Origin of the sequence: Paenibacillus sp. FSL P2-0089 (assembly GCF_038595095.1) — a bacterium.
Lineage (GTDB): Bacteria > Bacillota > Bacilli > Paenibacillales > Paenibacillaceae > Paenibacillus_AQ > Paenibacillus_AQ silagei.
Map to the genome: position 1 here is coordinate 1613524 of NZ_CP152006.1, position 230686 is coordinate 1844209.

Genomic DNA, 230686 nt, shown 5'->3' on the forward strand with positions numbered 1-230686 from the left:
GCAGGAGGAGTATCCGCAGCATGAATTCTTTTTCATCGTGGGTGCGGATATGGTTCAGTATCTTCCCAAGTGGCAGGGGATCGAAGAGCTGGTGCAGCGGTTGACCTTCATCGGTGTGGGACGTCCGGGCACTCCGCTGGATCTGGGACTGCTGCCGGAGTTCATTGCCGGTAAAGTGCTGCTGGCGGATATGCCGCTGGTCGATCTCTCCTCCACCATGCTCAGAGCCCGGGCCGCCGAAGGAAAGTCGATCCGCTATATGGTTCCGGATGCTGTATATGAATATGTTCAAAGGAGTGGATTGTATGGAGTACAGCCGTGAAGCGCTGATTGAGGCGGTCTCCGGCCAGATGCCGGACAAACGCTGGAAGCATACACTCGGTGTGATGGAGTCTGCTGTGAAGCTGGCGCAGCGGTATGGCGCTGACCCGCAGCGGGCCGAGACCGCCGCCATCCTGCATGATGTGGCCAAATATTGGCCGGTGGAACGGATGCGGGAGATCATTGAACAGAACGGATTATCCGCTGAGCTTTTGAAATATGACAAGCAGCTATGGCATGCTGAGGTTGGTGCTTATACCGCCGAGCATGATTATGGCATTACGGATTCGGAGGTACTGGACGCGATCCGTTACCATACCTCGGGCCGGGAGAACATGGGCCTGCTGGAGCGGATCGTCTGTCTGGCTGATTATATTGAGCCTGGACGGGACTTCCCCGGTGTGGAGGAGATCCGCAGGCTATCGAAGGTTAGCCTGGAGGAAGGCCTGATTGCCGGACTGGATTCCACTATACGTGTGCTGCTGGAGAAGCGTCGGGTCGTATTTCCGCTTACGGTGCTGGCGCGCAACGATTTAGTTAGAACATTGGAGGATAAACTATGAGTGTACAATCAAACAAGCTGTTTGAACTGGCGCTACACGCCGTTCAGGATAAAAAAGCAATGAACGTGGTGGCTCTCGATCTGCGCAGTGTGTCGCCGATCAGCGATTATTTCATCATCTGCCACGGTAATTCCGATACCCAGGTTCAGGCAATTGCCACTGAGGTGCGCAAGGTTGTTCATGAAGCTGGCGGAATGATCAAAGGCATTGAGGGGATGGATGCAGCACGCTGGGTACTGATGGACCTTGGCGATGTGATTGTCCATGTCTTCCACCGCGATGAACGTGAATATTACAATATTGAGCGTCTGTGGTCGGATGCCAAGGTCGTGGAGACGGTATGAGTCTGATTGCAGGAACTACGGTTACGCTTGAAGTGATGCGGGAGGTATCCCCTTACGGGTACTTCCTGAGCGCAGGCGACCAGGATATCATGCTTCATTACACCGAGCTTGTGGGCAGCAAGCCGAAGATCGGCGACAAGGTGGAGGTCTTCCTCTTCTTCGATACCGAGGACCGTCCTGCGGCTACGATGAAGAAGCCATATCTGACGCTTGGCGAGATGGCGCTGCTTGAAGTGGCGGATATCCATCCCCGGCTGGGCTGCTTCCTGGAGATGGGGCTTGGACGGCAGCTGCTGCTGCCGCTCAGCGAGCTTCCCGAGCTGGTGGAGCTGCGTCCGCAGATTGGCGACAAGGTCTTCGCAATTATGGAGCATGATAAGCAGGGACGTCTCCGTGCCAAGCTGGCCGGAGAGCAGGAGCTTGCGCCGCTGGCCTTGCCTGCACCTGAATCGTGGCAGGGGCAGACGGTCACAGCCCGGGTATACAAGCCGCTGCAGATGGGCACCTTCGTGCTTGTAGATGCCGGTGTGCTCGGCTTCGGCATCATCGGTATGGTTCACTCCTCTGAACGCGTTCGCTTGCTGCGTCTGGGTGAAGTGATTGAAGCGCGCGTGGCCCATATCCGTGAGGATGGCCGCGTCAACCTCAGCATGGGCCACCGCAAGGAAGTGGGCCGTGATGTGGATTCGGCGGCTCTGCTGGATTTTCTGGCTTCCCGTCCAGGCGGCGGAATGCCATATTCGGATGCTACGCCTCCCGATATTATCAAGCAGCGCTTCGGCATCAGTAAATCAGCATTCAAGCGCGCGCTTGGCAAGCTGATGAAGGAAGGGCTGGTTGTCCAGAAGGAGAACTGGACCTATCTGGCTGCCCGCGAAGAGGAGCAGGCCGGACCGGACAGCGATTCTGACAACCAATAGTATAGAGAAAGCGGTGTACGCAGTGTCTTCCTATGGCAAATTTGCTTATGTATACGATGCGCTTATGGCGGATATGCCGTATCCGGATTGGCTGGCCTTTGCCGAGACGGCATGGGGCAAATACGGCAAGCCGCGCACGGTAGCCGAACTCGGCTGTGGTACCGGCAGCCTGACGATTCCGCTGGCGGGGGCAGGGTATCACATGACGGGGATTGATCTTTCATCGGACATGCTGTCCGTTGCCCAACGTAAGCTGGAGCAGCAGCCGCAGGGACGGCGCTTTTTGCGGGAGGGCAGTGTGCAGTGGGTTCAGCAGAACATGAAGGAATGGGAGCTGCCGGAGCCGGTAGACGCCGTCATCTCCTTCTGCGACTGCCTGAATTATGTGCTGGAGGAGCAGGACATCCGGTCTGTGTTCTCCAGTACATATGACGGACTGAAGCCAGGCGGGACCTTCCTGTTCGATGTGCATCATCCGAACACGCTGATCCGCTATGAGGAAGAGCAGCCTTTCGTGCTGGATGAGCTGGATGTATCCTACATCTGGACCTGTGAGCTGGATGTGCCGCGCCGGGAGATTGAGCATCACCTGTCCATCTTCGCCCGCGAGGAGGGCCGTTCAGACACGTACCGCCGCTTTGAGGAGACCCATACCCAGCGTGCCTATGACCCGGAGTGGATGAAGCAGGAGTTGCTTGCCGCCGGATTCAGCGAGGTGTCGGTGTATGCGGACTTCGAGTGGGTGGCGGCGGATGATTCGGCGCAGCGGCTGTTCTATGTGGCTGTGAAATGAAGCTGCAAAAGAAGCTAAAGAAAACTTGAAGCGTAATCGTCACTGCGGAGAACATTTGGACTTTTAGCCGCTGGCGTCAACAGAGTTCTTTATTGTATAGAGCACAGATGAGAACTTGAAGCGTAATCGTCACTGCGGAGAACATTTGGACTTTCGGCCGCTGTTGTCTGCAGATTTCTTGATTATATACCGCTGTTCGCGGTAGAAATCCGCAGACAAAGGCGGACGCTACCGCTCCTACAGTTCCAAATTTCCCCTCCGTTCCTTTTTGCTTTTCGTTTAATTATCAAGTGCTTCTTATACAACCGCTTATAGCAGTTGAAATCTGTTGATGACAGCAGAAGTTCCAAATTTCCCTCTTCGTTCCTTTAGCTTTGGTTAAATTTTTTAGAGCTTCTTATGTGGTTTAGGTAGTATGGAGGTCCTTACCCGAATTGGGTAAGGGCCTTTTCGATCTTCAAACACTATAAATGCTATGCCTGAAATATATGCGAAAAACAGAACACAATCGGCGCTACTGAGCTATACGGACCCAATGTGTGTGAAAAACAGAACACAATCGGTGCTGCTGAGGTACCTGGACCAAATGTATGTCAAAAACAGCATACATTCGGCGCTGCTGAGGTACCTGGACCAAATGTATGTCAAAAACAGCATACATTCGGCGCGACTGAGCTACACGGACCCAATGTGTGTGAAAAACAGAACACAATCGGCGCTGCTGAGGTACATGGACCAAATGTATGTGGAAAACAGCATACAATCGGCGCAACTGAGGTACATGGACTGAATGTATGTGAAAAACAGCATACATTCGGCGCGATGTGCTGATGCGAGGGCGAGTGAGGCAGATGTACAAGTACCATCTGTACAAAGGGACGCATCAGCCGTTCTAATCTGCAAGACATGGCAAACCGGACCCTATCCGAAGGATACGATCCGGTCATCTTTCAAGCAGGCTTACCGGTGTTCGAACAAATCGATGGTGCCGAGTACAATATGCGCCAGACCAAATCCAAGAATGCCGGTTGCCGCGATCTTATATTTGCTTCCCAGAAAAGCTGCACTCGAAGCAGTAACTACGGTCCCCAGTACGGCGGGTATCATCCCTTCACGCATTCGAAACACTCCCTCACGGTAGTTTGAAAGACATTCGTTAGTGTGGGTTACGGAGGGAACAATTATACTTAGAGTTTATGCCAGCGGCGGCAGGGAGGTGGCTATCTGTCATAAACAGTCAATCTGCCACTCCTGCGGTGGTCGCCGGCCGGCCGGCCGGATCTTCGACCTCATGCACATTATAGAGCACACGCGCCAGCAGATCCTGGCTGTAATTGCCGAAGTGCTTGCCGTAAATGGTCAAGCCGCGTTTGTTGACCGGCTTGTCGGTGACGGCAATGCGAAAGGTCAGCTCGCTCTTGTAATCCAGCTTAATGTCATCCAAGGTGATGTCTGAGATGCGGCAGCCATCAATGAAGCTGCCCTCCTGGTTAATGCGGATCAGCTTCAGCATGCCATACTGGTTAAGGTGGGGTGGCCACCAGTCCGGGTTGAAGGTACCGCGCGTATCGCCGAAGTCCCCGGGGCTGGTCCAGAAGCCGATCTCAATTCCGTTCACATAGAAGTACAGATCCGAGGGGTAATTGTCGCTGAACCCGGGAGCCTCGGAGCCGATCTCCATGGAGAACTGGATTTCCCGGAAGGTCTGGTTGGCTTTGAGATAGTTAGGGATGCGGTACTCCAGGAAGCCTTCGGCCATCCAGATAATCTCGGAATCGATCCGTTGGGGATCGGCGAAGTAACGCGGCTCGTCGAAGTCCCCGATAATGCTGTCCTTGGTAGCCAGACCGCAGGTCGGAACAGCCTGATAATTACTGTAATGGCCCACCTGAATCTCGACCTCGTACAGATTATCGACATCCTTGCTGCGCAAATCCACCATCAGCTTATCTTTATTCAGGTAGCAGACCTTCTGAATTCCGTGTTTGCCTACGGCCGTATTGATCTCAATTAAGCCGCTCTCCTCCAGCTTCTTGATATGCATTGTAATGGCCCCGTTGCTGAGATTCAGCTTCTTGGCAATTTCGTTGAGATTCAGGGCCTGATTGGTCGCCAGCAGCTCAAGAATCTGGATGCGGATTTCCGAGCTGAGCGCCTTGAAGATATCAATCCCGCTCATCAGATCTTTAATATAAATCATATTTAGAATACCTTCTTCCACTGAGGTCATGAGAATCGAAACTATTTTATAAAATTATAAACTAACCCACCCTAAAAGGAAAGTATTCTGCCTTTATTTGTAGAAAACGATTAAATTTAAGTTAAAAGCAAAAGTTTAAGGCTGTTTGTTTTATATAAGTATGAATAATTAATGCGCGGTTAAGTCAATATTAAATGATTTTTTTCAGTAAAAAGACATTAAACAACGTTTAGTTTGAATGTGTTTAAAAAGATTTATACTTTTATATTTACACTCCACTTTATATATGCTATTTTATACCTGTAAGCGAATACATTCAATTGTATTTCAATTATTTAATTAAAGAGTGAAACATAATGCATCATGCGGTAGCTTGAACTAACAGAGCCGGTGAGGTTCCCTAGTTCTTCTATATAGATTGTATCAATCGAATTGCTCAGCAAATCCTAGGAGGGGTTACAGTGTTAAAGAAAAAGGGCTGGTTCACACTGCTGTCGTTAGTTCTGATGGTATCGGTTGTACTTACAGGCTGCGGCGGGAAGAACAATGCATCGTCCGGGGGCAATAGCGGAAGCGAAGCTACGGCGAATGCCGGCAGCAAGGATTCCAAGGAAACCAAGAATCTTACCTTTATGTTCCGCGGGGGAACCGATGAGCAGAAGGCTTATGAGGGTGTTGTGAAAAAATATGAAGCCGATCATCCGAACGTCAAGGTTAAGATCGTTGTGACTGCGGCAGATCAATATGCGACTAAGCTGAAGGCCTCTATTACCGGGAACAGCGTTCCGGACGTATTCTATTTTGAATCCGGTGATCTGAAGGCTTATGTGAACAGCGGTGTGCTGCTGGACCTGACCAGCTATGTGGAGAAGAACCCTAACATTGATTTGAATAATATCTGGAAATATGGCGTGGATCTGTACCGTTACGACGGCACCATGGCAGGGCAAGGCAATCTGTACGGGATGCCCAAGGACGTAGGTCCTTTTGCACTCGGCTATAACAAGACCATGTTCGAAGCTGCGGGTATCCCGCTGCCGGACAAAGACAAACCGTACACCTGGGATGAATTCATCAAAGTTGCCCAGCAGCTGACGATTGACAAGGACGGGGACGGCAAGCTGGATCAATTCGGCGCAGGCTTCAACGTGCAGTGGGCCTTGCCTTCCTTCGTCTGGAGCAACGGGGCGGACTGGCTGGATGCGACTAAGACCAAGGTTACGATTGATGATCCGAAGTTTATCGAAGCCCTGCAATTTTTCACTGACATGCAGCTTAAATACGGAATTACGCCATCAACGGAACAAGCTCAGACTCTGGATACCTACCAGCGCTGGATGAAAGGTGAAATGGCCTTCTTCCCTGTAGGTCCTTGGGATATGAGCACTTACGAGAAGCTTCCCTTCGATTATGACCTGATTCCATATCCTGCCGGCTCTACAGGCAAATCCGCCACATGGACCGGCTCACTCGGTATCGGTGCTTCCGCCAAAACCAAGCATCCCGATGAAGCCGTGGATCTGATCAACTATCTGACGGCCTCCAAGGAGGGAATGGAAGCGCTGGTGAAGGCTAAGGTGCAAATTCCGAACCTGATGGATATGGCTAAGGAATGGGCTGCTGATACTACGACCAAACCGGCGAACAAGGAAGAATTCCTCCAGGTCGTGAATGAATACGGACGGGTGCTGCCTGGCCACTACACGTACAATGCTGAATGGTATAACCTGTTCTACACGGACATCCAGCCAGTGCTTGACGGCAAGGTTACCCCTGAGGAGTATGTGAAGACGGAACAGCCGAAGATGCAGAAGCTGCTGGATAAAGCGGTTGAGCAAGAGGCGAAATCCAAGAAATAAGCGGTACGTATCGTTCTTATCCAGCATACAAAGTGATGTCCGGTCTCCTGTAACAACGGGCCGGCATCACTTTATTCTGAGATGAACTTGTATATATTTTGGGGACCCCGCAAAGTATCTGAATACTCATCGGAGCTGATGCATCACTTTGTGGGGAAAGTTATAGACTATCCGAATTTGAGGTGATTCTAATGAACACTAAGCTGGGTCTGTACCGCAAGGAGAAAATCTACGGATTTCTGTTTATCCTGCCTCCGCTGCTGGGACTGCTGATTTTTACGCTGTATCCGATGATCTATTCGATCTATGGCTCATTCACGGATTGGGATGGCCTCGGCCAGATGAACTTCATCGGCCTCGGCAACTTCAAGGATCTGTGGTCGGATGAGCTGTTCCATAAGGCCTTATTCAATACCTTGTTCATGATGCTTGGCATTCCGATCGGCATTACGCTGGCGCTGCTGCTGGCACTTGGGCTTAACCGGGGGGTGCCCGGGACTACAGCGTTCCGGGTCATCTATTATGTTCCGGTCATTTCTTCTCTGGCCGCAGTATCGATCATGTGGAACTGGGCCTATAACGGTGATTATGGTCTCGTCAACCAGTTCCTTGATCTCTTCGGAATCAGCGGGCCGAACTGGATGGCGAATAAATATACGGTCAAGCCGGCGCTGATCATTATGGCGGTATGGAAGGGCCTCGGTTATACGATGCTGCTCTATCTGGCGGCGCTGCAGAGTGTCTCCAGATCTTATTATGAAGCGGCGGAGCTGGACGGAGCCAGCGGCTTCAAGTCCTTCTGGCATATCACCTGGCCGATGGTGCGCCCGGTAACCTTTTTCATCATCGTGACCAACATTATTGGAGGATCGCAAATTTTTACCGAGATGAACATTATGACCCCTACAGGCGGGCCTGAATATGCTTCAGCCTCCGTGGTATTCTACATTTGGCAAAAAGCCTTCGGCAACTTCCAGATGGGCTATGCCTCTGCTATGGCGGTATTCCTCGGCGTGTTCATATTTGTTGTGACTCTTATCCAATTCCGAATGAACGAGAAGCAATCGTTCGATGTCGATTAACTGAAGAGGGAGGAGACCATAAATATGACGAGCAGAAGAAGAGTTACGCATAGCATTATCTTTGTTCTACTTTTAATCGGCGCGGTGTTCATGATCGGCCCGTTGCTCTGGATGCTGTCCACCTCATTCAAGGATAAGCAGGATGTGTTCGCCCTGCCTCCGGTGTGGATTCCGCGGCCGTTCCATTTCGACAAATATAGTGAGATCTGGGAAGCGGGTCCGCTGCTGAGCGGGATCAAGAACAGCTTGATTATCGCCGTCACGGTAACGATCGTGGGTACGTTCACCTCCAGTCTTGCGGCGTTTTCGTTTGCTAAATTGCGGTTTCCTGGTAAAAATAAAATATTCCTGCTGATGCTGTCATCCCTGATGATTCCGTATCCGGCAGTCATGATTCCACAGTTCTTCATGTTCTCGAAGCTGGGCTGGATTGATACGCTGCTGCCGCTGATCGTGCCGGGCTTGTTCGGCAATATCGTCATGATCTTCTTCCTGAGGCAGTATCTGAGCAGTGTGCCGAATGCCATTATCGAAGCGGCCAAAATCGACGGAAGCTCGTACTTCCGCCTGTACAGCTCGATTACCTTCCCGCTGATCAAGCCGGCGGTGGCAGCGCAGCTGATCCTGTGGTTCATGGGTATCTGGAACGACTACCTGTCTCCGATTATCTATCTGAATTCACCGGAGAAGCAGACCCTCCAGCTGGTTATCGCCAACTTCAATGCGACCTATGCGATCCAGACGGACTATCCGCTGATTATGGCGGCTTCGATTATTGCCCTGCTGCCGATGCTGATTATCTTCCTTGTTTTCCAAAAGCAAATTATTGAATCTGTTGCCATCTCCGGAGTGAAGGGCTGACCCTTCCTTCGGAATACCAAATTACCGGCTGAGCACCGCCAGCCACCAGTTCAAGACCAAAGGAGAAACCATAATGAATACAAATAGAGAGTACACTAACCCGCTTGTCGAACAGCGTGCAGATCCCTGGGTATACAAGCATACGGACGGCTATTACTATTTCACCGCTTCCGTGCCGGAGTACGACCGGATTGAAGTGCGCAAAGCGTTAACGATTGAGGGACTTCGGGGAGCACAGCCGGTAGTCGCCTGGCGCAAATATGAGAGCGGCCCGCTCAGTGCCAATATCTGGGCACCCGAAATCCATTATATTGACGGCAAATGGTATATTTACTTCGCGGCGGCCCGGACCACGGAGACTAAGGAAGGGCTGTTCGACCACCGGATGTACGCCCTGGAGAATACTTCGGCGGACCCGCTGCAAGGGGAGTGGGTGGAGAAGGGCCAAATAAAAACGGCCTGGGAATCCTTTGCCTTGGACGGTACCTCATTTGGGCATAAGGGAGTACAGTACTATGTATGGGCGCAAAAGGACCCTGAGATTGGCGGCAACTCCAATCTGTATATCTCAGCCATGGAGAACGGCTGGACGCTCAAGGGTCCGCAGACGATGATCTCTTCGCCGGAGTATCCGTGGGAGGTCATCGGCTTCAAGGTGAATGAAGGCGCTGCGGTGCTGAAGCGGGGCGGCCGGATCTTCGTGAGCTTCTCGGCCAGCGCCACCGATCATAACTATTGCCTGGGACTGCTTACCGCAGACGAGGACAGCGATCTGCTGGACGCCGCATCCTGGACCAAGCATCCCGAGCCGGTGTTCCAGACCAGTGAGGAGAACGGGCAGTACGGTCCGGGTCATAACAGCTTCACAGTGGACGAGAACGGCGAGGATGTGCTGATCTACCATGCCCGAAGTTATAAGGAGATCACCGGAGACCCGCTCTACGACCCCAACCGCCACACGCGTGCCAAGCGCCTGCGGTGGAACGCGGACGGCACGCCGGATTTCGGGGTGCCGGTGAAGGATAGCCTGAGCAAGTTCTGATAATAAGCGGAGATCCAGCAGCTATACATAACAAGCAGCATTCTGATGCCGAAGCATTCAATGCATCAGGAACGCGGTTATTGCAGCGCTGCTTAAGCGGTTGACTCCCTAGAAATACACTATAATAGAGGTAGCCAAGGACATTATGATGATGTCCTTGGCTACCTCTATTTTTACATAGGTTCAGCCTGGAGAAGTTGACCTTGCGCGGATTTAACTTTATTAGCCGGGATGTCACATCAGGGCAGGGCTCATCCGTAGTACAGAATATAAAGAGTTCACAGGGACTTCAGGAAAGGGGTGGGAAAATGGATGAAACTGATCTGCAGCAGATCATCCCGGATATCCTCAACGGGGATACTGCTCAGTTTGAACAGATCATGCACCGGTATCAGAGACGGATTTTTTCGTATTGTTACCATATGTTAGGTCATTATACAGAAGCGGAGGATTGTACGCAGGAGGTATTTATTAAGACATTCCGGAAGTTAAGCCAATACAACCTGGAGAAGCCTTTTGAAGCCTGGCTGTATGCGATAGCCTCTAACTGCTGTATCGACACCATTCGTAAGCGAAGGTTGAGTAAATATCTTCCATTCCTGTATCGCAGCGATGAACAGAATCAGCATGTAGATCAAGCCATTGAGGATAACTATTACAATGAGCATGTTCTGCGGGCAATGTCCAAATTGACACCTGAGGAACGAAGCCTGCTGATTCTGCGATGTGTGGAAGATAAGGGCTATAAGGAAATCGGAGAAATTATGCAGCAAAACAGCAGCAGTCTCCGTAAGAAATTTGAACGCACGGCAGCTAAATTCAGAAAGTATCATGCTCATCTTACAGGAGGGATATCGGATGGATCACGACAGCAGTCAAGACCTCAGAACCATATTTCATAACGTCAAAGTTCCTGAGGCAGATGTAACGAAAGCTGTGATGAATATATTGGAGGATGAGAAAATGAATAAACGGGTTACCTTCTATTCTAAATATAAGCTGAGTACTCTTATCGTACTGGCATCACTGTTGTTAGCTTCATCAGCCTTTGCGGCTACACAGCTGATTACACTCACGAACAACAAAGGGGATGTAATCTATGAGGAAAAGAAATTCGAGGATTCAAATTTTCCGGATTATACGAAGGAAGAGCAGCGGCGCAGCTTAAAAGCACACGGTCTAGGACAAGACTTGCTGCAGCCGGGTCAGGCAGCAGCAATCTATATGGCAGGAGAGAATGCTGAGGGAGAGCTATACATCAGGAGAGGGGCAGCATTCGGGTTCTCGGATGCAGCTTCACTTCGCGATGAGCTGAAGCAGTCCGGCGCACTTATTTTTGATAGGCTGCAAGATCAATATGATTTTGTTACAGGTGCTCTGACCTATAATCCTGATCCGCTCACCGACCAGAAAGAAGCTGAATTGACAGAGCAATTAGCACAAGAAGCACGGGATTCCAAGGATGGATATGCTATGAGAATGCTTGATGTGTCTAAAGAGGGCTGGAGTATGATCGTTACGTATAAAGGGGAGGGACAAACGATTCTTGTTCAGCCGATGAAAATGAAAGAGAAGTTAACGATACACCATTCTGAGGAGCCGTCAGCAGAGAGTATAACAGTCGATGGTGTTGAAATGTTGTACTCTTTATATACAAGCGGCAGTCAAGGGATTCGTTTCATTCAAAATATTCCTAACAGCGATTTCCACATCGTTTATTATATTGAGGCTACAAAGGGCGTTACCAAGGAGCAATTGCTTGAGATCGCCAAAGCTTATTTGCAGTAATCATCATCTGATCAGCGGATATAAAGCCTATAAAAACTTGAAGCCTTTAGCCCCACTTGCAGCGTGGGGCTAAAGGTTTTTATTGGATTCTGATCAGCCGCTGCTATCATCGGCTAACTACGTTCCTGCACGAACTGTTTTATTTGTCCCCTAGAGGAACCGGAATAGTGTGTCTATAGAACTTAATATAGTGGAAGCCGTCCATCTCCAGGAATTCCGGCTTCTCTATGGTCTGGAAGGAGTATGTGCGTTCCCACAGGATATTACCGTTCTTGAGGTCCCACGGGCGGGAATCGGATATCGAACTGACGGGAACGGCGGCTCCTCCGGCTTGAACAGCCAAAGTATCCTTATCCAGCATAGTGAACTGCTTCCCGGCGACCACAATATCATAGCCGTCAGCAGTCCGGGAGACGCTGCGAATCCAGAGTTTCTCCTCGCCGACTGTAACGGAGTGGTCTGAGGGTGAGGACAGCGGGATCGGCTGCCCGACCTTCTGATATCCGCTGAAATTATCCAGTACAAGTTCAACACTTTGCAGCTTGTCTGTTGGCAGCACATCGTATTCAATTATAAATTCCGGGGTTCCCTTTTTGCTGGAATTCGTACCCCGCATCGACCGGGAATTCATTTCCGTACCATTCACATACAGTTTGGTTACAGCAGAGAATCTTGGATTTTCTCCATTATCCATCTTATAATGTCCCTTTACGATGGTTGACGTAGGAGAAGCCGTAATCGTGTCATAGTAGACGGTTCCCTGATCCACCGGTACAGCCTGGTCAATATCCGCAACGAGCAGGCTTTTCATAGCAAGATTCGGGTCATATTTGAAAGAGATAGGGAATTGGACCAGTTCTCCGCTTGTCAGCTTTGCATTGAAATTCACGGTTAAATTTCTGGAAAAAGGGCTGACCGGCTCAAATTTGTAAACACCCTCGTACCGGGTCCTGTCCGGGCTGTAATCTCCGCCGCCTCCGATAGGATCAGAGTCAGTAAACAAGCCTTTAATATTATTGAAGGAGTAATTCGAGAAGGCCGTCTCATCAAACACCCGGCCGGCCGGAAGCTGTATACTGTAAAGCATCAGCAGATTATTATCGTCTGCAATCACACCTTTGACGGTGAAGACGGTCCCGTCCTTAAGTGTTTTGCTTTGGTTGACCGCTTGTCCGTAACCCTGCTTAACTACTTGAGTGAAGTTCACTGTATTCAGATCAGTCTGACTGAACAGCTTCCCGCCGTAATAGGCTAACGCCGGATACTGATAGACGCCCACTGTCAGTAACATGGCTGCGGCGGCTGTGGCGGCCCATGTTTGTGTCCGTCCAGCCCGTGATTTCCGTCTAACCGGAGCCTGCTCCAGCGCCTTCCGCAATCTGCCTTCAAGTTCTGACGGCGTCATGGTCTGCTGATGCTCCTGTAATCTCTCCTCGATCGTTCTCATAACGGTCACCTCCAATCATAGCTTTTAGTTTCTGTATTCCCTGCGATATTCTGGACTTGATCGTGCCGACCGGCGCTTCGGTGATATCGGCAATGGTCTGATACGGCAGATCGTGGACATAACGCAGCTCAATCGCTTCCCGCTGCCGGGGATTCAAATGTGCGAGCAGGACGGACAAATCCATTTCAGACTCGGTATCGCGGTACGGGTTAGTTGCAGTCCATGCCTCCATTGCAGGCTCCGGCGCCTCGTCCTCCTCCAGGGGAACGAACCGGTTCTGGTTGCGGAGGACTCTTTTGCAGCGGTTGACCAGAATGGTTTTACTCCAGCTGTAGAAGGCCTCGCGCTTCTTCAGTTGTTCCAGCTTCTCATAGAGCGTGACGATCATATCCTCCATTACATCCATCGCGTCATGCTCATTCCTCATGTAGCTATAGGCAAGACGATAATAAGCGTCCTGTTCGGCTAGGATTAGTTCTAGTAATGCTTCTTTGTTACCGCGCTGTGCGGCTCTGACAAGACGGCTTATATTCATGTGCTCACCCCTTTCACAGATAAGAGTGCGTAGCCGCCCGGAAAGTTCATTATGCTCTCAAAAAAATATCCACAGCCTATTCCAGAGAAATCGTTAGTCTCTGGAAGGGCTGTGGAGGGAGCGAAGAAGAGGCAGGAGCTGGCGGATTCTCACGCTCACTCGTAGAACAGCAGGCGCTTGGCATAAGCGTTGCGGAACTCGGTGGGAGTGAGGCCGACAATTTTTTTGAACGATTTCATGAAATTATGGCAATCCTTATAGCCTAGCTGCAATGACACTTCGCTGACGTTCTGGTTGGTGTCGGTCAGCAGGAATTTCGCCAGCTCCATCTTCTGCTGCAGAATATATTGCTTCAGGGAGATCCCGGAGATGACGGTGAACAGATGGGAGAGATACTTCTCGTTATAGCCGAAATAGGCGGCGATCTGCGATACCTTAATATGCTCGCTGCGGCTCCATTTGATGTAATCTAGAATATCGTTGTAGAGCTGCTCCTGCTTGGTTCTTTTGAACGGATCGGCATCGGTTGGCAGGGTCTGGCTGTACAGCTCGCACAGAATAACGGTAGACATATAGTTGCCCAGCACCGTCTGATTGTAGCTCCGCACCGAGTCCTGGAGCTGCTTCATCATGACGATGATTTTCTCGACATTCCGCAGGGTTCCGTATTGAGGCAGGTGAATTACATATTCTTCCTTGTCGCCGTTTGACGGAGGGGGGCCCGCAGTCTGACTACCGTTCGCAGCATGAAAATGCAGCCAATAAAAGCTACAGTCTGAAGACTTGTACCCGTATTGTCTGGTAAGCGGAGGCAGGAGCAGGAACTCGCCTTTGGAGACGACGAACTGCTGGTTGTCACCCGCCAGGTAGAGCACGCCTTCGGTCATAACTATCAGCTCATAATCCTGTAAAATCCGGCTTAAGTGAATCCACTCCGCCGAGGGGGCCACGAATTTGCCGGTCATCTCCAGATGTACCGGCTTATCTACCAGCAGTGTGAATGCAGTCATGTCATAATCCCCCTCGTTGTGGAAATAGTCTTATCCTATTACCATATCAAATAAGGGCTATCTTGAATACAGCAGAAGCTGCATCCGAGATAACCCTTGAGTGGAACAGTGTATTGCATTATGCCAACTGTTATTCTTTCACAATCTGAAGCTTATATTCCTGCACCGTAACATGATCCTCCGCCTTGACCGTGAGCTTCACCTCAGTGCGGCTATGTGGCAGCTTGATCTCGCGCGGGAGTGAATCCTCAATCAGAATCCCGTCTGCATAGACCAGGGCATTGTGATGGTGAGGTGTAACGTTCAGTTGTACCTGGCTTGCCGCTTGCGGAACACTCAGGCTATACGTGGTTATGCCGCTGCTGAAGGAGGTAGACAGCGTTCCTTCACTGAAGGCAAGCTGGCGCAGTCCGGCATTGTGATCATAACCGGTCATCATGCGCAGCAGGTCGAAGATGCCATTCTCCTTACCCGGAACCACGAATTTGACTTCCACCTCAGTCTTGCATCCAACCGCTTCAGCAGGAATCAGATAACTCCGCTCGTAGAAGCTGCGGGCTGCATCCGTATGCAGGACCTCGCTCGCAATCAGCTCCCCGTCTACATAAATCGCTATTTTCTTACCATTATTTCCTGAGAAATAAGTGACTGAGAGGTAGTTGTCCGTGCGCGGTGCCACCTTCATCCGGTAGCTGAACCAGCCGCCGTTCTCCGCTTTGCGGATGTTATATCCGTCCCAGGTGGCTACAGAGGTGTTCTCTCCCTCAATGCCATGCTCCAGCTCATACTGATCATTGCCGACAGGCAGGCTGTCCAGTGTAGCATCCTGCACACGCTGCCGGATTTTCCCTTGTAAAATATGCTTCTGCAGCTCAGCCGAATCCGCCTCTACCAGACGCCAGTAGATGCCGTAACGCTCACTATGCTGCTTATAATGCGGGGTGAAGACCAGCCGCTGATCCTCATCCGTTCCCCGCAGTGCAAAGGCCAGTTCTTCCTGCTCCAGCCGGACTACGCGGTCCGCAAGCTGCTCCAGCCACTCCTGCGGGCTCTCGTTCACCGTTGTGATGAAGTCCTTCACCAGCATGTTGCGGGTCGGGACACTTACAGCCACTCCTGTAGCAGACACGGACAGGTCACTCTGGCCCAGAGCGGCGCTCAGCACCACCGGCCCATACTTGAACGCGACCACCTGACGGGCATCCGGCAGGCTGAAATGTGTCAGCTTCATCGGCAGCTTGAGCTGAAGCGTGTCGCCGTCTTCCCATACTCTGTCCGTCAAGAGGTAACCTCCGCTGACCGCTGAGTTCACAGGCTGCCCATTCAATAGAAGCTCAGGTTCTGCGGCCAGCCAATCCGGCAGACGAAGCTTCAGCGTGGTGGACTGAGTCTGAGGCTGCATCACTGAGATCTTGAACTCTACAATATCGCTATAAGGCAGATTGGCCGACTGGATCAGCATCAGGCCGTGCGCAGCAGAATCCAGGGTAGAGCTAAGGTACTGGTTGACCACTATGCTGTCCGCATCATGGAAATACAGGCTGTCATTCAGCTTGGTGAAGCTCTCCATGCCGGTTCCCGTACAGCACCAGAAATGCTCGAACGGCGAGCTGTAGACCTTGAAATACCCGGTCGCCATCGGCTGGAAATACATCGTCATCCCGGTATGTGGGTGTTGTGAGGACACAATGGCATTCAGGTAGGTGTTCTCGTAGAAGTCGGCGTAACGAGTATCTCCCGTGAGTTTGAACAGCTCGCGGGTCAGCTTGAGCATATTGTAGGTGTTGCAGGTCTCCGCTGTGAAGTTGGAGCGTTCCCGGTCCAGCATATCCGGGTCACCGAAGTGCTCCCATTCGCTGTTCCCTCCGGTGATGTAGCTGTGATGATGAACAACCATCTCCCAGAACTGCACCGCCGCTTCCAGATAAAAGGCTTCGCTCTCCCCGAGCGTCCGGTAACGGTTCAGCGCACCGAGGAATTTCGGAATCGTGGTATTGGCGTGCTTGCCCTTGAGAATATCCTTGCCCTCATGAACAGGAGTGAACAGCGTCAGCTCGTCAAAGCTATGTGCGGCGCTTAAATGGCCTGCTTTTCCGGTGATTCTGTACAGGTCGTACAGGCAGTCATTCATCCCGCCGTATTCCACCGATAATACACGCTGATGAACCTCTTCAGACCAGGAGGCTGTGCGGCGGTACACCCAGTCACCGAGCGTATCCGCGAGGTCATAGGCCGTTTGGCTGCCGGTGGCAGAGTAGGACGCGGTGAGTCCGGCGATGATTTTGTGCATCGTATACCAGGGGACCCAGGCCGGCTGCTTGTTCTCTACATGATCGAAAAGGCGTTCCTCGAACGCGGACAGGTAACCGCTCTCATGCTGGCACAGGGCCAGCTCTCCCAGAAGATAGTTCAGCCTGAACGCCAGCGCGTCATCCCGCGTACAGGCATAGGCCTGGGACAGCGCCGACAGATAGTGGCCCAGCGTGTGTCCGCGGATCTCTGTGTTCTCCCAGCCGGGATATTTGTCGGCACGCTTCGGCAGTCCCCGGTTCTCGCGGAAGCCCGCCAGCAGACGGTCTGGATCATAGCTGGTCAGATATTCGATCTCCTTGGCAAAGGCGTTCGCGATATACGGATCGGACACACGGACCTGGTCCATGCGGTATTCCTCGTACAAGGGCTTACCCTGAATCGGGGCCGCCAGAGGCTGATGGGGTGTAATTGTCATTTTGTATCCTCATTCCTATGGGTTCTGTAGGGTTACTGCTGGATGAATATCCTATATTTAAGCTTATAGATAAAGGGCTTTCGGGTAAATAGTGATAGGATTGAATATGTGTGAAAAGGTTAGATATCTGTATTCCTGAAAATTTTAATTATAGGGAATACTGTGAGAGGGTATTTTTTTGAATTTGTTTGAATAGAATAAATACTTGAGAAATATAAAATACTTATTCGGTAAAATTACTTGTTAAATGTTTTATCAAGGAATATAATAAGGGGGTCAATCATGGACGAGAATCTAATTGAAAACGGAACAGGAAAGGAACGAAAAAAAATGCCTACCACAGTTCTAAAACCTTCAACCATAGAAGCGAAATCAACAATTAGTAGAGCTGGACAAATAACTTTCCCTGCAAAAATCATGAAGCAGCTTGGGCTGAAAGAAGGGGATCAGCTTCGGTTTATCTTAAATGCCAAAGGTGAGATTAGAGTAGAGCCTATTTCTTTACTTACGGCAGAGGAGCTATTCGGAATATTTGATCAGCCAGGAGACAACGACAACTTTCAGCTGGATCTGGATTCAGCCAGAGAGGAGAGGGCAGGAATAATTATGGATAGCAGCCATATTGATGGAGGGAACAGAAGTTGACAAGGAAGAAAACGGAAATTTGGATTGATACCAATATTATTATTTATGCTTTACGAACCAATAAGGATTTTTCACCTCAAGCCCGGCAGTTGATTACAGCAGCTGCCGAAGGTGAATATATGCTTAAAGTTTCTCCGATTATTGTTAGTGAATGTGTTTTTGTACTGATGGGTAAACAATTTAATGTAAAGAAAGCGCAAGTGAAGGAAGCCTTAACTTCATTTATTAATTTAAAAGGGATTGAGTGTGAAGAAAAGGCAGTTATCGAAGAAGCCTTGGATCAGTTTAGCAAAAAAAGGATCGATTTTGTGGATGCTTATTTAGCAGCACATGCCAAAGCAATTACGCCTGCTCATGTGATAACGCTTAACGTTAAAGATTTTTTGAAGCTGGGAGTAACTGTCCAAACGCCCATTGAATTAATGGATATTAAACCTAATACATAGCTGAATACATCAGCGCTTTGACTTCACTTGAAACTCTTTGCGGAGGGCGGTACGCCTTTTCGCAAAGAGTTTTTTCTGGTTGCCTGAGAGTAATAGTCAACAAAAAAGCCACAACCGCTGCTGGGCAACAGGCTGTGGCTTGAGGTTATTTTATGGAAGGGATTAAGATAGCAGCTCCTTATGGAGTGTACTGCTGCACGATCGATACAATCTGGCCATCCTTGATCGTGAGGTGATAAGGCGAACCGCTTAGATCGAATACATCCGTCTTGGCGAATTCATGAATGAACTTCTCCAAAGTGAGCGACTCGTTCCAGTTCGTATCCAGGTCTTCGAGCTTGCCAGTGCGGTCATAGATCTGCATGGTGACCTTGGCATCCGGGGCTACCGTATAAGTAGTCAGCGTGTCGCTGTCGTTCACGATATAGTAACCGTCCGGGGCACCGCCGATTTCGGCTGCGGATTCCGGCTCCCGCTGGGCGAAGACCGCGTCGGCTGCTGCGCCTTCATACCATTCGATCTCATCCCCCGTAAGGGTCGTCTGACCGTTATGATTCTCTAAGGAATGTATATACACCGTCAGATGCTGGGTTGACCCCTCACTCTTGGCATCAGCGGTTTTTATGGTTGTGCTTGCCGTAGTCACGAGGGAAAGGAACAACAGGACCAGAACAGGAAGCAGGTAGACGTTTTTGTTTTTTAACATTATGAATTTCCCCCTTGGCGTAATCTTACACGGCGTGAGTCTACACTCTTTATTTACCCTGCCGGAATATTCTCAAACTTGTTTATACCCTAATAAACGTTGGATCAGCAGAAATGTTGCAAAAGATTTTTTAACTGGGTATATATAACAAATATTCCGTCTTTGTCAACCTCTTTTGAACCGTTCAAACCAGATTGACCTGCCTAATTAAGGGATTTATGATATAGGAATATCTGGATTTTTACTAGAATATCTGGTTCTTGAGGGGCGGTATTGGTTTGCAACAGCACACTACAATTCAAACAGAACTGGCTGCTTTTCTTAAAAAAGAAGGCCAGACAATCAATCAGTTCGCAGGAATCTCCGGTGTCAATTCGGGAACGCTCAGCAGCATTATTAATGGTAACCGTCCTATTGCCATGCAGCAGCTGGACCGGATTACCGCCGGAATGGGGCTTCCTGAAGGAACATTTTATGAGTTATATATAGATGAATGTGTCGTACATTCCGCACCCGACTGGCGGCGGCTGGGACCCTTCCTGCACCGCTGTGCGGAGCTGGACAAGCTGGAGTGTATCCGGCAGGTGGTTCAAATCATCATGGACAATATTACATATGCCCCGCTCCTGTTCGATACGGCGGAGGAATTCTACGGGCAAGGCAAGCTTCAGGCAGCGGCTCTGCTGTATGAAGGGGTAGCCGACACTGAGAAATATCAGCATTCGGAGCGGCTGGCCCTGTGTCAGTACCGGCTGTTCACGATCCGGATCGGACAGAGCCCGGAGGCGGATTTCCGTGCGGCGACCCGGTTTGAATATTTCGTAGAGCGCCTGGAGGAAATAGACCAGTTGGAAGCGCTTCGGCAGCTGGCGGATATCTATATTGCTCTACAGCACTGGGAGAAGGCCAGATTACTGGCAGAGGAGCTCCGTCATAAGACATCTATCCAGTACGAAATCAGATTCTACAAAACGAAAAAAAAGAAGGAGCTGAGGCAGGCGCCCAGACCTCTTTGCTTCTATATACTGTATGCTTACTGGCTGCAATCCAAGGTATGCGAGGAATCCGGTGAATATGAGCGGGCGCTGGAATATGTGGGCCTTTACACTGAAATGAGCTGGATTGTCGAGGAATCGGAAGAGGTTCAGCAGATCCGGGCGCAGTTCAGCAGGCTGGGGACAGTCTACAAGTCTCTATACCGCCTGATGTGCGGTGAGCTGGAGGCTCTTCCCGAGGTGATGGAATCTATCGGCACCCCCGGGCTTGGACTGCTGGACGGGCTGCTTAAGGCAGTTCAAGCGGCTAACCGGTATGGCTGGAAGGTAGATGAGCTTATCAGCCGCTTCCAGCCGCTGCTTACGCCGGAGGGAACGGCGCTCGGGCAAGCCGAAGGAACTCCGGGCAGGGAGACGCCGGAGCAATATCCGGTACTGCTCTATGAGCTGGCGCTGTACTCTCTCAAAGCAGAGAAGATAGAGCAGGGGATACGTTATATCTTCGGGAGCCTGGAGGCTTCCGCCGCACTTGGCAGCATAGCCTGTGTGATCCGCTGTGTAAGATTATTCGAGCAATTCCGGCCGCACGCTTCAACGGAAGACCAGGATCGGTATAAACGTCTGATCAATAAAGTCCAGCTGGCCCACACCGGAGGGAAGAGGACCACAGAATCCCTGCGGGAGTAACGAAGTATCTTTTTCATCCCATCCAATTCCTTCCTCAGCCTATTTTTGTGAATTTTGCAGGTTGTTGCTGTGTTTTTTCTGTTATGATAAGGACCAGTCAAGTTTATGGTAACATATTTAGGTTTTGGAAATGGGGTTCTGGAACGACGATGGAGATGAACGATACCGGCAGTTCGGCGATTCGCAATATAGAGGATGCCGCAGACCGGATGATAGAGCTGTTAAGCCAACTTTTCAAGTCAAACACGATTCTGATTTCGTTGCATGGTGTAAGCTCAGATCCCCTGCTGCGGGTGTTCAACCGGGAAGAGCTGTTGGGGCCGGATACACAGGGATCTGTGTTGTTTGATGCTATTGGCAGTCTGATCCTTCTGAATGACAATGGACCGTTACTGGTCTCTGATACGCATAAACAGCCCGCGTCCCCTGCACTTGACTTCATACACACACAGGGAGTACATTCATTCATTGGCGTTCCTCTGCTTACCGAGGATGGCGAATCTCTGGGAACGATCTGCCTGCTGGACCCTGCTGCCGGGCGGCATACGAAGGAAGACCTGGACCTCTTAAGGGCTATGGCTTATTTTTTCACCTATATTATGAACTTGGAACGGAAGCTTGAAGATTTGGAACAGCGGAGACAAACGAAAATGGATCTGTTCGCCATGCTCAGCCATGAAATCCGCACCCCGATGAACGGCATTATCGGCATGACGGATCTGATGATGACGACTGAGATGAACGAGCAGCAGCAGTATTACATGGAGATCATTGAATCGAGCAATGCCAAGCTGCTGCAATTCCTGAACGATGTTCTGGATTTCAGCAAGATGGAAGCGGGCAAGCTGCTCATTGAAAAGGAACCGTTCGATATTATCACCGCACTGGAAGAGAGCGTCTATCTGTTCTCCACCAAGGCTTTTGAGAAAAACCTGGAGGTTATTCTGAATGTGGATTCGGAGATTCCTCTGTATGTTCTGGGGGATGCCCCCAAGATACGTCAGATCATCATGAATATCGTAAGCAACGCCCTGAAGTTCACCCACGCCGGGGAAATTCTGATTGAGCTGAAATCCTTGCCTGTTCACCGTGAAGAAATAGGGATTAGGATCACGGTTACGGATTCTGGTATAGGTATAGCACAGGACAAGCTGAAGCTGCTGTTCAACAAATATACCCAGGTTCACCAGAGCAGCGAGCTGCATCATTACGGAGGTACCGGACTGGGGCTGGCCATCTGTAAACAGCTGGTGGAGCTGATGGGGGGAGAGATCTCTGCGGAAAGCCAGGAAGGGACAGGGACGAAGCTGGAGGTCACGCTGTATCTTGAGAAATATACAAGCCTGCCCTCGATTCCCTTTGAGAAGGATGTGCTTGACGCAATTAAGATTCTGGTTGTGGATGATAATCAGACCAGTCTGGATGTCATCTCTTCGGTACTTGAGGACTGGAGCGTGGCAGTGTCTTCTGCCCGGACTGCCGGAGAGGCCCTGGAGCTTCTGGCGGCCAATAACGATTATGATCTAATCCTTATGGATAAGGATATTGCGGGGACAGAAGCCACAGAGCTTGCCAAGCACATGCGTCAGCTTGTTCCGGGCAGGAAGCTGCCCGTTATTCTGCTTGCTCCCCTGGGGACGAATCTGGACGAGGAGACCAAAGCGCAGTTTTCCTCCATCATTATCAAGCCCATCCGTAAGGTGCATCTGCTCAATAACATATTGGCTTTGCTGAAGCACAGTAAGCCGGAGTCCTGATGGCGCATACTCCTCCTGGTGTTCTGCAACCAGTGAGATATTCATAGCCATACTTAATATAGCCTGTTTGAAGCCGGTGCCTGCCGGAATTCAAACAGGCTATTTGGTGCAGGCGGAGAGGGAGGCGGAGGGTTGCCCTGTACATACGGTAGATTCATGCTCCGCATACGGTGAATTCACTATTTCATCCGCTGCGTATTGTCGGACCGAACGTTCAGGTGACATAATCGAAGAGCAGGGCATCTGCACACAGGAAGGCGTGAACGACTTGAACTATTTCCGGAAGCAATCATTCCGCAGTAAATTAAAAACTGCATTCTTAGCCGTGATCCTCCTCTCCGTACTGATGACCGGGGGATTGTCGTATTCCATCTCGGCGGCGACTCTGGAGAAGAATGCGCTGAAGCTTACCCAGGATAACGTTGTTAAATCAGCGCAGATCATCGATGAGAAGCTGAACAAGCTGATGCTGATTATGATGACCTTCATGATCAGCCAGCCTTTTCACGATATGATGCGGGATGTTGTCACCGGGGATACAGGCCGGTATTATACTCATCTGAATGATCTTGATAACGTTTTCTCACAAGCGCGGATTGCGGAGCCGCTGATCCATTCGATCTATGTGTCCACGCCGATCGGGGAGTTTTACCCTTCCTCGATGAACCGGAACCGTCTGACGGAGTTCAAGGATACCTTACTATATGAGCGGATCGAACAGGAGAAGAAGAATACATGGGTTGAAGGCCATGAGGACATGCTCTTCTCCGGGAAGGAACGGGTTATTTCACTGATTCTGGAGCCTATATTTGATACAGCGGTCCGCGGGGTCTATATTATCGTCAACATCCGTGAAGACGGCTTCCGCAAGCTGGTGAGCGGGGATACCGGCGGAGGGGCGCGCAGCTTCCTGCTGAACGCGGCAGGCAGCCCCGTCTATTCTGTGAAGGACCCGCTCGTTCTGCAGGCGGTGGAGGGCAGTGATCTGACCGGCATGATCAGCAGCAGCCGGAATCTCAGCAATACCTTCAAGCTGGGAGGCGAATCGTATCTGCTGAACTATGCGCATCTGGGTATTGCTGATTGGACGATGACCACGATCCAGTCCAAGTCCGGTGTGCTGAAGGATATGATCTATGTGAAATGGCTGCTCGTGGTGGTAGCCCTCTTCGCTTTTACTGTTACCATGATGGTATCAGGAGCTTTTACCCGTTATCTGCTGCGTCCGCTGCAAGGTCTGATGAAGGTGATGAAGCGGGTGGAGAGCAATGATCTGACGGCAAGATTCGAGAGCGGGGGCGGAGACGAGCTGGCCCAGGTCGGGATGCGGTTCAACCAGATGCTGGAGCAGATCGTAGTGCTGATCGGAGAGGTCACACAGGCACAGACCAATAAGCGCTCGGCAGAGATCAAGGCCTTGTCGGCGCAGATGGACCCTCATTTCCTGTACAATACGCTGAATACGATCTACTGGAAGCTGAATCTGAAGCAAGTGAAGCAGTCGCAGAGCATGGTCATGTCGCTGTCCCGTCTGTTCCAGCTCGGGCTGAACAAGGGGCAGGAGATCACTACGCTGTCTAAGGAACTGGAGCATGTCCGCATGTATCTGGAACTGCAATGCAGCTGCTATGAAGGGCTGTTCCGTTATGAGATTTATGTCGAGGATGAAGCGCTGGTTACCCTCCCGATTCCGCGCATTCTGCTGCAGCCGCTGGTGGAGAATAGTATTCTGCATGGCTTCCGCAACCGGGAGAGCGGGGGGATAATTGATCTCGAAGTCTTCGATGAGGGAGCACGCTGGTGTATCAAGGTCAGCGACAATGGAACTGGTATGGACGAGGAGGCGGTCCGTGCATTGTTCCGGCGGGAATCGGAGAAGGGCTATGCCGTATCCAATCTGATCCGCAGGCTGCAGCTCTACTATGGGGACAGTGCAGCATTACGGGTGGACAGCGGGCCGGGCCGGGGGACGGCGGTTATTATATCTTTACCCAAACGGGAGGAGCATCAGGATGGACGATCATAGCGTAACCCTCTGTATCATTGATGATATTAAAAGCGTGGTGGAAGGCCTGACCTGCATGAACTGGGCGGAGCACGGCATCCGGGTGGCAGGAACAGCGGCCAACGGTGAGGATGGGCTGGACCTGATCGCGGAGCTGCGCCCGGATCTGGTCATTACGGATATCCGTATGCCAAGGATGGACGGGCTGGCCATGCTGCGTGCCGTACTGGAACACCACCGGGACTGCAAAATTATTCTGGTCAGCGGGTATGCCGACTTCGAATATGCGCAGCAGGCGGTACAACTCGGCGCATTCGACTTCGTGGTCAAGCCGTTCACGGAAGAGGAGATCATGAAGGCGGTGCTGCGGGCGAAGTCGGAGATTATGGAGGCGCGTTCCAGACAGGATACCCTCCGGGAGATGGAGAACAAGCTGCGGGAGAGTCTGCCGGTGCTGCGGCAGGAATATTTCGCCCTGCTGGTCAGCCACCGAACGTCGTGGGAGCAGGCGAAGGCGCGCTGGGAATTCTTAGGCATCGATCTGAACCCCAAGGGGTTCGTGGTGATGCTGCTGGAGATCGATCACTTTCAGGAGCGGGCGGCAGAGCTGTCGATCCGCGAGGTGGAGCTGATCCGCTTCTCCCTGCTGAATATCACCCAGGAGACCATTGCCGGGCATACGCGCTGCGTGGTGTTCCGGGCCAAGCATAACCGCTATCTTGCGGTGATGAATGACTGTGGTCCGGCCAGTGCAGTGGAGATTGCCGAACGCTGCTGCAAGAACATTGAACGGTATACCAAGTTCACGGTATCTGCCGGTGTAGGAGGCCGGGTGGAGGAGACCAGCGAGCTGCCGGATTCCTACCGCCAGGCGCACCGGGCGCTGGCCCACCATCTGTTCACCGGAGGCAACGCGGCCATTATGTATGATGATGTTCACCAGAACGGAAGCCAGGAGCCGCTGGCGCTGGAGTACAAGGACGAGCTGCTGCTGGCACTGCGCTCCGGCAATGTCAGCCGGACAGGCGCAATTCTGTCAGCCATTTCAGAAACGCTGCAGAGTCTGAGCTCCGGGCATAATCCCGATTATCTGCTCGTTCTGTATGAGGAGTTGGCCGCATCAGCGATCCGCACCTTCTATGAGCTGGTTCCGTACGGGGAGATTCAGCCGCTGATCCAGCGGTTCCGGGCGGTGCAGGGAACAGCGGGGCTGCCGCTTGCGACTCTCCAGCGGCTGCTGCTGGAACTGTGTACAGAGGGGGCCGCCCTGGTGCGCAGGAGCAGCCTGTCCGAAGGGCAGAAGGTGATCTATGAAGCGGTAGAGTATATTAAGGGCCGCTTGTCCGAGGATATCAGTGTCGGTGAATGCGCGGCGCATGTTCATCTCAGCACCAGCTACTTCTCCAGCCTGTTCAAGAAGGTGAACGGAGTGACCGTTACCCAGTATATCACCGCAGAGCGTATTCACCGGGCCAAGCTGCTGCTGGTGGAAGGGGCACAGGTACAGGAGGTGGCCTTCGCTGTGGGGTATGAGGAGCGCAGATACTTCAGCGAGATGTTCAAGAAGATCACCGGGCAGACACCGTCGGAGTTCAGGGCGGGGTACCACCCGGACCGCCAGGAGGAGCCCTACCATTGACAGCGTCCGATCCGCACCGGTGCAGCATCCTGTATGCTAACTATTTCACACATACCCAGCCTCACTCCGTTCAGTATCAGGACGGCTTATCCTTCTATCTCTTCAGACTTCAGATGGAAGGGACCTGCCGTGCTCTGGTAGACGGAAAATACGAGACGATCATCCCCGGGGATCTGCTGATCTATGCTCCGGATCAGCCGTATGAGCTGATTGTACAGCCCCGCAGCGCTCCAGGCTCTGGGGGAGTTCAGCCCGCCTCGGATTATTTCCTGATCGGCAAAGGGGAGTGGCTGGATTCCTGGTGGCAGGACCGCAGGCTGCCGGCCCGGACGAATATCGGCTTCGACGATACGGTCATTACCTTATGGAAGCATATTGCCGGCGAGAAGAGGAAAGTAATGCAGCATCAGGAGGAGTTGCTGGATTATCTGCTTAGAACGTTCTGTCTGACGCTGGAGCAGATCGTTCAGGCACGGCGGCGCACCAAAGGGGCGGAGACCGCCTACAGGCTGAAGCAGTTCATTGACAATCATGCCCATGAACCGCTCAGCCTGGAGCAGATCTCCGCCTCCGCCGGGTTAAGTATCTCCCGCGCTTCCTCCCTGTTCAAAGCCGCTTTTGGCCAATCGCCGTTCGCCTACTGCATTGATGTCAGGCTGAAGTCTGCCGAGCAGCAGGTGCTCTACAGCACACTGTCACTGGAGCAGGTTGCCGACAATGCGGGCTTCCAGAGCTACGCCCATTTCTGCCGGATGTTCCGGGAACGGTATGGCGCTCCCCCGGGAGAGTACCGGCGCAGCTTCGGCTTCCGGTTCAACCCTGGCTGAGTCCGGTGGTGTACAGCACCTGATTGAACTCAAGCAGTACCGCTTGCAGCTGTCCATACTCCACATCCTGAACCATGCCGTTCCCCTCAAGCGCCAGTACAGCAGCGGCTGCCGCCGATTGCCCCAGAATCATGAAGACCGGCTCCATCCGGATGGAGCCGTAGGCCGCATGAGTGGCCGACAGACATACCGGTACGATCAGGTTGGTGCATTCGCTCCGCTTCGGCACCATTGCCCGGTAGCTGATCGGATAAGGCTCGGCCAATCGGATATAGAATCCGCCCTCCGTGCTGACATGCCCGTCTTCGTTCACATAGTATTGCGTATGATGCGAATCCATGGCGAAGGAGCCCATTCCGGCCGAATCCGGCACCGGGTGCTCCCGCCTTACATCATGCTCTGTCACCACATAATCTCCGGTCATTCTGCGGGACTCCCTGATGTAGAGCTGGGAAGGCCAGTGGCCGCTGTCCCCGAATTCGTCAAGCGGCAGGCCCCACGGCTTGTAGGCCTCCCGGATCTCCTCCGGCACCCGCGGATGGTTCTGGATCGTCCAGACAACCCCCTGCTGGTAGATGCGGTGGGCCTCCCATATCTTGTCCCGCGCCGCATAATCCGCCTCCGGATAACTGTGGTTCATGCCGTTATAATCCGTAGAAATGCCGCTATTGTTATTGGAATCGGTCTTGTCCGCAGTGACCCGGTTCAGCTTGAAGAAGCGTGAGCGCTGCCCCTGCTCAATGGCCCGGAACAGAATCTCATAATCGGCTTCGTTATAGTCCTCAGGCTTGCTGATCATCAGGCGATTGCCCGGATTGTCTGTCAGACACATGCGGAAGTTATAGGCTTGCAGCTTACGGTCTCCCTCGCCGGCATCGCCGCCACGGTCCGCATTTACACGCGGGAGTAGTCCGCTTGAAGGCATTCCTTTAATGACATAGGGGTCAATTCCCGGAGGGAGCTCGTTCAGTTCAGGGCCGGGCTGAATGCCGTTTAATGTCTCTCCATACTGTGCGTTCGGCTCCCGGCCGACCACATAAGACACACCGGAATGGCCCATCAGGTCTCCCTCGTAAGAGGCGTCAATGAACATTTTGCCGTGATAGACCTTGCCGGATTCCATAGTAATGGACGTGATTCTTGAGCCTTGCCGGGTCACCCCATTCTTAAGCTCCAGCCTTTCCCCGCAGACGACTTCAAGGTTATGCTCCGCCACCCAGTCCTGCAGCACCTCAAGCGCAACCTTAGGCTCGAACAGCCAGCAAGCCCCGTCCTGCGCATATTTCTGCGCGATCCGCTGGTAGAATTCCAGAGATAAGCCGCCGACTGCCTCTTTCATTCCTACATCCGTATCACCCAGCCCTCCGGTGGTCATGCCCCCAATTCTCCGGCTCGGCTCGATGACTACCGCACTTTTGCCCATAATAGATGCCTGGACAGCCGCTGTAATGCCTGCAGCCGTTCCGCCGTATATGACAAGATCATATTGTTTCATCCGGCGTACCCTCCTCCTTGGTAACGATTTTGCCTGCAAAAATGATTATAAGCCGCTGCCCGGACCCGCGTGAATGATGGATCTTCCTGTTTCATTTGACGGATCTTACTGTTTTGCCCGGAAGGCGGGTTTCAGGAGAAAAGTCTTTTGAATTCGCGGATAGCCTATGATAAGTTGTTTGCTGAAAAACGGAATATGCCCCTGCTTCAGGAGGTAAACCAGGAGGAACTATGAAACCACAATTTCGCTATTTGGACAAACCGGCGCTTGAACCTGTACCAGGCTGTGACTGGGCCGACAAAATGGTTCTGAATCCGGCGATCATCCAGGACCCTGACTCGAATGACATTCATATGCTGTTTCGGGCAACGGGCCCGTGGCCGCAGAAGAGAAGAGAGGGCTGCCATGATCCCTATCCGATTTTTTTGGGCTATGCGCGGAGCAGGGATGGGGAGAGACCTGGGAGGCGGACTTTTCAAGACCTGCTCTGGCTCCGGCCCTCGGGTATGAAGAGCATGAATTGTACATTACGGACATTTACGGAAAAAGAGTGCGGAATTATGCCAACGGCTGTGTGGAGGACCCCCGTATCTTCTATGTCGGGAACGAGCTGTATGTCACGGTGGCCTGCCGGGCGTTTCCCCCTGGCCCTTACTGGCTTAGCAGCCAGCAGCCTCCGGTCCAGACGCGCTTTGAATACGTGCCGGATTGGATTTTTGCCGGAGAGGGTTCGGACCCGTTCATTCAATCAGCCCGGGCGAATGATACGGTCAGCGTTCTGTACAAGCTGAATTTAGCCAAGCTGAAGGAAGGGGAATATGAAGACGCTTTCGGGTACGTAGGTCCGCTTACCGAGGGGCATATCAGCGATAACCGTGATGTGTTCCTGTTTCCTGAGAAGATGAGGATTGCAGGTAAATGGCAATATGTGATGCTGCACCGGCCAATGAATGTCCTTCCCTTTGCCGGAGGGGAGCAGGCGGGCAAGCCTTCCATTTATCTGGCAGCGGCGGAATCATTCGCGGATTTCGCTTCACCTGCGGCAGTCCACCGGCTGCTGGCCAGTCCGCTGTTCGATTGGGAGGAGAACCGAGTGGGGGCAAGCTGGCCGCCGGTCGCCCTGGGCAATCAGGAGTGGCTGGTAGCTTATCACGGGAAGAAGAATGTGCAGTTTGGATATACGCAGTCCTTCATGATCCTCAGGGAGCAGGAGAATGATTTCCCGGTCATCATCCACCGCTGCTCCGAACGTCTGATGTATGCCGAGCGGGATTGGGAGATGCCGGAGGATTACCCTACGCCTTGTCTATTTACCACAGGAGGCATTGTCATGGGGGAGGATCTAATCATGTCTTATGGCGCTGCGGATCAGAAGGCGGGTATCGCTTGGGTTCATTTTGCGGAGTTATTGGAGTACATCCGGACATTTGATGAGAACGGCATCCTGCTGTAACGGGAGAGCCCGGCCGCTGCCGCCTGCCGCAAAGAATAGAATTCTGTCCCTCAAGAGTGAGTCTGCCGCACTCCTTTTGCGGGAGGGGTAGCCTATAATAGAGAACGAGCTCACAATACAAATGTTAATCAAAGGGGTAGAACGTATGCAGAAAAAATGGTTGGGTCTCAGCCTGAGCCTCATGCTGGCCGCCGGAATCGCCGGCTGCGGCGGGAACGGGAACAATAATAAGAGCGGCGGTGCGGCAGAGGGGACACCCGGAGCGGCAACAGCGAGTCCCACAGCTTCGGCCGCAGCAGAAACAGGTGAGCCGGTACAGCTTAAGTACTGGACGGATGACCGTCATGACCAGGAATATATCAAGGAATTGGTCAACAAGTTCAATGAGACGAACGGCGAGAATATCCAGGTGGAACTGACAGTCATGTCTGAGAATTATGCGCAGAGCGTTGACATTGCCTTCACCAGCAACCAGGCACCGGATATCCTCCGTCTGAAGAGCGGCAATACCCCCGAATTTGTCAAAAAAGGCTATCTGGCTCCGATTGACGGTTACCTGACCGATGAGATCAAAACGAAATTCGGCAGTCTGCTGATCGATGGTGTCAACCGTTTTGACGGCAAGGTATATTCTTTGGCCAATACCGGTCTCACCCTGCGCCTGATCTACAACAAGGATCTCTTTGACAAAGCAGGCATCGCTAATCCTCCAGCATCGCTACAGGAAATGGTCGATGACGCCAAAAAAATCACTGAAACCGGCAAATCGGAGGGCGTATACGGCTTTGCGTTGAACTTCAAAAGTCCGAAGGCAGCCTTTGACCGTTCGATTCGCGAGATTCTCTCCTTAAGCGGCTACCAGGGTCTTGGCTTTGACCTGAAGACAGGACAATTTGACTTCGCACCTTATTCTCAGGTTATTGAATATTTCAAGCAGATGTACGAGGACGGAAGCATCCTGCCGGGTGCGGAGACGCTGGATATCGACCCGCTGCGCGCCCAATTTGCCGCAGGCAAAATCGGCATGTACCTCAGCTTCTCGACGGAGCCGGGCGTATACCAGGACCAGTTCCCGACAGAGATCAACTGGGCAGGTACGCTGGCCCCTACGCTGGACGGGCAGATTAAGGGAACCTCGGAGATCGTATCCGCCGGTACCTGGCTCGGGATCAGCGCGAAATCGGCACATCAGGAGGCCGCCTGGAAATTCATGCAGTACATGTATGGCGACGATATTCTGAAGACGTATCACGAGAAGGGCTTCGGGATTGCGGTGGTGCCGAGCATTGTGGAGCAGGCCAAGAAGCCGGAAATTGGCGGTATGGAAGGCTTCCTGGTCGGTGAGCATGACTCGCTCTGGCCTGCTGTGCCGAACGTCACGCCGGAAGGCGCTACCTATGCGGATGCTTTCTTCAAATATATGCTCTCGGGCGGAGATGCCAAGGCCATTGCGGCTGACCTGAATACAAGATACAATGACGCATTGTCCAAAGCAGTGGAGAAGGGCGAGGTTACCGTTACGCCTGACCCGGCATTTAATCCAATGAAGCCGCAGGGAGAATAACGGGTTACACAGGGGCTTGTACGGGATTCCCGGATCAGCCCCTTTGCTATCCCTGAAGGAGACCAATCATGATCTATAAATGGAAAAGACTTGGGGAGAATTCCCTGTTCCTTGCACCGAGCATCATTCTGACGCTCACTCTCGGCATCTATCCTCTATTCTGGATGCTGCGCTATATGTTCTACGATTATGCCGGATATGGCGAGGCGCTGTTCATCGGGCTGGACAATTTCAGCCGGCTGCTGCGGGATAGCCTGTTCTGGGAGTCGGTCGGCAACACCTTCATTTATGCCGGAGGGAAGCTACTGCTGACCCTGCCGCTGTCGCTGCTGCTGGCTGTTATTCTCAACGGCCGATTGCGCGGGTCGAATTTGCTCCGGGGAATTTACTTTATGCCGACAGTCATTAGTACTGCGGTCATCTCCGTTGTTTTTTATAACATCTTCAATTCCTATAACGGTATGGTTAACACAGTTCTGATGAAGCTGCATCTCGTCTCCCAGCCGGTCGACTGGCTTGGTCCGAAGCACGCCATGCTGACGGTTATTCTTGTGGCGGTGTGGGGTGCCGTCGGGAACTATATGCTGCTATTTCTCGCCGGGCTGCAGAGCATTCCGCAGGACCTGTACGAGAGCGCGTCCATCGACGGAGCGAACGCCGGAAGACGCTTCTGGAATATTACGCTTCCGATGCTGGCTCCGGTAGCCCAGATGGTCATTATGCTGGCGATTATCGCTTCCCTGAAGGGCTATGAGAGCATCATGGTCATCACCGAAGGCGGACCGATCGGCAAAACGGAAGTCATGTATCTCTATCTCTACAAGCTGCTATTCCCTGTATCCACCGGTTCACCGGTAACGCAGCAGCTCGGTTACGGCAGCGCCGTGGGCTTCGCCACCGCTGTGATTGTCGGAGCGGTAACCGGCCTGTATTTCTTCTTCAGCCGCAAAATGAACAAGGTGTATTAGGAGGCTTATCCATATGAACGAATCTGTGATATCCAAGCAGCCCGGAAGGCGGCCGCAGACGGTGGACCGGACGCCCGGTACTGCCGGGAGAATCGTAACCCGGACAGTGATGTGGCTTTTCCTGCTGGCAACGGCGGTCCTGACCTTGTTTCCGCTGCTGATGACTCTGACCGGTTCCTTGAAGACCGGGGCTGAGATGATGACGGGCGGAACTCTTTTTCCCGCCAAGCTACAATTCAATAACTATGCTGAAGCCTGGAAGCAGGCCAATTTCGCCCGCTATACCTGGAACAGTGCATTTATGAGCGTAATGGTGACGGTGGGGACGCTGCTGGTGGCCTCGATGGCTGCTTATGTAGTGGACCGGCGTGATTTTCCGGGGAAAAGAATATATGTAACGGTGCAGGCGTCCATGATGTTCATTTCAGTCGGGGCCATTGTCTTGCGCCCGCAGTTCGATCTGATGGTTGCGCTGAATCTGAATACTACGCTGTGGGGGGTTATTCTGATTCTGGTCAGCGCCCATTCCAGCACCTTCTTCATGCTGCAGGGCTTCTTCAAAGCGATTCCCCGGGAGCTGGATGAGGCCGCAATGGTGGACGGCTCGGGTTTCATCCGCACCTTTTTCCGCATCATTCTGCCGCTCTTGACCCCTGGGCTTGGGGTGGCCGGATTGTTCGCCTTCCGCCATGCCTGGAACGAATACATTCTGCCGCTGGTGTTCACGATGACCAATCCGAAGCTGCAGACACTGACGGTCGGGCTGGCGAATCTCCGCTATGGCTCTTCGGCTGCGATGCAGATTCACCTGATGATGGCCGGGGCCTGTCTGTCCATCCTGCCAATGCTGCTGGCGTATATTCTGGCGAATAAAACCTTCATTCAGGTGACGGCGGGTTCGGTGAAGGGGTAATAAACTTTAAGATAAGCTTATGCTTCCGAAGCGAGTTTTGCGAGGTGGATTCAGGTGAAGCTACGCTATCAAAACTTTTAGGAGGATAACAATGAATTACGGACATATTACAGTACCGCAGGCAGAGGTGCCGGTCTCCCGCGAGGTGGATGTGTTGGTCATCGGCGGCGGGGCGGCAGGGATTGCCGCTGCCATCTCGGCGGCCGAAGGCGGGGCCAGCACCATGATTGTGGAGCAGCGCGGGTATCTGGGCGGAATGGGGACCGTGGCGCTGGTGCCTGCCTTCTGTCCCTATACGGACAAGGTCAAGCCGATTATCCGCGGCCTGGGCCTGAAGCTGATGGAGCGGATGAAGCAGGCCTGTGATCCGGGCTATCAGGAGGAATACCGCGAACAGCTGGACTGGGTGCCGATTGATCCTGAAGTGTTGAAGCGCGTCTATGACAATGCGGTACTGGAGAGCGGTGTGACGCCGCTGTTCCACACCTTTGTCTACGATGTGGTGCGTTCTCCGGACGGCCAGACCATAGAGGGCGTAATGATTGTCAACAAATCCGGAAGATCCTTCATCCGCTGCCGTTATATCATCGACTGCACCGGGGACGGCGACATTGCTGCCCTGTCGGGTGTGCCGTTCCAGAAGGGGGGCGGAGACGGGGAGCTTCAGCCTGGCAGCATGTGTTATCTGCTGGCGAATGTAGACCGTCCAAGATTCAGCCGCTTCCTGGCGGAGACGGGAGATACAGGTCAATTGCACCGGACGGTGGAGCAGGCCATCCTGGAAGGAGCGCTGCCGGAAGGCCGCAAATCGATCTCCGGCCTGGCCTGGGTGAGCGATCAGCTGGTCGGCGTTAACTTCGGCCATGTGTTCGGGGTGGACGGAACGAAGGCTGAGGACCTGACACGCGGAGCCATTGAAGGCCGCCGGACGGTGCTGCGGCAGCTTGAATTCTTCCGCAAGTATGTGCCGGGCTTCGAACAGGCGCATCTGGTGGCAAGCGGAGAGCAGCTTGGCATCCGGGAGACGCGGCGTATCCAGGGCGATTATACGCTGACTGTGGACGACTTCGTGGCCGCGCGTTCTTTTCCTGACGATATAGCGCGCAATGCCTACTATATTGACATTCATCTGGCGACAAGCAAAAGTGATATGACCTTCAATCATCTGCCGCCGGGAGTCTCCCACGGGGTGCCTTACCGGGTGATGCTGCCGGTGGGCATCCGCAATCTGTGGGTGGCGGGACGTTCGGTGTCCTCGGACCGGGCGGTGCAAGGCTCCCTGCGCGTCATGCCGAACTGCTTCTCGATGGGCCAGGCCTGCGGGACGGCAGCAACGCTTGCGCTCCGGGACGGCACGGATTCCCGCAGCATCTCGGTTCCTGAGCTGCAGCAGCGCCTGCTGGAGCAGGATGTGTGGCTCGGGGAGAATTTCGCTCCCGGGGCAGCGGATCAGGAAGCGGGGCAGGCGCAGTGAGCGGCGCGGAAAATTTGAAGAGCGCCGAGAGTGGGAAGATCGGGAAGAGCGGGAAGAGCGGGAAGAGCGAGAAGAGCGTGGAGAGTGTGGAGAGCGGGAAGAGTGTGGGGAACGTGGAGAACGTGAGGAGTGTGGAGAGCGGGAAGAGTGTGGGGAACGTGGAGAGTGTGGAGAGCGGGAAGAGCCTGGAGCGCGTGGACAGTGTGGAGAGCGTGGGGAACGGGAAGAGGGAGAAGGACGAGAGGAGCGTGGAGAGTGTGGAGAGCGGGAAGAGTGTGGGGAACGTGGAGAGTGTGGAGAGCGGGAAGAACGTGAGGAACGTGGAGAGCGTAGAGAACGTGAGGAGCCTCCCTTTGCTGGAGGATTGGTTTCATGGGGCGGTCTCGCTGGAGCACCGGCAGGAGGGGATCAAGCCCTGGCGGATTCCGTTCCGGGACTATGATCTATATCCGCCGGATGGGATCGGCGGCAAGGCGGAGATCTGCTCCGGTATCCGTCTGCGGCTGTCCACCGATTCCGGGACCCTCCTCCTCTTGTTTGAACCGCTTGCGGAGGACGCTTCACTGGATTGTGTGGCTGACGGCCGGCTGGTGCAGACGCTCCGGCTTGCTGCGCAGTCTGCGGAGGCCCGCTTCACCGGGCTTCCCCCTGGTGTGAAGGAGCTGGAAATCTATCTGCCGCAGAACACCGGCATGACGATCAGCGGTCTTGCCATTGATGATGATGCCGTTGCCGAACCGCTGGCAGACCTGCGGCCCCGCTGGGTGACGTATGGAAGCTCGATTACCCAGTGCGTAGCGGCTTCTAGCCCGTCGCGCACCTGGCCGGTGATCGCCGCCGGGGAGATCGGCTATCACTTGACCAATCTCGGCTTCTCCGGCAACTGCCTGATGGAGCCGATGGCGGGCCGGCTGATCCGTGATCTGCCGGCTGACCTGATTACCTTGTGCGTCGGCGTGAACATCTACGGCGCAGTGTCCTCCAGCCCGCGGATGTTCAAGCCGCTGCTGATCGGCCTGCTGGAGACGATCCGGGAGAAGCATACAGAGACACCTATGGTGGTCATCTCGCCTATTTACGGAACGGAGCGAGAGACGGAGGAGAATCCGCTAGGCTTCACCCTGCCGCTGATGCGCCGGGAGATCGCGGATACAGTGAAGCTGCTGCAGGCGCGGGGAGACCGCCATCTGCATTACCTCGATGGGCTGGAGTGGTTCGGTACGGCGGACGGAAACCTGCTGACCGATGGTCTGCACCCCGGTCCTGAGGGCTATGAGCTGCTGGGCAGCCGCTTCAGCGGCAGGTTGGCAGCAGCGCTTCAGGGCGAAATGCTGCACCAGTAGAGCATCAACTTTAAAAATTGTAAGATGAACCTCAGGGGTGTTAAAGGCTGAGCATGAGCATCAAGCTAGATGTTGGGCTGATCCTGCACCCGTTACCGCTTTCTGCTCTTACATTCAAGTAGGTTATTGTATTTCCTGCAATAGAAAATGGATTTCTGGCCGTAAAATGAGATTCTATTGTATTTCATACAGTAGAATGTTGTGTTTTGGGTGAAAACTGGCCTTTGTTCAACATTCAATTGTACGGAATACAATAGATTCACTTTCGAAGTCTTTTTTACAGTATTCTAATGTACAAAATGCAGTTACTATCGTTCCAGCGCCTAAGCATCCGAATGACTGCTGCGCGAATGAGACGCTGGCTCGTTAAGGTCCGGTGATGGTCCCATATTCACAATATTAAATCTGATGCTGCACCAGTAGAGCATCCAATCTCACTCTGAGGGTTTGCTATGACCCGATTAAGTACCAGCAATAGGCTTAAGTGTATTTTGTACAACTAAATCTTCTGATGTACCGCTGAATATGCATTTAGTTGTATTTCATACATTTAAACTGGCATCCTACCTGGGTTATCGCCCATTCCGGCAGATTTAGTTGTACAAAGTACAGCTAGAAGAGGCGAACCTTTCTTTTCACGGTTTTTAGATGTACAGAATACAACTATCGCCGAATACTCGGTTCAAATGCAACTTTAACGTTACCATAATTATTAACTAAATTCAGTCCTTGTGCTCTATGCTCTACTAGCTGAAAATGGAAGATTTCATGTGAACATTTTATAGATTAACTATGCAAGATGATGCATAATAGGGGATGCAAAGACACTGGTTGCGCTTTCATCTATTAACTTACAGAGGGGAATCTGCACAATGAACGATCTGACGACAGGAACGCTGACTTCAAGTCCGGTGATGGTCCGGCATCCGCTTAACCCGATTCTGAAGCCTTCTGATGTACCCTATGGACCGGCGATGGTATTCAACGCCGGGGTGACGAAATTCAAGGGCAGATATGTCATGGTGTTCCGCAATGACTACGGGGATGAGAGCAAGGGAATCGTCGCTCCTCATCATACAACCAATCTGGGGCTGGCCTTCAGCGATGACGGCGTAAGCTGGGAGGTACAGCCGGAGCCTTGCTGGTCCTGGCATGATGAAGAGGTGGTCCGGGTGTATGACCCGCGCCTGAGTGTCGTCGGAGACCGCTGTTATATGTGCTTCGCAGTCGATACGCGCCACGGGCTGCGCGGCGGGATCGCTGTCACTGACGATTTCTCCACTTTTGAGGTGCTAAGCCTGTCGCTGCCGGATAACCGCAACATGGTGCTCTTCCCGGAAACCATCGGAGGCAAGTATGTAAGGCTGGAGCGCCCGCTTCCGGTCTACAGCCGGGGCGGCCGCGACCGCTTCGATATGTGGATGAGCGATTCCCCCGATCTGAAGTACTGGGGGAACCATAAGCTGCTGCTGGCCGTGGAGCAAGTGGCTTATGCCAACGATAAGGTAGGTCCAGGTGCGCCTCCGGTGAAGACGGACAAGGGCTGGCTTACCACCTTCCATGCAGTGGATCTCGATCCTGCCCGGGGCAAGAACGGCTGGGAGGACACCTGGAAGAAGCGCTACACCGCCGGAATTATGCTGCTGGATCTGGAAGATCCGAGCAAGATTATCGGCCGGGCGGAAGCCCCTCTGCTGGTGCCGGAGGCAGCGTATGAAATTTCAGGCGGCTTCCGCAACGATGTCATTTTCCCCGGCGGGATGATCCTGGAGGACTCGGGCGAGGTCAAAATCTATTACGGTGCAGCCGATACGGTGGAATGCCTGGCCACGGCCCATGTAGACGATCTGCTCAGGCTTTGCCTGGAGGAAAAAAAGTGATAATTATATAGATTGAACTAAAAAATTCAAGTTAAGGGAAAAGTGGCGGAGGGGAATTTTGGAACTGGAGGAGCGGTAGCGTCCGCCTGAAAGCTTTCCGCAGGAAAGCTCGCATCGTAAGCATCAGCAGTCTGCGGATTACAACCGTTAAAAACGGGATAAATCAAGAAATCTGCAGAAGGGCAGTGGCCGGAAGTCCAAAACTTCTCTGGAGTCACGGTTAATCCTAAAACCCAAAAATCATTAGTTCAATTTATATAGACCGGTTATATAGGCAGGGGGCCTTCCGTTATACGGGGGGCCTCTTGCCTATGTACATATGCAGCGGAATCCGCTGAAATCTCACGCCCTATCTTGACGCCGGGCCGGAGCAGCCGTATCGTACAAGTGACAAGAACCGATAACCAAAGGGAGGTACAAGGTACATGCTTCAGAAGGAAAAGCTATGAATACATTCACAGCCTATGGCCGGCAGCTCGGGCGGCAGATCGCCGGCAGGTATTACCGGATATCCATCAAACAGAGGATTCTGTTCTCGTTCATCGTGCTGATCACGCTGTCCATCGGTGCAATGGGCACCTTCTCATATTGGATTGCCGCGCAGGAGATCGAGGATAATGCTTACGCCGGCAGCCGGGAGACCGTAAGCAAAACGGCCCAGCTGCTGGATTCCCGCCTGAATGATGTAGCGCTGTCTGTACAGTCCCTGATGCTGAGCGATGCGTACCGCAAGATGATGCTCGATGTGTTCAGCCATGAGGTGTCGAATTACTATGTACACCTGTCCGATCTGCAATATGTCCTCTCTCAGGCAATGTTCAATCAGCCGATCATTGAGAGTGTGCTAATCGTAACCCCGATTGGCGATTTCTATCCCACTACGCAGATCCGGGCGCAGGACAACTCGTTCTACGGCTCGGAATTATATGATCTGAGCAAGGAGCAGCCGGGCGGCTACTGGGCCAAAGGACATTATGACCGGTTGTTCACAGGCAGCCAGAGGGTGGTCTCCTTCGTAGTCCGGGGAATTTATGAATACCCTTACACGCCGATCAGCAATGTATTTATTGTGGTCAATATCAGGGAGAGCCGGATCGATGAGCTGCTGAATACAGGCGGAGAACAAGCAGGGAGAAATTATTATCTGGTGAGCGGGGAAGGAGAGGCTGTGGTGGAGTCCCGCTGGCCGTTCCGGGGCAGGTTCCCCTGGAAGCCGGTGCTTGTCGAAGCCGGAAAAGCGGCCGATCCGCAGGATCACTACTATAGCTATGGCGGCAAGGAATATCTGGTGAATTATACAAGCTCAGCCGTATCACACGACTGGATCATCTCCGGCATGCAGTCGCGGGACCAGCTGCTGGGCAAGCTGCAGCGGGTGCAGCGGATCACCCTCTATGTCATCGTTGTTTTCCTGCTGGCGACCTGGCTCATTTCGAATAAGCTGACATCTGTACTGCTGAAGCCCCTGTTCAAGCTGCGGCGGCTGATGCGCAGAGTCGAAGAGAACCAGCTCAGTGTGGTGTATGAGAGCCGTTATGAGGATGAGGTTGCCCAGGTCGGCTTTCAGTTCAACCGGATGATGTCGGAGATTAAGACGCTGATTGCGGATGTGAAGACCAAGGAGGAGGGCAAGCGGCATGCAGAGATACGTGCCCTTACGGCGCAGATGGAGCCGCACTTTCTGTACAATACGCTCAATACCATCTATTGCAAATCGGTCATGGGCGAGAATGACGATGTGAATGAGATGATCCTGTCGTTGTCGCAGATGTTCCAGATCGGACTCAGCGGCGGCAAGGATCTGATTACCCTTGCGGATGAGCTGTCCCATATGCGGCAGTATTTTGCCATTCAGCAGAAATGCTATGAAGGTCTGTTCGAATACACGGTGACGGTAGAGGACGAGGCCCTGCTGTCCTGCCTGCTGCCGAAGATTATCCTGCAGCCGGTGGTGGAGAACAGCATTCAGCATGGCTTCAGCGACCGGACCATAGGAGGCAGGATAGACATCACGGTCAGCCGGGAGCAGGGGATGCTGCATATTTGCATTACCGACAACGGACGGGGACTTGATGCTGCACAGGTCAAGCAGGGGATGGCCACGGCTCCGCAGTCGAGGAAAGGTTATGCCCTGTTCAATATCAGGCACCGGCTGGCGCTGTATTACGGGGAAGAAGCCCGTATGGATGTGGGCGGCGAGCCGGGTAATGGATCGCGGACGGATCTGTGGATTCCGCCTAGGGAGGAGAGTTGAAGGATGGAACGGAAGCTGGAGCCGGAAAGGTTCAAATTATGTGTAATCGACGATATCAAAAGTGTGGTGGAGATGGTCTCGCGCAAGCCGCCGTGGCAGGAGTACGGCATTGAGGTCGCCGGTACGGCGCTTGACGGCGAAGCGGGGCTGCAGATCATCCGCGAGACCCGTCCGGACATTGTGCTGACGGATATCCGCATGCCAAGAATGGACGGCCTGCAGATGACCCGGGCGATTCTGGAGGTGCTGCCGGATTGCAAGATTATTATTCTCAGCGCCTACTCGGAGTTCTCTTATGCCCAGGAAGCGATCCGGCTGGGGGCACTTGATTTCGTGAAGAAGCCCTTTTCCCTGGAGGAGATTGTGAATGCAGTTCTGAAGGCCAGGGAGCTGTGCCGGGAGGAGCGTCAGGAGACGGCCAGACTTGCTGTGATGGAGGCGAGAATCAGGGAAAGTCTGCCTATTCTCCGCCAGGAATATCTCACCTTCCTGCTGCACCACCAGACGACAGAGACAGATGCCCGTTCCCGCTGGGCCTATCTTGATATCCCGCTGGACCAGCATGATTTCTTCGTGTTTGTCGCCGAGATCGATCATTTCGCGGAGAAGCTGGGCGGCCAGCCTGTGCAGGAGGTCGAGCTGCTAAGGTTCAGCCTGCACAATATTCTCGAAGAGACGATTTCCGCCTGGACCCGCGGCATTATTATCCGGGAGGCGACAGACCGGTACGTCTGCATCATGAACGGCTCGGACCCGGAGACCGCCGCATTGATTACGGAGGCCTGCTGTACGAATGTAAGCCGTTTCTCGCGTCATACCATTTCTATTGGCGTGGGGCTGGGCACGGCGGCGATTCAGGGGCTGGGTACGGCGTACAGGCAGGCGCTGAGCGCCCTGGGGTATCATTTCTATACCGGGGGCAACGGGGTATATCATTACAGCAATATCGAGAATAAACCACTCTCGCTTCACAGCTATTCCGCCGCCGCCGAGCAGGAGCTGCTGTTCGCCCTGCGTTCCGGCAATTCCGCCAAAAGCCTGCAGGTGCTGGACCAGTTGTTCGCGGAGCTGCTGGACAGCGGACTTTTGCCTGAGCCGCGTTATGTGGAAAGTGTCGGCTATGAGCTGAGCTCCAGGATCTGCCGGGTCCTGCTGGAGCAGTTCCCTTACGGGCAGGTGGAGCCGCTGGAGCTCCGAATTTCCGCCCTGAAGAACCTGATGCATCCTTCCCTTCAAGATATCCGGGACCTGCTGTCCTGGCTGTGCCGGGAGGCCTGTGCGCTGGTTACGGAGGCCCGTTCTCTGGAGTCCACACGGATTATCCGCCAAGCCGTCGAATACATCCATGGTCATCTGGACACGGGGCTGTCACTGGAGCAGATGGCGAAGCAGATTAACCTTAGCCAGGGGTATTTCTCCAATCTGTTCAAGAAGGTGCAGGGAATTTCGTTCCAGCAGTATGTGATGCATGAGAAGATGGAGAAGGCGAAGGCGATGCTGATCAGCGGCCGGCAGGTTCAGGAGATCGCCCAGGATCTCGGGTATGAGCACAGGCGCTATTTCAGTGAGGTATTCAAGAAATATACGAGCATGACTCCGTCGGAGTTCAAATTGCATTATATTGGAAAAGAATAGCGATCAGCAGGGGAGGAATTTCCGCAGGGCGGAGAATGCCTCCCCTGTTTGTATACAACTCCTACAGAAATCTGCCCTTAATGTGGGCTTACCCGCCTTATCTGAATCCGCCTATAGAACTATAATCAAGTTGTAAGCGAATACAGCAGGGTATATAAGGGGGCACTACCAATGATGAAGCGTACGCTAATGACATCTCTGAGCCTGGTCCTGGCACTCGGCTTGGCAGCCTGCGGCAATGGTAACAGCGGCGGCGGCAATGCAGCTGAAGGCAAGGGAGAAGGGGCGAAGGCCGGTTCGGGGGAAAAAACTAAAATCAGCTATTGGACAGGCGACCGCCACGATGCGGATTTTATAAAGGAGAAGGTAGCCGAGTTCAACGCATCCAATCCTGACGGGATTGAAGTGGAGCTGGTCGTCAAGGGCGATGACTTTGATACCGCACTCGATCTGTCCTTCCAGACCTCGGATGCGCCGGATGTGATCCGGGCGAAGGAGAATACCATCCAGACCTTCTACAAAAAAGGCTTTCTCGCTCCGATTGACGAGTTCCTGAGCGATGAGATGAAGACGAAATTCCCGGCCATGCCGGATCTGAATGAATTTGACGGCAAGCGTTACAGTCTGCCGAACTACGGAACGACCATGCGTCTGGTGTACAACAAGGATCTGTTCGCCAAAGCGGGCATTGAGCATCCGCCGACTACCTTACAGGAGCTGGTGGATACAGCCAAGAAACTGACCGAAGCCGGCAAAGCGGACGGCGCTTACGGCTTCGCCCTTAACTTCAAGAACCCCGGCAGTGCGTTCGCACGTTCGGCGCGGGTGGTTGCGGAGATGAGCGGCTATGGCGGCTTCGGGTATGATTTCAAGACGGCCCGCTATGACTTCAGCGGCTTCGAGCCGATCATCAATGCTTTTAAGCAGATCAAGGACGACGGCAGCATGCTGCCGGGTGTAGAATCGCTGGATATTGATCCGCTGCGGGCACAGTTTGCGGAAGGCAAGATCGGAATGTACATGTCCTACTCCTCGGAACCGGGCGTCTACAAGAATCAGTTCCCGGCCAAGATTGACTGGGCGGCTGCTCCAGTTCCGACCATCGACGGCAATGTGAAGGGGGCTTCCGGCTTCCTCGGGGGCCAATGGCTGGCGCTCAGCTCGAAATCAGAGCATAAAGAAGCAGCCTGGAAGTTCATGGAGTTCATGTACGGCGATCAGGTGCTGACGGATTATCAGGAAAAAGGCTTCGGCATCTCCATGGTTCCGTCCATCAGCGCAGCAGCCAAGACACCGGATGTGAACGGCATCGAAGGCTTCCTGCCGAACAAGTACGATGGAGTGTGGCCGGTCTATCCGTCTGTAGCACCGGAAGGCATGAAATCGGATGACGCCTTCTTCAAATATATGCTGAACGGCGGCGACCTGAAGGCGATTATCGCTGATCTGAACAAACGCTATAATGCTGCACTGGACAGTGTGATTGCGAATGACGGCGTGAAGGCCGAGCCGGATGCCGGCTTTGATCCCGCCGCTCTGGGCGGCAAGTTCGCCAAATAGACAAAAGGTTAGGGATAGAGATATATAGGCCGGGATAGCGGGGGATGAGGGAGCAGCTTCCTCATCCCTCTGCTCTGGCCGTAAAGGAAAGGAGCCGGAAGAAACCAGATGAACAAAACGAAACATGCCTTATTTTCATACAGCTTTATCTTTCCAAGTGCCTTGCTTACGTTGGTCCTCGGGATTTACCCGATTGCCTGGGCGTTCCGCTATATGTTCTATGATTACAAAGGGTTTGGAACGGCGCGGTTTACCGGTCTGGCCAATTTCAGCCGCATTCTGAAGGATACCCAGTTCTGGGATTCGGTGGTGAATACATTTGTTTATGCAGGCGGCAAGCTGCTGATCACCATTCCGCTGGCCCTGCTGCTGGCCGCCATATTGAACCGGGGGCTGCGGGGCAGACAGCTGCTGCGGGGGATTTTCTTCATGCCTACCGTCATCAGTACCGCGGTAATGGCCGTAGTCTTCTTCACGATTTTCAACTCATATAACGGAATTCTCAACCAGTTCCTGATCCGCTCGGGCCTCTCCGATTCGGGTGTGGACTGGCTGGGGCCGAAATATGCCATGCTCACTGTCATCCTGGTTGCGGCCTGGGGGGCGGTCGGCAATTACATGCTGCTCTTCCTCGCCGGTCTGCAGAATATTCCCGAGGATGTGTACGAGGCTTCTTCTCTGGACGGGGCAGGCAAAATCCAGCAGTTCCGCTATGTCACCCTGCCGATGCTCGGACCTGTCATGCAGATGGTTATTATGCTGGCGATCATTACAGCCCTGAAGGGCTACGAGAGCATCATGGTACTGACTGAAGGCGGTCCTGTAGGCAAGACGGAGGTCATGTTCCTGTATTTGTACAAATTATTTTTCCCTGTCGGCGGGGGCAGCGCGGCGGTTCAGGTCCAGGAGTTCGGATACGGCAGTGCGGTCGCCTTTGTGTCTGCGGTCATTGTAGGGATGATATCACTCATTTATTTCTACGCATCCAGACGCATGAATCAGACCGATTGAGGAGAGAGGCTATTATGAGACTAAGAACCATACTGGGCAAAATCATCCTGTGGATTTTTTTGCTGACCGTTGCATTTGTCACCCTGATTCCGGTCGTGATCACCATCCTGGGCTCCTTCAAGACCAATGCTGAGCTTACTGCGGGAGCGACTTTCCTGCCGGAGAGCTGGCACTTCTCGAACTATGCCGAAGCCTGGTCGCAGGCGAATTTCTCCAGATATACGCTGAACAGCCTGATGGTTTCTCTGGCGGCAGTGGTCGGCACGCTTCTGGTATCATCCATGGCGGCTTATGTAGTGGACCGGATGGATTTTGCCGGCAAAAAATTGTATATCGGACTGCAATCGTTCACCATGTTCGTGGCTGTAGGGGCGGTTGTGCTGCGTCCGCAGTTCGATCTGATGGTTAAGCTTCATCTGCACAACAGCCTGTGGGGCGTTATTTTGATTCTGATCTCCGCCCATGCTTCGATCTTCTTCATTCTGTTCAGCTTCATGAAGGGGATTCCCCGCGAGCTGGACGAGGCGGCGCTGATCGACGGCTGCTCTCCGGGCCGGACCTTCTGGCGGATCATTCTGCCACTGCTCGGACCCGGACTTGGCGTTGGTGCCCTGTTCACCTTCCGCGGCGCGTGGAATGAATATCTGCTGCCGCTCGTGTTCACGATGACGAAGCCGGAGCTACAGACGCTGACCGTCGGGCTGGCGAACCTGAAATACGGGATTTCGGCCGCTTCCCAGACCCACTATATGATGGCGGGCGCCTGCTTATCCATTCTGCCGATTCTCGTCGCCTATCTGTTCGCCAACAAATCCTTCATGCAGATGACGGCCGGTTCCCTGAAGGGGTAGCTGTCTTGCACTGTGCAGACTATAGACAACATGAAACACTCAGCATTCAACATTTAAGGAGGTACACCCCATGACACTACACATTCCGGCGATTCTGCAATCCGCCCCGTTCATCCGGCGGTATCCGGGGAATCCGGTGCTGGATGCTGCAAAGGTTCCTTACCCCACCGCACTGGTATTCAATGCCGGTGTAACGAAATTCAACGGCAAATATGTGATGATCTTCCGCAATGATTACGGCTCACTGGCCGATCAGACGCTTGAGCCGCATCACACCACGGATCTCGGCATTGCCTACAGCGACGACGGGCTGAGCTGGACCGCCGGCCCGAAGCCGGTGTTCAAAATGCACGATGAGGAAATTATCCGTGCCTACGACCCGCGCCTGACCGTGCTCGGCGGCCGCTGTTATATGTGTTTTGCCGTGGATACACGCCATGGCATCCGCGGCGGGATTGCCGTTACCGATGATCTGGAGCACTTCGAGGTGCTCAGCCTGTCTACACCGGACCTGCGCAATATGGTGCTGTTTCCCGAGCTGATCGGCGGTAAATATGTCCGGCTGGAGCGTCCCTTCACGGTGTACAGCCGCGGCGGCCGGGACCGCTTCGACGCCTGGATCTCCGAGTCGCCAGACCTTGTGCATTGGGGCAACTCCAGCCTGCTGCTCGCCGTCGAGCAGGTGCCGTTTGCCAATGACAAGGTCGGTCCGGCCGCGCCTCCCGTCCGGACGGACAAGGGCTGGCTGACCACCTTCCATGCGGTGGATGTGGACCCGGCCAGAGGCAAGCACGGCTGGGAGGACACCTGGAAGAAGCGTTATACCGCCGGAATTATGCTGCTGGATCTGGAGGACCCCCGCAAGGTGCTCGGCATGAGTAAGCAGCCGCTGCTGGCGCCGGAGACGGATTATGAGATTGGCGGGGGCTTCCGTAATCATGTGATTTTCCCCGGCGGGATGATTCTGGAGGATGACGGCGAGGTCAAGATCTATTACGGCTCTGCGGATACGGTTGAATGCCTGGCGACTGCCCATGTGGACGATCTGCTCCGGCTCTGTCTGGAGCCGGGGGAATAAGTAAAGTTGCAAGCTGGCTGAAAGCGGGAATGAGGAGCGGTAGTGGGGGGATTGTGCATAAAGTGCAACAATGGTAGCTTAATAGGAGCGACTTGAGCAGAGAGTGTGCATAAAGTGCAACAATTCTAGCACGATAGTAGCAACCGTGGGCAGAATGTGCAAAAAGTGCAACATTGCAGCTCAATGGGAGCGACTTGAGCGGGGAGTGTGCTTAAAATGCAACATTTCTAGCTCAATTGCAGCGACCGTAGGCAGATTGTGCATAAAGTGCAACAATGCAGCCCCATAGGAGCAGCCAGCGCAGGAATCCTGCACAAATTGCAACAACACAGATCCAATTAGCACCGGTTCGCCGAAATTCCTGCAAAATCTGCAACAATAGCTCCACAGCCAGTAACCAATGTAGAGAAATCCTGCAAAAGGTGCAACCTTGCCGGAACCCAGCCAAACCCGCTAACTGAAAGCGGGCGTTGGGGCGAGAATGAGGTGTAAAAGTGCACCAGAATTAGCCGAAAGTTGGCGATGGGCGAGAATGAGGTGTAAAAGTGCACTTGAAATCGCTGAAAGTTGGCGATGGGCGAGAATGAGGTGTAAAGGTGCACTTGAATTCGCTGAAAGTTGGCGATGGGCAGGAGTAAGGTGCAGAAGTGCACCTTATCCCGGCCTAAAGCAGGCGCAGGGCGGGAATGCGGTACGCCCCCTCAGCTCGTCAACTGGTGCAGCACCAGAGCACATGCGCCTGTTGCGACAGCACGCTCGCCCAGGCTGCTCCGGGTGAAGCGGACATTGTACTGTCCGCGGTAATAGGTCCGCTCCAGGGCGATCCGGGTGGCGGTCTCGTAGAAATCTGCGGCGAGGAACAGCGGGCCGCCCAGGATGACCTCCTCCGGGTGGAGGATGTTAATCAGGTTCGCCAACCCGATGCCGCAGGCCACCGCCATCTCATCGAATAACCGGACCATCACAGGATCGCGCTCCCGGAGCGCTTCCAGCAGATGGACGAATTCCAAAGCCTCCGCATGCTCTGCCAGAGCACGGAGGCTTGTGCTGCTGTCCAGCCGCCAGGCCTCGCGGGCCTGTCCCTCCAGCGTCCGGACCGACACATAGCTCTCCCAGGCCCCGGCGTTGCCGCCGGGAAGCTGCGGCGGTACTCCCGCGCGGTCAATGATCATCTGCCCGACCGCTCCCTCGGTATCGATTATGCCGTAGAGCAGCCGCCCATCGTTCATAATAGCGGAGCGCAGGCCGATTCCGGCATGGAGATAGAGAAGGTGCTGCTGCATCCGGTTGCTGCCGGCCCAGTATTCGCCGAGCAGTGCCGTATTGGCTCCATTATCCAGATAGACAGGCACCCCCAGGCGCTGCTCCAGCTGTTCCTTGATATGTACTTGTGACCAGCCCTCTGCAGGAAAACGGGCCGGATTCAGGATAACTCCGGCTGTGCGGTCCAGCGGACCAACCGCGCCGATGCCCAGACCGGCGACCCGGCTAAGCTGGACAGAGGCTGCGTCAAGCATCTGTAAGCCTTGTCTGTGGAGCGACTCCATTAGAAGCTCGGGGGTAAGCCCTGCATCCATGCTCCAGGTATGCTCGCCCAGCAAGCGCAGATGAAAGTCTGTCAGCACAAGCTTGGCATGGGTACGGGAGATCTCCAGCCCCAGCAGATAAGCGTAAGATGGATTCGTCTCATAGAGGGTAGGGCGGCGTCCTCCGGTGGATTCGCCGAAGCCGACCTCAACCAGAAGCTCCTGGGACAACAGTTCATCCAGGATGCGTGTTAACGTGCTTATGGTCAGTCCGCTTTCGTCCAGCAGGGTCTGCTTGGAGACGGTACCGTGTTTTCTGACCGTGAAATAGATCTCTCTGGCTTTGGGATTGGCGATGATTTCATGAATAGGCAGCACAGATGGTTCTCTCCTTATGAAAAGACTATACCTGACGAATGGACTACATCTGCTTCAACAATGACATAAAAAGCAGGGTGCCGCAACTATCACAAGGAGAGTGTAAGCGCCATTTCGAATATGTAGCCGCTGCCGGGGAGAGACACAGGACGGTCAGGCAGCATATGAGGATAAGCAGCCGTTAGTGGCGAGGATTGTTCATCCTAGAGCAGCGCCTTGAAGGAATGGCGGATCACATCGCCGCGGCTGATGATGCCGACCAGCACATGGTTCCGTTCAACGGGAACCTTTTTGATTTGCTTTTTGCCGAGGATGGTGGCGATGGCTTCAATATCTTCTTCGGCATGTACAGTGATGACCTTCTTCTTGGCGATAGCCATTACGTTCAGACCCAGCAGCTTCTGCGCCCGTTCCTCGAACAGATCATTATCCCCGACGAACACATTAATCTGGAAAAAAGAATCCACAATCAGATCCTCATGCCTGCCGATATAGCGCATAATATCCCCGTCGCTGAGGTAGGCGACAATCTCATTCCGGTCATTCACGACAGGCATACCGCTGATCCGGTGGGCAATACATTTCTCAATAAAAGTCCGTACGGTGTCTTCCTGCTTAACCTTGTACACCTGACGGACCATGAATTCATGGGCTTTCATACCGGTTCCCCCTGAAAATTAGCTTTTGCAGAAATAAGTTGTATCATGAAAGTATATACTTGTATTATACAAGTGGAAAGAGTAAAGTCAATGAATAAAAGAGAAGAGGGGCAACCGGCATGGACAAACATTCAATTGAGACAATAGAGCTGGAAATGGCGGTTCTGTTCCGCCGTCTCACTTCAATTACCACGTTCAAAAAAATAGGTAATCTGGATCGTGCGGCCTACCTGCTGCTGCATCACATTGCCTCTCGTGAAGGAACTGCCGGGATAAAGGCAATCTCCGATGAGTTTCAGTTGGATATTTCTACGGTCAGCCGACAGGCTGCCTCACTGGAGAGTAAGGGGTACATCACCCGGGTACCGGACCCTGTGGACGGGCGGGCTTATTCGCTGCAGATTACAGAGACGGGCAAAGCGAGTCTGGAGGAGAACCGGCAGGTCCGGCAGGAGATGATCGAACAACTGCTAAAGGGCTGGTCGGAGGAGGAGGGGCATTCTTTCGGGGAGCTGCTGCGGAAGTTCAATGCGGCTTTTCTGGAGGAGGGCTGATGGTTCGCGGAAGTCTCTGGAAGCTCCCGGAGAGATCACAGCAAAAGGGCCGTCCGCAACGTTATTTCACGCTGCGGACGGCCCTTTTCATAGTATTCAGGCAACGGAACAGGCATCAAGCAAAGCCTGCATTCCCGCTCATCCCCACCCACAGCGGGGATTGCTCCAGACAAGCGGCGAGCTGGAGCAGCAGGTCCTCGCGCCCTTTGGAGGCCATGACCTGGACGCCTATCGGCATTCCTTCGGCCGTAAGATGCACCGGAACGCTCATGGCGGGCTGGCCGGTCAGGTTGGCGAGCTGGGTGAAGGGCGTGTACGTTAGGCTCGGCTCGAACATCTCGTAGATCATCCGCCTCTGCGCGTCCTTCGGCAGCCCGCTGACCTGCATCAGCTTCTCTGTCTCCGCCGTGGTCTGGGTCAGTTCTCCGATCTTCGGGGCAGAGTCTGCATTAGCCGGAGTAATATACAGATCGAAGCGGTCCATCAGCGCGGCCATCTGCGCAGCAGCTACATCCCATTCGTGCAGACTGTGTACGAACTCTGCCGCCGAGACCTGCTTCCCGGCTTCGGCCAGCACCCAGGTGACAATATCCACTTCCTCTGCCTTAATTGCACGGCCCATGGCGCTCTCAAGCGACAGGAACATAGCGGATACTTCTCCGGCGTTCATCGTATAGTAGTTGTCCATCAGCCGGACCCCGTTGACCGGGCTCAGCTTCTCTTCCACCTCATAGCCCTCGGACTCCAGCCACTTGACCGTCTTCCGCACGGCCTCTACCGCCTCAGCGGATACCGGTGTTCCCACCGGCGAAGCGGTGGTGAAGGCGATCCGCAGCTTCCGCTGTGCGGGCTTCAGCAAATCGTCCAGGTAGACGCCCGGATACAGCGGCGTCTGAAAAGCCGCTTCCGGCTGCACCACCTGCAGCAGATCCAGCATCGCGGCGCTATCCCGCACAGAGCGGGTCAGCGCAAAATCAATCGACGCGCCCTGCCACTGGCGGCCGATCCCCGGGCCGACCGGCGTACGCCCGCGCGTCGGCTTCAGCCCGAACAGGCCGGTGAACGAGGCCGGTATGCGGATGGAGCCGCCGCCGTCACTGGCTCCGGCGGCCGGCACGATCCCGGCGGCAACCGCCGCCGCCGCACCGCCGCTGGAGCCGCCGGGTGAACAGGCGGGGTTCCAGGGATTGCGGGCCGGGCCGTGAAGGAGGGGCTCGGTGATGTTTTTCAGCCCGAATTCCGGCGTATTCGTATGGCCCAGCGGAATGAAGCCGCCACGCCGGATACGGGCCACATAGTTAGAGTCCCTTTTCGGTACATTGTCCTTCATCAGCAGAGCGCCCGAGGTCAGCGGTTCGCCGCCAATCGCCTGGGAGATATCCTTCAGCAGGAAGGGGACGCCGGCGAACGGACGGGGGGTATCCCCGGAATCAAGGGGCATCTCCGCAGCCTCCTTCAGTGCGGCTTCCCGGCGGGTGCGTACCACTGCATTCAGCAGCGGATTCACCTCATCCATCCGGGCATAGGCGGCTTCCACAAGCTCACGCGCCGAGACCTCCCGTGCCTTTACTAGAGCGGCAAGCCCCAGCGCATCATAACCGGAATAAGCAGACAACGACATAGGTATAACCTCTTTCTGGCAGGATCAGGCAGGCTACATAGTGGTCAGGCTATAGCTGCAGTCTCGCGCATAGTATATTGCGTTATAAGGAGGGCAGAGACTTTTCAAGTGCGCTCATCTGTAAGATATTGCTTCACTGGAGGCGGCGTATACTCTGCGAACTGCTGCAGAATGCCCTCCGGCGTGGTAGCGTTCAGCATGATGGAATGATGCTTCTCCTGCATGAATTGTTCCCGGGCCATGTTGCTGAACAGGGCAATCAGCGGATCATAATAATGATTCACATTAAGCAGTCCGCAGGGCTTCTGATGCAGGCCGAGCTGCGCCCAGGTGAAGATCTCGAAATACTCTTCCATCGTGCCCGGGCCGCCCGGCATAGCAATGAATCCGTCCGCCAGCTCAGACATCTTAAGCTTCCGTTCGTGCATAGAGTCTACCATAATCAGCTCTGTCAGACGGGTGTGCTCGATTTCTCTTTGCTTCAGAAAATGCGGCAGCACCCCGATCACACGGCCTCCCGCCTGCATTACGCTATCCGCAATAGCGCCCATCAACCCTACAGTAGCTCCGCCATAGATCAGCGTAATGTTACGTGCGGCAAGCTCCTTGCCGAGTAGAATAGCGGATTCCTTGTATACGGGCGAAGCCCCTTCACTGGAACCGCAGAACACTGCGATACTCTTCATAAGCTGCTGACTCTCCTTTGTCTTAATATCTAAAAATGCTTGGTGTATGTGTATCTACAACAAAGATACCATACGATGTTGTGCGTTAGAAGGATATGCTTAATGTTTAACTCTGGATTACATTCATTTTACAAAGGGGTCTATGTACAAAAGGAGCCAACAGAAGTTGTTGGCCCCTTGCAGATGCTCTTAATGGACAGGGGTTAATTCGGCGACTAATTGTACGGCTTTGGCGGCATCGATGCGTCCATAGCCATACCGGTCATGCCAACTGCCCGACATGGGTCTTGCTGATTTGAGGAGAATTTCCTGAATTTCCTCACTGGATAAAGAAATGCCGTGGGCCAACGCCTCTGCGAGCATCAGGGCAACAATACCGGTTACAGCGGGAGCTGCCATACTGGTGCCCATCATAGGAGTAACCTTATCTATTGATCCTGATTTAGCGGCCATAACCATGAATTGTTCACGTTCATTTTGCGTAGCATTTCCTCCAGGAGCACTAATCTCCGGCTTTTGTCTTCCGTCACGTGTCGGACCGGCGCTAGAGAAGAAGGAAAGTGGTGTGCCTGCTTCTTTGGCGCTGTATGAACCGACAACGACTGTTTTTTTGCCGCAGCAGATTGAACCAAGGGTATGCGTATTATCCAGCGGTTTTTCAAAATGGGACTGGCCAATATCATCCCGCTCAATCCAGGCATGATATTTACCCGAACGGATCTTCACTCCGCGAAGTCTAAGTATCCATGCACCGGCCGGTAAACTGCTCTCCATGAAGATATTGATGACGTTGTCACCGTTGTTCGGATCTTGTTTCCGGTGGGAGATGAAGATCAGGATTTCATTCCGGTTCCCGACTGCCTGGTGATTCGTGCCGAGCTTAACCTCACCGAGGTTATCCCCATCCGGAGTGATGAATTGGCAGGATAATTCATCTGCTGCATCGTACCAAAGCTCGATTTCGTTAGAGGTACGGTCTGATCGTTCCACGATCCAGCGAAGATCCTTCACCTCATTCTGGCGGATTGTACCACTGGCGTGTATGCCATCGGTGTAAGAGTTGCTGGCGGCCAATACGATGGCCCGATTGTTAGCAGCGGTTAGGAGTGTATCGAATCCTACCTCAACCAGAGAAGTGCCGTCATGGGGGCCGCCGTTGGTACCCAGACTTATATTGGTAACACACGGCCGGTCTCCGGCGAGCTTATAGATGTATTGCAGAGCCTCCAGCAGATGCACTGAACCCCCGAAATCTCCTTTGACCGCGTCCGGTCCCGACCATGGAACATCATCGGCATTCAATTGTACAAAAATGATATCTGCCTGAGGAGCAGTACCGGGAACATTAGTTCCGTTACCGTTGCCCGCAGCAGTATCCATAACGTGTGTTCCGTGCCAGGGCTCATTTTCATGTTTGGGATCAGAAAGATGTAATGCCGCGAACGGATCATCTGTTTTCAGAGCACGGTTTAATTCGCCCTGTGGAAAGACTTTGCCGTAACCAAACTCGGTATCACTGGAATTAGGAACCGTCTGATCCCAATAGCTAAGTATCCGGCTTGTCCCGTCTGAATGGATAAAGTTCTTATGGGTAAAGTCACATCCATAATCTACAATCCCTACGACCACCCCTTTTCCGCCGTGGCTGTTGGTATTTTGATTCAGCAAGTCCGCCCGGGCCTTAGTTTCTTCAATGGTCCTAAAGAGCTGGGGCTTCAATAATTGTGATGACTTCAAGCTCATTACCGCCGGTGAATTGCGGATCTGTTCAATCTGATCGGCGTCAATCCGGGCGGTAACGAGCCGTACATTCTCCTGCTCCTCAGGAACGCTGCCCAAGTCGGCAATTTGCCGGACTCCGGACAGATTTTTCCACACCTCCATATCCTTCACCTTGGCGATAACCGCGATTTCGCGGGTATCCGCTGTCTCCGTTGATTCTGCGTTGAACAAATGCGGATGAGCATCCTTGTGTTCACTTTGATTAAAGGCAATGACCCGCTGCAGTCTTGGATCAAGCTTAGTAGGGATCTCACTCGTTGTTTCTTTGAGTTTCATTTCATGTCTCCTTTAGCTGGTTAGTGTACTGGAAAATACAACGTCCATATACTTTCACTAATTTGAATTTTTATAAAAGCCATTTTATTCAAACCGATACATCCTATGGGATATGAACAATACAGCATGAAAATTATGGTCATTCATGCACGGTCATTCTTATTAAATGCATAAATGCATGTCGTCAAATAAACAATTATGTAAAAAAAAGTAAGTATCATCAAGTTAATGATTTCACATAATACCTGCGTTCTTTATTGGGAGGTACCCAAAAAAATAAATTGTAAGGGGTGAACAATGAATGTTCATATCCAACGAATCAGGAAGCAAGACGTATTCACTGGTTGGAAAACGATATGCAGCTGCGGACAATACCCCTTTGACACCGGATGATTACCGCGATCTGGTGAAACGCCGTGCGGTTTCCATTCTGCATATTACTCCTGATGAGCAGGAGTGGCAGGGGAACGAAGAGCTCAGAAGAGAAACCGAGCAACTGATTATGGAGAAAATTCACCGTGACAGCAATCTGCTGCCCATTGATTTTTTGAGCAAGGGAGTTGAACGCGCCAAAGCGGTCTGCCGGATTGTAACACCTGCGGGACTTGGAACCGGATTCTTGATTGGCCGTGGGCTGGTGATGACTAACCATCATGTGCTGGCAAGCGTCGAGGAAGCAACTGGTAGCCAGGTTGAATTCGGATATGAAGAGAATGGGAAGATCGTCAAGCTTGCACTGAAGCCTGAGGAATTTTTCATCACTTCACCTTTTGAAGAATTGGACTTCTCGATCGTAGCCTGTGAGACTGCCGGGATTGAGGATGTGATTCCTGTGAAGCTGATGCGGAGTCCGACAACGATTACCCGTGGAGAATATGTGAATATTATCCAGCATCCCAAGGGCAGGCAGAAAGAGATTGCTCTGCAGGACAACACAGTCAGCTATGTCTATGAAAAAGTGATTCATTATACGACCGATACGGAGCCGGGCTCCTCGGGTGCAGCAGTGTTTAACAACCAGTGGCAGCTTGTTGCCTTGCATCATGCAGGCTGGTATACAGACAATGATCAGCAGCAGGCAGTGAATGAAGGCATAAGGATCTCCGCAATCGTTGCCAAACTTGTAGCTCTTGCCCAAACTGGTGATTCTGCTGCTCTGCAGCTGACACAGAAGCTTGAAGGCACTTCGCCGTATCTGGGATTCTACGATGTTGAGGGGCTGGTGGATAACCGCAGAGAGCTTGCTGAAATCGAAATCCCCTCCTTCAAAGGAGATAAACGGTTCGCGGATATCGGATTCTGGAATATCGAAAACTTCAACAATAGCGTAAGTGAACAGCGGATTAAGGATGTTGCCCATTTAGTGGCGGATATGTCGATGGATACGCTTGGCCTTGTTGAGGTAGAGCGGGGGGCGCTGGACCGGCTGAGACAAGAGCTGAAGAATCGCGGAGCTGCTATGGACTACGTGTACCTTGATGCGGATGGGGGGCAGGATCTTGCGGTGCTGTACGATACGACCACGGCTAATGTTGAGCTCAGAACTGACATTAACCTGAAGTACGGCCGGCTGCTGCGTTCAGAAATCAACGGTAAAACTGCTTTTCCGAGAGAGCCTCTATTCGCAAAATGTACAGTTAGAGAAGAGGGCCAGAATGTTGAATTCCTGAAGATTGTGGTGCATCTGAAAGCCATGCGTGATGCGGTAAGCACCGAAAGACGAACGCTTGCCGCCCAGACATTGTCAGTCATCATTGAGGATCTGAAGCGTACAGAAGAGTTCAAGGAGCTGCCTATTCTACTGGGTGGAGACTTAAATGATGATGCAGGCAGTGTGTCACTGAGTCCGGTGATGAACATGCCCTCAGTGCTTACGCTAACCCTTGACGATGCGCAGGCAGGTCATATCTCTTACATTGGTGATCATAAGTCGCTGATTGATCACATCATTATTACCAAGGATACCAGGGCAGGAGTTATCAGCTTCGACGGAAAGCAGGATGACGCCGGAATCGTCAGATTTGACAAAAGCATGCCTGATTATGCTTCGAGAATCTCAGATCATGTTCCAATCGTGCTACGGATCATCTATAAAGACAGCAGCACCGAGCAGGATAACCTGAGGATTCCTTCAGTGCCGAGTGTGGTTTGGGCGCAGGGAAATACGATGGAGCATGCGCTGCTCAAGCTTCAGCTGAACCGCTTCAGACTCGAAGAGGAGCGGGGATATTACGATGCCGAGAAGGATAAATTCGATATTGTGAACTACTATCGCAGCGTGGATCTCCAGTCCGGGGGAGGCCAGGTGTTCCGTCAGCTGCATCAGCTGATGCTTGAGACCCATAACAGCATTTTCTCCTACCCGGCAAGCCGGACGCAGCTATATGCCGGAGTCGATATCCGCGAGGATGGCAGTCTGCACAGCCTGTATTCAGGAGAGAAGCTTGATGCAGAAGAACTGATCCGGGAGGATCACCGTACCGAACGGCTGCGGAAGGAGTTCATGGAGAGCCTTGCCCTTCACGGCCAGGAGGAGGAGGAAGGGTTCCAGGAGCTGATCGATGAGAAATTCGGGTTCAATGTCGAGCATGTTGTTCCCCAGTCCTGGTTCAGCAAAAGCTCGCCTATGCGGGGCGATCTGCACCACTTATTCATCTGTGAGAAGGAATGCAACAGCTATAGAAGCAACATTCCATACTATGATTTTGCTGACTATAATCCGGAAGCTTACCGGGAAACCGTCCGGAATGCCTGCGGGAAACGCGGCGGGATGATCCGCTTTGAGCCGGAGAGCGGCAAGGGGGAGGCAGCGAGAGCGGTTTTGTACTTCCTGGTACGGTATCCGGGTAAAATCGAACGGCAAAATGAGCGGATTGACATTAAGCTGCTGCTGGGGTGGCATAAGGAGCATCCGGTGAGCCTGCATGAGAAGCACCGCAATCAGCTGATCTTTGAATTGCAGGGCAATCGCAATCCCTTCATTGATCTGCCTGAAATTGCAGATCAAATAGAGTTTTAACCAAGAGAAATAAGGAGGCGGCAACGTAATGAACATGACTGGTACCGGAATTAATCAACCGCCTGCAGAAATGGTAAACCAGCTTCAGCAAGGCGGTTATGTGCTGTATTTCCGCCATGCCCAGCCGGCTGAGACTTCTGGTGATCCGGGCTTAAGCGCGGAGGGGCAGGAAAAGGCGGCATTACTAGGCAACTGGATGAGGGAACAGAATATTAAGCTAAGTCTTCCTGTGTTAACCAGTCCTACGCATCGGACACAGGAGACAGGGAAGGCTGCTTTTCAAAGTATCCGGGTTGAAGAAGCTCTGGCTCATATGGATACATTGTTTATGGAGAATCCGGCCGGTGAAGCAATGGTGATGAAGACGCGCCTTGTGAGCCTGTTGGAATCCATTCCCTCAGAGAGCACTAATACAGTGCTAGTGGCGCATAGCTTTTCCTTTAATAATCAGATCGAAGCCAGACCTTACCTCGGATTGATTTTGCTTAAGCCTAAGGGTGAAGGGCAAGGTTATGAGATTGCTGATGCATTTGATTTTTAACTAATAAGGAGATGTCTCCAATCATGCCCGAAGGAATATCTTTTGAATGTAAGCTTTTCCTTGACCCTAAGCAGGTGCTGCTGGGGGGAGATGGACAACTGCTTCCTAAAGTTGCCGGTCTCTCCTTTGAACTCAAGGACAAAATGCAAATTCATCTGATGGATACACCAAAGTTAGAGCTTTATGAGACGGGGTGGATTGTCCGTAGCCGTTTCAAGGAAGAGAAATGGGAGCTTACCTACAAGAGACGTATCAGGGATTACCAGAGTTTGGATCGTGCAATGAAGCAAGCAGTCGCTGAAGGATTTACACCCGGTGAATATGAGGCCGAAGTCGAGTGGGGATACACGAAACAAGCGTTATCTCTGGCAAAAGACTTTGACATTGCTCTGGAAGACCAGCCTGAGGGACAATGGAAGCAACTGATCCTAGACAAAGCCCCGCAGCCTTTTAAAAACAGCAGTGTCTTCAAGTCTATAGCAGATACCCGGGTAACGGGTCCTATCCGGTCCGAGAAATATAATAGTAAGTGGGAACAGGAGAAAGTTCACCTGGAAGTCTGGACCATCGGGGCAGAACGTATCGCTGAAGCAACAATGAAAATAAAGAACGCGACCGATACCGAAGCAGCGGACAAGCATCAACAATTCATTACTCTGTTCAAAGAGGCTAATCTGCTGCTCGAGCAGGATATTTCCAAAACCAAATGGGCACTTGAGAAATTAATGAAGGCTCATACACCACAAACTACACATTAAAGGAGACGAGTATAATGCCACTGAATCCATATGGCGTACTAAAAGGAAAAATCATCAAAGGAATACCTGCACCTCCCACAGGCGACAGCACCCCGCATTATCATGCTGTGGTCAAGGCTGCCGGCAGAGAATACAAATTAGCCATCAATGTACAATCCACCGAGGCCCCTTCAGAGCTGCTCTATCTGGTCGGAGATAAATTTAATTCTGAACAGATTACCCACCTGCAGAGTTTAAAGGACGGGATTACTAAAATTGGTAAATCCAACCGTGATGAAATTGCCTTGGACTACATCCGCGGCGGACTGTTTGACCCCTCGAAGATGATCGCACTTCCATACAATGAAGACGGTCCCGATAATGACCTGAATGAGAAGGTTGATGCCTATTTGCAACGTGCAATTAAAGATGAAACAGCTAAAATTTATGTATACGGTGAGCCTTTCCCGGGCGGTATCCACAATATCCACATGAATCAAGGGAATGTTCAAAAATACAAAGCGGACGACGGCATCTGGCAGGATGGCGGAATTGTGATTCATTTTGAGCAGGAAGACAAATGGCTCGGCCTGTTCCTCTCCTTCCAGTCGCAATCCTGGTGCACCGATGACCAGGGCCATATGGAACGTCCGGTTAGTGAATGTAATCATCTGACTCAAAAGTCTGCGCAGCTGTCTAATTAGAGCGAAAGGAGCATCATGATGAGCGGACATATTGAACATGAAGAAGGATTTATCCCCAAGTTTTTACTTGAGGAATTGGCGGAAAAAGGGAATGAGGATGCGAAACGCACACTTGCTGGTATGGCGGAGTTAGCCAAGAAAGAGAAGCAGGTAAAAAAAACGGAAGGCCAGGCGGTAAATAACGCCTTCGAAGCCAGCCATAACCCGAAATGTGTAGTATATGACAGTCAGGGCACGGGAGAGCTCCGGTATAAATTAAGCCGCAAAGAAGGAGATGCTCTGCATAACGATCAGGCTGTAAACCTTACCTTCGATTTCTCCAGCAAAACGCTGGAGTACTTCAAACACAAGCTTAACCGGAATTCCATCGACGATGAGGGGATGGATGTTATATGCAATGTTCACTTTAAGAAAAATTATAATAACGCCGTGTGGTTACCCAACCAGAATCAGCTTGCTATCGGTGACGGAGACGGAAAATGGTTCATCAATCTTAGCAAGAGCCTTGATGTTGTCGCTCATGAAATGGCTCATGGTGTCACCCAGTATGTCAATCATCTTGATTACATGAGACAATCCGGAGCACTTAACGAGCATTTCTCGGATGTCATCGGAACTGCCGTGCAGCAGTATGTAAAAGGGCAAACCGCACGAACGGCCGACTGGCTCATCGGTGATGAGATTGTGGGTACAGAATTTCCCGGCAAAGCGCTCAGATCCATGAAGGAGCCGGGGACAGCCTATATTGGAGACAGGCAAGTGTCTCACTTCAGCAAGTATATGGAAATCCCCCTAGGTGATGATGGCGGAGGCGTACACTATTACAGCGGAATACCGAATAGGGCTTTCTATCTTGCGGCGATGGAACTGGGCACTGACCCGGCTGCATACTTATGGTACACTGCTTTGCAGGACCGTGAGACGATTAAGCATAATGCCAAGTTCGTGGATCTGTTGCAGGCTCTTCTTATTGCAGGAGAGAAGCTGGTCCGGCAGGGCAAACTGCCGCAATCCGCAGTCGCAGTGATCACGAAAGTATTCAGTGATGTGGGGATTCTCCTGCCCGTTCATGCTTGAGGAAGGGGCGAAAAGAATTCCTTGCATCAGCCGCATTGACAACCATTTTAGAAGCGGCTATACTTTCTGTAATCTTATAGTTGGTATACGTTGAACGAGCCAGTAGCAGCCTTGTCCCTGTTCCCAGAGAGCCGGGGGTCGATGGAACCCGGTACACACAAGCGGACTGCGAATTACGCCTCGGGAGTATCTTGGGTAATGCCAAGCGGAGCTAAGCGAACGATAACTCGCCTGAGAGTGGTATGGACCTGCGTGCAGCATCAGGTCTGTGCAATTTGGGTGGTAACACGGTTAATGATAATCGTCCCTGTGTCTGAATAGACAAGGGGCGATTTTTTGTTGTCTGTGCGGTTTGCGGGCTGGGTGCGTGGCGGGCTTAAGCTTCTGAGGCTGCTGCGGTATGGCTGCTGTTTTTTTGACGGATACCAAGGGATATAGAACAATCACTTACACAAAAGGGGCTGTACATGTTGAACATTATCGACGAGCTATTGTGGCGCGATGCCATTAACCAGCAGACAGATGCGGACGGACTGCGTGAATTGACGGAGAGTAAGGCGGTATCGCTGTATTGCGGCGTGGACCCGACGGGCAACAGTATGCATATCGGCCACCTGATTCCGTTCATGGTGCTGCGGCGCTTCCAGCTGGCGGGTCACCGTCCGGTGATTCTGATCGGGGGAGCTACGGGAACAATCGGCGATCCGAGCGGACGCCAGAGTGAGCGCTCTTTGCAGACGCTGGAGCAGGTGCAGGAGAATGTGGATGCGCTGACGGCCCAGATGAAGAAGTTGTTCCTGACTGACAACGACAACCAGGTCCGGCTGGTCAACAACTATGATTGGACCAAGGATATGAACGTCATTGATTTCCTGCGTGATTTCGGCAAAAACTTCAGCATCAACACGATGCTCGCCAAGGATGTAGTCGCCAGCCGTCTGGACAGCGGCATCTCGTTCACGGAGTTTGCTTACCAGATTCTGCAGTCCATTGACTACCTGCACCTGTTCCAGAACGAGGATGTGCAGCTTCAGGTCGGCGGCTCGGACCAATGGGGCAATATTACGAGCGGCCTCGATCTGATCCGTAAAAAAGAAGGCAACGAAGCCAAAGCCTTCGGCCTGACCATTCCGCTCATGCTGAAGGCTGACGGTACGAAGTTCGGTAAAACCGCCGGCGGCGCCATCTGGCTCGATCCGAAGCAGACTACCCCTTACGAGTTCTACCAGTTCTGGGCGAACACCGATGACCGTGATGTGGTTAAATACCTGAAGTACTTCACCTTCCTGAGCAAGGAAGAGATTGAGGCGCTTGAGGAGAAGGTAGCCACTGAGCCGCATAAACGCGAAGCGCAAAAAGCGCTGGCCGAGGAAATGACCCGCTTCGTGCACAGCGAGGAGCTGCTGGAGCAGGCCAAACGTATAAGCGCGGCACTGTTCAGCGGCGATATCCGCTCCCTGACTGCGGACGAAATCGAGGAAGGCTTCAAGGAAATGCCGACCTTCACAGCGGGGACTGAGACCAAGAACATTGTAGACTGGCTCGTGGACCTGGGAGTGGAGCCGTCCAAACGCCAGGCGCGCGAGGATATTACTAAGGGCGCAATCTCGATCAACGGGGAGCGTGTGAATGAGCTGGAGACGGAGATAACAGCTGCAGATGCCATCGGCGGCAAGTTCATCATCGTCCGCAAGGGCAAGAAGAATTACAGCCTGGTGAAGCTGGTCTAAGCGCAAGCTGCGGGCGATGGTTTGCGGAAGGCGAGTAGAGCGGGCCGGATGTTGAGCCAGATCTGGAGCGGTGTTAGGCTGGAGCGAGGCTGAGGGTGAACTGGAACGAGGTTGATGGTGGCTAGGGTGAGGTAGATTAGCTAGGGTGAGACAGAGATGAGTGAGGTTTGGCTAGATGAGCTAGGATGAGCCAGAAGAGTTAGGTTTGGCTAGATGAGGTAGAGTAAGATAGATGAGTTAGGTTGAGCTAGATGAGCTAAAGTAAGACAGATGACTTAGGTTGAGCTAGAGTGAGAATGGTGTGAAGTAACTGAGTGATTGGGCTATCCCACTGTCAGCAGTGACAGGGATAGCCTTTTTTGGTGGTCGCGGAAGGTGAGACGGTCTCCCGCCTTCCTCCCCTGATCACCGTAGGCCGGAAGCGTGGCTGCGTCGAGGAAATCAAGTGTATAAATCCCTCTAATCTTGCTGGAAGTGGGCTGAATGAGAGAATCAAGTGTATAAATCCCTCTAATCTTGCTGGAAGTGGGCTGAATGAGGAAATCAAGTGTATAAATCCCTCTAATAGCTGCCGGGTGGGAAGTGGGAGGCCGATGAGGTGCACAAGTGCACCTGAATTTGGCGCAAGCGGCCGAAATGAGCAAATCAGGAGCATTAGTGCACCCGAATTCGGCACAAACGGCTGAAACGAGCAAATGAGGAGCATAAGTGCCCTTGATTTCGCCGAATGCGGGCTAGACACGGGAATCAGGGGCACAAATGCCCCTGAATTCAGCGCACGCACCTCACTCGCCATAAACCACCTAGTCCAGCGCGCCATCTGACGGGAGAGCCAGGCTTCAAAACAAATAAAAAATAATGCCTTTACCAGCAGCGACAGTCTGGCTGTAGAACCGCTGGATCTCGGTGAAGAACTGGAGCAGATAGGCAAAGAAAGCATCCGCATCATCGTCAGACACCGTATCAGGGTCCAGCGGGTAGACCTCCTCCTCGGCCATGGTCCGGAAATCATAACGCAGGCGCAGCTGAGCTTCATCCAGCCGGGAAATAGCGTCAAGCGCTTCGGCCACTTGTCCGGCACGCAGGCAGAATGCCCCGTATGCCCCGAACTCGATGCCCTGGTCGGAGTGCAGCGGGACCACATATCCGAGCGGCGCTGGCCCATCCGATATATCACCGCAGAGCAGGTAGTGAATCGCCTCCCAGGTACGGTCGATATCCAGCCCCGGGTACTTGTCTATGTTCAAGCTCGCCAGCGGGGTGCTGCCTGCGGCAATTTGCTGCACCAGTTCATCTTCCATTGCAAAGTAATATCCGCGTATCGCCATTGTATCAGCCTTCCTTCCGTGGTGGGGATAGAGTAGTTGTACTTAATCCTCAAGCAGCGCAAGCTTGTCTTCGAGTTCAGCAATCTTTAGCCGGATAGCTTCTGCCCGGGGCTCGTCCTGCGCTTTCACCGCGACTGCCAATTCATCGGCAGCTATGCTGATCTGATATTCTAGATACGTGTAGTCGGATGCGGCGGCAGGGTGGGTGGAGCGTTGGGAATAGGTCATATGCCGAGGCCTCTTTTCTGTGATCTGTGATATATTCATGATACAGGGTTTGCAGGAACGGCTCAACCTTGTTACATGGGAACCCGGCACAGGCTGCGACATTGTTCACAGACAATGAACCCGGTTCTGGCTTTACCATGAGTAGTATTGAAAATTATAACTTAATTTTTCAGTAACAGTATGCGGGAGAAAATTCCGCAAAGGAAGGTTTGGTATACATAATGATTGCTGTATCTTTTAACACCTTGGACGAGGCCAGGCACCATCTGGAGGGAGGCGGTTCATCCGGATGGCTCTGTCACATTTTACAGTCAGATTATGTCTAGTACTTATGTGGAGCTGCTGAGTTCAGCCGATCCGCTGGCAGTGCTGGAGGAGACGCTGGGCGGCAGTCCGTTCAAGCCTTCGTTTGTCCTCAATATTAACTGTACGCTGCGGGACCAGCTGTTTACACGGGACGGTCTTTGGGGAGCTTTTGACGAGAAGATGCTTGGGTTCTGCGGTAACACTACAGGCTTCATCAGCTATGGAGAGCAATATTATACTAAGCATGCCAATCAGACTATGATTCTGCTGCTGGTTGAATAAGGGAGAGTTGAAATCGGATGGAGTGGTTAAGCAAACTGCGCACAGCTTGGGGGAGAACCCCCTCTGCTGAAGGCGTTCAAAGTCAGAGTAATACAAGCGGGTTAGCGGAGAGAGCCATAGCAGAGCGTGTGATCGCAGCTAAGGATACGGTTGCATTAACAGAAACGGTTATAGCAGAGGGAAAAGCCGCAGTAGAGGAAGCAGGCACTAACGCACATGTACCTCACAGCGGTAACGATAGCGTAGAACCGTCTGTACATGCTTCAGGCACGGTGTCTTATGGGGAACATGCATATGCCCTGGCGGAGCAGATCCGCCTTGAGACTGGAGCTATCCTGAAGGAAGAGGCCCAACTGGTGGAGGACTTCGAGGCCTTGCGGGCAGGCGGCGGGGAGATGATCGGCCAAATCGCCGGGACTCAGCAGCTCCTGGAACATTTGAAGACCAACAACGGACAGACTGAAGATCTGATTAATGAAATGTATGGCAGCTTGTCCTACTCATCCAACAAAATCGAATTTGCCAAGGAAGCCAATATCCAGATCTCTGCGGAAATGCAGAAGGCCTCGGAGGTATTTACTGAGTTCGTTGCTTTGAATGAGGATCTGCGGGAGCATTTCCACAGCATTGAGCAGCTGGCCAAGATCATTACGGATATTGCCGAGCAGACGAATCTGCTCTCGCTGAATGCGGCGATTGAGGCGGCGCGGGCTGGTGAGCATGGACGCGGCTTCGCCGTTGTCTCCACGGAGATCCGCAAGCTTGCTGACAGCACCCGCAGCCATGTGAAGGAGATTATGGGTTCACTCTCAGGAATGACCCGCGTCATGGAGCAGATCCACAGCAAGTCCGGGGATGGAATGCTCGCGATGAACGAGACCACGGCGAAGATCGGTGAGTCCACCGTATATATGAATGAAATCGTAGTCGCGGAGGAGCAGGTCTTCGAACATCTGGAGGCAATCCAGGAGTCCCAGGAGAGCAGCATGGAGGATGTGGAGCAGATCAATAGCGACCTGCTGCGTATTCTGGAGAAATCGGGCCAGGACACAGACCAGTTCCGTAAGCTGGTTCTTACCGTCCAGAAGAAGGCCGACCATTACCAGCAGCTGTTGAATCATCTGCATCAGATCGGGCTGCTCCAGCAGGCGGAAGAAGCAGAGAAGACTAACGTATAAGCAGATATGGTAAAAGGAAAAACACCCGGCGGCGGGAGAAGCTGCCGGGTGTTTTTGTGTTGTGTCCGGCATGGGCACAGGTAACACTCCTCTTGCTGGTGAAACACCGCTAAGGGGGAGGGGCCCAGCCAGCGTAAGCTTCACGCTCCGTATGACTAGACACCTCGCGTATGATGCGGGAGGGAAAGAGTTGGATAAACTCCACCTGCTGACCGGCAACGGTCCTATGCCAGGACAGCAATTGGATAAACAGCACTTAAATGAACCCGTTTCCCCCAAACTGGCCTAAACGACCATAATTAGTTGTTGTTTATCCACTTGCTTCCGGAAATTCCTTGGAAACCAGCATAGCAAGCTGCGTTTTTCCACTTGTTTGCTGGGAGGCAGCGTTCTCCGCCATCGGCAGGAGGATATTCCACTACTACAGCGAGATCAGCCTGTATTCATAAGCGCCAATGGGCAGCGGACCGGCGGGCACAGGAGTGCCGGTCAACACATCCTGCCCGCTGCGCGGCAGGGTGACGCTGCCGCCAAGGCCGTCCATGTTGACGAGCGTCCACAGCTCCCCGGCAGCGCCGCTTCTCGGGCAGAGAATGGTGCCCGGCGTGACATCACTGCGCCGGGTGACTCCGGCCCGGGCGGCATAATGCTCAATCAGTGCGCACAGCTGCTTGTCGCCCTCGCTGCCCGAGGGCAGGGAGCCGAGCATGACGATGGCTCCCCGGCCATAGGGCTGCTCGGTCAGGTAGGCCAGGCCCGGCGTCCGGCCTTCCGTGATCATGCCGATCACGGTGGCTCCGCCCGGCAGCGGCTCGAAGACGGCGCTCCATAGCGACAGCGGTGCGGAGCAGCCGAAGGCCTCCCCGATGCTGCCCGTCCCCTCCATCGGGTAGACGAAGGTAGTGTTCACACCTGCGAAGCGCTCCAGTTCTCCCAGAGCAGCATCTGTATGCAGGGTATGCTCGGCGGTGCGGCCTCCGCTAAGCGGGCCAACGATCCAGATGCCGCCAGCCGCTGTGAAGGCGAGCGCCTTCTGCATATATTCCGGCGACAGATAATGGATGTAAGGCGTGAACAGCAGCTTATAGCCGCTTAAATCGCCGCCTTCCGGCAGCAGGTCACGGTGAATCCCCAGATCGAGAATCCGTCTGTAAAAGTCCCCCAGCAGGGAACGGTAGTTCAGCTGCCGGTGCGGCTCCGTGGCCAGGAACGCCTTGGCCCGGTCCGAATAAGTAATCGCCACCTCGGCCTGCACCGGCCGGGTATTCAGCATGTGCGGTTCGATCTGCAGCCTGGCGGCGGAAGCCGCGCGCACATTGTCATACCCGAGCGCAGGCTGGCCCCAGGCGCTGATAATCGAGCTGTGCGTCTGCTCGCTGCCCGTGCGCTGCTGCCGCCACAGCCAATAGCAGAAGGCGCCTGCCCCTAGCGCGTAGGCGGCCACGGCTTCAGCGGTGAGATAGCCGTCCGGGTGCGGCTCGCCGTAGCTTGTGAGCGAGGCGGCATAGGACGGGCCGGTCTCCATCAGCCAGAAATCCCGCCCGGGCTTGAACCCGCGCCACAGATCACAGTTCAGCAGATAGGCGTGCCTGTTGGCTTGGGAAGCGTAGGTGTCGAACGAAGCGAAATCAAGCTCCCGGAACAGCTGCTCATTGTCCAGATGAAAAGGGACATTGCTGTTGTGCGTGATCGGAGATGCGGAATAGCGGCGGATGATCGCCGCCTGTTCCCCTGCGAACTCCGCAACCTTCTCCATCTGGAACAGCCGGTACTGGGTGACGAGCGATGAATTATGCAGAAAAGGCGTAGCCACCGGCTGCGGCACCTGATCGAACCGCTGGTAGGTGTGGCTCCATACGCCGGTTCCCCACGCTACATTCAGCTCGCCGATGCTACCGTAACGGTGCTCCAGCCACTCATGCCACAGGGAGCGGCAGGACCCGCACATGCATTCCGCCACATGTGCCTTCAGCTCGTTGTCGAGCTGCCAGGCGGCAAGGCCCGGGAGCTGCCCCAGCACCCGGGCCAGTTCTTCCGTAATTACCGCAGCCCGCTGCCTGAAATAAGGGTTATTCGTGCAGACATGCTGTCTGGACCCGTGACTCATTACCGCCCCATCTGCCCGGATATGCAGGCGCTCCGGGTGCCCGTGGGTCAGCCAGACCGGCGGGGTCGCGGTCGGCGTACACATGACCGTATCGATGCCATGGGCATGGAGCTGCCGGATATGCTCAGCGAACGGCCGGACATCGATGGAGTCTTCCTCCGGCTCCAGCAGCGACCAGATGAATTCGCCCATGCGTACCAGATTAATGCCGGTCTCCTGCATGAGCTGAAGATCCTGCTGCCGCTCAGCTTCCCCCCACAGCTCCGGGTACCATGCGGCGCCGTAATATAGCTTTTGCTGCATTCTTTTGACCTCCTTGAAAGAGCCCCACACGGGTTCTGTATGATCTTATCTTTCTATTCCCCATCCCTAAGCTATATAGTTTAAACTTGAAAACATAAATTTTGGGAGGAGTGGCGGAAGGGAATTTTGGAGCTGGAGGAGTGGTAGCGTACGCCTTTGTCTGCGGATTTCTACCGCGAACAGCGGTCTAATCAAAGAAATCTGCAGACAACAGCGGCCGGAAGCCCAAAACTTCTCTGGAGTCACGACTCTCCCAAAAATGAAATTATCATTTCAATCTATATAGTGTCCGCCCCCCACATGCAATAGTAAAGTTTTGCCGGTTTTGGACTTTATTGCGGAAGCGGCGCAGAAGGCGTTCAAAGCGCTGTCCAAAAAGTCCGATTGCCGGAAAAACACCCGCCAACCATAATAGAAAGCGCAGCCACGGCAAGGTAGTGAAGTGTAGTAGCGAGGCTGCTTATCCATACGGAGGTGAATGTCAATGAAGCAAGGAGCGGCAATGGGGGCAGCAGAGGTAAGCGCAGGTACAAGCTTCCGCCGCAGCAGGCGCGAGCAGCGCTTCAGACGTCTGAAGCGGGACAAATGGCTCTACATTCTGCTCAGCCCCGGAATCCTGTATTTCCTGCTGTTCAAATATGTGCCGATGTGGGGAGTGCTGCTCGCCTTTAAGGATTATCAGCCTTTTCTGGGCTTTTGGAAGAGCGGCTGGGTCGGCCTGGAGCATTTCCGCACGTTTTTTCAGAACCCTGATTTCTTCATGCTGCTGCGCAATACGCTGGTGCTGTCGCTGTATAATCTGGTGTTCTTTTTCCCGGCACCGATTATTCTGGCGCTGCTGCTCAATGAGATCCGGCTCTCCTTCTATAAAAGGACGATACAGACGCTGATCTATGTGCCCCACTTCATCTCGATGGTCATCGTCGCCAGTATCTCCTACGTGTTCCTTACGACACAGGGCGGTGCGGTCAACGAATTCCTGTTCACGTTCACCGGGCGCAAGATCGATTTCCTCGCCAGTCCCGACTGGTTCCGCCCGATGATTATTCTGCAGACCATCTGGAAGGAGTGCGGCTGGGGGACGATTATTTTCCTCGCTGCTCTGGCCGGTGTCGATGTGGAGCAATATGAAGCAGCCGTGGTGGACGGGGCCAGCCGCTGGCGCCAGACCTGGCATATTACACTGCCCGCGATCCGCAGCACGATTGTCATTCTGCTCATTCTGCGGATGGGCACGATTCTGGATAACGGCTTCGAGCAGATCTATCTGATGATGAATGCGCTGAACCGTGAGGTGGCGGAGGTCTTCGATACTTATGTGTATGCGCTGGGGATTACCCAGGGGGCGTTCAGCTACAGCACCGCCGTCGGCTTGTTCAAATCGGTCATCGGGGTCGTGCTGGTGCTCGGCACCAACTGGCTCGCCAAGAAGTCGGGCGAATCCGGATTATATTGAAAAGGAGGCATTATGTGTGGCTAAACGTTACCGCAGCGCCGGAGAGATCACCTTTGACGTCTTTAATTACGTGGTGCTGGGCATCATCGGGATCGCAGCCATCCTGCCGTTCCTGTTTGTAGTCGCTGGTTCCTTCGCCACCGAGGCGGAAATTACGAAGCGCGCTGTCTTTTTGATTCCGACGACTATCTCGCTGGACGCCTACCGGTTTATTTTCTCTACAGATACCATTGTCCGGAGCATCGGGGTGTCGCTGTACGTAACAGTGATCGGGACGGCAGTCAATTTGTTCTTCACGGTTACCATGGCGTATCCGATGGCGAAGCGGTACCTGATGGGCCGCAATCTGATCCTCAATCTGGTCATCTTCACCATGCTGTTCGGGGGCGGGATGATTCCCACCTATCTGGTGATCCGCGAGCTGCATCTGCTCGATACGCTGAATGCCTTGATTCTTCCGGGGGCGATCAGCGCCTTCAATCTGATTATTGTGAAGAACTTCTTCCAGGAGCTTCCGGCCGAGATGGAGGAGGCGGCCCGCATCGACGGCTGTACGGAGCTGGGGCTGCTGTGGAGGATTGTGCTCCCGCTGTCGAAGCCGGTGCTGGCGACGTTCACCCTCTTTTATGCGGTCGGACACTGGAATAACTTCTTCTCGGCGCTGCTCTATATTAATGATCCATCCAAGTGGCCGCTCCAGGTGATGCTGCGTCAGATCGTCATGCTGTCCCAGTCGGCAGCGGGGGATCTCAGCTCCATGGACCCGAATTTCGTGCAGCCGCCGGAGCAGTCGATCAAAATGGCCGTCATCGTGGTCGGCACCCTGCCGATTATGTGCGTGTATCCGTTTCTGCAGAAGCATTTTGCCAAAGGGGTGATGCTGGGTTCAGTCAAAGGGTAACCGGTTAGTCAACATATAAAGGGAGGCCAAGTGATGATGAAGATGAAGCGGAGCCAAGGTTCACGGTCTGTGAAAAAAGGGTTGTTCATGCTGCTGGCTATGATTATGATTCTAAGTGTATTGTCCGGCTGCGGCGGGAATGGAGAGAAAACGGGAGCGGGACAGAAGGAGCCTGCCGGGGATAGCGGGAAGGCGGACGGCACCGCCAAGGCTGAGGAGCCGCTTGCGCTGACATTGATGCTGCCGATTTTCAAAACCAATTATCCGAAGGACGGCAGTCCGGTCGCCGCCAAGCTGGAGGAGCTGACGAACACCAAAATCCATTTCGAATGGGTGCCGAATGCGTCCTATGCCGACAAATTTAACATTACGCTCGCTTCCGGCAAGCTGCCTGATATTATGTATGTAGGTGACGTGAAAGCGTCCAGCTTCGTCAATGCGGCCAGATCCGGCGCTTTCTGGGAGGTGGGTCCGTATCTCAAGGATTATCCGAATCTCAGCGGGGCGAAGGAGGTTATTCTGAATAACTCGGCCATCGACGGCAAGAATTACGGAATCTACAGAGGGCGGGCGCTGGGACGCAACGGTGTGGTGTTCCGCAAGGACTGGATGGAGAAGCTGGGGCTGGAGACCCCGAAGACCGTGGACGATTTCTATAATATGCTAAAAGCATTCAAAGAGCAGGACCCAGACGGCAACGGCCAGGCGGATACGTATGGCATGGTGCTGGTCAAGTGGACCGGCCAGTGGGCCAGCGGCTTCGATACGATGAAGCTGTGGTTCGGAGCACCGAACAAGTGGGGTGTGCAGGAAGGGAAGCTTGTGCCTGAGCATGAATACCCCGGTTATTTGGAAGCGCTTAAATTCATGAAAAAGCTGTACGACGAGCAGTTGATCAACGCCGACTTCGCAGTGATGGACAGCTCTAAATGGAATGATCCGGTCGTCAACAACAAGGCCGGCGTCATTGTCGATGTGGTCGATAACGCGGCCCGGCTGGATGACAAGATTCATGCCGCTCTGCAAAAGGAAGGCAAAGACGAGCCGGAACGCCATTATATGGATGTCATCGGCGGTGTGAGCGGAGCGGACGGCGCGCTGCATACGCTTCCGACCTCGGGCTTCTCCGGCATGCTGGCGATTCCGAAGTCCTCGGTCAAAACCGAGGAGGAGCTGAAGCGGGTGCTGACCTTCCTGGACCGGCTGAATGATGAGGATCTGCAGACGATGCTGAACTATGGGATTGAAGGCGTGCATTACAAGCTGGTAGACGGATATATCGAACGCTCCAGCGATACCGTTCTGCTGGAATCGGAAGTGGAAGGCCTGAACCAGATGCTGCCGTTCATTCCTGAGGACAAGGCGAAGCAGGTGAAGCAGACGCCGCTGCGGCTGAAGCAGACTGAGGTACAGAAGACGAATGAAGCGACGATTGTGACTAATCCCGTCGAAGCGCTGATCTCGGCAGTCTATACGCAAAAGGGCTCGCAGCTCGATAACGTGATCAACGATGCGCGCATCAAATTTATTGTCGGCCAGATCGATGAGGCCGGGTTGAAGTCCGCTTTTGAGGTATGGCGGAAGACCGGCGGAGATGAGCTTGTGAAGGAAATGAATGAATTGTACGCCTCAGGCGGCAAGTAAAGTCCGGTCCTGCTCCAGTCTCCGGCCGGTCTGTCCCCGCTGCGGCTGCATGGCGGCAACCCTAAACTAAGGATTCGGCTGGTGAAACGAATGGAGAATGAAGCGGCAGGAGCACGGAACAGGTATGCCGGAGGCCGGGCGGGACGCAAGAGCCGTTATTACCGCAATAATCTCATTATTGTGCTGATCGTCTCGTCCATTCCCGGGCTGATCATTGGACTGCTGGTTTACTTTATGGCCGGGGGAAGTTTGGAAAAGGAGCTGCTCCGGATGCATAACCGGCAGATTGAGCAGCGGGCGGACAACATTAATGATCAATTGTCCAATCTGGAGCTGATGCTGGCCCATTGGGCGTTCGATCCGAAGTTCGACTACGGACTGAGCAACATGGATTTCACCCGGAATCATGAACGGGCCTGGGATATTACCAAGACGCTGGTAGTCATGCAGGGTTCCAATTCCATGGTGCGGCAGGTTGAACTGTATTTGGCCGGTAATCAGCCGGTACGCTTCGGAACGGAGTACGGGACGTTGTCTGCGGAGGAGGAAGTGCTGTACGGGAAGCTGCTGAAGCAGGAGCGGAGCACGTACTGGACGGAATGGGCTTTTGATCCGGTGAACCCGGAGCAGAAGGAACTGACGCTGGTGCACCATATCCCCGGCGGCAGCAGGGAGCCCTTCGGGGCGCTGCTGCTGCGGATGGATACAGAGAAGGTATCCGCGATGCTGCGGACCATGACCCCGTACAACACGGGGGAGGTGTTCATGGAGCAGAAATCCGGCGGACTGTTCATCTCGGGGGGCGGGATGGATGCGCCCACGCCGCTGGTTACGGCGCTGCGGACGGCGATTACAGCCAAAGGCAGCCAGGATAGCGGATCCTTTTTGTATGACTGGAATGGGGTTACTTATGCGGTGACCTATGGTGATTTCTCGCGGATTGCCAGTGAATGGCGGTATGTGTCGGCTTCTCCGATCTCCAGCGTAACCTCTCCAGTGGTCTGGCTGTCCCGGATGATTATCCTGGTCAGCTTGTGCGCCTTGCTGCTGGCGGCGGTCCTGTCCTGGATTGCTTCCCGCAGAATCTATTCGCCGGTCCGCCGCCTGCTTCAGACGCTGCTCCCTGAGCATGCGGCCTCCGGGGACCGGGTGGATGAGCTGACGCTGATCGAGCGGCACTGGCAGAACCTGCACGGACAGCAGCATGCTCTCCAGTACACGCTCTCGGAGCAGCTTCCGCATGTGCAGCAGAGCTTCCTGCACCAGCTGTTCCAGGGGTATCTGTATGCCTATTCCGAACAGGATCTTCAGAGCCGGATGAAGCAGTATAAGTGGGAAGTGGAGAACTGTACGTTCGTGGTGCTGTATATCCAATTGACCGGCATCTCCAGCCTGGAGGCCAAGTTCCGCAGCGGCGACGAGAGTCTGGTGTCGTTCGCGGCCGTCAATATTACCTTGGAGCTTGCCCGTGAGCATTTCGGCCGGGCGGAGACGGTCAATCTGCATGACCTTACCTCCGGTATGCTGCTGATGGAACCGGGAAGCGGCCCTGATCCGGCCCGCGTGGGCGCCTTCGGTGAAGAGCTGGCGGCTACCTTGAGCCGGATGCTTAAGCTGCAGGCCACGGTGGCGTACAGTGCAAGGATCGGGAGCATCTCCGCGATTCCGCGGGCGTTCGAGGCGGCGAAGCAGGCGGCCAGCCACAGCAGGTACGGAGGCGGGAACCAAATCATCAGCCTGGAGCAGCTGGAGCGGGAGGGGCAGGGCGCCCCATTGCCGCAGTATTCCTTCGCGCTGGAGCGCGGGCTGATTCAGGCGCTGCGGACCGGAGAAGCAGAGGAGGCGGACCGGCTGCTGGAGGAATTCCTGGAGACGCTCTCCGCGGGCGGCGCGAAGGTGATCGACGTACAGCAGGGCATGCTGCATCTGCTCGGCGCGATCCTTCATGCGGTGCTGGAGGCCGGGATGGCCCAGAGCGAGCTGCTGCGCGGCAGGAATCTGTATGCGAGCCTCTCGCAGATCCATGAGCCGGGCCTGATTCTCTCCTGGTTCCGCACGCAGGTGACTGCCCCCTTCCTGAAGGAGCTGTGTGAACGGTCGGACGCCGGGATCAGACGGACGATCGACCAGGCGATGCTGTACATTCAGCAGCATTATATGGACAATATCTCGCTGGACAGCTGTGCGGATTATACAGGCACCAGCCCTTTTCTGCTCAGCAAGTCGTTCAAGCGGGTCACCGGGCAGAATTTCATCGATTATGTAACGGAACTGCGGCTCACCAAGGCGAAGGAGCTGCTGCGGGACACAGATCTTAAGATGAACGATGTCGCCTTGCAGGTCGGCTATCAGCAGAGCTATTTCAACCGGATTTTCAAAAAACAGGAGGACATCACTCCGACACGTTACCGTGAGCTGAGCCGGCAGGAGGGGGAGAAGGAGAACGGGACCCGGTAAGCGGGGACCGGCTCCAGAATGACTGCGGCTCACTTCCCGTGATCCCGGTGTCCGCAGGCCTCCTGCTCCGGGAACGGTTCATTCGTCCGGGTGATGTCCCATCTAGGAGATGACAGAAGATGACCTCTTTATCCTCAGCCCTGCCAGTCCAGCTACGGTGGCTGAACCCGCCTGCTATGGCTACGGGAGTGACCTGGGGGGTTCCCTGGTCCAAGGGCGATCTGAAGCGCGGCGAACTGGCCGCGTTATATCTTGGAGGCGCGGATGACGGTTCCCGTCTGCCGCTGCAGAGCCGCCCGGCTGCGTATTGGCCGGACGGCAGCATCAAATGGTCTTTGCATTCTGCCGTATGCCCTGAAGGGAGTACGGCAGGATACACGCTGGAACGCTCTGCCGGGCAGAACACTGTGCCAGCAGCCTTCGAGGTATCCGTGAAAGAGACGGAGGAGTCTTATATCGTCGATACCGGCAGCATTCGTTGCACCGTGGTCAAGCATGGCCCGGGTGTGATCTCGCGGATCATCCGCCGGGACACGGCGGAATCCGGGAGACCGGACGGCGATCATGGATATTATGGAGCTGCGGAGGCGTGGTTGGGATTAGGCTCGGGTAAGATGGTGTGCAGCGGAAGCGAGCTGGTCTGTCTCCGCGAGCAGCGGGACATCCTCAGCGGGGAGCTGACGCTGCGGCAGGAGCGGTTCACCGGAGTGACGCTGAAGGCCAGTCTGGAGGAGCGGGGACCGGTGCGTGCCGTGATCCGGCTGGACGGGCGGCATAGAAGCACAAAGGGAGCCAGGGAATGGCTTCCTTATACTTTGCGGCTCTATTTCTATGCCGGGCTTGCGTCCATCCGGCTGGTGCATACCTTCCATTATGACGGCAACCCGCAGCAGGATTTCATCAAGGGGCTGGGCCTGCTGTTCAAGGTGCCGCTCAGCGGTCCGCTGTACAACCGTCATGTCCGGCTGGCGGGCAGCGGGGGAATCTTCAGCGAATCCCCCAAGACGCTCCAGACCCGCAGAACCCGGGGCAAATATGCCGGGATGTTCGCCGGGCAGCTCGAAGGGCAGAGCCAGCACTTCGATCCCGTGGAGGATGCCTATTTCACCAGCCTGCTTCAGGATTCTGCGGTATGGAATGACTTCCGGCTGGTGCAGTCTTCCTCCGAGCATTATGCCGTTCACAAGCGTACAGGGCCGGATTGCACCTGGATTAAGGGCGCTGAAGGCCGGAGGGCCGGAGGGCTGGGTTATATCGGCTGTGACAGCGGAGGCTTGGCTGCCGGAGTGAAGGATTTCTGGCAGAAGTACCCGTCCGGGCTGGAGATCAGCGGTACCTCCGGCGCGGAAGCGGCGTTAACCGTCTGGTTCTGGACGCCGGAAGCTCCGGCAATGGACCTGCGGCACTATGATACGAAGACGCATGTCGAGTCCTCCTATGAAGGCGCGGAGGAGCTGCGGGCCACCCCTTACGGCATCGCCAATACGAATGAACTGACCTTGTGGTGTACCACGCGGACACCGGATTCTGCGCGGCTTCAGCAGATGCAGCAGCAGGCGGATGAAACGCCGCTGCTGGTTTGTGAGCCCGAGTATTACCACCGCAGCCGGGCGTTTGGACTGTGGAGCCTGCCGGACCGGAGCACGCCGGCCAAGGCATACCTGGAGGACCGGCTGGACGGGATCACCCGTTTTTACCAGAAGGAGATTGAGCAGCGGAAGTGGTACGGCCTGTGGGATTACGGCGACTTCATGCACAGCTATGATCCGGTCCGCCATGTCTGGAATTATGATCTGGGCGGCTGTGCCTGGCAGAATGCCGAGTTGGTGCCGAATATGTGGCTGTGGGTGAGCTTCCTGCGGACCGGACGCGCGGATATTTACCGGATGGCCGAAGCAATGACCCGGCATACCAGCGAGGTGGATATGTATCATTTCGGAGAATATGCGGGCCTTGGCTCCCGGCATAATGTCGTGCATTGGGGCTGCGGCTGTAAGGAAGCGCGGATTGCTATGGCGGGTCTGCACCGCTACTACTATTATCTAACCGGTGATGAGCGGACCGGCGACATCATGGACAGTGTGAAGGATGCGGATTATTCCACGGTGAATCTGGACCCGATGCGGGCATATTTTCCGAAGGACGAATTCAAGACCCATGTGCGGGTGGGACCGGACTGGGCGGCGTTCAGCTCCAATTGGATGACCCGCTGGGAACGTTATGAGGATACGGCCTACCGCGACAAAATCCTCACAGGCATCGACCGCATCAAAGCGGCCAATCTGCGGCTGATCTCCGGCCCAACCTATGGATACGACCCCGCAACGGGAATTCTCAGCCCAATGGGCGATGACAACTGGGGGCGGCATCTGGCGATCTGCATGGGTGGTCCGCAGGTGTGGTTCGAGCTGGCGATGATGCTGGAGGACCCGGAGTGGGAGGACATGCTGGCGGAGTTCGGTGTCTTCTATAACTTGCCTGAGGAAGAACAGTTGCGTAGATCCGGGGGCGCGATTACAGGCAAGCAGCGGTTTGAGCATCCGGTGCTTAGCGTGGCTATTGCCGCCTATGGCGCATGGGTCAAGGATGACCGGGCTACGGCGGAACGTTGCTGGAGCATATTGTTTGAGAATCCGTTCGGGAAGCTCCGGCTGGAGGAGGAACTGAAGCGGGTTACGTATACGGAAGCGCTGGATGAAGTGGACTGGATGAATACGAATGAGGCCTCACAGTGGTCGCTGAATACGATTATTGCGCTGGAGCTGATCGCTGAAGCTCTGCCTGCACGGGAAGGAGTGTCGGGAGCGGGTGATGCAGCTAGTGCCTTAGCTAATGTGGAAGATGGCGGAAGTGCTGGGGATGGTGCGTGAGCTGGTGAGGAGGCTGGTTCAGGAACTGGTTCAGAATCTGGGATTAGTGCGAGGGCTGGTGCCAGAGTTGACAAGCGTGCGGGTGCCGGGAAAGGAGATGTGGTTCAATGACTACGCAGCAGGCTGATGCAGGCATTCCTGAGGGCTGGCGGGAGATCTACCGTAATAAGCTGGAGGGTCCCGCCCAGTTGGAAGGCTTCCGGATGGAAGGCGATGGTGCAGTTACTTTTCCGCAGGGGCGGCTGCGGCTGGAGAGCACCCGGGGGGCTGAGGAAGGACAGAAGGCGAATGTGGTTTTCTGGTGCCCTGAGGTGTTTCCGGCGGAGCTTGCCGTCTCCTGGAGATTCCGTCCGCTGCGGGAGCCGGGGCTGGCCATTCTGTTCTTCGCGGCTGCCGGTGCCGGGGGCAAGGATCTGTTCGACCCGTCCCTGCCGGTCCGCACGGGCGAATATGACCAGTACCATCATGGGGAGATGGATGCCTATCATATCTCGTATTTTCGCCGGATGTGGGAGGAGGAGCGGGCTTTTCATACCTGTAATCTGCGCAAAAGCTACGGCTTCCACCTTGTCGCCCAAGGAGCCGATCCGCTCCCGGATACCTCCGATATGACTGAGGCCTACCGGATGCTGATGGTGAAGCGGGGGACTGCTGTAACTTTCACAATTAATGAATTGCCGGTGCTGCACTGGGTGGATGACGGCTCGTCCTTCGGTCCGCTGCTCGGCGCAGGCCGACTAGGCTTCCGCCAGATGGCCCCGCTGATTGCGGAATATAGCGATCTGATTGTCTATGCTCCGTGAGGATCGCTGGCTGGGCGGATGAACATATGCGTCCCTCTTAGGGACGGACGATTTTATTCGAAGGAGGCTTAACTGCAATGCCGGGAGTGTATTACTGCTATCCGCAAGGCCGTCATAAGGCGCTGACCATGAGCTATGATGACGGACGGCGGGCGGATGAACGGCTGGTCGGCCTGTTCAATCAGTATGGAATCAAGGGCAGCTTCCATCTGAATTCGGGGCTGCTTGGCGAAGGAGACCGCATCAGGGCGGACGAGGTTGCGGCTCTCTACCACGGACATGAGGTCAGCGTGCATACGCGGAGCCATCCGACGCTGGCGCGCTGCCCGCAGGAGCTGGTCGTGGAGGAGATTATGGAGGACCGCAGGGTGCTGGAAGGGCTGGTCCGCCAGCCTGTGCGCGGTATGTCTTACCCGAACGGCTCCTATACGCAGGAGATCAAGGCGCTGCTGCCGCACCTGGGCATTGAGTATGCCCGCACAGTGCAGTCTACCGGCGGGTTCGCCCTCCCGGAGGACTGGCTGGAGTGGCAGGCGACCTGTCATCATAACCGGGAGCTGCTGGCTCACGCGGAGACTTTTGTGGGGCTGCATAAGCGGCAGTATCTGTACCTGATGTATGTGTGGGGACATAGCTACGAGTTCGACAATGACAACAACTGGGAGCTGATGGAGCGCTTCTGCGCCATGGCGGGCGGACGCGGCGACATCTGGTATGCAACGAATCTGGAGCTGGTGCATTACATGAAGGCTTGCCGGGGGCTGCTGTTCTCGGCGGCAAGGGACTGGGTCTATAATCCGGGAGCGGCTGCTGTCTGGCTGGAGATTGACGGTACGATAGTCGAGGTGCCCGGGGGACAGACTGTGGATCTAGGCTGATACAGAACAGGGATAGAGTGAAGGAGGATGTATTGTGAATCATAAGGATCATAGTCAAAAGCTGCACCGGCTGGCCGGGCTGGATATCTCTGCCGCCGGTCCAAGATGTAAAATGCTGCTCGGCGATCTGGACGGGGACGGCCGGGCTGAACTGCTGCTGGTGCAGCCGGATAACCGCCAGGATGTACGTTATATTCCGCATCAGGTGCAGTGCCTGACGGCTTATAATCTCGATGGCCGTCTGCTGTGGCAGACGGGAAAGCCGGATTCGAACGCAGGCAGCCAAGGCTCCGATTATCCGGCCCAGATTGCCGATATCGATGGTGACGGGGCGCTGGAGGTGCTGTGTGTGATGAAGGATCAGCTGCATATTCTGGAGGGGGCGACGGGCAAAGTCAAAGCGGTTCATCCGCTGCCGGCGAAGGAGGCTCATGACTGCATCATTATTGCCAACCTGTCAGGCGGCAGCTATCCTTCCGACATTATTCTCAAAGACCGCTACCATCAGCTGTGGGCGCTGGATCGGGACTTCCGGCTGCTCTGGACCCATCAGGGCAATGTAGGGCATTATCCGTGGGTGTACGATCTGGACGGTGACGGGCGCGATGAGGTGATGGCCGGATATGATCTGCTGAGTGCGGAGGGCAAGCGGCTATGGAGCTGCAAGGATCTGGACGATCATGCCGACTGTCTGTGGGTGGGCGATGTGAATGGAGACGGGGTACCGGAGCTGGTCATCGGCGGTAGTGTGACGGTGATGTACGACCGTAACGGGCATGAGCTATGGCGGTATGAAGGCTCAGTCGAGTCGCAGCATCTGGCGCTTGGGCGGTTCCGCCCGGACCTGCCCGGCCTGCAGATTGCGGGCCTTGACCGTCTGGTCCGCGAGGACGACGGCAAGGGTCTTCGGGGCAAGGACGCTATGTTCCTGCTGGACCAATCCGGCCGGGAGCTGTGGAAGGAAGAGCGTACCACTGACGGCTGGCTGACCATTGTCGAAGCCGTCAGCCGGTTCTGGCCGGATGCACCCGACTATATTCTGGCGTACCGCCGTGGGGAAGCCGTGCTTCCCGCACTGTATGACGGCTATATGAATATCGTTGTCGAGTTCACCGAGCAGGGCTACGCCGTACACGGGGATCTGCTGGGCAGCGGAACCGAGCAGGTCATTATTTATACGGATGAGCTGGCCGCTGTCTATGCCGGTGAAGCTCTTCCGCTGCAAGCGGTCTATCCCGGGCAGCAACTGCCCCAGCCCAAACGGCTGTACAGCTCCACCCTGTACCCCGGCGGTGAGGTGGCGTTGTGATGGGGGGCAGGGACGAGAATGCAGCGGTGAGTGCAGAGGAAGGGCATGACGTGAAGGGTGATGCCGAGCAGGCCAATGTTCCCGCCTACTTTCATCCGCGTCATTCCATCGTCCGCACAGCCGGAGAGCATACGGAAGCGATGCTTGCCATCATAGCGAATCGCTATATTGGTGCAAATCCGCCGCAGCCTCCGGTCTACCGCGTTCATCTGGAGAACAGCTTCCCGCGCCTGCCGGATTGCCGGTATGAGATGAATCTGAAAGAACGGCTGCCTGAGCTGCGGGACGGGGAATTTGTCTATGCCTGGGGGAAGCTGTGGAGCGATGCAGACTGCGAAATCCCGCTCGCGCTCAGCTGCTTCGGTCCGGTGACAGTCTATGTCAACGGCATTGCCGTGTTCGCGTCCAATCTGAACGATGATGTGTTCCCGGACCGCAAGGCATTCTTTCGTACCGGGCTGAAGGCAGGCTGGAATCAGTTCCTGCTGGAGTGTACCGCCGTCGGCACCGGCTGCGGCGGGATTTTTGGCACCGGGAGCGTGAAGGGGGCTCCGCTGCATTTTCTGGCCCCGACTGCGGAGCGCAGCGGCTGCGAGGGCTGGATCTACAGCGCGCCGCAGCAGAGCAGATGGACGCTGCAGCCGGAGGGCGGCGGCGCTTCTGAGGGAGAGGCTGCGGCGCACCGCGCGGAGCCTTCGCAGCGCGGAAGTGTGCGCTGCGGCGAAGCCGCGGAGGCCGCCGAAGCTGCGCTGGCGGCCCGCTGTGCCTGGTATCCGGCGGCCGGATGGCCGGATACCAAGGCACAGGGCGGGAACCTCGCGCGCGTGCTCGGCGCGGTGCCCGGCGCGAAGGCGCTGGCCTGGAGCCGGCTGGCGGTGAGTGCGCCGGGCGGAATGAACGTCCGGCTGGTCCTCCGCAGCCGGGATGTAGCGGCACTCAAGGTCTGCGTGGATGGCAGGCTTGCCGCCATCCAGCCCGAAGCGAGTGCCGGCCTTGAGTGTGTGCTGCCGCTGAGCTTCGGCAGCCATGACCTGCTGGTCGAGGCCGTGTGCGGCGGCCCCGGGTGGGGCTTCCGCCTGGAAGCGGCGGAGGCTGGGAACACAGCAGAGGTGCAGGTGGAAGCGGAGTGTAGCGCGGCTCTTGCGGAAGCTTCACCCTGCTGCTCTCCGCAGGGAACCTTGAACAAGGGAGCTGGCGCCAGTGGAGTCCACGGCACAGTGAAGCTGGTGAGTCCTTTCCCGGTGGAAGGGCAGACCGGGCCATGGCTGTACCTGGGTCCGTTTCTGCAATCGGCGGCACCGCAGCCTGCGGAAGCGGCTTCTATGGATGCTCCCTTCGGTGAAGGGGCGGAGGAATGCTTTTGGCGGGTGGACCGTCCTGGTGGCGCAGTCAGGCCCTATCTGGAGAGTGCGCTGTACGGACGCTGGAATTATCCGCTGGGGGTGACCCTCTATGGTCTGCTGCGTACCGGTCAGGCTCTGGGCGATCCTCATTATTCCGCATATACCAGAGGACATATTGAGCAGTGTACCCGGCTCCATGCTTATTCGCTATGGGACCGCAGCCGCTATGGTGCTCCGGGTATTAACCAGCAATTGGCGCTCATGGACTCACTGGATGACTGCGGCTCCTTCGGTGCGGTGATGCTCGCCGCTCATGCCGAACAGCCGCTGCATGGAGCGTCCGAAACAGCGGCGTATATCGCCCGGTATATTCAAAATACGCAGTCCCGCGATGAGGAGGGGGCGCTCTACCGTACACGGGGCACCACCGACTTCATGCAGGGAACGATGTGGTGCGATGATCTATATATGAGCACTCCGTTCCTGAGCCGGTATTATCTGTTGACGGGCGATCCCGCTTATCTGGATGATGCAGTGTCACAGTTTCTCCATTACCGTAATCGGCTGTTCCAGCCGGAGCTTGGCATTATGTATCATGTGTATGATTACAAATTCAGCAAGCCGAACGGGGTAGCCTGGGGAAGAGGCAATGGCTGGGTACTGTTCTCGCTGACTGAGCTGCTGGAGGTACTGCCGGAGCAGCATCCGCAGCGGGAAGAACTGCTGGATTATTACCGGCTGTTGTGCGAAGGTTATTTACGGCTGCAGGATGCGGAAGGATTATGGCATCAGGTTCTGACCGATCCCGAAGCTTATGCGGAGGCATCGTGTTCTTCGATGTTCGTATATGCTTTTGCGCGCGGTGTGCGCAGAGGTTGGCTGCCAGAGCCGTATCCATATGCCGATGCAGCGCTGCGCGGCTGGACGGCACTGGCCGAATACTGCATCGACCATCAGGGGAACGTCTATGGCGTCTGCCGGGGATCGGGGTATTCCTTCAACAAACTGTATTACAAGGAACAGCTCACCTGGCAGCTCAACGATACTCACGGAATCGGCATTGTGCTGCTGGCCGGTATTGAAGCGCTTGAGCTTAGGCGGGAACTGGAGGCGCAGCACATGTAAGAGTTGTAGTGTAATAGTGCTGCTGAAAAAAGTAATTTATCAATCAGAGGCTGTTACTACTCATGCAGAGTTATCTTCAATCTGCTTGAGTACGACAGCCTCTTCTTCATGTAGCCGTATAGCCGCAGAACCCGGGAATCGCGCGTATACAGAATACAGCGAAATGAAAGGGATAAATCCCATTGATTCCGCTGAAAATGGACGGTGAGCGAAAATGAGAGGAATAAATCCCTCTGAGCCGTCAGAATGAAGAGCACAAATGCCCCTGAATCCCCTATATCCACGCAAAAAACCGCAGGCGGAAATTCGCTTCCTGCGGTTTTTTTTGCGCGGAGTGCCTTACGGGTATGTAGCACAGGCAGGCTGTGCGGTTAATCCTTATCGATCAGCTCCAGCTTTTCAAGGATCTTAAGGGTGGTAACGGCGGACAGTTGCACAGCTAGTTGAATGCTGGCTTGGCTGTTTCCGCTCTGCTCCAAGGCAGCTTGATTCTCGGATAACACTTCTTCCGTCACCTGCTGGATCAGACTTTTAACGATCTCATTGTTCATAATAGGCTCCTCCTTCCGAATGTAAATACTCTCATTCTATATTTCGGCCGGACCCAGGATTTTACTTAGGGAGCAGGGAATGTTATCCGGTAATCTGAACGAATTCCACTCTTATCACAGACTTGAAGCGGAATCTGTAGTAAACTGGAAGGAATGTATAGTACGCCTGCAATTATTCTACAGAAAAGAATGTGATCAATGTATGCAGCTTCAAGCTCCTCAACCGGCCAAGAAATGGCTGGAAAAATATCTGTCCGGAGACAGCATGGATTACCGGCAAATTATCGCCTTGTTTCTGCCTATTCTCATTGACCAGGCCTTCATTATCGGGCTGAATCTGGTCAACACTGCGATGATCAGCTCGTCGGGTATGGCGGCAGTCAGTGCGGTGAATATGGTGGATTCCCTGAATATTTTTCTGATCAATGTATTTGTGGCGATTGCGACCGGGGGGACGGTGGTGGTTGCGCAGTATAAAGGAAGCGGGAATGACAGCATGGTCTCCCAGGCCACGGCCGGATCGGTTACCTCGGTCTCGCTGCTTGCGGTGGGAATCGGTCTGCTGCTGATGTCCTTCCATACGCCAATTCTGAATTTGCTGTTCGGGACGGCCTCCGCCGATGTGCTGGACAATGCCCGGGTCTATATGATCGGCAGCAGCATTTCGTATCTGGGGATTGCCGTGGTTCAGGCTGTATGCGGTGCGCTGCGGGGCGTGGGCCGGACGCGGGCTTCGCTGATGCTGTCGCTGATTATGAACGTGTTGTATGTTATCCTCAACGTTGTCTTCATTAACCTGCTGGACATGGGTGTGCTGGGCATGACACTTGCGGTCAATATTGCTCGTTATGTGGGGATGGCCTGTGCCTTGATCTATCTGTTCAAGTTCGATTCGGTGCTGCGTGTGCAGTTCCGCGACCTGTTCCATGTTCCGCTTATGATGCTGCGCAAAATCATGTTCATCGGCGTACCGTTCGCCGCAGAGCAGATGTTCTTCAACGGCGGCAAGCTGCTGACGCAGATCTTCATTGTCAGTCTGGGTACGTATGCCATCGCCACCAATGCGATTGCCGGATCGCTGGCGATGGTCTTTCAGATTCCGGCCAGTGCACTGTCGCTGACGATTGTAACCGTGGTCGGCCAGTGTATCGGACGGGGGGATGTAGCGGATGCCCGGAAGTTCATCAAGTCCTTCCTGTGGATCGGTTCCGCCTCTTACGCCCTGGTGGCCTTGATCCTGATGCCGCTGTTCCACCCGCTTGTCTCTATTTTCTCCCCGCCTGCGGAGATTATCGATGATCTGTTCGTGGTGCTGCTGGTCAATGCGATTGCCCAGATTCCGCTCTGGGCCTTCAGCTTCATTCTGCCGTCCGCGCTGCGGGCAGCGGGAGACTCCCGCTTCACCTCGATCGCTTCGATGCTGACGATGTGGCTGTTCCGGGTGGTCTTCGGCTATATTCTCGGGATCGTGCTGGGCTATGGAGTGCTGGGTGTATGGCTGGCGATGAACTGCGAATGGGCAGTGCGCGGAGCGGTATTCCTCTGGCGCTTCCGGGGCAAGAAGTGGTATGCGCACAAGCTGATATAGATACTGCCGGTTAGAAGACTCCTTATTCAGGGGTCTTCTTTGCTATGCAGTCACTCGGAATCATCAATAAAAAGCACGGTACAACCTTTAGTTTCAGGTAAGACGCACTTTGGTCCGTATGCTACGATTTGGGTGGTGAAGGGGGAGGCTTCCACATTAGCTGTAAGCGCTTAACTCATTGAAACCCAAATTCATACAGAGGAGTGCAACGCATGAAGAGAATAATCAAGCAAGTCTCTCTGGTGCTGCTGGCAGCCCTTCTGCTTCTTCCGGCAGGCGGATATCTTCCGGCTGCTCAGGCAGCCGAGGCACAGACCACGGTATATCACGAAACGTTTGCGAATGGCGCAGGTAAGGCAGTTCAGTCGGGAGGCGCCAAGCTGGAGGCGGTTAAGGGCGTTGTTTTTGACGGAAATAGCGATGGGGCAGCGCTGCACGTAAGCAACCGGAAGGATAGCTGGGATGCGGCTGATTTCAACCTCTCGGATATGGGCATGAAGAAGGGCAGCACCTATACCGTAACAGCGGTGGTCTATGTGGATGGCAGCGTAACTGTGCCGAAGGACGCACAGGCAGTGATGCTGACACTGGACGGTTATGGCAATTACGCCGGTGGCGAATATCATGCGGGTCAAGCCGTGACCTTGACCAAGACCTTTACGGTGGACGCGGAGCAGAAGCTGCGCATCCAGTCAGACGATAAGGGAGCCACAGTACCCTTCTACCTTGGCGATCTTCTGATAACGACAGAGTCTACTCCGGGCGGCGGGGAAGAGCCTGTGCGTGAACCGGCTTTGCCGTTCAGCAAGGTTACTTTTGAAGATCAGGAATTGGGCGGCTTCACCGGCAGAGCCGGAACCGAGACGCTGACCGTAACGAATGAAGCGAATCATACTGAGGGCGGTTCATATTCCCTGAAGGTCGAGGGCAGAAACAATACCTGGCACGGCCCATCCCTGCGTGTGGAGAAGTACGTGGACAAGGGCAGTGAATATACCCTGTCTGCCTGGGTGAAGCTGATCGAACCGGCTAGCGCACAGCTCCAGCTGTCTACACAAGTAGGCACAGACAGCAGTGCAAGTTATGTGACCCTGTCCCCTAAGACGATCAGTACGGCTGACGGCTGGGTGAAATATGAGGGCAGCTACCGCTATAACAGCGTGGGCGGCGAATATCTGACCCTGTACATTGAGAGTTCCAATAATGCAACCGCTTCCTTTTATATCGATGATATTAATTTCGAGCATACTGGTACCGCTCCGGTGGATATTCAGAGAGATCTGACTCCGCTAAAAACAGCCTATCAAAATGACTTCCTGATCGGCAACGCGCTATCCGCCGAGGATCTGGAAGGCGTACGGCTGGACCTGCTGAAGATGCATCACAATGTTGCTACCGCAGGCAATGCCATGAAGCCGGATGCGCTTCAGCCAACCAAGGGCAATTTCACTTTTACAGCGGCAGATGCGATGGTAAATAAGGTGCTTGCCGAAGGCATGAAGATGCACGGGCATGTGCTGGTATGGTATCAGCAGTCGCCTGACTGGATGAACTTGACCACGGATGCAGCAGGCCTTAGCGTTCCGCTGGGGCGTGACGAAGCACTCGCTAACCTGAGAGCGCACATCAAGGGAGTTATGGAGCATTTCGGAGACCGGGTCATCTCCTGGGATGTAGTCAACGAGGCAATGAACGATAACCCGTCCAATCCGAATAACTGGCAAGCGGCGCTGCGTAAGGCTCCGTGGTATGAAGCCATCGGTCCGGATTATCTGGAGCAGGCATTCCTGGCGGCCAGAGAGGTGCTGGACCAGCATCCGGAATGGGATATCAAGCTGTATTACAATGATTACAATGACGATAACCAGAACAAGGCCCAGGCCATCTACAGTATGGTCAAGGAACTGAATGACAAGTACGCGCTGACCCATCCCGGCAAGCTGTTGATTGATGGTGTGGGGATGCAGGCGCACTACAATATCAATACGAATCCAGATAACGTCAAGCTATCGCTGGAGAGGTTCATCTCCCTTGGCGTAGAGGTCAGTATTACCGAACTGGATATTCAGGCCGGCAGCCAGAATACGCAGACAGAGAAGGAACGGATTGCTCAAGGCTATCTGTATGCGAGGCTGATGGATCTCTACAAGGCCCATGCCGACCATATTGCGCGGGTAACCTTCTGGGGCATGGATGACCGCACAAGCTGGAGAGCGGAGTCAAGCCCGCTGCTGTTCGACAGGGATCTGCAGGCGAAGCCGGCTTACTACGCGGTCATTGATCCGGCCAAATTCATGGCTGAGCATGAGCCGAATACGGCAGAAGCCAACGTGTCAGAGGCAGTCTACGGCACGCCGGTTATTGACGGAACAGCGGATGGAATCTGGGCCTCTGCGCCTGAGATGGCTGTGAACCGTTATCAGATGGCTTGGCAGGGCGCAAGCGGAACCGCACGTACCCTATGGGATGACCAGAATCTGTATGTGCTGGTCCAGGTAAGTGATGCTGGGCTGGATAAGAGTAATGTGAATGCATGGGAGCAGGACTCTGTAGAGATTTTCCTGGATGAAAATTTCGGCCGCACGACCTTCTATGAGAGCGATGACGGACAATACCGGGTCAATTACGACAATGAAGCCTCATTCAGTCCGGCAGCCATTGGTGCAGGCTTCGAGTCGGCAACCAAGATAGCCGGAACTAACTATACGCTTGAAATGAAGCTTCCGTTCAAAACAATCATGCCAGCCGGCGGAACCAAGGTCGGCTTCGACACTCAGATCAACGATGCCAAGAACGGCGTCCGGCAAAGTGTGGCCGCCTGGAATGATACCACCGGCAACGGCTATCAGGACACCTCCGTCTTCGGCGTGCTGACGCTTAAGGCCAAAGACGGCGCTGAGCCCCCGACGAAGCCGACGCCAACGCCAACGCCGGAACCGGAAGCAACACCTGCACCAACAGCCACACCTGCACCAGTCTCTGGCGGCACCAGCTATAGCAGCAGCACGCCTGCGCCTAAGCCTGCGCAGATTGACAGCAAGGATGGTGTGGTGACGCTCAGACCTGTCGTGAAGACCGAAGGCACAGAGGCGAAGGCCGTAGTTACGGCTGAGCTGTGGCAGCAAGCCCTGAAGCAGGCGGCCCCGGCAGCAGACGGACGGAAGCAGATTATCATCGACCTGGCGAACCAGACAGGTGTGGCCTCCTATGAAGCCCAGTTGCCGCTTCAAGGCCTGAAGACGCAGGAGAAGTTCCTGCTTGTCCTTCAGAACGGCCTTGCTACGCTGTCCATTCCAAGTGAGCAGCTCGCAGGGATTGCAGCAACCACTGAATATGTTAGCATCCGGGTCAAGCATTCCACAGCCGAAGGCCTGGATGCCACTGCTCTCCAGCAGACCGGCAGCCGTCCGGTGGTGGAGCTGAGTCTGCTTGCAGGCGGGCAGAAGGTAGCCTTGTCTGGCAGCAGCGAGATGACCGTCTCTATTCCTTACAAAGCGTCAGCAGCAGAGCTTGACAGTCTGGAGTCTCTTCTGGTCCGTTCGCTCACCGGCAACGGCGCATGGTCTGCTGTGGTGAACAGCCGTTATGATGCAGTGAAGGAAGCGCTGGTGTTCCGTACTACAGAGTTCGGTACATTTGCCGCAGCCTTCGCTCCGCCGGCCTTTACAGATCTCGGCAGCCTGTCATGGGCGAAGCAGGCAGCTGCTGCCATGGCTGCGCGCGATATCCTTCCGGACGGCAACAGCTTCATGCCTGCCGCTCCTATGAACAGAGCAGACTTCACAGCCTCGCTGGTGAAGGTGCTGGAGCTTAAGGCTGCTGCTGAAGCAGTTGCAGGCTTCAGCGATGTCCAGAGTAATGCGGCATACAGCAAGGAGCTTGCGGCCGCGAAGCAGCTCGGTATCGTCACAGGCTATGCGGGCAATACCTTCAAGCCAGCGGGCGTCATCACCCGCCAGGAGATGATGGTAATTGCGGCGCGTGCCCTGAAGGCGGCCGGAATCACGGCTGAAGGCAGCGGATCGATAGCATCTTACACCGATGCCGGTCAAATCTCCGCCTATGCCAAGGACAGCGTGTCAGCCTTGCTGAAATACGGCGTAGTGAACGGTAAGAACAATAAGCTTGCTCCGGGGGACACCCTCTCCCGTTCGGAAGCAGCGGTAATTCTGTACCGGATCTGGAAGCTGTAAAGTTACTTCTAATAAGACAGAGAAACAGCCAGCCGCCGGGCAGATTGCCGGTGACTGGCTGTTTGTGGTTGCAGCCGGATTATCGTGCTGCTCCTCCAACTCCAACTTATAATTCGATTCAAAAATCCTGCTTAAACTACAACATTCACTCACATTACAACAACCATTTCTCGTATTGTTGTACAAAAAGCAGGAATATCCTGTCTTGAAGCGGCTTAGCGAAGATAATCCTGCAATTCCTGCAACAATCTCCCGGGAATGCCCCTATCCTAGATGCCGAGTTGCAATACATGCAACATTAGCTCCACAACAAAGAAATTAAGGGCGAATGACTTAAGCCGTAAAACTAATGGACGGGAATGAAGAATTACCGTTTTAACACCAGCGGAAGGTACACCTCGTCCACAATATTGGCGATCGTCTCCTCTGACATGGGTGCGTTATAGAGCATCAGCTCATGGCGGGCCAGATCGGACGGCAAAGTGAGCATTCGGGGGGTTACGGCTTCGGCAGATACTTCTCCCCGCTCAACAGCCCGCTCCAGCAAAATCGACATGGTCCTGTTTTGACGCCCATGGGGGAAAATATAGGAGGCAAGCGGCATATTGCCCATTTCTGCTACAAGTCCGTAGAAAGCATTCAACATGACTTGAATATTATTCTGGTTCATGGCCCGCAGCACCCCGCATACATCATCCCTCAAGTTCCCGTTATCCGGCACTTCCTCCAGCGGCAGGGGCACACGCTCCCGGATAGCAGCAAGCACAAGCTCAGCACGGTTGGCCCACCGGCGGTAGAGTACGGCTTTGCTTGTTCCCGCCCGCTCGGCCACACTATCCATCGTAAGATTGGAATACCCCTGCTCTGTCAACTCTTCCCGTACGGCCTGGAGTATAGCGGCTTCGAGCTCCTTGCCTCTGCGTCTGTTCTTCAATTTATCCTGTTCTTGAGAAGTGGACATACCGGTCTCAACCACCTTTGGAGAATTTCGTTGCGTTTCTTATGAGGATAGTATATCATAGGCTCAATTAAGAAACTTTAAGTTTCTTATTAGCGACCAAAGGGAGATGATCAACTTGCAAAATCAAGCTAAACCAGCACTTGAACCAGCTGAACAGCAGGCAGCAGCCAAGAATTTGATGTGGATTCTTATGCTTGGTATTCTGGCTCCGATCTTCGATACGACGATAACCAATGTGGCGATTGATACGCTGGTCCGGGAATTTAACACCTCGGTATCCATTGTTCAGTGGGTGATGACCGGATATCTGCTGTCGTTTGCGATGGTTATTCCTATAACAGGCTGGGCTGTGGAACGGTTTGGGGGAAGGAAGATGTGGCTATTTTCGCTGAGTCTGTTTTTGCTCGGCTCTGTGCTGTGCAGCATGGCGTGGAACGTGGAGAGCCTGATTATTTTCCGTACCCTTCAAGGGATCGGCGGGGGCTTGCTGATGCCGATTATGCAGACCTTGGCCGTACGTGCCTATGGAGGTCAGAATATGGGCAAAAGAATGGCGACCATAGCTATGCCAGCGCTGCTTGGGCCCATTCTGGGACCGGTGCTGGGAGGACTGATCGTCAATCATCTGAGCTGGCGATGGATCTTTTTTGTCAATATTCCGCTCTGCCTGGCTGCCATAATTGTTGCGTGGAAGGGGCTCCCCAAAGAAGAGCACCATGCCCGGACGCTGCGGCTGGATGTGCCTGGACTGCTGATACTGTCTCCGGCTATCGTGCTTACCCTGTACGGCCTTGGAGAAGTCAGCTCCCACCACGGCTTCGGTCATGCTGCGGTCCTTGTTCCCGTTATAGCAGGTGTGGCGCTTTTAGCAGTATTCGTGATCCATGCCTTCCGCAAGGGAGATGAAGCGTTGATTGATGTCAGGCTGTTCCGGGTACGTTCCTTAACCGTGTCCTCGTCACTGCTGTTTCTATCCGGATTGACGACCTATGGGGCGATGCTGCTGCTGCCGCTATATCTCCAGCAAGTCCGCGGTGAATCTGTGCTTATGTCCGGCCTGCTGCTCGTTCCCCAAGGCATCGGGATGCTGCTGACCAGATCGCTGGCCGGCAAACTGACAGATCAGATCGGATCGAGACCCGTGGTTCTTGTAGGAACGGTCCTTACCATCCTTGGCACTTGGCCGCTGACGCAGCTTGGCGCAGATACGAGTTACTATTTTCTGAGTGCGGTTCTTATCGTGAGGGGGGCTGGATTAGGAGCTGTTTTTCTGCCGGTTATGGCTTCTGCCTATATCGGTCTGTCCTCGAAGCAAATCCCGCACGCCAGCAGCACCACCCGTATTATGCAGCAGATTGGCGGTGCCTTCGGCGTATCAGTTATCGCAATTATTTTACAAAATAAGCTGAATTCCGTCCTGACTCCTGACCCGGCCGCAATGGCCGTTGCCTTCGATCATACGTTTATGTGGACGATTGCCTTCTCGGCTGTGGCGTTAATTCCGGCTGCCTTCCTGCCAAGAATAAGGAAATAGTGCGGCTGGTGCGCAAGTGCAATTATATTTCATTTCCCTGAGATCCATTGTTGCGAATGGTAGAGTGGTGTATCCGTTTATCTGAATTCAAGGTATAATATCGGACAAAGCGCGTAAGGATGACTCTGGAATGTATAGAAAGCGCTATCTTTGCAGGCAGATTGGAGGAATGTGTATATGATCAAGCGGTTTCAAAGAGTTAGCCTGGTGAAACAGATTATCTATCTGAATGTGCTGATGCTAAGCTTTCTGCTAGTATCCTTTCTCATTTCTAATTATATCGCGCAGCGTATTGTCGAGGACAAGGTTACGGAATCCGTTAACAAGCTGATGCTTCAGCTGGAAGCAACCATGAAGAATTTCTATAAAGATATGGATGGTATTTCATACTCCTTGTTGTACAGTCCGACGCTTCAGCAATATCTGAGCACAAACGATGCACTGACACATATTCTTATGGACGATGATATTGTCTCCCAATTTTCAAGTACACTTTCTTTGAAAGAAGACATTAAAGGGATACTGCTCTATAACAACACGGGCAAGCTGATTGCCAATTTAGGGGAAAAGGCGAATATTACACCTAAAAATCAGGCATCTGTCATTGAATATACTACTTCCATATTACCCAACAGCTCCTACTACACGATATCTGTTCCTGTCTATAATCTGCAGAATAATATCAAGTTAAAGGATTACCGGGGAATGTGCGTATTTCTAATGGATGGAGCCCGCTTTAATGAGCTGCTACAGACATCGAAGCAATCCCCCCATTCCAAATTCCTGCTGCTGGACGAGAAGGATGTCATCATTGCGGGAACCGCTCCGCAAAATTACGGCGAAGTTTTTCATTCTGAGAATTACTCTAATCGTCATAAATATCTGGTTCAGGAAGCGGTTCTTAAAAATACCGGCTGGAAGATTATTAGCGTCCTGCCCAAGGCCGAAGTGCTCCAGGATGTGAGTACCATCAAGAACCTTAATATTGCTACCTATATTGTAATCTTTTCCATGCTGCTGCTCTTCCTGGTTGTGTTCTATAATCAGGTATTTAAGCCTGTCAAAGCGCTCCTTGATTTTGTGAAATCCTACACGAAAAAAGGGAAGGACAGAAGGTTCTCAGTGACGTTCAACAACGAAATCGGAGTCCTGGGCAGCCGCTTGAACCAGATGCTCGATGACATCGATCATCTAAGCCGGGATATCCAGGTCGTTCAGCAAAAAGCCTTTGATATAGAGCTGATGAAAAAGAAAATGGAGATATCGGCCTACAGGAATCAGATTAATCCTCACTTTTTGTACAATACCTTAGAATGCATACGTGCGATTGCCCTTTTTCATAAAGCTGAGGATATCGCGGAAATCACCTCTTCTCTATCCAAGATGTTTCGTTATTCCATTAAAGGGGCCGGATTTGTCAGTATAGGTGAAGAGCTGCTCTACCTTCGGGAATATTCGAGAATTATTGATTACCGCTTTAGAGGGAAAATACAAATTCGAGTGGAAGCGGAAGAGCGCCTGCAATCGCTCTACACTCTGAAATTATTACTGCAGCCGATCGTAGAAAATGCAGTTTTTCACGGACTGGAGACAAAGGTCAGCTCTGGATTGGTTACTGTGCAGGTAAACCTGCTGACAGATGAGCTTGTTTGCTTCACAGTCAAAGATGATGGCGTAGGAATGAGCGGGCAACGGCTGGAAGAGGTGAGGGCACAATTAAACCGGTTTGAAGGTCCTGTTGTGATGAATGACGGAGGCGTGGGCATCGGCTTGGCCAATATCTATCGTAGAATAAAGCTGTTCTATGGAGAAAATGCCCAAATGACGATCGAGAGCAAAGTAGACGAAGGGACCACGGTGATCTTGACGGTACCGATCATGGAGGAGCCCGGAGAAACGGAGGGAGAACTATGCTTCAAGTCCTGATTGTTGATGATGAACCTTGGGTAGCGTACGGAATTGCCCACATGATTGACTGGAACAGTCTGGGTTATGAGATTATCGGTGAGGTGTATGACGGTCAGCACGCCTTGGAGATGATTACCGAGCTATTGCCGGATCTGGTCATTTCCGATATTCGTATGCCTGGATTAAGCGGAATTGAATTACTGGAGAGAATAAGAGGGCTGCAGTTAGAGACGAAGGTTATTCTTGTAAGCGGATATACCGATTTTGAATATGCTCAGAAAGCGATCCGTTATGGGGCATTCGACTATCTGGTCAAACAGATTGATGCCATCAAACTGGAAGAGGCTATCCATAGACTTACCGTAGAGATGAATAGAAAACGGGAGGCTTACGAGGAATATAATTTGTTGCTGGGAGATTTATTTGAGTGGCTGAATCCGGCGAACAAATTCACAATCGAGGATTTTCAGGTCAACCAAGAAGTCACCGCAGTGCTTCCGGATTATCGCTTCATATGCTGCCTGTATCCCGCAGACTCCAGTCCTGGAATAGCGGAAGGGAGGCATCAATATCCCCATTTGAGTGTCACCTCCTTACGAACGGGTTATGATAAAATTTCGCTGCTGCTCAATTATGACGAGCATATGGAGCCTTTGGAGCTACTCGATTTTATTACCAATGAATTGTCCGATGCCAGGTATATCGGGATAAGCGGTATAGGGGGAGCTACCACGCCAATCTCCAGGCTGTATCAAGAATCGGAGATTGTGATGTTCAGCGCATGCTTTCATCAAACCGAACAACTCGCGCATTACAAACCGCCTGTTATCTCCACGCTGATTAGAAAATGTCTATTAAAGCTGGAGCAATCCATTAAGGAAAAGGATAACATTCAAGTGGAGGTTCTGCTGGAGCAGATCAGCGAGGAATGCCGCCATTCCCTTATATACATTGATCAGATTGCAATCATCTATAATCAGGTGATCTCCATTATTCATAAGTATCATCATCAATTAAGCCCGGACAATGAGCTGGAATTCTTATCGTATGAACAGATTATTCGAATGTATCATACGCCGGAACAGCTGTTTACCAGAATGAAGTCGTTGCTGGAGCAGTTGAGTGAGCAAGATATCCACGTTTCCAATGAGGCCGTCGAGAAGATTATCGCCTATATCAACAGCAGGTATATGCATGATCTGTCGCTCAGTGAAATCGCCAAAATGTTTCATCTCAGCCTGGGCTACTTAAGCACGTTGATCAAGAAGGAGACGGGAGTCACCTATTCGGAATACATCATGCATAAGCGCTTGAGTATGGCTAAGGAACTACTTGGAGATTCCTCCCTGTCTGTGGCAGAGGTGGTCGAGCAAATTGGCTATAAGGATTATTACCATTTCAATAAGCTGTTTAAGAAGAACTTTGGAATCACGCCTAGCCAATACCGGAAAATATAACGTTGAAAGAAGAACAAAACACCAAAATAGAAAAATTCAGACATCTTCATCCTCATGAATCTGAGCTACGATAGAGATGTTCCAAACACACAGATTAAGGGAGGTCACAAAAGGCTATGAAACTAAAGTATATGATGGCTCCGGTTCTGACACTGGCTTTGGCACTAACGGGGTGTGGTTCAACGAGCAAAAATGAAACCGCTAACAAACCGGAAGGGACACAAAATTCGGCACCAGCTGTAAGCAAAGCAGTGTGGTTCTCGACAGTGGATTTCTGGAATCCTCCATCCACATGGAGCACCGATCCCGGCACTGTTCAAGGTATAATCACCGAGAAGACCGGTTTAACCTTTGATTTCAACATACCGGCACAAGACGGAGAGACGAAGTTGAATTTGATGCTGGTTTCCTCAGGTGAAAACTTCCCGGATTTGCTGACCATAACAAGTGATGTACTGGGGAAAAAGCTGATTGAGGCTGATAAAGTGTGGAAACTGGATGAATTTTTGCAAAAATACGATCCGGATTCTCATCTGCTGAAGGATTTTCCGGCGGATGTGAAGCAGACGATCATTGACCGGGATGGCGGCTTCTATGCTTTCCCAAGCCATATCAACTCAGAGGATGCCAGAAAGCAATATCCTCCTTCCGGACAATTCTATATCGATACTATTGATTACGCGGATAACAATGGGATTGTGGTGAATGGCAATATTCTCAAAGAGGCAGGTTTGACCCTTGATGACATCAAGACGGAATCCGGTCTGCTTGCCGCCTATCAAAAGATTAAAGATATGAATTTGAAGGTATCCGGGGCTGCGGTGATTCCGCTTCTGGTCGATGGCAAAAGCTATCAGGAGCCTACATTCGACTTCCTGAAGAGCACCTTCGGGGCCATGCCGGTAGATCAGAATGGTAACTACAGAGACCCGCTATTGGCACCGGAAACGAAGGAGGCCTTGAGCTTCTTGTACAAGGCGATGCAGGGAGGCTATTTTGAACCTGGACAGATGACGGTGGATAATGCTGCAGTGAAGGCCGATATGGCATCGGGCAGAGTCTTTACTTTTATCGGTAATATGGCCAATACTTCCTTCCAGCTCAATAATTACTGGACATCCTCCGGTCCTATTCTTTCGGATAAGGGAGCGAAGCCTGTACTTGCGAAGAACCAGCGGGCAGGCGGTGGCTGGATGCATACCTTTGTCTCGAAATCTGCCAAAGAACCGGAGAAGCTGGCTAAATTCATAAGCTTCATGAGCAGTAAAGAAGGTATGCTTTTGCACAACTACGGGATTGAAGGTGTTCATTATAATCTGGACGATCAGGGACATGTAGTGAAGACAGAGCAGGGGCTCAAGGATGCGACCCAGTATATGACTACGGGCGTGAGTGCATTCTGGCCATTTAATAATACCTCCTTCTCCTATAGTCTAGAGTCTGCTCCGACCGAAGAAACAGACATGGCGGCTGTAACTGCCAACCGGGTTGCTTCGGCTTATGGCAAATCTGAAGAAATTCAGATCTATAATAATGCGGCACTCAGTCTGCCGCAGGATCTATTCCCTGCCGACAGTCAATTTGCCAATGATGAATTGCAGATTAAGAACTACAAAACTGCCCAGATCGCTAAAATAATCATGTCGGAAAATGATGCGAAGTTTGAGCAGCAATATAATGAAATGATCGCACAATTAAAGAAGCTTGGCATCGAGGCTTTGGATAATGAGCGGGATAAATATTTTAAAGAAAAGAGTAAGCAGTATGGAGTAGAGGTTAAAGGGATCAACTCCTGATTACCAGAGGATGAATGGTGCCAAAGCACGTGGAACAACATGATGCTTTGGCACTCTTAATGTAGAGATAGGAGGGTAAGTATGCCATCCAAGCGTAGAAAAGGATACAGGCTGGGATATGATTTCAAAACGCAGTTTGAACTCAAATTAATGCTGTTTCCAGCAGTGGTATTGATCTTTGTGTTTAACTTTACTCCGTTATTTGGTCTTCTGATGGCTTTTAAGAGCTACGAACCCGCTATGGGCATCAAGGGAATCTTTACAAGTGACTGGAATCATTTTCAGCATTTCACCAGGGTGTTTCATAATTTTCAATTCTGGCCGATGGTACGGAACACTTTAGGGATCAACCTGCTAAGCGGTTTAATAGGAATACCGGTAACGCTCTTTTTTGCCCTGATTCTCAATGAAATACAGTCTCCCAAGTTCAAATCCTTAGTGCAGACCATAACCTACTTACCCCATTTTCTCTCCTGGGTTATTTTTGGCGGACTTTTTATTACACTGCTGAATACTGACGGTATAGTTAACTACTTGCTGCTGGAGTTCCATCTTATTGACAAACCGCTGCAGTTTTTGGCGGAACCGAAATACTTCTGGGGCATAGCCATTGGAACCGGACTGCTGAAGGATCTCGGCTGGGGTGCCATTCTGTATCTTGCGGCCATTGCCGGTGTCGACCAGAGTCTATATGAATCGGCTGCCATCGACGGAGCGGGCCGTTTGAAAAGAATGCTGCATATTACGATTCCCGGAATCATGCCTACGTTGATGGTTTTGGTCATATTTGCCGTAAGCGGTATGCTAAACAACAATTTCACCCAGATTTATGTTTTACAGAATACATTGAATCTACCGGCAAGCCAGGTTATAGATACTTATGTTTATCAAACGGGAATGCTGCAATTCCAATTTGCCTCGGCGACGGCAATAGGGTTGATGAAGACTGTGTTTGCCCTGTTGCTTCTGGTTGGTGCAAATACTGTCTCCAATAAATTGACTAAGACAGGTTTGTTTTAAGGAGGACGTTGTATGGTTGGAGGGAAAAGTTTAGGAGAACGTACGTTTAATTTGTCTACAATCATCATTATGGTGATTCTTATGGCTGTAACTATCTACCCGTTCTGGTTCTCCCTCATCAGTTCCCTGAACAGTGGAGAGGATCTGCTTCGCGGTCCAATCTTCTTATGGCCGAGAGAATGGACATGGGCCAGCTGGGAAAAGGTGTTGATTGATCCGGGAATCCTTCAGGCAGCTTGGATTACGGCGTCGCGGACGATTATTGTTACGGTTGTATCCATGCTCTATACATCGATGTTCGCGTATGCATTCTCCAGGTCTTATCTAAAAGGGAAACAGTTCTACGTGGTGATTGGCTTTGCCAGCATGTATTTCAGTGGCGGATTGATTCCATCCTTTATGCTGATGAACTGGCTGGGCTTATACGATCATTACCTCGTCTACATTTTGCCGAGTATTTTTGGAGGCTTCTATAACGTCATCATCTTTAATGCGAATTACAAGGGCATCCCGGACTCTTTATTTGAGTCGGCGAAGATGGATGGAGCCAGTGAGTTCAGAATCTTTTTCCGGATTGTCTTACCGCTATCGAAACCGGTCATGGCAGCACTGTCCGTATTTACAGCAGTGAATATATGGAATGATTACGGTACAACACTTTATTTCACACAATCCAACCATTTGCAGACTTTACAGTATGTCATCCTCAGATTAATTCAGTCGAATCGCGCGGTTGAGAACATGATGAATACGGTGGACGGCTCCAACCTTGCGGTAGCACAATTACTGAATAATACCGGAGGACAAGGCTTGGTCACGGCTCATACCATTGAGCTTGCCGCTATGGTCATTGCGTCCATTCCGATGATCATCTTATATCCGTTCGCGCAGCGCTTTTTCATTAAAGGAGTGTTGTTGGGATCAGTTAAAGGATGAATGGATATTGACTGGATCAGACAACAAGTAGGGTGCAGGAGCGCTCTTCTTGTTCTTGGGGGAGGTTCTTATGGATACACTAGCTTTTTTGCCAGGCAAGCAAGCTTTACATGCTTATCTGTTTGCCCATTTCATTGGAGAACAAGAGGACGGTGAGCAGATCTACTTTGCGGTTAGCCAGGACGGTCTGCATTGGCAGGATTTAAACCACAAACAACCCGTACTGTACTCTACCGTTGGAGAACGGGGGGTACGGGACCCATTTTTACTTCGGAGTGGGGACGGCAGCTGCTTTTATTTGTTAGCAACCGATCTTAGCATTTATCACCGGGGAGGGTGGACAGATTCGAATGCAACGGTTACTGGAAGCCGCTCTATTATAGTCTGGGAATCCCCGGATTTAGTGAAATGGTCGGAGCCCCGGAGGGTGGAGGTTGCTCCCAAGGAAGCCGGCTGCGCCTGGGCTCCAGAAGCGATCTATGATGAGGAAGCAGAGGATTATCTGGTGTTTTGGGCTTCCAGCAGAGAGGCTGCTGACGGTATGGGCAGGGGGCTGCATATTTACGCCAGCAAAACACAAGATTTCCGCACGTTCACGGAGGCAGAGCTGTTTATCACCCGGGGGGAACATCAGACTGTTATCGATACGACAATCATCAGAGCCGAGGGCAGATATTACCGTGCTTCTGGGGATGGTCATATCACGATTGAGTCGAGCGATCATCTTTTGGGAGAATGGAAGATCATCTCAACTTTGGAGTCACTAGGGCTTGGTTTGACCGGCAAAGATGTGGAAGGACCGGAGTTCTTCAAGTTCAACCACGATGAGCAATGGGGGCTGCTTGTAGATCAATACGCCACAGAACAGGGCTATCTGCCGATTCTTACATCGAATATCGGTGACACTACCGGAGACTGCTGGCGCATACCTGCACCGGAAGAGTATTCCTTCGGCCAGCTGAAGAAACGGCATGGCACAATTCTGCCCATTACCCAATCGGAGTACGAGGCAATATTGGACAGGTGGGGGAAAGAGTTCCCTCCTGTCCGTTCTGTGAAATCATGAATCCATCCTAGTGAAAGGCGGCTATCTGCTATGAATCATCCTCACATTCGAAATTGGGGTTTCAGCGACACTCCCTTATTGCTGCCCTACTATCTGCCTCCCGGCACGGTGCTTCCCTCCACCATTAGCGGACAAGCTGTGGAATGGAAGTCTTCGCAGCCGGATGTATGGGCCGGGCCGGGGAGACTCGTCTCACCTGTAGATGAGCTGGGTCCGGAAATACAGCTGACCGCAGTTACATTGAAGGAGTCTTACACTTACAAGGTGCGCATGCTGGGAGAACGCAGTTGCTGGCTGGCCGGTTACACACGTGAGCCGGATGAGAATGCCAATGTATACAGCCTTTTTGTTGCGAATAGCCTTCATCTGGCGCTTGACATGACAGGGGAAGGCTATGAAGCTCTTAACGATAACTATGGCGTACTATTCGCCAAAGCCGATTATTATCATTCAGTACAGGGGGAAACCAGGCTCCTAGGTATGCCGCGGTGCTTCCGGCTTACCGATGGGGGTTTTGGAATTTTAGCGACTCCGCTTAATCATGAAGGGAAGGGAGATCGGCCAGGAGAGCTGCTCTACTTTGAAACCAAAGACTTCGTTCATTATAAAGAGAAGGAACACATAGTTTTAAGCTCCAAGGTTATCCTGGATTATTCTTGTGAACTGGATGCTGCTACTAGGTTATACCGGATTGGATGGAAAGATGAAGGCGGCGAATCTTATTTTGGAATGACGAAGGATTTTATCACCCTAGTTGATTGTCAGCCGGGAGAGGGGTTTCCGGTTCAACTCCAAGAACTGAGTATGAAGGGTGCGCTAACAGGACAACGGATTGCACTGACTCGATCAGAAGCGACCTATCTAAAAAACAAGCTGGGACGGGTATGCAATGTATCGGTGAGTGTGCCGGTTATTGAATTGCAGGCGGGAGATCCGCTGCCGGACCATTGGCGTGTGACAACCGTATATTCCGATGGCAGTGTCAATGAGAAGCGGCTCATCATTGATCCTGCTGCACTTGCCACCGTAAATTTGTCACAGCCCGGTACTTACAAGCTGGATGGAGAAGTGCTTCGTCACCGCTTCCCGTACCCCATGATGATGACACGGCCAGATCCGCAGATCATCAGGCTGAATAACCGGTATTACTTCATTTCTACGGATGATGACGGACAGCGAAGAATCTATATCCGCTCCGCAGACACCCTTGAAGGGCTTCAGGATGGACAGGCTGCAGAAACTCTATTATGGGATGGAACCCTTCCAGACGGCGAGCGGAGAGGGGAACACTGGGCGCCAGAATTGCATCTTATTCATGGAAGATTGTATTGTTTTTTGGCGATAAGTGTCAATAACAGCTGGACAGGTGTTCAGGCGCATGTAGCGGTGCTTACCGGGAATGATCCGCTAAACAGAGACCATTGGGAGACACCGTTACGAGTGCTGGACCGACATGGAAAGGTATTAGGTGATTTGGCGGAACGGGAACGCAACATTAATCTGGACATGACTTATTTTGAATATGGCGGACAATCTTATGTATGCTGGTCGCAGCCGAAGTGGCACAAGGAAGTTCAAGAGCTGGCCTCTCTGTATATCGCCACAGTGGACCCGGACATGCCATGGCGGTTGACCAGTGATCCCGTGAAAATATGTCAAAATGAATATGGCTGGGATCGTAACGGTAAGGTAGCCTCTGGTGTAGCGGAAGGGCCCTATGTGCTGAAACACGAGGATGCCGTATATATGGTATATTCCGGATCAAGTGTAGGGCCTACCTATACGGTCGGCATGCTGGAACTAATAAAGGCTGGCGATCCGCTGAATCCGGCAGCCTGGCGCAAATCCAATTATCCATGGATGCATTCGCTGAGCCACCCGGGCCAGTATGGCCCCGGGCATAATTCGTTCGTGCAGGACGAGGATGGTAATTGGTTCAACGTGTACCATGCTTGTGAGGTTAACGGCGGGTTCCGGCATGCAAGCATACGTCCTGTACATTTCCGCTCTGACGGTTCACCGGTGCTTGATATGACAGAAGAAGAGGAATTGCTTCCGGAGTATGAACGGTTAACCATAATTGTTGTTGTACAGTAACACGGGATGATGACAGACCCACAAGGAGAGTGAAAATAAAGCTTATATTGGTACTTCGCTCTTAAACGCCAAAAAATCGCGGCCCCAAAGCCGCGAATCTTAATTAGTTATGGTCGAGACGACAGGATTCGAACCTGCGGCCTCTTACTCCCGAAGCAAGCGCTCTACCAAGCTGAGCTACGTCTCGACGCTATGAATAATTAAATTATACGCCTGTGTGTAAGCGCTGTAAATAACCTTTTTCATAGCGATTATGGGCTTCTGTTGCGGCAAATTACGGCCTGTGATTGACAGATATCCACCCGCTGGCTATACTTGAAATGTTAAAAAGCAAATCGGACAAAGCGTTGATGAAAACAAGTACGCCGGAGAATGCTTCATCAGAGAACAGGTTCCTTTGCGGATGGTCCGCATCGGGTGTGAGAACCTGGGAGACAGACCGGCCGAAAGCTGATTTCGGAGTGCGGGGACAATCCCGCCGGGGGCACCCGTTAACAGCCGCACAAGGCGATCGTCTGCAGTTGTCCGTGTACACGGATTAAGGCGATAACCAGGGTGGTACCGCGATAATCATCGTCCCTGAATTTCATTCAGGGGCGTTTTTTGTTTTTGATTTTTCGTGTAACGGTTACGGCAAGAATGTGTTTTCCGGCCAGCGTGCCGCATTTTAATGAAGAGACGGGAGCTGTACATGATGAAAGCAAGTGAAATCCGTTCCAAATGGCTGCAGTTTTTTGAGAGCAAGAACCACCGTATTGAGCCGAGCGCCTCGCTCGTGCCCCACAATGACCCTTCGCTGCTGTGGATTAACGCAGGTATGGCGCCGCTGAAGGCGTACTTCGACGGCCGGGAGATTCCGGAGAATCCCCGCCTGACGAACTCGCAGAAATGTATCCGCACCAATGATATTGAGAATGTGGGCAAGACGCGCCGCCACCATACCTTCTTTGAGATGCTGGGCAACTTCTCCATCGGCGATTATTTCAAGGAAGAGGCCATCACCTGGGCTTGGGAATTCCTGACCGGCAAGGAGTGGATCGGCTTCGACGGCGACCGGATCTCCGTTACCGTGTATGCTGAGGACGAAGAAGCGTTCAAGCTGTGGAATGAGAAGGTCGGCCTGCCCGCAGAACGCATCATCAAGCTGGGCGACGAGAACTTCTGGGATATCGGCGAAGGCCCGTGCGGCCCGTGCTCGGAGATTTTCTATGACCGTGGTGAAGCATACGGCAGTGATATGAGTGATCCGGAGATGTATCCGGGCGGTGAGAATGAACGCTGGCTGGAGGTCTGGAACCTCGTATTCTCGCAGTTCAACCATAATAAGGACGGCAGCTATACGCCGCTTCCCAACAAGAATATTGATACCGGCGCAGGCCTGGAGCGCTTCGCTTCCATTCTGCAGGATGTGGACTCCAACTTCGATACCGATCTGTTCCAGCCGATTATCCAGAAGACCGCCGGGCTTGCCGGTGTAACCTACAAGGATAATGTTGAACAGGATATCGCGCTAAAAGTCATTGCTGACCATGTACGTACCGTTACATTTGCTGTGGGGGACGGCGTGCTTCCTTCCAATGAAGGACGCGGCTATATTATCCGCCGTCTGCTCCGCCGCGCCGTACGCTACGGCAAGACGCTGGGACTGGACCGTCCGTTCCTGCATGAGCTGACTGAGACCGTTGGAGAGATTATGGGAGTCTATTATCCTTCCGTGGTCGAGAACCGCGATTATATCGCCAAAATCATCCGTCTGGAAGAGGAGCGCTTCCACGAGACGCTGTCCGATGGTCTGGCGATCCTCGGGGAGATCAGCGCCAAAGCCAAAGCGGACGGCCTGAGCACCATTGCCGGTGCCGATGCATTCAAGCTCTATGACACGTATGGCTTCCCGTTTGACCTGACTGAGGACTTTGCATCCGAGCAGGGGCTTGCCGTTGACCGCGCCGGCTTCGATGCCGCGATGCAGGAGCAGCGTGACCGGGCGAGAGCTGCCCGTCAGGACAGCGCCAGCATGAAGATTCAGGGCGGTGCCCTGGCCGAGCTGACGGTTAAAAGTGAATTTGTTGGATATAATGACACGGTAACAGAGTCCAAGGTGCTGGCAATTGTGGTAGACGGTGCGCTTCAGGATACAGTAAGCGAAGGCGCTGAGTGCCAGGTCATCCTGGAGTCAACACCGTTCTATGCAGAGAGCGGCGGCCAAGTCAGCGACACCGGCGTTCTGACCGGCGGATCGGTGACAGCTAAGGTAACTGGGCTATTCAAAGCACCGCACGGACAGCATGTTCATCTGGTTACGGTGGAAGCAGGCGATCTGAAGGTAGGCGATACCGTCCGTGCCGAAGTGAACCGGGCGGAGCGCGAGGATATCGTGAAGAACCACACGGCCACTCACTTGCTGCACAAGGCGCTTAAGGAAGTGCTCGGCAGCCATGTCAATCAGGCAGGCTCTTTAGTAGAAGGCTCACGCCTGCGGTTCGACTTCTCGCATTTTGGAGCCATCACTCCAGAGGAACTCAGCGATATCGAGCAGCGCGTGAACGCCCAGATCTGGCGCAGCCTTCCTGTAGTCATTGAGAATAAGCCGATAGATGAAGCCAAAGCCATGGGAGCGATGGCCCTCTTCGGAGAGAAATACGGCAATGTTGTCCGTGTCGTTCAAGTCGGCGACTACAGCCTGGAGCTGTGCGGCGGATGCCATGTGTCTAATACAGCGCAGATCGGAATCTTCAAGCTGCTCAGCGAGAGCGGCATCGGTTCCGGGGTGCGCCGGATTGAAGCTGTGACTGGCCGTTATGCCTATCAGTTCACGGAGAGTCAGCTGGACCTGCTGAAGCAATCGGCAGCCCTGCTGAAATCGTCGCTGACCGATGTGCCGAAGCGGATCGAGGCGCTGCATGCCCAGGTACGCGAGCTGGGCCGTGAGAATGAATCGCTTCAGTCCAAGCTGAGCGCAACCTTCGCAGCAGAGCTGACCAGCAGTGTAGTCACAGTAGGCGGAGGAACGCAGCTTCTTGCGGTCTCTGTGCAAGCCGGCAATATCGATGCTTTGCGCTCGACAGCGGACGAACTGAAGTCCAAGCTCCCGGAGGCCATATTGGTGCTCGGTGCTGCAATGGAGGACAAGGTGAACTTCGTGGTCGCCGTGCCTCAGGAGCTGGTGAAGAAGGGCTTCCACGCCGGCAAGCTGGTGAAAGAGATCGCTGCCGTCTGCGGCGGCGGCGGCGGCGGACGTCCGGATATGGCGCAGGCCGGAGGCAAGGACGCTTCCAAGCTGGGCGAAGCCCTGAAGAAGGCAGAGGAACTGGTAGCCGCACAGGCTTAAGCAGTATGCAGTGATTCTTGTCTGTAAGAAACTGTGGATTTCTATCAAGGGTTGGGAAGCAGCGGTACTGAGGGCATTTCCTCGGTGCCGCTGCTTTATTCACACAATGTATATTTTTTGGGGTTATTCATTATTGACCCAGGGCTTGCAATAGCTTAAAACCCAAAAAAACATCTGGTTTTGTAGACAAAATGCCAAAAAAAGCGCTTTAACCATGGCAGGATTTCCTCGTTGGGGCATGAATATGTTATGATGAGGGCAGCAAGTGAGCTGTACAGCAGCAACTTTGCGAAGCCGCCCGAATCAGGGTGATTTTGCAGAAGGAAGGTGTCACCACATGGACTCCATGGACAAAACGGTCAAATTCAATGTGAAGGGCGACGAAAAGGAAGCCTCTCCCCAGGAAATACTGCTCGCCGTGTACGACGCGCTGGTGGAGAAAGAATATCATCCGATCAATCAGATCGTAGGATATCTTCTTTCAGGAGATCCGGCTTACATTCCACGCCACAACAATGCGAGAAGTTTGGTCCGGAGGAAAGAGCGTGATGAGCTGATCGAAGAACTGGTCCGTTTCTATCTGGCCAATCATCGGGTGGACCAGCCCAAATGATGAAGAAGCTGGGACTGGATTACGGCGACCGCAGAATCGGTGTCGCCACAAGCGATATTTTCGGATGGACAGCACAATCTCTGGAGACTATTGAGCGGCGCGGAAACGGCAATGAATTCGAACGTATCCGTGAACTGGTCAAGGAGTACGAAATCGGCGAGATTGTTGTCGGGCTGCCGAAGAACATGAACGGCTCCGTAGGACCCCGTGGTGAAATTTGCATCGAATTCGCAGATAAGCTTCGGGAGCAACTCGATTTACCCGTACACCTTTGGGATGAGCGTCTGACGACGGTATCTGCTGAGCGGGTGCTGATAGACGGGGACGTCAGCCGGAAGAAACGCAAGGGGCTGGTGGACAAAATGGCCGCAGCGCTGATTTTGCAAAATTTTTTGGATGCTAACAGTAAAAGGTGAGGGGTGTGCGGATATGACAAACGAACAGATCGGCCAAGAAGAGGAACCGGAAATTATCTATATTCCCGATGAGGAAGGTAATGAAGAGGAATTTGAGGTCATCATGAAGTTTGAAGTGGACGGATCGGATGCCAAGTATATGATGGTGGTTCCGCTTGATTCCGAGGATGAGGAGACAGATGAGGTCTACGCGTTCCGTTACGAGGAAGACGGCGACGATCTGCAGCTCTTCATGATTGAGAACGACGAGGAGTGGGCCATCGTAGAGGAGACCTTCAATACCTTGGTTGACGAGCTTGATGGAGGAGCAGAGAATGACTGAGTTTTCCGCTGATCAGGCGGTATGGACTTCTAAGCTCAAGGAAGTATATGGAGAAACAGTAGAACTGGAGGATGAGCAGGGCAAGTCTTCCGTTTACGATATTATTGCAGAATTTGCTGTGGGTGACCGTGCTTATGCCGTTCTGGCCGGATCGGGAAGAGCTGCGGAGCAGGAAATTCTGCGCATCGTAGTTTCTCCGGACGGACTTCCGGAACTGGAGAGCATTATGGACGATGAAGAGTGGGAGGATATTTCCGAGCTGTACGATGAGCTCACCTTCCCTGCGGATAGCGAGTAGGCGTCTGTAGCAACTTCATGTATGGCAGATACGGAAGAGGGCGGAAATTTTCCGCGCTCTTTTTGCTTATGAGGAGCGAAAGGATCTTTCCGTTTGCCTGAAAAAAGCTTATGCTATAAAAATAGGTTGAATTTTGGACAATACAATTTTATACTTTATAGTCGGAAAGTGAGGCGTAACATTTGAAAGCCGTGATCCGCACTGTGCTTATCTTAATTCTGGTCCTGGCAGCAGCTGCAGGAGGAGGAGCATGGTACATCTGGAATGGAATGCAGCCGGTCAAGCCCGCAGGGCCGGCCGTAACGGTTACGATAGAGAAGGGTATGGGAAGCTCGCAAATCGCCGACCTGCTTGAGCAAGAGGGCATTATCAAGCACAGCCTGTTCTTCAAAGGCTATCTGAAATGGGTCCAGGAAGGCTCCAGCTTCAAGGCCGGCACGTATCAGGTAAGCCCCGGCGACTCCTACGATACGCTGATAAGCCGGTTGAATGCCGGAGATGTTGTGAAGGAAGCTACCGTTACTTTTACAATTCCTGAAGGGTATACTGCGGTCCAGGTGGCAGAGAAGCTGGCCGCTGCATGGAATCAGAAGCCGGAGGTCTTCCTTGCGCTGATTGATTCCGGTAAGGGCATGGAAGCCGTAAGCAAGCTTGAGATTCCGGACAATCCGCTGCTGCGCCACCGGCTGGAGGGGTACCTTTTCCCGGAGACCTATGAACTGGCTAAGGACAGCACCCCGCAGGAAGTCATCGGGGCGATGCTGGAGCAGCTGGTGAAGAAGCTGGATACGATTCCAGAGTGGAAGGCCAAGCTGGCGAACCGCGGGCTCTCCCTGCATGAGCTGCTGACCGTAGCTTCACTGGTGGAGCGTGAGGTGGTAGTAGACAAGGAACGTCCGCTGGTGGCCGGTATTATCTATAATAGACTGGATAAAGGGCAGAAGCTGGAGATCGACGCTACCGTCCAGTACTTACTGGACAAGCAGAAAGAGCGGTTGTATGAGAAGGATTTGAAGGTAGATAGTCCTTATAATACGTATAAGCAGGCAGGCTTGCCGCCTGGACCGATCAGCAGCCCCGGGCTGGCGTCGATTGAAGCAGCTATGACGCCGGAGGTCTCGGATTATTTCTTCTATGTCACTAAGAAGGACGGCTCACAGGGGCATTTATTTGCCAGAACCTACAAGGAACATTTAGCCAATATTCAAAAAAGTAAACAAAATCCGTAAGAACCCGCTACAATAGTAAGGATGAGCAACGCACAGGAGGTAACACAATGAATAACACACCGGAGCTGCTGGCGACAGCGGCTTCTCTGGAAGAAGCTGCAGCGCTGCTGGATGCAGGAGCGAGTGCGCTGCTGGTCGGCGATGACCGCTTTGGTATGCGTCTTGCCGGACATTTTACACTTGAAGATACGGCCGCAGTAGTTAAACTGGCACATGCCCGGGGCGGTAAGGTATATGTAAGCATCAATGGATTGATTCCAAATACCATGCTGGAGGAGCTTCCGGCTTATGTGAAGGCGATCGGCGAGCTGGGTGTGGATGGGGTAGAGTTCGGTGATCCCGCCGTACTGGCGGCCGTCAAAGCCGAAGCGCCGGGAATGAAGCTGCACTGGAATGCGGAAATGACCTCGACCAACTATGCTACAGCCAATTACTGGGGCCGCAAGGGAGCCACGCGGGTCGTTCTGGCACGCGAGCTGAATATGGATGAGATGACCGAGATGGTCCCTCATCTGGAAGTGGAAGCCCAGGTTCAGGTACATGGCATGACGAATATCTATCATTCCAAGCGCAAGCTGGTTGCAAGCTATATGTCCCACCAGGGCCGTCCAAGCGATGGCGGAAGCCTGGGCAAGGAGCGCGGGCTGTTCCTGATTGAAGCGGAGCGTCCGAATGAGAAGTTCCCGATCTATGAAGACGAGAACGGTACGCATATTATGAGCTCGGATGATATTTGCATTCTGGAGGATCTTCATTTCTTGTTAAAAGCTGGCGTACACAGCCTGAAGATCGAGGGTCTGCTGAAGCCGGTGGCTTATAATGTGGCTGTCGTCAAGGCTTACCGTCACGCCATGGACGTCTACGCCGCTGATCCGGCTGAATATGCATTCGAGGAGTCTTGGCTGGAGGAGGTCCGGGCCTTGCAGGACCCTGAGCGTGAACTGTCGTTCGGCTTCTTCTATAAAGAGCAGGTATATTAATATAAAAAAATCTTTGCTGTTCTAAAAGAGAACTTAAAGCTTTACCTTAAAGATGAAGTAACGGAGGGAAGGTTTGGAACTGTAGGAGCGGTAGCGTCCGCCTTTGTCTCCGGATGTTATCCGCTCAGCGGAGTAATCAAAAAACATCTGGAGACAACAGCGGCCGGAAGTCCAAACGCTTTCCGCAGTTACGTGCTATCTGATAGGAAGTTTTAGGTGGGTTTTTGACAGCAAAGACAACGAAAGGAGAACAGGAATGGGAACCATGACCAAGCCCCAGTTCAAGGGCAAGCGTTACCGTCTGGACAGACCGGAGCTCCTGGCTCCGGCAGGAAACTTAGAGAAATTGAAATTCGCCGTGCATTATGGCGCGGATGCAGTCTATATCGGAGGACAAAAGTACGGCCTGCGCTCAGGCGCAGATAATTTTACCTTCGAGGAAATGCGCGAGGGCGTTGAATTTGCCAAGAAATATGGTGCCAAAGTATTCGTAGCCACCAATATCTATGCTCACAATGAAGATGTCGCGGGGATTGAAGAATACCTGCGTAATTTATATGAGGCCGGAATTGCAGCGATTATCGTAGCCGATCCGGTGATTGTCGATACTGCCCTGCGCCTGGTGCCGGGTCTTGAGGTGCACCTAAGCACCCAGCAGTCCACGCTCAACTGGCAGGCAGTGTCCTATTGGAAGGAGGAAGGTCTGCCGCGCGTAGTATTAGGCCGGGAGACCAGCCTGGAGGAGATCGCCGAGATCAAGCAGCATGTGGATATTGAGATCGAGAGCTTCATCCATGGTGCGATGTGCTCCTCGTACTCCGGACGCTGTGTGTTATCCAACCACTTCACCGACCGTGACTCCAACCGCGGGGGCTGCTGCCAATCCTGCCGCTGGAAGTATGATCTGTTCGAAGATGCCCGTCCCGAAGGGAACTGGGTATCCGAAGAGGAGCAAGCTGAGGCACCTCAGGCCTTGCAGCCCGGAATTACCCAGCTGCCGCTGCATCAGCCCGAGGACAACCCGTTCACTATGGGATCGAAAGACCTGTGTATGCTGGAGAGTATTCCCGACCTGATTGAAGCCGGGATCGACAGCTTCAAGATTGAGGGCCGGATGAAATCGATTCACTATGTGGCGACCGTAGTGAATGCCTACCGCAAAGCCATAGATGCTTACATGGCCGACCCGGAAGGGTATGTACTGAAGCCCGAATGGCTGGAGGAGCTGCAGAAGGCGGCTAACCGTCCGCTGAATACCGGCTTCTTCTACGACACACCGGACCATGAGGACCATATCTATGAACCGGAAGAGAAGGCGGCTCCGTATGATTTCGCGGGACTGGTGCTGGAGTATGACGCAGAGAGCGGGATGGCGCTCGTTCAGCAGCGCAATAACTTCAAGCCGGGACAGGAAGTTGAATTCTTCGGCCCGGATGACACCTTCTTCAAGCAGACCGTTGGAGAGCTGTGGGATGAGGCTGGCAATCCGCTGGATGTGGCCCGTCACCCGCTTCAGCGTGTACGGATGAAGGTAGATCAGCCTGTTGCTTATTTCGATATGATGCGCAAGCGAAAATAATAGCTTTACAAACTAAGGGATGCCCGTTTACACAAGGGCATCCCTTTTTTTTTGCATGCTAAAAAAGGAGGTGTTTTAGGGCCCCCGCCAAGTACCTGAGTAAACATCGATGCTATAGCTCCACTTTGTGGGGTTATTATATGCCAAATTGCTTATGCAATTCGACAAAAATATATGAGTATTGAAGCAATTTGCAAATAATGCTAAGAAAAATGAGACTTTGTGCCGATATATAGGGCAGGTAACGCTTACATATATCTTCCAATCTAAGCGATAGGCAGGTGATGGTTATGGGAGCTCCCAATCCGGACAACAAGACAGATAAAACGAAGGAGAGTAGGGTAAAAGTGGCGAAAAACAGTAAAAAGCCAAAGAGCACACAAAAGGCTAAGGCCCAGAAGACAGAAGCATCACAGATAACAAGCAACACGGCAGAGAAGAGAAATTACAAGACAGTATTGAACGGCTCGCTACGCCAGGTGAAAAGGGTGAACCCGACCAAATCCGTAGGGGTGAAGCTGTTCCTGATCTTCTTATCTTCTATCGTGGTGGTGGTCCTGTTCTTAGGACTTCTGTCTTACAACAAAGCGAAGAATACAATTAAAGATAATGTGTCTGAAGCGAACCGGCAGACGATTATTCAGACCTCAGAGAAGCTGGACATTACCTTGAAGCAGTATGAGAGTCTCGCACTTCAGTTATATTTTGATACACAGATGCAGGCGAATCTGACAGAGCTGTCTTCGGCGAAGAGCAGCTATGATAAGTTCGTGGCTACGGATGCGATCAGCAAGAAGCTGTCCAGCCAGACTACAACAGATGCCAATATCGTCGCCATATCACTTATTCCGGAGGACCCTGAGATGGGGATCGTCTCCAGCGGAAGCACCGGTCTCGCAGGTGATGATGTGAGAGCACAGGAATGGTACAAGACCGTGGTCAAGAATTCAAGCTCTTATGAGCCTTATTATACGGCAGAAGCCAAATCCGCCCAGAACTACTGGTTCCCTACAGCCGTTGAAGGCAGCGGCGGCAAGAATCTGGCCATGGTCAGAACGCTTAAGAATCTGGGCTCCAATGCCTCATATGTAGTCATGCTGGAGCTGAAGAGCACCCTCCTGGAAGAAGCCTTCAAGAGCGTAGAGCTTGGCGATGGCTCGCGGATTCAACTCGTTGCCCCGGATGGAACGGTAGTAGCTTCCTCGCAGCCTGAAGAGGACGGCAAAGCCACCGTACTGAATTTCATCAAGGACAGCAAGGTGAACAATGAAAGCACGGAAGCGAAGGATGAGAACGGCCAGGATATCCTTGCTGTATACAACCCGATGCAGAAGGCAGACTGGAAGCTTGCCGGTGTAGTTCCTACCGGAGAACTGGTTCAAGCTGCCACGCCGATTCTGTTTACCACCTTCCTTGCTGCCGGAGCGGCAGCTCTGCTTGCTATGGTTGTCGGCTTCTGGATGGTCCAGATGATCGCCAAGCCGCTGGCACGCTTGAAGGACCTGATGCTGGAGGGAGCCGAAGGCAACCTGAGTGTCCGCACGCAGTATGTCTCGAAGGATGAGATCGGCCAGCTGTCGGCCTCCTTCAATATGATGATGGGTAAGATTACGGAGCTGGTAGCCCAGACTACAGATACAGCCCGCGAAGTCCTTGAGACTGCGGGTGAGCTGGGGGATGCCTCGCGCAAGACGGCGATCTCCGCCAAGGAGATTGCTGCGGCCACGGAAGAGATTGCCGGTGGTGCCGGAAGTCTGGCCCAGGAAGCCGAGCGCGGCAATGAGCTGACTGACCTGATTGCTACGCAGATGCAGAGTGTTATTGCAGCCAACTCTGAGATGGATCAGGCAGCCCGTGGAGTTGGGGAAGCCAGCGGACAGGGTGCTGTACAGCTGGAAGAGCTGCTTGATCAGACCGGACGCACAGGTGAAATGACCTCTGCTCTGGTGGATAGAGTCAATAACCTCAAGGAAACGGTATATTCCGTAATCAAGGTGCTGGATGTGATGAAGAATATTACCCAGCAGACGAACATTCTGTCTCTGAATGCAACGATTGAAGCAGCGAGAGCAGGCGAAGCCGGCCGTGGCTTCATGGTAGTCGCAGGGGAGGTCCGGCAGCTTGCCGACCAATCCAAGCAATCCATTGCTCTGGTCGCCGGAATTACAGATAAGATCGTAGCTGAGATGGATGAGACGGTTGCTGTCCTGTCTGAAGTGGCTCCGCTGTTCAAGCAGCAGATGGTGTCCGTGAAGAGTACCAGTGAGATCTTCGTGTCCGTGAAGGGTCAGATGGAAGACTTCATTATGAGTCTGGAGTCTGTAACAGGGGCCATCGACAGTCTGAACCATTCACAGGGTGTGCTGTCCGATGCTATGGGGAATGTGAGTGCGGTAGCGCAGCAATCCTCGGCAACCTCTGAAGAGGTTGCATCCCTCAGCAGTGAGCAGCAGAATGTCAGTGACCATCTGGTAGCCTTGTCGAACAAGCTGCAAGGGGCTTCCACCCAGCTGGAGAGCAAGCTGTCGCTGTTTACGATCAAATAAACATCAGAACCGTTCCGGATCTGAAGCAGGGGCGTCACGCAAGCCGATATTTGGCTGCGTGACGCCCTTTTCAACAGATAAGAATTTATATGTTTTGGGGTTTTGGCATAGTTGGCCTTGCAGGGTTATAGGTCCTTGTACATCCTTAAGCGAATGCGTATAATGGTTTTGTTAGGGTTTTGTTATTGTTGTTTGCTGGATTAGTTATGTAATTTGAACCTGGGAGAAGGCCGAATGAGAGCAGCACGCAATCACAACTGGTGGTCTTATATCGAGGACATGTCCATGGAGCGCAAGCTGTTCCTGGTATTTCTGGTCATTATTACGCTCCCGCTGTCCTTCATCAGTGTGATCAGCTTCAAGAGCTATTCCGAATCCATACAGGCGAATACGATCGCCTATTCCGAGAAGCTGATTGATCAAATGATGGATTCCATCGATGATTACATAGAAGATATGAAACGGATTTCTTCCATGCCCGCTTACGTCAATGAGATTAAGCAGAACCTGATCCGCTCGAACCGCTATTATGAGCAAAAGCAGATGATGGAAGGCAAGCAGGACACGGCTCAGGTGGCTCCCGGTGATTTGGATCTCCTGCTGTCCATTCAGCGCGGCATCGAAGAGAATATATCATTTATTAACAATATTAAGCGGGGAACCAATTCGGTCTATATTTTTGATGCCTACGGGAATGGTTATTATTCTGCCAAGGATGGAGGAGTCCGGCTGGATCTTCAGCAGAGCTACAGGTTCTGGAGCGAGCAGGTAAAGGGCTCCGGCGGAGAAGCGACCCTGTTGGGAACACAGGCATATACAAGCAATTTGCAGAGTACCCGATATGCCTTTACGGTGGTGCGTCCCATTCTGGACGGGCTATGGAAGCCAGCCGGCCTTATCGCAGTGGAGGCTAACTTCAGTAATCTGGAGAATCAGGTGGCAGAGCTGGACAAGGTGACCCGGGGGAAATCTATCCTTGTGGATCAAGCGGGCAAAGTCATCTATGACAGTGAGCAGAAGCTGCTGACTGCGGATATTTCCCGGTCCTCCTTATTCCGTGCTGCGGAAGGGAGCTCCGGGAGCTTTTATGACACCGTATCCGGCAAAGACCGGCTTAATATTTATTCAAGCTCAACCAAGACGAATTGGAAGGTGATTATTTCCATACCGGTGGACGAATTGACCCGTGGAGTGAAGCTGACCCGCAATGCAACTATAGGCGCTACTCTAATCATCATTGTGCTGGCCCTGATCATCTCGCTCATTCTGTCGTTTGCCCTGACCAAGCCGCTAACCCAGATGATCCAGCTTATGAAAAAGGTACAGAACGGCGACCTTGATGTGACCTTCCGCATTAAACGCCGTGACGAGATTGGTCTCCTGGGGCATCAATTCAACCGGATGCTGGCCCGTATTCGTCAATTGATTCAGGATATTTACCAGATTGAGGAACAGAAGAAGGAGGCGGAGCTCCAGGCGCTTCAGAGCCAGATCAATCCGCATTTTATCTATAACACGCTTGAAACCATCCGGATGACCGCAGAGATTAATGATGATGTGGAAGCCGCTGACATGATCTCCATTCTGGGGAAGCTGCTCCGCTACAGCACCAGTGACTTGACCGGTTGGGCAACGATGAAGCAGGAGCTGCTGTATGTGCGTAACTACGTGGAGCTGCTGGGCAGCCGGTATCCTGGCAGATTTGAGCTGACGATTGATGTTCCAGAGGCGCTTGACAGCTATTCCATGATTAAGCTGGTGTTTCAGCCGATTATTGAGAATGCTGCTTATCACGGGCTGGATGATACCAAGTCCCGGATGCAGCTGAGCATCAAGTGTGAGTATACAGAGCAGAAGCTTCTGTTCCATATCCGTGATAACGGCTGCGGAATGGATCAGGTTACACTAGATAAGCTAAGGGAGCGGCTCCGGCACGAGCTCCCCCCGAAGAAGAGCATTAATGGAGGGATTGGCATGGCCAATGTACACCAGCGCCTTCAGCTTCATTACGGTCCGGCCTATGGGATTGAGGTGTTCAGCAAGCCGGGCGAGGGGACGGATGTAATCTTGTCATTACCGCTGCCGGGGCTTGCCGCCGGGAATGGAAGGGAAGATCCTTTTAAGGGGGAATGAGCTTGAGATGGAGGATTGTACGCTTTCCGGTGTATGCTGTACTGCTGCTAATGCTGCTTCTGCTGGCAAGCGGCTGTAGCAGCTGGAGCAGTAGAGGGCCGGCATCGGTCCCGGCGGCTTCTGCCGGAGAGGAAGCGGCTTCCGGGCTGTCCGGGACCATTGTGATGCTGACGAACCGGATTGACCTGATTGAGAATGGGACCTTCAGGGACTACGCGGATGATTTCAGGAAGCGGTATCCTGAGGCGCATGTGGAATTCGAGGGGCTGTCTAACTATGCCACGGATATCCTGGTCCGCTTGTCCACCAAGGATACAGGGGATGTGCTGTTGCTGCCGGTCAATCTGCCTGCGAAGGAGCTGGAGCTTTTCTTCGAGCCTTTGAGCGGGGAGCTGGCGGCGCAGGAGCGATTCACGACCTTTGCAACCTTTGGCGGCAAGCGATACGGTCTGTCTACAGGTACGACTACGAGCGGAATCGTCTACAACAAAAAGGCTTTTGAGCAGGCGGGAATTGAGCAGGTACCGCAGACGCTGGATGAGTTATACGCGGCCTGTGCCAAGCTGAAGCAGGCGGGCATTATCCCGCTGTATATGAATTACGGGGCAGTCTGGCCGCTGCGGGAGTGGGGCAATAACCTGGTTAATTATATGACGGGTAACCCTGATTATTTGAATGATATGGTCCATGAGGACAGCCCTTGGCAGATCGGTAACGAATGGGGGCAGGCTCTGGGAATTGCCAGGACGATGCTGGCCAAGGGCTATGTCGAGGAACAGCTATTCTCCAACAGCTGGGAGATCTCCAAAGCCAGGCTGGCCAAAGGAGAAGCGGGCATGTATCTCCAGGGGAACTGGACCATCCGGCAGATTATGGATGCAGGTGCTTCACTGGAGGATATCGGCTTCTTTCCTTTTCCCTATGATAATCACCAGGTCCACTATGCTGCGCTGAATCCCGACTGGTTCATGGGGGTTAGCAGGTACAGCCGCAATAAAGAGCTTGCGATGGCTTGGCTGGAGTATTTCATTACAGAAACGTCGTATGCGAAAGATTGGGGATTTCTTCCGGCGAAGGGTTCGGACGAACCCGCTTTACAGCAATACAGCGAGTTCCTCTCCTATCACCCAAAGCTGGTTGAGGCTACGGTGCAGACGGATGCTTTCATTGATCTGGCGAACCGGACGAAGCTGAGCTTCTGGTCGGGCGATTATATTCAGGATGTGCTCGCGGCACCGGATCTGCAGAAGTCCTTTGACCAGTTGAATGCGAAATGGAAGGAAGCGCGCATGAGTCAGCAGTCTGTCCCGTAACCGCTGGGGTCTGCGCAGTAAGCAAGATCAAATTCTGGAGGTAGTGTTGTGGCCAAAAAAGTAACGATGCAAAAAATAGCCGATCATCTTGGGGTCTCCAAGTTCGTCGTATCCAAATCGCTCTCCGGCAAGGAGGGGGTCAATGAGACCACCCGTGAGCGGGTGATTCAAGCCGCCTCTCAGCTTGGATATTTCACCCAAAAAAACGCCTATGTGCAAAGTCCCAAGCGTCGTTCTCTGTCTGGAGAGCAAGACCGCAATAAGCAGTCCGTGCTGGTGCTGATGCCCAATATCCGCTCTCAGACCCAGGATTCACTATATTGGGGCAAAATCGTAGATGGCATTGCGCTGGCGCTGGATCAGGAGGGGCTGGGCATGGTGATCATCTCAGAGCACCGGGCCGATAATTTCGTAAATGTCCTTAATCCGGACGGCCTGCTCGGTCTGATCGGAGTTGGGCAGATCTCCACCTCACTGCTGCTAGAAGTGCATCGGATCGGGCTTCCGCTGGTCATGATCGACCATGAGGATGCTTTAATTCCGTGTGATACGGTATTTGCGAATAACATCGATTCGATGACCCGGCTCGTCAATCATCTGATTGGCACCGGACATACGTTATTTCACTTTGTCGGCAGTATCCGTTACTCCCGCAGCTTCCGTGACCGCTGGATCGGGTTCCGCAGCGCGCTGGAGGAGAGTCAGCTGAAGCCCCCGGCTATCGATGATGAGCTGCTGCTGGAAGGGATGTATGACGAAGCGCTCCGTGAAGAATTCAGACGCTGGGTCGCCGCACGACAAGAGTCGGATACCTTGCCTACTGCGCTCGTATGCGCGAACGACTTCACCGCTCTTGCTGTTAGCGAAGTGTTGCGGGAAGCCGGGCTTGCTATTCCCGCTGATATTTCGGTTACAGGCTTTGACAATATCGAGGATTCCCTGCGGGGGGTTACTCCGCTTACAACCGTGCATGTTCCTAAGGAGGCTATGGGCCGGGCAGCTGTAGAGAAGCTGCTGAACCGTATCCAGAATCCCGCTGTGCCGCTGGAGAAAATTCTGATCTCCGCAGATATCGTCCACCGGGACTCTGTGGGAAATCCCCGGGCTAGAAGCAGCAAAATAACCCCACAAAGTGGAGCTTTAGCTTAAATATAAGAATTTATATGTTGCACACGATAACTTATCCTTCTATTTCTCGCTAAAACGGTACCGTCCTCTAAAAGGACGGTACCGTTTCCGCTTGTTTGCGTTATTTCAATTGCAGGTTCCGTTCGATCAAAGCGATACGCTGCTGTACGCAAGCGTAGGAACGAAGCGGATCTTCAGGAGTATTCACGACATAATCCAGCAGTTGATCTATGGTAGTGGTGGCTACATGGATGCGGGTATCGGAGGAAGCGTAATAGATGAAGACCTCGCCGTTATCACGGGCGATTATACCGTTGCAGAAGACAACGTTAGATACGTCACCGACGCGTTCTTCGCCGTCCGGAGCAATGAAATGCCCGCCTGGGGCATGAGTTACGCGGTTAGGCTCTGCAAGATCAGACAAGAAGGCATACAGCACATAGCGCAGTCCGGCAGCGGTGCCCCGGACACCATGGGCGATGTGCAGCCAGCCGAGTGGAGTTCTGACCGGGGCCGGGCCTTGACCGTTCTTCACTTCTTTGATGGTATGGTAGTAGCGCTGGTCTATAATCGTCTCACGGGTGATAACGGCGTTCTCAATCTCCTCCGCTAAGCCCCAGCCGATGCCGCCGCCGGAACCGGCGTCGATGAACCCGTCCTGCGGGCGCGTGTAGAAGGCATACTTGCCGTCAACGAACTCTGGATGCAGGACCACGTTGCGCTGCTGGGCGGAGCCGGTCTTGAGATCGGCGAGACGCTCCCAGGTCTTGAGATCCTTGGTGCGGGCAATGCCGCATTGGGCAACCGCGCTGGACAAATCGCCAGGAGGAGCGTCCGGGTCCTTGCGTTCCGTACAGAACAGGCCGTAAATCCATCCGTCTTCATGCTTCACCAGGCGCATATCGTAGACGTTAATATCCGGGTCTGCGGTCTCGGGAAGCACTACCGGGTGATCCCAGAAGCGGAAGCCGTCCACCCCGCTGCTGCTCTCGGCAACAGCGAAGAAGGATTTGCGGTCATGGCCTTCCACACGGGCAATGATGTAGAATTTGCCGTTCAGCTCAATGGCGCCGGGATTGAATACGCCGTTCACTCCGATTCTCTCTGCGAAATAAGGGTTGCTCTCTTCATTGAAGTCGTAACGCCAGATCAGGGGGGCGTGCTCCGCAGTGAGCAGGGGATACTTGTAGCGGTCATAAATACCGTTGCCGTAAGGCAGCTTCTCATTGGTGCGGCCGATGAGAGCTTCATAGCGCTGCGTCAACGCCTGCTTCCGTTGTTCAAAGATTGTGCTCATTAAATAATCTCCTCTACATGTAATGGTTCGCCAAGCCGTCTAATCATCTCGAAGCAGGCCCGGCTGTTATGATAGGGACATTTCCAGGCGCTCACCTTGGGAGTATGAGCCAGCGGCTGCAGGGATTCATCTACACCCCAGTGCCATTCGCCCAGCTTATGATCAATAATATATTTCTCTGTGAAGCTCCATGAGTTCTCAGCGGCTTCCAGGAACCGCGAATCTCCGGTTAACTGATACGCATTGTAGAATCCGACCATGGCTTCAGCCTGCGGCCACCAGTCCCTGGACTCATGGGCTTTATCGATGAAGCCGCTACGATCGGCCTCATTCCAGATTCCGCCATCCACTTCAATCCCCTCTGCCAGCGCAGCTTCGGCCATCGACAGGGATGCCTTGCGCACACGCCCAAGCAGCTCCTCGTCCCCGAGAGTCTCCGCAGCTTCATAGAGCAGCCAGCTTCCTTCTATGTCGTGGCCGAAGGAGATAAGCTCTGACTTCACCCGCCACTCTTCATCCATGAACAGATGGAAGTGCTTGCCGTCCGAATCCAGAATATGCTCCAGCATGGTTTCGATCAGCTCAGCTAGCTTGTTACGAAGAAGGTCTGACTTCCACACCCGGTACAAGCCGGTGTACCCTTCCAGTACATGCAGATGCGTATTCATGGATTTCTTCTCATTCATATCCTTCGAACTGAGGCTTAGGGAGTCGGTCATCTCCCACTCCCGTGACAAGGCTTCGATATACCCTGTGTGAAGAGGGTCATAACCGTACTTCTCAATCAAATGGAACAATTGGGTTGCTTGGCGCAGGACGTCTTTCCGGCCGGTGGCATGATGGTACTCAGCCAAGGCATAGATGACAAAAGCGAGTCCGTAGATTTGCTTCTTAGGCTGGGAAGCAGCGCCGTGCTCATCCACCATCCAGAAGAATCCGCCAAATTCGGGATCTGTGAAATACTGAATGAGATAATCATAGGCGCGTTCCGCCATAGTCAAATATTCTGCCGTTCCATAGATTCTGTAAGCACTTGCAAATGTCCAGAGAATCCGTGCATTCAGTACAAGGCTTTTGTCTGCACCGGGTATCACCTGCAGCTGGTTGTTCATCTCACCGATAAAGCCGCCATGAGTTTCGTCGATGGTCTGCTTCATCCAGAAGCCGAGAATGTTGTCTAACAGCTCAGCTTCCAGCCGGGTGCGCCACACTTCGGTTGCATTGTTCATCCTGTTCTGTTCACTCCTTAATATTGCTTGCTGGTATGGGAGTTGTCTTTTTTATAATTGTTATTATTATGTTAGTGTATAATAATAACTATATATAACCATGTTATAACCCTTTTCGGGCTGGAATTCAAGCGGGAAATGGATGAAGTAAATTGAAGACTATAAAAGTGGATATGGACACATTTTCTATTGGATCTGTAAAGTTTATAATTATTGATAACGCTATCATAGCGGATCAAATGACGGGGGCGATAAGGTGGTAATCCGGATCATGATTGCGGATGATGAGGAAGTGATCCGCCGCGGGCTTGAGAAGATTGCTTCCAGAATGGATGTGGAAGTCAGGGTAATCGGCTCATACGGCAACGGGCTTGAGGCCTGGAACCATCTGCAGGAGCTAAGCCTGGAAGAGATCGATCTTCTTATTACAGATATCAAGATGCCAAGAATGGATGGATTCAAGCTGATTGAAGAGGCGAGAGCGCATCTCAAGCAGTTGCCAATAGCTGTACTGAGCGGCTTCAGTGAATTCGACTACGCCCGTAAGGCGATGCGCTTCGGTGTGCTTGATTATCTGCTGAAGCCCATTGATAAGGCCCAATTATATGATCTGCTCAAAAGCGTAGAAGCGACTAAGCAGACGCCTGCGGCTGCTCTCCCGGATGAAGTGCTGCATCAGCCTTCTGAAGGCGGGGAGCATTATGTGGTAGAGCAGATGAAGAGTATTCTTCAACTGGAATACGGGCTTAATTTCGAGCTTGAGCGGCTGGCTGAGGCCGTGGGAATGAATGCGAGTTATATCAGCAGGCTGTTCAGGCATAAGACAGGGCAGACCATTACGGACTACCTGATCGGCATCCGCATTGTGGAGGCCAAGAAGATGCTGCTCCATCATCCGGACCTGAAGAATTATGAGATTGCTGACAAAGTCGGCTACAGTGATCCGGTCTATTTCAATAAGCTGTTCAAAAAGATGTGCGGCATGACGCCCAAGGAGTATAAAGGCCGGTACAGATCATGATATGCGTCTCTTAGAATGATACGAACACATTTGCACTGCCCTTCACCTCCCCAGAGGTGATTGAGCAGTGTTTTTCTTTATTGTATTTTTTATATAACAAAAATAACAAATTTAAGACTAGAAAAAGCAATTGAAACCATCGTTTTGAGGGGTTATACGGTCTATAATTGCGATGTAAGCGATAACAACAGCGAATCCAAGGTGAAGACAAGATGATTTAAGTTCTGTTTATTGGAATAACGGATCGTATTGTTATTGTTTTGTTATTAATCTATTTCGTTCTAAATGAAGAGAGGGGTCAGAAATATGATGAAAAAAACCAAAGCAGTTACCGGGTTGGCAGCGCTGACACTGATGGCCGGGCTGTTCTCCGGCTGTGCATCTGACAACAATAACGCCACTAATGCGGCAGCAACCAATGCAGGCAGCAACACAGGTACCACTGCGGAGGCAACAGCCGCTCCAGAGGGAGGTGCCGCCAAGGATCTCAAGGGTGATATTACGGTGATTACGCAGCGGACGGATATCGTGGATACCGTGTTCAAAGACTACGCCGCCAAGTTCAACGAGAAATATCCGAATATCAAAGTGAATTTCGAAGCCTTATCCAACTATGAGGATCAGATCAAAATCCGCATGAGCACCAGTGATTACGGGGATGTTCTGCTGCTGCCAACCAGCGTAGCGATTAAGGATCTGCCGGACTTCTTCGAGCCGCTGGGTAAAAAGTCTGACCTGGAGCAGCAATATACAGGCCTGGAAGAGCGGACAGTAGACGGGATTTCCTACGGCATTCCGATTACGGTTAATTTCTCCGGCGTGATCTACAACAAGCAGGTCTTCAAGGATGCCGGAGTGACCGAGGTTCCAAGAACCTTTGACCAGTTCTCCGCCGCACTGAAGAGCATCAAGGAGAAGACGGATGCCGTCCCTCTCTACACGAACTATGCTGCGGGCTGGACGCTGACCCAGTGGGAAGCGGATCTGGCTACCGTTGCCGGAGACCGTGAATATGTCAACATCGGCCAGGTGGCCTCCGACGATAACTTCGTTCCAGGCCAGCCGCACTACGAGCTGTACAAGGTAATGTACGATGCGGCCAAAGACGGTCTGATTGAAGAGGACCCTACTACAACAGACTGGGAATCCTCCAAGGCAGATCTGGCGAACGGTAAAATCGGTACCATGATGCTTGGCTCCTGGGCGATCGGTCAGATCAAAGGGCTCGCTGCCAGCCCGGATGATATAGGCTTCATGCCATTCCCTACCAACGCCGACAAGATCCTGGTGCCTCTGTCTGACGACTATAATCTGGGGGTTAGCATTCACAGTAAAAACAAAGAGGCCGCCAGAGCCTGGGTAGACTGGTTCATCAATGAATCCGGTTATCCGACAGTGGAAGGCGGGGGCATGAGTCCGGTAGAAGGAGCCGAATTGCCTGAAATTCTCAAGCAATTTGCAGGCACTGACATTACCTTTGACACGCTTGCTCCAGCCAAAGCCGGTGAAGAGGGCTGGGTGGATGCCATTGATAAAGAAGCTGAAATCGGTCTCTGGCAGCCTGACTTCAAGAAAGTAATCATCGAGGCGGCGATTGGCAACCGCAAGCAATCCTATGATGACATTATGAAAGAACTGAATGATAAATGGAAAGCAGCCAGAGCCAAAATTGTGACTGCCAAGTAAATTAAAGAACAAAAGAAAGGGGAGATGCCGTAACGGCATAGTCCCCTTCACTTTTGCAGGGATGGAAGCGGACTTAAGAGCAGTAAGTTTTCTGGAGGTGTGGAGAGTGCCCAAATTGTCTAACATGAGCTATAAAAATCAACGGATTTTGATCATCTTTTTATTTTCGCTAGTACCCGTAGTTCTGCTGCTGACGTTCTCCTATTTACCTGTGTTTAAAATGTTTCAGTACAGCTTTACCAGCTGGAACGGGCTAAGCAAAAATATGGAGTATATCGGCTTTGACAACTACAAGACGATCTTTACCAAGCCGGAGTACTTCGCCGTATTCAAGGTCAGCTTGTATTACTTTTTTGCCACCTTTGTCCAGATGGGGCTGGCGCTTTATTTTGCCACGATTCTGAGCTTCAATGTCCGGATGAAGAACTGGTTCAAGGGGATTCTGTTCTTTCCGACCTTGCTGAACGGTGTGGCGATCGGGTTCATCTTCCTGTTCTTCTTCAAGCCGGCAGGCACTCTTAATACCATTCTTGATCTGCTTGGACTCGGGGCGCTGCAACAGAAATGGCTGCTGAATCCGCAGCTCATTAACATCTCTCTCGCTTTTGCCTCGGTATGGAGGTATATGGGGATGAACTTTATTATCTTCCTTGGCGCAATTTCCTCGATCGGCAGCGATATCTATGAAGCCTCGGAGATAGACGGCGCTAACCGCTGGCATCAGTTCCGGCATATTATCATCCCAAGCATCAAGCGTATCCTCCAGCTCAATCTGATCCTCGCGGTCAGCGGGGCGATCGGTGTGTTTGAGATTCCGTACGTGATGACCGGCGGCTCCAACGGCAGCGGCACTTTTGTCATCCAGACCGTCGATGTGGCCTTCAAATACAGCAAGCTGGGGCTGGCTTCGGCAATGGCTGTGGTACTGCTTGGTATTGTGGTGCTTGTCACGATCTTGCAGCGCATTCTGATCAAGGAGGAGAAATAGAGCGATGCACACCTTCAAATATAACGTGGCGGCCTTCTTCAAATATCTCTCCCTGGTGCTGGGTGCGCTGATGGCGCTGATCCCGATTGTCGTTGTTTTCTTCGCCTCCTTAAAGACCAATGCCGAATACGCTTCAACCGGTCCGCTGACCCTGCCCGAGAACTGGCTGAATTTCACCAATTACACCAAAGCCTTCGTAGACGGGAACATGCTGCTCGGCTTCATGAACACGATCATTATCGTCCTTATTTCCATTGCGGGCGCTACGCTTACCGGCTCGATGATGGCTTATATTCTGGCCCGCTTTAAATTCAGAGGCAGTAAGGCGCTGATGGGGGCTTTTCTGCTGGCTACGCTGATTCCCGGAGTAACTACACAAGTAGCAACTTTTCAGATTATCAATGCTCTGGATTTGTTCAATACCCGCTGGGCGCCGATTCTGATGTATCTGGGGACCGATATTATCGCTGTCTATATCTTCATGCAGTTCCTGGACTCGATCTCTGAATCGCTGGATGAATCCGCAATGCTGGATGGTGCCTCCTACTGGACGATCTACTGGAGAATCATTCTTCCGCTGCTGAGTCCGGCCATTGTGACGGTGATCATCGTGAAGGGTGTTAATATCTACAATGACTTCTATACCCCGTTCCTGTATATGCCAAAAAGCAGCCTACAGGTCGTATCTACCGCATTGTTCAAATTCAAAGGACCCTACGGCTCCCAGTGGGAGGTTATCTGCGCCGCGATTATGATCGCCATCATTCCGACGCTGATTGCGTTCGTAGCGCTGCAAAAATACATTTATAACGGCTTCGCCCAAGGGTCGGTCAAATAAAGCGGCAAGCCGGGGAGCAACACACCACCGCAGCGGCTGCTGCAACTATCATTGGAGGGATTCTATTATGAGAGAAGTTAAACTGACGGCCAGCCAAAGTCTGCCGAATATGCCTTGGCAGGACAGACCTGCCGGGAATGACAATCCGGTCTGGAGACATAGCGATAATCCGGTGATCAAGCGCAATCCGGCGAAGGGGGTCGCCCGTATTTTCAACAGCGCGGTGATCGCTTACGAGGGCAGCTTCCTGGGAGTCTTCCGTGTGGAGGATCACACGACCCGCCCCCATCTGCGGATGGGCCGCAGCGCGGACGGCTTGGACTGGATTATTGATGAGCAGCCGATCCAATTCAAGGACGAGGCAGGCCATCCGTATATGCCGCGTTACGCATATGATCCCCGTCTGGTGAAGGTGGAGGATACGTATTACATCATCTGGTGCACGGATTTCTACGGGGCAGCGATCGGCGTTGCCAAGACACAGGACTTCAAGCACTTCATCAGTCTGGAGAATCCGTTCCTGCCGTTCAACCGTAACGGTGTACTGTTCCCGAAGAAAATAGGCGGCAATTTCGTCATGCTCTCCCGTCCAAGCGACAGCGGACATACGCCGTTCGGCGATGTCTTCCTCAGTGAGAGCCCGGACTTCGTGTATTGGGGCAAGCACCGGCATGTTATGACCAAGGGCGGACAAGGCTGGTGGCAGAGCACCAAGATCGGCGGCGGACCTGCGCCCATTGAGACCTCGGAAGGCTGGCTGATGTTCTATCACGGGGTTACAGGGACCTGCAACGGTCTCGTCTACAGCATGGGCGCTGTGATTCTGGATGCAGATGAGCCTTCGAGAGTGAAATACCGCTCCCGGAATTTCGTGCTGACCCCGGAAGAATGGTATGAGGAAAGAGGCTTCGTCAACAATGTACTCTTCCCTTGTGCTGCGCTGAGCGATGCGGATACCGGCCGGATTGCCATCTATTACGGGGCTGCGGACACCTATGTCGGCGTTGCCTACACCACTGTCCAGGAAATCGTCAATTACGTTATCGAGACTCATGAAGAGGTTGGCGATGATGCCGGTCCTGGCAGAATGTAAGCCGGAATCCTCTGCCCGCCATTGACGTAATTTGCTGCATACAACAAAATCACAGCCACCAAGGAGCTGATGGTATATCATGAATAGGGTCATGAATACCAAGAATACATAGAATCTGGCGGTGGTTTTTTGAGCAGGTCAACAGTTCGGAGTACCTCTATTCTTTCTCGGCTGCATCCCTCCAAGTCGCTGGGGATGCGGCTCTTTCTGGTTTTTTTCATCGCGACCATGGGAATTGTGCTGTCTCTGGGTTATATTTCTTACGCTGTGGCCAGACATACGATTGAGAACAATGCATTGTCTGCTAATCAGCAGACTGTGGAGCAGACGGCTGAGAAGCTGGATGTCGTCCTGCTGCGCTATGAAGATAATCTGGGTCAGCTGTTCTACAATGAGGATATTCAGCAGGCGGTCGCACTGGCAGGCCCTGCTGCCGCAGATTCTGCGAAGCGTACAGAGCTGTCCACGACGATTAACGGGGAGCTCGATCAATGGCTCTCGGCTGTACCCGGCGTGCAGGCAGTGTATCTGGTTCCGCTGGATGAAGCGTTGCCCGCAGCCGGAGCTGGTGAAGTGGATAATGATTTCCTAGCGGCTATCCGTGATGCAGCATGGTACAAGCAGCTGCAGGAGAAGCCGCAGAGCCGGTGGATTACCGAAGCGTTGAAGCAGGGAGAGGCTGAAGGAGTGGTGCGTTTCGCTAAGTCTGTGGCGGCGGAAGCGGGTCACACCGGTTATCTGGCGGTCTGCGATATTAAGAGTACAGAGCTTGACAGCCAGCTGAAAATGGTTGATCTGGGTCAGGGTTCCTATATCCAGTTGCTGACTGCCACAGATGAGCTTATTGCCTCTTCCCAGCAAGAGGAGACGGACACCTATCTGCGCCTGGGGGGAACCCTGTTCAAGGGATTAAGCGACACCTCCGGCTCCCTGCCGACCAAGGATGAGAAGGGCAAATCCATTCTTGCGGTCTACGGTACGCTGCATACCTCCGGCTGGAGACTGCTCGGTGTGGTGCCTTCCGGCAATCTGACCAAGGATGCGGGACGGATCCTTAACACAACCTACATAGCGGTGGCCGCCGCTGCTGCCGTTGCCGTACTGATAGGACTCTGGATGGTACGGATGGTCTCACGTCCGCTCTCACGTCTGCGGGATCTGATGGTCAAGGGGGCAGATGGGGATCTGCGCGTACGCACCGATGTCGTCACCCGTGATGAGATAGGCCAGCTGTCCGGCTCCTTCAACCTGATGATGGAGCAGATTACAGAGCTGGTCGTCCACACCAATGAGACCGCGCGTGAGGTTACGGAAGCAGCGGAAGCCCTTGGCAATGCCTCGCGGGACACAGCGGTGGCAGCGAAGGATATTGCCGCAGCCACGGAAGAGATTGCCGGCGGTGCCGGCAGCCTCTCACTGGAGGCGGACCGGGGTAATGAGATGACGGCTCAGATCTCGGAGAAGATGGAAGCTGTCATTGCAGTAGCCCATGAGATTGGCGGAACTGCGCATAGCGTGGAGCAAGCCAGTGCGGAAGGGGTAGTCAAGCTGCAGGAGCTGCTGGGCAGAACGCAAGAGACTGGCGACAGGACAGGCAAGCTGGTCCTTAAGGTGAATGAGCTTAAGGATACCGCCTCATCGGTCATTCAGGTGCTGGAGGTCATGCAGAGCATCACCCAACAGACCAATATCCTGTCGCTGAACGCCACTATTGAAGCGGCGCGGGCAGGCGAAGCGGGCAAAGGCTTCACGGTTGTCGCCGATGAAATCCGCCAGCTGGCGGAGCAGTCCAAGCGTTCGATTGCCGTGGTGGGCGAGATCACGGACCGGATCATGCGGGATATGCATGAGACGGTAGACGCCTTGTCCGAGGTTGCGCCGCTGTTCGGGGAGCAGATGGACTATGTTCAGAACACCAGTGAGATCTTCATTAGTGTACAGGGGCAGATGCATCAGCTGATTACCAGGCTGGATTCGGTATCTACTTCGATTGACGGCCTGAACCACTCGCAGCAGGTCCTGTCAGAGACGATAGGTAATGTCAGCTCATTCGCCGAAGAATCCTCGGCCGCCTCTGAAGAGGTAGCCTCCCTTACCGGAGAACAGGAGAATGTAAGCGAATATCTGGTTACCCTCTCCAGTAAGCTGGAGAATGCCTCCTCCAGACTGCGGGAGCGATTATCCAAGTTCAATGTATGAGCCTAACTTCTTCAGACCGCTTTCCTTTATGGGAAGCGGTTATTTTGCTTTTAGAGCTGGGTATACTAGTACAGCATCAGATTTAAAATGGAGGACTCGGTGTAACGAACGAGGGAGCTCATATTCTGGAAGGAAGCCACCTTTAGCAAGTAAAGAACCCCATGGATTAAACTAAATATTCAGTTTGTAACGAACCATGAGAGATAAGTGTATTCGGTGCAACTAAAAACAGTTAAAAGGAAGGCCTGCCTCTCCTAACTGTATTCCATACAACTAAATTTGCCCGAATGGGCGAAAATCCAGGTATAGAGGCATTTTAATTGCACGAAATACAACTAAACAGAGATTCGGCGGCATATCCGGCGATTTAGTTGTACAGATTGCAATTAAGCCTCCCCCTTGGACCCTAATCGGGGCGCTGCTAACCCTCAGCAAGCAATTAGTTAAAGTGATTCTCACACTTTTAAATCTGATGAGCTGCTAGTAGCCAAGGTTTTTCAGTCCACTGGATGGAGGAATAGCAATTTGCACAAGCTGATTCATACACGCATATTTTGGGGATGCCTGATCCTGTGTATGCTGCTGGCGGGCCTGATGATCAGGCTGGCCTGGGTACAGCTGCTGCTGAAGGATAGTGTAGTAAGCGGCACCCGTTACACAGTAGCTCAGATGGCAGAGCTGCAAAGTGAGCGGGAGACGGTGCTGGACAGCGGAAGAGGACGGCTGTATGACAAACACGGAAGGGCGCTGGCTGGAGAGACGGTCTGGACCACTGCGCTGTTCCCGCCGGAGGAAGAGCTTCACCGGCATCATGGTGCCGGTGAATATAACGATGACCAGCAGCTTCACCGTCTGGCGGAGATTCTTGGCGTCAGCTACAGCCAGCTGCAGGCAAGACGGCTGGGGCTAAAGGAGCCGTTGCTCTGGCCTTCCGGCCAAGGCACGGGGCCGCTGGCCCTGACCCTGCCGCAGGCCAGAGAAGTGGAGGCGCTTGCGATTGAAGGTGTCCGGGCGCTGCCTTTTGCCCGCAGATATAACGGATCTGCATCCGGCCGACAGTGGCTCGGTTATCTGTCTGAAGCTTCAGGCGAAGCTGTCACTCAATCCCCTACAGGGCTGAGAATTCCAAGAACCGGCACAGACGGGCTGGAGAAGACGCTGGAGCCGCTGCTGCAGGGCGTGGGGCACACGGAGGCCGTTGCCCAGGTTGATGCGCGCGGCAAACGGGTTCCGGGAAGCCCGATCACAGTCAAGGCGCCGGGCAACCCCTATTATCCGCTGTCACTATATACCACAATTGATCTGAAGCTTCAGGAGAGCATTGAGCAGCTGGCGGCGGAAGCCGGGGTGAAGGAAGGGGCGATTGTGGTAATGGACAGCCGGAGCGGTGATATCGCAGCGATGGTCTCCTTGCCGTTCTACAATCCGCAGCAGGTCTCACCGCAAGGGGGAGAATGGAACAACCGTGCTCTTCAAGCGGCCGCTCCGGGCTCCATCTTCAAAATTGTTACGGCCGCTGCCGCACTTGAAGCCGGGCTCACCACACCGGAGGAGCCTTTCTTCTGTGCAGGAGCATATGGGAAATACGGATTGTCATGTCCCCACGGCAAAGGACACGGCGCCCTTACGCTTAAGCAAGGGTTCGCCGTGTCCTGTAATACTGTATTTGCTACGCTGGCCGAGCGGCTGAGCGGTCTGAAGCTTCAAGCTACCGCCCTTGCCCTTGGACTGGGCCGGAGCATCGGGTGGCAGGCGGAGAATACGCTCGGTCTGCCGCTGCTCCGGCCGCTGGCCGGAGAGCAGCCGGGAACCATCTTCACCACGCTCCTGCCGGATGACGGCGGGGCGAGAGTCCAGACGGCGATCGGCCAGCGCGATGTGCGAATCACTCCGCTGCAGGCGGCGAATCTGGTCGTCACACTGCTGCATGGCGGTGAGGTGAGAGCGCCGCGGATTCTGGAGCGGGTTGCTTTTGCCAATGGACAGACGCTTAAGGAGCTTCCGGGACATCTGGCGCCAGCGCCGGAGGGGCGGATCGCTCCGGCCACTGCCCGTGTGCTGCTGGGCATGATGCGCAGCGTAGTCACAGAGGGCACAGGCCGGATGCTGAAGCCTGCCGCTTGGCCGCTCGCCGGCAAATCAGGCACGGCCCAGACGCTGGTGCATGGCACGCCGCGCAACAATCAATGGTTCATCGGCTATGGTCCGGTTGACCATCCGAAATATGCGGTGTCTGTGGCGATAGAGAATGTGGCTCCAGACAGTCCGCAGGCCGCCACCCGCCTGTTCGGTCAGGTGTTCGAGCTGTTGTCGGGGCTGGAAGGCGGATCAACCGGGGCCTGAGGGCCTGGACCGGCAGGCTGCGCATTAGACTCGGCATTCCCGGCCGGACTGCTGCTTACGGGAGCGCTTGCCGTAGAGGTTCCCGAGGCCGCGAAGGGCGAGACGACGAACTCCTCCTGCGGCAGATAGATCCACTGCTGGAGATATCCCTGCTGGAGGAGCTCCTTGAGCAGAATCAGCAGAATCGGCGACAGAATGAGTCCTGCTATTCCGAACAGGGAGGAGGACAGAATCACGAAGGAGAGCATCAGAAAGGCAGAGGAGACACCGATCGAATTCCCTGTGATTTTGGGCTCCAGCAGCTGTCTAACCACCATTACTACAGCCAGCAGAACGATGAGCCCGATAGCAAGCGAAGTATTTCCAACAATGAACAGATAGATGATCCAAGGGATCAGCACCGCAGGTACCCCGAGCAGCGGCAGCAAATCGACCACGGCGCAGACCAGCGCGATGGTGAGTACATTGCCCGTCCGAAGAATCAGCAGGCCAGCAAGAATAATGACGAAGGTGATGCTGATCAGGATCATCTGTGCTTTGATATAAGAACCGATAGCCTTGAATACATTTCCCTGCAGGAAGGCGTAGGCCGTCTTGAACGTCTTCGGCAGCTTCTCGTGGGCAATTCGGCGCCAGTCCTTAATCTCCATGCTGAGGAAAAAGGCGAGAATGATCGCAATCCCGAAATTAGCCATAAAGGAAGAGAAAGAGCCAAGCACTCCGACCATATATTTGAAGAAGGCGACCATCCACTTCGAGAGAATATTGGTGGCATCTGTGAAATAACCGTTCAGCTTATCTGTCACATCGGATGGAAGCGAATCGATTTTGTGCTGAAGATAGGTCGTAGTCTCTGCGAAATGCTGCTGGACCACGTATGTATATTTGGGCAGATTATTCTGGAGGTGAATCGCCTGGGTCGTAATCAGCAGTCCGGCACCGAACAGGACGCCCAGCAGGATGACCAGGAAGAGCACCACGGAGATCGCAGAGGCGAAGGGCTTGGCCATTCCCTTGCGGTTCAGGAAGCGGGCCAGCGGCTCAATCAGCAGAAATACAAAAAAGGACAGGAACACCGGCGCAGCCAGCTGGTACAATTTACTGAAGCCGAGCATCACTAAATATACGGTTAGAACAAGCAGCCCAATGTCGAAAAAGGTGCGCCAATATTTTCTGTACAGCGGCAGCATAGATTTAAACGACCCCTTTGTGAAGATGAATTTGTAACCTGCACTTCAACTCATTGTACACGATTTTAATAAAAAACGTCTATTTCTTTGGCAGCTGTGTTAAACTAGGAGGTGATGTTTTTTAAAGCTGTCGCTTCTACTTACTCTACTTGGCCGTATCACATCTATCTCCTAACAGACGTAAGGCGAGCCAAAGTCAACTCTGGAAAAGCGGTGATTGTACATGCAGACTTTGCTGCTCTGGCTATTTTATATCTCAACCTTTTATGCTTTTATTCCCGGTATGATCAGCCGTTTATTTGGTTATCGTGTCTTCCGTAAAGGAATTGGGCGTACGGATTACGGCCTGACCTTTGATGACGGGCCAGACCCGCATTATACACCGCTGCTGCTCGATCTGCTTAAGCGCTACGATGCGAAGGCGACCTTTTTTGTCGTTGGCTCGCACGCGGAGCAGCACCCCGAGATCATCAAGCGAATGCATGACGAAGGGCATTTGATCGGAATTCATAATTATGTGCACAAGACGAACTGGCTGATGCGTCCCGCCACGGTGAGGAAGCAGATTGACCGGACGGACGAGATCATCTTCTCCATTACCGGCGAGCGCAGCACGTATTACCGTCCTCCTTGGGGAATCGTGAACCTGTTCGACTTCTCCAAACGCCGTCAGGTGCAGATTGTGCTGTGGTCGGCGATGTTCGGCGACTGGAAGGAGAAGCTTGGAGCGGAGAAGCTGACCGAGAAGCTCATTGCGAAGCTCGGCCCGGGGGAGGTGCTTCTGCTGCATGACTGCGGTACGACGATCGGCGCTGATCCGAATGCACCGGAGCATATGCTGATTGCGCTGGAGCGGATGCTGGCCGAGGCCGAGCGGCGCGGACTGCACAGCGTCCGGATTGACGAGATGATCAAGGCGGTGCAGCGCTCCCCGATCACGCATTTGTCCTTCGGCAAGCGGCTGCTTGTCGGTTTATGGCTGGGCTGGGAGAAGCTCTTTCAGCTGCTGTTCCAGATCAAGACAATCTCGCAGGAAGACCCGTTCCTGCATTACCGGCTGCGCAAGTACCAGGGCAGAACGGTCCACATGGATAATGGCGAGACCTTAAGCAAGGGCGACAAGGTGATCGAGCTGCATTTCGATAACAGGCAGCTATTCGAGCTGGGAGTTCATTCCCGTTCCACTGCCCAGCTTGCGATCCGCCTGATCCGCCGGATGGAGAAGGATCTGCCGGTGCTGGCCGAGCGGATTTGCGGTGATGTGGAGCTAGCTGAATCCAAAGCGCTCTACGGAGTCAGCATGATCAACCGCGGGCCGGAGAAGTTCGGCTTCATCGTACTGGATCTGCCCAGCGGACTGTTCGCCAGCAGCACCAAGTTCTACCTTAGTATTCTCATGAGTGTGATTCATCCGTCAGGCGGCGCAAGACTTAAGGAACGCAGTGACCAACTGGTGCCCAAGATGATACTGATGCCGGTATCGCAGCTTCTGGACCAGATGAACCGTCAGCTTCCGCACAAGCATGTGGAGCGGGTACACGAAGAGGAACGGACGCTTGAAGCTGAGCTTCCCGGAGCAACGGTAGTTCATTGAAGACGAAGCATACGCAGTTTAATGCACTTATATTGATTACAATCTCCGCTGGCCTGAATGGGCTGGCGGTTTTTTAGTTCCTGCACATGATGCAACATTCTTCTCCTCAAAGCTTCAATTCCTGCAGCAAAAAGAGCAGCTCCAACCGAATTTGCGGTTGGAGCTGCTCATATCATCATTACATTTGCTTAAGGCTGCGGCTCTAACGATTAGATCTTCAGCACGCCGCCCTTGCTTGCATTGGTAACCAGCTTGGAGTAACGGGCCAGATAACCGGTCTTCACCTTCGGCTCGAATTCTTTCCAGCCCTGGCGGCGGACCGCCAGCACTTCCTCGTCAACCAGCAGCTCGATCTTGCGGTTGTTGAGGTCCAGCTCAATGATATCGCCATCCTCTACAAAAGCGATCGGGCCGCCCTCAGCCGCTTCCGGCGAGATATGGCCGATGCTGATCCCGCGGGAGGCACCGGAGAACCGTCCGTCCGTGATCAGGCCGACCTTGGCGCCCAGGCCCATACCGACGATCTGCGAAGTCGGCGCCAGCATTTCCGGCATGCCCGGTCCGCCCTTCGGACCTTCATAACGGATAACGACTACATGGCCTTCTTTGACCTTGCCGTTCGCGATACCTTCCAGTGCTTCTTCCTGAGAGTCGAAGCAGATGGCAGGTCCTTTGTGATAGCCGCCAACAGAAGCATCCACGGCACCCACCTTGATGATGGAGCCTTCAGGAGCCAGGTTGCCGTAGAGTACAGCCAGTCCGCCAACTTGGGAATAGGGGTTGTCGATGGTATGAATAACAGATGTATCCTGGATCTCATGGCCGGTTACATTCTCGGCCAGTGTCTTGCCGGTAACCGTCATGCAATCGCCGAAGATTGCGCCCGGCTTCTTCAGTAATTCGTTCAGCACGGCGCTTACGCCGCCCGCCCGGTCCACATCTTCGATGAAGATATCGGAGGCCGGAGCCAGCTTGGCCAGGTAAGGAACCCGGTTGGCTACTTCGTTGATGCGTTCCAGCGGATAATCGATTTCGGCTTCCTGAGCAAGTGCCAGGGTATGCAATACGGTGTTGGTCGAGCCGCCCATTGCCATATCCAGCGCGAAGGCATTGTCCAGCGATTCCTTGGTTACGATATCACGCGGCTTCAGGTCCAGCTTGATCAGCTCCATGAGCTGGGTTGCTGACTTGCGGACGAAGTCTCTGCGTTCTTCGGCTACGGCCAGGATGGTGCCGTTGCCCGGAAGCGCAAGGCCCATAGCTTCAGCCAGACAGTTCATGGAGTTGGCAGTGAACATGCCGGAGCATGATCCGCAGGTAGGACAGCCGTATTGTTCGAGTTCGAGCAGCTCAGCATCGTTGATCTTGCCGACCTGATGCGCGCCAACGCCTTCAAATACAGAAGTGAGGGAGAGCTTCTTGCCTTTGCTGTCTACGCCGGCCTTCATCGGCCCGCCGCTGACGAAGATTGTCGGGATGTTGACGCGCAGTGCGCCCATCATCATGCCCGGGGTGATTTTATCACAGTTGGGAATGCACACCATACCGTCGAACCAGTGCGCGGATACTACCGTTTCCAGAGAGTCGGCAATGATCTCGCGGCTTGGCAGCGAATAACGCATACCGATATGACCCATGGCAATCCCGTCGTCAACGCCGATCGTGTTGAATTCGAATGGAACCCCGCCGGCTTCACGGATGGCTTCCTTCACGATTTTGCCGAATTCCTGCAGATGCACATGACCCGGAACAATATCGATATAGGAATTGCAGACCGCGATGAACGGTTTGCCGAAATCCTCTTCTTTAACGCCTGCTGCCCGCAAAAGGCTGCGGTGAGGAGCGCGGTCGAAGCCTTTTTTGATCATATCTGATCGCATTTTCTTGTTTGCCATGATGACTTTTCCCCCTAACAGTATTGGTGAAGCGAATATAGTGCCGCATTAACGCATTGCAATCCCGAAATATACGTATCTGCGGTGATTGGTTACGAACGTTAATAGAGAGTCTATCACAAAAATCCTGTTTTTTCTACCGGGCAGTGTGAAGTTTGTCGGGGGGGCACGCATGTAAAGTCTGGGCTAATATACAGAAAGAAGCCTATTCCGTATAGGATAGACTTCGGCAAATTGATATAGCATGGCAGCTTCATTCTATAGAGAGCGCCGGATGGCGGCACGCTGCAGGGAGAGCATCCACTCTACGGAGGGTTCCACGAGCGGGTTCAGCAGACGTCTGACCGCAGGCTGGGCGAGCAGAACTGTACATCCTACTGCACCGGCGAGCAGCAGCGCTGCTCCGGCCGGGTTGCCGATATAAGTATACAATCCGGAAATCACCGCCGTGCGGACCACAAAGCCATGCAGCAGAAAAACATAGAGGGTCCGGCGTCCCAGGCCGGTCATGCGGCTTAACCCGTAAGGCACCAGGCCCAGAAATGCCAGAGAAGCGATGAATTGCAGGCCATAGACCGCGAGCCGGAACAGACCCGCGTACCATTCATGGGCGCCAAGCTGCATATAAGTCATACTGCCGTATAGCCAGCCTATGGGGAGATTACTGCCAAGCAGGCCGATAGCAAGGAGCAGCAGGAGCGAAGCGGCGGCGGCGAAGCTTTTGACATACCGCTGATACAGCTTCACGAAAGCCCCGAAGGAGAAATGGTACCCGATCACAAAAAAAGGTAGATAGACAAAGGTGCGGCTGATGCTGAACCAGATCCCGTCCAGTTGCAGATAACCTACGGCCACCCCTGCGGTAACAGCGAAGGCCAGCTGGGCGCTGCGGGTCCAGCGGCTCATGCCCAGCATCAGCAGGCGCCAGCAGATGTGGCTGGCCAGGAACCAGAGCAGCAGATAAGGAGCGAAGAAGGAATGCTGTATATTATTGACATGAAACAGGGAGGCGTCAAGTAGGGAGTAAAGGCTCTGAAAAATAACATATTGCAAGGCAATCTGCAGCAGGACTTTGCGTCCTGGCGCTCCATGCAAGCTTGAACGGGCGAAGTATCCGGTTACCAGCACAAACAGCGGCATATGAAAACTGAAGATCCATTGGTAAAGCGTGTGAAGTCCGCTCATTTCTTGAATCAGGGGTTCGATCGCATTGGCCACAAAGACAGTTACAATAAGCATGAAGCGCAGATTAAGAAAAAAGGTCTCTCCGCGCGTGTTAAGCGGGCTTTCCCCGGTCATGACGTAACCTCCAATGAAATTAGGGTTTGCGTAGGGTTCGATACTTTAATTTTAAAATACATGATTTCCGGACAATAAATTGTGAAATACATCACAATAGTAAGCGCTATCATTGGAAATGGATAGGGCCAGATGTGGCGAAGTCTTGAAGGTTGTTTGAATTCACCGATTCCCTTATAATTTTCAGTATGCAGGAATCGGGAGTGAACACTAATGAAAAAGAATATAATCAGACGCCGTGTGCTTATTGGAGTGGTGTTGGTTCTACTGGTGGCGGGGGTGTTTATATGGAGATATCTGACCCCGTATAAGCCGGAGGCACGGGCTGAAACTGCTCTGATCTCTGCCGGGGGCGTCACTGTTGAACAGAATGACAATTGGATCTCGTTCGACCCTTCAGTGGTGCTCGGCACCGCCGTGATCTTTTATCCGGGCGCACTGGTCAAGGCGGAAGCATATGCGCCGCTGGCCCGTAAAGTTGCCGCTGCCGGTCACCCGTTCTACATTGCCAGAATGCCGCTTAATCTGGCTGTAATCAAAGGGGATGCCGCCGAAGAGATTATCCGCGTGCATCCGAAGCAGTCCTTCGTCCTGGGCGGACATTCGCTCGGCGGCGTAATGGCTTCACGCTTCGCTGCGGATCATGCCGGCCAGCTGGAAGGCGTTTTTTTTCTGGCCTCGTATCCCGATGAGAAAGGCAGCCTGAAGGACACCACGCTATCCGTCTTGTCTGTGCTTGGCACGCAGGATGAAGTCGTAGATCAGAAGAGCTATAACAAAGGGCGTTCCTATCTGCCGGGCAATACCGTATATGTGCCGGTTGACGGCGGTAACCATGCCCAATTCGGCAGCTATGGCGCGCAAAAGGGTGACGGGACCGCTACGATTACCGAAGATGAACAGCAGACCCGGACTGTCCGGGCGATGCTGGACTGGCTGGGGAATCTGCGCCAGAGCAAATGAACAACGAATACCTGAAGTAATATATCTTATGCAAAGGAGCGCTGGAATGCCTGTATTGCACATCGATGAACTCTCCGTTCCCGTAAGCGGCATCCTGTTCGATAAGGACGGCACGCTGCTTGATCTCCTGGCCACCTGGGGCAGCTGGGCCGAACTGGTGCTTGAGGGGCTGGGCAGCCAGCTGACTTTAATGGGCAGCAGACCCGTTACGGGAGCCGATCTGGCCCCGGTGCTGGGGACGACGCATGATGCTTCCGGACGAATTACCGGTTATGATCCCGCCGGTCCGCTCTCGATGGCAACGGCTGAGGAATCCACCGGAATTCTGGCCTGGCAGCTCTATACAGCAGGTCTCCCATGGAATGAAGCGGTGACGCGCGTGAATGCCATCTCCAAGGAGGCCATGAATGAGCTTCGCCGCCGCCGTACGGCTGTACCCATGCCGGGAGTATTGCCATTCCTGGAGCAGTGTGCCGCCGCTTCCCTGAAGCTTGGCGTTGTGACCTCTGACAATCTGTCCACTACCCGTGAGCATCTGGAATGGCTTGGCATCTCCGGGTACTTCGGGGCGGTGGTTACCCGCGACAGGGTAAAGTACGGCAAGCCTGCACCGGAGATGGCCGAGAAGGCCTGCCGGGAGCTGGAGCTGCGTCCCGAAGACACAGTGATTATCGGTGACAGCAATGCGGATATGCAGCTGGGCCGTGGGGCGGGACTGCGCCTTGCAGTCGGGATCTCACCGGACGGAAGGACAGACCATCTGCTGGATGCGGATATTGTGGTATCCGGCTATCCGGCGCTCCGCTTAACAATCTGAATGCATTACGAATGAGGTACAGAGAGGACAGGTGTAGATCATGGAACAATTACAGCTACTGGCTTCCTGGATTCAAAATAGCAATAATATCGTCTTTTTCGGCGGTGCCGGAACATCGACGGAGAGCGGCATCCCGGACTTCCGTTCGGCAGCCGGTCTGTATCAGACACAGCACAACTCCCCCTATCCGCCTGAGGTGATGCTCAGCCGCAGCTTTTTTATGTCCTCGCCGGACATTTTTTTTGATTTCTACCGCAGCAAGATGATTCATCCCGGAGCGAAGCCGAACGGGGCCCACCGGCTGCTTGCGGAGCTGGAGGAGAGCGGCAGGCTGAAGGCGGTCATTACGCAAAATATCGACGGCCTCCATCAGATTGCCGGCAGCCGCCGGGTTCTGGAGCTGCACGGCTCTATCCACCGCAATCACTGCATGGGGTGCCAGCGCTATTACGGCCTGGAGGAATGGCTGGAGCAGGAAGGCTCTGTGCCGCGCTGTGAGGACTGCGGGGGCATCATCAAGCCGGATGTGGTGCTCTATGAGGAAGCGCTCGATCATGAAGTGCTGGTTGAAGCCGTGGATGCCATTGCAGCGGCGGATCTGCTGATCATCGGCGGTACCTCGCTTACGGTTCATCCTGCCGCAAGCCTGGTTACTTACTTCAGGGGACAGCATACTGTATTGCTTAACGGCGAGCCTACCCCGTATGACGATCAGGCAGACCTGATTATAACAGAGCGGATCGGAGAGGTGCTGGGTAGAGTGCAGGGACTGCTGGGTTAACGCCCAGTCAGTCTTTTTTTATAGAACAAGATTACTTATGAGGCCGTGTGTTTAAAGAAGGGTATTCACAAAAGAGATACGAGAGGCAGGGATATAACATGGTATATGTGGCTAGTGATGAACGGTATGAAGGAATGCGTTACAACCGCACCGGCAGGTCAGGTCTCAAGCTTCCAGCCATCTCACTGGGCCTGTGGCATAATTTCGGCGGCATTGATGCCTTTGAGAATGGCCGCGGGATGATTACCCGTGCCTTTGATCTTGGAATCACCCACTTCGACCTGGCGAATAACTACGGGCCTCCGGCAGGATCGGCGGAAGAGCTGTTCGGCAAAGTGCTGGCCCGGGATCTCGCGCCGTACCGTGACGAGCTGGTGATCTCGACCAAGGCGGGATATACGATGTGGCCCGGCCCTTACGGGGACTGGGGTTCACGTAAATATATCCTGTCCAGTCTGGACCAGAGCCTGAAGCGGCTGGGACTGGACTATGTGGATATCTTCTATTCCCACCGTCCTGACCCGGATACCCCCATGGAAGAAACGATGGGAGCGCTGGATCATGCTGTACGCTCAGGCAAGGCGTTGTACATCGGCTTGTCCAACTATACAGCGGAGCAGACGCAGCAGGCTATTGCGATCCTGAAGGAGCTGGGCACCCCGCTGCTGATTCATCAGCCGAGGTATTCCATGCTGGACCGCTGGATTGAAGGCGGGCTTCAGGATGTGCTGGAGGAGCATGGGGTGGGCAGTATTGCCTTCACTCCGCTGGCGCAAGGTCTGCTGACGAATAAATATCTGAACGGCATTCCCGGAGATTCCCGGGCAGCCGGACCTTCGGTAGCGCTGAATGAGAGCCGGATTACGCCGGAGGTGCTGCGCAGAATCCACGCGCTGAACCAGATGGCCGTAACGCGCGGCCAGAGTCTGGCCCAGTTCGCCCTGCTCTGGACGCTGCGCGGCGGCCGGATCACCTCGGCGCTGATCGGCGCCAGCCGGGTCAGCCAGATCGAAGAGAATATCGCCGCGCTGTCCCACAGTGACTTCACTCAGGAGGAGCTGGACCGGATCGAAACGATCCTTAAGACAGAGGAGTGAAGCTTAAGGCGCTCAGCCTATGAGTTGCCATAAGGTCCGGCTTCCATAAATAACAATGCAAGCAGCCCGCTTCCTGTTCAGGAGACGGGCTGTTGCTCTAGGCGATACAGCTATTTCTCTCCAGGGTTCACTGTGGCCTGGCGGTAAGCGGTGGGGGACTGGCGGTAGAAACGCTTGAATTGCCGGGAGAAATACAGGGCATCGGTCAGTCCGACCGATGCCGCTACCTGCTCCACGGACAGCTCGGGACGTTCACGCAGCAGCAGGCGCGATTTCTCCACCCGCAGCTTCAGCAGGTAAGTGACCGGAGAGAGCCCCGTCTCCTGCTTGAAGATGCGGGAGAGGTAAGCACGGTTATACCCCAGAGAGCCGCACATCTGTTCAATCGAGACCGGATGGGCATACTGAGAAGCCATGTAGTGAATCATCTGCTTCACCGTCCGCTTGATCTGTGATTCCGCACCCGGCAGCCGGGTGGAGGAGACCAGCAGCTCCGCCGCTTCGCCGGCGATAAGGTACAGATACCCCAGAGAGGTCAGGGCGGCACTCTCCTTATTGGCATAGAAGGCGGACATCATCCCGGCAAGCGCTCCGGGTATTACACTGCCGCCTGCGGTAGACAGCACCGGGGCGAGCGGCGCGAAGCCCGCCTGCTCCGCAAGCTGTCCGGCATCGCCGCCGGTGAAGGCGGCCCAGCGGTAACGCCAGGGCGCCTGCTGATCCGAGATGTAGCTGACCAGCTGGCCCGGGTGGATCAGGAAGCAGTCTCCGGCTCCCAGCTCGTACGTATGCTCCTCTGTCCGGAAGACCCCGGAGCCTGATTCAATATAATGGAGCAGATAGTAATCGTAGATCTTGGGACCTGCCTGATGCAGCGGGAGGGTCTGGCTCTCTCCCGCAAAGAGTACATGCAGCAGCTGCTTATCGTAATAGACAGGATTTGATCCTACTGAATAGGTATGTTGCATTGCAAGCCGCCTTTCCTGAGCAGAACGCTTCTAAAACTAAGTGTATAGGGAGCGCCGGTTCACTTTTCCTTATACCGAGTATAGTCTCTTCAGAGACGAAAGTCACATTTGTCCATATATTGCACACATGATTGCATTATCAGGGCAAGTCTGATTTTATTATAATGTAAGCATGAAGGACGCAAGCTATAATCCACAGTCCCAGCACAAGCAGCGAAAGGATGGAGTGTCAATAATGAGCATACAGGAACTTAACAGTACATTTATCAAGAAGTACGGGGAGAGCGGGGAAGCCGCGCGGGTATTCTACGCACCGGGCCGCGTGAATCTGATCGGAGAGCATCTGGATTATAACGGAGGTTATGTTTTCCCGGCAGCCCTGGACTTCGGAACCACCCTGATTGTGCGCCCGCGTACAGACGGCAAGGTTCAATTCGCATCCACGAATTTCCCCTATGAAGCTTCTATCGACTTCAGCGACATCGGCGCAGCCAAGACCGGCGAATGGGTGGACTATCCGGTCGGCGTAATGGTGGAGCTGGCTAAGAAGGGTCACCCGGTATCCGGGGGCTACGATCTTTTGTTCCATGGTGAGATTCCTAACGGCTCGGGCTTGTCCTCTTCCGCTTCGATCGAGGTAGTGACCGGCTTCGCCTTCCTGACGCTGCTTGGCGGTGACACAGATACGGTGGAGATCGCCCTGCTGTCCCAGCGCGCGGAGAACCAGTATGTCGGCGTGAATTCCGGGATCATGGACCAGTTCGCTGTAGCCAATGGCAAGCGCGACCAGGCCATCCTGCTGATGTGCGATACGCTGGAATACAGCCTGGTCCCATTCGTAACGGGCAGCTATAAGCTGGTCATCGGCAATACGAACAAGAAGCGCGGTCTGGTGGACTCGAAGTATAATGAGCGCCGCAGCCAATGTGAAGAGGCACTCGCTATTCTGAAGCAGGAGGTTCCGTCCCTGTCCTATCTGGCTGAGGTGAAGCCTGAGCAGTTCGAGCTTCTGCAGGACAGAATTACGGACGAAACCGTCAGACGCCGGGCCCGCCATGTAGTGGAGGAGAATCAGCGTGTGCTTGACTCGGTGGAGGTGCTGAAGAACAATGATCTGAAGCAGTTCGGCCTGTACATGAATGACTCCCATGTCTCCCTCCGCGACCTGTATGAAGTCAGCTGCGAGGAGCTCGATGTGATGGTGGAAGAAGCGCAGCGCATTCCCGGCACACTGGGATCACGGATGACGGGGGCCGGATTCGGGGGATGTACGGTATCGCTGGTACACGAGGATGATGTGCAGCGGTTCATAACGGAAGTTGGAGAAGCCTACAAGAACAGAACCGGCCTGACCGGCGAATTCTATGTATGCGGCATCGGCAACGGCGTGGAAGAATTGAAAGGAGTGAAATAAGATGGCGATTCTGGTAACGGGCGGCGCAGGATACATCGGTTCACATACAGTAGCAGAGCTGCTGGACCGCGGGGAAGAGGTTGTGGTGATTGACAATCTGCTGACAGGGCACCGTGAGGCGCTGCTGGGCGGCAAGCTGTACGAGGGCGACCTGCGCGACAAGGCGCTGCTGGCGAAGCTGTTCTCCGAGAATGAGATCGAAGCGGTGATTCACTTCGCAGCCAGCTCCCTGGTGGGCGAGAGCATGAAGGACCCGGTTAAATACTACGACAACAATGTGTATGGAACGCAGTGTCTTCTAGAAGCCATGCAGCATGCCGGTGTGGATAAAATCGTCTTCTCCTCCACTGCCGCCACCTACGGCGAACCGGAAAAGGTGCCTATCGAAGAGACCGACCGCACCGAGCCTGCCAATGTCTACGGCGAGACCAAGCTGACCATGGAACGCATGATGGCCTGGTTCGACAAAGTGCTCGGCATCAAATACGTAGCGCTGCGCTACTTCAATGCCGCAGGCGCACACGCCAGCGGCAAGATCGGCGAAGACCACCGTCCGGAGAGCCATCTGATTCCGCTGGTGCTCCAGGCTGCGCTGAAGCAGCGCGAGAATATTGCAGTGTTCGGGGAAGACTATCCGACAGAGGACGGAACCTGCGTACGCGACTACATCCATGTCAGCGATCTGGCGGATGCGCATGTCCGTGCAGTCACTTATCTGCGCAGCGGCAGTGCAAGCAATATCTTCAACCTAGGCAACGGTCTGGGCTTCTCTGTGAAGCAGGTCATTGAGACTGCGAAGAAGGTTACCGGCCTGGACATTCCGGTTGTGGTTCAGGACCGCCGCGCCGGAGATCCGGCAGTACTCGTCGCTTCCTCTGACAAAGCCCGCAAGGTTCTGGGCTGGGACCCGCAGCATGCCGATCTGGAAGGCATTATTCAGAGCGCCTGGAGCTGGCACTCTGCCAATCCGCAAGGATACGGGGAGTAAGAAGCAATTCTGCTTGTTGCCCGAAGGTGAAATAGACAGAATGCAAAGCGCCGCATAAGGCACCATAGAAGGAGAAATGAAATGCAGAACGATAATAGTACGGCTGCTGCCGCTGAGAAGGCGCTGTATGCGATTGAACAGCTGGTTCTGTTTGCCGGACATACGGGACTTATTCAGCCAGCAGATGTGGATTACAGCCGCAATGAACTCCTGGACCAGTTCGGCTTCAGCGAGCCGTATCCCGGCGAGTTCACTGAAGGTCCGCTGGACAGCCCGCAGGCCCCGCTGGACCAGCTGATTGATTACGGGTTCAGTCTCGGGCTGATCCCGGAGAATACGGATACGTACCGCGACCTGCTGGATGCGAAGATTATGGGCCTTCTGATGGCCCGCCCGTCTGAGGTGAATGCGGAGTTCGCCGCGATCCAGGCGGCACAGGGCATTCAGGCGGCAACGGACCGCTTTTATAAGCTGAGCATTGATTCCAACTATATCCGTATGGACCGTGTAGCGAAGAATGTGTATTGGCTTCAGGAGTCGCCGTACGGGGATATTGAGATGACGATCAACCTCTCCAAGCCGGAGAAAAGTCCGAAGGAAATCGCCATGGCCCGGCTGCTTCCGCCTCCGGTCTATCCGAAGTGCCAGCTCTGCCGCGAGAATGTCGGCTATGCCGGCCGGGTCAATCACCCGCCGCGTCAGAACCTGCGCGTGATCCCGCTCTCGATGAACAGCGAGAAGTGGTTCTTCCAGTACTCGCCTTATGTCTACTATAACGAGCATTGCATTGTGTTCCACCATGATCATGTGCCGATGAAGCTGACGAAGGATACGCTGAAGCGTCTGCTTAGCTTCGTGGAGGCCTTCCCGCATTATTTCATCGGTTCGAATGCCGATCTGCCGATTGTCGGCGGCTCCATTCTGACGCATGACCACTTCCAGGGCGGACGGCATACGTTCCCGATCCAGAAGGCACCCAAAGAGGACACCTTCACACATGCCTCGTATCCCGGCGTCCGCTTAAGCACTGTGAAATGGCCGATGTCCGTGCTGCGGATGCATGCCGAAGATCCGGCGGTGCTGCTGGAGGCAGGCAACCATATCTACGAATCCTGGAAGACCTACAGTGATCCGGCCGCCGAAGTGCTGGCGTTCAGTGAAGAGGACGGCGGGAGCGTGCCGCATAATACCGTTACCCCTATCGTGCGCCGGGCAGAGGACGGCGGCTACGAGATGGATCTGGTGCTGCGCAACAACCGGACCAGCGAAGAATATCCCGAAGGGATTTTCCACCCGCACCGGGAGATGCACCATATCAAGAAGGAGAACATCGGCCTGATTGAGGTAATGGGCCTGGCGATTCTGCCGGGGCGGCTCAAGGAAGAGCTTGACGCCATCGCTGGCATATTGGCGGGCGACACTGCGCTTCTCGGAGATGTCCAGAGCCAAGGCCAGGAGCATCCGCTGGCGCTACACACTTCATGGATTACCGAACTGGTAAGCCGCTTCGGCACCTCCTTGAACCGAGAAGAAGCGGTGAAGACCATCCAGAATGAGGTGGGTACAAAGTTCACTCACATTCTGGAGCATGCCGGAGTCTACAAACGCACGCCGGAAGGGCAGGCGGCCTTCCGCCGGTTCCTGAACAGCAGCGGCTTTAACTAAGTCTGGATAGAATGAATGTACAAAGAAATCGTTCCTTTGGGAATGGCTGGGTGGTCCCTCCATTTCACCAAATGAGCGATTTTTTTTGTTGCTTTGAAATCTGGACACAACAGCGATTGGAACAACGTTCTGTTTGCGGAGCGTCCACCCAAGTGCTCACGTTGATTCTAATCCAAAATAGAGAGCTGTGCGATTTGAATGCGCCAGGCTGGAGGACTATAATAGACAGTGCTTCACATTCACATACTCATGGAGGTTTACCCATATGCGCAAGTTTGAATTTTATAACCCGACCAAGCTTATTTTCGGACAGGGAACATTGCAGGCACTCCGTACCGAGGTGCCGAAATACGGTAAGAACGTACTGCTGATGTACGGCGGCGGCAGCATCAAGCGCAGCGGCTTGTACGATAACGTCATTGCCGAGCTGGCTGCGGTTGGTGCCGTAGTTACCGAGCTTGCCGGAGTGGAGCCGAATCCGCGTCTCTCAACGGTACATAAAGGTGTAGCGTTGTGCCGTGAGAATCAGATTGACCTGATTCTTGCCGTCGGCGGCGGCAGTGTGCTCGATTGTGCCAAGGCGGTGGCTGTCGGAGCGAAATACGAAGGGGATATGTGGGACTTCGTAGAACGCAAGGCCGCACCTCAAGGTGCGCTTCCGCTGGGAACCGTGCTGACAATGGCAGCCACCGGCTCCGAAATGAACAACGGCTCGGTCATCACCAACGAAGTGACCCAGGAAAAAATGGGCTGGGGCAGCATCCATGCCTATCCGGCCTTCTCGATCCTTGACCCGGAGAACACCTTCTCCCTGCCGCGCGACCAGACGGTGTACGGTATGGTGGACATCATGTCCCATACGCTGGAGCATTATTTCCATACAGACAGCAATACGCCTTTACAGGACGGCTTCTTGGAGACTCTGCTTCGTACCGTGATTGAGACGGCTCCTAAGCTGATTGAGGATCTGAACAACTACGAGCTTCGCGAGACTATTATGTACTGCGGGACGATGGCGCTGAACGGAATGGTCAGCATGGGCTTTGCCGGTGACTGGGCTACGCACAACATTGAGCATGCTGTATCCGCTGTGTATGATATTCCCCACGGCGGCGGCCTGGCAATTCTCTTCCCGCAGTGGATGAGATATAACCTCAGCACGAATCCTGCCCGCTTCCGCCAGCTGGCTGTGAACGTGTTCGGCATTGACCCTTCCGGCAAAACCGATGAACAGACCGGCCTCGAAGGCATTGAAGCGCTCCGCCGCTTCTGGGATTCCATTGGCGCTCCGAAGACGCTCGGCGATTACGATATCGACGACAGCGAAATCGGCAGCATGGCCGACAAGGCGGTCCGCTTCGGTCCGTTCGGCAACTTCCGCAAGCTGGAGCGTCAGGACGTAGTTGAAATTTATAAGCTGGCTTTGTAAGTCAGCCATCGACAGTACAGCCGCTTCCCGTCTACGGGGGCGGCTTCTTTGGTCTGTTAATTTTCCCGCTTCCGGCATACATTAATGAGAGCAATACCCAACTTTGTGAAACCAAGGGCATGACAGTTGCGTTTATACTAGTATGACAGTCCGGAAGTATCGACGGGAGGAGACTATAATGCAAACGCTGTATTTGGGCTGTTTGGCGCTGGGTATTTTATTTGCCTTAGTGAGTGTAGTGTTGGGCGACCTGATCGGGAGCGCTTTGGACGGGATTTTTGACATCGTATCTTTTGATTTCCTAAATCCTACCCTATTGGCAGGAGGGATCACTGTATTCGGTGGAGCAGGCATGCTGCTAGGCCGCTACAGCGGACTGGAAGATGGCGTGATTCTTGCCTTGTCCCTGCTGGTTGCGGCATTCATGGGCGTATTGATGCATTTGGTGGTAGTGAAGCCAATGAGGAACAGCGAAATGTCGAACGGCTTCTCCATGAATGAACTGCCGGGTAAGATCGGTGAGGTTACCGTCCCGGTCCCCGGCACAGGCTACGGTGAGATTATGGTGAAGTTCGGTGCAGGCAACAGCCTGCATACGGCGGCCAGCTTCGAGCAGCATGCACTGCCGGCCGGAATCAAGGTTGTAGTAGTTGAGGTACGTGAGGGTGTAGCACTTGTGTCTGAATTCGAAGAGAGAAAAGGAGTGGACTTATGATGCTAGAAAATATTCCTGAATCCCTGTTTATACCTGCGATAGTAATCGCTGTACTGCTTGTCCTCGGACTCGCCTTCTGGGCGCGTTACAAGACGGTTGGCCCGGATGAAGGCATGATCGTCACCGGTTCCTTCCTGGGCAACAATCATATATCGGATGATGGCTCCGGCCGCAAAATCAAAATCGTCCGCGGCGGCGGTGCGTTCATTCTGCCTGTCTTCCAGAAAGCGGAGTTCATGTCTCTGCTCTCCCATAAGCTCGATGTGACGACCCCGGAGGTCTATACGGAGCAAGGCGTGCCGGTCATTGCCGACGGGGTCGCCATCATCAAGGTAGGCAGCTCCACGGAAGATGTGGCAACAGCAGCCGAGCAGTTCATGGGCAAGCCGATTGAATCCCTGAAGAGTGAAGCGCAGGAAGTTTTGGAAGGACATCTGCGGGCGATTCTTGGTACGATGACTGTAGAAGAGGTCTACCGCAACCGGGACCGCTTCGCCCAGGAGGTTCAGGGGGTTGCCGCCCGTGACCTCAAGAAGATGGGACTCCAGATTGTCTCATTTACCATCAAGGACGTACGCGATAAGCACGGATACCTGGAAGCGCTGGGTAAACCGCGGATTGCCGCAGTGAAGCGGGATGCGGAGATTGCGGAAGCGGAAGCTGTCCGTGACGCGCGGATTCAGAAGGCCAATGCCGAGGAGCAGGGGCAGAAGGCGGAGCTGCTGCGGGATACCAACATCGCCGAAGCATCGAAGGAGAACCAGCTCAAGGTTGCAGCGTTCAAACGCGATCAGGATACTGCCAAAGCGGAAGCCGACCAGGCGTACCACATTCAGGAGGCGCGTGCCAAGCAGACCGTGGTGGAAGAGCAGATGAAGGTTGAGCTGGTCCGCAAGGAACGCGAAATCGATATTCAGGCGAAGGAAATCCAGGTACGCGAGAAGCAGTATGATGCAGAAGTGAAGAAGAAAGCGGAAGCAGACCGTTATGCGGTCGAGCAGGCGGCGGAAGCCGACAAGGCCAAGCGCATGCGTGAAGCCGATGCTGTGCAGTACAGCATTGAGACTCAGGCTAAGGCAACCTCCGAGCAGAAGCGGCTGGAAGGTCAGGCGGTTGCGGATGCAGAGCTGGCCAAAGGTAAAGCAGAGTCTGAAGTTATCCGTCTGCGCGGTCTGGCGGAAGCGGAAGCCAAGGAGAAGCTGGCAGAAGCCTTCCAGAAATTCGGCGAAGCGGCGGTTCTCGATATTATCGTCAAAATGCTGCCTGAGCTGGCCGGGAAGATTGCCGAGCCGCTGGCATCTATCGACAAGCTGACTGTGGTGGATACCGGCAACGGTGAAGGAGCTGCGCGTGTCAGTAATTATGTGACCCAACTGATGTCCACAGCCCCTGAGATGCTCAAAAGCGTGTCCGGCATTGATGTCGAGGCGCTGATCAAAGGGCTGACCAAGGGCAAGACGGAGCCTAAGGACGTGGTGAGACATACAGCGGCGCCCATAACCTCTGTCGTCACCAGACCGGCCCCGGCTGCTCCGGTCACTCCGGCACAACCGGTGGAACCTTCAGAACACCCTGAAGGATAAGAGCAGAGCAAGCCACCAAGGTATGGCAGGCAGCAGTAACGCCAGCCATACCTTTTTTACAAGAATTTAACTATATAAAAGGCACTATAGAAATAAACAAAAAGCAAAAGAAGCGGAGGGGAAATTTGGAACTGTAGGAGCGGTAGCGACCGCCTTTGTCACCGGATTTCACCCGCGAAGGCGGAATAAATCAAGAAATCTGGTGACAACAGCGGCCGGAAGTCCAAATGTTCACCGCAGTGACGATGAAGCTTCAAGTTCAAAACTTAAGTGCGTCTTATATAAGCAGAGATTCTTTATCATTCGCGCTGAAACGGAGGCAGGCATGGAGCTTATACTGGATAATATACGCAAGAGCTTTGACGGCAGAGAGGTGTTGAAGGGGATTGACTTTACCTTTGAGCAAGGCAAGATATACGGCTTGCTCGGCCGTAACGGCGCGGGGAAGACCTCGTTGTTCAACTGCCTGAGCGGGGAGATCCAAATGGATAGCGGCGGGGCTTTTCTGCGGAGAGATGAGGTGAGTCTTCCGCTGCTTGAGGAGGAGATCGGCTACGTCTTCTCCTTGCCGATTCTGCCTGACTTTCTGACCGGTTATGAGTTTGTAAAGTTCTACATGGACATCAATAAGGGGAAGATACAAGCGGACCGGACCATCGAGGAATATTTCGATATCATCCGTTTCGAGGAGGCGGACAGGCACCGTCTGATCAAGGGCTATTCCCACGGGATGAAGAACAAAATTCAGATGCTGTGCTTTATCATCTCACGTCCGCCGCTGATCCTGCTGGATGAGCCGTTAACCTCGTTCGATGTGGTAGTGGCACTGGAGATCAAGAAGCTGTTGCGGGAGATGAAGCAGGATCATATCATTATTTTCTCCACTCATATTCTGCAGCTGGCCGCCGATCTCTGCGATGAGCTGGTTATTCTGAATAACGGTACACTGCGGGAGATTCCGGCGGAGACCCTGCACAGTCCGGAATTTGAAGAGCAGATTATTGCCCTGCTGAAGGATGAGGATCATGATTAGGACGCTGAAGGCGATTCTGGAAGTGCGGGGGATGTCCGGCGCTAACCGGCTGATGTTCTATATCCGTAAGCTCCCGGTGCTGGGTAAGCTGATCCCGGCCTCGGTCTACTCGGAAACCACGCTGAAGCGGACCTTATCTGTTATCGTGCATATCCTCAAGGTACTTATGGCCTTTGTGACGAAGTTCGCTTATCTTGGGATCATGATCTATCTGCCGGTGAAGTTCATCGGTAATGATATCAGCTTATCCCTTTCTGTTCAGTACCAGCTCTATTTGCAGATGCTGCTGTGTATAAGCTTCCTTACGGCCGGGGTTTCCAGCGCGGTTATTCTGGAGCCGAAGCGGGATAAATACATATTCGTGAAGCTGATGAGGCTGCCGGCAGAGCGGTATATGCGGACCACACTGACCTTGCGCGGGATCAGCTTCCTGGTTACTTTTATTCCGGCTATGCTGGTCTTCGGGAGTCTTCTCGGTGCTCCGCTGTGGCATGGGGCAGTTCTTACGCTGCTGCTTACGTTCTGGCGTACGGCTTGTGAGGCGCTGCATCTGTGGGTGTTTGACCGCTACGGCATGGTTATTGTCAAAAAAACAAGCTGGATCTGGACCGCCATCGGCGCTGGCTATCTGCTGGCCTATCTTCCGCTGCTCCCCGGATATGCGGTAGTAGAGAGCGGAATGCTGTTCAATCTGCCTGTGGTGCTTGGCGTGCTGGTGCTGGGAACCTTAAGTGCGGTCTATATCGCCCGTTATAAGGACTATACGAATGCCGTCGATGCCGTCACCAAAATCGATGATCCGCTGCTCGACATGGGACGGATGATGAAAGAAGCACGGGTGAAGGATGTGGCCACCCAAGATCAGCACTACTCGGCGGAACAACAGAATCAAGAGAAGTTCGAGGGGAAAAGCGGGTACGCTTACCTGAATGCAATCTTTTTCTCACGTCACCGGCGGCTGATCACCAGTCCGATTCAACGGCGGCTGGTTATTATTGGATCGCTCTTTGCCGCTGCTTTGCTGACGATGCTGTTGTCGCAATCCGCTTTTACCAAACTGACTCATTATCTGATTACCGCGTTGCCGACCTTTCTGATCATTATGAACTACACGTCCATTGGCGAACGCCTCTGCAAGGCGATGTTCTATAACTGTGATCTCAGCCTGCTGCGCTACGGATTCTACCGTGAACAATCGGCGATTCTAAGCAACTTCCGTATCCGGCTGCTGCGTATCAGCGTGCTTAATCTGATCCCGGCTGCCGCGATCTGCCTGGCGGTGAACCTGCTATTGGTGCTGTCAGCGGAGAGTTGGGGCGCGGGGGATGCCGTACTCTTTTGCGTGACGATTGTGGCACTGTCCCTGTTCTTCTCGGTGCATCATCTGTTCATGTACTACATCTTCCAGCCCTACAGCACGGAGCTGAATGTGAAGAATCCGTTCTTTACGATTGTGAACAGTGTGGTGCTGGGGGTCGGATTCATCGCGATGCAGTTCAAGAGTGAGCCTGGAATGTTTGCCGTGATCGTAGTGCTTTCTGCTGTGGTGTATATGCTGGCTGCGCTTATCATGGTATACAGGTTCTCAGGCCGGACGTTTCGGGTGAAATGAAGGGAGCCCGCGGGCGGTTTGCGGCACCCTTCTAATTTGGGATTCTTGATGTTATGATAGGAGCTTAAGGTAACGAATCACACGTTGAAACATGTATCGTGCTGCTGGAATAGATCAGGATTCAGAAGTAAAAGAGGTGTCGCAAGTGAGCAGCATTACCGTGGGCAAGGTGCTTAATAATAACGTTATCATTGCCGAGCATCCCCAATATGCCGAGGTTGTGGTGATTGGCAAGGGGATCGGCTTCAACCGTAAAACGCGGGACCGGATCAATCTGTCCTCCGTAGAGAAGATGTTCATTCTGCGCAGCCAGGAGGAGCAGGAGCAATACAAGCAGCTGGTGCCGCAGGTAGATGAGAAGCTGATTGAGGTGGTCCAGGAGATTGTGCTGCATATTATGCAGAGCAGCCGCCAGACGCTGAATGAGCATATCCATATTGCCCTTACCGACCATATTTCCTTTGCGATCCGCAGAAGCGAGCAGCATATGGCTATTCATAATCCCTTTCTATACGAGACCCGGGAGATTTATCCGGAGGAATACAGTCTGGCGGAATATGCGGTGGAGCGGATCAATGAGGCAATGAAGGTGACGCTGCCGCCGGATGAGATCGGCTTCGTGGCCCTGCATATTGTCAGTGCGCTTAGCAACCGCCATATCTCTGAGGTGAAGCAGCATTCCGAGCTCATCGGGGACATGGTGGGACTGGTGGAGGATAGCCTGGAATACCGCATTCCGCGGGATTCTCTGGACTATTCAAGGCTGGTGACCCATTTACGGTTCGTTCTGGAGCGTCTGCGCCGGGGAGAGACTGTGCGCGAGACCTCGTCGTTGGATGGACTAATGAAGCGGGAGTATCCCGAGATGTACATGCTTGCCTGGAAGCTGACGAAGGTGATTGAGCAGCGGGTGCGCATTCCGGTATATCCGGCCGAGGTCAGCTATCTGACGATTCATCTGCAGCGTATTGCCCAGAAGAAGGAAGATGAGCCGGAGCTGGAGGAGTAGACCGGCTTTAGGCGATTTTGGGGCTTGCAACTTCAAATCAATGGTGCTACAATGATCCCTGTTATGAAACAGAAGCAGAATACCAACGTGTAACTGATACGATCAGGCATGAGTGATTTACAGTATTATGGTTGTCCTGCCCCAACTTGGGGTACTCTAACGTTAGCGTTAGTGTGGCAATCCATGTGCTGTATTGCTCATGCCTTTTTTGGCTTCTGTTGACAGAAATTAAGGATTAGGAAGTGACCTTGAATGTTTAAAAAATTATTTGGCGTTCTGCAGAGAGTCGGTAAAGCGCTAATGCTTCCTGTTGCCATTCTGCCTGCAGCGGGCCTGCTGCTTGGAATCGGGAACATGCTGGTGAATCCGGACTTCCTGCAATACGTGCCTGCACTGGAGAATAATATCGTACAGGCCATTGCCACGGTACTAATGAACTCCGGGCAAATCGTATTCGATAACCTGTCCCTGCTCTTTGCAGTCGGCGTAGCTATCGGGCTGGCCGGAGGTGAAGGCGTAGCCGGGCTGGCAGCGATTATCGGCTTCCTGGTGATGAACGTAACCATGGGTACGGTAGTCGGTGTCAATGCTTACGTGCTGACCTGGAAGGATTTCTCGTATTCCAGTGTGCTGGGGATTCCCACCTTGCAAACCGGGGTCTTCGGTGGTATCCTGGTCGGGATATTGGCCGCATCCATGTACAAAAGGTTCTTCCGTATAGAATTGCCGTCGTATCTGGGCTTCTTCGCGGGTAAACGTTTCGTACCGATTATGACGGCAGTGACCTCCCTGATGCTCGGTCTTGCGCTCACGATTGTGTGGCCGCCGATCCAGCACGGTCTGAACTATGTGTCACAGAGTATGATTAATACCAACCTGACGCTGTCGGCCTTTATCTTCGGGGTCATCGAGCGCTCCCTGATTCCGTTCGGCCTGCACCATATCTTCTATTCACCGTTCTGGTATGAATTCGGAAGCTATATTGACAAGGCAGGCGATCTGGTCCGAGGTGACCAGCGGATCTTCATGCAGCAGCTTCGTGACGGTGTGGAGTTCACAGCGGGTACATTTACAACCGGTAAATATCCGTTCATGATGTTCGGTCTTCCGGCAGCGGCTCTTGCGATCTACCATGAGTCGAAGCCTGAGAACAGACGGATTGTCGGAAGCTTGATGGTTTCCGCTGCGCTAACCTCGTTCCTGACGGGGATCACCGAGCCGCTGGAATTCTCCTTCCTGTTCGTGGCTCCGCTGCTGTTCGCCGTCCATGCTGTATTCGCAGGCTTGTCCTTCATGACCATGCACCTCTTGAATGTCAAAATCGGCATGACCTTCTCCGGCGGGTTCATCGACTATGTGCTGTTCGGCGTCATTCCGAACCGTACCGCCTGGTGGCTGGTTATCCCGGTAGGTCTGGTACTGGCTGTGATCTATTACTTCGGGTTCCGCTTCGTCATCCGTAAGTTCAACCTGAAGACTCCCGGCCGTGAGGATGCCTCCGAGGAGGAGGATGAGGTAAGCTTGGAGAGTGTGTCCAAGACAGGCGACGATCTGCCGCGCAACATTCTGTCCGCCCTGGGCGGCAAAGAGAACATCACCCATCTGGATGCCTGCATTACGCGCCTGCGGGTCGAAGTGAAGGACAAAGCGGGCGTAGACAAGAACCGGCTGAAGAAGCTGGGTGCGTCTGGTGTTCTTGAAGTGGGTAACAACGTACAAGCGATCTTCGGCACACGTTCGGACACGATCAAGTCACAGATTCAGGATGTCATGAACGGCAGAACACCGGCTGCAGCCCCTGCTGCTCCGAAGCCGGAGCTTGAACAACAGGCCGGCGAGCAGGGAGACGCTATTATCCCTGAGGATATCGTATCTCCGGTAAACGGCCAGCTGATGGATATTACAGAGGTTCCTGATGCGGTCTTCTCGCAGAAAATGACCGGTGACGGCTTCGCCTTCCTGTCCGAAGACGGCAAGATTGCTTCGCCGGTATACGGCAAGGTATTCAACGTGTTCCCTAGTAAGCACGCCATTGGCATCATGTCAGACGGCGGCAAGGAAGTCCTTGTGCATATCGGGGTTAACACCGTTAAGCTTAAGGGCCAGGGCTTCACGGTTCTGGTGGAGGAAGGCGATCTGGTAGCTGCCGGACAGCCGATTATGGAAGTGGATATGGAGTATGTGAAGGCGAATGCACCTTCTGTCATCTCTCCGGTCATCTTCTCCAACCTGCCGGAAGGCTCCTCCGTTACCTTGAATAAGCCGGGCAGAGTCGTCATCGGCGACAAGGATATCATCACCATTCAGTAAAATGTGCAATGGCGAAGCGCTTCCATTATAATGAAGGGGAGCGCAAGCCTTCACTATAATTCACCATCCCAAATTAACAGAAAGCGAGTTGGATTATATTATGCAAACAACTTTCAGAATTATTGACGAAGACGGAATTCACGCACGCCCGGCAACAGCGCTGGTAAATACAGCTACAAAATTCAAAGGCACTGAAGCTTTTGCAGAAGCTAAAGGCAAAAAAGTTACCCTTAAATCCATCCTGGGCGTTCTCTCCCTGGGCCTTGAAGCAGGAGATACCCTGACTCTTATTACTGAAGGCAGTGAAGAAGCAGAAGCATTGAACGCGTTGCAGGAGGTTATGGTTAAAGAAGGGCTGGGAGAAGTTCATGAATAAAATTTCAGGAATCGCGGCTTCCGCAGGTATTGCAGTAGCCCGTGCCTTTATCCTGGAACACCCGGACTATACCATTACCAAAACAGCGGTCACGGATGTGGACGCTGAGCTTGCGAAGCTGAATGACGCCCTGGACAAATCCAGAGGCGAACTTCAGACCATCAAAGAGCGTACCCTGGCTGAGCTTGGCGAGAAGAAGGCGGAGATTTTCGAATCCCATCTGCTGATCCTTGATGATCCTGAGCTCATTACCCCTGTAATGGACAAAATCCGTGAGGAATCGGTAAATGCGGACTACGCACTGAATGAAGTAGCTAATCAATTCGTGGAAATGTTCCAGAACATGAAGAGCGCTTACCTGCAGGAACGTGCAGCAGATATGCGTGACGTAACCAAACGTGTGCTGAACCACCTGCTTGGCATTCACTATGTGAGCCCGGCTGAGATCAGTGAAGAGGTTATCGTTATTGCCCTGGATCTGACCCCATCGGATACAGCACAGCTTAACCGCAACTTCGTCAAAGGCTTCACCACCAATATCGGCGGACGGACATCCCATTCGGCCATTATGGCCCGTTCCTTGGAGATTCCGGCGGTTGTGGGCACGAAGAACGTGATGTCCCTGGTCAAAGCAGGCGATCTGATTATCGTGGATGGTCTGAGCGGCGATGTGCTGATTAACCCTTCCGAAGCTGAGGTAGCCGAGTATACGGCGAAGCAGGAAGCTTACAATCTTCAGATTGCTGAATGGAAAAAGCTCCGCGACGAGCCAACGGTATCTGCCGACGGCAAGCATGTAGAGCTGGCAGCCAACATCGGGACTCCGAATGATGTGACTGGCGTTATTGAGAATGGCGGCGAAGGTGTAGGTTTGTACCGTACCGAATTCCTCTACATGGGCCGCGACAAGCTGCCTTCCGAAGAGATCCAGTATAATGCCTACAAGACGGTGCTTGAGAATATGCAAGGCAAGCCGGTAGTAGTGCGTACGCTGGATATTGGCGGAGACAAGGAGCTGCCTTATCTGGAGCTGCCGAAGGAAATGAACCCGTTCCTCGGCTACCGTGCGATCCGTCTCTGTCTGGACCGTCAGGATATCTTCCGCACCCAGTTGCGTGCCTTGCTCAGAGCAAGTGCCCACGGCGACCTGCGCATTATGTTCCCGATGATCGCTACCCTTGGTGAATTCCGTGCAGCCCGTGATCTGCTGCTGGAAGAGAAGGCCAAGCTGCGTGAAGAAGGCAAAGAAGTGTCCGACAGCATCCAGCTGGGTATCATGGTTGAGATTCCTTCGACCGCTGTATTGGCGGATCAGTTCGCCAAGGAAGTGGATTTCTTCAGTATCGGAACCAACGATCTTATCCAATATACAATGGCTGCGGACCGTATGAATGAACAGGTAGCCTACCTGTATCAGCCATACAACCCGGCAATTCTGCGACTGGTCAAAATCGTCATTGATGCTGCACACGCCGAAGGCAAGTGGACCGGGATGTGCGGAGAAATGGCGGGGGATGCCACAGCTATTCCTCTGCTGCTCGGTCTTGGCCTCGATGAATTCAGCATGAGCGCTACCTCCATCCTGCCAGCACGCAGCCAGATCTCGAAGCTGTCTGCGGCCGACATGAAGGAAATGGCTGCCCAGGCCCTGCAGCTCGGCACGGCCGAGGAAGTAGCCGCACTGGTGCAGTCCCGCGTGAATTAATTCTTTACTCAAGCATTGGTTTATAACTCCAACTACTTTCCGGCCCCCTTTACAGGGGGCTTTTTTTTGCGGTTATTTGAATTTCAGCAAATCTGGAACCGCCCGCCCGGGCGTTATTTTATATAATGTGTCCATTACTTTCGGAGGGTGGAACCATTGTGCAGAGATTCAGTGCTTCACAGATTTATTTGATCCATGTGTTTATGTTGTCGCTTGCCGCCAGTACGATATTCACAACCTACAGTATTTATTATGTAGTTGACCTTAAGCTGAATCCGCTTCAGCTTGTGCTGATTGGAACGGTGCTGGAGATAACGGTGCTTGTGTTCGAGGGAATCACCGGAGTGGTCGCTGATACCTATAGCCGCAGACTGTCCGTCATTATTGCCGTGTTCGTTCTGGGGAGTGCCTTTGTCCTCGAAGGGAGTATTGTCTGGATCATGCATCCGGCTTCCCTGTTGCCTGCCTTCGGCTGGCTGCTGATATCCCAGATGCTGTACGGGATCGGCTGGACCTTCCTGAGCGGAGCGGATACAGCATGGATCATGGATGAGCTTGAGGATGAGCAGGCTGGAAGAATCTTCATGCGCTCCAAAATCTTTTCTTTAAGCGCCTCTCTGCTAGGCATTGCGGTCAGCGTAGGATTATCCCAGGTTGCGTCTAATCTCCCTTTTCTGGCGGGTGGAGTCATCTATTTCGTCCTGGGGTTCATATTGATCCGGCACATGAAGGAGACGGGGTTCATACGCCGGGAGCGTGCGCCGCATTCCTCCGCTATCCGTGAGCTGGGCAAGACCTGGGTCAGCGGCATCTCTATCCTGAGGTATCATCCGCTGCTCCTGCTGCTGACGGTTGTAACTTTATTCAGCGGTGCTGCGTCTGAAGGATATGATCGCCTATGGCCAGTCTTTCTTATGAACGAAGTCGGGTTCCCGGAGATTGGAGTCTCGATGGCGGCCGGCTTCGGGCTGATCAGTGCGGCGACGACTCTGCTGGGTGTGCTGGCTGTCTATATGGCCGGGACAATCATTGATTTGCAAAAGGAACGTCAAGTAGCGGCCGCCTTGTTCCTCCTGACCTCCGTCCGTGCCGGCTGCATTATAATGGTGGCACTTGCGCCTAATTTCTACTGGGCTATCGGGGCGGTACTGCTCCTGGGGGTGGTCGCTTCGGTCAGCGACCCGATCTATACCACCTGGCTGAACACAAAGCTGCCATCCCGGAACCGGGCTACACTCTTGTCGATGATCAGCCAGTCCGATGCCCTGGGCCAGAGCGCAGGCGGTCCGGTTGTAGGATATATCGGCAGCCGGATCTCTATCAGAGCTTCGCTGCTGTCGGCGGGCTTGCTGCTGCTACCTGTGATTGCGTTATATGGCAGGGTGCTGCGGAAGCGGTCATGATGTTTTGGAACTTCATTAGCTTAATTCCCCGGCGATCCATGCCGATATAGGATATATCCGGTGACACAATTCAACCCTTAACCCAGACCTGTGAACATAGTGTTACATATTATATAATGAACCCTATGTAGCAATTCCGGCGTCATCCGCTTGCAGAGCTGTGCAAGTACAAAGTATTAGTTAAGGAGAATGTGGACATAGCTTGATAGTAATAGAATGATAGTTCTCCGGGAGTATTACGGATGAGCGTAGGGATGGTGAATAGCAATGAGCAGCAATTATATACAAGCAGAACAAGAAATCGATACCTATCAAGGCAATGACCTCGGCTTGACCTACACAGCGGAATACTGTGTATTCAAAGTCTGGGCGCCAACAGCCTTCACAGTGTCGCTCGTAATATATGCAACAGGCGGAAACGGGCTGACCCCGCAGACCGCAGATTACAAGGACAGCGGCAAAATTCTTAGTATGGAGCGCGCTGAGGGCGGAGTATGGACGATCCAGGTTTCCGGTAACCTCAAGGGGAAATATTATATGTACCGCGCCGTATTTGCGGACGGGTCGATTAATGAAGCGGCCGATCCTTACGCTACGGCTGTATCGGCCAATGGAACACGCACAGCCATTGTGGATTTGTCCGAGACAGACCCGGACGGCTGGGAGAGCGATGCCTCTCCGGTGCTGCCGCATCCGGCAGATGCAGTAATCTATGAGCTGCATGTCCGCGATTTCTCGTCAGACCCTAGCTCCGGTCTGACGTATAAGGGGAAATTCAAGGCCTTCACCGAGACCGGCCTACGGGATGAGGCGGGTCATCTGCTGGGTATTGATCATCTGGCTGAGCTGGGCATCACGCATGTTCATTTGCTGCCAGTGTTCGATTATCAGACGGTGGATGAGCTGGGCAAGCCAGGGGAAGAACCGGCATCCTCCATCTTCACAGACTATAACTGGGGCTACGACCCCCAGCACTATAATGTGCCGGAAGGCTCCTACAGCACAGACCCGGCTAACCCGCTAGCCCGTATCCGGGAATTCAAGGAGCTGGTCCAGGCGCTGCACAGCCGCGGCATCTCGGTGATTATGGATGTGGTCTACAATCATACCTACGGCTTCCAGAAGGGACCCTTCCAGCCGCTGGTGCCGGACTATTACTACCGTCATGATCAGAGCGGCCGGCTCTCTAACGGCTCGGGCGTCGGCAATGAGCTGGCTACAGAACGGCCGATGGTCCGCAAGTATATCAAGGATTCCCTGGCCTACTGGGCTAAGGAGTACCATATTGACGGGTTCCGCTTCGATCTGATGGGGCTGATGGACAGCGTGACCATGCGCGAGATTACCGAGGAGCTGCGGCTGGAGATTAATCCGGGGCTGCTGATCTATGGTGAACCGTGGACTGGCGGCGACTCGCCGCTTGCCTCCAAGACGCTGAAGGGCGTGCAGCGCGGCAAAGGCTACGCCGTCTTCAACGACAACTTCCGCGCAGCCATCAAGGGAGACAGCGACGGCTGGGGCAAAGGCTTCGTGACCGGGGAATACGGCAAGGAAGGTGCGATCGCGTCCGGAGTGAGCGGGGCGATTCATGAATTCACCGATGCGCCTACAGAGACTGTGAACTATGTAACCGCACATGATAATCTCAACCTGTGGGACAAAATTCTGGCGACCCGGGGACTTCGCGGGGAAGCCGGACTGCCGGAGCTTGAGGGCGGCAAGCTACGGGGCGGCGGAGATCTCAAGGCCGCACTAGAGCAGGCGAATCCGTATGTGGGAGTAGATCCCGAGAATGTCATGGATAATGAGACAGTACGCCGTTCGTTGCTGGCTAATGGAATCATTCTGACCTCGCAGGGAATTCCGTTCCTTCATGCCGGGGATGAGCTGCTGCGCAGCAAATACGGAGATCATAACAGCTACCGCAGCCCGGACTGTATCAATGCGATCCGCTGGGAGAACAAAAGCAAATTCATTGCAGTATTTCAATATTACAAAGGTCTGATTGAGCTGCGCCGGACACATCCGGCCTTCCGCCTGCACGGACGCCAGGAGATTGAACGCAGTCTGGAGTTCCTGCGCTGTGACAGCGGAATCGTTGCCTACAGACTGAAGGATCACGCCGGCGGAGATCCATGGAATAATATCGTGGTGATCTATAATGCCAATATGGAGCCGGTCACCCAGTGCCTCCCGGAGACCTCCGGCTGCTGGAACATCGTAGTCGATCATACCCATGCCGGACCGGAGGCCTTCCGGCAAACGGAGAACGGCAGTGTTGAGGTATTCGGACTGTCGATGATGGTGCTCTATGATAAATACGGAGAGCCTGAGCCGAGATCGAAGATTGTGGAAGTTCATTATGACCGCCCGGACGGCGATTACCGGGGCTGGAATCTCTGGGTGTGGGGTACAGGCATTCAGGATGGGCAACGGGACTTCCAGCACATGGAGGAAGGTCATGCCGTAGCACGGATTGAAGTGCTGCCGGGGACCTCCACGATAGGCTACATCCTCCGGCTGAACGATTGGGAGGAGAAAGACGGCACCGCTGACCGCTTCATCGACTGCTCGGGCAGCGGGGAGCAGGTTATCAAGGTGACGGTTCGGGAGCGTAGTCCGGAGCATAGGACAGAGCTGGCTGATCCGCTGCCGCAGACCAGCTAGAACATAAGAAGAGCTGATTAGTTCCTCCCCCAGGGATGGAACCAATCAGCTCTTTTTGGCTAAGAGTTATTAAAGAAGCCTTAGTATAGGAGTCAGCTTCCGCTGGTGCTAGTTCCGCTGATCGCTGTACTTCTTATCCACATGCTCGCTGTACAGGTTAGCCTCATTGCCGCCATGGTTCTTGGAACGGTACATCGCCAGATCGGCGGCACGGAGCAGCTCGTTGATGCTGCTGCCGTGCTGCGGGTACAGGGCCACGCCGATGCTGGCAGAGGTGTGGAAGCTGGAGCCCTGGTTGACGGACCAGGATTTGTTGAACAGCTGGAGCAGACGGTTCAGCAGCTCGTCCAGCATTTGCGGGCTGGTGAACCGGTGCAGCACCACCGCGAATTCATCTCCGCCGATCCGGAAGGCCTGGCCGGAGCCCTTCACGGTCTGCTGCAGCTCCCGGGAGAGCAGCTGCAGGAATTCATCTCCGGCCAGATGGCCGAGCGTATCGTTCAGCTGCTTGAAGCGGTCGCAGTCCAGCAGCGCCACGGCGATCTCCTGCCGGCGCTCCTCGGGCTGGTTGATCAGGTTCTCCATGTACATTTTGAAATGGGCACGGTTGGGAATCGCGGTCAGATGATCATAGAAGGCCAGCTTGTGCAGGCGCTCCTCATATTGCTTGCGCTGGGTAATCTCACGCGAGACCAGCATGAACTGTGCCGGGAAATTGCGGCTGCCCGCAATAGGGGTAACCTTGGTCTCCAGCCACACCCAGTGCCCTTCGGCCGAACGCATGCGCAGCTCGGATATTCTCGGTGAAGACTGCACCACACTCTTGAGCTTGGCCCAGGAGATTTCGGCTTCACGGATATAGTTGGAGAGCGGTGCCCCTTTGCTGGGCACATAGCCCAGTGCAGTTGCATGGGAAGGCGAGGCATACAGGATCAGACCGTTCGGATCTGTCAGCACAATGAAGTCGGACATCGTCTCACCGATCAGCTGGTAGAGCGATTGCTCGTCCTGCATTTCGTTCTGCAGGGAGATCAGTCTGCGGCTGAGATAGATGATGACCATAACAAGCAGGAACAGAAATACAGAGTAGATGGCGAACAGGGAGCTTTTGAGATTATTGAACTCTGTCATCACTTGGCTTGCATAGGTGTCAATCTTGTCCTCTGCCTGATTCAAGCTTTCCCGTACCTCATTCAGCTCCGTATGTATGGTGAGGGCAGAATAAGAGGCGGGATTCCAGCTCTTCTGAACCCGCTGCGAGATCAGCTCCCGGCCGTTATCCCTCCACACGGTAAGCGTGGTTCCGAAGTGATCCAGCTCGTTCCTCAGCTCGTCCAGCAGCAGCTCGCTCTGCTTCATTCCATTGAACGGGCTCTTCACAGCATCCAGATTGTAGCGGGCGGTATTGACCCGCTGCAGCGCCTGGGCATTATTGTCCTCGAATTCCTGCGACAGCGTACTGCGCTGCGCGCTGGTCAGCGCCCCGCCGACTGTGGTCTGAAGCGCAAGGGCTGCCTGATAGAGATCGCGGTCGGCGTTCAGAATGAGCTCGGAATTCTGGTAGACGTCACTGTACAGCGAATCGGATAATTTGTTCATCGTATGATTCAGAAACAGCAGGGAGGCCACACTGATCCCAACCAGAAGAACGGTGATGGATGTGAATAATATAATCAGTCTGCGTGTACTTTTGTTTTCCGAAAAAACTGCCACTGTCATCCTCTCCCCGCACAGAACTTTTGCAAATCTCATGGGTGTAGCTTTGGTGCATGCGAAACTTATCCTTATGCGGAATATGGCTTCTTGCAGGCATGTAAGAGAGTATACGTTAGCGAGTCCTAGAAAGCAGGGGAAGAAGGAGGCAATAGAAAGAATAACTTCCGGTTAGATCGCGGTTTCTTTTCACCAGTATATAGGACTTCCCTTAAGCAGAGCAATTGCTGAAAAAATAATAAGCCCCGTCAGCTTCCGCTGCGGATGACAGGCCGTGAAGCACACCCTGGAGCCGGAGGGGAAACAGTGGAGACATATCCGTTACAGCCGATACAAAGAACTATTATGTATACCCTACTACTATGTACAAGGTATTCTGACCTTTGAGTCCTATTACCCACTTTTGCTGCAAACGATACCCCTTTGGTATCAATTGTGCATTAAAAATAAAACAGAAATATCCGCCAGCCCAGGGATCTGAGACTGGCGGATTGAAAAGCTGATGATAACGCAGCGTCTAGGATGGCGCTACTCGTTGCGCAGCGCATAGATCGGGCGCATTCTTGCAGCCTTGCTTGCAGGAATCATTCCGAATACGACACCGATGATCAAGGAGAATGAAAAGGAGATCAGGACTATATTCCAGGAAGGCGCCACATTCAAGGTAGTATAGTTACCGACAGCCCAGCTGGCGCCAAGTCCCAGTGCGACTCCGATCAGGCCTCCGGTTCCGCTTAAGACTACGGACTCGATCATGAACTGCATCATAATGTTCTTTTTCTTGGCCCCGATGGCCTTGCGGATGCCAATCTCTCTGGTTCGCTCATTGACCGAGACAATCATAATGTTCATAATCCCTATCCCGCCTACAAATAAGGAGATACCGGCGATACCGCCAAGTGCCATGGACAGAGTGGCGCTGGTTTCATTTACCGTTTCCAGCATCTCCCGGGAATCAAAGACAGAGTAGGCGTTCTCGGCGGCATTGAATTTGGCATCAAGGCTGGCCTCCAGCCTGGTTTTGACAGCATCCACATTGTCATTGGAAGTGGTTGTGATCGTAATGGAGCGGATTCCCCTGCTCTGCAGGAACCGTTCGGCTGTAGAGATGGGGATCAGCAGCTTCTCATCGCTTGAACCCACGCTGGTGGAGCCTTTACTCTCCAGCAGCCCGACGATCTTGAAGCTGCTTCCGTTGATCTGTACCTTTTGGCCTACAGGATTATCTGTACCGAACAGATCCTCCGCCGTATCTGATCCGATTAACGCAACCTTTTGCCGGTATTCTGTATCCATCTCAAGCAGAAATCTTCCGGATTGCACATGGAAATCCTGGACCTCTTCGTAAGCAGGTGTAATGCCTTCAACGGATACGGAAACGTTCTCGGTACCGTGCTTGGCGGTAACGTTCCCGCTGATTACCGGCGATACATTGTCCACCCCTTCAATCTCATTCAGGGCCAGGGCCTCCTCGTAGGTCAGCGAAGTGGTGGCTCCGCGGCCCATAATGTTGACGGTCAGCAGGTTGGTACCCAGGGAGCTTAGGGACTCTGTAATCTGCGAGGTGGTGCCCTGGCCCACAGCGACAAGTGCAATGACGGAGGAGACCCCGATAATAATGCCCAGCATGGTAAGAAAGGCTCTTATTTTACTGCTGAGGATACTTTTGAAGGCCATTTTCATACTCTGGTACAGCATCATGAGGGCACCACCTTCCGGTCCTCTACAAGATCCCCATCCTGAATCCGGATCACCCGTTTGGCCTGCTCGGCAATCTCCAGGTCATGCGTGATCAGAATAATGGTATGCCCCTGTACGTTAAGCTCCTTAATCATCTCCAGAACCTCCTTGCCTGTCTTGGAGTCCAGCGCTCCGGTTGGCTCATCGGCAAGCAGAATCGGTGGAGTTCCGGCAAGGGCGCGGGCAATAGCCACACGCTGCTGCTGGCCCCCTGACAGCTCGGAGGGACGGTGATTCATTCTGCTCGCAAGGCCTACCCGGACCAGGGCATTACGGGCAATTTCTCTGCGCTCCCTGTGGGACATTCCACGATAGATCAAGGGCAGCTCCACATTCTCTACCGCTGATAACTTCGGCAATAGATTAAAGTTTTGAAATATAAAGCCAATCTTTTCGTTGCGGATCTGGGCCAGCCTGTTGTCAGACAGCTTGCGGATCTCCTGGCCGTCCAGGAAATAATCGCCTTCATTGGCGACATCGAGGCAGCCCAGCATGTTCATCAGGGTGGACTTGCCTGAACCTGACGGACCGATGATCGCAACGAATTCACCGTGATTAATGTTGAAGCTCAGGCTCTTCAGAACCGTCATCGATTCTCCGGCCATCGTGTAGCTGTGCTGCATCTTCTCAACCCGGATCAGCGGCTCTGGTGAGGTCATCGTCCGCCACCGCCTCCGCCGAAGCCTCCGCCGCTGCCACCGCCGCCGAAGCCGCCGCCCCCGCCGGGAAAGCCACCGCTCCCGCCGGTCATTCCTCCGCCGCTGAAGCCGCCGCCCATACCACCCATACCGCCTTGCTGCGGGGAGGTGGCATTGCCTGAGGAGATCACGGTCGGGAGGATTACTTCATCCCCTTCACTTAAGCCGCTGACGATTTCGATGCTGCTCTCATTGTGAATACCAACCTCTACAGCTATCCGTTTCATGCCTGAGGCGAAACCGGCTGCCCCTTTGCTTCCGGCTGCTCTGCCGGGGAACTCCGCACCAGCAGGGAACTCTCCAGACGGAAGTTCACCGCCCTGGAATTCTCTCCCGCCGCGGATGCCTGTGCCTCGGGTACCCGCTTCACTACCGGAGGGTTCACCGTCCGCTGCAGCGCCAGCAGGGGGCTTGGAGTCAGCAGCATCTCTGTCTGTTGTGTTAGCCTGCTCATCCCCGGTTCCCGGCACATTGACGAAGGATTTCCCGTTTATCTTCGTTACAGCTTCGATGGGAACGGTCAGAATATCCTTTTTCTCTTCGATCGTAACCGCCACCTCCGCAGACATGCCGATAAGCACACCCTCCGAGTTATTTAATCCTACAGTGACGTTGAACAGGGAGACGCCATTAGTGGAGGTCCCTTCTTTGGCGATATCTATAACTTTACCGGTAAAAGATTTGTCCTCAAGGGCATCCAGTGTAATGGTAGAGGCTTGATTCAGCTTGATTTTGGGGATGTCCAGCTCGTCTACCTGCACGGTTACGCTTAGATTCACGTAGTCGGTCATGGTGAACAGCTCTGTACCATTCTGGGCCTGTTCACCGTCCGTAATATTCACGGCAGTGATCGTTCCATCGATCGGAGCGGTCAGTGGATCAGGCGGAGCCATATCTTCATGGATGGCAGCGATGGATTCCTGTCCGTCCACAATATCGCTATTGGCTTTATCAATGGCTTTTTTAGCCGATTCCAGCTCTTCCTCTGTCGCGTTATTCATAGCCAGCGTCTTGTAGCTCTCCTGTTTATTCTCCAGCTCCGTCTTGAGATTCTCCAGTGACTTGGTGGCTTCCTTCAGCTTATCGTCCAGATCGCCCGCAACAAATGTGATCAGCACAGCACCTTTTTTAACAACATCGCCTTTCTTAACCATGACCGTATCGACCTTCCCGGCTTCTTTGGTACGGATGCTCTCGCTGTTGATCGCCGATACTGCACCTGAACCCGAGACACCCACCAGGATATCCCCCTTACTGGCAACTGCCGTATTCAGCGGAGCGGCATTGATCTGCCGGTTCTGATCCGGCCAGAGCTTATAGCCCGCAATCCCTGCAATAGCAACGAGGACTATCGCTGAAGCGATAATGATGATCTTCTTCTTATTCATTGTGCAGCTCCTTCGGGGGAAGAGGTGGTTGTTTTGGCGGTAACCTCAAGGGAATAGGCCTGGCTGGCGAGCTCTGTCCGTACTCCCTGGAATTCATCGTAGAATTTAAGGGCATAGGTGCCGGAGCTGAGGTTTTTGAACAGGACGCTGGATAGAGTCGTTGAATAAGAGTTGTTGGTTCCCAGTGTCAAGTCGGTTCCCAGCGTCAGTGCTTTCTCGTGAGACTGTCCATAAGGATCGATAACCTGAAGGATGAGCTTATGCTGGTAAGCGCCTGTCTGATAGGTAGTATCCTGATTGAGATTGTAATTGAACGTCACAGCAATGCTGCTTGCGCCCTTGGTGAGTTCCCCTGTAGAGCTGGTAACTGCCAGTGTATAAGGGAAAAGTGGAACGGAAGCCAGATTGGTCAGAGGCGTAACCTCTGCCGGTGTCAGTGTCAGCGCTGCCGTATTGACGTATCCCGTCGCAGCCGTTCCTGCGGCAGTCAGCTTGCCGTCCGCAATCGACTGGCTGATATACAGCTCAAGACCTGCTGTGTCCAGGGTGGCCGGGACTTTCGCCCAGAAGGTAACCAGTGTTTTGCCCCCAGGGCTGGTCGACAGCTCGGACTGGTTGGCAGTCGCTTCAAAATATTGCCCGTCAGCAGTCCTGAACTGTGCGTACAGACGGGCCAGATCTGCCTGCCGGACTTCTTCGCTGTTCATTTCCACTTCGCTGTACACCAGGTTCGAGCCGGTTCCTGTATACAGGAGGGTGGAGCGCTCCTTCACGGTGGCTTTTTTGCCGGTGGCGGTGATCTTGAAGGCTTCCCCTGCAGCCACCGGAGCTACACTCTTAACGGTGCTGTCGCTTGTGCTGAGAGTGAGGAACTGCGACACCTCTGTACCCTTGGTCTCCTGGAGGATGAGCTTGATTTGTCTGACATCCAGGGTATATGGAATATGGCCTTGAACCGTGATCTGAGTGCTGGCACCCGGGGCAAGCACCGAAGAGCTGTTGTCCGTATAAGTCTGCGAAGAGGAACTGAGATCCTTCTGATCTACCAGGAGTACGCCGGTAAGAGCAGGTAAGGTAATGGATTTGGACGTTGCATTGCGTATCGTTAGTACAGCCTGTACCAGATCCTCGCTGCCCCAAGGCAGACGCAGCAGCGAGTCCAGAGAGACAGCGAAGGTGCCATAGGTATTGGTTACGCTGGTCTCAGAGGCGAGATGAATCTGTCTCTCAGGCGTATAAGGGATGCGGAAATAGGCCACAGGCAGCGTTACTTTATCCGCGCTGGCTGCAGGAGCGATCATTCGCAGCTCCAGCGAATTCTGAGCCAGCTCCAGCGGAACACTGGCGCTCAGCTCAATCAGCTTTTCTTCCAGCGGCTTCAGGGTCAGGCTGCTCAAGGCAGTGGCCGTCACCGGGAAGCTATAGCCTTCCGCCGACTTGACGTTAAGCTTATAAGCAGGCAAAGTAACGGCTGTGCTGCCGGTATTCTTCACCCGGAGCTGATAGCTCCAGACACCATTCCCGTTATCCGCATGCACACTTGCCTTCAGCAGCTGCAAGTCTACCATATTGCTATCGATGGAGACCTTTTTGGTATAGCCCGCTGCTACAGTGAAATCTGCATTTACTGCAGCCGGAAGCGCGTAGGAAGAGACAGGCAGGTACAGCTTGAGTCCTTCATCCAGCTTGGCGATCTGCAGCGTCATCTTGCTGAGATTCATGTAGGAGGGGATCTCGGTCATATAATAGAGCGTCTTCTTCTCCTGAGGCTGAAGCTTGAATTCGGAGCTGCTGTCATCCAGCGTAAGCGTGAAGACAGAGCCGCCCGAGGATTTCAGGTACAACGTATAGCCCGGATCTGTAAGCACTTTGGTACCCAGATTGGTTAGGCTAAGCCCGACCTTGGCATAGACTTTGCTGTTATATTTGTAGATTTGCACGGATTCGGCTTTGGTGCCGGCAGTAATGCCGCCGAGTTCAACCTTTCGGGTCTCCCCTGTAAGCGAGGACAGAGAATAATTGGAAGGAATCGTGAACGTGCCTATACGCTGTTCATAATTAGCGGCGCTGAAATTCCAGCCGTAGATGTTGATTTTGAGTCCTTTGACTGAGGCGGCGGTTCCAATATTCGCATAGTATGTAAGACTGGTGCTTTGTTTAGCAGGGATTTTCCTGACCGCACTGTCTGCGCTGACCGGAATTCCCTTAATGATGCTGCCGCCCGCAGTTACAATTTTGGAGAAATAGTCCGCCAGATTGACGCTGCTGCCGGCAGTGTTGGTATAGGTAAGCGTGTAGGTGAGAATATTACCGCCGGTTTGGCTCTGAATCCCTACATGGCTCAGCTTCACCTGAAGCGTGGTACCGAGCTTGAGCGCACTTAGACCATTAAGTGTGGAGACTTCCGTGACCGCGCTTGCTGCTGTGGCAGCCGTTGAACCGGATGAAGCGGCATAGGCCGCGGTTCCCGGGCTTCCAGCGGTTTGACTTGCGGCAAATGTGCTGAGCAGCAGCAGAACAAATGCTTTTTTTCGTGTAAGCATGTAATTTCCTCCTTGTGTGATCTCTTAAGGGAAAATATCAACATTGACTGAATGTCCGCTGAAAAAAAAGCCGTCAAACCGCGCTGAAGCTTAAAGGGAGCTTAAAAAAAGATAAAAAATAAGCGGAATTTGTGCGGCTTGTCAAACTGGCTGTTTTTGCATATAATAGATGGGCATATCTTCCCAAGTGGAGGATCGAAGTGCAGAGGTTATAATCCGCATACATGCAATGATGGAGAAGAGTACGCAGTGCCTGGCTTACAGGGAGGAAGCGCCGCAGATTGAGAGCGTTTCTAAGAGAGCAGAGCTGCCGAAGTTCACTCCGGAGCAGTTCCCTGAATGTGCTTGAAGAGCACTAGTAGGGGGGACCGGCCGCAGACCGTTATTTCTGTATAAAGTGAGACAGGTCTTTGCCGCACCGAAAGAGGGAATAGTGCTCTTAAGGGAAGCGTACGGCCGTCTAACAAGGGTGGTACCACGGTCTTTTCGTCCCTTTACCGGGAGGAAAGGCCTTTTTTTGTTGAACAATACGAGATTTGAGGGGGCAGTACAAGCCATGAAAGACAAATTGGAAGCACTGAAGGCTGAGGCGCTGACGAAGCTGCAGGCGGTAAACGATCCGCAGATTCTGAATGACCTGCGCGTCAAATATCTTGGCAAAAAAGGCGAGCTGACAGAGGTTCTGCGCGGTATGGGCGGATTAAGCGCGGAGGAGCGTCCGGTGATCGGCCAGGTGGCCAATCTGGTGCGCAGCGCCATTGAAGAGGTGATCAGCGCCAAGCAGGAGCTGTTCCAGCAGCAGGAGACAGAGAGCCGCCTGAATGCGGAGAAGGTCGATGTAACCCTGCCGGGCCGCGGCCTGCCGCAGGGCGGGATTCATCCGCTGAGCCGGGTGCTCCAGGAGATCGAAGATATCTTCATCGGCATGGGCTTCCGGATCGCTGAAGGACCGGAGGTGGAGACGGACTATTACAACTTCGAGGCGCTGAACCTGCCGAAGAACCATCCGGCCCGGGACATGCAGGATTCCTTCTATATCACGGATGATATTCTGATGCGTACCCAGACCTCGCCGGTACAGGTGCGTACCATGCAGGCGGCGAACGGGGAGTCTCCGGTCAAAATCATCTGTCCCGGCAAAGTGTTCCGCCGCGACGATGACGATGCGACCCACTCCTTCCAGTTCCATCAGATTGAAGGCCTGGTCATCGGCCGCAATATCCGCATGAGCGACCTGAAGGGTACCCTGCAGCAGTTCACCAAGGAGATGTTCGGCCCTAGCGCGGGTATCCGTCTGCGCCCCAGCTTCTTCCCGTTCACCGAGCCTAGCGTTGAGGTGGATGTAAGCTGCTTCAAATGCGGCGGCGATGGCTGCCGTCTCTGCAAGCAGAGCGGCTGGCTGGAGATTCTGGGCGCCGGTATGGTGCACCCGAATGTGCTGCGGATGGGCGGATACGATCCGGAAGTTTACAGCGGCTTCGCGTTCGGCATGGGTGCGGAACGGATCGCGATGCTGAAATACGGCATCGATGACATCCGCTACTTCTACACGAATGATATGGGCTTTGTGAAGCAGTTCAAGGGTATTTAGGGATTTGGCGGGGGTGCGCGGGGGCGTTGGACGGATATTGTTAAGCAGGAGGGATGACGGCAGTGCTAATTAAATGACTGCGATTGAAGGACCGGAGGGGAATTTTGGAACTGTAGGAGCGGTAGCGTCCGCCTTTGTGTTTGGATTTCTACCGCGAGAAGCGGTTCTAATCAGGAAATCCAAACACAACAGCGGCCGGAAGTCCAAATATTCTCTGTAGGAACACTGCAATGCAGAATTTTCTTGCGCGAAGTTGACGTGGGCTTGTTTATATCCGCTTCCGCTCCCCAGCACAACCGGCATGGAGATCAATACATCTGAAACAAAAAGGAAGTGTGCGATTATGAAAGTATCAACCGCCTGGCTGGCCGATTATATATCGCTGGAAGGAGTGACCGCTGATCAACTGGCGGACAAAATCACCACCGCCGGCATCGAGATTGACGGAGTAGAACGCCGCAACAAAGGGATCTCCGGGATTGTGACCGGCTACGTGAAATCCAAGGAGAAGCACCCGGACGCCGATAAGCTGAATATCTGTATCGTCGATGCCGGGCAGGGCGAGGATCTGCAGATCGTCTGCGGAGCGAAGAATGTCGCAGCGGGCCAGAAGGTTCCGGTCGCGCTGGTAGGTGCCAAGCTGCCGGGCCTGGAGATCAAAAAAGCCAAGCTGCGCGGCGTGTTGTCACAGGGGATGATCTGCTCGGCCAAAGAGCTGGGCCTGAACGACAAGCTGCTGCCGAAAGAGCTGCAGGAGGGCATTCTCGTGCTGCCGGAACAGACCGAGGTGGGCCAGGATATTCTCAAGGTGCTTGGACTGAATGACGAAATTCTTGATTTCGATCTAACGCCGAACCGTTCCGACTGCCTGAGCATGATCGGTGCCGCTTATGAGGTAAGTGCGGTACTGGGCCGTGAGCTGAAGCTGGCTGATCCGGCGGCAGAGCTTGTAGAAACGGGCGGGAAGGCTGCGGACTCCATCAGGGTTACGATTGAGGATGAGGCATTCTGCAGCCATTATGCCGTGCGTTATATTGCCGGAGTGAAGACCGCGCCGTCCCCGCTGTGGATTCAGAACCGCCTGATGGCGGCCGGGGTACGTCCGATTAACAATATCGTAGACATCACCAACTACGTGATGCTGGAATACGGGCAGCCGCTGCATGCATTTGACGGCGGGCAGCTCCAGGGAGGAACCATCGGTGTACGGTTTGCCCGTGAAGGGGAAGGACTGGTTACCCTTGACGGACAAGAGCGCAAGCTTGCGCCGCAGATGCTGGTCATTGCCGACGGCTCAGGCGCAATTGGCCTGGCCGGAGTGATGGGCGGACTGTCTACAGAGGTTACCGCAGACACCGTTAATATCGTACTGGAATCAGCCAAATTCGATGGTGGAACGGTACGCAAGACCTCGCGTCAGCTCGGTCTGCGCTCGGAAGCGTCCCAGCGGTTCGAGAAGGAAGTCGACCCGAATGCGGTCATCCCTGCGCTTAACCGCGCGGCTGCACTGATTGCCCGGTATGCCGGAGGAACGGTGCATGAAGGGATTGTCCAGGCCGGCAGCGCCGCTGCGCAGGAGAAGGTGCTGCACTTATCGCTGGAGAAGCTGAACCGCTATCTCGGGACAGATCTGTCATTGCTGGAAGTGAAAACCCTGTTCGGACGCCTGCACTTCAAGTGCGGTGATGCGGCTCAGGGAATCGTCGAGGTCGAGGTGCCGACACGGCGCGGAGACATTACACAGGATGTGGATCTGATTGAAGAGATCGCCCGCTTGTACGGCTACGACAACATCCCGACCACCCTGATCGAAGGCACAACAACACCGGGCGCGCTTACCAGACAGCAATCTCTGCGCCGCGAGCTGCGCCGCATGCTCTCGCTGGGCGGATATCAGGAGGTTATGGGCTATTCCTTCATCCAGCCGGAGCAGAGCACGCTCTTCCCTATGCTGGCGGAAGGCAAACAGTCAGTGAAGCTGGCGATGCCGATGAGCGAGGAGCGCAGCGTGCTGCGTACCAGCCTGCTGCCGCAGCTGCTGGACATTGCCCTCTACAATACGAACCGCCGCCAAGGCGATCTGGCGTTATTCGAAATCGGCAACGTCTTCTTCACGGAGGAGGAAGTCCTTACCCGCCAGCCGAGCGAGCTGCCGGTGCTGGGGCTGCTGCTGAGCGGTACGCGTGCAGCCAAGCAGTGGAACGTGGCTGCTGAGCCGGTGGATTTCTTCGACCTTAAGGGTGCGCTGGAGACTGTATTTGCATATCTGGGCCTTACGGATCGCGTAATCTATGAAGGGGACGCGCCTGAAGGCTATCATCCGGGACGCTCCGCTTCCATCTATCTGCTTCAGGCAGAGGGCCGTGTGAAGATCGGTTCGATGGGGCAGATTCATCCCGAGCTGCAACGCCGGATGGATCTGGAGGATACCTATGTATCCGAAGTCCTGCTGCAGCCGCTCTATGATGCGGCACGCGCCGGGCTGCAGTACAGCGAGCTTCACCGCTTCCCGGGCATGGAGCGGGACATTGCGGTGGTAGTCGATGACGCGGTTCCGGCAGGTGACCTGATCGCGGCGATCCGTGAGCACGGTGGCACTCTGCTGCAAAATGTGCAGGTATTCGATATCTACACAGGAGGCAAGATGGAGGCAGGCAAGAAGAGTGTTGCCCTGTCGCTCTTGTACCGCCATACCGAGCATACGCTGACTGACGAAGAGGTTGTGGAAGTGCATGACAAAGTGGTCTCTGCCCTTGAACAAACTTTTGGTGCAGAATTAAGAAAATAGCAGGAATTGTGCAAAGCCGCAGCGAATCCATTTAGAAACAGAGATTCCCTGCGGCTTTTCTGTACCCTTGTGAAGTGCGGAGGAACATGCAAATAAATGCAATGGACGCGTGCTTTTGCCAAAGGTCAGGAAATCACGCTACAATAGGAGCAAGAGCAAAGAAACCAACTTAGAATCCGCACACATACAAAGGAGGGCACAACTGTGGCTATGGACCGGACCCGTGTCGCCGTGGAGATATACGGAACTTCCTACAAGCTTGTAGGAAGCAGCACAGAATATATGAAACAGGTCGCCCGTCATGTCGATGAGCATATGCGTGCAATATCGAAATCACATTCCAGACTGGATACGCCGCGGATTGCGGTGCTTACAGCTGTACATATGGCAGAGCAGGCAATCCAGGTTCAGGATTTCAAGAATGAGCTGAATATGCTGACCGGTGAACGTACCGAGCTTCGCGTGGAGGTGTCACGCCTTCAGGAAGCGCAGCGTGAACAGCAGGAAGAATATGAAAAGCTGGAAGCGGCTGCGAAGGAAGAGGCGGCGCGGCTGATTGCCGCTGCCGAAGAAGAACGCTCAAGGCATCTGGAGCAGCAGGAGCAGGAGAGGCAGCTGCATGCCCAACTGCTGGAGGAAGAGAAGCAGGCTGCGGCCGCCGGCCGCGAGCAGCTGGTGCAGGAGCTGAAGGTACGCGAGGATGAGCTGAAGGCGCTGCGCGAGGGCCATGAAGCAGAGCAGGCTGCAGGCCGCGAGGCAGCGCGTCAGGAGCTGGAAGCCGTAGAAGCCATGCGGCTGCAGCAGCTGGAAGAGATGAAGGCTGCCCATCAGCAGGAATTGGAGCAGCTGCGCGAGACGCTGATCCGCGAGAAGACAGAGACGTTGTCTGCCCTGGAGCAGGAGCTACATGAGACCCGGGAGTCGATGGGCAGCGAGATCGTGGAGATCCGCTCCACGTTAAGCAAGGAGCTGGCTGATACCAAGGCTGCGCTCACAAGTGAGCTTACCGGGGAGCGGGAAGCGCTTGAGAAGGAGCTGGCCAAGAACAAGGAGCTGCGGCAGTCCCAGGGGACGCAGGAGCACCGGCACAAGCAGCAGCTTCAGGAGCTGGAGAAGCAGCTTGGCGAGCTGCGCGGCGGAACCGGGCAGCTCCAGTCCCGGCTGCGTGCGGCGGAAGCCGGGCTTAAGGGTGAACGCGATGCGCGGCTGACGCTGCTGGCGCAGTACGAAGCTGTTCTGAAGCGGGAGGAGCAGCTTGGCGAAGAGCTGAAGCTTGCCGCTGAGCAAGGAGAGCAGCAGAGTGCGGCGCTGGAGGAAGTGCGCAAGCAGGCTGCAGCTTCGCAGAGCAAGGCGGAAGCGCTCCGCAGCGAGCTGCGGGACGCAGAGGACAAGCTAAGCGCTGCGCTGGAAGAGCTGAGCACGGCGAACGAGCTGGGCACCCTGCTGAACGAAGAGCTGGAAGGGCTGCGCCAGCAGGTTGCAGCTGCGCAAGGCGAGGCCGAAACGCTCCGCAGCGAACTGCGGGACGCAGAGGGCAAGCTAAGCGCTGCGCTGGAAGAACTGCACACGGCGAGCGAGCTCGGCACCCTGTTGAACGAAGAACTGGATGAGCTGCGTAATCAGGTTGCGGCTACACAGAGCGAGGCGGTGGATATCCGCAGCGAACTTCGGGATGTAGAGGGCAAGCTAAGTGAAGCGCAGGAGGAGCTGCATACTGCTAAGGAGCTTGGCAATCTGCTGAACGATGAACTGGAAGGGCTGCGCCAGCGTTATGAGCTGACGCAGGAAGAAGCGGCAGCACTGCGCACATCGCTGCGGGAGACCGCAGATCAGCTCAGCCGGACGCAGGTCGAATTCGACCGTACGGCAGAGGAAGCGGCATCCTGGCAGGAGCGTGCGAACAAGCATATGGAGGATATCAGCGAGCTGGAGATGAACCTTCTGGAAGAAGGGGAGAAGTCGGCAGCCTTGCAGCGCGAAGTGGAGACTCTTCGCGGACAGGCAGACGGCATGGTTCAGCAGCTTGATCAGGAGGCGCGGCTGCGTGCCGAAGCGGAGCAGGAGCTTGCTGTTCAGCAGGAGGCGGCAGAAGCAGCCCGCAAGGAACTGGCTGCGCTGCGCGGCCGTTACGAGGAACTTATCGCCCAGTACGATGAGATTCTTCAGGACGGGGAGCAGCTGAAAGAACGCTACGAACTGCTGGAAGCCGAAGGCGAGGAAGCTGCGCGGCGTCTGGAAGAGCTGTATGAGGCGGGCCGTGAAGCTGCCGCTGCGGCGGCGGAGCAGCAGGAAGCACTCCGCGAGACCAGGGAGTACGAAGCTACCTGGAAGCAGAAAGTTGAGGAGCTTCAACAGCGCGAGCAGCAGTGGAATGAGCAGGAAGCACAGCTGCGTGAGGAGATTGAGATCTGGCAGCAGGAGGCCGGTGAAGCCGAGGCTCAGGCGGAAGCAGTCAGCCGCTCACGTACTGAGGCGGCGCAGCAGCTGGATGAGATCGGCGAGAGCTATGAGATGGTCCAAGGCCAGCTGCGGCTGGTTCAGGCCCAGTTCGAGCTGCAGCAGGGAGAGCTCGAGAAGCTGTCCCAGGAGCATCGCAGCCTGCAGGCGGAATATTCCAAGCTACAGAGTGAATATAATGAATGGATTCAACTGATCGAACAGGACAGTTGAATGGCGGATGCATCACAGGAAGAGCTGTTGTAAGCAGGAATGCTTAGAACGGCTTTTTCTGCTGTGCAGGGACGGGGGACGGATTCCTCCTTAGGGGGACTGCAAGGGGGGCTGCTGCTCTAAAGTTGGCTGAAGTGAAGTATGGGACAGAAGTAATTTCTACTGGGGTAATGTTGGTGAAGGGAAGGGGGGAGTGAAGAAGACATCTAGGCTGCCATCTTGGACAAATCCTGCACTAAATACAACATTCGTACTTCTGAGGCAGCAAATTGCGGGAAATCCTGCCCAGAATGCAACATATTTCAGCCAATGACCGCTCCACTGGTAACATTCCTGCAAAATGTGCAACATTTGGCGTTCTCAAGCTACAATCCGATATGAATCCTGCAAAATGTGCAACACTTGGCGATAACAGCTCATGATGAAGAGCACAAGTGCCCCTGAATCCACCAGAAGTTAGCCAAATTAGTAAATGAGGAGCACAAGTGCTCCTGAATCCACCAGAAGTTAGCCAAATGAGCAAATGAAGAGCACAAGTGCCCCTGAATCCACCAGAAGTTAGCCAAATGAGCAAATGAAGAGCACAAGTGCCCCTGAATCACCAGGTGTGAGCTAAATTAGTTCGAACGTATCTACGAAGAATGCATTAGGCTAACGGCTCCCCCTGCATGAAGTATCTTTGACATAATAAGTATTGCAACCGGTTACAACCCGGGGTAGGATGTTGGTTGAGGTGAACGGGATGGATAAGAAATGGGTCAGCGGCGTTGGGGTTGTTGTGCTTTTTATACTGTTGTCATATTTGTTTATAGGCTTCGCGCGCCATTCTGCCCGGATGGGCAATATTGTCAAGGAATTAAGCGGCCAGCCCAGTCAGGACAAGCCCGGATATCATATTGTGCTGATCGAGCAGGAGCGGTACCACCCTTACTGGGAGATGGTCGAGAAGGGGGCCGCAGAGGCCGCAGCGAAATACGGGATAGAGATCGAATTCACGGGACCGGTGCGCAATAACATGGAGGAGCAGATCAGCCTGCTGGAAAAAGCGATTGCCGCTAAAGCGGATGCCATCATCGTCCAGGGGCTCAACGACGAGAAGTTCACGCCGGTGATTGATAAGGCGGTGAACCGGGGGATTCCGGTGATCACGATTGACACGGATGCTCCGGCCAGCCGGAGACTGGCCTATGTGGGCACTGACAATGTAGCTGCCGGTGAGGCGCTGGGGCGCATGGTAGTGAAAACGACCGGCGGAAAAGGCAAAATAGGCGTAATCATCGGCAGCGAGCTGGCCAAGAACCAGCTTCAGCGTCTGGACGGGCTGAAGAACATCGTAAAGGACTACGGCGGCATGGAGATTGTCGATGTCCGCAGCTCCAACATCTCGCATATGGAGGCGATCCAGCAGGCGGCAGATATGCTGCGCTATCATCCGGAGATCGATGTCATGGTCGGCACCAGTTCAACGGATGCGTTGGGCGTCTTGCAGGCATCGAGGAGCCTGAAGCGCGGTCCGCTGACCATTATCGGCTTCGATAATCAGGCGGAGACACTGGATGCCATCAGCCGGGGAGCGATCACAGCGACTGTCGCACAGCAGCCTTACCTTATGGGGAATATGGCGGTCCGGCTGCTCCATGATTATTTTAATGGTGCCCATTTACAAACCCGGTATTATACCGGAGTGAAGGTACTGGATAAGACCAATGTGCAGGAGGGAGAGAGCCTATGAGTATCCGCCTGAAGCTGCTGATCTGTATTCCGCTGCTGGTGCTGCTGATGAGCTCGGTCTCCTTCGTACTGTTCCAGAGCGGGAAGAATGTGCAGGAGAGCTACCACCTGATGATGAACCGGATCATGCTGTATAAGGAGGTATCCTATGAGGTCGGCGAGAATATGCGCTCCTTGAACCGCTTCATTATGCAGGTGGATACCGACAGCTTCCCGGAGGTGGAGAAGCATCTGGGCGCGGTACTGGAGCTGCGCAGCAGGCTGGACGGGATGAATACCATCGGGGGCAGCGGCCTTCCGCTGATGAACTACAGCCACCTTATTGATACTTTTGTCGAGCAGGCGGGCCAGATGATCACGGAGATTGACGGACAGGATGCGAATTCGCTGGCAGGTGCCTATATCGAGGCGGAGCAGACGCAGCGGTTCATCCGTGAGGAGGCCCAGGAGCTGGTCGATTTGGAGCTGGACCAATATAAGCCGATCTACGCCGAGATTATGTCTACGACAGCGAAGCTGAACCGGATGGGCAGTCTGCTGGTGATCACCGCGGCGCTGCTTAGCATCTGTATGGCCGTCTGGCTGTCCAGCAGCATTACCGGACCGATCCGCCGCCTGGTGGCAACGGCCAAGCAAATCTCGAAGGGACGGATGGATACCAAGGCGCCGGAGAGTGTTAATAACGATGAGATCAGCATACTGTGCCGCGCTTTTAACGGGATGATCGATAATATCCAGGAGCTGATGAAGGAGAACATCAAGAGTGCGGAGAAGGACCGGCTGGTCAAGGAGCTGGAGCTGAAAATGCTGCAGAGCCAGATCAATCCGCATTTCCTGTTCAACACACTGAATTCCATCGCCAAGCTTGCGTATCTGGAAGGGGCGGCGAGAACCAGCGATCTGACCGTGTCGGTCTCGCGTCTGCTCCGCTATAATCTGCAAAAGCTGGACCAGGCTGTTCCGCTGCGCGAGGAGGTCGAGCATGTGAACGAGTATATCAACATCCAGCGGGCCCGCTTTCGGGACCGGATTGCTTTTGAAATGGAGATTGATGAGCAGGCGATGGACGGGATGGTGCCGTGTCTGACGCTGCAGCCGATCTTCGAGAATGCCTTCGTTCACGGTCTGGAGCAGATGGAGGAGGGGGCTATACTTACGCTATCGATCCGTTACCGCAGCGGGCAGGTGGAGATTGTAATCAGCGATAACGGAGCGGGCATGAACCGCGAGACGGTAGCCCGGCTGATGGGATCGATTCAGCAGGAGGCGCCGCATTCCAGCAGCAAGGGCCAGTCTACCGGGCTTGGGACACATAATGTTTTCAAAAGACTGCATTTATTCTTCGACGGCCAGCAGCTCATCGAGATCAACAGCAGTGAAGGGCAGGGGACGGCGGTGCTGTTCCGGCTGCCCTTCCGGACCTCGGCCTAGAGGCATTCATATGAAGTGAAGGGGGAAGCGATAACGATGTACAAGCTGCTGATCGCAGATGATGAAGCACTGGAGCGGGAGGGGCTGGAGCTGATGATCCGGCATCTGATCCCGGACAAATTCGAATTCCTGCATGCGGGGAACGGGCGGAAGGCGATTCAGCTGGCGGAGGAGCACCGGCCGGATATGATTTTCATGGATATTAAGATGCCCGGGATTCATGGGCTGGAGGCGGTGCGGCAGATTCGGGAGAAGCTTCCGGCGGCGCAGATTGTGATGATTACGGCCCATGATTACTTCGCGTATGCCAAGGAGGGGCTGCTGCTGGGTGTCCGCGACTATCTGCTGAAGCCGGCCCGGCGGGAAGAGGTGGCGGAGGTGCTGAGGAAGCTGATGGCGGTCATCGGGGAGGAGCGGCGGCGCAGGAATGAACAGCTGGAGCTGCAGGAAAAGCTGGCCCATCTGCTGCCGCTGGCCGAGAATGAGCTGACCCTGATGCTCATGCTGGAGCATGTGCAGGATCTGGAGCCGGAGCAGCTGGCCGGGCTGCTGGAGCTGCATTTCAGCAAGGGCTACGCGATGGTCCTGTCATTCCCCCGGCACGGGGAGAGCGGCTGGGAGACGTTCCGGCAGTCCAAGCGGGAGATCTATGAGGCGGTCAAGCAGTTTGCCAAAACAGGACTGGGCTGCCTCGCCGGACCGCTGGCCGGGCATCAGCTGGCGCTGTTCATTCCCTTGCCGCCGGGGAGGACCGGATATTCCCAGCGCGTCAGCTCGCTGGACTGGGGAGAGCGGCTCCGCACCTATACCCGGGAGCGCTTCGGCCTGCCCCTTGGCGTCGGGATCGGCTCGATCCGTGAAGGCTGGGACGGGCTTAGCCGTTCCTACCGCGAAGCCGTCCGCGTATGTGCGGACCACCAGCATTCATTCGGTGTGCACCATTACGATGATATGATCCAGAGCTCGGGGCAGACGGCGGTCTCTCTGGATGAAGAGAAGAAGCTGCTTACCGCCCTGCTCCAGCGCAGCAAGCAGGAGGCCTCCCAGCGCTTCAGCCTGCTGTATGACTCCTTCGAGCAAGGAGGGGACCAGCCGCTGTCCGCCGTGCGTGGGGAGGTAACAGGCCTGCTGCTGTTCCTGGCCAGAGGCGCTCACTCCACGGCCGGTGCAGAGCTGCTGGCTTCGCTGAACGCAGCGGAAGATCCGCGTGCTCTGCGGTTAAGCGCGGAGTCCTGGCTGGAGCGGCTGATCGATGGCCTGGAGGAGGAGCAGGAGCATCACCGGTCCCATGTGCATCAGCGGGCGCTGCTCTATATCAGCCAGAAATATAAAGAGGATATCTCCATGGAGCAGACGGCTGAATATGTGAATCTGAGCCCGCATTATTTCAGCAAATTATTCCGGCAGCATGAAGGAGAGACCTTCATCGACTATGTCACACGGCTGCGGATGAATGAAGCGAAACGCCTGATCTCTGAGGATCAGCTGAACCTGAAGGAAATCTGCTATGAAGTAGGCTATAAGGACCCGAATTATTTCAGCCGGGTCTTCAAGAAGGCTGCGGGGATGACGCCAAGCGAATTCCGCCAGCAGCAGGAGAAGCCGGGTCCTTGCTGAGTGAGCAAGGACTTTTTTGTGCTGTTGCCCCGGATTATCCTATGAAAGCCGGGGCGGAGAATTACATTACAGCAGACAAGACCAAGAATGCGGGTGGAGGGCAAATAAGTGCAGGGAATCGCTGCTCCCGGGGCGGTTTTTCCATGCTACACTTTTTTTGTAAGCGCAATCAAATATAGGACTGACGAAAAGGGGCGTAGTAATCGTGAGAAAATACGGAAGAGCAATTTCCCTCGGGCTGGCGGCGATGGTGCTGGCTGCATCGATGGCGGGCTGCGGTGTGGTCTCAAGCGGTGACAACGAGAAGAAGGAGTCTGCTGGAGCGGCCAAGGACGGGGACAAAATTGTCATCGGCATGTCCATGGATACCTTGAAGGAGGAGCGCTGGCAGAAGGACCGGGATATTTTCACAGCAAAAGTACAGGAGCTTGGCGGTGAAGTGAAGGTGCTGGCCGCGAACGGGGATGATGCTACCCAGCTAAGCCAGGCGGAGCAACTGATCTCCCAGGGTGTGGATGTGCTCGTGGTCATTGCCCATAATGCGGAGGCTACGGCTCCCATCGTGGATAAGGCGCATAAGGAAGGCATCAAGGTTATTGCTTATGACCGGCTGATCAACAATTCCGAGGTGGATTATTACATCTCCTTCGATAATGTGCGTGTCGGTGAATTCCAGGCTCAGGCGGTTATCGACAAGGCTCCTAAGGGCAATATCGTCTACATCGGCGGCGCAGATACCGATAACAATGCCCACATGTTCAAGGAAGGCGCGATGAATATTCTGAAGCCGCTGGAAGAGAAGGGCGATATCAAAATCGTCTACGACCAGTTCTCCAAGGACTGGAAGCCGGAAGAAGCGCTGAAAAATATGGAGAATGCGCTGACCGCGAACAATAACGATGTACAGGGCGTTGTAGCAGCGAATGACGGGACAGCAGGCGGCTCCATCCAGGCGCTTACGGCGCAGGGCATGGCGGGCAAAATTCCGGTATCCGGTCAGGATGCTGACCTCGCTGCTGTACAGCGTATCGCGGAAGGCACACAGCTGATGACGGTCTACAAGCCGATCAACGCGATTGCCACGAAGGCGGCGGAAATGGCGGTGGCAGCTGCCAAGGGCGAGGCTATTTCGACAGATAAGACTGTTAACAACGGTAAAATTGATGTTCCATCCGTGCTGCTTGATCCGCTTGCCGTCAACAAGGATAACCTGGATGTGCTGATCAAGGACGGCTTCCACAAGCTGGAGGATGTGTATAAGAACGTTCCGAAGGACCAGTGGCCGAAACAATAAGGGCAGCCTGTACGGCAAGCAGATGCGGCGCCAGTGGCGAACCCGCATCTGCTTGCTGCTTGAGGGCGGGAAGGAGGAACGGCAGGCATGGATGTACTTGAAATGGTAGAGATCAGTAAGAGCTTCCCCGGCGTGAAGGCGCTGGACCATGTGAACTTCAAGGTGAAGCAAGGAGAGATTCACGCCTTGTGCGGGGAGAACGGCGCAGGCAAATCCACCCTGATGAAGGTGCTGAGCGGACTGTATCCTGCGGGAACGTATGAAGGCGAAATCCGCATCGGCGGGGAGAAGAAGGCATTCCACCAAATTACCGATGCCGAGCAGGCCGGCATTGCGATTATCCATCAGGAGCTGGCGCTCGTGAAGGAGATGACGGTCGGCGAGAATATTTTCCTGGGGGCAGAGCCGGTGAAGCGCGGGGCGATCCAGTGGAATGAGCTGTACCATCAGGCTTCGCTGTGGCTGAAGAAGGTAGGGCTGAACCTGTCGCCGGATACGAAGATCGGCAATCTGGGCATCGGCCAGCAGCAGCTCGTAGAGATCGCCAAGGCGCTCTCCAAGCATACCCGGATTCTCATATTGGATGAACCGACAGCGGCGCTGACCGAGAGTGAGGTGTCCATCCTGATGGGCATTCTGAACCAGCTGCGGCGCGAAGGGGTTACCTGTGTCTATATCTCCCACAAAATGCCCGAGGTGTTCGCGCTGGCCGATTCGATTACCGTGCTGCGCGACGGGCGGACGGTGGCAACCCTGGAGCGCCAGGCGACGAACGACGATCAGGTGGTATCGCTGATGGTCGGCCGTGAGTTGACCGAGCGCTATCCGCGCGTTCCGCATTCACCCGGAGACAAGGTGCTTGAGGTCGCAGACTATAATGTCTGGCACCCGGAGAAACGTCAGCAGAAGGTGCTTAGAGATATTGGATTTACGCTTCGTCAAGGCGAGATTCTGGGCATTGCCGGGCTGATGGGGGCCGGACGGACAGAGCTGGTCAGCAGCCTGTTCGGTGCGTATGGCGGAAGAAGCGAAGGTACGGTTCTGATCGAAGGCAAGGCGGTCAAGATCCGTTCGATTGCCGAAGCGATCAAGGCCGGGATTGCCCTGGTCACGGAAGACCGCAAGCGCCAGGGGCTGGTCATGGGGATGGATGTCAAGCGTAATACGACGCTGGCCACACTCGGTAAGGTCTCAAGGCTGGGAGTGATCAATGAGAATGAGGAGATCAAGTGGTCTGAGCAGTACGTGAAGGATCTGAAGACGAAGACAGCTTCGCTGGAGACGCTGGTAGGCACACTCTCCGGGGGGAACCAGCAGAAGGTGGTTATCGGCAAATGGCTGATGAGTGACCCCAAGATTCTGATTATGGACGAACCCACCCGGGGCATCGATGTCGGGGCGAAGTACGAAATTTATAACCTGATGAACAAGCTGGTGGAGCAGGGAGTAGCTATTATAATGATCTCCTCCGAGCTTCCCGAGGTGCTGGGGATGAGCGACCGGATTCTGGTGATGTGCGAAGGACAACTGGTACGGGAATATGACTGGCGCGAGGCAACGCAGGAGAATATTATGCTGGCCGCCACAGGAGGCAGATAGAGATGCAGCTGCAAAAAGAGCTTAAGGAACCTGAAGCGGTTCCGGCCGCCGGAGGATCGCGCTTGCGTACCCTGTTCGGCAAAATGGATATGCGTGCCTATACGATGATTGGCGCATTGATTCTGATCTGGGTTCTGTTCGGTGTGCTGAATCCGACCTTTCTGACCTCGCGGAACCTGTCCAATCTGTTCACGCAGATGTCGGTGACCTCTATACTGGCCATTGGCATGGTGCTGGTTATCGTGGCGGGCCATATCGATCTGTCCGTCGGCTCCATCGTCGGCTTGACCGGCGGGATGGCGGCGATTCTCAGCAATTGGCTGGAGCTACCCGCTATCGTGGTCATCCTGGGCACGGTTGCCGCAGGTGCGGTGCTGGGTCTGGTGCAGGGCTGGCTGGTCGCCTATAAAATGATCCCCGCCTTCATTGTCACCCTCGGCGGGATGATGGTGTTCCGCGGGGTGCTGATGGGCGTGACTGAATCCATGACCATTCCGGTATCCGATCCGGTGCTGGCGCTGCTCGGCAATGCCTATTTTGCCTCAGGCTTCGGAATCATTCTCGGTGTGCTCGCGGTGGCTCTGCTGCTGTATAGCGCGTTCACGAAGCGGCGCTCCCGCAAGAAATACGGGTTCACCGTCGCCCCGCTCGGCATGGATATCGCGAAGGTAACAGGACTGTCCCTGCTCGTGGTAGTCTTCGTGGCCTTGATGAACAATTACAAAGGGATTCCGTTCCCGATCATCTTCGTCATAGTGCTAGCGGCCATCTTCTACTTCCTGTCCACCAAGACGACCTTCGGCCGCCATATCTACGCCATCGGCGGCAATATTGAGGCTGCGCGGCTCTCCGGCATTAACATCAGACGCAAGACGATGCTGGTCTTCATCCTGAGCGGCTTGCTCGGCTCCATCGCCGCCATCGTGCTGACCTCCCGCCTGGCTTCGGCGACCATTACCGCAGGCAATATGGCCGAGATGGACGCGATTGCCGCCTGTGTCATCGGCGGCACCTCCCTGATGGGCGGAGCTGGAACGGTCATCGGCGCTCTGATCGGAGCGCTGGTGATGACCTCGCTCGATAACGGCATGTCGCTGATGGGACTGGAGTCGTTCTGGCAGTATGTGGTCAAAGGCTCGATCCTGGTCATCGCCGTCTGGCTGGACATTTCAGGCCGCAGCAAGGGTGTGAAGTAAGAGAAGTGGCTGTAGCAGCCGCTTAAGCATACAGAGCAAATAAGCCGGAAGGGATCTTGTCCCTTCCGGCTTATTTGCTGACTAGGAAATCATGATTTTCGTCCGATATGGATAAGTTGTGTGCGTAGGTGCAAGAACCGAATGTGATCGGAAAACCGATTACATTCGGCGCGGCGGAGGCGAGTGAGCCGAATAAGGACGGAAAACCGATTACATTCGGCGCGGCGGAGGCGAGTGAGCCGAATAAGGACGGAAAACCGATTACATTCGGCACGGCGGAGGCGAGTGAGCCAAAAAAGGACGGAAAACCGATCACATTCGGCGCGGCGGAGGCGAGTGAGCCGAATAAGGACGGAAAACCGATTACATTCGGCACGGCGGAGGCGAGTGAGCCGAATAAGAACGGAAAACCGATTACATTCGGCACGGCGGAGGCGAGTGAGCCGAATAAGGACGGAAAACCGATCACATTTGGCGCTGCGGAGGCGAGTGAGCCGAATAAGGACGGAAAACCGATCACATTCGGAGCTGCGGAGGCGTGTGAGCCAAAAAAGGACGGAAAACCGATCACATTTGGCGCGGCGGAGGCGAGTGAGCCGAATAAGGTCGAAAAACTGACCACATCCGGCTATACCGCAGGCATTTTGTTCAAATATAAGAATTTATATGTTCCACGCTATACATTATCCTTCTATTTCTCGCCAAAACGGTACCGTCCTTTAAAAGGACGGCAAAGCCGTTTCCACTTGCGTAATTTGGCCCCTTGGAACTGAAGCGCTTACTCCACAATAATCTTAGCAGTCATTCCGCTGTGGCCGGAGCCGCACATGATGGCACAGGTCATTTCGAAGGTTCCGGCTTCCTCGGGCAGGACAACCTGCGAGGCGTTCTTGGCATCCAACCGCAGCTTCATCTCCGGGATTAGTATGCCGTGATTGCCGCTCTCATTTTCGAAGATGATTTTGACAGGGACGCCCTTCTTCAAATGGTATTCCGGCTGGTCAAAGCTATAATTGGTGGCTGTAATTACGAGTTCTTCCTCCGCCGTCAGATTGCTCCCGGCAGCTGCGTTGTTTGCGCTGTCAGAATTGCTCGTGTTCCCACCGCAGGCCGTTAGCAGAAGCACAAATATAATAGAACAAAGAATAGCCGACTTTCTGATCATACGCATTCTCCTCATCTACTTGGGCAGTTGTCCTTAGCATAGCCTAAATCGGTCAAGTTGTCTTGATCAATCTATGAAAAAGACTCCGACCGCCGCCGTCACCACCGCTGCAAACTTTGTCGAATTTTGCAAAAATATGATGCAAAAGAGTTTAAAATTAATTATAATTAAGCCTAATATAATTAAAGCTTCATATTATTCGGCTAGAAGCAGGGGAGTCAGATCATTATAGATTACGCGTTGCAAAGTGCAGAGAGATGGCACCGGAGAATATTGTATGGCTACTGGATCATCGTACTCTGTCTGCTGCTCGCCCAGTTCCTGTATATGCTGTACTCCCGTTCGGCTGAGATGGAGACGATCTTCAGTCCCGGCAAGGGGCATATGTTCATAGTCTGCAACCTGATGATTGTCCTGAGTATGGCTTCTGCCGAGGTCTGGCTGCGGCGCTCGCTCCGTTATCATAAGCAGGCGGTTGTGGTCTGCAGCTTTGTGGTTTCCTATTTGATGTATTTTGTGCTTGAGCCTTATGTAGACGGTGCCCAGATGATGCTGCTGATGCCCCTTATGCTGGCCCTCATCTATTTTGACCAGCGGCTGCTGTACTCGCTTGGAGCATTTAGCATTGTATTCTACGCGGGGGTATACTTTGGGCTTGAACGGCCGCTGCTTGGCAAGCCGCTGCTGGAGTTCGTGCTGGTGGAGTGTGTGTATGTTGTTTTTGCCCTGACGGCGCAGGCGGTGATCCTCCGTGGCCGCGAGACGCGCGAATATCTGGAGCAGCTCACCAAGTCGGAGCAGGAGCTAATGGTAGAGCGGGCAATTTCGGACAAGCTGCTGAAGATGGATGCGTTAACCGGCCTGTATAATCACAAGACGTTCCATGAGTATCTGGATTCGCTGCTGGAGCAGTGTGAGAACAACGGATTGAGGCTGCAGCTGGCGTTAATGGACATCGATAATTTCAAGCAGGTCAATGACAGATACGGACACTGGGTGGGCGATCTTGTGCTGAAAGAGGTGGCGGCCAAGATGGGCAGCCTGATCGGGTTGAATGACTTCGCGGCAAGGTATGGCGGGGAAGAATTCGCAGTGATTTTTACGGATAAAAGCTTCCAGGAAGCCTACGCTGCTGTCGAGCAAATGCGTATCAGCATTGCTGCCATGTGCCATCCGTATGCCGGGAACAAGCCCATTACGGTCAGCATCGGACTGTGTCACTACCAGCTTGGAGACGGCAAGGAGCTGCTGTTCCGCAAGACGGACGATTCGCTGTATTCGGCCAAGCGCGGCGGGAAAAATGCTGTGGTGACCTCTGCGGTCACTTCCGGTGAAGTGCATAAACTTACAGAAAACCCCCAAATTCCGATATAGACCGGGAGCTGGGGGTTTCATTGTCTGCATGTGCCTTGCGCCGTTATTTGCCTGCTTCAAACGGAGTGGATACCGGCAGGAACAGATCGATGATCCCGATGACCAGTGCGGCAAGCAGGGCACCAAGCACCGAGACACTGACTCCGCTGACGACAAACTGGGCAATCCAGATGACCAGGGCGCTGACCAGGAAGCCGACGATACCGCGTCCGAAGGGCGTTGTTTTTTTGCCGAAAATGCCTTCAACGACCCAGCCGAGCAGAGCGATCACCAGAGCAAGCATGAATGCGCTCCAGAATCCCCCGACCGTGAACTGCGGAACAATCCAGCCGACCACCATCAGCACGATTGCTGCGACCACGAACCGTACTACATGAGCTAAGAATCTCAATGAACTAACCTCCTTTGGCGTTCGCTTAAGGATATGTGCGTTGTTATTGTGGCCCGAAGCCGGTTTTCTATGCCCAGAAATCATACCCAAATAGCGAAAATGGGCTAAATTAGGTATAATGGTTCCATCTATGAAGGGAGCTGTGACAGTAATTGGACGACAAAATTTTGCATACGCTTGAATATCGCAAGATTTTAAATAAATTGATGCAGTATACGCAGACGCCGATGGGACGGCTGACCGCCGAGCTCCTGAAGCCTTCCGGTGATTTCGAAGGGGTGAAGAAGCTCCTGCAGGCAACGGATGAGGCGGTAAATGTTGACCGGTTGAAGGGCATTCCTTCATTCGGCGGCGTAACCGATATCCGGCCTGCGCTGAAGCGTGCATCAATTGGCGGGATGCTGGGCACAGCAGAGCTGCTTGCGGTAGGCAACACGATTGGCGGGGCCCGCCGGGTGAAGCGGTTCATCCATGCCATGCATGACGATGAGAGCGTTCCTTCCCTCTTCGCACAGAGTGATCTGCTGTCGGAGCAGAAGCCTGTTGAGGATGCTATCCGCATGTGTATTGACGAGAATGCCGATGTAATGGATTCGGCGAGCACGGAGCTTGCCTCCCTCCGCCGCGAGCTGCGCGGGGGAGAGACGCGCATCCGTGAGAAGCTGGATTCGATGATCCGCTCGTCTTCGGTCTCGAAGATGCTCCAGGATCAGCTCGTGACGATCCGTGGTGACCGGTTCGTCATTCCGGTCAAGGCAGAGTACCGCGCCCACTTCGGCGGTATTGTGCACGATCAGTCGGGCTCCGGGGCAACGCTGTTCATCGAGCCGGAATCCATTGTAGCGATGAACAACAAGCTGCGGGAGACGCGGCTGCGCGAAGAACGCGAGATTGAGATCATTCTGCACCGGCTGACTGCGCTGGTCGGTGATATTGCCGAGGAGATGGTGTATGATATCGACATTCTCGGCGAGCTGGACTTCATCTTCGCCAAGGCGCGTCTGGCACGCGACCTGAAGGCTACCCAGCCGCGGATGAATGACCGAGGATACCTGCGCCTGCGCAAGGGCCGCCATCCGCTAATTCCGGCCGAGCAGGTTGTGCCGCTGGATGTGGAGCTGGGCAATGATTACCGCTCCATCATCGTGACCGGCCCCAATACGGGCGGGAAGACGGTGACCTTGAAGACGATCGGCCTGCTCAGCCTGATGGCCATGTCGGGTCTCTTCATTCCGGCCGAGGAAGGCAGCCAGCTGTGTGTCTTCGATGCGATCTACGCCGACATCGGCGATGAGCAGAGCATTGAGCAGAGCCTCAGTACCTTCTCAAGCCATATGACGAATATTATATCCATTTTGAAGCGGATGACACCGAAGAGTCTGATTCTGCTCGATGAGGTCGGTGCAGGAACAGATCCGGCCGAAGGCTCCGCACTGGCGATAGCGATTCTGGAGAATATTCACCGGACGGAATCCCGGATGGTTGCCACTACACATTACAGTGAATTGAAGGCATACGCTTATGAACGGGCAGGCGTTATTAATGCCAGCATGGAATTCGATGTGCAGAGCCTGAGTCCTACTTACCGGCTGCTGGTCGGTGTACCTGGACGAAGCAATGCGTTCGCTATTGCTGAACGCCTCGGGATGCCAAATGCAATCCTTGAGCATGCGCGCGGTGAAGTGAAGGAAGAAGATATGCGTGTTGAGCATATGATTGCATCCCTTGAGGAGAACCGCCTTACCGCAGAGAACGAACGCATACGGGCGGAAGAGATTCGCCGTGAAGCGGAGGAGTTCCGCAAGCGGCAGCAGCAGGAGCTGGAGAAGCTGGAGGGCTCACGCGACAAACGCCTTGAGAAGGCAGAGAAGGATGCCAGCGAACTTCTGGCCAAGGCGCGCAAGGAAGCCGAAGAGATTATCAGTGACCTCCGCCGCCTGGCGCTGGAGGAAGGCGCATCCGTCAAGGAGCATAAGCTGATTGAAGCGCGCCGCCGGCTGGATGAAGCAGAGCCTGCACCACGCAAGAAGGCTGTGCCGCGCAGCACGGTCAAAGCGCCGCGTAAGATTCAGCCAGGGGATGAAGTGAAGGTAGCGAATGTGAATCAGAAGGGCCTTGTGGTTGAGCTGAGTGGTACCAAGGAAGCGGTGGTACAATTCGGCATCATGAAGATGAAGGTCAATCTGAGTGATCTGGAATTCCTGGCCTCCGCCCCGGATGCTCCTCCGCCGGCTCTGCGCAGGGCCACAACGGTCAAGCGTACACGCGATGAGAATATCCGTAATGAGCTTGATCTGCGCGGTGCGAACCTGGAGGAAGCCATTATGGAGACCGACCGCTTCATCGACGAAGCTTTTCTCGGCAATCTGGGGCAGATCTCCATTATCCACGGCAAGGGGACGGGGGTCCTGCGGACAGGAATACAGGAATACCTCCGCAAGCACAAGCATGTCAAAAGCTATCGGCTCGGGAACTACAATGAAGGCGGCGCGGGTGTGACGGTAGCTGAACTGGAGTAGCGCCCATAGTCCGGCAGGGAAGAGGGAAAAGTGTGCAGGATAATATTGATCTTTTGCTGGAACATCCGCTGGGGGCGCTGCTAGGCTACTTCACTGTCGCCATATTGGGGCTGGTCGTATTCCTGTCCTTCTTCGAAATGGTGACGAAATACAACTGCTGGGAAGAGATCCGCAAGGGGAATGTGGCCGTAGCCATGGCAACCGGAGGCAAAATCTTCGGAATCTGCAACATCTTACGCTTCAGCATTGAAGCGGGGGCATCCATCTATGAGACGATGAAATGGTCGGTTGTAGGCTTTTTGCTGCTGCTGCTGGCTTACTTCCTGTTCGAGTTTTTTACTCCGGTCTTTTCAATTGATGAAGAGATTGCCGCAGATAACCGGGCCGTAGGACTGACAGCCATGCTGCTCTCCATATCCTTGTCCTATGTTATCGGCGCGGCCATATTCTGAATTAGGGGGCAGGGAGATGAAGCTGCTGATTCGGATTCTGTTTTTTTCAGCCCTGGCTTTTATAGCGGCCGGCATTATATATTTAACGGTGAATTGAACCGAATGTGAGTAAGCGAAGGAGATTATACAGATGGAGACAACAGTTTGCCCATGGTGCCATACCGAGATTGTATGGGATGAGGAGTTTGGCCCCGAGGATACCTGTCCTCATTGCAATAACGAGCTTAGCGGCTACCGCACAGTAACGATAGGTGCAGAGGATCTGGAGGATGAAGAGCCGGATACGCAGGAAGCTTCCGGGGAGGAAGAGATCAGCGACGATAATTTGTGGGATGACGACGACAAGGATAGCGTGGTGCCTGTATGGGGTACGCTGGGCCAATTCGGCGATGACTATGATCTGAAGCGTTATGAGGACAAGGTCTCAGGCTTGCTGGCTGCCCAGCTGGAAGCGCCGGAATGTCCGCAATGTCATGAGCTGATGCTTCACTCCGGTACGCAGCAGGTGGACGGGTTCACCCCGGCAACGCCGGAAGCGCTGGGCGGCGCAGCCGTGCTGAAGCCTCCCTTCGCGCTGAATCTGTACGTCTGTCCTTCCTGCTTCCATGTCCAGCATAGTCTGGCGCAGGAAGACCGCATCCAGCTTGTCCGCAATCTCAGCACCGCAGCCGAATAAAGTTCGGATTCATGCTTTCCCTGCCGTCTGGACATGTTAGTAATAGATGATGTGTCTTAGGACGAGCAGGGAGGGCTAAGCATGAGAGGTTCAGAACGGGGACAGGCGGCGCTGCTGCTGGCTGTAGGCGGGCTATACCTTCTGGCTACAGTGCTTGCAGGAACGTTCCTCAACGTATATCTGTGGAAAAGCCGGCAGAACTTCGCCATGATCGGCTGGTTCACCGTGGCCCAGCAGCTTGCCGTGGGTCTCAGCTTTTGGCTGGGCGGCAAGTGGGTGAAAGAACATAACAAAATGAATGCCCTACGGCTGGGAATTGCCGTATCGGGCTTTTTTTATTTGCTGGTGCTGTGGCTGCGGGGCGACGCGATTCATTACATTTGGCCGCTGGGCGGGGTCCTCGGGCTATCCATCGGGCTGTACTGGCTGGCGTTCAATATTGTTTTCTTCGAGATTACCGATGCCAAGAACCGCGATTTCTATAACGGGTGGATGGGCCTGCTCGGTTCCCTGACGGGAATAGCCGGACCCTGGGTGTCCGGCTGGATGATCTCCCGTTGGCAAGGCGGACAAGGCTACCGTATGGTATTCATACTGTCGCTATGTATCTATGGGTTGGCTGCTGTGCTCAGCTTCGGCCTGCGCAAACGGCCGCGCGGTGAAGCCTATCTCTGGCTGGAGCCCTGGCGCGAGCTTACCCGCAGGCGCAGTCCTTGGCGGCCAGTTGCGGCGGCGCTAGTATTTCAGGGCATCCGGGAAGGCGTATTCTCCTTCCTGATCGGTCTGCTCGTCTACATTGCAGCACAGGAGGAGAGCAAGCTGGGACAGTTCGCCCTGCTGACCTCAGCCGTCTCCCTGATCAGTTATTATGTGGCCGGCAGATGGTTCAAGCCCCGTGCCCGCCTCAGCGGTATGCTGGCAGGCAGTCTGCTGCTCATCGCCTTCCTTCTTCCGCTGCTGTGGAAGGTGAACTTTACCACCCTCCTAATCATGGGAATCGGGACCTCACTCTGCCTGCCGCTCTACATGCTGCCGATGCTGTCCACCAGCTTCGACCTGATGGGAGTGTCCGAGGAGAGCGCCGGCAAACGCGTGGAGCTGGTAGTGCTCAGGGAGCTTAGCCTGATGAGCGGCCGCCTCCTCGGCCTGCTGATCTTCATCGCCGTGCTGTCACTGGATCAGTCCCTGCGGACGATCACGTTGCTAATGCTGCTGCTGGGCGCGGCGCCGCTGGGGAGCTGGGTGGTGGTGCGGGGGTTGCTGAATTTAAATACGCAAAAGCATTCATAACCCAGTGTCATATATCACCAGCCTCGCTTCCCGTTAGTGAATATCCTTCTCTACTGCTTTTGATAATAGTCTAAATTCATTCCTACTAAACTCAATCAAGCCGTCCCGCTTCATCCATGCCAGCTCTCTGGATAGGGCGCTGCGGTCTACGTCCAGATACTCGGCCATCGCCTCCCGGTCAAAGGGAATCGTAAAAGTCTCGGTTCCAGCATCACGCATAACTCTTGTTAAATAAGTTAAAACCTTATCCCGAATAGTCGGCATAATCAGACAATCATTCCGGTCATGCAATTCTAACGCACGTTCGGCAATACTATCGAAAAGATTACCAAGTAACTGTTCGTGTGCCTTACATAATTTTGTGCAAGGACTCAATATGTTTTGGATAGGAATAAACAGCACCTCAAGCGGTTCTATGGCCTGTACTGACATCGGGCATCTTCTTCCACGGCTGGCAGCTGTGAGAACAGCGGTATATCCACCCGGGTAATGGAGGGATACAATAATTTGTTTTCCTTTGACGTTCAATTTCGTACTTTGAGCGCTGCCCTGCAATATGATGCCGACATCATCAACGAAATCGCCCTCCCGTACCACCATCTCATCTTTTGCATATTCTTTCCGCGTGGCTGACAGACATTTTAGCATTTGGGGAATATCATCAGGGGAAATCCCTGAAAATAAACGTGATTGACATATGGACTCTAAGTTATTCTGAGCGGCTTCGCGTTGCATGTGCAACATCCTTTTTATTTCCACTATACTATATTAATCATACATACACACGAAGTTTAGCCGCCTTGTCTAACGTCAGAACGGAGGAAGAGCAATGCAAACGAAAGAAGATTCAATCAAAGCGAGAAACCGGCTGTTAGCCTCCAAGGTTATGAAAAATCTGCAAAGCAGAAAATTTGAGGCCTATTACTGTGACAACGCCATAGAAGCTGCGGAAAAGGCGCTATCCTTAATTCCGGAACAGTCTTCGGTATCTTGGGGCGGTTCAGTCACGCTTGAGGACATCGGGCTTCTTGACCGGGTACGCCAAGGCAACTATGCAGTCATTGATCGTGATACAGCGCAGACGATGGAGGAACGTTATGACCTCATGCGCCAATCTCTTTTGTGCGACACCTATTTAACCAGCTTCAACGCGGTTAGTGAAGATGGGATACTGGTCAATATCGACAGTGTGGGCAATCGGGCGGCAGCGGTTACTTTTGGACCGAGAAGTGTGGTTGCTGTCGTGGGGATGAATAAGGTGTGCAAGACCGCTGAAGATGCAGTGATAAGAGCCAGAACCTATGCCGCTCCCATTAACGCAAACCGTCTTTCGAGTTCGTCCAGCCCATTTTTACATTCACCGCAAAAAACGCCCTGCCTAATCAATGGTGCTTGTGCAGATTGTAAATCAGAGGATTGTATCTGTTCTTACATCGTCGAAACAAGAATGTGTAAAACAGCGGGGAGAATAAAGGTTATCCTCGTTGGTGAATCTCTGGGATTTTAATTTTTTCGGCACCGTTCGGTTAATTTCTCGAATTGGTGTCTTTTTGTTAGTTTTGATTCTATGTCTCAGCACACCTCCCTCCAAAATTCTCCGCCGCAATGTTATATTAGTTGTAGTTATATGTAGTTATAGTTGCACAAAAGACAAGGAGACCCCATGAACATTAAAGTACTAATCGTTGAAGATGACCCGATGGTGGCGAAGTTCAACCGGCATTATCTGGAGCAGGTGCCGGGCTTTGAGTATGCGGGCTGGGCGGCGACAGGGGATGAAGCGAGAACTATGCTGGAGGAGCAGCAGGTAGATCTGGTGCTGCTGGATATTTATATGCCGCGTGTCAGCGGGCTGCAACTGCTCTCTGCTCTGCGGGAGCAGGGGAGCAAGGTGGATATCATTGTGATCTCCGCCGCCAGTGACAATGCCAGCATCCGCAAGGCGCTGCAGAACGGGGCCGTGGATTATTTGATCAAGCCGTTTGAGTTTGCCCGCTTCCAGGCAGCCTTGTCGGCGTATCGTGAAGATTATAAGCTGATGCACAAGGAGCATCTAAGCCAGGAGCAGCTGGATAAGCTGCTGCGGCATCCGCTCGGGACGGAAGAGGAGAAGTACGCTGCCCTGCCGCTGCCCAAAGGGCTTGCCGAAGGCACACTGGAGAGCATCTGGAGCACAATTAACCGGCTGGAGAGCCCGGTGTTCTCCACGGAGGATATCAGCAGTCATGCGCCCATCTCGCGGATCTCGGTCCGCAAATATCTGGCTTTTCTGACGGAGGCAGGTATTCTGGAAATGGAGCTTAGCTACGGGGCGGTAGGCAGGCCGGTGTATATGTATAAGGTGAGACCTGAAGGGCATGAGCTTATCCGTAAATATCTATAAGTGTTCTCTTAAAATAAAACGGAGTCAAGGTGTCCCGAGGCTGCCCCAGGCGTTCCATGACTCCATATAGCCGTCACATTAGCTGTGAAGGTTATTAAGCTATGCCGTACATAAGCGTGCGCAGAATCAATCGAAGGCCTGCTGCAGAGCGAGCGGACTGAACTCGTTAATGATTTTATAGGCTACCAGGTGCGGGTTGTTCATGTCATTGTCGTAGATAATCATGTGATGCTTGCCCTTCAAAATAATGTCGAACCGCTGCTTCCGGTCGGCCTGGACGATGGTAATGTAATAGCTGTACTTGTTGTCTGTGCTCACATTGCGGGCGGATTTCATCAGGCGGACGCTGGAGAAATCATCGTAGATCCGCTTAATCGCTTCCGGCTCAGTAAGCACAATATCCTTCTGTTCACCGGGAACAGAAGATAGGCGGGTAATTTCCAGAGCGGCGATATCTTCCAGATGGATGGTTCGGGTAACTACTCTTTTGAATGAAGTATAGCGGCTCGCGGTGTAGCTCATCAGGGAGACACCGGCTGCTGCCAGAACAGCACCGGCCAGCCAATATTTTTCGCTTTTTTCCATAGTTTCTGTTCCTCCTAGTGATACGGTTGTATAAGCTCCAATTATAAATCTATAAACACATTCAAGCAAATTCACTACCTTTATTTACTTTATCATTTCTTTAATTACTAAATATTCTTGTCAGGGCTCCTTCAGGTTATGATGATTGTGAAAATATGCACAATAACAATTGGAGGAGAACTGAATGAACAGAAAGAGATGGGGAAGTCTGCTGGGCAAGGGGTTGCTGCTGGCAAGTCTGGTGGTATTGCCTGCATGTAACAGCACCAAAGGGGAGTCTACGGACATTGTTATTATCGGCGGCGGCGGCGCGGGAATGACTGCTGCCATTGAAGCGCATAATCAGGGAGCCAAAGTGATATTGATCGAAAAAATGCCTATGCTTGGAGGCAACACCGTCCGTGCGGAAGGCGGATTGAATGCGGCAGGAACACCTTATCAGGCAGCGGCTGGCATTACAGACAGTCCGGAGCTGCATTTCGAGGATACCATGAAGGGCGGCAAGAACCTGAACAACCCGGATCTGGTCAGAACACTTACGAACGGTGCGGCGGTTTCGGTGGAGTGGCTGAAGGAGAATGGAGCCGAGCTGTCTGAAGTGGGACGCGCAGGCGGGGCAAGCGTGAACCGGATTCACCGTCCGGCAGGCGGGGAAGCGGCAGGGAATTTCATCGTAGTCGCGCTGAAGAAGAAGCTGGAGGAGTACAAGATTGATGTGCGCCTGCGGACGACTGCCGATGAGATCGTCAAGAACAAGGACGGCGTGGTTACTGGAGTGAAGGTGACGGATAAGGATGGCAAGCAGTACACGATTAGTGCGAATTCCGTTATCCTGGCGGCTGGCGGTTTTGGAGCTAACATGGACATGATCAAGGGGTACCAGCCGAAGCTGGAAGGGTTCTCTACCACTAACCACCCGGGCGCAACCGGAGATGGTACAACGATGGCAGAGAAGATTGGTGCCAAGCTTGTAGACATGAAGGAGATTCAGATTCATCCGACCACCATTCCGAATCAAGGCGTGCTGATCACGGAAGGGGTACGCGGAGACGGTGCGATTCTGGTCAATAGCGAAGGCAAGCGATTCACGAATGAACTGCTGACCCGCGATGTCGTGTCCCAGAATATTCTGGCCCAATCCGGTAAAGTAGCTTACCTGATCTTCAATGATGAGCTGCGTGCGAACCTGAAGGCAACTGAGGTTTACTTTGGAATGGATCTGGTCAAAGAAGCGGCAACACCTGAAGAATTGGCGGCACAGATTGGTGTAGATGGCAAAGCGCTTGCGGATACACTGAAAACGTATAATGGCTTCGTTGCTTCCGGCAAGGATACAGAGTTTGAACGGCCGGATCTTAAGCTGTCTTTTGAAAAGGGTAAGTATTATGCAATTCAGGTAACACCGGGAATCCACCATACCATGGGCGGAGTAGCAATTAACACCCAGGCTCAGGTGCTGGATACCAAGGATCAGGTCATTGCCGGGCTGTATGCTGCGGGCGAAGTAACCGGCGGAGTACACGGCGCGAACCGTCTGGGCGGTAATGCACTGGCAGACATCACTACCTTCGGGCGGATCGCAGCGGATGAAGCTGTGAAGGCACTTAAGAAATAGGAACTTTCAGAAGGAGGAATTATTCATGCACAAGTGGACAAAAACCTTGCTGTTCTCTGCCCTCGCGGCTGCAACAGTACTAACAGCTGGATGCTCATCATCTTCCGGCAAGTATGTGGACGGGACATATGATGGAACAGGCAAAGGGGTTAAGAGTGATATTAAAGTGGCGGTAGAGATCAAAGATGAGAAGATCGACGCCATTACCGTAAAGGAGCATAAGGAGACGCAGGCGATGATCGATGCGGCTGTAGAGAATACGATTCCTGAAATTATTGAAAAGCAAACCACAGAAGGCGTAGACGCCCTCTCCGGGGCTTCCGGCTCCAGCGGCGGAATTATTGAAGCGGTGACCCAGGCGCTGGAACAGGCCAAGGAGCAGTAAGCTATCATCTATTTGTCTATACAAGAGTTGTGAAAAGTTCATTCCAGCAAGCCCAGCCCTCCTGTCTCCGGCAGAACGGCTGGGCTTGCTGCATAGTTACATCCCCAGAAACAATCACTCTGGAGTAGCTTTACAAATTCTAGTTCAAATAATATAGTTCGAATGGTATAGGAATATGGGACATGAAGGGAGGTCTTCGCACCAGTGGCCAGGAAAAAAAGCTACAGTCTGCGCACAATGATTGCCGTCATGGTGTCTGCCGTTGTCCTGCTGGTACTGCTGATTTTATATTTTATTTTCCGGAATCAGATTATTCCGCAGACCCGGCAGGCGCTGGAGGATAAGGCGATTACGATTGCCCGTACCATCGCCCTGATTCCGCTGGTCTCTGAGGGACTCAGTGAGGGCAACAGCAAGGAGATTCAGGACTACACCTCAAGGATCGCCCGCCGCAATGATATTATGTTCGTGGTCGTGACAGATATGAAGGGAATCCGCTATTCTCATCCGGATGCTTCGCTGGTCGGTCTGCCCTTTGCGGGAGGCGGCCAGGAGATATCGCTGCGCGGAGGGGAGAGCATCTCCGAAGGGGCTGGTCCGCTCGGCAGATCCCTGCGCGGCTTCGTGCCAGTCTATAACAACCGGGGGCATCAGGTGGGTGTGGTCATTGCCGGTCTGTCCCTGGAGCGGGTCGAGCGGCTGGTCCTGATGAATGAGTGGACGATTATTGCGATTCTGGTCTCGGGAGCCTTGCTTGGAGCGGGAGGAGCATTCATTCTGGCGGCCCGGATCAAGCGGATGGTGTTCGGGATGGAGCCGGAGGACATCTCCAAGCTGCTCCAGGAACGCAGTGCGATGCTGGAATCCACGCGTGAGGGAATTATTGCCGTAGATCAGGAGGCGCGGATTACCATCCTTAATATGGAAGCACAGCGGCTTCTGCGGGCTGCGGGGATTGGCGGGAGCGCCATGAACCGGCAGATTGCCGAGTATTGGCCGGAGCTGGGTCTTGAGCAGGTATTGGCTGAGGGAGAGGGGATACAGGACCGGGAGCTGGAGCTGGGAGACAGCTCTCTTTTGGTGAACAGCCTGCCAGTCCGGGTGAATGGGAACATCGTTGGCGCGATTGCTACCTTCCGGGATGAAACCGAGCTGGCTGTGCTGGCGGAGAAGCTGTCGGGAGTCTCGGTCTATGCAGAAGCGCTGCGCTCCGGTGCCCATGAGTTCATGAACAAGCTGCATGTCATTATGGGCATGACGCATATGGGTCTGTATGATGAGCTGCAGCAATATATTCTGGGAACGGTAAGCAATTACCAGAAGGAGATCGGGTCGATCACAAGACAGATCAAGGACCCGGTGCTGGCCGGATTTCTGCTGGGGAAGCTGAGCCGGGCACGCGAAGCGGGGATGGAGCTGCTGCTGACCGGAGACAGCTATCTGCCGGAGCCGGCTGATCCGCAGGTGATTCATGAGCTGATTACGATTGCCGGCAATCTGCTGGATAATGCCCTGGAGGCGCTGGGGGAGCTCTGTGAGCAACCCGTGAAGCGGGTGGAGCTTGCTTTTCAATATGAAGAAGGGCGGCTGCTATGCGAGGTTAGCGACAACGGTCCGGGAATTCCGGCGGGCCTGGGGGAGAAGATCTTCGTTCAGGGCTACTCCTCCAAGGGTGAACAGCGGGGAATCGGCCTATATCTGGTGAAGAAAAGTGTAGACAAACTGGGGGGTCATCTTGAGCTTGCCGCCGGCTGCGGGCCGGGAGCGCATTTTATCGTGGATGTGCCTTATGAGGTGAAGGAGGAGGAGGGGATGTGAACATTTAAGGTCCATATGCCCGCTTACTTTAGTTACAAAACTCTTTAATAATTTACGGAAGGTTCCACAAACCGCTTCTTTGACGCTATGATAATTGTGAAAATATGCACAAGGGGGCACAACTCACATGAATAAGAGATTAACAGCGGCGCTTATCCTCATTCTCTCTGTGATGCTGGTGATTGCAGGCTGCGGAAGCAACAATGCGGGCAGCAGCAAGAATGAGAGCAAGGGAACAAACAGCGCGACCACAGAGCCTGCAGCAACGGCTACACCTAAAGAGACAGCAGAGGCCGTATCGGGGGCATCCGAAGCGAGCTATACTCCGTATGATCAGTTAAAAGATAAATATGATATCGTCATCGTCGGCGCGGGTGGTGCGGGAATGTCTGCTGCACTGGAAGCCAAAGCGGCCGGCATGAACCCGGTCATCCTGGAGAAAATGCCGGTAGCCGGTGGCAATACAACCAAATCCTCCTCAGGGATGAATGCTTCGCAGACCAAGTTCCAGAAGGAGCAGGGCATCGAAGACAGCAACGAACTGTTCTATGAAGAGACCCTTAAGGGCGGACATGATACGAACAATAAGGAGCTGCTGCACTTCTTCGTGGATCAATCCGCAGGTGCCATTGACTGGCTCGATTCCATCGGAATCCGCCTGAACAATATTACAATTACCGGCGGTATGAAGGAGAAGCGTACCCATCGTCCGGAGGACGGCTCGGCCGTGGGACAATATCTTGTAGCAGGACTTGTCCGCAATGTTCAGGAGCAGGGAATTCCGCTGTTCGTCAATGCGGATGTGAAGGAGCTTACGGTACAGGATGGTAAGGTGAACGGCGTGAAGGTGCTGTTCAACCAGGCCGATGACAAAACGATCAGCGCAGCAGCAGTTATCGTAACCACCGGGGGCTTCGGTGCCAACAAGGAACTGATTGCCAAGGTTCGCCCGGATCTGCAAGGACTGGTAACGACCAACCAGATTGGCAGCACCGGCGACGGCATTGCCATGATTGAGAAGGTCGGCGGAACTACCGTAGACCTGGATCAGATTCAGGTTCACCCGACTGTACAGCAGGAGAAATCCTACCTGATCGGTGAAGCGGTCCGGGGAGAAGGGGCTATTCTTGTATCTGCTGAGGGCAAGCGCTTCGGCAATGAGATGGATACCCGTGACAAGGTGACGGCTTCAATTAATACACTTCCTGAGAAATCCGCTTATCTCGTGTTCGACGCCGGAGTGAAATCCCGTGTCAAGGCGGTAGATCAATACATCAAGATGGGTGTAGTCAAGACCGCAGATACCATCGAGGCACTGGCGGATCAGATGAAGGTTCCGGCCGCTGCACTTAAGACCACCGTGGAAACATGGAACAGTGCGGTGAAAAGTAAGTCGGATGCCGAGTTCGGCAGAACAACCGGTATGGATAATGATCTGTCCGGTGCTCCGTATTATGCGATTCAGATCGGCCCTGGAATCCACTATACGATGGGCGGAGTGGTGATCAACACCAACACTGAGGTCTTGAACAAAGACGGCAAGGCGATTACGGGCCTGTTCGCGGCAGGAGAAGTGGTCGGCGGGCTGCACGGCGAGAACCGCATCGGCGGTAACTCGGTAGCCGAGATTATTATCTTCGGACGTCAGGCAGGGATTAAGTCGGCTGAATTTGTAAAAGCGCAATAAGCTATTATTCTATATTGTTCTCATGTAAAAGGGATGCTCCGCAGCCATCAGGCTATGCGGGCATCCCTTTCTGTGTTGCAGCTCTAAGGCTGTATCGCCGGGGAGGGCGCAGGCTTGGCCGACCGGGTCAGCGAGAACAGCTCCAGCTCCGGACGGCTTTTGCCGGCCAGCGTATCGGCAAGCAGCTCGGCGGCAATCATGCTGTAGACCGTGCCGTTTCCGCCATAGCCTTCAATGAAGTAGCAATGCGGGAATTCCGGGTGCGGCCCCATATAAGGCAGTCCGTCACGGGTGGAGCCGAAGACCGCTCCCCAGGAATATTCGGCCTTGATTCCTTGAAGTTCCGGGAACAGGGCCGTAAGCTCCTCGACCAGACGCTCACACTGGGAGAGGACCCTTACCTCACGCCGCTCCACGCTGGTAAGCTGCTCATCCTTGCCGCCGGCGATAATCCGGCCTTCCGGGGTAGTCCGGAAATACAGATAAGGACGGGCCGTTTCCCAGAGCAGGCTCTGCTCATGCCATTTTGGAAGATGCGGCAGAGGCTCGGTCATAATAGCATAGGTGTTGATCAGCTCTGCTCCCCGGTCCTTCTTCATCTCCTGGGTCTCATACCCCATAGCAAAGACGACTTTCTTTGCAACAATCCGCCCCTGTCCGGTATGACAGATTACGCCGTCTGCCTTGTACTCATAATGAAGGGCTTCGGTATGCTCATAGACCCTTACCCCGCCGGAGTGCGCTTTATGAATCAGGCTGTGTACCGTCCGCAGCGGATTGGTTTCCGCATCTCCTTTGGAATACAGCGCACCTGGTTTGGAGAAGGCGTAATGGGCGCGGATCTTCTCCGCCTCCCAGAACTCCGAGTCGAAGCCGTGCTTGATCAGATTCTCATTCTCCTGCTTCAGCATATCCACATCTTCCGGGACGCTGGCATAGAGCAGACTGGTGCGTTCAATGATCTGCGGATCGATGTCCAGCTTGCCGGGCAGGTCAAGAATCGCACGCATGGCCTGCTGGCAGAGTCTGTAGAACAGCACGCCATTCTCTTCCCCAAAAGTATTCATGCAAGCTGTCAGCGACTTGTCATTGGCGATCTGCAGCAGTCCCGTATTGGCGTGGGAGCTTCCGGTACCGATCGTTCTTTTATCGATAAGAACGGTATCTGCTCCACTGAGGGACATGCGGTAAGACATCATCGCTCCGCCCATCCCGCCGCCTACAATGAGACAGTCGCAGGTTATATCTTCCTCAAGCACCGGATATACCGGAGGCTTGGGCAGTGTGTGTTCCCAGGGCAGTTGCCCGCTGACGAGTTTCATAGATCTGTTCGCTCCTTTATGTCATTCAGAGTAGTATTATTTGCACTATTGAAGAGTCTCATGCGTCAAGACCTTAAGGATTATTCATCATATGTGAGCTTGCTTAATGTACCTTCGGGCACATAAACAGCCTTCTCCGGAAGCATACTAAGGAACGCTTGAACAACCAGAAGGAGGGACTACCGAACATGCAATCTAACCAAATGCAGGCACTTAGCGGAAAAGAATTGGAATACATTGCCGATTCCATTTCCAATGAGGATTTGCTGATTAAGCAGCTCGCGGCTACAGCCGGAACCACTCAGAACTCTGCCGTGCAGGGGATCTGCATCCAGCAGATTCAGAGTCATACCCATCATATGGATATGCTGGTCCAGCTGCTCCATCAGCATCAGCAGTATGCACCGACACAGCCGCAATAACAGAACCCACAAACTCTGAAGGAGGTTTTACTGTGTACGCACAGAATGGAACACCGTTTATGGCGGATGAAGATTTACTGAACACAATTTTGGCTGATCTGAAGCGGACAGTCCGCGAGTACACCACAGCAGCTACAGAATCGAATTGTCCCGCCGTCAGACGGGTATTCAATGATTTGACCATGGATACCCTCAGAATTCAGGGAGAACTGTATATGCAGATGTCGCAAATGAACATGTACACCGTTCCGGGCAAGGCGCTGCGCCAGGATGTGGACAAGCAGATTCAGAGTGCCCAGCAGACCCAGCAGAAGCTGCAGCAGTTCGTGCGTGAGAAAACAGGCGGGGCAGGAGCTTATAACCAGAACTCGAATGTTTCGCAGCATCAGCCGAACGTCCAGCAGCATCATAACGGTTCCTATTATATGTAACCCTGGCGATGGCCCTGTGAAGCATTAGAGCGCTTACCCGGCCATGCAGGAGAAAATATAAAGGGAATGAAGTCAAATAGCCCCGCCTCGGCGGGGTTATTTTGTTTGCAGAACGGCACTTTTCATGTCATATTAATACTAAACTCTTTTTTGCAGGAGGCCCTGAGAATGAATGAATTGAAGAGGAAAGTGCTGGAACTGCTCAAGGAGGACGCGCGAAGCTCAACGGCATTAATGGCGACCCTGCTTGGTGCGGAGGAAGAAGATGTGAAGACCGTGATCGCTGAAATGGAGCAGGATCATGTCATTGTGAAATACGCGACGGTGGTCAATTGGGACAAAGTCGATGATGAACGGGTGACGGCGCTGATCGAGGTGCAGATTACGCCGGAACGGGGCCGCGGCTTCGAGGGCATTGCCGAACGGATCTATCTGTATCCGCAGGTTAAATCCGTCTATCTGATGTCCGGCGCTTACGATCTGCTGGTGGAAGTGGAAGGACGCAATCTGCGCGAGGTCGCTAATTTTGTGTCTGAGAAGCTGTCACCGATTGATGCTGTGCTCTCTACCAAGACGAACTTTACGCTCAAAAAATACAAACAGGACGGTATCATCTTTGAAGAGCATGAGGAAGACAACCGTCTGATGATATCTCCGTGAAGGATGTAATGTCATGATCATTAATAACGCTCAGCACACAGGAGATAAAGGCAAGTCGATGAACTCTTATTTGGCCCCGCTGGTCCAGCAGATTCAGCCTTCGGGCATCCGCAAGTTTTTTGATCTGGCGGCAGGCAGCAAGGATATTATCTCGCTCGGTGTCGGCGAGCCGGACTTCAAGACGCCCTGGCATGTGAGAGAGGCCTGCGTCTATTCGCTCGAACGAGGCTTCACCGGTTACACCTCCAATGCCGGAATGCCCGAGCTCCGCGAGGGGATTGCCGAGTATCTGGAGACCCGCTTCGCCGTGAAGTATGATCCGGCGAACCAGATTATCGCCACAGTCGGCGGCAGCGAAGCCATTGATTTGGCTCTGCGTGCCCTTATCTCTCCAGGAGACGAGATTCTGATACCCGAGCCATGTTACATCTCTTATTCTCCGATTACGGCTATCGGCGGCGGTATTCCGGTAGGCATTGAGACCTTCGGGAAGAATAACTTCAAGCTGACGGCCGAGGATCTGGAGGCCAAGATTACCCCGCGCTCGAAGATTCTGATTCTCTGCTATCCAAGCAATCCGACGGGTGCCATCATGAGCCGTGAAGATTGGGAGCCGATTGCCAAGGTGGTAGAGAAGCATGATCTTATCGTCATCTCGGATGAGATATATGCCGAGCTTACGTATGGAAGCAACCATGTCAGCTTCGCTTCGCTGCCGGGGATGCTTGACCGGACGATCCTGGTCAGCGGGTTCTCCAAGGCCTTCGCCATGACCGGCTGGCGGATGGGCTATGCCTGCGGTCACCCGGACCTGATCTCAGCCATGCTGAAGATTCACCAGTATACCGTCATGTGTGCGCCTTCGATGGGCCAGGTGGCTGCGCTGGAGGCCCTTACCAACGGAATGGAAGAGAAGGACCGCATGACAGACTCGTATAACCAGCGCCGCCGATTGATTGTCAAGGGGCTGCGGGAGGCGGGACTTGAGTGTCATGAGCCGCAGGGTGCCTTCTATGCATTCCCTAGTATCCAGGCCACCGGCCTGACCTCCGACCAGTTCGCCCAGCGTCTGCTGCTTGAATATAAGGTCGCCGCCGTTCCGGGAAGTGTCTTCGGTCTGGGCGGAGAAGGCTATCTGCGCTGCTCCTATGCCACCTCGGTGTCCCAGTTGAATGAAGCGGTTGAGCGAATTGGGGCATTTGTCTCACAGCTGGCCCGGGAAGGGGCCTGACAAGGCTCGACAAAGAAGTAAATAGAACTATAGCCGATCACCTTCTGATATGGTATTATTTTACTCTAAGGACAAGAAACACCTGTAATACACTTACATGGACCTCTTATTCCGGGAATAAAGGCGCTTCATATCTGGTTGCATAGAACCACACAGTTCTTATCTGGATGACGCGCAATACTACATCAGGAAGGGTGATTGTGCTGAGCGCAGATTATTACTTATCCTCCTTTGGCGGGAAATGTGGCTCCGGAAGCGGGCGACCTCCTGCCAGAGAAGATGCGAATGCACGCAGGCTCTCGCTGGAAGATGAAATTCAGATGCTCCGCAGCAGAATGGAACAGCTCTTTATGCAGGAGAAGTCCTTTACCTCGGATAATGTAATAGCAATCAGCAGCTTGCTGGATCTCAAGATTAATGAGTATATGAGAGGCCGCCACCGCAAGAGCAATTAATCCAGCACGATTATATCAAGCGGATGTCTTCCTTTGGGAGATGTCCGTTTTTTTTGAATAATGAAGTACCGGAAGGTGGAGTATGAAAATGATCAAGGTATTTAAAAGCGAGTCCGGCAAAGAACAGGTTCTAAGGTCCTATAACGAGCTTCTTGACGCGTGGGGGACGGAATTTCAGGAGCTTGATGTGGAGACCCCTTATGGGACAACTCATTGTATAACAGCGGGAGAGCCGGAGTCACCGCCCTTGCTCCTATTACACGGGGTAGGCGATAATTCGGCCGTGATGTGGCTGCTGAATATGAAGGAGTTGTCCCGGCATTTCCGCTGCATTGCGATAGATACGCTGGGAGGACCGGGGAAGAGTGTTCCAGGTGAGCTGTTCCATAAACGGACCTTTGACCAGGTGGATTGGATTAACAAGGTCGCAGATGGGCTGAAGCTTGACCAATTCTGTGTGGCAGGAGTGTCAAACGGAGCATATATGGCCTTCAATTACATGGTGAACGGGCCGGGAAGAGCGCTGAGGGCTGTCTGCATGGAGGGAGGAATAATCATTTCTCCAATTAAAAGCATGATACATACGCTGATGATGATGTTCCCGGAGATTCTTGTTCCTACACGCAGCAATCTGCTCAAGGCAGCCCGCAAGCTCAGCTCCCCGGCCTCAGGCCTGTTCGACAAGCATCCCGAAGTCGGGGAGCATCTGGTGCTGTTAATGCAGAATCATAACCAGCAGGCGATGTTCGCCCATAAGCTTCAGCCCTACGAACAAGAGAAAGCGGTTACGTTCCGGGATCAGCTATACTTCCTGCTGGGAGATTATAAGCTGAAGCAGAAGCGGGAGCTCACTGGAACACTGGATGCTGGCGGGTTCCGCTACACGGTCATCCCGGACGCCGGTCACGGCGTGAATCATGAGCAGCCGGTGCGGGTCAACCGCGAGCTGGTGGCTTTTTTGAAGGGAAGCGGGGGAGAATGATTATAAAATAACCCCCTGCTCCAGTCCGAAGGGACTTATCAGGGGGTTATACATGTATGTTAGTTAACCTTGAACGTGGCCACTGCCTGCTGTAGCCCATCGGCCATCTTCGCCAGCTCGGTAGAGGCTGCGGCTACCTCCTCCATGGAGGCGAGCTGCTCCTCGGAGGCCGCGGCAGCGCTCTGGGAACGCTCTGCCGCCTGCCTGGCCACTTCTGCCATCTCCGCCACCGAGGAGGTTAGTTCCTCGGTTCCGGCCAGCAGCTGCTCGGAGGAAGCAGACATCTCATGAACCTGGGTGTTAATCTCGCCGATGCCGCCGAGAATATCCGTGAACAGACGCCCGGCCTCGCCTACCATCCGCGAGCCTTCCTGAACGGCATCGGCATTCGCCAACACCGCATCGGATGCGGCACGGTTGCCCTGCTGGATCTCAAGAATCAGGGTGCTGATATGCCCGGCGGCTTCGGCTGTCTGCTCGGACAGCTTCTTCACCTCACCGGCAACCACGGAGAAGCCCCGCCCGTATTCGCCCGCTCTGGCAGCCTCAATCGCCGCGTTTAAGGCCAGCATGCCGGTCTGATCGCTGATGCCTTTGATCAGACCAATGATGTTGCCGATCTGCTGGGATTGTGCGCTAAGAGAGGTAATCATGCTGGAAGCATCTGCGGCGGTCCGCTCCATCTCTTCCATCCGGTCCACGGCCTCCGTAATGACGGAATACCCGTTCTGTGCCTGGCCTGCCGCCCGTCCAGCCGCTGCTGCGGTGTCCATCGAAGCCTCCGCGATCCGCTGCACACCGGCGGCCATCTCCTCCATCGCTCTTGCAGACTCGCGGGTGGACTGCATCTGCTGATCCGCTCCGGCTGAGAGATCCTGAATATTCTCCACAATGGCCTCTGTGGTGTGATTGGTCTGATTGGCACTCGACATTAATTCCTCCGAGGTCGAGGCGACTTGCAGCGAGTGATCGGCAATGGTCCCCAGGAGTCTGCTCAGATTGGTAATCATCTGGTTCAAATGCCCGGCCATATTGCCGAATTCATCCTCACTGTCTACCTCCAGCTTCCCGGTGAAGTCTCCGGCAGCCATCTGCCGGGACATCTCATTGACCCGAGTCAGCTTACGGGTAATATAGCGGCTGTATAGATATACGGCTGCTACCGTCAGGATAAGACCTGCAAAGCTAACCAGCAGAATAGACCTTAGCAGCCCTTTAAGCGGCGCATACAGTTCCTTTTCCGGCATGGCAAGACCCACGGTCCAGCCGGTGTCCGGCAGCTTTTCATAATACATCTGGATGGTCCCGCCGGAATCGGCATAGGTTACCATCCCCTGATTCTGCTGAAGCATTTCTGCTCCCGCTGCGGACAGACTTGCGCTTTTTTCATCTGTTATTTTCAGCTGCATATTCTTCTCGGCATCCGGTCCGGCAATGTAATTCCCCTGCTTGTCCAGCAGGAAGGCCCAGCCTGTATTCCCCACCTTGGTCTGTTCGATCCTGCTCTGCAGCGTCTTGAGATCGATATCGCCGGCCATGACACCCAGCAAGGTATTCGTGATATCCCGGAAAGGAACAGCGAACGTAGCCATCGTTGTCCCTGTAATTGTGTCATAGAATGGATCTGTAAACGCTGCATGGTCTCTGCCGATAGTGTACCAGTTCTGCCCGTGATAATTATAATCGGGGTCATTGTACTGCTCGGTTGTCACAATTTTGTCGCCGTCTCGGTGGGCATAGGTGGAGAAGTACTTCAGCTTGCTGTCATACCGTCCGGGTTCAAAATAAATACCCACACCATATGTATCCGGATTAGCCTTCAGCGCACTAGACAGCATAGTCCGGTATTGATCCAGTGTGAATTCCGCAGCGTGACTCTCCAGCGTCCTTGCCAGAACCTCGGGAACCTTGCTGTGCACATTTAAGTTCGCATTAATTTCGTTAGAAATATCTGATATCTGCACATTCATTTTTTGTGTAACCTCGCGCTGGATAATGCTTTTGGAATACATGTACGACAACAGAGAGACCAGCACCAGCGTGATCAGAAAGATGGGCAGGATGAATGCAAATGTTCTCATACGTATGCTTTTGAACCGGAGCCTGGAAATCCCCTTGTGAACAACATTAGCCATGTGAATCCCCCCCATTAGATAGTGAAGCTATTTATACCTGTATTGAATATCATCGGCTGGAGAGCTGATTTTGTTGTTACTTTTTGTCGAAAAAAATAAAAAAATGTCGTATATCTAAGTCTGTGGGGTACGACCAAAGGCGGAGACGGCGGCAGACCCGGGGCTGATGTCCGCTTCCAATTGTAGGCATATAATGAATATTCACGAACATCACTGAGTACGGGCTGGAACTGTACAGTGTAAGGAAAGAGGAAGATATTCATGCTGCATGATCAGCTGTTGAGGGACCCGAATACATATGAAGAGCTTAAGCTGGAGGGTACGGGGGCGGTCAATCCGGCGAATGGACGGCAATATCCGTGGAAGCACGGGTATTTGGCTTTTATGGAGGAAGCGGATGCCTCAGGCAGTAACCGGAAGTACCTGGAGCTGTACAACCGGATTGCCCGTTTCTACCGGCTGTCCAACAAGCTGTATTTCGCGCTGAAGTTCGGCGGAGAACGCAGCTATAGAGAGCAGTTCCTGTCTGCGCTTGAGCTGCGCGGCGGTCAGCGTGTGCTGGAGACCTCGGTGGGCAGCGGCGATAATTTTCCGTACATTAAGGTGAAGGCCAAGAACGCGCCGGCCGAGCTGTACGGGCTGGATATTTCCAGCGGAATGCTGAAGCAGGCGGTGCGCAATCTGCGGCGGTGGAAGCTGGAGGCACATCTGTTCCAAGGGACTGCTGAGAGGCTGCCTTTTCAGGACAACAGCTTTGACTGCGTGTACCATGTCGGCGGAATCAACTGTTTCAGCGATCCGCATGCTGCGGTACTGGAGATGATCCGGGTGGCGAAGCCGGGCACAAGGCTGATGATTGCCGATGAGACGCAGAAGCTGGTGAAGGGAACGTACGGGAAGGTGCCAGTGGTTAAGGGATATTTTGCAGAGGGAGCGGACATGCCGGAGATGCTTGGGCTGATTCCGCCGGAGATGCTGGAGGTAGAGTACAAGGAAGTGTGCAAGGGCCTGATGTATTGCATTACCTTTCGTAAGCCTTGAGGCGAATTGTGCGGCAGGACGATTACGGACTTCCTCCTCAGGGTTTTATTTACATGTCTTTAATGTTGATCTTTGTTTGCCACCCTACCTAAGAACGATTACACTATTACTATGTGATTTTGCAACTTAGGAGGGAAGTATCATGGCGATCTATACGCGTACGGGGGATAAGGGGGAGACCTCGGTGATTGGCGGCCGGGTAGGCAAGGACGATGTCCGCGTCGAGGCTTACGGCACCATTGACGAGCTGAACTGCTTCGTTGGCCAGGCACGGAGCCTGATGGAGGACGAACGGTTTCTGGATGTCCGCGAGCAGCTGCTGGAGATTCAGCACGAGCTGTTTGACTGCGGATCGGATCTGGCGTTCGTGAAGCTGAGTGAGAACCGCTATAAGGTGAAAAGCGAGATGGCCACCCGCCTGGAAGGCTGGATCGATGCGCTTCAGGCCGAGAATCCGGTGCTGGAGCGCTTCATCCTGCCCGGCGGAAGCCAGCTGTCCTCTGTGCTGCATGTCTGCCGGACGGTCTGCCGCCGGGCCGAGCGCCGGGCAGTGACGCTGGGCCGCAGTGCGGAGATTAACCCGGAGGCGGTAATCTATCTGAACCGGCTGTCCGACTATTTCTTCGCTCTGGCCCGCGCCGCCAACACCCGGCTGGAGATTGCTGAAGTAGAATATCTGCGCAGCAAAAAGGTGTTCCGGAACAAATGACCAGCTATTATCCGCCCATCTCCTATACAGTGCCGCCGCTTGAAGACGGCTGGCTGCTCAAAACCATTCTGCAAAAGCGGATGGATGTCTCCCGCAAGCTGCTCTCCCGGCTCAAAATGACGGACCTCGGTATTACACTGAACGGAGAGCGTGTCTATATTAGCGTTAAGGTTAGCACCGGCGATCTAGTGCAGATTCGGATGGAGGAGGAGACGTCAGAGGATATTTTGCCGCAGCCGATTCCCTTCGAGATTCTGTATGAGGACGGGCATCTGCTTGTGGTAAGCAAAGCCGCAGGAATGATTGTCCATCCGACCCACGGCCATTATACCGAGACCCTGGCGAATGGTGTGGTTCATTACTGGGCAGAGAAGGGCGAGCGGGTCCGCTTCCGCCCCGTACACAGGCTGGACCAGGAGACCTCCGGGGTGCTGGTGATTGCCAAGAACCCTTACAGCCACCAGCACATCTCCGAGCAGATGATTGCCGGAACGGTGGACAAGCGGTATACCGCGTTTGTGCACGGCGTGCCTGCTCTGCCCAGCGGCGATATCGACGGTCCGATCGACCGCGACCCGCTGGAGCCGCACCGGCGGATTGTAACGCCGGACGGCTATCCCTCCTTGACCCGGTATGAGGTCAAGGAGGTCTATGGCAGCGCCGCTTCACGCGTCGAGCTGAAGCTGGAGAGCGGGCGCACCCACCAGATCCGGGTGCATATGGGGTCGGTCGGCTGCCCGCTGATCGGTGACGGGATGTACCGTCACCCGCTGTATGGGCAGGCGGCTGACAGCCGGGCGGAGGCGTCAGCGCCGGGCGAGGAGCGGCGTGCGGGAGAGTCGGCGGTGACCGCAGGCGGCGAGGAGCAACAGGTGCAAGAGCTGGCGGTGACCGCAGACGGCGCGGCGCTGCCGCCAGGCGACGCCGCCCGGCTCGCGCAGATCGCGGAGCTGGACGCGGCCATTCCGCGCCAGGCGCTGCATGCGGTGCGGCTGGCCTTCCGGCATCCGGTGACGCATGCCGAGCTGGTGTTCGAGGCTCCGCTGCCGACGGATATGGCGCTGCTGCAGGAGAAGCTCCGGCAGTCGGCGCGGTAAGTAAGCGCCGGATATGTTCTGGCCGCAGCTGACATCTGCCGCAGCGGGCAGCAATTTATATGCACTTTATATTTTATATATAGAAGGAGAAGACGATGAGTAACTTGAAAGTATATCAATATCCCAAGTGCAGCACCTGCCGCAGCGCAGTGAAATGGCTCAAGGAAGCAGGGCATGAGCTGGAGCTGCAGCATATCGCTGAGCAGCCGCCAACTGTGGAGGAGCTGCGCGTGCTGGTGAAGCACAGCGGCCTGCCGCTGAAGAAGTTTTTTAATACGAGTGGTGAGGTCTACCGGGAGCTTGGCCTGAAGGATAAGCTTGCAGACTTAAGCGAAGACGAGCAGCTTGCACTGCTGTCCGCACATGGGATGCTGATTAAGCGTCCGGTAGTCACTGACGGCAAGAAGGTTACCGTAGGCTACAAGGAAGACCAGTACGCCGAAGCTTGGAGCAACGCCTAAATTAAGGAATACAAGGAGAGGTTACACATGAGCACAGCAACAGAAATGAAGGGCCGGGTCATGATTGTCGATGGAATGGCTCTGCTGTTCCGCGCTTTTTATGCTACCTCTTATGGTGGATATATCCGCAAGACCCGCGCCGGACTGCCGACGAATGCGGTGTATGGATTTTTGCAGTATTTTTTCGATGCGGTAAGTACGTTTGAGCCTTCACATGTGGTCTGCTGCTGGGATATGGGCAAGGGCACGTTCCGTTCGGAGAAGTACGAAGGCTACAAATCGAACCGGATTGACGCGCCGCTGGAGCTGATCCCGCAGTTCGACCTCGTGAAGGAGGTTGTGGCAGAGCTGGGCGTGCCGAATATCGGGCTGGTCGGATACGAGGCAGATGACTGCATCGGTACACTGGCTTCGTGCTACAGCGGGGAGTCGGAGGTCTATATTCTGACGGGGGATCACGACATGCTCCAGTTGGTGAATGACAGCGTCAAGGTCGTGATTATGAAAAAAGGCCGCTCTAACTATAAAGTGTATGATCCGGCTGAGCTTTTGGCAGAACGGGGCCTCACTCCTGCGCAGGTGATCGACCTGAAGGGCTTCATGGGCGACACCAGCGATAATTATCCTGGAGTGAAGGGCATAGGCGAGAAGACGGCCACCAAGCTGCTGACCGAATACGGCACGGTAGAAGGGGTCATTGAGAACCTGCATCTGCTGCCCAAGGGCGTACGTGCCAAGATTGAAGCGGATCTCGACATGCTGCATCTCTCTCGCGAGCTGGCGGAGATCCGCTGTGATGTGCCGGTAGTCTGCGAGCTGGCCGAATGTCTCTGGGAGCTGCAGCGGGATACGGCGGCACGCAAGTTCCAGGAGCTGGAGTTCGGCAGCCTGATGCATCTGATCGGCGGAATCGCCGAGGTGCGGGATGACCGGGGGATCGTGCAGATTGAGCTGGGAGATCTGGGCTGAGGCCGGAATAGACAGCAAACCAAACAAGACAGTAGATACTCACCTATCGTGAGTGTGTACTGTCTTGTTTGCGTGTGAAGAGATAAACCGCATTGTCCCCGGAGGGCGGCACAAGCAGGCGCGATAATTCCTCATTCAGCTCCATGCTGAAATGCTTAGCCTTATCATACGCGTCGAAGTCACCGGTGATCGCCGGATCTCTTGTGCCGATTACAATATACAACTCTACAGATTCCGTATTAAAAACATGCTTCTCGTACGGGTTGCCGGGCACCGGCCAGGAACAAAGTACAACCTTAGGAGCGTATTTGCTCAGGGCGGCTTTGGCATCAGCTTTTTCCACAAAATCCGGGTAGGTGATATAATGCGCCCAGCTATAATCATCGGTTGCCCGGCAGGCTGTGCCGTTATCGTTAAGGAATCTCGTCAAGGTACCGTCACCCGCACCGATCTCCAGGCACTCCTTATCCCCGATTAGAGCGGACAGGCGCTTGATTAACGAGCGGGAATAGAAGCAGTAGATCCCTTGTTTATTGACAAGCGGCATCAGCATTTTGGGGCGGATAATCAGCTTCCAGCATACCCGGAACAGGGGGAGCGATACGGGCTTGCGTACAAGCTTTTCCTTGAACAGGAGCTTCTGCAGAATATAACCGTCCCAGAGATTGAACCGGACAGGCCCGGAGGCTGATTCGGTGGACACCGTTAATTGCAGCTGTTCGATCAGATAAATGGCAAAGCGGGCTTTAATAATACTAGGAAGAAAAGCGTTAATGGTGGTTTGATTAAAGCCGCTTTTGACAATTTTGCTCTTCGCTATTTTGGCGCTGCTGGTATAGCTGGTGAGCAAATTATGGATCAGGTTAGCGCGTTGACGGCTCGATAGGGCATTGATCTCAAGCAGCACTTCTTCCTTGTACTCTGGATATTCTGACAAAAGCGTACGGGTATCGGTCTCATTCCTCAGAATTTGCTCGGCGGCCGTCTTGCTGAAGGTTATCGCTCTCAGGTCCCGGCTCAAATGACAATACCCTCGCAGTGATCCACCTCATGCTGGATAACCTGCGCCGTAAATCCGGTAAAGCTATCCCGGTGCTTTTTAAAATTATAATCGAGGTACTCTACCTCAATATAGTCGTATCGTTTCGCAGGACGTACGCCTTCGAGCGACAGGCAGCCTTCCTCAGTGTCATAAGGACGGGCACGCTTGACGATCACCGGATTGATCATCGAAAGGGTTAATTGCTGCTCCACGCGGATGGCGATGATGCGTTTGTTGACGCCAATCATGTCCGCAGCCATGCCGACGCACCGGTCGGAGTTGGCGTTCAGGGTCTCCACAAGATCCATTAACACGGGCAGATCCTTCTCCGTGGCCGGCGCAGATTTCTGGCTAAGAAGCGATATATCTTTATTGATAGGTCTAATCATCATACTCTCCAATTATGCTGTATTTGTGTGTCCATAATATCATTTTTGGCGGGGAAGTGAAATGCGGGAATGCGAGAGGTGCTGCTTAAGATAAAGATTGACGAACTAGAGGAAGCTTGATTATAATGTTAATATAAGTGTTAAATGATTAACAAATATATTAATCTAAAGAGGAGCGTTAACTTCCCATGGCAGAACGCATTGTACTGAACACCGACATCCGCAAAGGTAAGATTGACCGCAACATCTACGGACATTTCGCTGAGCATCTTGGACGCTGTATCTATGAAGGCATCTGGGTGGGCGAAGATTCCCCTATTCCGAACACCAAAGGTATCCGCAACGACGTAGTGGAAGCGCTTAAAGAAATGAAAATTCCGGTATTGCGCTGGCCGGGCGGCTGCTTCGCCGATGAATACCACTGGAAGGACGGTATCGGCCCGAGCGAAGAGCGCAAGCGGATGATCAACACACACTGGGGCGGCGCGGTAGAGAACAACCATTTCGGTACACATGAATTCATGCTCCTCTGCGAGATGCTGGGCTGCGAGCCGTACATCAACGGTAACGTAGGTAGCGGAACTGTTCAAGAGATGTCCGAGTGGGTGGAATATCTGACCTTCAACGGAGTCTCGCCAATGGCTGAGCTGCGTCAGAAGAACGGCCAGGAAGATGCCTGGAGCGTTAAGTATTTCGGCGTGGGCAACGAGAACTGGGGCTGTGGCGGTAACATGCGTCCTGAGTTCTATGCTGATCTGTACCGCCAATATCAGACGTATGTACGTAACTATGGAGACAACAAGATCCACCGGATCGCCTGCGGTGCGAATTCGGATGATTATAACTGGACGGAAGTGCTGATGCGTGAAGCTACCCGCTTCATGGATTCAATTACCCTGCACTATTACACCCTGCCTAATTCGGACTGGAATCATAAGGGCGCGGCTACAGGCTTCGGAACAGACGAATACTTCACAACGTTGAAGAAGGCACTATTCATGGATGAGCTGGTTACCCGCCATATTGCCATCATGGACAAATACGATCCTGAGAAAAGAGTCGGCCTGATCGTTGACGAGTGGGGCACCTGGTATGATGTTGAGCCGGGTACGAACCCGGGCTTCCTCTACCAGCAGAACACGATCCGCGATGCGCTGGTGGCCGGCTTGACGCTGAATATTTTCCACAAGCACAGTGACCGTGTACGGATGGCGAACATTGCCCAGACCGTGAACGTGCTGCAGGCTGTTATTCTGACCGAAGGCGAGAAAATGCTCCTGACTCCTACTTACCATGTATTCAACATGTATAAGGTGCATCAGGATGCAGAACTGCTGGAGCTCACCGTGGACAGCCCGGTATACAGCTATGATGGCGTAGAGATTCCTGAAGTATCGGCTTCGGCTTCAGTCAATGCTGAGGGCATCATTCATGTCAGCCTGTGTAACCTGAATCACGCGTCATCGGCAGTGTTGCCGCTTGCCCTGCGCGGATTGGCTGGTCAAGCATCCGTAAGCGGAACAACGCTGGCCGGAGCTTCCATCGATGCCCACAATAGCTTTGAGCAGCCGGAAGCTGTAACACCGCAGGCATTCAGCGCCTTCAAGCTTGAAGGGGATACGCTGACTGTAGAGCTGCCGCCAATGTCGGTAACGGTACTGGCCATCACTCCACAAGCCTAAGGAGAGAACTGCATGACAACCACTTCAGCCTGCAAAGGATGCCGGGAGGAGTACAAGGTCACGGAAGCACAGATTGCCCGCATTCTGGCGTCCTCCATGTTCAACCCCGGCAATACCGCTTCAGACGAGGTCTATGCCGAGCGGCTTGCGCTTTGCGGGGCTTGCCCCAAGCTGCAGGATGGCGTGACCTGTACCGCCTGCGGCTGTATCATCCCTGTCGTGGCCCGGCTGAAGGCCCGTAGCTGTCCGCTGCCGGGCGGCGGAAAGTGGCAGCCAGTGGCGGAATGACGGCCCACGCCTAACGGCTAGGGGTCAGGCGAAAAGATAGGCTAGAAGCCGCTCTTGCCATAAGAGACGGATCGATCACCGATAGCCCCTCCAACCTGCACAATGCGGCAGTTGGAGGGGCTTTTTTTGTGTTGTGGAGGTGAGGGGGAGGAAGAGGAAATGAGAGGGATAAATCCCTCTAATGCGGCGTGAAAGTGGGCTGGAGGAGGAAATGAGAGGGATTTATCCCACTGATGCGGCGGAAAGTGGGCTGGGTGAGGAAATGAGATGTATAAATCCCTCTAATGCGGCAGAAAGTAGGCTGGGTGAGGAAATGAGAGGGATAAATCCCACTGATGCGGTGGAAAGTGGGCTGGAGGAGGAAATGAGAGGGATAAATCCCTCTGATGCGGCGGAAAGTGGGCTAGATGAGGAAATGAGAGGGAAAAATCCCTTTGGTGCGGTTGGAAGTGGGCTGTATGGATGTTGCGAGGGGCATAAGTGCCCCTGAATTTGCTGAAAGTGAGCGTTGAGCAGAAATGAAGAGCACTAATGCACCTGAATTTTGCTGAAAGTGAGCGTTAAGCAGAAATAAGGAGTATTAGCTCTAAAAGTAGCTGAAACGAAAACTAACCTACCTACCTACCTACCTACCTACCTACCTTCTACACACCCTAATCTGGCTTTCATATAGGACCCGGCAAATCTGCCACGCCATCTGTATAAAACAACTCAAACACCAAATCCTCGTTGTAGTTGCCGAAGCCCTTGCCGAACAGGGTGAGGCCACCAATATGCTCGGCATCCTCCTCGACAGAGAGCCGGAAGGTCCATTGTTTGTTGCGGATGCCTACCTGATCCAGGGTGACCTCCGACAGCTTTTGCCCATCCATGAAGGTACCCGTCTGAGTAATCCGCAGCTGCTTGAGCAGGCCGTATTGATTGGTGAGTGCAGGCCACCAGGCCGGGGTGTATTTTCCCGGATTATCTCCGTAGTCACCGGGGCTGGTCCAGAAGCCGAGCGATTGTCCGTTCAGTGTGAAGGTAATATCCGACGGCCAGTTGTTGTTGACCGACGGGGCTTCGGAGGCGATCTCCATCGTGATGGCAAGCTCCTCCGGCTGCTGGCTCGACAGCAGGAAATTCGGGATTTTATACTCCACGAACCCCTTTCCGAACCAGAGAATCCCGGCGTTCACCCGCTCCTGGTCCCAGAAATAACGGGGATCGTCAAAGTGCCCGATGACCCTCTCTGTCGTAGACAGTCCGCAGGTAGGCTCGATCTGGAAGTCGGAATAATGCCCCACAGGGATGTCCTTGCGGTACCCTCTGCGCGGAGTCCGGGCCTGTCCCGGAAAAACTATCTCAGCCCCGTCGGCGGCCAGTGTACAGATCTTCTGCAGACCGCTTTTGCCGGGAGCCATATGGCTGCGGATCAGCCCGGCGGCTTCGAGCTTGCGCACATGCATGGTCATAATCGCACTGCTGAGCTTGAGGGCTGCGGCCAGCTCCTTCACGTTCATGGGCTTATCGGACAGCAGCCGCAGCATATGCAGGCGCACGGTACTGGACAGGGCCTCGTACACGGGCAAAGATTGTTCGGTTAGATCAAGTTTCATCGGATGCCTCCACGTTCAGGTTATATAGTTAATAATTATATTACTCAAATAAAATTTCTACAAGCCATGATTGGCTGCAGGCGAGCTTTTCCAATTTATATCACAGACAGGCCAATCTCTGTCCGCTATGATTTGAGATGAATTAGCGATGAAACAAGGTGCTCTTGCCGGAAGCGGCAAGGGATAACAGGGAATCGGGTGCAACTCCCGAGCGGTCCCGCCACTGTATGGAAGAGCTGCACTTCATGAGGTCACTCGGGAAGCCCCCGGGGAAGACGAAGTCTGCAGCGCCTGTATTCCAAGCCAGGAGACCTACCTTGTCTACGCACACCACGACTCTACGCGGATAGGAGCGGTGTACGGATAGGTTAATGAGAAGAGGCGTTCTGCCCTTATGGACCGGAGAAAGCTTGGTGCTTCAAGGTGATCCCCGGTTATAGCTGCTGGATACAAGGATACGGCCCATAGTGATGGGACGGTGAAAAGCACCTTGTTCCGCTTCGCCACGGGTTGCGCGCTCTATCGAACTTGCCTGCGTACATACACTCCCACCCTATAGGGTGGGTTTTTTGGGCTTTATGATCTGTAATGGGAAATCAACAAACATGGAGGGTGACAAATGAAAAAGCACAGATGGTGGAGCTTTGCGGCACTGGTTGCCGGATTTACGGTGTACTTTATGCTGAACGAACCGGGGACGGCCCGGGCGATGCACATTATGGAAGGATTCCTGCCGGTTGGCTGGGCAGTGTTCTGGTGGGCGGCGTTTATCCCGTTCTTTGTCCTTGGAATCTTCAAGCTGAGAGCCATGACCCGGGAGAATCCGGAGCTGAAGCTGTTGCTGGGTCTGGCCGGGGCGTTTACCTTCGTACTGTCTGCGCTCAAAATGCCTTCCGTGACCGGAAGCAGCTCCCACCCCACCGGTACCGGACTAGGTGCGGTAATGCTGGGGCCGCTGCCCATGAGCGTAATCGGCTCGATTGTCCTGCTGTTTCAGGCGCTGCTGCTGGCGCACGGCGGGATCACTACGCTTGGAGCCAATGCGTTCTCGATGGCGGTGGCGGGTCCTTTTGCCGGATATGCAGTGTATAAGCTGATGATGAAAATGCCGGACCGCGAGAAGCTAGCCTTGTTCTGTGCGGCTGCGGTGGCTGATCTGAGTACGTACGTAGTGACTTCCTTCCAACTGGCGGTGGCTTTTCCGGCGGCGGATGGCGGCGTTCTGGCATCTTTTCTCAAATTCGGGGGCATCTTTGCCGTGACGCAAATCCCGCTGGCCATCAGTGAAGGGCTGTTGACGGTACTGCTCTGGAACTGGCTGAAATCGTATAGCCCGAATGAATTGTCGCTGCTGAAACGCAAGGTGAACGGAGGAAGAGCCTAATGAGCAATAAATGGAAAAATGGGTTGATGCTGCTGGTTGTTATTCTGCTGGTCATTCTGCCGCTGCTGCTGGTTAATGGGGAATTCGGCGGGGCCGATGATGCGGCTGAAGGTGTGATTACTGAGATGAATCCTGACTATAAGCCGTGGTTCAAGCCGCTGACCGAGCTGCCGGGTGAGACGGAGAGTATGCTGTTTGCATTGCAGGCCGCGATTGGTGCCGGTGTGATCGGTTATACCCTGGGGCTGCTCAAGGGCAAGCAAGGCGGGACGAAGCAGCATAGCAGCAAGTGATCCGGCGGATTGACGTTCTCTCTTACAATAATGCTCTGCGCCAGTTGTCCCCGATGTGGAAAAGCTCGTTCGCAGCCCTGATGTTCCTGCTCTCTTACACCGTACATCCGGTACTACAGGCTGCAATTACCCTATGGATGATGTCCTGGTGTATATTGCAGGCCCGAATTCCCTTGCGTGCTTATGGTATGCTGTTCGGCACAGCGCTGCTGTTCTATGCGCTTAGCGTACCGGCGCTGCTCGTGGAATTCGGGCATCCGGCTGCGGGAGAGGCAGGGATATTCCCGCTTCCGGGACTGAACCTGCCGGTATATGTCACAGCGGCGGGACTTCAGCGGGCAGGGGAGCTGCTGGCCAGAATCTCTGCCTGCATGAGCTGTTTCTTCTTCCTGATGTTCACGACTCCGTTCAGTGAGCTTTTGCAGGTGCTGCGCAGGCTGCGGATGCCGCAGATTGTCCTGGAGCTGATGCTGATTATGTACCGCTTCTTATTCCTGCTGAGTGATGCAGCGCATGGTCTGCTGCTGGCCCGCAGGCTGCGCGGAGGCCGACGGGGCTACAAGGCCAGAATGCGGGAGACTGCGGCTATGGCAGGAGCGTTGTTCGGCAACACGATGCACCGGTATTACGGATTATCGCAGGGGCTGCTGGCCCGCGGATTCACAGATGAGATTATTCTCCCGCCTTATACGGCGCGTCCTGTGCCGCGGCGCTATACAATCCAGGCTTATGCCGGTATTGCGCTACTGCTGCTGGCTGAGGCGTACTTTATCACTAACACATGAAAGGAGTCACCCATGGATCAGGAATCTAGCTTGGCTTGTGACGGAGTGGTGTTCCATTACCCGGATACGAAGGAGCCTGCACTGCATGAACTGACGTTCTCCATCCCCGCAGGCAGCAAGACGGCGGTGCTCGGTCATAACGGTTCAGGCAAATCCACGCTGTTCCTGCATGCCGTCGGCATTTTGCGCCCGCAGCAGGGGACGGTTGTGCAAGGAGGGAAGGCGTTATCCTACTCCAAAAAAGAGCTGGCCGCTCTGCGGCGGAAAGTGGGCCTGGTCTTCCAGGACCCCGAGCAGCAGCTGATTCTCAGCACTCCGCTGGAGGATGTGTCGTTCGGGCTGCGCGGCAGCGGCATGGCTGAACAGGCTATCGCTGCGCGCTGCCGGGAGGTCATGGAGCTGCTGAATCTAACCGGCCTGGGCGATAAACCGATTCACCAGCTTAGTCTGGGCCAGAAGAAACGCACGGCACTCGCCGGTGTACTGGCTATGGAGCCGGAGCTGATTCTATTGGATGAGCCGACCTCGTATCTGGACCCGTTATCGGAAACGCAGATGCTGAAGGGGCTTGAAGCCATACATGCTAAAGGGACAACCGTAGTTATGGCTACGCATGATATGGACCTGGCCTACCGCTGGGCGGACTGGATTATTGTGCTGGAGCATGGAAGATGCCGGGCGGCGGGGACGCCGGAGGAGATTTTTGCGGGACGGGAAGAGCTATTGTCCATCGGGCTGGGACTGCCGCTGCTGGCTGACTTATGGTTCAGCCTGCCTGCCAGCCTGACCGCAGGGCAGAGCGCTCCCCGCACCGCCGGGGAATTCAAGGTGAAGCTGCATAAGCTGCTTGCGCTTAACCACAGCTATTCATGAACGGGGGAAGAAGAATGAAGAAACAAGGAAAGCTGCTGATTATCGGCTTCGGCCCCGGAGCGCTGGAACATATTACCGGCCGCGCACTGGCTGCGCTGGATGAGAGTGAGGCGGTCATCGGCTATACCACTTATGTAGATCTGATCAGGCCGCTGCTGCGGCACCAGGAGATTGTCGGCACGGGGATGACTGAAGAAGTCAGCCGGGCCCAGGAGGCCGTCCGCAGAGCTGAAGAAGGGCAGAGCATTGCGGTAATCTCCAGCGGTGATGCCGGTGTCTACGGAATGGCCGGGCTGGTCTACGAGGTGCTGATCGAACGTGGCTGGAGCCGCTCAGAGGGGGTGCAGGTGGAGGTGATCCCGGGAATATCGGCGATCCAGTCCTGTTCTTCGCTGCTTGGGGCGCCGATTATGCATGATTCCTGCACGATCAGCCTGAGCGATCATCTTACGCCCTGGGAGAGCATCGCTGCGCGTGTGGAAGCGGCGGGGGCGGCAGATTTCGTCATTGCGTTCTATAATCCGCGCAGCGGCAGACGGACGCGCCAGATTGAAGAAGCGCGCACTATTCTGCTGCGTTATCGTGATCCGGCTACACCGGTAGGCATTGTCAAAAGCGCCTACCGTGACCGCCAGCAGACGGTCGTAACAACGCTGCAGGATATGCTGGAGCATGAGATCGGCATGCTCTCAACCGTGGTGGTCGGCAACTCTGCTACCGTTGTCTATGAGGATCTTATGATTACGCCGCGCGGATATGAACGCAAGTACAGTCTCGGGGCACAGATGCAGACGCTGAAGCCGCACGAGCGGCTGCGCACAGCCGCAGAACCGTGGTCGCTGGCTGCGGCGGAGTCTGGGCAGGCAGAGGGGGCAGCTGGAGCCGGAGCGGCCAAAACTGTGGATGCTGGGAGAGCAGCAGAGACTGGGCAGAGGGATGCAGCAGATGTTGGAAGCGAGACCGAGCCGGGACAGGTGAAAAGTGCAGAAGCATCAGGTTCGGTTCGGATGGAATGGGCGCTGGGCTGTGGCGAAGCGGAATCAGGACAGACGGAAGAGGCTGCTGCGCAGAGCCTGGCTGCTGCTCCGCAGGTGGAGCGGCTGCGGAGCTTGTCCGGTCGCCTGAAGGCATCCACCGATTCTTCCTTCGAGCTGGAGATTGCTCCCGCAACCGGCAGCCGCAGCTTCAACGGTGATCAAATGAAGCTGCTGGCTGAGCTTGCAGGCAGCGACGGGCAATTGGTCTATACGAAGGACGGATATTTCCTGCTGCGCGGCAGCCGGAATGAAGAGGCAGAGGCAGGAGCAAGGCTGCTGGAGGCCGGACTGAATGTAAGTACACCTGGAGATTACGTGAAGGTGAAGACCTGCGGATTCTGTGAGCTGCGCAGAAGCGGAGCGTTAAGTGCTGCTGTCCGGCTCCACACCCTGCTGCATGGAAAGGCTGTGCCCAGAGAGCTGCACATCAGTGTAGCCGGCTGCGGGATGGCTTGCAGCTCCGCTGTGCTGGATGATATCGGACTGGTAATGTCGCGCGGCAGCTATGAGTTGTATCTCGGCGGCAAGAAGGCCGGGCGGGGTGCCCATGCAGGGATTTTGGTGCGTGAAGGGATGGACGAAGAGCAAGCGGTAGCCGCTGTAGCTGCCGCAGTTGATGAATATAGGACTCATGGCCGGGAGCAGGAGCGGTATCATGCGTTCCGGGAACGGATGGACAGCGCAACAGGGAGTGCAGCCCATACATCCGATAACGATAACAGCAAAGAAGGAGTGCAGACGATGAGAACGGTATTACTGGTGGGACACGGGAGCCGGGTTCAAGCGGGAAATGAGGAGCTGCTGGAATTCACCCGCCTGCTCGCAGCCCGTAAGCCGGAGCTGAAGGTTGAGACCTGCTTCATAGAGCTGGCCTCGCCTTCCATCGCTGGCGGAATTGCCAGATGCATTGAGGGCGGTGCGGCGGAGATATACGTAGTGCCGATTATTTTGTTCGCGGCGGGGCATTCCAAGCTCGATATTCCAATGGCCATTGACGAAGCCAAGCAGAGATATCCCGGGGTGAAGTTCATCTACGGGCGTCCGCTGGGGGTGCAGGACCGTGCCGTCGATATTCTGCTGGAGCGGATTCAGGAAGCAGAACGACTTCCACTCCCGCCGGTGAAGGCGGCTGGCGGAATGGACCTGGACCTGCGCGGGAACGGTGCATCCACGATTGAGGATAAGGACACCATCGTACTGCTGATGGGACGCGGGGGCAGTGACCCGGATGCTAACAGCGATCTGTATAAAATAAGCCGGCTGCTCTGGGAGAGAACAGGCTACCGCAGCGTGGAAAGCTGCTTCATTGCCATCGCCAAGCCTTCGCTGCCGGACGGGCTTGAGCGCTGCCTTGCACTGGGTGCGCGCAAAATTATTGTTCTGCCGTACCTGCTGTTCACCGGAGTGCTAATGCAGCAGTTCGCAGAGAGAGTGGCGCAATTCGCAGCGGAGCATCCCGGGCTTGAAGTGGAGATCGGCGGCACACTGGGCGCACATCCGCTGCTGGTGGATATGCTGACAGAGCGGATCGAGGAGACGCTGGAAGGGCGTGCCTTTAGCAACTGCGATAACTGCAAATACCGCGATGCAGCCTCTTTGCACCATCACCATCACCATCATGGTGAGGAGGAGCACGGGGAGCATGGGCATGGACATCACGGGCATGGGCATCACAGTCATGAGGGACATGGAAACGGGCACCATGAGCATGGAGATGTTGGGCATGGAAACGGGCACCACTGCCATGGGAAGCATGGGCATCACGAGTGTGCGCATCACAGGCATGATGAACATGGGCACACGCATCACGCGCATGAGCATCACTGCCATGGGCGGCATGATGTAACGGAGGCGGCGGCTCCGGCAGACGATCTGGCGCTTCGCCAGCCGCGATGATCTTCATGTTATGCGGCACCAGCGACGCCCGCGAGCTGGCTCAGAGCCTCCTGCGCCAAGGCCTGCCGCTGCAGGCCAGCGTGGTAACGCCCAGCGGGGCAGAACGCCTTATGGCCGCAGGCATCCGCACCCGCGTCGGCAGACTGGACCGCGAGGCGATGATCGCTTTGCTGCAGGCGGGCGGGTACCGTGCCGTGGTGGACGGCAGCCATCCTTTTGCGCTGGAGGCCCATGCTAATGCAATGGAAGCTGCTGCTGCGCTGGGATTGCCTTACTTCCGCTACGAGCGGCAGAGCCTTATCTATAACAGCCATCCCCGGCTGTTGCTAGTGCATTCTTATGAAGAGGCTGCGCGCAAGGCTAGGGAGCTGAAGGGCTCTGTGATGCTGACTACCGGCGGCAAAACGCTGGAGATTTTTGCGGAGGAGCTGCTGGGAGATCCGGATATCCGGCTGACCGTAAGGCTGCTGCCTTGTCTGGAGAATCTGGAGAAGTGTCTGACCCTTGGGATTGAGCAGCGGAATATTATTGCGCTTCAGGGCCCTTTTAGCAGAGAGATGAATGAGGCCTTATACCGGCAGTACGGCACCCGGGTGATGATTACCAAGGAGAGCGGGGCCGAGGGCTCGGTGGATGAGAAGCTGCATGCCGCGCTGGATATGGGGTTATATGTGATTTTGATTATGCGGCCGGGGCTGTCCTTCGGGGATGGCGGAACGGTGTTTGATTCTTTTGACGAGATTACGGCTGCTGTGAAGAATGCGCTGCTAATGACGAGGGAAGAGGGATGAATGTGGATTTCGGGACAGAGTTCAAGCCGGTGACCGTACAGCCGCAGGAGATAGAGGGTCTAAGCTTTCAGATAATTACGGAGGAGCTGGGTGAACATTCGTTTAGTGCATTGGAGTACCCGATTGTACAGCGGATTATTCATGCTTCGGCTGATTTTGAGCTGGGGCGCAGCCTGGTGTTCCATCCCGGGGCGATTGAGGCGGGGATTCACGCCATTCTGCAGGGCAAGCCGATTATAGCGGATGTGCGGATGGTGGAGGCGGGCATTGCCAAGGAGCGGATTCAGCGGTACGGCGGCGAGGTCCGGGTACATATTTCAGATCCTGATGTGGTGGACGAGGCGAAGGCGCTGGGAACCACAAGGGCGATTATCGCAACGCGCAAGGCCTGCGCACAGGCACCGGGGGGAATCTATGTCATCGGCAACGCGCCGACTGCCCTGCTGGAGCTGATCCGTCTGGTAAAAGCAGGCGCCGCCCAGCCCGGACTTGTCATCGGCATGCCCGTTGGCTTCGTCTCTGCGGCGGAATCCAAGGATGAGCTGCGCAAGCTGGATATTCCCTACATCACCAATATCGGCCGCAAAGGGGGCAGTACAATCGTGGTCGCCGCAGTGAACGCACTAAGTCTGCTGGCCGTCCGCCGGGCGGCGGGTGAGCTGGGATAGCTTGATCAGAGAATCAGATCGCTGAAGCGTAGGGCTGGTGAGTTGTCATATCCCGATTAAGGTGCAAGTGGTATGCTTAATCGCACTCTGTACAACTAAATGCTCTGATGTACGAGTGAATAGCCATTTAGCTGTAAAACGTGCAATTAAACTTTTCTATAATCGGTGTTCTCCTTCATTTGGGCAGATATAGTTGTACAGATTACAGTTAGATGAGGAAATCCTCCCTTTTTGCGGGTTTTAAATGTACAGAATACAACTATCTCAAATTATGTACTTCTTTAGTTCTAATAGTATTCTTTACAACAGAATTCGTGATTTTATAGTTGAAATCTGGTTCTACTGTAGTTTATACACTTGATTTGTGGATAATAGCTCCAAAACACCTCCCCCGCCAAATTCTAATGTACAAAATGCAGCAGACTTACTTTTTTGGCGGATTTGGGGTTCAACTAATGTACAAAGTGCAATGGATCCAGAATTTGTATAAAAATCTCCTGATTTGCTTAGAAGCAGCAGTATAATCAGGTTATATAGAGAGTAAGACAGGTTACCTGCCCAGGGCGAACGCTCAGAGGATAGGCTTCAGCGATGTGCAGATTGTTCAGTTTGTGAGGATTCATTCTTAGACCATCAGCAAAGAGGGAGTGCCATGACCAAGGAAATACCCGGTCACGCCGTCAGGCAGAACCGGGGCCAAGAAAGCGGGGAGGCAGGGGCGGGGCAAGCAGAGCGGGTAGAGCAAGCAGCCGGACCTGAATTCGATCAGGGATCTGAGCAGTTGGAGCAAGTAGGCGGCCCCGAATCCGCAGAAGCAGTTGAACGGCTGGAGCAAGCCAGCAGCCCCGAGATCGGGCAGACGGCCGAGCATGTACGCCAGGCTATCGAACCCGGATTGCCCCGATTTGATCAGGCAACTGAGCAACCGGAGCAAGCCAGCTGCCCCGAGTTCAAGCCAGCGGCTGAGCAGGTACAGCAGGCTGTAAAACCTGGATTGCCCGCTCCCGAATCCGCAGGTGAAACGCCAGCTCCCCCGCTGCGCAGGGGCTACACGACAGGGGCCTGTGCCGCAGCGGCAGCCGCAGGTGCGGCCACCCTGCTCATTACAGGGGAGAGCCTGCCTGCGGTAGAGATTGATCTGCCGGCCGGGTTCCGTCATGCCTTTGAGCTGACTGGCTGGCAGCGTACAGGAACACACACGGCAAGCTGTGCCACAGTGAAGGATGCCGGAGACGACCCGGATGCGACACATCTGGCGTGGATCGAGGCGGCGGTGAGCTGGCGGGATCAGCCCGGCGTGGAGATTGACGGGGGCCGCGGTGTTGGCCGGGTGACGAAGCCGGGGCTGCCGGTGGGCGTCGGAGAGGCGGCGATTAATCCGGTGCCCCGGAGGATGATTCAGGAGGCGGTATCCGCCGTACTGGAGGAGCACGGTGCAGTGCGGGGCCTGAGGGTAGTCATCAGCGTGCCGGAGGGCGAGAGCATCGCCATGAAGACGCTGAATCCCCGGCTGGGTATTCTGGGCGGCATTTCGATCCTGGGCACACGGGGCGTGGTGACCCCGTTCTCCACCGAAGCCTATAAGGCGAGTGTGGTTCAGGCCATCTCGGTGGCGGCTGCGGCGGGGAACCGGCAGATCGTGCTGACCACAGGCGGCAGCAGCGAGAAATACGCCATCGCGATGTTCGCAGAGCTTCCGGAGGAAGCTTTTATACAGATGGGGGAATATGTGGGCTTCTCACTGGAGCATGCCAAGGCATACGGAATTCGCAAGGTTACCTTCGTCGGGATGGCCGGCAAATTCTCCAAGGTGGCTCAGGGGGCCATGCTGATTCACTCTAAGAACGCGCCCGTCGATTTCGGATTTCTGGCAGCCGTTGCGGCAGGTGCGGGAGCGTCCCCGGAGCAGGTGCAGGAGATTGCTGCCGCCAACACAGCCTCACAGGTCGTGGATATGATGACTGAGGCGGGGAATTACACTTTTTTCGAGCAGCTGTGCAGGCATGCCTGTGAACAGAGTCTGGCGCATATGAACGGAGGCATGATTGTGGAAATGGTGCTTATCACAATGAAGGGCAGGGTGCTAGGAAGGGCGGAAATTCATGGATAACCTGATTTATGTAATCGGGATCGGTGAGGATGGCGCCGGCGGCCTGACCCCGGATAGCTTAAGCATAGTGAACAACAGCGAGGTGCTGCTGGGCGGCGAGCGGCAATTGAATTTTTTCGGCAGATACAGAGGGGAGAAAATCGTGCTGCAAGGCGGGCTGAAGCCTTTTACAGACAAGCTGGAGGAGGTGTGGCGTGAGCGGCGGACGGTGGTGCTGGCCTCGGGGGACCCGTTCTTTTTTGGGATTGCGGGTTATCTGGTCCGCAGGTTCGGACCGGAGCATGTGGAGGTGATCCCCCATTATAGCAGTGTGCAGCTTGCGTTCGCGCGGCTCGGGGACAGCTGGCAGGATGCTGAGCTGATCAGTCTGCATGGGCGTCCCATTCAGGGACTGGCCCAGCGGATCGACGGCAGGCACAAAATCGCCCTGCTGACAGACGAGAACAACACCCCTGCGGTCATTGCCGCTTACTTGCAGGAGTTCGGGATGGTGGAATATGAGGCGTTTGTCTGCGAACGTCTTGGCGGGGCGGAGGAAGTCTGCCGGTTCTGGACGCTGGAGGAGATGGTAACCAGGGAGTTCGCGGCGCTTAATGTCGTGATCCTGCGCCGTAAGCAGGAGGTCTCCGCTCCCGTGCGGCGCGGGTTCGCTTATCCCGACGGGGAGTTCCGGCAGCGTAAGCCGGAGAAAGGCCTGATTACGAAGCGCGAGGTCCGCGCTCTAGTGCTGTCGGAGCTGAACCTGTCCGAGGATGCAGTCGTGTGGGATATCGGCTCCGGCTCGGGTGCGGTGGCTGCGGAATGTGCGCGGATCGCCAGACTCGGGAGGGTCTACGCTCTGGAGAAAAGTGCGGAGAACCTGCCGAATATGGCAGCGAACCGTCTGAAGTTCCGGGCGGATTTCGAAATCATTCAGGCGAAGGCGCCGCAGGGCTTAGCGGCTCTACCTGACCCGGATGCCGTCTTCATCGGCGGGAGCGGCGGTGAGCTGGCGGCCATTATTGAACATAGCGCTGCGAGGCTTCAGCCCGGCGGACGGATTGTGGTTGGGGCGATTACGGTGGAGACCCTGCATGGCAGCATGGAGGCGCTTAAGGCCGCAGGACTGGCCTGCGAGGTGACGATGCTTCAGGCGTCGCGCGGCAAGCCGATTCTCGGCATGACCCGGTTCGACGGAATGAATCCCGTCTATGTGGTCAGCGGCCGGAGGCTTCATTAATCATCAGACAATAACGAAGGAGGAACCCGCAATGAAGACCGATGTAACTGAGCCGCGTGAGCAGGCTGCGGAGGGACAGGAAATATCGTCAGGAGAAGCTGCAGGGACGCTGTGGACAGAAGCAGCGATACAGGCGGCCAGTGCGTTATTTGACCCGCTGGATGCAGAAGAGCTGGAGCTGGAGGAAAGACTGACTCCCCGGGCGCTCGGAACGTTATACGGCATAGGCGTTGGCCCCGGCGACCCGGAGCTGATTACGCTTAAGGCTTGCCGTCTGCTGCGGGAATGTCCGGTGATTGCTTATCCGGCTACCAAGAAGGGCGGCAATTCCTACGCCTATGAAATCATTGAGCTGCATGTAGACCCGCAGGACAAAATCATGCTCGGACTGGTCTTTCCGATGACGAAGGACCCGGAGCTGCTGGCTGGCGGCTGGACCCGCACGGTAGAGCTATGCTGGGGAGAGCTGAGACAGGGGCGGGATGTGGCTTTTGTGACGGAAGGCGATCCTAATCTCTACAGTACCTTCATTCATCTGGCCCGGCTGATGCAGGAGCTGCACCCCGGTGTGCCGGTCGTCTCGGTTCCGGGAATATCCTCGGTGCTGGGCGCGGCGGCTGCGCTGGAGCAGCCCCTGGCAGACGGCAATCAGCGGGTGGGGATCATCCCGGCTACGGACGACAGGGAGGCGCTTCGGGAAGCGCTGCTGCATCATGATACGGTGGTGTTCCTTAAGGTGGCCAAGGTGCTGGATGTGGTGCTGGATGTGCTGGATGAGCTGGGCTTGTCCGGCCGCGCCTCGGTGGTAACCAAGGTCACCTCCCCCTATGAGACTGTCTGGCGCGATGCACGGGACCTGCGGGGCAAGGAAGTGGAGTACCTGAGTCTGATGGTGGTGAGCAAATGACTGAGCTTGCGTCGAAGGTATACATTGTAGGTGCCGGACCGGGCGACCCGGAGCTGATCACTGTAAAAGGCAGCCGAATCTTGCGCTCCGCTGATCTGGTGCTGTATGCGGATTCGCTGGTCAGCGAGGAGCTGATCCGCAGCGCTAAGCCCGGTGCGCAGGTGCTTCAGAGCTCGGGCATGGATCTGGAGCAGCAGGTGGAGCTGATGACGCTTGCCGTGCAGTCCGGTAAAAGCGTAGCCCGTGTCCACACCGGAGACCCCGCCATGTACGGCGCGATTCTGGAGCAGATGTCGCTGCTGAAGCTACGCGGCGTCGCTTACGAGATTGTACCGGGCGTTAGCTCGGTTTTTGCCTCTGCGGCGGCGGTTGGCGCAGAGCTGACCGTGCCGGAGCTGACGCAGACGGTCATTCTGACCCGTGCGGAAGGGCGCACACCCGTGCCGGAGCGCGAGCAGCTGCGCAAGCTGGCGGAGCATCACTGCACGGTGGCGCTGTTTCTGAGTGCATCACTGGCCGGTCATGTGAGCAGTGAATTCCTGGCCGCAGGCTGGAGCCCGGAGACCCCGGTGGCAGTCGTGAAGCGGGCCACTTGGCCGGATCAGCAGATTCTGCGGACCACGGTTGAGAAGCTGGAGGCGGACCTGCAAGGTGCCGGCATCACCATGCATGCCATGATCCTGGCCGGCTGGGCGCTGGACCCCGGGCTGACGGACCGCGATCAGCACCGCTCCAAGCTGTATGACAAGACCTTCACCCACGGCTGCCGGGAAGGAATCGGCTC

181 protein-coding genes, 1 tRNA gene, 1 riboswitch and 1 other annotated feature (2 of these 184 running past the window's edge) are annotated in these 230686 nt (G+C 54.0%); of the genes, 143 read left to right on the forward strand and 39 right to left on the reverse strand.

Annotation, left to right across the window (positions count from 1 at the left end; translation table 11 throughout):
• The 5 genes in view from NST69_RS06530 to NST69_RS06550 are tightly spaced (at most 22 nt apart) and all read left to right on the forward strand, a layout consistent with a single transcriptional unit that may run on beyond the window.
• On the forward strand, positions 1-322 hold the 3' portion of the coding sequence (locus NST69_RS06530) for a nicotinate-nucleotide adenylyltransferase (RefSeq protein ID WP_209878117.1). It extends 269 nt beyond the left edge of the window; 322 of the gene's 591 nt are visible here — the last part of the coding sequence; its start codon lies off the left edge, out of view; its stop codon occupies positions 320-322.
• Positions 306-884: a bis(5'-nucleosyl)-tetraphosphatase (symmetrical) YqeK gene (yqeK, locus tag NST69_RS06535; RefSeq protein ID WP_339257359.1), complete on the forward strand. Its 579-nt coding sequence runs from the start codon at positions 306-308 to the stop codon at positions 882-884. Before NST69_RS06530 ends, yqeK begins: the two co-directional genes overlap by 17 nt.
• The gene (gene rsfS, locus NST69_RS06540) at positions 881-1228 is read left to right on the forward strand and encodes a ribosome silencing factor (protein ID WP_036725699.1); all 348 of its coding nucleotides are present in this window, start codon (positions 881-883) and stop codon (positions 1226-1228) included. The genes yqeK and rsfS overlap by 4 nt, the downstream gene beginning before the upstream one ends.
• Positions 1225-2148, forward strand: coding sequence for a S1-like domain-containing RNA-binding protein (locus NST69_RS06545; RefSeq protein WP_339254747.1), 924 nt, complete (start codon positions 1225-1227; stop codon positions 2146-2148). Before rsfS ends, NST69_RS06545 begins: the two co-directional genes overlap by 4 nt.
• Positions 2149-2170: 22 nt before the next feature.
• A complete protein-coding gene (locus tag NST69_RS06550; RefSeq protein WP_342550097.1) occupies positions 2171-2941 on the forward strand; it encodes a class I SAM-dependent methyltransferase in 771 nt (256 codons plus the stop codon).
• A 960-nt stretch (positions 2942-3901) separates the two neighbouring features.
• Here the strand turns inward: NST69_RS06550 and NST69_RS06555 are convergent.
• The gene (locus NST69_RS06555; RefSeq protein ID WP_342548824.1) at positions 3902-4060 is read right to left on the reverse strand and encodes an asparagine synthase; all 159 of its coding nucleotides are present in this window, start codon (positions 4058-4060) and stop codon (positions 3902-3904) included.
• A gap of 118 nt (positions 4061-4178) precedes the next feature.
• Positions 4179-5141, reverse strand: a complete 963-nt coding sequence (locus NST69_RS06560) for a winged helix-turn-helix transcriptional regulator (RefSeq protein WP_339254749.1) — start codon at positions 5139-5141, stop codon at positions 4179-4181.
• A 461-nt stretch (positions 5142-5602) separates the two neighbouring features.
• Between NST69_RS06560 and NST69_RS06565 the strand changes: the two genes are divergently transcribed.
• The 6 genes from NST69_RS06565 (at position 5603) to NST69_RS06590 (ending at position 11773) form a co-directional block, all read left to right on the forward strand.
• Positions 5603-7000 (forward strand): sugar ABC transporter substrate-binding protein, encoded by a 1398-nt coding sequence (locus NST69_RS06565; protein ID WP_036725692.1) that lies wholly within the window; start codon positions 5603-5605, stop codon positions 6998-7000.
• 191 nt (positions 7001-7191) lie between these two features.
• On the forward strand, positions 7192-8082 hold the full coding sequence (locus tag NST69_RS06570) for a sugar ABC transporter permease (protein ID WP_036725691.1): 891 nt from the start codon (positions 7192-7194) through the stop codon (positions 8080-8082).
• Between the two features lie 18 nt (positions 8083-8100).
• Positions 8101-8943 (forward strand): carbohydrate ABC transporter permease, encoded by an 843-nt coding sequence (locus NST69_RS06575; RefSeq protein WP_036697963.1) that lies wholly within the window; start codon positions 8101-8103, stop codon positions 8941-8943.
• Positions 8944-9016: 73 nt separating this feature from the next.
• Entirely contained in the window at positions 9017-9985 is a 969-nt protein-coding gene (locus tag NST69_RS06580) for a family 43 glycosylhydrolase (protein ID WP_342548825.1), read from the forward strand.
• 308 nt (positions 9986-10293) lie between these two features.
• Positions 10294-10887: an RNA polymerase sigma factor gene (locus NST69_RS06585; protein ID WP_036725686.1), complete on the forward strand. Its 594-nt coding sequence runs from the start codon at positions 10294-10296 to the stop codon at positions 10885-10887.
• A complete protein-coding gene (locus NST69_RS06590) occupies positions 10844-11773 on the forward strand; it encodes a hypothetical protein (RefSeq protein WP_342548826.1) in 930 nt (309 codons plus the stop codon). Before NST69_RS06585 ends, NST69_RS06590 begins: the two co-directional genes overlap by 44 nt.
• A 139-nt stretch (positions 11774-11912) precedes the next feature.
• Here NST69_RS06590 and NST69_RS06595 read toward each other — a convergent pair whose 3' ends face one another.
• From NST69_RS06595 to NST69_RS06610, 4 genes are all read right to left on the reverse strand, one after another.
• Positions 11913-13220 (reverse strand): DUF4179 domain-containing protein, encoded by a 1308-nt coding sequence (locus tag NST69_RS06595; RefSeq protein WP_342548827.1) that lies wholly within the window; start codon positions 13218-13220, stop codon positions 11913-11915.
• Entirely contained in the window at positions 13159-13755 is a 597-nt protein-coding gene (locus NST69_RS06600) for a sigma-70 family RNA polymerase sigma factor (RefSeq protein ID WP_342548828.1), read from the reverse strand. The genes NST69_RS06595 and NST69_RS06600 overlap by 62 nt, the downstream gene beginning before the upstream one ends.
• 155 nt (positions 13756-13910) lie before the next feature.
• Positions 13911-14765: an AraC family transcriptional regulator gene (locus NST69_RS06605; RefSeq protein WP_339254759.1), complete on the reverse strand. Its 855-nt coding sequence runs from the start codon at positions 14763-14765 to the stop codon at positions 13911-13913.
• Between the two features lie 130 nt (positions 14766-14895).
• Positions 14896-17493 (reverse strand): beta-L-arabinofuranosidase domain-containing protein, encoded by a 2598-nt coding sequence (locus tag NST69_RS06610; protein WP_342548829.1) that lies wholly within the window; start codon positions 17491-17493, stop codon positions 14896-14898.
• A gap of 282 nt (positions 17494-17775) precedes the next feature.
• Here NST69_RS06610 and NST69_RS06615 point away from each other — a divergent pair, with 282 nt between their 5' ends.
• A complete protein-coding gene (locus tag NST69_RS06615; RefSeq protein WP_036725678.1) occupies positions 17776-18138 on the forward strand; it encodes an AbrB/MazE/SpoVT family DNA-binding domain-containing protein in 363 nt (120 codons plus the stop codon).
• Positions 18135-18584 (forward strand): PIN domain-containing protein, encoded by a 450-nt coding sequence (locus NST69_RS06620; protein ID WP_036725676.1) that lies wholly within the window; start codon positions 18135-18137, stop codon positions 18582-18584. The genes NST69_RS06615 and NST69_RS06620 overlap by 4 nt, the downstream gene beginning before the upstream one ends.
• Positions 18585-18762: 178 nt before the next feature.
• Here NST69_RS06620 and NST69_RS06625 read toward each other — a convergent pair whose 3' ends face one another.
• The gene (locus NST69_RS06625) at positions 18763-19290 is read right to left on the reverse strand and encodes a hypothetical protein (RefSeq protein ID WP_339254763.1); all 528 of its coding nucleotides are present in this window, start codon (positions 19288-19290) and stop codon (positions 18763-18765) included.
• Between the two features lie 278 nt (positions 19291-19568).
• Here NST69_RS06625 and NST69_RS06630 point away from each other — a divergent pair, with 278 nt between their 5' ends.
• The 5 genes from NST69_RS06630 (at position 19569) to NST69_RS06650 (ending at position 27200) form a co-directional block, all read left to right on the forward strand.
• On the forward strand, positions 19569-20972 hold the full coding sequence (locus NST69_RS06630) for a transcriptional regulator (protein ID WP_342548830.1): 1404 nt from the start codon (positions 19569-19571) through the stop codon (positions 20970-20972).
• A 149-nt stretch (positions 20973-21121) separates the two neighbouring features.
• A complete protein-coding gene (locus tag NST69_RS06635) occupies positions 21122-22729 on the forward strand; it encodes an ATP-binding protein (protein WP_342548831.1) in 1608 nt (535 codons plus the stop codon).
• 259 nt (positions 22730-22988) lie between these two features.
• Complete coding sequence (locus NST69_RS06640) at positions 22989-24755, forward strand: sensor histidine kinase (protein WP_340978978.1); 1767 nt, start codon at positions 22989-22991, stop codon at positions 24753-24755.
• Entirely contained in the window at positions 24742-26373 is a 1632-nt protein-coding gene (locus NST69_RS06645; protein WP_340955019.1) for a response regulator, read from the forward strand. The genes NST69_RS06640 and NST69_RS06645 overlap by 14 nt, the downstream gene beginning before the upstream one ends.
• Positions 26370-27200: an AraC family transcriptional regulator gene (locus NST69_RS06650; RefSeq protein ID WP_036725668.1), complete on the forward strand. Its 831-nt coding sequence runs from the start codon at positions 26370-26372 to the stop codon at positions 27198-27200. The genes NST69_RS06645 and NST69_RS06650 overlap by 4 nt, the downstream gene beginning before the upstream one ends.
• On the opposite strand, the gene NST69_RS06655 is transcribed toward NST69_RS06650, so the two are convergent.
• Complete coding sequence (locus NST69_RS06655) at positions 27187-28695, reverse strand: FAD-dependent oxidoreductase (RefSeq protein WP_036725667.1); 1509 nt, start codon at positions 28693-28695, stop codon at positions 27187-27189. The two genes, NST69_RS06650 and NST69_RS06655, sit on opposite strands and share 14 nt — an antisense overlap.
• A gap of 520 nt (positions 28696-29215) precedes the next feature.
• Between NST69_RS06655 and NST69_RS06660 the strand changes: the two genes are divergently transcribed.
• The 13 genes from NST69_RS06660 (at position 29216) to NST69_RS06720 (ending at position 46679) form a co-directional block, all read left to right on the forward strand.
• On the forward strand, positions 29216-30148 hold the full coding sequence (locus NST69_RS06660) for a hypothetical protein (RefSeq protein ID WP_342548833.1): 933 nt from the start codon (positions 29216-29218) through the stop codon (positions 30146-30148).
• A gap of 145 nt (positions 30149-30293) precedes the next feature.
• Positions 30294-31712 carry an extracellular solute-binding protein gene (locus NST69_RS06665; RefSeq protein WP_342548834.1) on the forward strand — a complete coding sequence of 473 codons (1419 nt, stop codon included), beginning with the start codon at positions 30294-30296 and terminating at the stop codon, positions 31710-31712.
• 68 nt (positions 31713-31780) lie between these two features.
• Positions 31781-32680 (forward strand): sugar ABC transporter permease, encoded by a 900-nt coding sequence (locus NST69_RS06670; RefSeq protein ID WP_340955011.1) that lies wholly within the window; start codon positions 31781-31783, stop codon positions 32678-32680.
• Positions 32681-32693: 13 nt separating this feature from the next.
• Positions 32694-33593 (forward strand): carbohydrate ABC transporter permease, encoded by a 900-nt coding sequence (locus tag NST69_RS06675; protein ID WP_342548836.1) that lies wholly within the window; start codon positions 32694-32696, stop codon positions 33591-33593.
• 91 nt (positions 33594-33684) lie between these two features.
• Positions 33685-35067 carry an FAD-dependent oxidoreductase gene (locus tag NST69_RS06680; RefSeq protein WP_342548837.1) on the forward strand — a complete coding sequence of 461 codons (1383 nt, stop codon included), beginning with the start codon at positions 33685-33687 and terminating at the stop codon, positions 35065-35067.
• Positions 35007-36410, forward strand: a complete 1404-nt coding sequence (locus tag NST69_RS06685; RefSeq protein WP_342548838.1) for an SGNH/GDSL hydrolase family protein — start codon at positions 35007-35009, stop codon at positions 36408-36410. The genes NST69_RS06680 and NST69_RS06685 overlap by 61 nt, the downstream gene beginning before the upstream one ends.
• An 872-nt stretch (positions 36411-37282) precedes the next feature.
• On the forward strand, positions 37283-38290 hold the full coding sequence (locus NST69_RS06690; protein WP_342548839.1) for a glycoside hydrolase family 130 protein: 1008 nt from the start codon (positions 37283-37285) through the stop codon (positions 38288-38290).
• A 445-nt stretch (positions 38291-38735) separates the two neighbouring features.
• The gene (locus NST69_RS06695) at positions 38736-40544 is read left to right on the forward strand and encodes a sensor histidine kinase (protein ID WP_342548840.1); all 1809 of its coding nucleotides are present in this window, start codon (positions 38736-38738) and stop codon (positions 40542-40544) included.
• Between the two features lie 3 nt (positions 40545-40547).
• Entirely contained in the window at positions 40548-42179 is a 1632-nt protein-coding gene (locus NST69_RS06700; RefSeq protein WP_342548841.1) for a response regulator, read from the forward strand.
• Between the two features lie 171 nt (positions 42180-42350).
• On the forward strand, positions 42351-43739 hold the full coding sequence (locus tag NST69_RS06705) for a sugar ABC transporter substrate-binding protein (RefSeq protein ID WP_342548842.1): 1389 nt from the start codon (positions 42351-42353) through the stop codon (positions 43737-43739).
• A gap of 108 nt (positions 43740-43847) precedes the next feature.
• Positions 43848-44750 carry a sugar ABC transporter permease gene (locus NST69_RS06710; RefSeq protein WP_036725649.1) on the forward strand — a complete coding sequence of 301 codons (903 nt, stop codon included), beginning with the start codon at positions 43848-43850 and terminating at the stop codon, positions 44748-44750.
• A gap of 14 nt (positions 44751-44764) precedes the next feature.
• Positions 44765-45601, forward strand: coding sequence for a carbohydrate ABC transporter permease (locus NST69_RS06715; RefSeq protein ID WP_036725647.1), 837 nt, complete (start codon positions 44765-44767; stop codon positions 45599-45601).
• Positions 45602-45671: 70 nt separating this feature from the next.
• Positions 45672-46679, forward strand: coding sequence for a glycoside hydrolase family 130 protein (locus NST69_RS06720; protein WP_209878169.1), 1008 nt, complete (start codon positions 45672-45674; stop codon positions 46677-46679).
• Between the two features lie 701 nt (positions 46680-47380).
• On the opposite strand, the gene NST69_RS06725 is transcribed toward NST69_RS06720, so the two are convergent.
• Positions 47381-48583, reverse strand: coding sequence for an ROK family protein (locus NST69_RS06725; protein WP_342548843.1), 1203 nt, complete (start codon positions 48581-48583; stop codon positions 47381-47383).
• A 203-nt stretch (positions 48584-48786) separates the two neighbouring features.
• Positions 48787-49242, reverse strand: coding sequence for a CBS domain-containing protein (locus NST69_RS06730; protein ID WP_036696539.1), 456 nt, complete (start codon positions 49240-49242; stop codon positions 48787-48789).
• A 119-nt stretch (positions 49243-49361) separates the two neighbouring features.
• Between NST69_RS06730 and NST69_RS06735 the strand changes: the two genes are divergently transcribed.
• Positions 49362-49796 (forward strand): MarR family transcriptional regulator, encoded by a 435-nt coding sequence (locus tag NST69_RS06735; protein ID WP_036725642.1) that lies wholly within the window; start codon positions 49362-49364, stop codon positions 49794-49796.
• 115 nt (positions 49797-49911) lie between these two features.
• Here the strand turns inward: NST69_RS06735 and NST69_RS06740 are convergent, their stop codons facing one another.
• From NST69_RS06740 to NST69_RS06750, 3 genes are all read right to left on the reverse strand, one after another.
• Complete coding sequence (locus tag NST69_RS06740) at positions 49912-51417, reverse strand: amidase (protein WP_342548844.1); 1506 nt, start codon at positions 51415-51417, stop codon at positions 49912-49914.
• A 104-nt stretch (positions 51418-51521) separates the two neighbouring features.
• The gene (locus NST69_RS06745; RefSeq protein ID WP_036696546.1) at positions 51522-52103 is read right to left on the reverse strand and encodes a TIGR00730 family Rossman fold protein; all 582 of its coding nucleotides are present in this window, start codon (positions 52101-52103) and stop codon (positions 51522-51524) included.
• 189 nt (positions 52104-52292) lie between these two features.
• Positions 52293-54161: a S8 family peptidase gene (locus NST69_RS06750; protein ID WP_342548845.1), complete on the reverse strand. Its 1869-nt coding sequence runs from the start codon at positions 54159-54161 to the stop codon at positions 52293-52295.
• Positions 54162-54462: 301 nt separating this feature from the next.
• On the opposite strand from NST69_RS06750, the gene NST69_RS06755 reads away from it, so the two are divergent.
• The 6 genes from NST69_RS06755 (at position 54463) to tyrS (ending at position 61969) form a co-directional block, all read left to right on the forward strand.
• Positions 54463-57180, forward strand: a complete 2718-nt coding sequence (locus NST69_RS06755) for an endonuclease (RefSeq protein WP_342548846.1) — start codon at positions 54463-54465, stop codon at positions 57178-57180.
• Positions 57181-57208: 28 nt separating this feature from the next.
• Positions 57209-57721, forward strand: coding sequence for a histidine phosphatase family protein (locus NST69_RS06760; protein ID WP_342548847.1), 513 nt, complete (start codon positions 57209-57211; stop codon positions 57719-57721).
• 23 nt (positions 57722-57744) lie between these two features.
• Positions 57745-58479 carry a hypothetical protein gene (locus NST69_RS06765; RefSeq protein ID WP_036725635.1) on the forward strand — a complete coding sequence of 245 codons (735 nt, stop codon included), beginning with the start codon at positions 57745-57747 and terminating at the stop codon, positions 58477-58479.
• A gap of 14 nt (positions 58480-58493) precedes the next feature.
• Positions 58494-59162 carry a YukJ family protein gene (locus NST69_RS06770; RefSeq protein WP_036725633.1) on the forward strand — a complete coding sequence of 223 codons (669 nt, stop codon included), beginning with the start codon at positions 58494-58496 and terminating at the stop codon, positions 59160-59162.
• 15 nt (positions 59163-59177) lie between these two features.
• The gene (locus NST69_RS06775; protein WP_342548848.1) at positions 59178-60239 is read left to right on the forward strand and encodes a M4 family metallopeptidase; all 1062 of its coding nucleotides are present in this window, start codon (positions 59178-59180) and stop codon (positions 60237-60239) included.
• A gap of 470 nt (positions 60240-60709) precedes the next feature.
• Positions 60710-61969 (forward strand): tyrosine--tRNA ligase, encoded by a 1260-nt coding sequence (tyrS, locus tag NST69_RS06780; RefSeq protein WP_209878223.1) that lies wholly within the window; start codon positions 60710-60712, stop codon positions 61967-61969.
• Between the two features lie 839 nt (positions 61970-62808).
• Here tyrS and NST69_RS06785 read toward each other — a convergent pair.
• Both NST69_RS06785 and NST69_RS06790 read right to left on the reverse strand, forming a co-directional pair.
• A complete protein-coding gene (locus NST69_RS06785; protein WP_339254809.1) occupies positions 62809-63297 on the reverse strand; it encodes a YfbM family protein in 489 nt (162 codons plus the stop codon).
• A gap of 42 nt (positions 63298-63339) precedes the next feature.
• On the reverse strand, positions 63340-63525 hold the full coding sequence (locus NST69_RS06790) for a hypothetical protein (protein WP_036722636.1): 186 nt from the start codon (positions 63523-63525) through the stop codon (positions 63340-63342).
• 318 nt (positions 63526-63843) lie between these two features.
• Between NST69_RS06790 and NST69_RS06795 the strand changes: the two genes are divergently transcribed.
• Both NST69_RS06795 and NST69_RS06800 read left to right on the forward strand, forming a co-directional pair.
• On the forward strand, positions 63844-64113 hold the full coding sequence (locus NST69_RS06795; protein WP_340954987.1) for a hypothetical protein: 270 nt from the start codon (positions 63844-63846) through the stop codon (positions 64111-64113).
• Positions 64114-64130: 17 nt separating this feature from the next.
• On the forward strand, positions 64131-65291 hold the full coding sequence (locus tag NST69_RS06800; RefSeq protein WP_340954985.1) for a methyl-accepting chemotaxis protein: 1161 nt from the start codon (positions 64131-64133) through the stop codon (positions 65289-65291).
• 421 nt (positions 65292-65712) lie between these two features.
• Here the strand turns inward: NST69_RS06800 and NST69_RS06805 are convergent, their stop codons facing one another.
• Positions 65713-67701, reverse strand: a complete 1989-nt coding sequence (locus NST69_RS06805) for a beta-galactosidase (protein WP_342548849.1) — start codon at positions 67699-67701, stop codon at positions 65713-65715.
• A gap of 502 nt (positions 67702-68203) precedes the next feature.
• On the opposite strand from NST69_RS06805, the gene NST69_RS06810 reads away from it, so the two are divergent.
• From NST69_RS06810 to NST69_RS06855, 10 genes are all read left to right on the forward strand, one after another.
• Complete coding sequence (locus NST69_RS06810; protein WP_342550098.1) at positions 68204-69157, forward strand: sugar ABC transporter permease; 954 nt, start codon at positions 68204-68206, stop codon at positions 69155-69157.
• 16 nt (positions 69158-69173) lie between these two features.
• Positions 69174-70058 (forward strand): carbohydrate ABC transporter permease, encoded by an 885-nt coding sequence (locus tag NST69_RS06815; RefSeq protein ID WP_036722627.1) that lies wholly within the window; start codon positions 69174-69176, stop codon positions 70056-70058.
• Positions 70059-70094: 36 nt separating this feature from the next.
• Positions 70095-71702, forward strand: coding sequence for an extracellular solute-binding protein (locus NST69_RS06820; RefSeq protein ID WP_342550100.1), 1608 nt, complete (start codon positions 70095-70097; stop codon positions 71700-71702).
• Between the two features lie 90 nt (positions 71703-71792).
• Positions 71793-74159 carry an AraC family transcriptional regulator gene (locus tag NST69_RS06825; RefSeq protein WP_342550102.1) on the forward strand — a complete coding sequence of 789 codons (2367 nt, stop codon included), beginning with the start codon at positions 71793-71795 and terminating at the stop codon, positions 74157-74159.
• Positions 74160-74278: 119 nt separating this feature from the next.
• Positions 74279-77029 carry a hypothetical protein gene (locus tag NST69_RS06830; protein WP_342548850.1) on the forward strand — a complete coding sequence of 917 codons (2751 nt, stop codon included), beginning with the start codon at positions 74279-74281 and terminating at the stop codon, positions 77027-77029.
• Entirely contained in the window at positions 76992-77156 is a 165-nt protein-coding gene (locus NST69_RS06835) for a hypothetical protein (RefSeq protein ID WP_342548851.1), read from the forward strand. The genes NST69_RS06830 and NST69_RS06835 overlap by 38 nt, the downstream gene beginning before the upstream one ends.
• Entirely contained in the window at positions 77137-77832 is a 696-nt protein-coding gene (locus NST69_RS06840) for a DUF1961 family protein (RefSeq protein ID WP_340978982.1), read from the forward strand. The genes NST69_RS06835 and NST69_RS06840 overlap by 20 nt, the downstream gene beginning before the upstream one ends.
• Before the next feature lie 77 nt (positions 77833-77909).
• Positions 77910-78710 carry a polysaccharide deacetylase family protein gene (locus NST69_RS06845; protein WP_340978983.1) on the forward strand — a complete coding sequence of 267 codons (801 nt, stop codon included), beginning with the start codon at positions 77910-77912 and terminating at the stop codon, positions 78708-78710.
• Positions 78711-78822: 112 nt separating this feature from the next.
• A complete protein-coding gene (locus NST69_RS06850; protein WP_340980816.1) occupies positions 78823-80019 on the forward strand; it encodes an FG-GAP-like repeat-containing protein in 1197 nt (398 codons plus the stop codon).
• Positions 80019-82487 carry a glycoside hydrolase family 88 protein gene (locus NST69_RS06855; protein WP_340978984.1) on the forward strand — a complete coding sequence of 823 codons (2469 nt, stop codon included), beginning with the start codon at positions 80019-80021 and terminating at the stop codon, positions 82485-82487. The genes NST69_RS06850 and NST69_RS06855 overlap by 1 nt, the downstream gene beginning before the upstream one ends.
• A 371-nt stretch (positions 82488-82858) precedes the next feature.
• Here NST69_RS06855 and NST69_RS06860 read toward each other — a convergent pair whose 3' ends face one another.
• Entirely contained in the window at positions 82859-83038 is a 180-nt protein-coding gene (locus NST69_RS06860) for a hypothetical protein (RefSeq protein WP_036722620.1), read from the reverse strand.
• A gap of 202 nt (positions 83039-83240) precedes the next feature.
• On the opposite strand from NST69_RS06860, the gene NST69_RS06865 reads away from it, so the two are divergent.
• Together NST69_RS06865 and NST69_RS06870 are read left to right on the forward strand one after the other, a co-directional pair.
• Positions 83241-84626: an MATE family efflux transporter gene (locus NST69_RS06865; protein ID WP_340978985.1), complete on the forward strand. Its 1386-nt coding sequence runs from the start codon at positions 83241-83243 to the stop codon at positions 84624-84626.
• 212 nt (positions 84627-84838) lie between these two features.
• Positions 84839-88819: an endo-1,4-beta-xylanase gene (locus NST69_RS06870; RefSeq protein WP_342548852.1), complete on the forward strand. Its 3981-nt coding sequence runs from the start codon at positions 84839-84841 to the stop codon at positions 88817-88819.
• Between the two features lie 367 nt (positions 88820-89186).
• Here NST69_RS06870 and NST69_RS06875 read toward each other — a convergent pair whose 3' ends face one another.
• Positions 89187-89780 (reverse strand): TetR/AcrR family transcriptional regulator, encoded by a 594-nt coding sequence (locus NST69_RS06875; protein ID WP_051477801.1) that lies wholly within the window; start codon positions 89778-89780, stop codon positions 89187-89189.
• Between the two features lie 115 nt (positions 89781-89895).
• Between NST69_RS06875 and NST69_RS06880 the strand changes: the two genes are divergently transcribed.
• The 8 genes from NST69_RS06880 to NST69_RS06915 all read left to right on the forward strand — a co-directional run bounded on the left by NST69_RS06880 (position 89896) and on the right by NST69_RS06915 (position 101594).
• The gene (locus NST69_RS06880; RefSeq protein WP_235191752.1) at positions 89896-91314 is read left to right on the forward strand and encodes an MDR family MFS transporter; all 1419 of its coding nucleotides are present in this window, start codon (positions 89896-89898) and stop codon (positions 91312-91314) included.
• A gap of 177 nt (positions 91315-91491) precedes the next feature.
• Complete coding sequence (locus NST69_RS06885; RefSeq protein WP_340954974.1) at positions 91492-93240, forward strand: histidine kinase; 1749 nt, start codon at positions 91492-91494, stop codon at positions 93238-93240.
• Positions 93225-94679 carry a response regulator gene (locus NST69_RS06890; RefSeq protein ID WP_340954973.1) on the forward strand — a complete coding sequence of 485 codons (1455 nt, stop codon included), beginning with the start codon at positions 93225-93227 and terminating at the stop codon, positions 94677-94679. The genes NST69_RS06885 and NST69_RS06890 overlap by 16 nt, the downstream gene beginning before the upstream one ends.
• A 116-nt stretch (positions 94680-94795) precedes the next feature.
• Positions 94796-96475: a hypothetical protein gene (locus tag NST69_RS06895; protein ID WP_340954972.1), complete on the forward strand. Its 1680-nt coding sequence runs from the start codon at positions 94796-94798 to the stop codon at positions 96473-96475.
• An 81-nt stretch (positions 96476-96556) separates the two neighbouring features.
• A complete protein-coding gene (locus tag NST69_RS06900) occupies positions 96557-97495 on the forward strand; it encodes an ABC transporter permease subunit (protein ID WP_036722608.1) in 939 nt (312 codons plus the stop codon).
• Positions 97496-97507: 12 nt separating this feature from the next.
• Positions 97508-98431 carry a carbohydrate ABC transporter permease gene (locus tag NST69_RS06905; protein ID WP_036722606.1) on the forward strand — a complete coding sequence of 308 codons (924 nt, stop codon included), beginning with the start codon at positions 97508-97510 and terminating at the stop codon, positions 98429-98431.
• Between the two features lie 70 nt (positions 98432-98501).
• A complete protein-coding gene (locus tag NST69_RS06910; RefSeq protein ID WP_342548853.1) occupies positions 98502-99497 on the forward strand; it encodes a glycoside hydrolase family 43 protein in 996 nt (331 codons plus the stop codon).
• A 30-nt stretch (positions 99498-99527) separates the two neighbouring features.
• Positions 99528-101594, forward strand: a complete 2067-nt coding sequence (locus NST69_RS06915; RefSeq protein WP_342548854.1) for a family 43 glycosylhydrolase — start codon at positions 99528-99530, stop codon at positions 101592-101594.
• Between the two features lie 110 nt (positions 101595-101704).
• Here NST69_RS06915 and NST69_RS06920 read toward each other — a convergent pair.
• Positions 101705-101781: transfer RNA gene (locus NST69_RS06920), tRNA-Pro, on the reverse strand.
• A gap of 507 nt (positions 101782-102288) precedes the next feature.
• Between NST69_RS06920 and alaS the strand changes: the two genes are divergently transcribed.
• The 12 genes from alaS to NST69_RS06980 all read left to right on the forward strand — a co-directional run bounded on the left by alaS (position 102289) and on the right by NST69_RS06980 (position 117500).
• Positions 102289-104922, forward strand: a complete 2634-nt coding sequence (alaS, locus tag NST69_RS06925; RefSeq protein ID WP_340958121.1) for an alanine--tRNA ligase — start codon at positions 102289-102291, stop codon at positions 104920-104922.
• 337 nt (positions 104923-105259) lie between these two features.
• Positions 105260-105535: an IreB family regulatory phosphoprotein gene (locus NST69_RS06930; protein ID WP_036696603.1), complete on the forward strand. Its 276-nt coding sequence runs from the start codon at positions 105260-105262 to the stop codon at positions 105533-105535.
• The gene (ruvX, locus tag NST69_RS06935) at positions 105535-105951 is read left to right on the forward strand and encodes a Holliday junction resolvase RuvX (protein ID WP_200869510.1); all 417 of its coding nucleotides are present in this window, start codon (positions 105535-105537) and stop codon (positions 105949-105951) included. Before NST69_RS06930 ends, ruvX begins: the two co-directional genes overlap by 1 nt.
• A 13-nt stretch (positions 105952-105964) precedes the next feature.
• Positions 105965-106273 (forward strand): DUF1292 domain-containing protein, encoded by a 309-nt coding sequence (locus NST69_RS06940; protein WP_036696606.1) that lies wholly within the window; start codon positions 105965-105967, stop codon positions 106271-106273.
• Complete coding sequence (locus NST69_RS06945; RefSeq protein WP_036722601.1) at positions 106266-106571, forward strand: DUF1292 domain-containing protein; 306 nt, start codon at positions 106266-106268, stop codon at positions 106569-106571. The genes NST69_RS06940 and NST69_RS06945 overlap by 8 nt, the downstream gene beginning before the upstream one ends.
• Positions 106572-106753: 182 nt before the next feature.
• Positions 106754-107800, forward strand: a complete 1047-nt coding sequence (mltG, locus tag NST69_RS06950) for an endolytic transglycosylase MltG (protein ID WP_200869505.1) — start codon at positions 106754-106756, stop codon at positions 107798-107800.
• 47 nt (positions 107801-107847) lie between these two features.
• On the forward strand, positions 107848-108780 hold the full coding sequence (locus tag NST69_RS06955) for a peptidase U32 family protein (protein WP_076079661.1): 933 nt from the start codon (positions 107848-107850) through the stop codon (positions 108778-108780).
• Positions 108781-109036: 256 nt separating this feature from the next.
• Positions 109037-110359: a U32 family peptidase gene (locus NST69_RS06960; RefSeq protein ID WP_036722597.1), complete on the forward strand. Its 1323-nt coding sequence runs from the start codon at positions 109037-109039 to the stop codon at positions 110357-110359.
• Positions 110360-110706: 347 nt separating this feature from the next.
• Entirely contained in the window at positions 110707-112905 is a 2199-nt protein-coding gene (locus NST69_RS06965; RefSeq protein ID WP_340954966.1) for a methyl-accepting chemotaxis protein, read from the forward strand.
• Between the two features lie 234 nt (positions 112906-113139).
• Entirely contained in the window at positions 113140-115038 is a 1899-nt protein-coding gene (locus NST69_RS06970) for a sensor histidine kinase (protein WP_340978990.1), read from the forward strand.
• Between the two features lie 2 nt (positions 115039-115040).
• On the forward strand, positions 115041-116351 hold the full coding sequence (locus NST69_RS06975) for an ABC transporter substrate-binding protein (protein ID WP_342548855.1): 1311 nt from the start codon (positions 115041-115043) through the stop codon (positions 116349-116351).
• Positions 116352-116399: 48 nt separating this feature from the next.
• Positions 116400-117500, forward strand: a complete 1101-nt coding sequence (locus NST69_RS06980) for a LacI family DNA-binding transcriptional regulator (RefSeq protein WP_340978992.1) — start codon at positions 116400-116402, stop codon at positions 117498-117500.
• Between the two features lie 100 nt (positions 117501-117600).
• Here the strand turns inward: NST69_RS06980 and NST69_RS06985 are convergent, their stop codons facing one another.
• Both NST69_RS06985 and NST69_RS06990 read right to left on the reverse strand, forming a co-directional pair.
• A complete protein-coding gene (locus tag NST69_RS06985) occupies positions 117601-118776 on the reverse strand; it encodes a glycosidase (protein WP_340978993.1) in 1176 nt (391 codons plus the stop codon).
• Positions 118776-120005, reverse strand: a complete 1230-nt coding sequence (locus tag NST69_RS06990; protein WP_340978994.1) for an AGE family epimerase/isomerase — start codon at positions 120003-120005, stop codon at positions 118776-118778. The genes NST69_RS06985 and NST69_RS06990 overlap by 1 nt, the downstream gene beginning before the upstream one ends.
• Before the next feature lie 256 nt (positions 120006-120261).
• Between NST69_RS06990 and NST69_RS06995 the strand changes: the two genes are divergently transcribed.
• The 7 genes from NST69_RS06995 (at position 120262) to NST69_RS07025 (ending at position 130173) form a co-directional block, all read left to right on the forward strand.
• Positions 120262-121026: a response regulator gene (locus NST69_RS06995; protein WP_340954955.1), complete on the forward strand. Its 765-nt coding sequence runs from the start codon at positions 120262-120264 to the stop codon at positions 121024-121026.
• Between the two features lie 309 nt (positions 121027-121335).
• A complete protein-coding gene (locus NST69_RS07000) occupies positions 121336-122712 on the forward strand; it encodes an extracellular solute-binding protein (protein WP_342550104.1) in 1377 nt (458 codons plus the stop codon).
• Positions 122713-122818: 106 nt separating this feature from the next.
• Positions 122819-123700, forward strand: a complete 882-nt coding sequence (locus NST69_RS07005) for a sugar ABC transporter permease (RefSeq protein WP_340978996.1) — start codon at positions 122819-122821, stop codon at positions 123698-123700.
• 4 nt (positions 123701-123704) lie between these two features.
• Entirely contained in the window at positions 123705-124538 is an 834-nt protein-coding gene (locus NST69_RS07010) for a carbohydrate ABC transporter permease (protein ID WP_342548856.1), read from the forward strand.
• A 67-nt stretch (positions 124539-124605) separates the two neighbouring features.
• Positions 124606-125631 (forward strand): glycoside hydrolase family 130 protein, encoded by a 1026-nt coding sequence (locus NST69_RS07015; RefSeq protein ID WP_342548857.1) that lies wholly within the window; start codon positions 124606-124608, stop codon positions 125629-125631.
• Between the two features lie 129 nt (positions 125632-125760).
• Entirely contained in the window at positions 125761-127830 is a 2070-nt protein-coding gene (locus NST69_RS07020; protein WP_340978997.1) for a methyl-accepting chemotaxis protein, read from the forward strand.
• Between the two features lie 525 nt (positions 127831-128355).
• A complete protein-coding gene (locus NST69_RS07025) occupies positions 128356-130173 on the forward strand; it encodes a penicillin-binding transpeptidase domain-containing protein (protein ID WP_342548858.1) in 1818 nt (605 codons plus the stop codon).
• On the opposite strand, the gene NST69_RS07030 is transcribed toward NST69_RS07025, so the two are convergent.
• The gene (locus NST69_RS07030; protein WP_342548859.1) at positions 130122-131363 is read right to left on the reverse strand and encodes an AI-2E family transporter; all 1242 of its coding nucleotides are present in this window, start codon (positions 131361-131363) and stop codon (positions 130122-130124) included. The genes NST69_RS07025 and NST69_RS07030 overlap by 52 nt on opposite strands.
• A gap of 223 nt (positions 131364-131586) precedes the next feature.
• On the opposite strand from NST69_RS07030, the gene NST69_RS07035 reads away from it, so the two are divergent.
• Positions 131587-132957 (forward strand): polysaccharide deacetylase family protein, encoded by a 1371-nt coding sequence (locus NST69_RS07035; RefSeq protein WP_342548860.1) that lies wholly within the window; start codon positions 131587-131589, stop codon positions 132955-132957.
• A gap of 209 nt (positions 132958-133166) precedes the next feature.
• Here NST69_RS07035 and ilvD read toward each other — a convergent pair whose 3' ends face one another.
• Positions 133167-134852 (reverse strand): dihydroxy-acid dehydratase, encoded by a 1686-nt coding sequence (ilvD, locus tag NST69_RS07040; RefSeq protein WP_342548861.1) that lies wholly within the window; start codon positions 134850-134852, stop codon positions 133167-133169.
• A gap of 258 nt (positions 134853-135110) precedes the next feature.
• Complete coding sequence (locus tag NST69_RS07045) at positions 135111-136151, reverse strand: fucose 4-O-acetylase (protein WP_340954945.1); 1041 nt, start codon at positions 136149-136151, stop codon at positions 135111-135113.
• A 213-nt stretch (positions 136152-136364) separates the two neighbouring features.
• On the opposite strand from NST69_RS07045, the gene NST69_RS07050 reads away from it, so the two are divergent.
• The 4 genes from NST69_RS07050 (at position 136365) to mgrA (ending at position 139809) form a co-directional block, all read left to right on the forward strand.
• A complete protein-coding gene (locus NST69_RS07050; protein ID WP_342548862.1) occupies positions 136365-137114 on the forward strand; it encodes an alpha/beta hydrolase in 750 nt (249 codons plus the stop codon).
• A 46-nt stretch (positions 137115-137160) separates the two neighbouring features.
• Positions 137161-137931, forward strand: a complete 771-nt coding sequence (locus NST69_RS07055; protein WP_342548863.1) for an HAD family hydrolase — start codon at positions 137161-137163, stop codon at positions 137929-137931.
• Positions 137932-137971: 40 nt separating this feature from the next.
• Positions 137972-138712, forward strand: coding sequence for an NAD-dependent protein deacylase (locus NST69_RS07060; protein ID WP_342548864.1), 741 nt, complete (start codon positions 137972-137974; stop codon positions 138710-138712).
• A gap of 98 nt (positions 138713-138810) precedes the next feature.
• Complete coding sequence (mgrA, locus tag NST69_RS07065) at positions 138811-139809, forward strand: L-glyceraldehyde 3-phosphate reductase (RefSeq protein WP_342548865.1); 999 nt, start codon at positions 138811-138813, stop codon at positions 139807-139809.
• Positions 139810-139919: 110 nt separating this feature from the next.
• Here the strand turns inward: mgrA and NST69_RS07070 are convergent, their stop codons facing one another.
• The gene (locus tag NST69_RS07070; RefSeq protein WP_342548866.1) at positions 139920-140777 is read right to left on the reverse strand and encodes an AraC family transcriptional regulator; all 858 of its coding nucleotides are present in this window, start codon (positions 140775-140777) and stop codon (positions 139920-139922) included.
• Positions 140778-141012: 235 nt separating this feature from the next.
• Here NST69_RS07070 and NST69_RS07075 point away from each other — a divergent pair, with 235 nt between their 5' ends.
• The 14 genes from NST69_RS07075 (at position 141013) to pulA (ending at position 160686) form a co-directional block, all read left to right on the forward strand.
• Positions 141013-142191: a galactokinase gene (locus NST69_RS07075; RefSeq protein WP_340954935.1), complete on the forward strand. Its 1179-nt coding sequence runs from the start codon at positions 141013-141015 to the stop codon at positions 142189-142191.
• Position 142192: 1 nt separating this feature from the next.
• Positions 142193-143179, forward strand: a complete 987-nt coding sequence (gene galE, locus NST69_RS07080; RefSeq protein ID WP_036696662.1) for a UDP-glucose 4-epimerase GalE — start codon at positions 142193-142195, stop codon at positions 143177-143179.
• Positions 143180-143260: 81 nt separating this feature from the next.
• Positions 143261-144844, forward strand: coding sequence for a UDP-glucose--hexose-1-phosphate uridylyltransferase (locus tag NST69_RS07085; protein ID WP_340954933.1), 1584 nt, complete (start codon positions 143261-143263; stop codon positions 144842-144844).
• Between the two features lie 265 nt (positions 144845-145109).
• Complete coding sequence (locus tag NST69_RS07090; protein ID WP_036722565.1) at positions 145110-146273, forward strand: iron-containing alcohol dehydrogenase; 1164 nt, start codon at positions 145110-145112, stop codon at positions 146271-146273.
• A 178-nt stretch (positions 146274-146451) separates the two neighbouring features.
• On the forward strand, positions 146452-146988 hold the full coding sequence (locus NST69_RS07095; protein ID WP_036722562.1) for a hypothetical protein: 537 nt from the start codon (positions 146452-146454) through the stop codon (positions 146986-146988).
• Positions 146988-148571, forward strand: coding sequence for a flotillin family protein (locus NST69_RS07100; RefSeq protein ID WP_051477807.1), 1584 nt, complete (start codon positions 146988-146990; stop codon positions 148569-148571). Before NST69_RS07095 ends, NST69_RS07100 begins: the two co-directional genes overlap by 1 nt.
• Positions 148572-148896: 325 nt before the next feature.
• Positions 148897-149604, forward strand: a complete 708-nt coding sequence (locus tag NST69_RS07105; RefSeq protein WP_076082681.1) for an ABC transporter ATP-binding protein — start codon at positions 148897-148899, stop codon at positions 149602-149604.
• On the forward strand, positions 149597-151216 hold the full coding sequence (locus tag NST69_RS07110) for a hypothetical protein (protein ID WP_339313244.1): 1620 nt from the start codon (positions 149597-149599) through the stop codon (positions 151214-151216). The genes NST69_RS07105 and NST69_RS07110 overlap by 8 nt, the downstream gene beginning before the upstream one ends.
• A 145-nt stretch (positions 151217-151361) precedes the next feature.
• Positions 151362-152225, forward strand: a complete 864-nt coding sequence (locus tag NST69_RS07115) for a PRD domain-containing protein (RefSeq protein WP_036722556.1) — start codon at positions 151362-151364, stop codon at positions 152223-152225.
• Between the two features lie 252 nt (positions 152226-152477).
• Entirely contained in the window at positions 152478-154535 is a 2058-nt protein-coding gene (gene ptsG / locus NST69_RS07120; protein ID WP_036722554.1) for a glucose-specific PTS transporter subunit IIBC, read from the forward strand.
• A gap of 100 nt (positions 154536-154635) precedes the next feature.
• Positions 154636-154911 carry an HPr family phosphocarrier protein gene (locus tag NST69_RS07125; RefSeq protein ID WP_036696683.1) on the forward strand — a complete coding sequence of 92 codons (276 nt, stop codon included), beginning with the start codon at positions 154636-154638 and terminating at the stop codon, positions 154909-154911.
• Positions 154904-156616, forward strand: a complete 1713-nt coding sequence (ptsP, locus tag NST69_RS07130) for a phosphoenolpyruvate--protein phosphotransferase (protein ID WP_036722553.1) — start codon at positions 154904-154906, stop codon at positions 156614-156616. Before NST69_RS07125 ends, ptsP begins: the two co-directional genes overlap by 8 nt.
• Before the next feature lie 158 nt (positions 156617-156774).
• Entirely contained in the window at positions 156775-158019 is a 1245-nt protein-coding gene (locus NST69_RS07135; protein ID WP_342548867.1) for an MFS transporter, read from the forward strand.
• Between the two features lie 267 nt (positions 158020-158286).
• On the forward strand, positions 158287-160686 hold the full coding sequence (pulA, locus tag NST69_RS07140) for a type I pullulanase (RefSeq protein ID WP_342548868.1): 2400 nt from the start codon (positions 158287-158289) through the stop codon (positions 160684-160686).
• Positions 160687-160794: 108 nt separating this feature from the next.
• On the opposite strand, the gene NST69_RS07145 is transcribed toward pulA, so the two are convergent.
• From NST69_RS07145 to NST69_RS07165, 5 genes are all read right to left on the reverse strand, one after another.
• Positions 160795-162399, reverse strand: coding sequence for a sensor domain-containing diguanylate cyclase (locus NST69_RS07145; protein ID WP_342548869.1), 1605 nt, complete (start codon positions 162397-162399; stop codon positions 160795-160797).
• 528 nt (positions 162400-162927) lie between these two features.
• The gene (locus NST69_RS07150) at positions 162928-164100 is read right to left on the reverse strand and encodes an ABC transporter permease (protein WP_342548870.1); all 1173 of its coding nucleotides are present in this window, start codon (positions 164098-164100) and stop codon (positions 162928-162930) included.
• Positions 164097-164798 (reverse strand): ABC transporter ATP-binding protein, encoded by a 702-nt coding sequence (locus NST69_RS07155; protein WP_342548871.1) that lies wholly within the window; start codon positions 164796-164798, stop codon positions 164097-164099. Before NST69_RS07155 ends, NST69_RS07150 begins: the two co-directional genes overlap by 4 nt.
• Complete coding sequence (locus NST69_RS07160) at positions 164795-166225, reverse strand: efflux RND transporter periplasmic adaptor subunit (protein WP_342548872.1); 1431 nt, start codon at positions 166223-166225, stop codon at positions 164795-164797. Before NST69_RS07160 ends, NST69_RS07155 begins: the two co-directional genes overlap by 4 nt.
• Positions 166222-168768, reverse strand: a complete 2547-nt coding sequence (locus tag NST69_RS07165; protein ID WP_342548873.1) for a hypothetical protein — start codon at positions 168766-168768, stop codon at positions 166222-166224. The genes NST69_RS07160 and NST69_RS07165 overlap by 4 nt, the downstream gene beginning before the upstream one ends.
• A gap of 220 nt (positions 168769-168988) precedes the next feature.
• Positions 168989-169265, forward strand: a binding site (T-box leader).
• A gap of 59 nt (positions 169266-169324) precedes the next feature.
• Between NST69_RS07165 and pheS the strand changes: the two genes are divergently transcribed.
• The 10 genes from pheS (at position 169325) to NST69_RS07215 (ending at position 185458) form a co-directional block, all read left to right on the forward strand.
• Positions 169325-170359, forward strand: a complete 1035-nt coding sequence (pheS, locus tag NST69_RS07170) for a phenylalanine--tRNA ligase subunit alpha (RefSeq protein ID WP_036722546.1) — start codon at positions 169325-169327, stop codon at positions 170357-170359.
• Positions 170360-170702: 343 nt separating this feature from the next.
• A complete protein-coding gene (gene pheT / locus NST69_RS07175; RefSeq protein WP_342548874.1) occupies positions 170703-173147 on the forward strand; it encodes a phenylalanine--tRNA ligase subunit beta in 2445 nt (814 codons plus the stop codon).
• A 204-nt stretch (positions 173148-173351) separates the two neighbouring features.
• Positions 173352-175817 (forward strand): hypothetical protein, encoded by a 2466-nt coding sequence (locus tag NST69_RS07180; protein ID WP_342548875.1) that lies wholly within the window; start codon positions 173352-173354, stop codon positions 175815-175817.
• 742 nt (positions 175818-176559) lie between these two features.
• Positions 176560-177549 carry a sugar-binding protein gene (locus NST69_RS07185; RefSeq protein ID WP_340979009.1) on the forward strand — a complete coding sequence of 330 codons (990 nt, stop codon included), beginning with the start codon at positions 176560-176562 and terminating at the stop codon, positions 177547-177549.
• Positions 177546-178979, forward strand: a complete 1434-nt coding sequence (locus NST69_RS07190) for a sensor histidine kinase (RefSeq protein ID WP_036722538.1) — start codon at positions 177546-177548, stop codon at positions 178977-178979. The genes NST69_RS07185 and NST69_RS07190 overlap by 4 nt, the downstream gene beginning before the upstream one ends.
• Positions 178980-179015: 36 nt before the next feature.
• Positions 179016-180596 (forward strand): helix-turn-helix domain-containing protein, encoded by a 1581-nt coding sequence (locus NST69_RS07195; RefSeq protein WP_340979010.1) that lies wholly within the window; start codon positions 179016-179018, stop codon positions 180594-180596.
• A gap of 265 nt (positions 180597-180861) precedes the next feature.
• A complete protein-coding gene (xylF, locus tag NST69_RS07200) occupies positions 180862-181890 on the forward strand; it encodes a D-xylose ABC transporter substrate-binding protein (RefSeq protein WP_245368554.1) in 1029 nt (342 codons plus the stop codon).
• Between the two features lie 87 nt (positions 181891-181977).
• A complete protein-coding gene (locus NST69_RS07205) occupies positions 181978-183489 on the forward strand; it encodes a xylose ABC transporter ATP-binding protein (RefSeq protein WP_209878383.1) in 1512 nt (503 codons plus the stop codon).
• Positions 183490-183491: 2 nt separating this feature from the next.
• Positions 183492-184685: a sugar ABC transporter permease gene (locus tag NST69_RS07210; RefSeq protein WP_340954897.1), complete on the forward strand. Its 1194-nt coding sequence runs from the start codon at positions 183492-183494 to the stop codon at positions 184683-184685.
• Between the two features lie 143 nt (positions 184686-184828).
• Positions 184829-185458 (forward strand): hypothetical protein, encoded by a 630-nt coding sequence (locus tag NST69_RS07215; protein WP_342548876.1) that lies wholly within the window; start codon positions 184829-184831, stop codon positions 185456-185458.
• A gap of 5 nt (positions 185459-185463) precedes the next feature.
• On the opposite strand, the gene NST69_RS07220 is transcribed toward NST69_RS07215, so the two are convergent.
• Positions 185464-185850: a cupredoxin domain-containing protein gene (locus NST69_RS07220; protein ID WP_036722528.1), complete on the reverse strand. Its 387-nt coding sequence runs from the start codon at positions 185848-185850 to the stop codon at positions 185464-185466.
• A 273-nt stretch (positions 185851-186123) separates the two neighbouring features.
• On the opposite strand from NST69_RS07220, the gene NST69_RS07225 reads away from it, so the two are divergent.
• Positions 186124-187224, forward strand: coding sequence for a diguanylate cyclase (locus NST69_RS07225; protein WP_342548877.1), 1101 nt, complete (start codon positions 186124-186126; stop codon positions 187222-187224).
• A 43-nt stretch (positions 187225-187267) separates the two neighbouring features.
• On the opposite strand, the gene NST69_RS07230 is transcribed toward NST69_RS07225, so the two are convergent.
• The gene (locus NST69_RS07230; protein WP_036696706.1) at positions 187268-187615 is read right to left on the reverse strand and encodes a phage holin family protein; all 348 of its coding nucleotides are present in this window, start codon (positions 187613-187615) and stop codon (positions 187268-187270) included.
• A 152-nt stretch (positions 187616-187767) separates the two neighbouring features.
• On the opposite strand from NST69_RS07230, the gene NST69_RS07235 reads away from it, so the two are divergent.
• The 4 genes from NST69_RS07235 (at position 187768) to NST69_RS07250 (ending at position 192552) form a co-directional block, all read left to right on the forward strand.
• On the forward strand, positions 187768-190134 hold the full coding sequence (locus NST69_RS07235; RefSeq protein WP_342548878.1) for an endonuclease MutS2: 2367 nt from the start codon (positions 187768-187770) through the stop codon (positions 190132-190134).
• Positions 190135-190166: 32 nt separating this feature from the next.
• Entirely contained in the window at positions 190167-190586 is a 420-nt protein-coding gene (locus NST69_RS07240) for a DUF350 domain-containing protein (protein WP_036696710.1), read from the forward strand.
• A 130-nt stretch (positions 190587-190716) separates the two neighbouring features.
• Positions 190717-191262, forward strand: a complete 546-nt coding sequence (locus NST69_RS07245; protein ID WP_339313264.1) for a hypothetical protein — start codon at positions 190717-190719, stop codon at positions 191260-191262.
• Between the two features lie 81 nt (positions 191263-191343).
• A complete protein-coding gene (locus NST69_RS07250; RefSeq protein ID WP_342548879.1) occupies positions 191344-192552 on the forward strand; it encodes an MFS transporter in 1209 nt (402 codons plus the stop codon).
• 33 nt (positions 192553-192585) lie between these two features.
• On the opposite strand, the gene NST69_RS07255 is transcribed toward NST69_RS07250, so the two are convergent.
• Complete coding sequence (locus tag NST69_RS07255; RefSeq protein ID WP_342548880.1) at positions 192586-193287, reverse strand: Crp/Fnr family transcriptional regulator; 702 nt, start codon at positions 193285-193287, stop codon at positions 192586-192588.
• A 94-nt stretch (positions 193288-193381) separates the two neighbouring features.
• Between NST69_RS07255 and NST69_RS07260 the strand changes: the two genes are divergently transcribed.
• Positions 193382-194059: a lactate utilization protein gene (locus tag NST69_RS07260; protein ID WP_340954885.1), complete on the forward strand. Its 678-nt coding sequence runs from the start codon at positions 193382-193384 to the stop codon at positions 194057-194059.
• Between the two features lie 156 nt (positions 194060-194215).
• Positions 194216-194935 carry a response regulator gene (locus NST69_RS07265; protein WP_342548881.1) on the forward strand — a complete coding sequence of 240 codons (720 nt, stop codon included), beginning with the start codon at positions 194216-194218 and terminating at the stop codon, positions 194933-194935.
• A gap of 126 nt (positions 194936-195061) precedes the next feature.
• Here NST69_RS07265 and NST69_RS07270 read toward each other — a convergent pair whose 3' ends face one another.
• Positions 195062-195520, reverse strand: coding sequence for a hypothetical protein (locus tag NST69_RS07270; protein WP_339254937.1), 459 nt, complete (start codon positions 195518-195520; stop codon positions 195062-195064).
• Between the two features lie 184 nt (positions 195521-195704).
• On the opposite strand from NST69_RS07270, the gene NST69_RS07275 reads away from it, so the two are divergent.
• From NST69_RS07275 to NST69_RS07290, 4 genes are all read left to right on the forward strand, one after another.
• Positions 195705-197135, forward strand: coding sequence for a flavocytochrome c (locus tag NST69_RS07275; RefSeq protein WP_342548882.1), 1431 nt, complete (start codon positions 195705-195707; stop codon positions 197133-197135).
• A 25-nt stretch (positions 197136-197160) separates the two neighbouring features.
• Positions 197161-197520 carry an FMN-binding protein gene (locus NST69_RS07280; RefSeq protein WP_342548883.1) on the forward strand — a complete coding sequence of 120 codons (360 nt, stop codon included), beginning with the start codon at positions 197161-197163 and terminating at the stop codon, positions 197518-197520.
• Between the two features lie 204 nt (positions 197521-197724).
• Positions 197725-199338 carry a DcuS/MalK family sensor histidine kinase gene (gene dcuS / locus NST69_RS07285; RefSeq protein WP_342548884.1) on the forward strand — a complete coding sequence of 538 codons (1614 nt, stop codon included), beginning with the start codon at positions 197725-197727 and terminating at the stop codon, positions 199336-199338.
• Positions 199339-199465: 127 nt separating this feature from the next.
• Entirely contained in the window at positions 199466-201025 is a 1560-nt protein-coding gene (locus tag NST69_RS07290) for a flavocytochrome c (RefSeq protein WP_342548885.1), read from the forward strand.
• 83 nt (positions 201026-201108) lie between these two features.
• Here the strand turns inward: NST69_RS07290 and NST69_RS07295 are convergent, their stop codons facing one another.
• Positions 201109-202347 (reverse strand): FAD-dependent oxidoreductase, encoded by a 1239-nt coding sequence (locus NST69_RS07295; RefSeq protein WP_342548886.1) that lies wholly within the window; start codon positions 202345-202347, stop codon positions 201109-201111.
• Between the two features lie 188 nt (positions 202348-202535).
• Here NST69_RS07295 and NST69_RS07300 point away from each other — a divergent pair, with 188 nt between their 5' ends.
• The 6 genes from NST69_RS07300 (at position 202536) to NST69_RS07325 (ending at position 206528) form a co-directional block, all read left to right on the forward strand.
• Positions 202536-202769: a hypothetical protein gene (locus NST69_RS07300; protein WP_209878355.1), complete on the forward strand. Its 234-nt coding sequence runs from the start codon at positions 202536-202538 to the stop codon at positions 202767-202769.
• Between the two features lie 32 nt (positions 202770-202801).
• The gene (locus NST69_RS07305; RefSeq protein WP_051477789.1) at positions 202802-203200 is read left to right on the forward strand and encodes a spore coat protein; all 399 of its coding nucleotides are present in this window, start codon (positions 202802-202804) and stop codon (positions 203198-203200) included.
• A gap of 168 nt (positions 203201-203368) precedes the next feature.
• Positions 203369-203860, forward strand: a complete 492-nt coding sequence (locus tag NST69_RS07310) for an Lrp/AsnC family transcriptional regulator (RefSeq protein WP_036696743.1) — start codon at positions 203369-203371, stop codon at positions 203858-203860.
• Positions 203861-203873: 13 nt separating this feature from the next.
• On the forward strand, positions 203874-205091 hold the full coding sequence (locus tag NST69_RS07315) for an aminotransferase class I/II-fold pyridoxal phosphate-dependent enzyme (RefSeq protein ID WP_036696744.1): 1218 nt from the start codon (positions 203874-203876) through the stop codon (positions 205089-205091).
• Between the two features lie 200 nt (positions 205092-205291).
• Positions 205292-205546 carry an aspartyl-phosphate phosphatase Spo0E family protein gene (locus tag NST69_RS07320; RefSeq protein WP_051477788.1) on the forward strand — a complete coding sequence of 85 codons (255 nt, stop codon included), beginning with the start codon at positions 205292-205294 and terminating at the stop codon, positions 205544-205546.
• An 88-nt stretch (positions 205547-205634) separates the two neighbouring features.
• Complete coding sequence (locus NST69_RS07325; RefSeq protein WP_342548887.1) at positions 205635-206528, forward strand: alpha/beta hydrolase; 894 nt, start codon at positions 205635-205637, stop codon at positions 206526-206528.
• A 59-nt stretch (positions 206529-206587) separates the two neighbouring features.
• Here NST69_RS07325 and NST69_RS07330 read toward each other — a convergent pair whose 3' ends face one another.
• Positions 206588-208663 carry a methyl-accepting chemotaxis protein gene (locus NST69_RS07330; RefSeq protein ID WP_342548888.1) on the reverse strand — a complete coding sequence of 692 codons (2076 nt, stop codon included), beginning with the start codon at positions 208661-208663 and terminating at the stop codon, positions 206588-206590.
• A gap of 261 nt (positions 208664-208924) precedes the next feature.
• On the opposite strand from NST69_RS07330, the gene NST69_RS07335 reads away from it, so the two are divergent.
• From NST69_RS07335 to NST69_RS07355, 5 genes are all read left to right on the forward strand, one after another.
• Complete coding sequence (locus NST69_RS07335) at positions 208925-209704, forward strand: methyltransferase domain-containing protein (protein ID WP_342548889.1); 780 nt, start codon at positions 208925-208927, stop codon at positions 209702-209704.
• 142 nt (positions 209705-209846) lie between these two features.
• Complete coding sequence (locus NST69_RS07340) at positions 209847-210413, forward strand: cob(I)yrinic acid a,c-diamide adenosyltransferase (RefSeq protein ID WP_036696754.1); 567 nt, start codon at positions 209847-209849, stop codon at positions 210411-210413.
• Positions 210410-211510 carry an RluA family pseudouridine synthase gene (locus NST69_RS07345; protein ID WP_342548890.1) on the forward strand — a complete coding sequence of 367 codons (1101 nt, stop codon included), beginning with the start codon at positions 210410-210412 and terminating at the stop codon, positions 211508-211510. Before NST69_RS07340 ends, NST69_RS07345 begins: the two co-directional genes overlap by 4 nt.
• A 95-nt stretch (positions 211511-211605) precedes the next feature.
• Positions 211606-211971, forward strand: a complete 366-nt coding sequence (locus tag NST69_RS07350; protein ID WP_036696760.1) for an arsenate reductase family protein — start codon at positions 211606-211608, stop codon at positions 211969-211971.
• 27 nt (positions 211972-211998) lie between these two features.
• Complete coding sequence (locus NST69_RS07355) at positions 211999-212940, forward strand: 5'-3' exonuclease H3TH domain-containing protein (RefSeq protein ID WP_051477787.1); 942 nt, start codon at positions 211999-212001, stop codon at positions 212938-212940.
• A 43-nt stretch (positions 212941-212983) separates the two neighbouring features.
• On the opposite strand, the gene NST69_RS07360 is transcribed toward NST69_RS07355, so the two are convergent.
• Positions 212984-213961 (reverse strand): hypothetical protein, encoded by a 978-nt coding sequence (locus tag NST69_RS07360; RefSeq protein ID WP_342548891.1) that lies wholly within the window; start codon positions 213959-213961, stop codon positions 212984-212986.
• A complete protein-coding gene (locus NST69_RS07365) occupies positions 213958-214374 on the reverse strand; it encodes a peptide deformylase (protein WP_339313285.1) in 417 nt (138 codons plus the stop codon). Before NST69_RS07365 ends, NST69_RS07360 begins: the two co-directional genes overlap by 4 nt.
• A 185-nt stretch (positions 214375-214559) precedes the next feature.
• Here NST69_RS07365 and NST69_RS07370 point away from each other — a divergent pair, with 185 nt between their 5' ends.
• Positions 214560-216053 (forward strand): alpha-N-arabinofuranosidase, encoded by a 1494-nt coding sequence (locus tag NST69_RS07370; RefSeq protein ID WP_342548892.1) that lies wholly within the window; start codon positions 214560-214562, stop codon positions 216051-216053.
• A gap of 12 nt (positions 216054-216065) precedes the next feature.
• Positions 216066-216341, forward strand: coding sequence for a DUF6171 family protein (locus tag NST69_RS07375; RefSeq protein WP_036722478.1), 276 nt, complete (start codon positions 216066-216068; stop codon positions 216339-216341).
• A gap of 665 nt (positions 216342-217006) precedes the next feature.
• Here the strand turns inward: NST69_RS07375 and NST69_RS07380 are convergent.
• On the reverse strand, positions 217007-217939 hold the full coding sequence (locus NST69_RS07380) for a helix-turn-helix domain-containing protein (RefSeq protein ID WP_339254968.1): 933 nt from the start codon (positions 217937-217939) through the stop codon (positions 217007-217009).
• Positions 217940-218078: 139 nt separating this feature from the next.
• Positions 218079-218274: riboswitch (cobalamin riboswitch) on the forward strand.
• 284 nt (positions 218275-218558) lie between these two features.
• Here NST69_RS07380 and NST69_RS07385 point away from each other — a divergent pair.
• The 11 genes from NST69_RS07385 to cobM all read left to right on the forward strand — a co-directional run.
• The gene (locus NST69_RS07385; protein ID WP_036722468.1) at positions 218559-219323 is read left to right on the forward strand and encodes an energy-coupling factor ABC transporter permease; all 765 of its coding nucleotides are present in this window, start codon (positions 218559-218561) and stop codon (positions 219321-219323) included.
• Entirely contained in the window at positions 219323-219616 is a 294-nt protein-coding gene (locus NST69_RS07390; protein ID WP_036722466.1) for an energy-coupling factor ABC transporter substrate-binding protein, read from the forward strand. The genes NST69_RS07385 and NST69_RS07390 overlap by 1 nt, the downstream gene beginning before the upstream one ends.
• A complete protein-coding gene (gene cbiQ / locus NST69_RS07395) occupies positions 219613-220401 on the forward strand; it encodes a cobalt ECF transporter T component CbiQ (RefSeq protein WP_076079752.1) in 789 nt (262 codons plus the stop codon). Before NST69_RS07390 ends, cbiQ begins: the two co-directional genes overlap by 4 nt.
• Before the next feature lie 12 nt (positions 220402-220413).
• Positions 220414-221274, forward strand: coding sequence for an ABC transporter ATP-binding protein (locus NST69_RS07400; protein ID WP_340979027.1), 861 nt, complete (start codon positions 220414-220416; stop codon positions 221272-221274).
• 14 nt (positions 221275-221288) lie between these two features.
• Positions 221289-224207, forward strand: coding sequence for a precorrin-3B C(17)-methyltransferase (cobJ, locus tag NST69_RS07405; RefSeq protein ID WP_342548893.1), 2919 nt, complete (start codon positions 221289-221291; stop codon positions 224205-224207).
• On the forward strand, positions 224204-224998 hold the full coding sequence (cobK, locus tag NST69_RS07410; protein WP_342548894.1) for a precorrin-6A reductase: 795 nt from the start codon (positions 224204-224206) through the stop codon (positions 224996-224998). Before cobJ ends, cobK begins: the two co-directional genes overlap by 4 nt.
• Positions 224999-225000: 2 nt before the next feature.
• Positions 225001-225666: a precorrin-8X methylmutase gene (locus NST69_RS07415; RefSeq protein WP_342548895.1), complete on the forward strand. Its 666-nt coding sequence runs from the start codon at positions 225001-225003 to the stop codon at positions 225664-225666.
• Between the two features lie 994 nt (positions 225667-226660).
• Positions 226661-227776, forward strand: a complete 1116-nt coding sequence (locus tag NST69_RS07420) for a cobalt-precorrin-5B (C(1))-methyltransferase (RefSeq protein ID WP_339257383.1) — start codon at positions 226661-226663, stop codon at positions 227774-227776.
• Positions 227769-228995 carry a precorrin-6y C5,15-methyltransferase (decarboxylating) subunit CbiE gene (cbiE, locus tag NST69_RS07425; protein WP_339254975.1) on the forward strand — a complete coding sequence of 409 codons (1227 nt, stop codon included), beginning with the start codon at positions 227769-227771 and terminating at the stop codon, positions 228993-228995. Before NST69_RS07420 ends, cbiE begins: the two co-directional genes overlap by 8 nt.
• A gap of 31 nt (positions 228996-229026) precedes the next feature.
• Entirely contained in the window at positions 229027-229902 is an 876-nt protein-coding gene (gene cobI / locus NST69_RS07430) for a precorrin-2 C(20)-methyltransferase (RefSeq protein ID WP_339254976.1), read from the forward strand.
• Positions 229899-230686 carry the 5' portion of a precorrin-4 C(11)-methyltransferase gene (cobM, locus tag NST69_RS07435; RefSeq protein WP_076079758.1) on the forward strand. 10 nt of this gene lie beyond the right edge of the window, so 788 of the gene's 798 nt are visible here — the first part of the coding sequence; it begins with the start codon at positions 229899-229901; the stop codon falls past the right edge of the window. The genes cobI and cobM overlap by 4 nt, the downstream gene beginning before the upstream one ends.

What these genes read in the sequence shown, in the direction of transcription:
- yqeK (WP_339257359.1), top strand. Translation starts at nt 306, where the DNA reads ATGGAGTACAGCCGTGAAGCGCTGATTGAGGCGGTCTCCGGCCAGATG.
- rsfS (WP_036725699.1), top strand. Translation starts at nt 881, where the DNA reads ATGAGTGTACAATCAAACAAGCTGTTTGAACTGGCGCTACACGCCGTT.
- NST69_RS06545 (WP_339254747.1), top strand. Translation starts at nt 1,225, where the DNA reads ATGAGTCTGATTGCAGGAACTACGGTTACGCTTGAAGTGATGCGGGAG.
- NST69_RS06555 (WP_342548824.1), bottom strand. Translation starts at nt 4,060, where the DNA reads ATGCGTGAAGGGATGATACCCGCCGTACTGGGGACCGTAGTTACTGCT.
- NST69_RS06560 (WP_339254749.1), bottom strand. Translation starts at nt 5,141, where the DNA reads ATGATTTATATTAAAGATCTGATGAGCGGGATTGATATCTTCAAGGCG.
- NST69_RS06570 (WP_036725691.1), top strand. Translation starts at nt 7,192, where the DNA reads ATGAACACTAAGCTGGGTCTGTACCGCAAGGAGAAAATCTACGGATTT.
- NST69_RS06580 (WP_342548825.1), top strand. Translation starts at nt 9,017, where the DNA reads ATGAATACAAATAGAGAGTACACTAACCCGCTTGTCGAACAGCGTGCA.
- NST69_RS06585 (WP_036725686.1), top strand. Translation starts at nt 10,294, where the DNA reads ATGGATGAAACTGATCTGCAGCAGATCATCCCGGATATCCTCAACGGG.
- NST69_RS06590 (WP_342548826.1), top strand. Translation starts at nt 10,844, where the DNA reads ATGGATCACGACAGCAGTCAAGACCTCAGAACCATATTTCATAACGTC.
- NST69_RS06595 (WP_342548827.1), bottom strand. Translation starts at nt 13,220, where the DNA reads ATGAGAACGATCGAGGAGAGATTACAGGAGCATCAGCAGACCATGACG.
- NST69_RS06600 (WP_342548828.1), bottom strand. Translation starts at nt 13,755, where the DNA reads ATGAATATAAGCCGTCTTGTCAGAGCCGCACAGCGCGGTAACAAAGAA.
- NST69_RS06605 (WP_339254759.1), bottom strand. Translation starts at nt 14,765, where the DNA reads ATGACTGCATTCACACTGCTGGTAGATAAGCCGGTACATCTGGAGATG.
- NST69_RS06610 (WP_342548829.1), bottom strand. Translation starts at nt 17,493, where the DNA reads ATGACAATTACACCCCATCAGCCTCTGGCGGCCCCGATTCAGGGTAAG.
- NST69_RS06615 (WP_036725678.1), top strand. Translation starts at nt 17,776, where the DNA reads ATGGACGAGAATCTAATTGAAAACGGAACAGGAAAGGAACGAAAAAAA.
- NST69_RS06625 (WP_339254763.1), bottom strand. Translation starts at nt 19,290, where the DNA reads ATGTTAAAAAACAAAAACGTCTACCTGCTTCCTGTTCTGGTCCTGTTG.
- NST69_RS06635 (WP_342548831.1), top strand. Translation starts at nt 21,122, where the DNA reads ATGGAGATGAACGATACCGGCAGTTCGGCGATTCGCAATATAGAGGAT.
- NST69_RS06645 (WP_340955019.1), top strand. Translation starts at nt 24,742, where the DNA reads ATGGACGATCATAGCGTAACCCTCTGTATCATTGATGATATTAAAAGC.
- NST69_RS06655 (WP_036725667.1), bottom strand. Translation starts at nt 28,695, where the DNA reads ATGAAACAATATGATCTTGTCATATACGGCGGAACGGCTGCAGGCATT.
- NST69_RS06665 (WP_342548834.1), top strand. Translation starts at nt 30,294, where the DNA reads ATGCAGAAAAAATGGTTGGGTCTCAGCCTGAGCCTCATGCTGGCCGCC.
- NST69_RS06670 (WP_340955011.1), top strand. Translation starts at nt 31,781, where the DNA reads ATGATCTATAAATGGAAAAGACTTGGGGAGAATTCCCTGTTCCTTGCA.
- NST69_RS06675 (WP_342548836.1), top strand. Translation starts at nt 32,694, where the DNA reads ATGAACGAATCTGTGATATCCAAGCAGCCCGGAAGGCGGCCGCAGACG.
- NST69_RS06680 (WP_342548837.1), top strand. Translation starts at nt 33,685, where the DNA reads ATGAATTACGGACATATTACAGTACCGCAGGCAGAGGTGCCGGTCTCC.
- NST69_RS06690 (WP_342548839.1), top strand. Translation starts at nt 37,283, where the DNA reads ATGAACGATCTGACGACAGGAACGCTGACTTCAAGTCCGGTGATGGTC.
- NST69_RS06695 (WP_342548840.1), top strand. Translation starts at nt 38,736, where the DNA reads ATGAATACATTCACAGCCTATGGCCGGCAGCTCGGGCGGCAGATCGCC.
- NST69_RS06700 (WP_342548841.1), top strand. Translation starts at nt 40,548, where the DNA reads ATGGAACGGAAGCTGGAGCCGGAAAGGTTCAAATTATGTGTAATCGAC.
- NST69_RS06705 (WP_342548842.1), top strand. Translation starts at nt 42,351, where the DNA reads ATGATGAAGCGTACGCTAATGACATCTCTGAGCCTGGTCCTGGCACTC.
- NST69_RS06710 (WP_036725649.1), top strand. Translation starts at nt 43,848, where the DNA reads ATGAACAAAACGAAACATGCCTTATTTTCATACAGCTTTATCTTTCCA.
- NST69_RS06715 (WP_036725647.1), top strand. Translation starts at nt 44,765, where the DNA reads ATGAGACTAAGAACCATACTGGGCAAAATCATCCTGTGGATTTTTTTG.
- NST69_RS06720 (WP_209878169.1), top strand. Translation starts at nt 45,672, where the DNA reads ATGACACTACACATTCCGGCGATTCTGCAATCCGCCCCGTTCATCCGG.
- NST69_RS06730 (WP_036696539.1), bottom strand. Translation starts at nt 49,242, where the DNA reads ATGAAAGCCCATGAATTCATGGTCCGTCAGGTGTACAAGGTTAAGCAG.
- NST69_RS06735 (WP_036725642.1), top strand. Translation starts at nt 49,362, where the DNA reads ATGGACAAACATTCAATTGAGACAATAGAGCTGGAAATGGCGGTTCTG.
- NST69_RS06740 (WP_342548844.1), bottom strand. Translation starts at nt 51,417, where the DNA reads ATGTCGTTGTCTGCTTATTCCGGTTATGATGCGCTGGGGCTTGCCGCT.
- NST69_RS06745 (WP_036696546.1), bottom strand. Translation starts at nt 52,103, where the DNA reads ATGAAGAGTATCGCAGTGTTCTGCGGTTCCAGTGAAGGGGCTTCGCCC.
- NST69_RS06750 (WP_342548845.1), bottom strand. Translation starts at nt 54,161, where the DNA reads ATGAAACTCAAAGAAACAACGAGTGAGATCCCTACTAAGCTTGATCCA.
- NST69_RS06755 (WP_342548846.1), top strand. Translation starts at nt 54,463, where the DNA reads ATGTTCATATCCAACGAATCAGGAAGCAAGACGTATTCACTGGTTGGA.
- NST69_RS06760 (WP_342548847.1), top strand. Translation starts at nt 57,209, where the DNA reads ATGAACATGACTGGTACCGGAATTAATCAACCGCCTGCAGAAATGGTA.
- NST69_RS06765 (WP_036725635.1), top strand. Translation starts at nt 57,745, where the DNA reads ATGCCCGAAGGAATATCTTTTGAATGTAAGCTTTTCCTTGACCCTAAG.
- NST69_RS06770 (WP_036725633.1), top strand. Translation starts at nt 58,494, where the DNA reads ATGCCACTGAATCCATATGGCGTACTAAAAGGAAAAATCATCAAAGGA.
- NST69_RS06775 (WP_342548848.1), top strand. Translation starts at nt 59,178, where the DNA reads ATGATGAGCGGACATATTGAACATGAAGAAGGATTTATCCCCAAGTTT.
- NST69_RS06785 (WP_339254809.1), bottom strand. Translation starts at nt 63,297, where the DNA reads ATGGCGATACGCGGATATTACTTTGCAATGGAAGATGAACTGGTGCAG.
- NST69_RS06790 (WP_036722636.1), bottom strand. Translation starts at nt 63,525, where the DNA reads ATGACCTATTCCCAACGCTCCACCCACCCTGCCGCCGCATCCGACTAC.
- NST69_RS06795 (WP_340954987.1), top strand. Translation starts at nt 63,844, where the DNA reads ATGTCTAGTACTTATGTGGAGCTGCTGAGTTCAGCCGATCCGCTGGCA.
- NST69_RS06800 (WP_340954985.1), top strand. Translation starts at nt 64,131, where the DNA reads ATGGAGTGGTTAAGCAAACTGCGCACAGCTTGGGGGAGAACCCCCTCT.
- NST69_RS06805 (WP_342548849.1), bottom strand. Translation starts at nt 67,701, where the DNA reads ATGCAGCAAAAGCTATATTACGGCGCCGCATGGTACCCGGAGCTGTGG.
- NST69_RS06810 (WP_342550098.1), top strand. Translation starts at nt 68,204, where the DNA reads ATGGGGGCAGCAGAGGTAAGCGCAGGTACAAGCTTCCGCCGCAGCAGG.
- NST69_RS06820 (WP_342550100.1), top strand. Translation starts at nt 70,095, where the DNA reads ATGAAGATGAAGCGGAGCCAAGGTTCACGGTCTGTGAAAAAAGGGTTG.
- NST69_RS06825 (WP_342550102.1), top strand. Translation starts at nt 71,793, where the DNA reads ATGGAGAATGAAGCGGCAGGAGCACGGAACAGGTATGCCGGAGGCCGG.
- NST69_RS06830 (WP_342548850.1), top strand. Translation starts at nt 74,279, where the DNA reads ATGACCTCTTTATCCTCAGCCCTGCCAGTCCAGCTACGGTGGCTGAAC.
- NST69_RS06835 (WP_342548851.1), top strand. Translation starts at nt 76,992, where the DNA reads ATGTGGAAGATGGCGGAAGTGCTGGGGATGGTGCGTGAGCTGGTGAGG.
- NST69_RS06840 (WP_340978982.1), top strand. Translation starts at nt 77,137, where the DNA reads ATGACTACGCAGCAGGCTGATGCAGGCATTCCTGAGGGCTGGCGGGAG.
- NST69_RS06845 (WP_340978983.1), top strand. Translation starts at nt 77,910, where the DNA reads ATGCCGGGAGTGTATTACTGCTATCCGCAAGGCCGTCATAAGGCGCTG.
- NST69_RS06850 (WP_340980816.1), top strand. Translation starts at nt 78,823, where the DNA reads ATGCTGCTCGGCGATCTGGACGGGGACGGCCGGGCTGAACTGCTGCTG.
- NST69_RS06855 (WP_340978984.1), top strand. Translation starts at nt 80,019, where the DNA reads ATGGGGGGCAGGGACGAGAATGCAGCGGTGAGTGCAGAGGAAGGGCAT.
- NST69_RS06860 (WP_036722620.1), bottom strand. Translation starts at nt 83,038, where the DNA reads ATGAACAATGAGATCGTTAAAAGTCTGATCCAGCAGGTGACGGAAGAA.
- NST69_RS06865 (WP_340978985.1), top strand. Translation starts at nt 83,241, where the DNA reads ATGCAGCTTCAAGCTCCTCAACCGGCCAAGAAATGGCTGGAAAAATAT.
- NST69_RS06870 (WP_342548852.1), top strand. Translation starts at nt 84,839, where the DNA reads ATGAAGAGAATAATCAAGCAAGTCTCTCTGGTGCTGCTGGCAGCCCTT.
- NST69_RS06875 (WP_051477801.1), bottom strand. Translation starts at nt 89,780, where the DNA reads ATGTCCACTTCTCAAGAACAGGATAAATTGAAGAACAGACGCAGAGGC.
- NST69_RS06885 (WP_340954974.1), top strand. Translation starts at nt 91,492, where the DNA reads ATGATCAAGCGGTTTCAAAGAGTTAGCCTGGTGAAACAGATTATCTAT.
- NST69_RS06890 (WP_340954973.1), top strand. Translation starts at nt 93,225, where the DNA reads ATGCTTCAAGTCCTGATTGTTGATGATGAACCTTGGGTAGCGTACGGA.
- NST69_RS06895 (WP_340954972.1), top strand. Translation starts at nt 94,796, where the DNA reads ATGAAACTAAAGTATATGATGGCTCCGGTTCTGACACTGGCTTTGGCA.
- NST69_RS06900 (WP_036722608.1), top strand. Translation starts at nt 96,557, where the DNA reads ATGCCATCCAAGCGTAGAAAAGGATACAGGCTGGGATATGATTTCAAA.
- NST69_RS06905 (WP_036722606.1), top strand. Translation starts at nt 97,508, where the DNA reads ATGGTTGGAGGGAAAAGTTTAGGAGAACGTACGTTTAATTTGTCTACA.
- NST69_RS06910 (WP_342548853.1), top strand. Translation starts at nt 98,502, where the DNA reads ATGGATACACTAGCTTTTTTGCCAGGCAAGCAAGCTTTACATGCTTAT.
- NST69_RS06915 (WP_342548854.1), top strand. Translation starts at nt 99,528, where the DNA reads ATGAATCATCCTCACATTCGAAATTGGGGTTTCAGCGACACTCCCTTA.
- alaS (WP_340958121.1), top strand. Translation starts at nt 102,289, where the DNA reads ATGAAAGCAAGTGAAATCCGTTCCAAATGGCTGCAGTTTTTTGAGAGC.
- NST69_RS06930 (WP_036696603.1), top strand. Translation starts at nt 105,260, where the DNA reads ATGGACTCCATGGACAAAACGGTCAAATTCAATGTGAAGGGCGACGAA.
- ruvX (WP_200869510.1), top strand. Translation starts at nt 105,535, where the DNA reads ATGAAGAAGCTGGGACTGGATTACGGCGACCGCAGAATCGGTGTCGCC.
- NST69_RS06940 (WP_036696606.1), top strand. Translation starts at nt 105,965, where the DNA reads ATGACAAACGAACAGATCGGCCAAGAAGAGGAACCGGAAATTATCTAT.
- NST69_RS06945 (WP_036722601.1), top strand. Translation starts at nt 106,266, where the DNA reads ATGACTGAGTTTTCCGCTGATCAGGCGGTATGGACTTCTAAGCTCAAG.
- NST69_RS06955 (WP_076079661.1), top strand. Translation starts at nt 107,848, where the DNA reads ATGAATAACACACCGGAGCTGCTGGCGACAGCGGCTTCTCTGGAAGAA.
- NST69_RS06960 (WP_036722597.1), top strand. Translation starts at nt 109,037, where the DNA reads ATGGGAACCATGACCAAGCCCCAGTTCAAGGGCAAGCGTTACCGTCTG.
- NST69_RS06970 (WP_340978990.1), top strand. Translation starts at nt 113,140, where the DNA reads ATGAGAGCAGCACGCAATCACAACTGGTGGTCTTATATCGAGGACATG.
- NST69_RS06985 (WP_340978993.1), bottom strand. Translation starts at nt 118,776, where the DNA reads ATGAGCACAATCTTTGAACAACGGAAGCAGGCGTTGACGCAGCGCTAT.
- NST69_RS06990 (WP_340978994.1), bottom strand. Translation starts at nt 120,005, where the DNA reads ATGAACAATGCAACCGAAGTGTGGCGCACCCGGCTGGAAGCTGAGCTG.
- NST69_RS07000 (WP_342550104.1), top strand. Translation starts at nt 121,336, where the DNA reads ATGAAAAAAACCAAAGCAGTTACCGGGTTGGCAGCGCTGACACTGATG.
- NST69_RS07010 (WP_342548856.1), top strand. Translation starts at nt 123,705, where the DNA reads ATGCACACCTTCAAATATAACGTGGCGGCCTTCTTCAAATATCTCTCC.
- NST69_RS07015 (WP_342548857.1), top strand. Translation starts at nt 124,606, where the DNA reads ATGAGAGAAGTTAAACTGACGGCCAGCCAAAGTCTGCCGAATATGCCT.
- NST69_RS07030 (WP_342548859.1), bottom strand. Translation starts at nt 131,363, where the DNA reads ATGCTGCCGCTGTACAGAAAATATTGGCGCACCTTTTTCGACATTGGG.
- NST69_RS07035 (WP_342548860.1), top strand. Translation starts at nt 131,587, where the DNA reads ATGCAGACTTTGCTGCTCTGGCTATTTTATATCTCAACCTTTTATGCT.
- ilvD (WP_342548861.1), bottom strand. Translation starts at nt 134,852, where the DNA reads ATGGCAAACAAGAAAATGCGATCAGATATGATCAAAAAAGGCTTCGAC.
- NST69_RS07045 (WP_340954945.1), bottom strand. Translation starts at nt 136,151, where the DNA reads ATGACCGGGGAAAGCCCGCTTAACACGCGCGGAGAGACCTTTTTTCTT.
- NST69_RS07050 (WP_342548862.1), top strand. Translation starts at nt 136,365, where the DNA reads ATGAAAAAGAATATAATCAGACGCCGTGTGCTTATTGGAGTGGTGTTG.
- NST69_RS07055 (WP_342548863.1), top strand. Translation starts at nt 137,161, where the DNA reads ATGCCTGTATTGCACATCGATGAACTCTCCGTTCCCGTAAGCGGCATC.
- NST69_RS07060 (WP_342548864.1), top strand. Translation starts at nt 137,972, where the DNA reads ATGGAACAATTACAGCTACTGGCTTCCTGGATTCAAAATAGCAATAAT.
- mgrA (WP_342548865.1), top strand. Translation starts at nt 138,811, where the DNA reads ATGGTATATGTGGCTAGTGATGAACGGTATGAAGGAATGCGTTACAAC.
- NST69_RS07070 (WP_342548866.1), bottom strand. Translation starts at nt 140,777, where the DNA reads ATGCAACATACCTATTCAGTAGGATCAAATCCTGTCTATTACGATAAG.
- NST69_RS07075 (WP_340954935.1), top strand. Translation starts at nt 141,013, where the DNA reads ATGAGCATACAGGAACTTAACAGTACATTTATCAAGAAGTACGGGGAG.
- galE (WP_036696662.1), top strand. Translation starts at nt 142,193, where the DNA reads ATGGCGATTCTGGTAACGGGCGGCGCAGGATACATCGGTTCACATACA.
- NST69_RS07085 (WP_340954933.1), top strand. Translation starts at nt 143,261, where the DNA reads ATGCAGAACGATAATAGTACGGCTGCTGCCGCTGAGAAGGCGCTGTAT.
- NST69_RS07090 (WP_036722565.1), top strand. Translation starts at nt 145,110, where the DNA reads ATGCGCAAGTTTGAATTTTATAACCCGACCAAGCTTATTTTCGGACAG.
- NST69_RS07095 (WP_036722562.1), top strand. Translation starts at nt 146,452, where the DNA reads ATGCAAACGCTGTATTTGGGCTGTTTGGCGCTGGGTATTTTATTTGCC.
- NST69_RS07100 (WP_051477807.1), top strand. Translation starts at nt 146,988, where the DNA reads ATGCTAGAAAATATTCCTGAATCCCTGTTTATACCTGCGATAGTAATC.
- NST69_RS07105 (WP_076082681.1), top strand. Translation starts at nt 148,897, where the DNA reads ATGGAGCTTATACTGGATAATATACGCAAGAGCTTTGACGGCAGAGAG.
- NST69_RS07110 (WP_339313244.1), top strand. Translation starts at nt 149,597, where the DNA reads ATGATTAGGACGCTGAAGGCGATTCTGGAAGTGCGGGGGATGTCCGGC.
- ptsG (WP_036722554.1), top strand. Translation starts at nt 152,478, where the DNA reads ATGTTTAAAAAATTATTTGGCGTTCTGCAGAGAGTCGGTAAAGCGCTA.
- NST69_RS07125 (WP_036696683.1), top strand. Translation starts at nt 154,636, where the DNA reads ATGCAAACAACTTTCAGAATTATTGACGAAGACGGAATTCACGCACGC.
- ptsP (WP_036722553.1), top strand. Translation starts at nt 154,904, where the DNA reads ATGAATAAAATTTCAGGAATCGCGGCTTCCGCAGGTATTGCAGTAGCC.
- pulA (WP_342548868.1), top strand. Translation starts at nt 158,287, where the DNA reads ATGAGCAGCAATTATATACAAGCAGAACAAGAAATCGATACCTATCAA.
- NST69_RS07150 (WP_342548870.1), bottom strand. Translation starts at nt 164,100, where the DNA reads ATGATGCTGTACCAGAGTATGAAAATGGCCTTCAAAAGTATCCTCAGC.
- NST69_RS07155 (WP_342548871.1), bottom strand. Translation starts at nt 164,798, where the DNA reads ATGACCTCACCAGAGCCGCTGATCCGGGTTGAGAAGATGCAGCACAGC.
- NST69_RS07160 (WP_342548872.1), bottom strand. Translation starts at nt 166,225, where the DNA reads ATGAATAAGAAGAAGATCATCATTATCGCTTCAGCGATAGTCCTCGTT.
- NST69_RS07165 (WP_342548873.1), bottom strand. Translation starts at nt 168,768, where the DNA reads ATGCTTACACGAAAAAAAGCATTTGTTCTGCTGCTGCTCAGCACATTT.
- pheS (WP_036722546.1), top strand. Translation starts at nt 169,325, where the DNA reads ATGAAAGACAAATTGGAAGCACTGAAGGCTGAGGCGCTGACGAAGCTG.
- pheT (WP_342548874.1), top strand. Translation starts at nt 170,703, where the DNA reads ATGAAAGTATCAACCGCCTGGCTGGCCGATTATATATCGCTGGAAGGA.
- NST69_RS07185 (WP_340979009.1), top strand. Translation starts at nt 176,560, where the DNA reads ATGGATAAGAAATGGGTCAGCGGCGTTGGGGTTGTTGTGCTTTTTATA.
- NST69_RS07190 (WP_036722538.1), top strand. Translation starts at nt 177,546, where the DNA reads ATGAGTATCCGCCTGAAGCTGCTGATCTGTATTCCGCTGCTGGTGCTG.
- NST69_RS07195 (WP_340979010.1), top strand. Translation starts at nt 179,016, where the DNA reads ATGTACAAGCTGCTGATCGCAGATGATGAAGCACTGGAGCGGGAGGGG.
- xylF (WP_245368554.1), top strand. Translation starts at nt 180,862, where the DNA reads ATGGCGGGCTGCGGTGTGGTCTCAAGCGGTGACAACGAGAAGAAGGAG.
- NST69_RS07205 (WP_209878383.1), top strand. Translation starts at nt 181,978, where the DNA reads ATGGATGTACTTGAAATGGTAGAGATCAGTAAGAGCTTCCCCGGCGTG.
- NST69_RS07210 (WP_340954897.1), top strand. Translation starts at nt 183,492, where the DNA reads ATGCAGCTGCAAAAAGAGCTTAAGGAACCTGAAGCGGTTCCGGCCGCC.
- NST69_RS07220 (WP_036722528.1), bottom strand. Translation starts at nt 185,850, where the DNA reads ATGATCAGAAAGTCGGCTATTCTTTGTTCTATTATATTTGTGCTTCTG.
- NST69_RS07245 (WP_339313264.1), top strand. Translation starts at nt 190,717, where the DNA reads ATGGAGACAACAGTTTGCCCATGGTGCCATACCGAGATTGTATGGGAT.
- NST69_RS07250 (WP_342548879.1), top strand. Translation starts at nt 191,344, where the DNA reads ATGAGAGGTTCAGAACGGGGACAGGCGGCGCTGCTGCTGGCTGTAGGC.
- NST69_RS07255 (WP_342548880.1), bottom strand. Translation starts at nt 193,287, where the DNA reads ATGCAACGCGAAGCCGCTCAGAATAACTTAGAGTCCATATGTCAATCA.
- NST69_RS07260 (WP_340954885.1), top strand. Translation starts at nt 193,382, where the DNA reads ATGCAAACGAAAGAAGATTCAATCAAAGCGAGAAACCGGCTGTTAGCC.
- NST69_RS07265 (WP_342548881.1), top strand. Translation starts at nt 194,216, where the DNA reads ATGAACATTAAAGTACTAATCGTTGAAGATGACCCGATGGTGGCGAAG.
- NST69_RS07270 (WP_339254937.1), bottom strand. Translation starts at nt 195,520, where the DNA reads ATGGAAAAAAGCGAAAAATATTGGCTGGCCGGTGCTGTTCTGGCAGCA.
- NST69_RS07275 (WP_342548882.1), top strand. Translation starts at nt 195,705, where the DNA reads ATGAACAGAAAGAGATGGGGAAGTCTGCTGGGCAAGGGGTTGCTGCTG.
- NST69_RS07280 (WP_342548883.1), top strand. Translation starts at nt 197,161, where the DNA reads ATGCACAAGTGGACAAAAACCTTGCTGTTCTCTGCCCTCGCGGCTGCA.
- NST69_RS07290 (WP_342548885.1), top strand. Translation starts at nt 199,466, where the DNA reads ATGAATAAGAGATTAACAGCGGCGCTTATCCTCATTCTCTCTGTGATG.
- NST69_RS07295 (WP_342548886.1), bottom strand. Translation starts at nt 202,347, where the DNA reads ATGAAACTCGTCAGCGGGCAACTGCCCTGGGAACACACACTGCCCAAG.
- NST69_RS07300 (WP_209878355.1), top strand. Translation starts at nt 202,536, where the DNA reads ATGCAATCTAACCAAATGCAGGCACTTAGCGGAAAAGAATTGGAATAC.
- NST69_RS07310 (WP_036696743.1), top strand. Translation starts at nt 203,369, where the DNA reads ATGAATGAATTGAAGAGGAAAGTGCTGGAACTGCTCAAGGAGGACGCG.
- NST69_RS07315 (WP_036696744.1), top strand. Translation starts at nt 203,874, where the DNA reads ATGATCATTAATAACGCTCAGCACACAGGAGATAAAGGCAAGTCGATG.
- NST69_RS07325 (WP_342548887.1), top strand. Translation starts at nt 205,635, where the DNA reads ATGATCAAGGTATTTAAAAGCGAGTCCGGCAAAGAACAGGTTCTAAGG.
- NST69_RS07330 (WP_342548888.1), bottom strand. Translation starts at nt 208,663, where the DNA reads ATGGCTAATGTTGTTCACAAGGGGATTTCCAGGCTCCGGTTCAAAAGC.
- NST69_RS07335 (WP_342548889.1), top strand. Translation starts at nt 208,925, where the DNA reads ATGCTGCATGATCAGCTGTTGAGGGACCCGAATACATATGAAGAGCTT.
- NST69_RS07340 (WP_036696754.1), top strand. Translation starts at nt 209,847, where the DNA reads ATGGCGATCTATACGCGTACGGGGGATAAGGGGGAGACCTCGGTGATT.
- NST69_RS07345 (WP_342548890.1), top strand. Translation starts at nt 210,410, where the DNA reads ATGACCAGCTATTATCCGCCCATCTCCTATACAGTGCCGCCGCTTGAA.
- NST69_RS07350 (WP_036696760.1), top strand. Translation starts at nt 211,606, where the DNA reads ATGAGTAACTTGAAAGTATATCAATATCCCAAGTGCAGCACCTGCCGC.
- NST69_RS07355 (WP_051477787.1), top strand. Translation starts at nt 211,999, where the DNA reads ATGAGCACAGCAACAGAAATGAAGGGCCGGGTCATGATTGTCGATGGA.
- NST69_RS07365 (WP_339313285.1), bottom strand. Translation starts at nt 214,374, where the DNA reads ATGATGATTAGACCTATCAATAAAGATATATCGCTTCTTAGCCAGAAA.
- NST69_RS07370 (WP_342548892.1), top strand. Translation starts at nt 214,560, where the DNA reads ATGGCAGAACGCATTGTACTGAACACCGACATCCGCAAAGGTAAGATT.
- NST69_RS07375 (WP_036722478.1), top strand. Translation starts at nt 216,066, where the DNA reads ATGACAACCACTTCAGCCTGCAAAGGATGCCGGGAGGAGTACAAGGTC.
- NST69_RS07380 (WP_339254968.1), bottom strand. Translation starts at nt 217,939, where the DNA reads ATGAAACTTGATCTAACCGAACAATCTTTGCCCGTGTACGAGGCCCTG.
- NST69_RS07385 (WP_036722468.1), top strand. Translation starts at nt 218,559, where the DNA reads ATGAAAAAGCACAGATGGTGGAGCTTTGCGGCACTGGTTGCCGGATTT.
- NST69_RS07390 (WP_036722466.1), top strand. Translation starts at nt 219,323, where the DNA reads ATGAGCAATAAATGGAAAAATGGGTTGATGCTGCTGGTTGTTATTCTG.
- NST69_RS07400 (WP_340979027.1), top strand. Translation starts at nt 220,414, where the DNA reads ATGGATCAGGAATCTAGCTTGGCTTGTGACGGAGTGGTGTTCCATTAC.
- cobJ (WP_342548893.1), top strand. Translation starts at nt 221,289, where the DNA reads ATGAAGAAACAAGGAAAGCTGCTGATTATCGGCTTCGGCCCCGGAGCG.
- cobK (WP_342548894.1), top strand. Translation starts at nt 224,204, where the DNA reads ATGATCTTCATGTTATGCGGCACCAGCGACGCCCGCGAGCTGGCTCAG.
- cbiE (WP_339254975.1), top strand. Translation starts at nt 227,769, where the DNA reads ATGGATAACCTGATTTATGTAATCGGGATCGGTGAGGATGGCGCCGGC.
- cobI (WP_339254976.1), top strand. Translation starts at nt 229,027, where the DNA reads ATGAAGACCGATGTAACTGAGCCGCGTGAGCAGGCTGCGGAGGGACAG.